Source organism: Thermoflavimicrobium daqui (genome assembly GCF_003313465.1).
GTDB lineage: Bacteria > Bacillota > Bacilli > Thermoactinomycetales > Thermoactinomycetaceae > Thermoflavimicrobium > Thermoflavimicrobium daqui.
The window spans coordinates 1-230,686 of the sequence record NZ_KZ845667.1 but is presented as its reverse complement, the minus strand read 5'-3'; the positions used below and the strand labels follow the sequence as shown (position 1 = coordinate 230,686).

General features: G+C 36.4%; 210 protein-coding genes and 9 pseudogenes. 92 read left to right on the top strand and 127 right to left on the bottom strand.

What is annotated here, in order from left to right:
- Positions 1-34: 34 nt before the first annotated feature.
- Positions 35-170 (bottom strand): annotated as a pseudogene (locus tag DL897_RS10975) (helix-turn-helix domain-containing protein); the annotation flags it as partial.
- Between the two features lie 119 nt (positions 171-289).
- Here DL897_RS10975 and DL897_RS10970 point away from each other — a divergent pair.
- Positions 290-1,339 carry an amidohydrolase gene (locus DL897_RS10970; RefSeq protein WP_240627383.1) on the top strand — a complete coding sequence of 350 codons (1,050 nt, stop codon included), beginning with the start codon at positions 290-292 and terminating at the stop codon, positions 1,337-1,339.
- Positions 1,340-1,769: 430 nt separating this feature from the next.
- Entirely contained in the window at positions 1,770-2,702 is a 933-nt protein-coding gene (locus DL897_RS10965) for an ADP-ribosylglycohydrolase family protein (RefSeq protein ID WP_113659187.1), read from the top strand.
- Between the two features lie 70 nt (positions 2,703-2,772).
- Here the strand turns inward: DL897_RS10965 and DL897_RS10960 are convergent, their stop codons facing one another.
- From DL897_RS10960 to trhO (DL897_RS10950), 3 genes are all read right to left on the bottom strand, one after another.
- Positions 2,773-3,132 (bottom strand): DoxX family protein, encoded by a 360-nt coding sequence (locus DL897_RS10960; protein ID WP_113659186.1) that lies wholly within the window; start codon positions 3,130-3,132, stop codon positions 2,773-2,775.
- A gap of 40 nt (positions 3,133-3,172) precedes the next feature.
- Positions 3,173-3,778: a TetR/AcrR family transcriptional regulator gene (locus tag DL897_RS10955; RefSeq protein WP_113659185.1), complete on the bottom strand. Its 606-nt coding sequence runs from the start codon at positions 3,776-3,778 to the stop codon at positions 3,173-3,175.
- 631 nt (positions 3,779-4,409) lie between these two features.
- Positions 4,410-5,303, bottom strand: coding sequence for an oxygen-dependent tRNA uridine(34) hydroxylase TrhO (gene trhO / locus DL897_RS10950; protein WP_113659184.1), 894 nt, complete (start codon positions 5,301-5,303; stop codon positions 4,410-4,412).
- Positions 5,304-5,524: 221 nt separating this feature from the next.
- On the opposite strand from trhO (DL897_RS10950), the gene DL897_RS10945 reads away from it, so the two are divergent.
- Positions 5,525-6,271 (top strand): hypothetical protein, encoded by a 747-nt coding sequence (locus tag DL897_RS10945; protein WP_113659183.1) that lies wholly within the window; start codon positions 5,525-5,527, stop codon positions 6,269-6,271.
- A 299-nt stretch (positions 6,272-6,570) separates the two neighbouring features.
- On the opposite strand, the gene DL897_RS10940 is transcribed toward DL897_RS10945, so the two are convergent.
- The 4 genes from DL897_RS10940 to DL897_RS10925 all read right to left on the bottom strand — a co-directional run bounded on the left by DL897_RS10940 (position 6,571) and on the right by DL897_RS10925 (position 10,903).
- Positions 6,571-7,032: a DinB family protein gene (locus DL897_RS10940; RefSeq protein ID WP_113659182.1), complete on the bottom strand. Its 462-nt coding sequence runs from the start codon at positions 7,030-7,032 to the stop codon at positions 6,571-6,573.
- 173 nt (positions 7,033-7,205) lie between these two features.
- Entirely contained in the window at positions 7,206-8,726 is a 1,521-nt protein-coding gene (locus DL897_RS10935) for a class I adenylate-forming enzyme family protein (RefSeq protein ID WP_113659181.1), read from the bottom strand.
- A 530-nt stretch (positions 8,727-9,256) separates the two neighbouring features.
- Complete coding sequence (locus tag DL897_RS10930) at positions 9,257-10,204, bottom strand: DMT family transporter (protein ID WP_113659180.1); 948 nt, start codon at positions 10,202-10,204, stop codon at positions 9,257-9,259.
- Positions 10,205-10,234: 30 nt separating this feature from the next.
- The gene (locus DL897_RS10925; protein ID WP_113659179.1) at positions 10,235-10,903 is read right to left on the bottom strand and encodes a GntR family transcriptional regulator; all 669 of its coding nucleotides are present in this window, start codon (positions 10,901-10,903) and stop codon (positions 10,235-10,237) included.
- Between the two features lie 319 nt (positions 10,904-11,222).
- Between DL897_RS10925 and DL897_RS10920 the strand changes: the two genes are divergently transcribed.
- The 3 genes from DL897_RS10920 to erm all read left to right on the top strand — a co-directional run bounded on the left by DL897_RS10920 (position 11,223) and on the right by erm (position 13,474).
- A complete protein-coding gene (locus DL897_RS10920; protein WP_113659178.1) occupies positions 11,223-12,095 on the top strand; it encodes an aminoglycoside 6-adenylyltransferase in 873 nt (290 codons plus the stop codon).
- A 192-nt stretch (positions 12,096-12,287) separates the two neighbouring features.
- Positions 12,288-12,332 carry an erythromycin resistance leader peptide gene (locus DL897_RS19065; protein ID WP_420824134.1) on the top strand — a complete coding sequence of 15 codons (45 nt, stop codon included), beginning with the start codon at positions 12,288-12,290 and terminating at the stop codon, positions 12,330-12,332.
- Positions 12,333-12,625: 293 nt separating this feature from the next.
- Positions 12,626-13,474, top strand: coding sequence for a 23S ribosomal RNA methyltransferase Erm (erm, locus tag DL897_RS10905; RefSeq protein ID WP_113659177.1), 849 nt, complete (start codon positions 12,626-12,628; stop codon positions 13,472-13,474).
- A gap of 195 nt (positions 13,475-13,669) precedes the next feature.
- On the opposite strand, the gene DL897_RS10900 is transcribed toward erm, so the two are convergent.
- On the bottom strand, positions 13,670-14,383 hold the full coding sequence (locus DL897_RS10900; RefSeq protein ID WP_113659176.1) for a MerR family transcriptional regulator: 714 nt from the start codon (positions 14,381-14,383) through the stop codon (positions 13,670-13,672).
- A 172-nt stretch (positions 14,384-14,555) separates the two neighbouring features.
- Between DL897_RS10900 and uvrA the strand changes: the two genes are divergently transcribed.
- The 8 genes from uvrA (at position 14,556) to DL897_RS10860 (ending at position 23,501) form a co-directional block, all read left to right on the top strand.
- Positions 14,556-17,060 (top strand): excinuclease ABC subunit UvrA, encoded by a 2,505-nt coding sequence (gene uvrA / locus DL897_RS10895; RefSeq protein WP_113659175.1) that lies wholly within the window; start codon positions 14,556-14,558, stop codon positions 17,058-17,060.
- A gap of 289 nt (positions 17,061-17,349) precedes the next feature.
- Positions 17,350-18,027, top strand: a complete 678-nt coding sequence (locus tag DL897_RS10890) for a response regulator transcription factor (RefSeq protein ID WP_113659174.1) — start codon at positions 17,350-17,352, stop codon at positions 18,025-18,027.
- Positions 18,024-19,406, top strand: coding sequence for a sensor histidine kinase (locus tag DL897_RS10885; protein ID WP_113659173.1), 1,383 nt, complete (start codon positions 18,024-18,026; stop codon positions 19,404-19,406). Before DL897_RS10890 ends, DL897_RS10885 begins: the two co-directional genes overlap by 4 nt.
- A gap of 74 nt (positions 19,407-19,480) precedes the next feature.
- Positions 19,481-20,584: an ABC transporter permease gene (locus DL897_RS10880; protein ID WP_113659172.1), complete on the top strand. Its 1,104-nt coding sequence runs from the start codon at positions 19,481-19,483 to the stop codon at positions 20,582-20,584.
- Entirely contained in the window at positions 20,584-21,315 is a 732-nt protein-coding gene (locus DL897_RS10875; RefSeq protein ID WP_113659171.1) for an ABC transporter ATP-binding protein, read from the top strand. Before DL897_RS10880 ends, DL897_RS10875 begins: the two co-directional genes overlap by 1 nt.
- 69 nt (positions 21,316-21,384) lie before the next feature.
- The gene (locus DL897_RS10870; protein ID WP_113659170.1) at positions 21,385-22,134 is read left to right on the top strand and encodes an alpha/beta hydrolase; all 750 of its coding nucleotides are present in this window, start codon (positions 21,385-21,387) and stop codon (positions 22,132-22,134) included.
- Between the two features lie 369 nt (positions 22,135-22,503).
- Positions 22,504-22,899, top strand: coding sequence for a VOC family protein (locus DL897_RS10865; protein ID WP_113659169.1), 396 nt, complete (start codon positions 22,504-22,506; stop codon positions 22,897-22,899).
- A 134-nt stretch (positions 22,900-23,033) separates the two neighbouring features.
- Positions 23,034-23,501 (top strand): SRPBCC family protein, encoded by a 468-nt coding sequence (locus DL897_RS10860; RefSeq protein ID WP_113659168.1) that lies wholly within the window; start codon positions 23,034-23,036, stop codon positions 23,499-23,501.
- 152 nt (positions 23,502-23,653) lie between these two features.
- Here DL897_RS10860 and DL897_RS10855 read toward each other — a convergent pair whose 3' ends face one another.
- Entirely contained in the window at positions 23,654-24,070 is a 417-nt protein-coding gene (locus tag DL897_RS10855; protein WP_113659167.1) for a GNAT family N-acetyltransferase, read from the bottom strand.
- A gap of 254 nt (positions 24,071-24,324) precedes the next feature.
- A complete protein-coding gene (locus DL897_RS10850) occupies positions 24,325-24,873 on the bottom strand; it encodes a GNAT family N-acetyltransferase (protein ID WP_113659166.1) in 549 nt (182 codons plus the stop codon).
- A 433-nt stretch (positions 24,874-25,306) separates the two neighbouring features.
- Here DL897_RS10850 and DL897_RS10845 point away from each other — a divergent pair, with 433 nt between their 5' ends.
- A complete protein-coding gene (locus tag DL897_RS10845) occupies positions 25,307-25,900 on the top strand; it encodes a TetR/AcrR family transcriptional regulator (RefSeq protein ID WP_113659165.1) in 594 nt (197 codons plus the stop codon).
- 72 nt (positions 25,901-25,972) lie between these two features.
- Entirely contained in the window at positions 25,973-26,473 is a 501-nt protein-coding gene (locus DL897_RS10840) for a MarR family winged helix-turn-helix transcriptional regulator (RefSeq protein WP_113659164.1), read from the top strand.
- Between the two features lie 87 nt (positions 26,474-26,560).
- Here the strand turns inward: DL897_RS10840 and DL897_RS18885 are convergent, their stop codons facing one another.
- From DL897_RS18885 to DL897_RS10830, 4 genes and pseudogenes are all read right to left on the bottom strand, one after another.
- The gene (locus DL897_RS18885) at positions 26,561-26,818 is read right to left on the bottom strand and encodes a response regulator transcription factor (protein ID WP_276308584.1); all 258 of its coding nucleotides are present in this window, start codon (positions 26,816-26,818) and stop codon (positions 26,561-26,563) included.
- A gap of 57 nt (positions 26,819-26,875) precedes the next feature.
- Positions 26,876-27,085: pseudogene (locus tag DL897_RS18670) on the bottom strand (response regulator); the annotation flags it as partial.
- A gap of 18 nt (positions 27,086-27,103) precedes the next feature.
- A complete protein-coding gene (locus DL897_RS18665; RefSeq protein WP_240627381.1) occupies positions 27,104-27,346 on the bottom strand; it encodes a response regulator in 243 nt (80 codons plus the stop codon).
- A 133-nt stretch (positions 27,347-27,479) separates the two neighbouring features.
- Positions 27,480-27,809 (bottom strand): winged helix-turn-helix transcriptional regulator, encoded by a 330-nt coding sequence (locus DL897_RS10830; RefSeq protein WP_113659163.1) that lies wholly within the window; start codon positions 27,807-27,809, stop codon positions 27,480-27,482.
- 146 nt (positions 27,810-27,955) lie between these two features.
- Here DL897_RS10830 and DL897_RS10825 point away from each other — a divergent pair, with 146 nt between their 5' ends.
- Positions 27,956-28,879: an NADP-dependent oxidoreductase gene (locus tag DL897_RS10825; protein WP_113659162.1), complete on the top strand. Its 924-nt coding sequence runs from the start codon at positions 27,956-27,958 to the stop codon at positions 28,877-28,879.
- A 107-nt stretch (positions 28,880-28,986) separates the two neighbouring features.
- Here DL897_RS10825 and DL897_RS10820 read toward each other — a convergent pair whose 3' ends face one another.
- Entirely contained in the window at positions 28,987-29,748 is a 762-nt protein-coding gene (locus DL897_RS10820) for a MerR family transcriptional regulator (protein ID WP_113659161.1), read from the bottom strand.
- A 196-nt stretch (positions 29,749-29,944) separates the two neighbouring features.
- Here DL897_RS10820 and DL897_RS10815 point away from each other — a divergent pair, with 196 nt between their 5' ends.
- Positions 29,945-30,466 (top strand): DinB family protein, encoded by a 522-nt coding sequence (locus DL897_RS10815; RefSeq protein ID WP_113659160.1) that lies wholly within the window; start codon positions 29,945-29,947, stop codon positions 30,464-30,466.
- A gap of 57 nt (positions 30,467-30,523) precedes the next feature.
- On the opposite strand, the gene DL897_RS10810 is transcribed toward DL897_RS10815, so the two are convergent.
- A complete protein-coding gene (locus tag DL897_RS10810; RefSeq protein WP_113659159.1) occupies positions 30,524-32,575 on the bottom strand; it encodes a molybdopterin-containing oxidoreductase family protein in 2,052 nt (683 codons plus the stop codon).
- Positions 32,576-32,688: 113 nt separating this feature from the next.
- Between DL897_RS10810 and DL897_RS10805 the strand changes: the two genes are divergently transcribed.
- The gene (locus DL897_RS10805; protein ID WP_113659158.1) at positions 32,689-33,117 is read left to right on the top strand and encodes a DinB family protein; all 429 of its coding nucleotides are present in this window, start codon (positions 32,689-32,691) and stop codon (positions 33,115-33,117) included.
- Between the two features lie 268 nt (positions 33,118-33,385).
- Here the strand turns inward: DL897_RS10805 and DL897_RS10800 are convergent, their stop codons facing one another.
- The 3 genes from DL897_RS10800 to DL897_RS10790 all read right to left on the bottom strand — a co-directional run bounded on the left by DL897_RS10800 (position 33,386) and on the right by DL897_RS10790 (position 37,575).
- Complete coding sequence (locus tag DL897_RS10800) at positions 33,386-35,818, bottom strand: hypothetical protein (protein WP_113659157.1); 2,433 nt, start codon at positions 35,816-35,818, stop codon at positions 33,386-33,388.
- Positions 35,819-35,890: 72 nt separating this feature from the next.
- Complete coding sequence (locus DL897_RS10795; protein ID WP_113659156.1) at positions 35,891-36,781, bottom strand: NACHT domain-containing protein; 891 nt, start codon at positions 36,779-36,781, stop codon at positions 35,891-35,893.
- A 347-nt stretch (positions 36,782-37,128) separates the two neighbouring features.
- Positions 37,129-37,575, bottom strand: coding sequence for a hypothetical protein (locus DL897_RS10790; protein ID WP_113659155.1), 447 nt, complete (start codon positions 37,573-37,575; stop codon positions 37,129-37,131).
- Positions 37,576-38,051: 476 nt separating this feature from the next.
- On the opposite strand from DL897_RS10790, the gene DL897_RS10775 reads away from it, so the two are divergent.
- From DL897_RS10775 to DL897_RS10760, 4 genes are all read left to right on the top strand, one after another.
- On the top strand, positions 38,052-38,639 hold the full coding sequence (locus DL897_RS10775; protein WP_113659153.1) for a TetR/AcrR family transcriptional regulator: 588 nt from the start codon (positions 38,052-38,054) through the stop codon (positions 38,637-38,639).
- Between the two features lie 185 nt (positions 38,640-38,824).
- A complete protein-coding gene (locus DL897_RS10770) occupies positions 38,825-40,192 on the top strand; it encodes an MFS transporter (RefSeq protein WP_113659152.1) in 1,368 nt (455 codons plus the stop codon).
- Between the two features lie 412 nt (positions 40,193-40,604).
- Entirely contained in the window at positions 40,605-41,036 is a 432-nt protein-coding gene (locus DL897_RS10765; protein ID WP_113659151.1) for a MarR family winged helix-turn-helix transcriptional regulator, read from the top strand.
- Positions 41,037-41,473: 437 nt separating this feature from the next.
- Positions 41,474-42,505, top strand: a complete 1,032-nt coding sequence (locus DL897_RS10760) for an NADH:flavin oxidoreductase/NADH oxidase (protein ID WP_113659150.1) — start codon at positions 41,474-41,476, stop codon at positions 42,503-42,505.
- A gap of 145 nt (positions 42,506-42,650) precedes the next feature.
- Here the strand turns inward: DL897_RS10760 and DL897_RS10755 are convergent, their stop codons facing one another.
- A complete protein-coding gene (locus DL897_RS10755; RefSeq protein WP_113659149.1) occupies positions 42,651-42,965 on the bottom strand; it encodes a winged helix-turn-helix transcriptional regulator in 315 nt (104 codons plus the stop codon).
- Positions 42,966-43,215: 250 nt separating this feature from the next.
- Here DL897_RS10755 and DL897_RS10750 point away from each other — a divergent pair, with 250 nt between their 5' ends.
- From DL897_RS10750 to DL897_RS10730, 5 genes are all read left to right on the top strand, one after another.
- Entirely contained in the window at positions 43,216-43,920 is a 705-nt protein-coding gene (locus tag DL897_RS10750; RefSeq protein WP_113659148.1) for a pirin family protein, read from the top strand.
- A 375-nt stretch (positions 43,921-44,295) separates the two neighbouring features.
- Positions 44,296-45,984, top strand: a complete 1,689-nt coding sequence (locus DL897_RS10745; protein ID WP_113659147.1) for an aromatic amino acid hydroxylase — start codon at positions 44,296-44,298, stop codon at positions 45,982-45,984.
- A gap of 235 nt (positions 45,985-46,219) precedes the next feature.
- Positions 46,220-46,879 carry a response regulator transcription factor gene (locus tag DL897_RS10740; protein ID WP_113659146.1) on the top strand — a complete coding sequence of 220 codons (660 nt, stop codon included), beginning with the start codon at positions 46,220-46,222 and terminating at the stop codon, positions 46,877-46,879.
- The gene (locus DL897_RS10735) at positions 46,869-48,287 is read left to right on the top strand and encodes a sensor histidine kinase (protein WP_113659145.1); all 1,419 of its coding nucleotides are present in this window, start codon (positions 46,869-46,871) and stop codon (positions 48,285-48,287) included. The genes DL897_RS10740 and DL897_RS10735 overlap by 11 nt, the downstream gene beginning before the upstream one ends.
- A 167-nt stretch (positions 48,288-48,454) precedes the next feature.
- Positions 48,455-49,678: a S1C family serine protease gene (locus tag DL897_RS10730; protein ID WP_240627379.1), complete on the top strand. Its 1,224-nt coding sequence runs from the start codon at positions 48,455-48,457 to the stop codon at positions 49,676-49,678.
- Positions 49,679-49,927: 249 nt separating this feature from the next.
- Here the strand turns inward: DL897_RS10730 and DL897_RS10725 are convergent, their stop codons facing one another.
- The 5 genes from DL897_RS10725 to DL897_RS10705 form a co-directional block, all read right to left on the bottom strand.
- On the bottom strand, positions 49,928-50,959 hold the full coding sequence (locus DL897_RS10725; protein WP_113659144.1) for an LLM class flavin-dependent oxidoreductase: 1,032 nt from the start codon (positions 50,957-50,959) through the stop codon (positions 49,928-49,930).
- A gap of 97 nt (positions 50,960-51,056) precedes the next feature.
- Positions 51,057-51,368: an ArsR/SmtB family transcription factor gene (locus DL897_RS10720; protein ID WP_113659143.1), complete on the bottom strand. Its 312-nt coding sequence runs from the start codon at positions 51,366-51,368 to the stop codon at positions 51,057-51,059.
- 153 nt (positions 51,369-51,521) lie between these two features.
- Positions 51,522-52,751, bottom strand: a complete 1,230-nt coding sequence (locus DL897_RS10715) for a multidrug effflux MFS transporter (RefSeq protein WP_113659142.1) — start codon at positions 52,749-52,751, stop codon at positions 51,522-51,524.
- A gap of 82 nt (positions 52,752-52,833) precedes the next feature.
- Entirely contained in the window at positions 52,834-53,280 is a 447-nt protein-coding gene (locus tag DL897_RS10710; RefSeq protein ID WP_113659141.1) for a MarR family winged helix-turn-helix transcriptional regulator, read from the bottom strand.
- Between the two features lie 226 nt (positions 53,281-53,506).
- A complete protein-coding gene (locus DL897_RS10705; protein WP_113659140.1) occupies positions 53,507-54,205 on the bottom strand; it encodes a GH25 family lysozyme in 699 nt (232 codons plus the stop codon).
- Positions 54,206-54,592: 387 nt separating this feature from the next.
- Between DL897_RS10705 and DL897_RS10700 the strand changes: the two genes are divergently transcribed.
- Positions 54,593-55,147, top strand: coding sequence for a GNAT family N-acetyltransferase (locus DL897_RS10700; RefSeq protein WP_113659139.1), 555 nt, complete (start codon positions 54,593-54,595; stop codon positions 55,145-55,147).
- Positions 55,148-55,302: 155 nt separating this feature from the next.
- The gene (locus DL897_RS18275) at positions 55,303-55,458 is read left to right on the top strand and encodes a hypothetical protein (RefSeq protein ID WP_168188761.1); all 156 of its coding nucleotides are present in this window, start codon (positions 55,303-55,305) and stop codon (positions 55,456-55,458) included.
- A gap of 514 nt (positions 55,459-55,972) precedes the next feature.
- Here DL897_RS18275 and DL897_RS10690 read toward each other — a convergent pair.
- On the bottom strand, positions 55,973-56,527 hold the full coding sequence (locus DL897_RS10690) for a TetR/AcrR family transcriptional regulator (RefSeq protein WP_113659138.1): 555 nt from the start codon (positions 56,525-56,527) through the stop codon (positions 55,973-55,975).
- Positions 56,528-56,827: 300 nt separating this feature from the next.
- Here DL897_RS10690 and DL897_RS10685 point away from each other — a divergent pair, with 300 nt between their 5' ends.
- Together DL897_RS10685 and DL897_RS10680 are read left to right on the top strand one after the other, a co-directional pair.
- On the top strand, positions 56,828-57,658 hold the full coding sequence (locus DL897_RS10685) for a hypothetical protein (RefSeq protein ID WP_113659137.1): 831 nt from the start codon (positions 56,828-56,830) through the stop codon (positions 57,656-57,658).
- A gap of 168 nt (positions 57,659-57,826) precedes the next feature.
- Positions 57,827-58,621, top strand: a complete 795-nt coding sequence (locus DL897_RS10680; protein ID WP_338067088.1) for an ABC transporter ATP-binding protein — start codon at positions 57,827-57,829, stop codon at positions 58,619-58,621.
- A gap of 25 nt (positions 58,622-58,646) precedes the next feature.
- Here the strand turns inward: DL897_RS10680 and DL897_RS19060 are convergent.
- Positions 58,647-58,987, bottom strand: a pseudogene (locus DL897_RS19060) (aminotransferase-like domain-containing protein); the annotation flags it as partial.
- A 394-nt stretch (positions 58,988-59,381) separates the two neighbouring features.
- On the opposite strand from DL897_RS19060, the gene DL897_RS10670 reads away from it, so the two are divergent.
- The 3 genes from DL897_RS10670 to DL897_RS10660 all read left to right on the top strand — a co-directional run bounded on the left by DL897_RS10670 (position 59,382) and on the right by DL897_RS10660 (position 64,040).
- The gene (locus DL897_RS10670) at positions 59,382-60,944 is read left to right on the top strand and encodes a M4 family metallopeptidase (RefSeq protein WP_113659136.1); all 1,563 of its coding nucleotides are present in this window, start codon (positions 59,382-59,384) and stop codon (positions 60,942-60,944) included.
- Between the two features lie 438 nt (positions 60,945-61,382).
- On the top strand, positions 61,383-62,897 hold the full coding sequence (locus DL897_RS10665; RefSeq protein ID WP_113659135.1) for a class I adenylate-forming enzyme family protein: 1,515 nt from the start codon (positions 61,383-61,385) through the stop codon (positions 62,895-62,897).
- Positions 62,898-63,122: 225 nt separating this feature from the next.
- The gene (locus DL897_RS10660) at positions 63,123-64,040 is read left to right on the top strand and encodes a DMT family transporter (RefSeq protein WP_113659134.1); all 918 of its coding nucleotides are present in this window, start codon (positions 63,123-63,125) and stop codon (positions 64,038-64,040) included.
- Between the two features lie 199 nt (positions 64,041-64,239).
- Here DL897_RS10660 and DL897_RS10655 read toward each other — a convergent pair whose 3' ends face one another.
- The 11 genes from DL897_RS10655 to DL897_RS10605 form a co-directional block, all read right to left on the bottom strand.
- A complete protein-coding gene (locus DL897_RS10655; RefSeq protein ID WP_276308583.1) occupies positions 64,240-64,896 on the bottom strand; it encodes a LysR substrate-binding domain-containing protein in 657 nt (218 codons plus the stop codon).
- Between the two features lie 708 nt (positions 64,897-65,604).
- Positions 65,605-65,796: a hypothetical protein gene (locus DL897_RS10650; protein ID WP_206186514.1), complete on the bottom strand. Its 192-nt coding sequence runs from the start codon at positions 65,794-65,796 to the stop codon at positions 65,605-65,607.
- A gap of 249 nt (positions 65,797-66,045) precedes the next feature.
- Positions 66,046-67,056: a sugar kinase gene (locus DL897_RS10645; RefSeq protein WP_113659132.1), complete on the bottom strand. Its 1,011-nt coding sequence runs from the start codon at positions 67,054-67,056 to the stop codon at positions 66,046-66,048.
- Positions 67,049-67,798 carry a 2-dehydro-3-deoxy-phosphogluconate aldolase gene (gene dagF / locus DL897_RS10640; RefSeq protein WP_113659131.1) on the bottom strand — a complete coding sequence of 250 codons (750 nt, stop codon included), beginning with the start codon at positions 67,796-67,798 and terminating at the stop codon, positions 67,049-67,051. Before dagF ends, DL897_RS10645 begins: the two co-directional genes overlap by 8 nt.
- 1 nt (position 67,799) lies before the next feature.
- Positions 67,800-68,897, bottom strand: coding sequence for a DgaE family pyridoxal phosphate-dependent ammonia lyase (locus DL897_RS10635; protein ID WP_113659130.1), 1,098 nt, complete (start codon positions 68,895-68,897; stop codon positions 67,800-67,802).
- Positions 68,869-69,978, bottom strand: a complete 1,110-nt coding sequence (locus tag DL897_RS10630; RefSeq protein WP_240627375.1) for an amidohydrolase/deacetylase family metallohydrolase — start codon at positions 69,976-69,978, stop codon at positions 68,869-68,871. The genes DL897_RS10635 and DL897_RS10630 overlap by 29 nt, the downstream gene beginning before the upstream one ends.
- Positions 69,972-71,078 (bottom strand): DUF871 domain-containing protein, encoded by a 1,107-nt coding sequence (locus DL897_RS10625; protein ID WP_113659128.1) that lies wholly within the window; start codon positions 71,076-71,078, stop codon positions 69,972-69,974. Before DL897_RS10625 ends, DL897_RS10630 begins: the two co-directional genes overlap by 7 nt.
- Positions 71,079-71,081: 3 nt before the next feature.
- The gene (locus DL897_RS10620) at positions 71,082-71,360 is read right to left on the bottom strand and encodes a hypothetical protein (RefSeq protein WP_113659127.1); all 279 of its coding nucleotides are present in this window, start codon (positions 71,358-71,360) and stop codon (positions 71,082-71,084) included.
- 12 nt (positions 71,361-71,372) lie between these two features.
- A complete protein-coding gene (locus DL897_RS10615) occupies positions 71,373-72,668 on the bottom strand; it encodes a PTS sugar transporter subunit IIC (protein ID WP_113659126.1) in 1,296 nt (431 codons plus the stop codon).
- A 204-nt stretch (positions 72,669-72,872) separates the two neighbouring features.
- Positions 72,873-73,583, bottom strand: a complete 711-nt coding sequence (locus DL897_RS10610) for a GntR family transcriptional regulator (protein WP_113659125.1) — start codon at positions 73,581-73,583, stop codon at positions 72,873-72,875.
- A 454-nt stretch (positions 73,584-74,037) separates the two neighbouring features.
- The gene (locus DL897_RS10605; RefSeq protein WP_113659124.1) at positions 74,038-75,129 is read right to left on the bottom strand and encodes a M24 family metallopeptidase; all 1,092 of its coding nucleotides are present in this window, start codon (positions 75,127-75,129) and stop codon (positions 74,038-74,040) included.
- 287 nt (positions 75,130-75,416) lie between these two features.
- On the opposite strand from DL897_RS10605, the gene DL897_RS10600 reads away from it, so the two are divergent.
- Both DL897_RS10600 and DL897_RS10595 read left to right on the top strand, forming a co-directional pair.
- A complete protein-coding gene (locus DL897_RS10600) occupies positions 75,417-76,088 on the top strand; it encodes a futalosine hydrolase (protein WP_113659123.1) in 672 nt (223 codons plus the stop codon).
- The gene (locus tag DL897_RS10595) at positions 76,085-76,915 is read left to right on the top strand and encodes a 1,4-dihydroxy-6-naphtoate synthase (RefSeq protein ID WP_113659122.1); all 831 of its coding nucleotides are present in this window, start codon (positions 76,085-76,087) and stop codon (positions 76,913-76,915) included. Before DL897_RS10600 ends, DL897_RS10595 begins: the two co-directional genes overlap by 4 nt.
- Positions 76,916-77,357: 442 nt before the next feature.
- Here DL897_RS10595 and DL897_RS10590 read toward each other — a convergent pair whose 3' ends face one another.
- A complete protein-coding gene (locus tag DL897_RS10590; protein WP_113659121.1) occupies positions 77,358-78,158 on the bottom strand; it encodes an alpha/beta fold hydrolase in 801 nt (266 codons plus the stop codon).
- A gap of 696 nt (positions 78,159-78,854) precedes the next feature.
- Here DL897_RS10590 and DL897_RS10580 point away from each other — a divergent pair.
- Positions 78,855-80,033 carry a MalY/PatB family protein gene (locus DL897_RS10580; protein ID WP_113659120.1) on the top strand — a complete coding sequence of 393 codons (1,179 nt, stop codon included), beginning with the start codon at positions 78,855-78,857 and terminating at the stop codon, positions 80,031-80,033.
- 55 nt (positions 80,034-80,088) lie between these two features.
- Complete coding sequence (locus tag DL897_RS18270; RefSeq protein ID WP_168188760.1) at positions 80,089-80,259, top strand: hypothetical protein; 171 nt, start codon at positions 80,089-80,091, stop codon at positions 80,257-80,259.
- 124 nt (positions 80,260-80,383) lie between these two features.
- Here the strand turns inward: DL897_RS18270 and DL897_RS10575 are convergent, their stop codons facing one another.
- Both DL897_RS10575 and DL897_RS10570 read right to left on the bottom strand, forming a co-directional pair.
- Positions 80,384-81,895: a class I adenylate-forming enzyme family protein gene (locus DL897_RS10575; protein ID WP_113659119.1), complete on the bottom strand. Its 1,512-nt coding sequence runs from the start codon at positions 81,893-81,895 to the stop codon at positions 80,384-80,386.
- 189 nt (positions 81,896-82,084) lie between these two features.
- Entirely contained in the window at positions 82,085-83,029 is a 945-nt protein-coding gene (locus DL897_RS10570; RefSeq protein ID WP_113659118.1) for an aminoglycoside phosphotransferase family protein, read from the bottom strand.
- Between the two features lie 444 nt (positions 83,030-83,473).
- On the opposite strand from DL897_RS10570, the gene DL897_RS10565 reads away from it, so the two are divergent.
- Positions 83,474-85,264, top strand: coding sequence for a M3 family oligoendopeptidase (locus DL897_RS10565; RefSeq protein ID WP_113659117.1), 1,791 nt, complete (start codon positions 83,474-83,476; stop codon positions 85,262-85,264).
- 281 nt (positions 85,265-85,545) lie between these two features.
- Here the strand turns inward: DL897_RS10565 and DL897_RS10560 are convergent, their stop codons facing one another.
- Together DL897_RS10560 and gltB are read right to left on the bottom strand one after the other, a co-directional pair.
- A complete protein-coding gene (locus DL897_RS10560; protein ID WP_113659116.1) occupies positions 85,546-87,018 on the bottom strand; it encodes a glutamate synthase subunit beta in 1,473 nt (490 codons plus the stop codon).
- A 16-nt stretch (positions 87,019-87,034) separates the two neighbouring features.
- The gene (gene gltB / locus DL897_RS10555) at positions 87,035-91,603 is read right to left on the bottom strand and encodes a glutamate synthase large subunit (protein WP_113659285.1); all 4,569 of its coding nucleotides are present in this window, start codon (positions 91,601-91,603) and stop codon (positions 87,035-87,037) included.
- A gap of 201 nt (positions 91,604-91,804) precedes the next feature.
- Here gltB and gltC point away from each other — a divergent pair, with 201 nt between their 5' ends.
- Positions 91,805-92,710: a glutamate biosynthesis transcriptional regulator GltC gene (gltC, locus tag DL897_RS10550; RefSeq protein WP_113659115.1), complete on the top strand. Its 906-nt coding sequence runs from the start codon at positions 91,805-91,807 to the stop codon at positions 92,708-92,710.
- Between the two features lie 75 nt (positions 92,711-92,785).
- Here the strand turns inward: gltC and DL897_RS10545 are convergent, their stop codons facing one another.
- Positions 92,786-93,712 (bottom strand): Gfo/Idh/MocA family protein, encoded by a 927-nt coding sequence (locus tag DL897_RS10545; RefSeq protein ID WP_113659114.1) that lies wholly within the window; start codon positions 93,710-93,712, stop codon positions 92,786-92,788.
- Between the two features lie 42 nt (positions 93,713-93,754).
- Entirely contained in the window at positions 93,755-95,182 is a 1,428-nt protein-coding gene (locus DL897_RS10540; protein ID WP_113659113.1) for an amidase, read from the bottom strand.
- 429 nt (positions 95,183-95,611) lie between these two features.
- Between DL897_RS10540 and DL897_RS10530 the strand changes: the two genes are divergently transcribed.
- Both DL897_RS10530 and DL897_RS10525 read left to right on the top strand, forming a co-directional pair.
- Positions 95,612-96,025: an NUDIX domain-containing protein gene (locus DL897_RS10530; RefSeq protein ID WP_168188759.1), complete on the top strand. Its 414-nt coding sequence runs from the start codon at positions 95,612-95,614 to the stop codon at positions 96,023-96,025.
- Positions 96,026-96,048: 23 nt separating this feature from the next.
- Entirely contained in the window at positions 96,049-97,056 is a 1,008-nt protein-coding gene (locus DL897_RS10525; protein WP_113659110.1) for a phosphotransferase enzyme family protein, read from the top strand.
- A gap of 252 nt (positions 97,057-97,308) precedes the next feature.
- Here DL897_RS10525 and DL897_RS10520 read toward each other — a convergent pair whose 3' ends face one another.
- The 7 genes from DL897_RS10520 to DL897_RS10490 form a co-directional block, all read right to left on the bottom strand.
- On the bottom strand, positions 97,309-100,017 hold the full coding sequence (locus tag DL897_RS10520) for a phosphoenolpyruvate synthase (protein WP_113659109.1): 2,709 nt from the start codon (positions 100,015-100,017) through the stop codon (positions 97,309-97,311).
- A 453-nt stretch (positions 100,018-100,470) separates the two neighbouring features.
- Entirely contained in the window at positions 100,471-101,400 is a 930-nt protein-coding gene (locus tag DL897_RS10515) for a S66 peptidase family protein (RefSeq protein WP_240627374.1), read from the bottom strand.
- Positions 101,401-101,562: 162 nt separating this feature from the next.
- Positions 101,563-102,486 carry a phosphotransferase family protein gene (locus tag DL897_RS10510; RefSeq protein WP_113659108.1) on the bottom strand — a complete coding sequence of 308 codons (924 nt, stop codon included), beginning with the start codon at positions 102,484-102,486 and terminating at the stop codon, positions 101,563-101,565.
- An 88-nt stretch (positions 102,487-102,574) separates the two neighbouring features.
- Positions 102,575-103,195, bottom strand: coding sequence for an NAD(P)-dependent oxidoreductase (locus DL897_RS10505; RefSeq protein ID WP_113659107.1), 621 nt, complete (start codon positions 103,193-103,195; stop codon positions 102,575-102,577).
- 28 nt (positions 103,196-103,223) lie between these two features.
- Positions 103,224-103,448, bottom strand: coding sequence for a hypothetical protein (locus DL897_RS10500; protein WP_145962219.1), 225 nt, complete (start codon positions 103,446-103,448; stop codon positions 103,224-103,226).
- A complete protein-coding gene (locus DL897_RS10495; RefSeq protein ID WP_113659105.1) occupies positions 103,417-103,962 on the bottom strand; it encodes a GrpB family protein in 546 nt (181 codons plus the stop codon). Before DL897_RS10495 ends, DL897_RS10500 begins: the two co-directional genes overlap by 32 nt.
- A gap of 79 nt (positions 103,963-104,041) precedes the next feature.
- Positions 104,042-105,238, bottom strand: coding sequence for a M20 metallopeptidase family protein (locus DL897_RS10490; RefSeq protein ID WP_240627372.1), 1,197 nt, complete (start codon positions 105,236-105,238; stop codon positions 104,042-104,044).
- 156 nt (positions 105,239-105,394) lie between these two features.
- On the opposite strand from DL897_RS10490, the pseudogene DL897_RS19055 reads away from it, so the two are divergent.
- Positions 105,395-105,550, top strand: a pseudogene (locus tag DL897_RS19055) (hypothetical protein); the annotation flags it as partial.
- Here the strand turns inward: DL897_RS19055 and DL897_RS10485 are convergent.
- The 3 genes from DL897_RS10485 to DL897_RS10470 form a co-directional block, all read right to left on the bottom strand.
- The gene (locus tag DL897_RS10485; RefSeq protein WP_113659103.1) at positions 105,530-105,988 is read right to left on the bottom strand and encodes a GNAT family N-acetyltransferase; all 459 of its coding nucleotides are present in this window, start codon (positions 105,986-105,988) and stop codon (positions 105,530-105,532) included. The pseudogene DL897_RS19055 and the gene DL897_RS10485 overlap by 21 nt on opposite strands.
- Before the next feature lie 115 nt (positions 105,989-106,103).
- The gene (gene hflX, locus DL897_RS10480) at positions 106,104-107,366 is read right to left on the bottom strand and encodes a GTPase HflX (protein ID WP_113659102.1); all 1,263 of its coding nucleotides are present in this window, start codon (positions 107,364-107,366) and stop codon (positions 106,104-106,106) included.
- Positions 107,367-108,041: 675 nt separating this feature from the next.
- A complete protein-coding gene (locus tag DL897_RS10470) occupies positions 108,042-110,048 on the bottom strand; it encodes a family 10 glycosylhydrolase (protein ID WP_113659101.1) in 2,007 nt (668 codons plus the stop codon).
- A 549-nt stretch (positions 110,049-110,597) separates the two neighbouring features.
- Between DL897_RS10470 and paiA (DL897_RS10465) the strand changes: the two genes are divergently transcribed.
- Entirely contained in the window at positions 110,598-111,116 is a 519-nt protein-coding gene (gene paiA, locus DL897_RS10465) for a spermidine/spermine N(1)-acetyltransferase (RefSeq protein ID WP_113659100.1), read from the top strand.
- 114 nt (positions 111,117-111,230) lie between these two features.
- On the opposite strand, the gene DL897_RS10460 is transcribed toward paiA (DL897_RS10465), so the two are convergent.
- The 3 genes and pseudogenes from DL897_RS10460 to DL897_RS10450 form a co-directional block, all read right to left on the bottom strand.
- The gene (locus tag DL897_RS10460) at positions 111,231-112,667 is read right to left on the bottom strand and encodes a DUF6179 domain-containing protein (protein ID WP_113659099.1); all 1,437 of its coding nucleotides are present in this window, start codon (positions 112,665-112,667) and stop codon (positions 111,231-111,233) included.
- Positions 112,667-113,137 (bottom strand): DUF6323 family protein, encoded by a 471-nt coding sequence (locus tag DL897_RS10455; RefSeq protein WP_113659098.1) that lies wholly within the window; start codon positions 113,135-113,137, stop codon positions 112,667-112,669. The genes DL897_RS10460 and DL897_RS10455 overlap by 1 nt, the downstream gene beginning before the upstream one ends.
- Positions 113,138-113,725: 588 nt before the next feature.
- Positions 113,726-113,896: pseudogene (locus DL897_RS10450) on the bottom strand (oxidoreductase); the annotation flags it as partial.
- Positions 113,897-114,339: 443 nt separating this feature from the next.
- Here DL897_RS10450 and DL897_RS10445 point away from each other — a divergent pair.
- Positions 114,340-116,406, top strand: coding sequence for a HelD family protein (locus DL897_RS10445; RefSeq protein ID WP_113659096.1), 2,067 nt, complete (start codon positions 114,340-114,342; stop codon positions 116,404-116,406).
- A 707-nt stretch (positions 116,407-117,113) separates the two neighbouring features.
- On the opposite strand, the pseudogene DL897_RS18265 reads toward DL897_RS10445, so the two are convergent.
- From DL897_RS18265 to DL897_RS10425, 3 genes and pseudogenes are all read right to left on the bottom strand, one after another.
- A pseudogene (locus tag DL897_RS18265) lies at positions 117,114-117,473 on the bottom strand (SRPBCC domain-containing protein); the annotation flags it as partial.
- Between the two features lie 470 nt (positions 117,474-117,943).
- Entirely contained in the window at positions 117,944-118,327 is a 384-nt protein-coding gene (locus DL897_RS10430) for an ArsR/SmtB family transcription factor (RefSeq protein ID WP_113659094.1), read from the bottom strand.
- A gap of 6 nt (positions 118,328-118,333) precedes the next feature.
- On the bottom strand, positions 118,334-118,765 hold the full coding sequence (locus DL897_RS10425; protein ID WP_113659093.1) for an SRPBCC family protein: 432 nt from the start codon (positions 118,763-118,765) through the stop codon (positions 118,334-118,336).
- Between the two features lie 386 nt (positions 118,766-119,151).
- On the opposite strand from DL897_RS10425, the gene DL897_RS10420 reads away from it, so the two are divergent.
- From DL897_RS10420 to DL897_RS10410, 3 genes are all read left to right on the top strand, one after another.
- Entirely contained in the window at positions 119,152-120,447 is a 1,296-nt protein-coding gene (locus DL897_RS10420) for an amidohydrolase (protein ID WP_113659092.1), read from the top strand.
- A 232-nt stretch (positions 120,448-120,679) separates the two neighbouring features.
- Positions 120,680-121,609, top strand: coding sequence for an NADP-dependent oxidoreductase (locus DL897_RS10415; protein WP_113659091.1), 930 nt, complete (start codon positions 120,680-120,682; stop codon positions 121,607-121,609).
- Positions 121,610-121,826: 217 nt separating this feature from the next.
- Positions 121,827-122,381, top strand: a complete 555-nt coding sequence (locus DL897_RS10410; protein ID WP_113659090.1) for a DJ-1/PfpI family protein — start codon at positions 121,827-121,829, stop codon at positions 122,379-122,381.
- 69 nt (positions 122,382-122,450) lie between these two features.
- On the opposite strand, the gene DL897_RS10405 is transcribed toward DL897_RS10410, so the two are convergent.
- Positions 122,451-123,983, bottom strand: coding sequence for a chitinase (locus tag DL897_RS10405; protein ID WP_113659089.1), 1,533 nt, complete (start codon positions 123,981-123,983; stop codon positions 122,451-122,453).
- A gap of 707 nt (positions 123,984-124,690) precedes the next feature.
- Between DL897_RS10405 and DL897_RS10395 the strand changes: the two genes are divergently transcribed.
- The 4 genes from DL897_RS10395 (at position 124,691) to DL897_RS10380 (ending at position 128,308) form a co-directional block, all read left to right on the top strand.
- On the top strand, positions 124,691-125,008 hold the full coding sequence (locus DL897_RS10395; RefSeq protein WP_113659088.1) for a nucleoside triphosphate pyrophosphohydrolase: 318 nt from the start codon (positions 124,691-124,693) through the stop codon (positions 125,006-125,008).
- A gap of 382 nt (positions 125,009-125,390) precedes the next feature.
- Positions 125,391-126,464, top strand: coding sequence for a serine/threonine protein kinase (locus DL897_RS10390; protein WP_168188758.1), 1,074 nt, complete (start codon positions 125,391-125,393; stop codon positions 126,462-126,464).
- A 405-nt stretch (positions 126,465-126,869) separates the two neighbouring features.
- The gene (locus DL897_RS10385; RefSeq protein ID WP_113659086.1) at positions 126,870-127,499 is read left to right on the top strand and encodes a YitT family protein; all 630 of its coding nucleotides are present in this window, start codon (positions 126,870-126,872) and stop codon (positions 127,497-127,499) included.
- 308 nt (positions 127,500-127,807) lie between these two features.
- A complete protein-coding gene (locus tag DL897_RS10380) occupies positions 127,808-128,308 on the top strand; it encodes a hypothetical protein (RefSeq protein WP_113659085.1) in 501 nt (166 codons plus the stop codon).
- A gap of 113 nt (positions 128,309-128,421) precedes the next feature.
- Here the strand turns inward: DL897_RS10380 and DL897_RS10375 are convergent, their stop codons facing one another.
- Positions 128,422-129,831, bottom strand: coding sequence for a multicopper oxidase family protein (locus tag DL897_RS10375; protein ID WP_113659084.1), 1,410 nt, complete (start codon positions 129,829-129,831; stop codon positions 128,422-128,424).
- 213 nt (positions 129,832-130,044) lie between these two features.
- On the opposite strand from DL897_RS10375, the gene DL897_RS10370 reads away from it, so the two are divergent.
- Together DL897_RS10370 and DL897_RS10365 are read left to right on the top strand one after the other, a co-directional pair.
- Positions 130,045-130,731 carry a response regulator gene (locus DL897_RS10370; RefSeq protein ID WP_113659083.1) on the top strand — a complete coding sequence of 229 codons (687 nt, stop codon included), beginning with the start codon at positions 130,045-130,047 and terminating at the stop codon, positions 130,729-130,731.
- Positions 130,728-132,077, top strand: a complete 1,350-nt coding sequence (locus DL897_RS10365) for a sensor histidine kinase (RefSeq protein ID WP_113659082.1) — start codon at positions 130,728-130,730, stop codon at positions 132,075-132,077. Before DL897_RS10370 ends, DL897_RS10365 begins: the two co-directional genes overlap by 4 nt.
- Before the next feature lie 656 nt (positions 132,078-132,733).
- On the opposite strand, the gene DL897_RS10360 is transcribed toward DL897_RS10365, so the two are convergent.
- The 4 genes from DL897_RS10360 to DL897_RS10345 all read right to left on the bottom strand — a co-directional run bounded on the left by DL897_RS10360 (position 132,734) and on the right by DL897_RS10345 (position 135,550).
- Positions 132,734-133,267: an NADPH-dependent FMN reductase gene (locus DL897_RS10360; protein WP_113659081.1), complete on the bottom strand. Its 534-nt coding sequence runs from the start codon at positions 133,265-133,267 to the stop codon at positions 132,734-132,736.
- A 156-nt stretch (positions 133,268-133,423) separates the two neighbouring features.
- Complete coding sequence (locus DL897_RS10355) at positions 133,424-133,750, bottom strand: (2Fe-2S) ferredoxin domain-containing protein (protein WP_113659080.1); 327 nt, start codon at positions 133,748-133,750, stop codon at positions 133,424-133,426.
- Between the two features lie 287 nt (positions 133,751-134,037).
- Complete coding sequence (locus tag DL897_RS10350; RefSeq protein ID WP_113659079.1) at positions 134,038-134,364, bottom strand: antibiotic biosynthesis monooxygenase family protein; 327 nt, start codon at positions 134,362-134,364, stop codon at positions 134,038-134,040.
- Between the two features lie 190 nt (positions 134,365-134,554).
- Positions 134,555-135,550: a glycerophosphodiester phosphodiesterase family protein gene (locus DL897_RS10345; protein WP_113659078.1), complete on the bottom strand. Its 996-nt coding sequence runs from the start codon at positions 135,548-135,550 to the stop codon at positions 134,555-134,557.
- 337 nt (positions 135,551-135,887) lie between these two features.
- Here DL897_RS10345 and DL897_RS10340 point away from each other — a divergent pair, with 337 nt between their 5' ends.
- On the top strand, positions 135,888-136,637 hold the full coding sequence (locus tag DL897_RS10340; RefSeq protein ID WP_113659077.1) for an SDR family NAD(P)-dependent oxidoreductase: 750 nt from the start codon (positions 135,888-135,890) through the stop codon (positions 136,635-136,637).
- 154 nt (positions 136,638-136,791) lie between these two features.
- Here DL897_RS10340 and DL897_RS10335 read toward each other — a convergent pair whose 3' ends face one another.
- Both DL897_RS10335 and DL897_RS10330 read right to left on the bottom strand, forming a co-directional pair.
- Complete coding sequence (locus tag DL897_RS10335) at positions 136,792-137,352, bottom strand: GNAT family N-acetyltransferase (RefSeq protein WP_113659076.1); 561 nt, start codon at positions 137,350-137,352, stop codon at positions 136,792-136,794.
- A gap of 222 nt (positions 137,353-137,574) precedes the next feature.
- On the bottom strand, positions 137,575-138,573 hold the full coding sequence (locus DL897_RS10330; RefSeq protein WP_113659075.1) for a zinc-dependent alcohol dehydrogenase family protein: 999 nt from the start codon (positions 138,571-138,573) through the stop codon (positions 137,575-137,577).
- A 290-nt stretch (positions 138,574-138,863) separates the two neighbouring features.
- Between DL897_RS10330 and DL897_RS10325 the strand changes: the two genes are divergently transcribed.
- Entirely contained in the window at positions 138,864-139,253 is a 390-nt protein-coding gene (locus tag DL897_RS10325) for a RidA family protein (RefSeq protein ID WP_113659074.1), read from the top strand.
- A gap of 109 nt (positions 139,254-139,362) precedes the next feature.
- Here DL897_RS10325 and DL897_RS10320 read toward each other — a convergent pair whose 3' ends face one another.
- Both DL897_RS10320 and DL897_RS10315 read right to left on the bottom strand, forming a co-directional pair.
- Positions 139,363-140,277: an alpha/beta fold hydrolase gene (locus tag DL897_RS10320; RefSeq protein WP_420824132.1), complete on the bottom strand. Its 915-nt coding sequence runs from the start codon at positions 140,275-140,277 to the stop codon at positions 139,363-139,365.
- A 75-nt stretch (positions 140,278-140,352) separates the two neighbouring features.
- A complete protein-coding gene (locus DL897_RS10315) occupies positions 140,353-140,994 on the bottom strand; it encodes a TetR/AcrR family transcriptional regulator (protein WP_113659073.1) in 642 nt (213 codons plus the stop codon).
- Positions 140,995-141,237: 243 nt separating this feature from the next.
- On the opposite strand from DL897_RS10315, the gene DL897_RS18880 reads away from it, so the two are divergent.
- Positions 141,238-141,744, top strand: a complete 507-nt coding sequence (locus DL897_RS18880) for a cytochrome P450 (RefSeq protein WP_276308580.1) — start codon at positions 141,238-141,240, stop codon at positions 141,742-141,744.
- Complete coding sequence (locus DL897_RS18875; protein WP_276308579.1) at positions 141,741-142,094, top strand: cytochrome P450; 354 nt, start codon at positions 141,741-141,743, stop codon at positions 142,092-142,094. Before DL897_RS18880 ends, DL897_RS18875 begins: the two co-directional genes overlap by 4 nt.
- 330 nt (positions 142,095-142,424) lie before the next feature.
- Here the strand turns inward: DL897_RS18875 and fabF are convergent, their stop codons facing one another.
- Positions 142,425-143,672 (bottom strand): beta-ketoacyl-ACP synthase II, encoded by a 1,248-nt coding sequence (fabF, locus tag DL897_RS10305; protein WP_113659072.1) that lies wholly within the window; start codon positions 143,670-143,672, stop codon positions 142,425-142,427.
- 245 nt (positions 143,673-143,917) lie between these two features.
- On the opposite strand from fabF, the gene DL897_RS10300 reads away from it, so the two are divergent.
- The gene (locus DL897_RS10300; RefSeq protein ID WP_113659071.1) at positions 143,918-144,787 is read left to right on the top strand and encodes a helix-turn-helix transcriptional regulator; all 870 of its coding nucleotides are present in this window, start codon (positions 143,918-143,920) and stop codon (positions 144,785-144,787) included.
- A gap of 33 nt (positions 144,788-144,820) precedes the next feature.
- On the opposite strand, the gene DL897_RS10295 is transcribed toward DL897_RS10300, so the two are convergent.
- On the bottom strand, positions 144,821-145,375 hold the full coding sequence (locus tag DL897_RS10295) for a delta-aminolevulinic acid dehydratase (RefSeq protein WP_113659070.1): 555 nt from the start codon (positions 145,373-145,375) through the stop codon (positions 144,821-144,823).
- 581 nt (positions 145,376-145,956) lie between these two features.
- On the opposite strand from DL897_RS10295, the gene trhA reads away from it, so the two are divergent.
- Complete coding sequence (gene trhA, locus DL897_RS10290; RefSeq protein ID WP_240627371.1) at positions 145,957-146,613, top strand: PAQR family membrane homeostasis protein TrhA; 657 nt, start codon at positions 145,957-145,959, stop codon at positions 146,611-146,613.
- A 175-nt stretch (positions 146,614-146,788) separates the two neighbouring features.
- Here the strand turns inward: trhA and DL897_RS10285 are convergent, their stop codons facing one another.
- Together DL897_RS10285 and DL897_RS10280 are read right to left on the bottom strand one after the other, a co-directional pair.
- On the bottom strand, positions 146,789-147,127 hold the full coding sequence (locus DL897_RS10285; protein ID WP_113659068.1) for a hypothetical protein: 339 nt from the start codon (positions 147,125-147,127) through the stop codon (positions 146,789-146,791).
- Between the two features lie 326 nt (positions 147,128-147,453).
- A complete protein-coding gene (locus DL897_RS10280; protein ID WP_113659067.1) occupies positions 147,454-147,786 on the bottom strand; it encodes an ASCH domain-containing protein in 333 nt (110 codons plus the stop codon).
- 439 nt (positions 147,787-148,225) lie between these two features.
- On the opposite strand from DL897_RS10280, the gene DL897_RS10275 reads away from it, so the two are divergent.
- Positions 148,226-149,038 carry a sporulation protein gene (locus tag DL897_RS10275; protein WP_113659066.1) on the top strand — a complete coding sequence of 271 codons (813 nt, stop codon included), beginning with the start codon at positions 148,226-148,228 and terminating at the stop codon, positions 149,036-149,038.
- Between the two features lie 296 nt (positions 149,039-149,334).
- On the opposite strand, the gene DL897_RS18260 is transcribed toward DL897_RS10275, so the two are convergent.
- Genes DL897_RS18260 through fdhF form a run of 4 tightly spaced genes read right to left on the bottom strand, consistent with a single transcriptional unit; the run spans position 149,335 to position 153,199 of the window.
- Positions 149,335-149,478, bottom strand: a complete 144-nt coding sequence (locus DL897_RS18260; RefSeq protein ID WP_168188757.1) for a hypothetical protein — start codon at positions 149,476-149,478, stop codon at positions 149,335-149,337.
- Between the two features lie 8 nt (positions 149,479-149,486).
- A complete protein-coding gene (locus DL897_RS10270; protein ID WP_113659065.1) occupies positions 149,487-149,723 on the bottom strand; it encodes a heavy-metal-associated domain-containing protein in 237 nt (78 codons plus the stop codon).
- A gap of 13 nt (positions 149,724-149,736) precedes the next feature.
- A complete protein-coding gene (locus DL897_RS10265) occupies positions 149,737-150,240 on the bottom strand; it encodes a helical membrane plugin domain-containing protein (protein WP_113659064.1) in 504 nt (167 codons plus the stop codon).
- Complete coding sequence (gene fdhF, locus DL897_RS10260; RefSeq protein WP_113659063.1) at positions 150,215-153,199, bottom strand: formate dehydrogenase subunit alpha; 2,985 nt, start codon at positions 153,197-153,199, stop codon at positions 150,215-150,217. The genes DL897_RS10265 and fdhF overlap by 26 nt, the downstream gene beginning before the upstream one ends.
- Before the next feature lie 245 nt (positions 153,200-153,444).
- On the opposite strand from fdhF, the gene DL897_RS10255 reads away from it, so the two are divergent.
- The 5 genes and pseudogenes from DL897_RS10255 (at position 153,445) to DL897_RS10240 (ending at position 155,723) form a co-directional block, all read left to right on the top strand.
- Positions 153,445-153,771 (top strand): hypothetical protein, encoded by a 327-nt coding sequence (locus tag DL897_RS10255; RefSeq protein WP_240627370.1) that lies wholly within the window; start codon positions 153,445-153,447, stop codon positions 153,769-153,771.
- Positions 153,772-153,789: 18 nt separating this feature from the next.
- A complete protein-coding gene (locus tag DL897_RS10250; protein WP_206186513.1) occupies positions 153,790-154,113 on the top strand; it encodes a hypothetical protein in 324 nt (107 codons plus the stop codon).
- Positions 154,113-154,913 (top strand): annotated as a pseudogene (locus DL897_RS10245) (multicopper oxidase domain-containing protein); the annotation flags it as partial. The gene DL897_RS10250 and the pseudogene DL897_RS10245, both read left to right, overlap by 1 nt.
- Positions 154,909-155,073 carry a hypothetical protein gene (locus DL897_RS18255; RefSeq protein WP_168188756.1) on the top strand — a complete coding sequence of 55 codons (165 nt, stop codon included), beginning with the start codon at positions 154,909-154,911 and terminating at the stop codon, positions 155,071-155,073. The pseudogene DL897_RS10245 and the gene DL897_RS18255, both read left to right, overlap by 5 nt.
- On the top strand, positions 155,070-155,723 hold the full coding sequence (locus DL897_RS10240; protein WP_113659060.1) for a hypothetical protein: 654 nt from the start codon (positions 155,070-155,072) through the stop codon (positions 155,721-155,723). Before DL897_RS18255 ends, DL897_RS10240 begins: the two co-directional genes overlap by 4 nt.
- A gap of 7 nt (positions 155,724-155,730) precedes the next feature.
- On the opposite strand, the pseudogene DL897_RS10235 reads toward DL897_RS10240, so the two are convergent.
- A pseudogene (locus DL897_RS10235) lies at positions 155,731-155,826 on the bottom strand (transposase); the annotation flags it as partial.
- Positions 155,827-155,935: 109 nt separating this feature from the next.
- On the opposite strand from DL897_RS10235, the gene DL897_RS10230 reads away from it, so the two are divergent.
- Positions 155,936-156,574 carry a YdbC family protein gene (locus tag DL897_RS10230; protein WP_113659059.1) on the top strand — a complete coding sequence of 213 codons (639 nt, stop codon included), beginning with the start codon at positions 155,936-155,938 and terminating at the stop codon, positions 156,572-156,574.
- A 91-nt stretch (positions 156,575-156,665) separates the two neighbouring features.
- On the opposite strand, the gene brnQ is transcribed toward DL897_RS10230, so the two are convergent.
- Together brnQ and DL897_RS10220 are read right to left on the bottom strand one after the other, a co-directional pair.
- Positions 156,666-158,006 (bottom strand): branched-chain amino acid transport system II carrier protein, encoded by a 1,341-nt coding sequence (brnQ, locus tag DL897_RS10225; RefSeq protein WP_113659058.1) that lies wholly within the window; start codon positions 158,004-158,006, stop codon positions 156,666-156,668.
- A 386-nt stretch (positions 158,007-158,392) separates the two neighbouring features.
- Positions 158,393-158,920, bottom strand: a complete 528-nt coding sequence (locus DL897_RS10220) for a D-glycero-alpha-D-manno-heptose-1,7-bisphosphate 7-phosphatase (protein ID WP_338067091.1) — start codon at positions 158,918-158,920, stop codon at positions 158,393-158,395.
- 347 nt (positions 158,921-159,267) lie between these two features.
- On the opposite strand from DL897_RS10220, the gene DL897_RS10215 reads away from it, so the two are divergent.
- Positions 159,268-160,491, top strand: coding sequence for a CynX/NimT family MFS transporter (locus tag DL897_RS10215; protein ID WP_240627369.1), 1,224 nt, complete (start codon positions 159,268-159,270; stop codon positions 160,489-160,491).
- 251 nt (positions 160,492-160,742) lie between these two features.
- On the opposite strand, the gene thrS is transcribed toward DL897_RS10215, so the two are convergent.
- The gene (gene thrS, locus DL897_RS10210; protein ID WP_113659056.1) at positions 160,743-162,674 is read right to left on the bottom strand and encodes a threonine--tRNA ligase; all 1,932 of its coding nucleotides are present in this window, start codon (positions 162,672-162,674) and stop codon (positions 160,743-160,745) included.
- A gap of 538 nt (positions 162,675-163,212) precedes the next feature.
- Between thrS and DL897_RS10205 the strand changes: the two genes are divergently transcribed.
- Positions 163,213-163,740 carry a YfiT family bacillithiol transferase gene (locus DL897_RS10205; RefSeq protein ID WP_113659055.1) on the top strand — a complete coding sequence of 176 codons (528 nt, stop codon included), beginning with the start codon at positions 163,213-163,215 and terminating at the stop codon, positions 163,738-163,740.
- 349 nt (positions 163,741-164,089) lie between these two features.
- On the opposite strand, the gene DL897_RS10200 is transcribed toward DL897_RS10205, so the two are convergent.
- Both DL897_RS10200 and DL897_RS10195 read right to left on the bottom strand, forming a co-directional pair.
- A complete protein-coding gene (locus DL897_RS10200; RefSeq protein ID WP_113659054.1) occupies positions 164,090-165,355 on the bottom strand; it encodes an MFS transporter in 1,266 nt (421 codons plus the stop codon).
- Between the two features lie 234 nt (positions 165,356-165,589).
- Complete coding sequence (locus tag DL897_RS10195; RefSeq protein WP_113659053.1) at positions 165,590-166,240, bottom strand: SDR family oxidoreductase; 651 nt, start codon at positions 166,238-166,240, stop codon at positions 165,590-165,592.
- 189 nt (positions 166,241-166,429) lie between these two features.
- Here DL897_RS10195 and DL897_RS10190 point away from each other — a divergent pair, with 189 nt between their 5' ends.
- The gene (locus DL897_RS10190) at positions 166,430-167,533 is read left to right on the top strand and encodes a lactonase family protein (RefSeq protein ID WP_113659052.1); all 1,104 of its coding nucleotides are present in this window, start codon (positions 166,430-166,432) and stop codon (positions 167,531-167,533) included.
- Positions 167,534-167,930: 397 nt separating this feature from the next.
- On the opposite strand, the gene DL897_RS10185 is transcribed toward DL897_RS10190, so the two are convergent.
- The 8 genes and pseudogenes from DL897_RS10185 to DL897_RS10155 form a co-directional block, all read right to left on the bottom strand.
- Positions 167,931-168,884 (bottom strand): siderophore ABC transporter substrate-binding protein, encoded by a 954-nt coding sequence (locus tag DL897_RS10185; RefSeq protein ID WP_113659051.1) that lies wholly within the window; start codon positions 168,882-168,884, stop codon positions 167,931-167,933.
- 70 nt (positions 168,885-168,954) lie between these two features.
- On the bottom strand, positions 168,955-169,713 hold the full coding sequence (locus DL897_RS10180) for an iron ABC transporter ATP-binding protein (RefSeq protein WP_113659050.1): 759 nt from the start codon (positions 169,711-169,713) through the stop codon (positions 168,955-168,957).
- Complete coding sequence (locus tag DL897_RS10175) at positions 169,707-170,657, bottom strand: iron chelate uptake ABC transporter family permease subunit (RefSeq protein ID WP_113659049.1); 951 nt, start codon at positions 170,655-170,657, stop codon at positions 169,707-169,709. The genes DL897_RS10180 and DL897_RS10175 overlap by 7 nt, the downstream gene beginning before the upstream one ends.
- Positions 170,647-171,600 carry an ABC transporter permease gene (locus DL897_RS10170; protein WP_113659048.1) on the bottom strand — a complete coding sequence of 318 codons (954 nt, stop codon included), beginning with the start codon at positions 171,598-171,600 and terminating at the stop codon, positions 170,647-170,649. The genes DL897_RS10175 and DL897_RS10170 overlap by 11 nt, the downstream gene beginning before the upstream one ends.
- Before the next feature lie 619 nt (positions 171,601-172,219).
- On the bottom strand, positions 172,220-172,843 hold the full coding sequence (locus tag DL897_RS10165) for an FMN-binding negative transcriptional regulator (protein WP_113659047.1): 624 nt from the start codon (positions 172,841-172,843) through the stop codon (positions 172,220-172,222).
- A 23-nt stretch (positions 172,844-172,866) separates the two neighbouring features.
- Positions 172,867-173,385 (bottom strand): spermidine/spermine N(1)-acetyltransferase, encoded by a 519-nt coding sequence (gene paiA, locus DL897_RS10160; protein ID WP_113659046.1) that lies wholly within the window; start codon positions 173,383-173,385, stop codon positions 172,867-172,869.
- A gap of 25 nt (positions 173,386-173,410) precedes the next feature.
- A pseudogene (locus DL897_RS19050) lies at positions 173,411-173,494 on the bottom strand (MarR family transcriptional regulator); the annotation flags it as partial.
- A 593-nt stretch (positions 173,495-174,087) separates the two neighbouring features.
- Positions 174,088-174,870, bottom strand: coding sequence for a class I SAM-dependent methyltransferase (locus tag DL897_RS10155; protein WP_206186512.1), 783 nt, complete (start codon positions 174,868-174,870; stop codon positions 174,088-174,090).
- A 139-nt stretch (positions 174,871-175,009) separates the two neighbouring features.
- Here DL897_RS10155 and DL897_RS10150 point away from each other — a divergent pair, with 139 nt between their 5' ends.
- A complete protein-coding gene (locus tag DL897_RS10150) occupies positions 175,010-176,479 on the top strand; it encodes a flavin monoamine oxidase family protein (protein WP_113659044.1) in 1,470 nt (489 codons plus the stop codon).
- 313 nt (positions 176,480-176,792) lie between these two features.
- Here DL897_RS10150 and DL897_RS10140 read toward each other — a convergent pair whose 3' ends face one another.
- The 3 genes from DL897_RS10140 to rbsK all read right to left on the bottom strand — a co-directional run bounded on the left by DL897_RS10140 (position 176,793) and on the right by rbsK (position 179,007).
- Positions 176,793-177,164, bottom strand: a complete 372-nt coding sequence (locus DL897_RS10140) for a YybH family protein (protein WP_240627367.1) — start codon at positions 177,162-177,164, stop codon at positions 176,793-176,795.
- Between the two features lie 235 nt (positions 177,165-177,399).
- Positions 177,400-177,984 (bottom strand): GNAT family N-acetyltransferase, encoded by a 585-nt coding sequence (locus DL897_RS10135; RefSeq protein WP_240627391.1) that lies wholly within the window; start codon positions 177,982-177,984, stop codon positions 177,400-177,402.
- Positions 177,985-178,092: 108 nt separating this feature from the next.
- Positions 178,093-179,007: a ribokinase gene (rbsK, locus tag DL897_RS10130; RefSeq protein WP_240627365.1), complete on the bottom strand. Its 915-nt coding sequence runs from the start codon at positions 179,005-179,007 to the stop codon at positions 178,093-178,095.
- A gap of 214 nt (positions 179,008-179,221) precedes the next feature.
- On the opposite strand from rbsK, the gene DL897_RS10125 reads away from it, so the two are divergent.
- The 3 genes from DL897_RS10125 to DL897_RS10115 all read left to right on the top strand — a co-directional run bounded on the left by DL897_RS10125 (position 179,222) and on the right by DL897_RS10115 (position 181,835).
- Positions 179,222-180,253, top strand: coding sequence for a methyltransferase (locus DL897_RS10125; RefSeq protein WP_113659042.1), 1,032 nt, complete (start codon positions 179,222-179,224; stop codon positions 180,251-180,253).
- 184 nt (positions 180,254-180,437) lie between these two features.
- Entirely contained in the window at positions 180,438-181,220 is a 783-nt protein-coding gene (locus tag DL897_RS10120; RefSeq protein WP_168188754.1) for an APH(3') family aminoglycoside O-phosphotransferase, read from the top strand.
- Between the two features lie 30 nt (positions 181,221-181,250).
- Positions 181,251-181,835 (top strand): GNAT family N-acetyltransferase, encoded by a 585-nt coding sequence (locus tag DL897_RS10115; protein ID WP_113659040.1) that lies wholly within the window; start codon positions 181,251-181,253, stop codon positions 181,833-181,835.
- A gap of 169 nt (positions 181,836-182,004) precedes the next feature.
- Here DL897_RS10115 and DL897_RS10110 read toward each other — a convergent pair whose 3' ends face one another.
- From DL897_RS10110 to DL897_RS10100, 3 genes are all read right to left on the bottom strand, one after another.
- Positions 182,005-183,777, bottom strand: a complete 1,773-nt coding sequence (locus DL897_RS10110; RefSeq protein ID WP_113659039.1) for a B12-binding domain-containing radical SAM protein — start codon at positions 183,775-183,777, stop codon at positions 182,005-182,007.
- 327 nt (positions 183,778-184,104) lie between these two features.
- Positions 184,105-184,722: an HAD family hydrolase gene (locus tag DL897_RS10105; protein ID WP_113659038.1), complete on the bottom strand. Its 618-nt coding sequence runs from the start codon at positions 184,720-184,722 to the stop codon at positions 184,105-184,107.
- Between the two features lie 43 nt (positions 184,723-184,765).
- Positions 184,766-185,539, bottom strand: coding sequence for a DeoR/GlpR family DNA-binding transcription regulator (locus DL897_RS10100; RefSeq protein WP_113659037.1), 774 nt, complete (start codon positions 185,537-185,539; stop codon positions 184,766-184,768).
- Between the two features lie 320 nt (positions 185,540-185,859).
- On the opposite strand from DL897_RS10100, the gene DL897_RS10095 reads away from it, so the two are divergent.
- From DL897_RS10095 to DL897_RS10085, 3 genes are all read left to right on the top strand, one after another.
- Entirely contained in the window at positions 185,860-187,218 is a 1,359-nt protein-coding gene (locus DL897_RS10095) for a nitroreductase family protein (RefSeq protein ID WP_113659036.1), read from the top strand.
- Between the two features lie 34 nt (positions 187,219-187,252).
- The gene (locus DL897_RS10090) at positions 187,253-187,792 is read left to right on the top strand and encodes a helix-turn-helix domain-containing protein (protein WP_113659035.1); all 540 of its coding nucleotides are present in this window, start codon (positions 187,253-187,255) and stop codon (positions 187,790-187,792) included.
- 269 nt (positions 187,793-188,061) lie between these two features.
- On the top strand, positions 188,062-188,241 hold the full coding sequence (locus DL897_RS10085; RefSeq protein WP_113659034.1) for a hypothetical protein: 180 nt from the start codon (positions 188,062-188,064) through the stop codon (positions 188,239-188,241).
- A 98-nt stretch (positions 188,242-188,339) separates the two neighbouring features.
- Here DL897_RS10085 and DL897_RS10080 read toward each other — a convergent pair whose 3' ends face one another.
- Positions 188,340-189,110 carry an SDR family NAD(P)-dependent oxidoreductase gene (locus DL897_RS10080; protein WP_168188753.1) on the bottom strand — a complete coding sequence of 257 codons (771 nt, stop codon included), beginning with the start codon at positions 189,108-189,110 and terminating at the stop codon, positions 188,340-188,342.
- A gap of 282 nt (positions 189,111-189,392) precedes the next feature.
- On the bottom strand, positions 189,393-190,169 hold the full coding sequence (locus DL897_RS10075) for an SDR family NAD(P)-dependent oxidoreductase (protein WP_113659032.1): 777 nt from the start codon (positions 190,167-190,169) through the stop codon (positions 189,393-189,395).
- Between the two features lie 176 nt (positions 190,170-190,345).
- On the opposite strand from DL897_RS10075, the gene DL897_RS18950 reads away from it, so the two are divergent.
- Positions 190,346-190,534: a GNAT family N-acetyltransferase gene (locus DL897_RS18950; RefSeq protein ID WP_338067090.1), complete on the top strand. Its 189-nt coding sequence runs from the start codon at positions 190,346-190,348 to the stop codon at positions 190,532-190,534.
- A 99-nt stretch (positions 190,535-190,633) separates the two neighbouring features.
- Here DL897_RS18950 and DL897_RS10065 read toward each other — a convergent pair whose 3' ends face one another.
- The 7 genes from DL897_RS10065 to DL897_RS10035 all read right to left on the bottom strand — a co-directional run bounded on the left by DL897_RS10065 (position 190,634) and on the right by DL897_RS10035 (position 197,948).
- Entirely contained in the window at positions 190,634-191,194 is a 561-nt protein-coding gene (locus DL897_RS10065; protein ID WP_168188752.1) for an SPOR domain-containing protein, read from the bottom strand.
- A gap of 157 nt (positions 191,195-191,351) precedes the next feature.
- Entirely contained in the window at positions 191,352-192,695 is a 1,344-nt protein-coding gene (locus DL897_RS10060; protein WP_113659279.1) for an MATE family efflux transporter, read from the bottom strand.
- Positions 192,696-193,065: 370 nt separating this feature from the next.
- Entirely contained in the window at positions 193,066-193,599 is a 534-nt protein-coding gene (locus tag DL897_RS10055) for a GNAT family N-acetyltransferase (protein ID WP_113659030.1), read from the bottom strand.
- A 185-nt stretch (positions 193,600-193,784) separates the two neighbouring features.
- Positions 193,785-194,855 (bottom strand): WD40/YVTN/BNR-like repeat-containing protein, encoded by a 1,071-nt coding sequence (locus DL897_RS10050; RefSeq protein ID WP_113659029.1) that lies wholly within the window; start codon positions 194,853-194,855, stop codon positions 193,785-193,787.
- Between the two features lie 156 nt (positions 194,856-195,011).
- Positions 195,012-195,782 carry a YhfC family intramembrane metalloprotease gene (locus DL897_RS10045; RefSeq protein ID WP_168188751.1) on the bottom strand — a complete coding sequence of 257 codons (771 nt, stop codon included), beginning with the start codon at positions 195,780-195,782 and terminating at the stop codon, positions 195,012-195,014.
- Between the two features lie 233 nt (positions 195,783-196,015).
- Positions 196,016-196,678, bottom strand: coding sequence for a L,D-transpeptidase family protein (locus DL897_RS10040; RefSeq protein ID WP_113659027.1), 663 nt, complete (start codon positions 196,676-196,678; stop codon positions 196,016-196,018).
- 145 nt (positions 196,679-196,823) lie between these two features.
- Positions 196,824-197,948: a HEAT repeat domain-containing protein gene (locus tag DL897_RS10035; protein WP_113659026.1), complete on the bottom strand. Its 1,125-nt coding sequence runs from the start codon at positions 197,946-197,948 to the stop codon at positions 196,824-196,826.
- 207 nt (positions 197,949-198,155) lie between these two features.
- Between DL897_RS10035 and DL897_RS10030 the strand changes: the two genes are divergently transcribed.
- Positions 198,156-198,713, top strand: coding sequence for a thioredoxin family protein (locus tag DL897_RS10030; protein ID WP_113659025.1), 558 nt, complete (start codon positions 198,156-198,158; stop codon positions 198,711-198,713).
- A gap of 717 nt (positions 198,714-199,430) precedes the next feature.
- Here DL897_RS10030 and DL897_RS10025 read toward each other — a convergent pair.
- The 5 genes from DL897_RS10025 to DL897_RS10005 all read right to left on the bottom strand — a co-directional run bounded on the left by DL897_RS10025 (position 199,431) and on the right by DL897_RS10005 (position 202,956).
- Positions 199,431-199,958 carry a superoxide dismutase family protein gene (locus DL897_RS10025; protein ID WP_240627363.1) on the bottom strand — a complete coding sequence of 176 codons (528 nt, stop codon included), beginning with the start codon at positions 199,956-199,958 and terminating at the stop codon, positions 199,431-199,433.
- Positions 199,959-200,248: 290 nt separating this feature from the next.
- Positions 200,249-200,962, bottom strand: a complete 714-nt coding sequence (locus DL897_RS10020) for an alanyl-tRNA editing protein (protein WP_113659024.1) — start codon at positions 200,960-200,962, stop codon at positions 200,249-200,251.
- 81 nt (positions 200,963-201,043) lie between these two features.
- A complete protein-coding gene (locus DL897_RS10015) occupies positions 201,044-201,355 on the bottom strand; it encodes an AzlD domain-containing protein (RefSeq protein ID WP_113659023.1) in 312 nt (103 codons plus the stop codon).
- Entirely contained in the window at positions 201,346-202,071 is a 726-nt protein-coding gene (locus DL897_RS10010) for an AzlC family ABC transporter permease (RefSeq protein ID WP_113659022.1), read from the bottom strand. Before DL897_RS10010 ends, DL897_RS10015 begins: the two co-directional genes overlap by 10 nt.
- Positions 202,072-202,143: 72 nt before the next feature.
- Complete coding sequence (locus tag DL897_RS10005) at positions 202,144-202,956, bottom strand: TrmB family transcriptional regulator (RefSeq protein ID WP_113659021.1); 813 nt, start codon at positions 202,954-202,956, stop codon at positions 202,144-202,146.
- 217 nt (positions 202,957-203,173) lie between these two features.
- Here DL897_RS10005 and DL897_RS10000 point away from each other — a divergent pair, with 217 nt between their 5' ends.
- Positions 203,174-203,827, top strand: coding sequence for a GDSL-type esterase/lipase family protein (locus tag DL897_RS10000; RefSeq protein ID WP_113659020.1), 654 nt, complete (start codon positions 203,174-203,176; stop codon positions 203,825-203,827).
- Positions 203,828-204,113: 286 nt separating this feature from the next.
- Here the strand turns inward: DL897_RS10000 and DL897_RS09995 are convergent, their stop codons facing one another.
- A complete protein-coding gene (locus tag DL897_RS09995) occupies positions 204,114-205,493 on the bottom strand; it encodes a sigma-54 interaction domain-containing protein (protein ID WP_113659019.1) in 1,380 nt (459 codons plus the stop codon).
- A gap of 179 nt (positions 205,494-205,672) precedes the next feature.
- Between DL897_RS09995 and DL897_RS09990 the strand changes: the two genes are divergently transcribed.
- The 6 genes from DL897_RS09990 (at position 205,673) to DL897_RS09965 (ending at position 211,792) form a co-directional block, all read left to right on the top strand.
- A complete protein-coding gene (locus DL897_RS09990) occupies positions 205,673-206,593 on the top strand; it encodes a proline dehydrogenase family protein (RefSeq protein ID WP_113659018.1) in 921 nt (306 codons plus the stop codon).
- A 305-nt stretch (positions 206,594-206,898) separates the two neighbouring features.
- Positions 206,899-207,291, top strand: coding sequence for an ArsR/SmtB family transcription factor (locus tag DL897_RS09985; RefSeq protein ID WP_113659017.1), 393 nt, complete (start codon positions 206,899-206,901; stop codon positions 207,289-207,291).
- A 366-nt stretch (positions 207,292-207,657) separates the two neighbouring features.
- Entirely contained in the window at positions 207,658-208,191 is a 534-nt protein-coding gene (locus DL897_RS09980) for a PCYCGC motif-containing (lipo)protein (protein WP_113659016.1), read from the top strand.
- Positions 208,192-208,365: 174 nt separating this feature from the next.
- Entirely contained in the window at positions 208,366-209,412 is a 1,047-nt protein-coding gene (locus DL897_RS09975) for a flavin-containing monooxygenase (protein ID WP_420824133.1), read from the top strand.
- A 225-nt stretch (positions 209,413-209,637) separates the two neighbouring features.
- Positions 209,638-210,540 (top strand): oxygen-dependent tRNA uridine(34) hydroxylase TrhO, encoded by a 903-nt coding sequence (trhO, locus tag DL897_RS09970; protein ID WP_113659014.1) that lies wholly within the window; start codon positions 209,638-209,640, stop codon positions 210,538-210,540.
- Between the two features lie 433 nt (positions 210,541-210,973).
- Entirely contained in the window at positions 210,974-211,792 is an 819-nt protein-coding gene (locus tag DL897_RS09965) for an SPL family radical SAM protein (RefSeq protein WP_113659013.1), read from the top strand.
- 467 nt (positions 211,793-212,259) lie between these two features.
- On the opposite strand, the gene DL897_RS18490 is transcribed toward DL897_RS09965, so the two are convergent.
- Positions 212,260-213,054, bottom strand: coding sequence for a peptidoglycan recognition protein family protein (locus DL897_RS18490; RefSeq protein ID WP_206186510.1), 795 nt, complete (start codon positions 213,052-213,054; stop codon positions 212,260-212,262).
- Positions 213,055-213,148: 94 nt separating this feature from the next.
- On the opposite strand from DL897_RS18490, the gene DL897_RS09955 reads away from it, so the two are divergent.
- Positions 213,149-213,364, top strand: a complete 216-nt coding sequence (locus tag DL897_RS09955) for a hypothetical protein (RefSeq protein WP_113659012.1) — start codon at positions 213,149-213,151, stop codon at positions 213,362-213,364.
- A gap of 50 nt (positions 213,365-213,414) precedes the next feature.
- Here DL897_RS09955 and DL897_RS09950 read toward each other — a convergent pair whose 3' ends face one another.
- From DL897_RS09950 to DL897_RS09940, 3 genes are all read right to left on the bottom strand, one after another.
- Positions 213,415-214,206 carry an N-acetylmuramoyl-L-alanine amidase family protein gene (locus DL897_RS09950; protein ID WP_168188750.1) on the bottom strand — a complete coding sequence of 264 codons (792 nt, stop codon included), beginning with the start codon at positions 214,204-214,206 and terminating at the stop codon, positions 213,415-213,417.
- Positions 214,207-214,650: 444 nt separating this feature from the next.
- Complete coding sequence (locus DL897_RS09945) at positions 214,651-215,763, bottom strand: AbrB family transcriptional regulator (RefSeq protein WP_113659010.1); 1,113 nt, start codon at positions 215,761-215,763, stop codon at positions 214,651-214,653.
- Between the two features lie 24 nt (positions 215,764-215,787).
- Positions 215,788-217,095 (bottom strand): CitMHS family transporter, encoded by a 1,308-nt coding sequence (locus tag DL897_RS09940; RefSeq protein ID WP_113659009.1) that lies wholly within the window; start codon positions 217,093-217,095, stop codon positions 215,788-215,790.
- A gap of 289 nt (positions 217,096-217,384) precedes the next feature.
- On the opposite strand from DL897_RS09940, the gene DL897_RS18655 reads away from it, so the two are divergent.
- Positions 217,385-218,158, top strand: a complete 774-nt coding sequence (locus tag DL897_RS18655) for a CAP domain-containing protein (protein ID WP_240627361.1) — start codon at positions 217,385-217,387, stop codon at positions 218,156-218,158.
- A gap of 108 nt (positions 218,159-218,266) precedes the next feature.
- On the opposite strand, the gene DL897_RS18250 is transcribed toward DL897_RS18655, so the two are convergent.
- The 7 genes from DL897_RS18250 to DL897_RS09905 all read right to left on the bottom strand — a co-directional run bounded on the left by DL897_RS18250 (position 218,267) and on the right by DL897_RS09905 (position 226,279).
- Positions 218,267-218,437, bottom strand: coding sequence for a hypothetical protein (locus DL897_RS18250; RefSeq protein WP_168188749.1), 171 nt, complete (start codon positions 218,435-218,437; stop codon positions 218,267-218,269).
- A 15-nt stretch (positions 218,438-218,452) separates the two neighbouring features.
- Positions 218,453-219,436 (bottom strand): N-acetylglucosamine kinase, encoded by a 984-nt coding sequence (locus DL897_RS09930; RefSeq protein WP_113659008.1) that lies wholly within the window; start codon positions 219,434-219,436, stop codon positions 218,453-218,455.
- Entirely contained in the window at positions 219,433-220,944 is a 1,512-nt protein-coding gene (gene argH / locus DL897_RS09925; protein WP_113659007.1) for an argininosuccinate lyase, read from the bottom strand. The genes DL897_RS09930 and argH overlap by 4 nt, the downstream gene beginning before the upstream one ends.
- Positions 220,945-221,125: 181 nt before the next feature.
- Positions 221,126-222,853: an ABC transporter permease gene (locus DL897_RS09920; protein ID WP_113659006.1), complete on the bottom strand. Its 1,728-nt coding sequence runs from the start codon at positions 222,851-222,853 to the stop codon at positions 221,126-221,128.
- 11 nt (positions 222,854-222,864) lie between these two features.
- Positions 222,865-223,944: an ABC transporter ATP-binding protein gene (locus DL897_RS09915; RefSeq protein WP_113659005.1), complete on the bottom strand. Its 1,080-nt coding sequence runs from the start codon at positions 223,942-223,944 to the stop codon at positions 222,865-222,867.
- Positions 223,945-224,085: 141 nt separating this feature from the next.
- The gene (locus DL897_RS09910; protein WP_113659004.1) at positions 224,086-225,126 is read right to left on the bottom strand and encodes an extracellular solute-binding protein; all 1,041 of its coding nucleotides are present in this window, start codon (positions 225,124-225,126) and stop codon (positions 224,086-224,088) included.
- 13 nt (positions 225,127-225,139) lie between these two features.
- Positions 225,140-226,279 carry an ROK family transcriptional regulator gene (locus DL897_RS09905; RefSeq protein ID WP_113659276.1) on the bottom strand — a complete coding sequence of 380 codons (1,140 nt, stop codon included), beginning with the start codon at positions 226,277-226,279 and terminating at the stop codon, positions 225,140-225,142.
- 486 nt (positions 226,280-226,765) lie between these two features.
- Between DL897_RS09905 and DL897_RS09900 the strand changes: the two genes are divergently transcribed.
- The 3 genes from DL897_RS09900 (at position 226,766) to DL897_RS09890 (ending at position 230,364) form a co-directional block, all read left to right on the top strand.
- A complete protein-coding gene (locus DL897_RS09900) occupies positions 226,766-228,040 on the top strand; it encodes a sensor histidine kinase (RefSeq protein WP_113659003.1) in 1,275 nt (424 codons plus the stop codon).
- Positions 228,041-228,046: 6 nt separating this feature from the next.
- Entirely contained in the window at positions 228,047-228,949 is a 903-nt protein-coding gene (locus DL897_RS09895; protein WP_113659002.1) for a response regulator, read from the top strand.
- A 158-nt stretch (positions 228,950-229,107) separates the two neighbouring features.
- Positions 229,108-230,364 (top strand): cation:dicarboxylate symporter family transporter, encoded by a 1,257-nt coding sequence (locus tag DL897_RS09890; RefSeq protein WP_113659001.1) that lies wholly within the window; start codon positions 229,108-229,110, stop codon positions 230,362-230,364.
- A gap of 33 nt (positions 230,365-230,397) precedes the next feature.
- Here DL897_RS09890 and DL897_RS09885 read toward each other — a convergent pair.
- On the bottom strand, positions 230,398-230,686 hold a 289-nt coding region (locus DL897_RS09885; RefSeq protein WP_240627360.1), incomplete at its 5' end, for a transposase.

The window sequence follows — 230,686 nt, the reverse complement described above, 5'->3', positions numbered from 1 at the left end:
TTTTGATCTCTCTCAGCAGAATACTTTTCTTCTTGGTTTCGCCCTAGTTCCCGTGCTATGGTCGAATGATGGCGCCCTAATTGCTTACCGATCTTCCGTGTAGACCAGCCTAGTTTGTTTAGTAACTCTAGCTGTATGCGTTCTTCTGTGGTAAGATGCGTATAGCTCATAAATGATTCTCCTTGTGTAAAGGTGTTGTGGTGACTCCATTTTACACGAATCATTTCATGAGCTTTTCTATTATTTTTTTTGTCGCACTTCATCTTACAATCCATCATATGAAAAAGCAATGGATGCTGTTGTACTCCATGCATTCAATTTTCCAAATACACAAAAGCATGGGATTTTCGCCAATTTCTTGAGATATGCAGCAAGTCTAGGAGTAACTGCTGTCCATGACTTGCATGCTTTAAAATCAATAGAAGCATTGGATATTTTCAAGGAATTCGAAGATAAAGGGGAATTAACTACACGGATTCATCTATGGCCTGCTTTAAATGGTAATCTTGAATCTGCCAAACAATTGCGGGATAAGTATCAATCGGATAAACCCCGTGTTTCGGGACTGAAACAATTTATCGATGGCGTTATTACTGCTCGAACCGCTTATTTACTCGAACCTTATGCGGATCAACCCGAAACCCGTGGAGAGACTACTTTCCCGTCTGAGATGATTAAGAAATGGGTAGTTGATGCGGATAGAGAGGGGTTTAGTATTCGTTTCCATGCGATAGGAGATGGGGCGATTCGCCTTGCTTTAGATGCTTATGAGGAAGCACAGAAGACCAACGGTAAGCGAGATTCACGTCATTCCATAGAACATGTAGAAGTGATCCACCCTGATGATATCCATCGTTTCAAAGAGCTTGGTGTTACCGCTTCGATACAGCCAGATCACCTGGCGATGTCCGAGCGAGGTGTTTACACCGAACGAATAGGGAATGAACGGGAAAAATATGTATTTGCCATTCATACATTGAAGAAATCAGGGGCAAAATTAGCATTCGGAACCGACTTCCCTATAGATATTTTTAATCCACTTCTACAAATCTATCGTGCAGTAACAAGAATTGACAGCAGCGGAAAAACTGTATGGCATCCCCATGAACGGATCACACTTGCTGAAGTGTTGAAAGCATACACTTTGGGTTCAGCTTACGGTACGTTCAGAGAACATGAGCTAGGTACACTTGAAGTAGGAAAACTTGCCGATATTGTTGTTTTGGAACGCAATCTCTTTGAAATACCTGTAGAAGAAATATCAGATACAAAGGTACAGTTAACCATTGTTGATGGTAAAGTCGTTTATGATCAAACGAAGTCGATTAACGAAAAGTAACATAGTTAGAAGCATAGGATTCCACAACTGTAAAATCCTATGCTGAATTTTAATGATAAGTCTTATTGATAAATGGTGATCGTTTAATTAAGCTAGTCCGAAAGATTAATATAAAGCTCTTCACAGAAGAACGGAAAAAAATGAATAGTGAGAGCGGGTATACCAACCAAAATAAAAAAATTAAGTGATTGAAATTTCTCCGCTTCTTTCCTACACTGGAGAAGGATTAAATGCTAATACTTTGCAAAACAAAGATGACTCTTTGATTATACAAACTGGCAAGTAAGAAGTTATTGTGAATGCTAAAAAAAGTTTAATTATCTAAGTTGAATGGCTTGTTTTTACATTATCAAGAAATAGACAGAAGAATAATTATTCATGATACAATGTAGCATGAATATTCATCCATCATAGAAAAGAGGATATATCCATGCTTACAAAAGCTGAACGAATTCGTGGGGGGCTGTTTGGGCTTTTGGTAGGCGATGCCCTTGGGGTTCCATATGAGTTTCATTTAGCTACACAAATCCCGCCACTATCTGAGATAGAAATGAATCCACCGCTTGGATTTAATCGTACCTATCCACATATACCTGTTGGAACGTGGTCGGATGATGGGGCGCAAGCATTGTGTTTATTAGATTCTCTACTTACGTGCGGGAGACTTGATTCAGGGCATTTCGCTAACCAGATACAACAATGGCTGAGAAAGGGAAAATGGGCTATTGATGCTGTTGTTTTCGATTGTGGAATTCAAACAGAAGAAGCCATACTCGCATACGAAAAAGGAATGCCTCCACTCAAAGCAGGGCTTGTTCGCCCAAATGGGAAAGGAAATGGTTCACTCATGCGAGTATTACCATTAGCATTGTGGCATCAGGGATCAGATGAGGATTTAGTTCATGATGCACATATTCAATCAATGGTTACGCATGGACATGAGACAAACCAAGTTTGTTGCGCACTCTATATTCTATGGGCAAGACGCATGTTAGAAGGATTACATCCACACGAGGCTTATCAAGAAGCCTTAAGTACATTACGTCAAATCTATCCGGACAATTCGACTTATCAAGCCGAATTAGAATTTACTCTTCGTCCTGATCTTAAACCAACTACCGATGGAAGTGGCTATGTTGTCGATACTTTTAATTGCGCTAGAATTGTGATCCAAGAGGAGAGCTATGAAAAAGTCGTGAAAACAGCCATCTCTTTTGGGAACGACACAGACACCAATGCTGCTGTTGCAGGTGGATTAGCAGGTATACGGGATGGACTAGCTGGAATTCCAGAAAAATGGATTAATCAGTTACGTGGTAAGGAAATGGTAGAATCTCTACTTACGCAGTTATTATCCAGCTAGATTAGGGTTCAAGAATTTATAGAAAAAGGCTATTTAAACCGGCATCCATTGGGCTGCCGGTTATTTTTTATTATATTTCTACTCTCCATTTTTGAATAATTACGATGATACATAGGATTAAACAAACCATTGCCGGTATGATCGTTACGAATGCTTGATTTGCTCGAAAAATATGAGTATAAATAGCTCCTATTAGTATAAATACAAGTATGATACATGTGCTAATGGCTATATATCGATTCCAAATTCCAGCTACTAATCCAAGGGCTCCTATTATTTCGATAAAACCGATGACAGACATAAACCATAAAGGATATTGATAAGCTTGCCAATGTTCAACTTGAAATGGTACACGAAAAAGTTTTACGAAACCACCTGATAAAAAATTAATTGCCAATAAAATTTGAATGACAAGGGTAAAGGTTTTCATCTAACCCACTCTTTCATAAGAATAGTATAAAGCTTAGTAATTACGAATGGGACTTAGCACTAGTGTTTGAAACCATACCATACATAATAAAGTTTACGAGTTGCTTAGCTAAGCTTTTGGCATTATCAATACCAGGTAGCAGTCTTGAAATGGTGAGGCGCTCGATAATAGCAACCATACACTCTGCTACAAAATCCATCGATAGATCATCACGAAAGTACCCACTCTGTTGTTCTGCTAGTAAGTTCTGGGTAACTAATGAGACTAGTTCTGCTCGTAATTGATCAGCTTCTGGAGATAAAACAAAACCAATTCGTGTTAAGTTGGGATTTTGAGCTAAAAACTGAAAAACAGTTTCTGAGGCCTTTAACACTTGATTTGGAACCTCATTTTTTTCCTCGATAGAGGATAAGCGGATCTTTGTCACTAGTTCATGAAGTTGGGAACGAAAGCTAGCCATTAACTCATCAAATATCGCCTCTTTACTTGCAAAGTAGAGATAGAAAGATGGCTGAGTCAATCCAGCCCGAGTAACAATGGTACTTACTTTGGTCTCATGAAATCCCCGCTTGGCAAATTCCTCAGCAGCCACTTCTAGCAAACGAGCTCTAGTTTTTTCACCTTTTGATTCCTTCTTTTGTATCATAATTATCAATCTCCTAAAAAATACTTTAAAGTAACATTACTTAAAAGTAACATTACTTAAAAGTAACATTACTCATGAATAACATTATAGGATTAAATATTAGGTGTCAAGGTAATTTAGAGGGAATATTTATTTATATACTGCTAATTATTTTGTAGATAACTGTGAACAGACAGCGTTAATATTCTCGCACCCTATTAGGGTTGAATCAGATCTAGATGTATTAGAACGGAAGTGTTATAGGTTTACTTTTTAACATCGTGAAGATTTGCCTGTATCTTCCCATAATGCAATTGATTGATATATTTAAGCAATTAGGATTAGAAGAAAAATGTATATCTCGCAAACTTAATGGTTACCATCAGCAATTTCAATTTACCCCTACCACTTTTTAAAAGGACAAGTAGAAGAAGTTCAATTCGTAGAGAGCTTAGTGGAGATGGTATTTTATTGGAGATAACAGTAAGAGGCTCACTGGTTCTTAGTAGATGTAGAATAAATAGCAAAAGGATTGAGATTCCTATCGTAAAATGAAGAAATCTCAATCCTTTTGCTATTTTAGCTATGAGGATTTTTAAAATCCGTTACTTGTTATTTATTTCGCTGGAATGATCCATCAATGGTTTTGTCTTTACACTTGTTCTTTTGTTTTATCTTTCTCTTTACATTCTATAGAACAATATCCGGTGTATTTTTCCTCACATTCCGGACAGACGAGATGACGACGATCACATGGATCATAGTTGCAGTTTAGATATTTTTCTGCTGGAGCTTTACAGTGATAGCACTTTCCTACAATCACATGTTCCTTTTGATTGATCGGAACAGAGATTCGATCGTCAAAAACGTAGCATTGTCCATCAAAGAGCGCCCCTTGTACTTCTGGATCTTTTCCATATGTGACAATCCCACCGTCTAACTGATAGACATCCGATAAACCTTCTTTGAGTAAGACCCCACTTAACTTTTCACACCGAATTCCACCCGTACAATAGGTAAGTATTTTTTTACCTTTCCATTCCTCTTTATGCTTTTGAATCCACTCTGGAAACTCACGGGTTGTTTGAACATCTGGGCGAATTGCACCACGAAAATGCCCAAGGTCATACTCGAAATCATTTCGGCCATCAATAATAATAACATCCTCTTCTTGCATGGTTTGGTACCACTCTTTTGGAGAAAGGTGTATGCCAGTAATCTCATTGGGATCGACCTTTTCTTCCATATGCCATGCAACAATTTCTGGGCGCAGTTTCACAGACAGTTTTCGAAAAGCGTGTCCATCATGCAAATCTACTTTAAAGGGCATATCATGAAAGAGAGGATCTTTTTTCATTGCTTCCATATAGCTGTTTGTTTCTTCGATCGTACCTGAAACTGTACCATTTAGTCCTTCTTCTGCGACAAGAATTCTCCCTTTGAGATTTAATCTCTGACAAAGCTCTTTTTGTTTTTCTACAATTTTTTGAGGTTCTTCGATCGGTACATATTTATAATATAAGAGTACTTGATAATCTAAAGACATTGCTTAATCCCTTCCTATTATTTGCTTCTAATATTATATACTGGTTTTTTAGTAAACCCAAGTGTTTGTAAGAACATTAGATAGTGAGGTGAATGAAACTGGGTGAATACTTTGAAGTAGCCTAAATCCGTGTTCAAAATATAGATTGGGAGTATAAAGATGAATATAAACCTTCACACGCTAAGTTAGTATCTGAATTTCTAAGAAGAGGTAAATTATTCTTGGATTATCATCTTAGAAACTCGAAAAAAAGACCTGTTATTTTTAGTGCTGCAAATGTTATTCATGCTAAACTACCCAAAGATATTGAAAAAACTTGCTCGGAACTAAACCAAATAACAAAAGGGTGGATAGCAAGATATCTGTGTACATTTTATTTAGAATGGGCTTATTTAGTGGATCAAGAAATAAAAGAGGCGATTCAATTTAAAAATTTGTATCATCCTATCATTCAATTGTACGAAAGGGGTGGAAGAATCAGCTTGCATCATCATGAATTGATATGTGGAAGATATGGATTTCCTCGTACATTAAGGTTTGTTTCTACAGATCGCTCTGAAGTAGATCTTTCAGATGAAGCATTAGATGAATATGATCATGCTTGGTATTATCAAAAGATAATCGATGAATTAAATAATATCGAAAATAAGGAAGAAATGGCTAATCAGATCATGGATCGATTACAAGAATGTAGCAAGTTTAGTAGAGATATCGTCTTTAAGATAGAATTGGCTAGGTTAATGTTGGATAGGGGAATCAATACAAGTGAGCTTCAAATCATAAAAAATGAACTAAACCAATTTGAGAGGGACGATTTTGGAAAACAGCTACTCTATAACGAAAAGAATCATATATCTATGCAGATTAGAGAGATGTTAAATAGGTTAAATAATATGGAAATCATAGTCTATGAAGATGAAGGGAAAAAGTTTATATTTAAAGGTAATAAGCTGATTATTAAATCTTAAATAAGGATTTGATGATAGATGCACTGTCTATTTAATAAAAATATAGTAAATTTAAATGTATAGAATGGTTAATTTGCAATAATAAACGGAATCACCAGACATTTAGAAAAAATAGGTGTAGCTGGGTAAATAGAGTTGATACGAACCTATTTAAAAGATGTTCTTCAAGTGAAAGAAAATGAGTAGAAATTACAAAAATTATATAATAAACCCATATCACTTTCGGTGTGATACGGGTTTACTTTTTGGTGGCTAGGTTGAATTCTGTTTTATACTTTTGGATTAGCCCAAATGGAATATTAAACTAGTTTTTTCAGATTATTGATCGTTCCAACATGAAGTCCCTCATGGAAAAGAGAAAAGCTGATGCATTCACGAGCAGTGGTAAACGTTGCTAATTCTCCTAATTTAAACGGATTTTCTGCTTGATCATCTAAGTGTCCTTCCAATACCTCAGCGACCCGACTAGTCTGTTCTTGTAAAAGACCTTTAAGTTCTTCTAAGGTAGGGGCTTCTTTTGTCCATTCAGCTGGTTTAGAACCAGGTACAAATAGGTCTGCCCAATCTATTTTTTGTGCTTTACCCACTGATCCAAGTACGATATGTTCGAAAGAAACATAAATATGGCCCACATTCCATAAAATGTTGTTGTTAAAGTTTGTAGGTATTACCTTTGCTTGCTCTTCTGTCACATTTTCTAATGCTTTAAAAAGCAAACCACGAACAAGTTGAATGTGGCCTAATGCATAATCTTTTGTCATAGTTTTATACTCTCCATTTCATTTTAGTTATGTACATCAATCTAACCACTATTATTATAACAAACTAATCAATTTTGCTGTAGTTAAGTGTAAACTGTCAAGTTTTTATTTTTATTATCTTAAAAGAGAAGATGATAAATAAAAAAGGACGCATAGTCCCTCTATATCAAAGGTTACTTTTGAACATCTTTCTCTGCTTCATCTTTTAAGACCCTTTTCAATACTTTTCCTAGATAATTTTTAGGAAGGGTATCAACCAAGCAAATCTCAGGAACTTTATAGCTAGCAAGTCTCTCTCTACAGTACTTTTTAATTTCTTCTTCCGTCACTGTGGAAGTTTTATCTTTAACAACATACGCTCTCGGTTTTTCGCCAAAGATCGGATCTGGAACACCAATCACGGCTGCCTCTAATATTCCTTCGATTTGCTCTATAACTTCTTCCACTTGATCTGGATAAATGTTGTCTCCGCCATAAACGATCACGTCTTTATAACGACCTAGTACATAAAGGAAGCCTTCTTCATCTATCTTTCCAGAATCACCCATATGTAACCAACCGTTTTTTAATATTTTTTCTGTTGCTGTTGGATTATTCCAATATCCTTCGAACATATAAGGGCTTTTTACAAGTATTTCTCCAATTTCGCCAGTCCCGACTTCCTTACCTGAATCCGGGCTGACAATTTTTACTTGTACATCGTCAAACGGTTTCCCTACAGATTCAACCTTATCATATCCCATGCCTGGGTGCCATCTGGTTACTACCCAGGACTCTGTACTTCCATATCCTTGTAACATAGGGATACCCATCTTTTTATATTCTAAAATTAAATTTGCAGGAACTTTCGTTCCTCCTGAAAATGCTATTTGAAGGAGAGAGGTGTTCTTGCCTTGTTTTTCTCGAGCTTTCCATTCTTCTAACATGTAGATGTATGTAGAAGGAAACGCTAGCATCATGGTCACTTGATGTTCTTCAATCGCATCCCAAATCTTAGCTGGTGTCGGGTTTGTTAGAGGAATTAAGGTAATTCCATTGTATATCGTTATTAAAATCGTTGTAATAGAGCTCATATGATAAAACGGATGGCTAGCCAAAAAACGCTTCCCATTTGACTGAGTTGTTTGAGTTTTTGTTTTTGATATGTAGGAGAAGAGGGGACCGTGTTTAAAAATACACCCCTTTACATTTCCGGTTGTACCCGAGGTAAAAAGAATCATCGCGATATCTTGTTCGTTTACATTCACATTGGGTTCAGAAGACGGATACTGAACAAAGATACGGTCATATTCTTCAGTTGTATTGTCTTCTACTCCCACTTCCACAGTAAAATACGAAGATGGGTGATAAGAGGTTAACGAATCCGAAAATTCACGATCATAGAAAATGATTTTAGGCTGAAAGTTCTCTAGTATGTCCTTTAATTCATAAGAGGTAAGTTGCCAACTGAGTGGAACGGCAATAGCCCCAATCTTTAAGGTTGCCATTAGGATGGTAGGAAAAGGATGGTTATTTTTACAGAGAATCGCAATTCGATCTCCTTTTTGAACGTGATGGTCTAATAAAAAATGAGCAAGTTGATTAACTCTTTCATTATAGGTTTTAAAAGTATAACAAAAAAGATTGGATCGAAAGGCTTCTAAGGTAGGAGATTCGTTCGCTCGGTTTTGTAATAGATTTCCAAGTGTATTCATTATGAAGTCTCCTTTTTAATTATTTTCTATGTAAAGTAGTAGGAGTAAATTAACATACCACTTTAAAATTTATTTTTCATGACAAGGTGTAATAGGGTTATGAAGTTGACTTACTTGATCAATATACGAAGACACAATCCAGTGGGAAGAAAAATGCTTTATCGAATAAATTATTGCTCTTGTAACAGTTTTTTATAATTTATTTTGTGTTATTTATTTATAAATGATTACCTATCTCCAAAATCATGACTATGAAAGCATACTGTAAAGTTAGTATAGAATAGGGAAAAGCCACTACTTATGATGGAAGTGGCTTTAAAAAAATTCCTCTTAATTACAATATAAATAACAACATATTTCATAATTCGGGACAAAATCTAGATCATTTCTAGAACTAGAGCGAATTGTTTTAGTATAGGATCGTTTTTGCGCCAAACCATTAGCGGGAGTGAATGGGGAAGCGATGAGCGGCTAATTAGGAGGGCAACTCATAATATAGTTTTCTATATTGAATGCATAACTCTCCGTATTTAAGGGAATTGTTGAGATAATGGACGCTTTGATTTTATATTTTTGGATCTTTTACTAAAGGTCGATATACAGACACCAATAACAACTAACATCATGCCAACAACTTGTTGCCATGTAATAGTCGAATCATAAAATAAAACAGCAATCCAGGCAGCATTAATGGGTACAAAATTCATATAAATACTTGACTTACTAGCGCCAATCTCATGAATCCCCTTATTCCATAGAAAAAATGCGATGACGGTTGCAAATACAATCATATAGATCATCTCAATCCATGATTGCTTGGATAAAGATAAAATACTTGACCAGTCATCTTCAAAAAAAGACCAAATAGCAAGAAATATAGAGCCAACTAAAGTAGTGATTGTTGTTGTAAATAAGGGAGAAACCCCTTGCATGACAACCTTTCCAATTAGTCCATGAATGACCCAACTAACTAATGCAGCTATAAACAACAAATCTCCCTTGTTAAAAGAAAGAGAAAGGAATATCTGGAATGATCCCTTAGTAATTACAAGAAATACACCGGTTAATGATAGTAGGAGTCCATATATGATACGTTTGCTCCAAGACTCATGCAAAAAAAGAATAGCTCCCAAGATAATGAATACAGGGGAGGTTGCCATAATTAAAGATCCATTAATAGCCGAAGTATATTTTAAAGCGATAAAGAAAAAAGCATTATAACTAAATATCCCTGTAATAGACATAAGGAGGAGTCCGAACCACTGTCTTTTTAACATGTCTGAATTCCAGTTTGAGCGAATTAGAACAATAGTGAGTAAAATCAATCCAGCAAATCCAAACCGAAGAGTTGCAGCTTTTATCGGTGATATTTCGGTAATTACATGTTTAGCTGCCCCAAAAGCACCTCCCCAAAACAGTGGAACGAACAATAACCAAAAATAGATTGATATATTTTTTTGTGCAGACTGGGTTTCCATTCTTACACTTCCTTTTTTAATTTAAGTCTACTAGTCGAGTACTTTATAAAGCTCTTCCATCGGTCTTAACCAGTTTTGCTTCATAATGATTGATGCAGTTTTTCCATCACGTTCAGTGAAAGACTTAATGATTAATCCATGCTCCTTTAACGAATCATTTTTTGATGTCAACTGTTGTTTTAAAAAGATGTATTTGAGACGACGGATGTGTAGTTGTAATGTAGATGAAAAATCAGAAATATACGGATTATCGGCAATATCGAGTATAAGATTATGAAATTCTTCATCGATTTCCATACTCCTAAAGAATTGCTGGTTATTTATACTTAGCTCATACTTTTGATTTATTTCCTTTAATTGCTCAATTTGCTCTATTGAAATTACCTTTGTAGCTTCTTCAGCAGCTAGAGCTTGTAGAGAAGCAAGAGGAGGATATATTTTCAGTACATCTTTTTTGGAAATAGTTGTCACTCTCGTTTCTCTACCAGGAAATGTTTCGATAAATCCCTGTATTTGTAATAGCTGAAATGCTTCTCTGACCGGAGTACGACTAATAGATAAGGCCTCAGCAATTTCTGCATCGTATAATTTTTCACCTGGCATCAGAGTTCCATCGATGATCCATCGTTGTAATTGATTAAAAGCTTTTTCCTTAGCAGATATTCGTGCGGGTGGTAAAAAATCTATTGGTATAGGCATAAGTATAAGATTCCCCTTTTCAGTTTTATCAGAAATATATCACATACATATACAAAGATCAATTTTCATTTAATTTACGGGATATCATTGACAATATTGTGATTTTATAGAACCATTAAATTCTATGGAGTTATTATAGGAATAAAAATTGAATCTTTATCTGTTAAATCGTATAGCAATTATTGCTTCCAATAGAAAACTTGGTATCTGGATTTTGATCTGTCTTCCATAGAAGGATATTTTATCAAAAAGATAACGTAAGGTAAGTTGTCACTTTATTACACTCAAGGACTATGAAGGATAGAGGTTGTGTACAAATATGAGAAATGAAAAAGAAATGTTTGATTTAATTCTCGGGTTTGCCAAAAATGATGAAAGAGTTCGCGCCGTAACGCTAGAAGGTTCAAGAACCAATCCAAATGTCCCTAAGGATATGTTTCAAGATTATGATGTCAGCTTTCATGTTACAGACATGGAATCCTTTATCCAGCATCCGGAGTGGATTGATATTTTTGGAGAGCGGATTATCATGCAGACTCCTGAAGCTATGTCCATGTTTCCTCCAGAACTAGGCAGACGTTTTTCTTATCTTATGCTATTTACTGATGGGAATCGTGTAGATTTGACTTTAATCCCGCTAGAGGAGAAAGAAGAGTATTGCAAAGAAGATAAGTTAATGATGGTTTTATTAGATAAAGATGGTGATTTTCCCAGAGTTCCGGCTCCTACTGACCAAGATTATTGGGTGAAATGTCCTTCGGCCGAGTATTTTGCAGACTGCTGCAATGAATTTTGGTGGGTCTCTACGTATGTGGCAAAAGGACTATGGAGGAAAGAGATACTCTTTGCCCAAGATCATCTAAACCAATACGTTAGGCCCATGCTAATAAAAATGCTGGAATGGCAAGTAGGGATTCAAACAGATTTTTCTGTCAGTATTGGCAAAAACGGAAAATACTTGGAGAGGTATCTATCGAAACAAAACTGGAATGACCTTCTCTCTACTTATGCCAATGGAAGTTATGAAGGAACATGGAAAGCGCTATTTGCTATGGGAAGTCTTTTTCGTAGAACTGCAAAATATGTTGCAGATCATTTCCATTATGAGTATCCTCATGAAGAAGATCAGCATGTAACAAATTATTTAAAGCATGTTCAAAGTTTGCCACCAGATGCTACCAAAATTTATTGATCAATGAAGCTCGCACTTAAAAAAAGTATCAACAAATCAGCATTGGAGTCGTTCTTTATAAAGATTATGGAAATGCACAAAGATTGTATGTGAAAAAAAGTATGTTCCTAAAGAGGCAGGGGAATTGACTTTTCTTAAAATACACTCTAAACTAGGCATAGTATTTTTAATTTTAAGGAGGATTATTAAAAAGTGACACACTATATGAGACTTCGTTTCCCAACTTTGAACCGGTAATTAAATACGTTCAAAAGGCTCTGTCTGTGTATGCAGAGTAAATGGGATCAGTCTGTCCTTTTTTAATAATCTTCATTTTCGTGAAAATAATGTACTATGTAGAAAGGCGGATCGTTCTGCCTTTCTTTTTTTATTTGTAAACCTTCTTTTACAAGGCAAAAGGAAGGTTTATTTGGTGATGGTTACCTTGGGCATAACCCACCCTAATCGAATAAGGATAGGTCTTCTTCCCTTTACTCTGAATCACAGGCAGATCGTCTGTGATTTTTTTTACTTTCGAAAGGTGGAGAAAAATGACCAAACAAATTCATAAGTACAGTGGGAAAAAGTTAAGCCGTGGTGAACCTCCCAATTTTTCAGGGCAGCATTTAATGCATAATAAAAAGTTGCTTAATGAAATTGTGGATCAAGCAAATGTAAGCATAGAAGATACGGTTTTAGAGTTAGGAGCCGGAAAAGGCGCTTTGACAACTGTACTCAATCAAAGAGCTGGAAAGGTATTAGCGGTAGAATATGATGCCAAATTTGTTAAGATACTCAAATGGAAAACAAGACAGTATGTAAATACCACTATTATTCATCAAGACATTATGAACATTCATTTGCCAAAAGAAAAGTTTGTTGTCGTCTCCAATAATCCGTATGCTATAACAACACCCATTATGAAGATGCTTCTGAACAATCCATCGAGTAGCTTTCAAAGAGGTATTATCATCATGGAAAAAGGAGCAGCCAAACGATTTACTTCAAAACGAATTAAAAGTTCTTATGTATTAGTTTGGAAAATGTGGTTTGATATAAGCATTGTTAAAGAAATTTCTAGGGAACATTTCTCCCCTCCTCCAAGGGTGGACTCAGCAATGGTGATGATAACTCGAAAAAAAGAAACGGTAATACCCCATAAAGATTACATGGCTTTTCGAGGGCTTGCTGAATATGCACTAAAGAAACCACAAGCCCCGATTGATTTTGCTTTACAAGGGATCTTTACTCCTCCTCAAATGAAGCATTTGAGAAGAAATCTAAAAATTAATCATGAACAGCCTATTGGAACACTCAATGAAAGCCAATGGGGAATTGTTTTTAAAACAATGGTTCAGTACGTACCACGCTATCAATGGCCGAGAGTAAACAAAAGGTAATTAGATCGCTTTTAAGTCTATAAAAAATTACATCTTTAGTAATTAAATAAAGCAGTTGCTCATTAAAATCCAAAAGGTAATTTCGACTAGAAATCACCTTTTGGATTTATATTCTTATAAGATGACATTTTTCAAACCCGGCAACATACATCTATTGGTGTCATCGAAAGTTCAATAATACTTATTTGAGTAGTCTTATTTTCCATTTTGAAATAAACCTACCACTTGGCATAACTGGTATAAATAGTGAACACCTCGTATTTGACTACGGTTGAGATGATTCAGATAGGCCAGAGATTCGCGGGCGATACGTCTAGCGTTTTCAATATGGTTATGATCTAACTCTTTCATAACATGTCTTATTACTTCAAGTGGATGTCCAGCTGATCGAAGAGTACGGATCATCAGAATTTGTCTAACTTGAGCACGATTAAATTTCCGATAACCGTTTTCCTGGTCTCGAGGAAGTGTGATTAGCCCCTCTTTTTCCCAGTGTCGAATAGCAGATCTTGGTACACCCGTTTCAAAAGAAACTTCCCCAATGGTCATCCACTTTCTTTTCCTTCTCGAATCCCACTTGTCCAGCTCTTCCGTTTCTAGCACCCGAATGGTTTTTTCTGCCATCCTCTTATCTTGATGAAGGCGAGCTTGCTGCTCATTTACCAACCAGAGTGCGTCGTCCATCGCTTTCTCTTTTATTTTCAGCATAACTTTCTTAGTGATGTCCATGCCAAATCCGGGGATCATAGCCCGTATACATTCAAAATAAGCCATATGCTCTTTAGTATATATGCGATAACCGTTTGGTTCACGCGGTGCTGGAGGAACAATTCCCCAACTTTCATAATGCCTTAGCGCACTAGTACTGACTCTTAGCTTTCTGGCAATATCAATGGGTCTTATTTTCATGGATCCACCCCATTTAACATTATAAATAAAGCTTAAAGTTCCATGACGGATTTTTGCAAGTAAATTTAATAAATAACAAGGGAAAATAGCTTAAACTTTAGCACTTGCACGAATGTAGTAAGATGGATTTGTCATGTTAACAAAAATAAATATTTTACGAGGGGGAATCAGTTTGCAAGATAAGATAAAAATCCAAGGGGCACGAGAGAATAATTTGAAAAATATTTCACTGGAAATACCTAAATACAAGTTTATTGTCATCACTGGGCCTTCTGGCTCCGGAAAATCTACCTTGGCAATGGATACGTTGCAACGGGAATGCCAGCGCCAGTACATGGAATCAATGGGCATGATTACAGATTCAATTAGCAAACCAAAGGTTGACTCCATTGAAGGTCTTTCTCCATCCATAAGTGTAGGGCAACATATTACCAACCGTAACCCGAGATCTACCATCGGTACTGTCACAGATATATATACATTACTGCGAATTCTATTTGCCAAACTTGGAGAACGATCATGCCCATCTTGCGGGATATTGGTCATACCTTCCATAGAAGATGAAGTTCTTCATAACGGGTTGTCGGAGGATGAGATCCATGAGCCACATAAGATGATCCATTGTCTAAATTGCGGTCATTCCCTTGAGAAACTAACGATGTCTCATTTTTCATTTAATAAGCCAGAAGGAGCTTGTGAAACCTGTAGTGGGCTAGGTCACGTTGCAACTCTAGACATGAGCTTAGTATTTGATCAGGAAAAAGGTTTACTTGGTGGAGGTGTGTTGATTTGGTATAATTCTTTAATCAAATACAATGTAAGTATTCTAAAAGCAGCCGCCAAGCATTATGGATTTCATTTTGATGTAGATTTACCTATCAAGGATTACAATGCTATTCAACGAGATTTACTTTTTTATGGAGTAGAGAGTGAAGAGTTTACTAGGCATTTTCCAAATATAAAACAACCTAAAACAGTAGGACAGGGAAAATTCGAAGGTGTGATCACAGGGATATGGAGAAGATACAGGGAGAAGGGAGGTGAATCTAACTGGTCAGAGTTATTTCATGAGCAGTTGTGTTCTGACTGTCAAGGAGCGAAGTTAAAGAAGGAGAGCCGTCTAGTTTCAATTAGCGGAGCTTCTATTGCTGAAGTGTCCTCATGGTCATTCAATGATTTATTGGCTTGGTTGAATAAGCTTCAGGACAAATTATCATCAAAGAGCAGGATAATGTTAGAGTCTGTCCTGCATGATATGCAAGTACGAATAAAACGCATCATGGATGTAGGATTGGGATATATGTCACTTCACAGGCAAGTAGTCACACTGTCTGGAGGAGAGGCGCAGAGGTTAAGGTTAGCGTCGATACTAGGCTCAGGATTAACAGGTGTACTTTATATTTTAGATGAGCCGACGGCAGGACTACATCCAAGGGATATAAGGGGGTTAATTCAGGTATTAAAACAATTACGTGATTTAGGAAATACCGTTCTGGTTATTGAGCATAATGAAGAGGTGATGAGGCAGGCTGATCATATTATTGACATGGGACCTGGTGCAGGCAGTTTTGGAGGACAAGTGGTTGGTCAGGGGCAATTAGAGGATTTGATGAGTATTCCTGATTCTGTTACTGGCTCATATTTGAAAGAGAAAAACTCTCATAAACAGGTACACAAAAGGAGAATGGGAAACGGCAATTTTCTGACAGTCAATGATGCACATTTGCGAAATTTGAAAAATATCACGGTTTCCATTCCTCTAGGTTGTCTTATATCCGTTACTGGTGTTTCGGGTTCAGGAAAATCTACACTTTTGTTTGACGTATTGGCCGCGAGTAACGAGAAAAAAGGGCAATCCATGGGGTGCAAGAACATTACTGGTTGGGAAGAGATTGAAAAGATGATTACTGTTGACCAGTCACCCCTGTCGCGTATGCAGCGTTCCAACATTGCTACATATACCGAAGTCTATACACATTTAAGAAAGGTGTTTGCTAGTTTACCAGAAGCAAAACATCATCAACTTACAGCAAAGCATTTCTCTTTTAATACACCAGGTGGTAGATGTGAAACTTGTCAAGGACTTGGTGTTGTACCCGTTCACATGCATTTTCTCCCAGAGATAGAAGTATGTTGCCCAGCTTGCCGTGGTAAGCGTTTTAAAAAGGAGATTTTATGTGTTACTTATAAAGGTTATACCATTTCAGACCTTCTCGATATGACTGTTCAAGAAAGCTTGTCCATTCTCGATGATCAACCAAAAATAACTGAAATGACAAAGTTACTATGTGAAGTGGGACTTGGCTACTTAAAATGGGGGCAATCTCTTCGAACACTCTCGGGTGGGGAAGGACAACGGATCAAACTAGCTAAGGAGTTAATCAAAAAAACGAAAAATCATATATTATATTTGCTAGATGAACCATCAACTGGACTTCATCCAGATGATATCAAGCAGTTGCTTATTCTGTTGAATAAACTAGTTGATGCTGGAAATACCATTACTCTTGTAGAACATAATTTAGATCTGATTTGGCATTCCGACTGGGTTATCGATATCGGACCTGAAGGAGGAGAAATAGGAGGGGCTATCGTAGCCGAAGGAACACCTGAGGAAGTAGCTCAGGTTAAAGAGTCTTTTACAGGTCAATTCCTAAAAGAGAAATATTTAAGATAAAAGACTATATAATAAGAGATCATTCCTAATAATTCGACCAAAAGCGATGAGTGACTGTTTTATGCAACAACCTTTAAGATTAAGCTTTCGATATTAAATCTGTTAAAAATGATAAGAAGGCTTGCTAATATCATATAGCAAAGCCTCCTAATTTATTTGACTCTACCAGCATATCAACTCACCCTCATACCTAAACTTACAGTAACATTTTCCTCCAGTATATAAATGATATAATAAATATTAAAAATTTAACCTAGTATTCCAGAAGTGTTTATTTGGAGGTTTAAATATGCTACATATTTTAATTGCAGACGACGATTCAAATATTAGAGAGCTAGTCCGCTTTCATTTACAAAAAGAAGGATATGTCGTTTTTGAAGCAGTGGATGGAGAAGATGCTCTACATGTTCTCGAAAAGGAACAGATACATTTAGCGATTGTGGATATTATGATGCCTTTTAAAGATGGATATGAACTATGTAAGGAGATTCGGAGTTATTATGATATTCCAATTATCCTACTTACAGCAAAAGATCAGCTAGTAGACAAAGAAAAGGGCTTCCAGCATGGAACAGATGATTATATCGTTAAGCCATTTGAACCGAGAGAATTAATATTTCGTGTGAAAGCTTTACTGCGCCGTTATCAGATGATTAATGCAAACTACATTCAGTTTAATCAAACTATCATTGATCGAAAAAGCTACGAAGTCCGTTGTAATGGTCATATCATTATCTTACCACTCAAAGAATTTGAGTTATTATCCCAACTTGCTAGCTATCCGAACCGTGTCTTCACACGCGAGGAATTGATACAGTTAATTTGGGGTCCCGATTTTGAAGGGGATATAAGAACGGTTGATGTTCATATCAAACGTTTACGTGAACGCTTTGCTAAGCGAACCGATGATTTTAGTATTAAAACGGTTCGTGGGATTGGATACAAATTGGAGGTTCAAGCTAAGTGAAAACACTCTATTTTCGATTTGCTCTTACTACGATTTTTATTATGTTTCTCAGTGGGCTTATCGCTTTTTTATTAAGTAATGTGTATTACCAAATAAAATTAAAACCATATAACGATCGTAAAATTACTCAAATGGCTAGTAATATTGCTTCATTTTATGAAACACATCCTACGGTTAATCTTGATCACTATTTGAAGGGCATTTCTCATTTAGGATTTCAAATGCTTTTAATTAAAGAAGATAAACAGAAAGTGTACTATGGAAAACCTTTTAGCCAGCACAATTTAACCCAAAGCACCATTAATCAAGTTTTACGTGGAGAAACTTATCATGGGATTGTTCAATTTCCAAAACAAGCTTTTGTTACTGGTTTTTTTGATGACGAATTGAGAAATACCATTGGTGTCCCAATAGATGCGAATGGTAAAAACTATGCTCTTTTTATCCGCCCTGATATCGAGTATCAGTTTGGGGAAATGCGGATCTTTTTTGCTGTTCTAGTCGCACTGATGATCGGACTTAGTGTTTTATTGGTTTTTATCGGTGCCTACTACATTGTTAAGCCAATAAGAGTGTTGAGCAGAGCCACCCAAAAAATCGCTCATGGAGATTACAATATCCAATTACATGTGAATCGAAGAGATGAGATTGGTCAATTGGCACAGCACTTTACCCAAATGGCTCGAAGCTTAGAACGTCTGGAAGAGATGAGACAAGAGTTTGTCTCTAATGTGTCACATGAAATTCAGTCCCCTCTTGCTTCGATCCAAGGCTTCTCCAAAACGCTGCAAGCGAATGATTTACCTCCTGAACAACATCAACACTATTTATCGATTATTGAAGAAGAAAGTAGTCGACTATCTTTATTAAGTAAACAGCTATTAACGCTGGCGTCTTTAGATAGGGATAAGGGCGAACTTGATATAACGTCGTTTGATTTAGCTGACCAAATGAAACAAGCGGTACTTATGACAGAATGGGGATGGCGTGAAAAAGAATTAGCGATTGATATGGATCTACCAAGCACCATTATTCAAGGAGATTCAAAATTGTTATATCAAGTATGGATTAATTTGATTACAAATAGTATCAAATTTACAGAAAAGGGGGGGATGATTTCTCTTCAAATTGTTAACACAAGCAAAAAGGAGGTTGTTGTACGAATTGAGGACTCGGGTATTGGAATCCCTAAACAGGATCTACCATATATTTTTGATCGATTTTACAAAGTAGACAAAGCTCGAAAACGGAATCATCCTGGTAGTGGGCTCGGATTATCGATCGCCAAAAAAATCATTGAATTGCATTTTGGATCTATTGAAGTGATAAGCGCAGAAGGAAAAGGAACTACATTTATCATTCATCTACCTTATATGTAAATTTCTATTCATCTATTGTTCATATTCCATTCCTATAATGGGGTCAGAAAACAGCATTGAAGGAGTGAATGAAGATGTTTCTGGCCCTCAGAGAATTAAAGTTTTCTAAATTACGCTATTTCCTAATTGGTTTTATCATGATTCTCATTGCTTGGCTGGTATTTATAATTTCTGGACTGGCCAATGGCCTTTCATCAGATAATGCTTCAGCTTTGCAAAATATGAAAGCAGACCATTTTGTAATCCAACCCGATGCAGAAAATAAATTAAATCGTTCCCAGATTACAGATGAACAGTGGAAAGAAATTCAAAAACAAACATCGATTCATGCATCCGCTCCATTAGGGCTAAAGATACTTTCTGTTACGAAAATGGGAACAAAAGATAAGATGGACATTACCATTTTTGCTACAGATGCAAGTGGCATTCTCGCTCCAATTGTTGTAGAGGGAAATCAATTTAATAACACCACAAAACAAGAAATTGTTGTAGATCAATCTCTAAAGCAAGAGGGGATTCAATTGGGAGATTGGATTCAAGACCCTGAGACAGAACAAAAATGGAAAGTAGTCGGATTTACAGAAGGACAAACATTTAGTCATTCTCCAGTTATCTTTATGAATTTAAAAGATTGGGAGTCCCTGATTCATACCAACCCTCAGCAGAAGAAAATTTACTATAGTGCGATTGCTTTGCAAATTGAAAACAATCAAGTCGCTAATCTAAAAAATGAAGTAAAAGATATGGATGTCATTACAAAAGATGAAGCACTACAAAATATTCCTGGATATAAAGAAGAGCAAGGTTCTCTTAATATGATGATCGCGTTCCTTTTTGTGATTGCTTCCTTTGTACAAGCTGTCTTTTTCTATGTAATAACTCTACAAAAAACCAATCAATTTGGTGTTTTGAAAGCAATTGGTGCTAAAACTTCTTATCTGGCTCGCAGTCTGATTGGTCAAGTGATACTACTCACCATTGTGGCTATTCTTTTGAGTATCGGATTCACGTATGGAACCCAACAGATCTTACCAGCAAGTGTTCCTTTTAAAATAGAAACCGAAACCTTTATACTGTTCTCTGGTTTATTGTTGGTCGTTTCAGTCTTGGGCTCATTGTTATCATTATATCGCATCGCAAAAGTAGATGCTGTGGAAGCGATTGGGAGGGCGGAGTAATGAGAGAAAAATTGATATTTGAAGAAGTTAGTAAAATTTACGGGGAAGGAGACACAGAAGTAAAGGCATTAGATCGCGTTTCTTTTCACATTAATGAGGGGGAATTTGTGGCGATTGTTGGACCATCTGGTTCAGGGAAAAGTACATTATTATCGATCGCTGGGGTTTTATTGTCTCCTTCCAAAGGACGACTTCTTCTTGACAATAAGGATATCACCACTCTTTCATCGAAAGAAATGACCAATCTCCGGCTAGAAAAAATCGGATTCGTATTTCAATCATCTAATCTAGTTCCTTTTTTAACCGTACGTGACCAGTTATTGCTAGTGGCTGAATTGGCTCAGAAACGAAGTAAAGTAGCCGATTATAAAGCGGATACACTATTGGAGCGCCTTGGATTGTCCCATCGTCGTAATCATTATCCTGAGAATTTATCCGGAGGAGAAAGACAAAGAGTAGCCATTGCTCGTGCGTGGATGAATGATCCAGAAATCATTCTCGCTGACGAACCAACAGCTAGTCTTGATTCCAAACGGGGTAGAGATGTGGTAGAAATGTTAGCGGAAGGGGTAAAGTCAAGAGGAAAAGCTGCTATTATGGTGACCCATGATGAACGAGTACTCGACCTATGTGATCGGGTTTTGACAATTAAAGATGGTAGGTTACTTGAGATGAATAGTACCCAAAAGACTAATTTAAAGGCTTCCTATTCAAATAATTTCATATCCTAAGTGATATTGGGAATATATAGAATTATAAAATAAGGACTTCAACTGGGTAATAACAGAGGAGTAGAGTAAATGAAAAGAGTCGCCTTTAAAAATTCCCAGAATCTAACATTAGTAGGCAATCTATATATCTCATCTCCCCAATCGATCATCATGATGTGTCACGGTTTTCGATCAGATAAGTCTTCTAGAGGAAGGTTCGACCGATTCGCAACTGCTTATCAACAGCTTGGATATAGTGTGTTAGCCTTTGATTTTAGTGGTTGTGGAGAAAGTGATAATGATCGAATCACCATTGCGAAAGAGATCGATGACCTACAGTCTGCTATTTCTTTTGTCAAATCTTTGGATTATGTGAATATCGCCCTCCATGGTCATAGCCTAGGTACCCGGGTTTGTCTAGAATGCTATACTCCTCAAGTCTCTGCAATGGTCTTAACAGGAGCGTGTACAGGTCCAATGAAATACAATTGGGAAGACCATTTTACAAAAGAGCAACTGCAAGAGTTGGAAGAAAAGGGATATATTACAGAGTATAGTGAAAAGAGAAAGATCCTCATCGACCAACAAATGTTATTAGATTTTGAGTTAGTAGATCAAAAAAAATTACTTTCCAGCATAAAATGTCCAGTCTTAATTATTCATGGGGATGCAGATGAAGAGGAAAGAGAATTATGTCAACTAACTAAGCAAGGAATGAAATGGTTATCTAAAGAGTCAAGGTTAGAAGTAATTCAAGGGGCGACTCATAGCTTTACAAATCATCTACCTCTTGTGGAGAAATTGGCGACGGATTGGTTTTTAAAATATTTTTCACTGTAAAACGGTTCAATTTTATTTATATGAACGGTTTCACTCCAATCAATGACTTGAGGCTATACAAGCAACTCAAGTCATTTCGTATATAGTTTACTAAGAGGATTGACATTATGATGGAGAGATAAGATAGATCCTCAACTTTAAAACAAAATGAGGAAAAACAAGAGAGACTCAGCGAGAGTGACTGTACCCCTCTTGTTTTTGTTAGGAGAAAAATTGTATCGCCGTATTATAAAAAGAAACTTCTTATATCTCTATAATAAGTTTTTCATTGGAAACAATATCCCTTATGGGGGTTCATGTGTGTGGATATTACACATTTGTAAAAAATCATGTAATCAACTTAATTGATTGTTATAGGAGATGTTCGTAATGGAAAAGGTTACGCCCTTCTTAATGTTTCAAGGAAATGCAGAAGAAGCTATGAATTATTACACTACACTGATTGAGGAGTCAAAAATAATCAGTATGACTCGTTATGGAGCAAATGAAGCAGGTGAAGAGGGAAGTGTGAAGCAAGCTACCTTTTCATTAAAGGGACAAGAAATGATGTGCATTGATAGTAATGTTGAGCATTCATTTACGTTTACACCTTCATTTTCCTTGTTTGTTACATGTGATACAGAAGAGGAAATTAATAGACTTTATAAAGCTTTGACTGAGGGTGGGAGTACTCTTATGCCGTTAGGCGATTATTCCTTTAGTAGAAAGTTTGGTTGGATTGTCGATAAGTTTGGTGTTTCATGGCAGCTTAATCTTCCAAACTAAATATTTAATGAGAAGCTACACTATCTGAATCCACGATGGAGAGAAACAATAAAATAACGAACTCTCAAATACGATGATCTATTTTTGATTTGAAAACTAACGAGTATTTTTTACATGAAGGGAATAAAGGTTAAATGTCAAATCCTATTACTTTGCCTGATCTTTCATCAAGACCATATCGTCTGACCGTGGAACGTCTGATGGTTGCATCTCCTGAAGTGCTGTACCGAGCATGGACTGAGCAGATTGATCGCTGGTTTGCGGCATCCGGAACGGTGTTGATGAAAGCGGAAGTTAACTCTGTATTCTTTTTTGAGACAATCCATCAATTTGAGACGCATAGCGAGGTACAACGTCATCCGCATTATGGCCGTTTTCTAAGACTTGAACGTGATACTCTTGTTGAATTGACATGGGTTACTGGACTTGAGGGAACCAAGGGAGCTGAAACAGTGGTCACTGTTGAATTTACTCCTAATGGCACTGGAACACACTTGCGACTCACACATGCAGGGTTTCCAGACGAGAAGTCAAGAGACCAACATGAAGACGCGTGGCCGATCGTGCTTGTTCGCCTCGATGAGCAGATGATGGAATATTAGTCAATTATTATGTTCGAAGTCGATAAATAACAAATCAACCGGCTACTTTTGGCTAACGTATAGGTAGTCGGTTGATTTGTATTTAAACGTGTATCTTTCCTCTTTTGTTAATCACGATCCATATGTATGAGTCGTTATTAAGCATAAGTCTCTTATTCAATGCGAGCTTTTCTCCTCATCATCTCTTTTCGTTGAAAACCGTACTGTTCATAAAGACCATGTGCATCACGGGTTCCCAATAACATATGAGTATGCCGTATCGCTTCGTACTCTACTAGAATTTGCATTAACCATTTACCCAAGCCTTGCCCTCTATGGTCTTGATGAATAATCACATCACAAATCCATGAAAATGTAGCGTAGTCGGTAACTACTCGCATAAACCCGACTTGTCCTGATTCATGATAAACACCAAAGCATAACGAATTTTCAATGCTCTCTCTAATCTTTTCTTTTGTACGATCATTAGCCCAATAAGTTGTTTGTAGTAGAGTATAAACTGTATCTAGGTCCAATAGTTCTTTGCAATCACTCATTTTATATGGCAAATGTTCATGTTCCCATTCCATCTGTACCCCTCCGAAAGTTTATAATTTCGATTTTTTTAAGTATAATGGATACAAATCATTGATAAAAGATTTATATTTTTGCTCTGTACAGGTACAGGCCTACATATCATGGTATGATTTGATCCACTCAATTACTTGGAGTGAATGTCATCGGTATAACTCGTACGATTGACAATGGTATTGATGGATATAAAGTGAATAAGAATACCGACCCACTTCATTTATAGATGAAGTGGGTCGGATAAATTTTGCTTCTAATTTTCCTCTTGATCATTAATAATGGCGAGCACTTGATGGTCTTCCCATCGTCCGTTGATTTTTACATTTTTCTTTGCGATTCCTTCTTTATGGAATCCTGCTTTTTCTAAGACTCTCATTGATCCTATATTGTGTGGCATAACCCCTGCTTCAATTCGATGGAGCTTGAGGTTATCAAATGCATAAGATACCACCAAACGAACAGCCTCTGTCATGTAACCTTTGCCATTGTGATTTTGATCTAAATAATAACCGATAAAACAATACTGCAAAGCATCTCGTACTACTTCTGAAAGTGTTATCGTTCCGATTAGTTCGTTGGTTTCAATCAAATATATACCAAAAAAGTATTTCAGGTCTTGATCTTTCATTTCATTGGCTTTTCTAATCTTCTCCAGTTGTCCTTCAACTGTGTAAAAGCTTTCATCTCGTAAAGGGGTATATTGTTGGATAAAGTCTCGATTATTTGATTCTAAACGTGCCAAAGCTTCTGCATCCGAGTTTTCTAATATTTTGACGAAAATATTATTCCCTGTCATTTTCATTTCGCTTTTCCTCCTTTTTAGTAACAATAAAAAACACCACAGAGCATACCTGTGGTGTTTTTACGATATATATCCAACCACAGGGAAGCGACCTGTGGTGTTTTATTCCACATATTCCTTCTAACCAACAAGGATATCAAGTCGCTTCAATGCTCATTTTAGACAGACTAATCCCGTGGTTAGAATAATTAAAAAAAACAGCAGTTGAGTATCCGATTCCCTTTGCTAGAAACTGAAGTGACTTCTTTTTCATATGGATACTCTCCTTTCACTGTTTTATATCCAAAATTATACCAATTTGGATGTTGAAAAACAACTGCTAAATAATAAAATGAAGAGTTAGAAAATAATTCTTGACAACAATTAGTGGTCAAAATATAATGAATGTAGGGTGTTGTTAGTATTTACTAACATCAAGGAAGGAATAAAATACATGGAAATAAACGATATTCATTTAAGTACCAGTGATAAAATTATGTTGGCAGCCATTGATTTAATGGCGGAAAAAGGATATAAGGGAGTATCAACAAAGGAAATTGCTGCTGTGGCTGGTGTCAGTGAGATGACGCTATTTCGCCATTTTGGTAGCAAGAAAAACCTTTTAGAAACAGCAGTTGATCGTTTTCATTATTCTGTAGAGATGAAAAAACTGTTTAGTCAAAATCTAGTATGGGATCTAGAGGAAGATTTGCTTCTTATTAGTAAATCATATCATGCAATTATGAATCGGAATCGGAAGATGTTTCTGATCGCCTTAAAGGAAGGGAATCATTTATCCAATTCCTATGAAAAAATGAATAAGCATCCCCGGCAGCTCAAAGAGTTATTGGTAAAATATTTCACCACTATGCAAGAGAGAGGCAAGATGATCTCAACCAATACAGAAGCTCAAGCGATGTCCTTTATGTGGATGAACTATGGTGCATTTATAAGTAATTTGGTTAGCGATGTACCACTTACAAGTATATCAATGGAAGAATTTATAAGAACAAGTGTACAGCTATTTGCTAGGGCATTAACCCCCTAGTTTTTTACTCTTATGATGATAGTTAGCACCAACTATCATCATAAGAGTAGTAATAAATAGGGAGGATTCCCAATGGATATAAATCAAGAATCTTATAAAAAAGTAAAGAGGAGAAAACATTTCTCGCATTATTCGGAAAAGCCATTTGGTTGGTATTTAAAACGTTTGGATAAATTGATTACGTCTCATGTCAATGAGCTATTCAAAGATAAAGAGTTAACCCGTTTCCACTGGCAAGCATTAAACAACACTTATCATGAAGGCACGAAGACAAAAGAAAGCTTACATGAATTAGTACAAGATTATGTTGATAAGAAGAAATTGGATGAGGTTATTCATTCTTTGGTAGAAAGAGGATGGATGATACGTAATGAATCTTCTGGCCAACAGATAACCAAGCTTGAACTTACCTCAAAAGGTAAAAAGGAGTTTCCCAGTCTTGATGCAATTCTATATGAATTTGATCAAAGAGTATTTTATGGTGTTACGAAAGAAGAGTATCAAATAGTAATTAAAGTATTAACAAGGATGATCAATAATTTAGATAAAGGAAGCAAGCTTTCAACTCCTTAATAGGAGGGAGAGCTCTACTGACAAGAGAAGGGAGATCAATTCAATCCCTTCTCTTGTCATATCAAAGTTATTTAGTAGAGGTAAAGATTATGTTAATCCTTCTTTTTGGGCTTTTAATCTAGCTTGAAACCGATCTTTCACATCCAATTTCGAATAGATATTCGATACATAGTTTTTTACAGGTCCTTCTGTTAAGAAAAGCTTTTCTGCAATTTCTCGATTACTTAAGCCATGCGCAATCGCTTGTAGTACTTCAACTTCTCTTTTGCTTAAACCATATTTGTTTTGATTTTGAGTGTTTTTAGTGGAGTTAGATAAATTTTTGCTAGCAGAAGAGCTTTTTATTTCGGAGATAAGTAGATTCGCTATATCTGCTGGAATAAGATTGCCTCCTTGGTAAACCTACTTAATTCCCGCAATCAGCTCTTTGGGATGAATTGCTTTTAACAAATATCCTTCTGCACCAGCCTCTAAAGCATCTACAACATAATGTACTTCTTGAAAGGTGGTTAGCATAATGACAGAAATTTGAGGCCATTTCTCTTTAATCTTGGCTGTTGCTTCAACTCCGTTCATTTTCGGCATATGGATATCCATTAAAATAATATCTGGTGTTTCTTTTTCACAACACTAGATAGCAATTTCTCCGTTTTCTGCTAAATGAAGAATATACAGTTCTTTATCCATACCTAAGACAATGGATAAACTTTCACGAATTAACTCCTGATCATCGACTAGCATAATTGAAATAGTATCCAATTCTCTCCCACTAGGTAAAATCATGAGAGTGAGTGAAAAGGAACTAGAACGCTGGTGATAGGCGTTCCGCCTATGTGGGTACATTTCTAACTGCATGGGACGGGGTGATGACACACCCCTGAACTTGGGAGTTGTTCAAAACGGAAACGGACTGCGAACGCTAACTACCCAAGAATCCCATCGGCTTCAGCCGTGGGAGTGTCAATGGATAGGTAAACTTTGCACTTTAAATAAATGATGTTTCGACTCACTCTTCTTCACTCAACCATCTTTCTCCCCAATTATTCATTTCCCTTAATACATATTGGAAATCAATACCCTTATCCGTTAATGAATACACCACAGTTACGGGAACCGTTGGATAAACCTGACGCTGTACCATTCCAGCAGACTCCAATTGACGCAATGAGTTTGTGAGTGCCTTTGAACTAATGTTATTTAGAGCTCTTTGTAGCTGATTGAATCGTTTAGATCCAGTATAAAGTTGACTTAAAACGAGAAATGACCATTTTCCACTAATAATATTGGTGGCTGTTCCAATAAACGATAAGCATCTTGTAGTTGGAGTTTCAACCATTTAATCACCCTTACAAAATGATAGTAAGTTTATTTTATGAAACAAAGTATAAAAATATCTGTACTTCACAGTTTAAAGTAAACTCTTTAGTATAACAAGTGAACCCTCTGATAAAAAAGATTAAGAACAACCAAGGAGGACATACGATGAAGGCAGTCATTATTAACCAATATGGCGGACGTGATCAAATGAAATATACAGACATTCCTATGCCGACTATTGGTGATAGAGATGTCTTGATTGAGGTACATGCAGCTGGAGTGAATCCTGCAGATTGGAAATTCCGAGAAGGTTATATGAAGATTCATGAGTTTCCTTTAATTCTCGGTTGGGACGTTTCGGGTGTAATTGCAGAGGTTGGGAAAGATGTAACAGGTTTTAAAATCGGTGATGAGGTTTTTAGCAATACCGAAAACCATCGGAATGGTTCATATGCCGAGTATGTTGCCGTTAATGAAAGTGAAGTCGCTCTAAAGCCAAAAAACATTACGTTTGAAGAAGCTTCGATTATTCCGATGGCAGCACTTACTGCTTGGGATGCATTAGTTAATGTAGCAGGTATAAAACAAGGAGATAGAGTTTTGATTCATGGTGGTGCTGGTGGAATTGGAGGATATGCTATTCAGATTGCTAAAATATTTAATTGCTTTACGGTTACCACTGTTACAGGTAAACAGATCGAATACGTAAAATCCCTTGGGGCAAACGAAGTAGTAGACTTTCTGAAAGAGGATTTTTCTAAAATTGTAGCTGATGTTGATATTGTACTTGACGTCATTGGCGGTGACATTCAATTGAAAAGTTTTGAAGTTTTAAAAGAGAATGGCGTTTTAGTATCTACTATTTCTATGCCAGACCCAGTAATCTCTAAACAGAAAAGAGTACAAGGTAAATTAGTTTGGCAGGATTTGAGTGGTAAAGATCTAGAAAGGATTGCTGCATTGATTGAAGAAGGGAAAATCAAACCCGCACATATCACTAAAACATTACCTTTAAAACAAGCTGTTATAGCCCATGAATTAATTGAATCTGGTCAAGCTACAGGTAAAATTGTTTTAAAAGTAAAATGAGTCACATAATTAGGACCGATGTGATTTCTTGAGTAGATCATCGCAAAATATGCATTACCAATAATCGAGTAGGAGGGAGTTATTCACCTACTCCTACTCGATTATTCCTATTGGTTTGCTGCAAATGATTCCGCAGCAGTAAAAAGATAGTAAGCAAGACCAATCTGTTGTGATTCTAACATATTGCGGTGAAAGTCATCATCCAAAAAGAAACGTGCTTGTTCCATAAAATCCTTAGGGCTTATTGTATGTCCATGATTATTTAAGAAATCAATATGCTTACTAATTAGTTTTCGTACGATCTGGTGATCAAATTTTAGTCCAGCTTTAAGAGCACTAGCCATCCCATCTGTAAAATGCTTTGCTTCGATAGCTGTTTCATTCATCTTTTCAACATCAATCGTGTTTTTATCCAACAAATTATAGTCATAAGTCTCTTGCAAATATTGATTTTGCTCTACTAGTGCTTCCTGCCATTCTGCTTCACACTTAAATCCTTTGAACATTTCTGTTTTATCCATAATTTCTCCTTTCATTGTACAATCTATTGATTTTTCCAGAGTGTGAATTACGTGCTCCAATCTTTTTTTCCGGGCAAGAAGTAACTCTTTTTGGTTCATCAAAATCGATAATCTCTCAGGTTCATTTTTAAGAAGTTGCTTGATTTTCTCTAAAGGAAAATCAAGTTCCCGATAAAAAAGAATTTGTTGCAAACGTTCAAGTTCTTTTATTCCATACAAACGGTAGCCAGCTTCACTAATCTTACATGGTAGTAAAAGACCGATTTTATGATAGTGATGCAAAGTCTTTATGGTTACATTCGCTAATAATGAAATCTCTTTGACCGTGTAGAGTACTTGTTTCACCACCTTTCTTTTTTAGCTTAAAGGCTCCTCAAAGGTTAGAGTCAAGGCATTTTGTTTTTTATATCTCTTTTGACATTTCGGGAAATCTAAAATAGAAAGATGCAGGCTGGTTATATGATTTTAAGGTATCTACCTAAGAATGTTAAAAGCTAGGAAATTTGTATAAAGGGAATATAAATGATAGAAAGGGGATAAGCAAATGAACACCCAAGAAGTACTAGAGACATTTTCAAGTCTCACGGGATATTATGCAAATGAGCTAGAAAAATATTCTACAGAACAGCTAACTTGGAAGCCAACACCAATAGAATGGTCGATTGCTCAAGTCTACCAGCATTTAATCGATAGTACGCGATATTTTTTTCTGCAAATTGAACATTGTGCTCGTGGGGAAAAGGCTGATTGGGGAGAAAAAACCGATGTAGGCAAAGAAGTTTTTGCAAAAGGTGAGTTTCCGAATATTCGCGTTAAATTGCCTAATGATTCGCGATTTGTCCCTGATAATCCTACGGATAAGAATGCAATAAAACAGCAACTATTTCTTGTAATAGAGAAAATGAAAGAGCTAGAACCGACTATCTCGAGTATTCCTAAAGATCGTACCCGAAAACATCTAGTGTTTGGGCATTTAACTGCAGAGGAATGGTTTCAATTGATACCTATGCATGTTAAGCATCATTTACGGCAAAAAGAAAGGTTGGATCAACAGATTTTCTATTAGAAATAAAGTCACTGTTTTTCTATGGGCCGATTAGAAAAACAGTGACTTATTCATTCTCTAACGATTTGCCCGTGTATCTACACGAACTTCGACATTTGTAGAAAAAAAGGTAGCTCCACCACCCATATCGGCTAGTTTTTGGGAAGTAAGATGGTTGACCGACTCAAGATGTTTCTCTTGGTCATCCCACCAAAGCCCCTGACTAACAACTGTTTTAGGTAAAACATCCGTAGTAACATTGGCATACAATTTACAATACCCCCGTTTATTATATACCTCGATCTTATCCCCCGTTTGAATCAAACGCTCTTGTGCATCCTCTGGGTGAATATGTAAAATCGGTTTACCCTCTAAATGTTGCAGTGAGGGGATATTCGCAAATGTAGAGTTAAGGTATTGATGATTTGGACCTGAAACAAAGATGAGTGGATAGTTGGGATCATCTTGGATCGGTATATAAGTAGGCACAGGTGGAAGAGCAACTTGTCTCATTTGTTCTGAATAAAATTCGATTTTTCCAGATGGAGTTGGGATGGTTGCTGGAAAAGTAAGCTCTTTAGGAACAGCTAGTTTGATAAATCCTTGTTCCTTTAATTTATCATAGGTAATTTCCTTGAGATAAGGACTATCTGAACCCTCTAAGATCTCTTGAATCATTTCAGCTTCTGTAACTTGAAAAGCTTCTTCAGTAAATCCCATTCGATGTGCTAGTTCCTTAAAGAGAGTAAAGTTCGATTTACATTCGCCAATCGGTTGGATGACAGGCTCATGAAGTTGAAGATATAAATGCCAATAGGAACGATAGAGATCAAGGTTTTCAAAATGGCTAGTAGCTGGTAAAACCAAGTCGGCATAGCGGCAAGTATCCGTTAAAAATAAATCATGTACGATTGTAAATAAATCTTCACGCATGAGTCCTTTACGAACAGCAGTCTGATCTGGTGCGACTTGAGCAGGATTGCTATTGTAGACAAAAAGAGCATAGACTGGAGGTTGAGAAAATAAAAGGGCATCTCCAAGCTGATTCATATTGATCGAACGAGCTTTAGGATTGGGATGAAGATCAGGGCGTTGGATCAAGTCACGGTTAAAATCAAAAAATCCGCTATTTTCTTTTAGGGCACCACCGCCTTTTTGTCCCCATTGTCCTGTTAAAGCAGGTAAACAGAAAATCGTACGGATCATCATTCCGCCATTATCGTGATGTTGTAGACCATTTCCGACACGAATGAGGGAAGGGGAGATTTTACCGTACATTCTAGCTAATTGAATAATATCTTCTTTAGAAACTCCTGTAATCGCCGAGACATATTCAGGTGTATATGGTTGTGCTGCTTTTTCTAGTTCGGGATAGCCATGTGTATACTTATTGATAAAATCTTGATTAATATAATTTTCATGGATAAGTATATGTATTAATCCTAAAGCTAAGGCTGTATCCGTTCCTGGGCGTAATTGGATAAATTGATCAGCTAATCTAGCTGTTCTATTTCGGTGAACATCAATGACGATCACTTTTGCTCCTCTTTTTTTAGCTTCATTGATATAAACAGCTTGATGCATGTTTGTGCTAATCAGATTACTACCCCAGATAATAAACAGCTTTGCATGGATCGAATCTTCAGGATCAATACCAGCAGACATCCCCATGGTATACTGAACCCCTTGTTTACCCGCACTATTACAAATGGCTCGTTCTAAATGACTAGCTCCCAAACGATGAAAAAATCTCCGGTCCATTCCTTCGCTATTCAAAATGCCCATATTTCCATAAAAGCTATAGGGAAGAATAGCTTCTGCTCCATGAATTTGAATAATCTCTTGGAACTTAGTGATTATTTCTTCATAAGCTTCTTCCCAAGAAATACGCTGAAAAGCAAAGTCACCCTTTTTTCCAGTTCGTTTCAGTGGATACAGAATTCGCTCGGGATGATGGACACGAGTGGGAAACTTGCGTACTTTATGACATATTACACCTTTAGTAATCGGATGTTCTGAGTTTCCAGTAACAGAAATAACTCGATGATCTTGTACTTCAACAGATAAGCTACATGTATCTGGACAATCAAGAGGACAAACAGAACGAAATCTATTTGATGAAGATTTCATATAATCACTCCTAATAGAAACATTATACAAATCTAGTTATTTTAAGTGTATCTGAACAGAACAGGAGTGAGCAATAATTTGATGTAAATATAAAAGAGAGAGGGTTTTGCAAAATGTCTAATAATTCGAGATTTCGTATAGATGATGTGCTGGACATTCTTTCAAGAACACCAAAGGTATTGCGTTTGATGCTAGAAGGCTTACCAAATGATTGGCTCCACTCTAATGAAGGAGAGAATACTTGGTCACCTTTTGACGTGTTAGGGCATTTGATTCATGGAGAAAAAACAGATTGGGTTAATCGCATTCAAATTATTATGAATCATGGGGACACAAAGATATTTGACCCTGTTGATCGATTCGCCCATCTTCATAAGAAAAAACATAATGCTATTGAAATACTGCTCGATGAATTTGAAACCATCCGCAATCACATCGGGCAAATCGTCAGAGTGATGGCAAAGAATTATCATGAAGAGGTAGGTCCTTGGAGAGCATATCTAGGGCATTCTTCAGTCCAAATAATTCTTGCGAAGGAATAGTCTCCAGTGAAATTTGAAGGATTATAAATATAAAAAGGAATGGAGGCAGAAGTGAAAAAACATCGATTTTTCGTTATGAGTAGCGAAAAACCGATGTTTCGTATATAAAGTAGGTTTATTGTAATACTCGGTCTAAAGCTGCTAGAGCCCGTATTAGAGAAGAATCCAATAACAGGAGGGGGAGTTTTCATAGTTTGCAGGCGAAATAAAGTATTATAAATAGAGCTCTGCGAAACAAATTCAAGTAGTTCTTTGATCAAATATGGGATTAAATCGGCTTCGGTTCCCATATAGCTCGTAGATAGTCTGTTTCACACCAGTCCCAGTAGTGCTTTATCTCAGGGTTATCGGGATAGATAGTTAACAATCGTTTTAAGGTTTCATAAGCTGGAACGGCTTTTCGATAACGCAGTTCGTTAAGAATTACGGTCGTCCACTGCTGGACTATACTATAAACATAGCTTTCTTGATCTAACCGATCTTGGTTTTCGCATAGCCATAAATAAAAAGCCTCCAGTGTTTTTTCATGCAAAGTACGAAATTGCCAAGCTAATTCGTAAGTAATAAACCCTCTTCGAAATCCGACGATGCCATCTACCAGTGTGGAAACGATTTCCAACCCCAATGCAGGATCTTTGGAAAACAATGTTAAAACGATTTTCCATCCTTCATCGTTAGGATGTGTAATGAGATAACAATAAGTTGCAATAACAATTTTTTCTCTCTCTATAACAGACTCGAAAGATGGATTTATTAAGATAGACTGAACCCATTTTACTGTTTGTTTACAGTTTTTTGTAAGCAACTCTCCAAGGACTACTCCAAGCTTATGTAAAGGAAAATCTTTGCTTTGTAGTTTTTGAAAGAAGTGATTTTCCATTGAAGAGCTCCAATGAATTTGAAAAAAGTTCTTAATTAAATAATGGGGATGATCCATCTTTTCTACTAGCTGGAAAAATACCGTTTCCACTGTTTCCGGAATTTTTGTTAAAGCGATTGATAAAATTTGTTGGTCGAGTTTATACTTTTCTCTACTAAAGTTAGCGGTTAACGAATCCTGTTTTGGATCAGGGAAAATAAGGAAAGGACTCCATTTTCGCCATACTTCATTTGGAAGCTTTTGTAATAAATCTAAGTTGATTTTACAAAGAATCCGAAAGGCCATACGCGCAGCCTCCGCTATCTTTGAAGATTCATTCATATATTCTGCTTCTTCCAATTGACACTGGTAGATAAATTTAATGGATGCTGTAATTAGCTTTTCCTGTATTTTTGGATCTTGGTATAATTTTTCAGTTGCTTCTCTAACAATAGGTGGTTCACCGATTAATGGATCAAAGTCGCTGATAGAAGACCAAGAGGATACTATTTTCTCATCCGAAATTTCTAACTCTTCCACTTCTTCTTTTGCTTGATCGACTGACTTCTGAAACTCAGGTATGCCAAAAAAAGCTCTGAGTTCTTCCTTTTCTGCTTGCAAATGTTTCAATATCCAATCCCAAAGTGGTTTTTTTGTGTCATTACTAGCCTCTCTATGCTTACTTGCCCAAGTTGCATCCGCTGAGTTTAATAAATTTTGTTTCTCACGGAATAGGATTTGATGGAAGTCCTGTACTTGTAAGGGTTTAGAATTATCTAAGTCGAATTTTTGTTCCGGATTGATCAATAGAAGGATAAACTGTTGACGTAGTGTTTCATTCTGATAGCTATTGGCAATCTTAGCGACAACATGATCACATGAAGAGAAACGTAAAAAAGTGGCAATTTCTCGGTTCTGTTGATACCGAAAGGAGACCACTTGATACCATACTTCTGCTACTTGTGGTACATGAATAAAGGGAACAGCATAAACCAATAACTGATCCATCATTATTTCCATTATTTCAGATGGATTTGGATCGGCAAGATACCACTGAAAGATCTGTATAAGTACTTTATCGTCCAATGTGGAGATGACCTCTTCAGTACCTTCCTTTTTTTGATGCATAATTTCACTTACAAAAGTAAATTCCTGCATTGACAATAACTGATTTTTTAGAAGGTGTTTAAACAAAAACTTACGCATAGATATATTTAATCGGTTTTCAGCAAAGAGTAGCGGCTTTAGCTGAATCCATTCCTGTTTATTAGATAAATGCATCCAAACATAGATTGCTTTCCATTGAATTTTTTCCGAAGGTTGTTCGTGAAACACCAAATGAAGCAAATCTTCTTTTAAAACAGTGAGTTGGTTTTGTAAAGCAATTTCTAAAGCGATCAGACGTTTAAATTCATTGTAATCAGGAGACATGAAAAATTCACGCAGTATATCAGGGAGGTCTTTACAATTAAACTGTTTATAATTCAAATAATTAGCATTCCAATTAACTCGATCCTTCGATTGTACCGTTTCCAAGAACTTCCGAGTTAGCTTGGCTTTTTGTTGTTCACTTAAATCAGAAGAATGAATCAAAAATAATGTGTTATGGTCAGTTAGAAATATTCGGTCAAAAACCTTCGTATTCATAGTGGCTACCCAAGCAGCCGTATGTTGCAATTGCGGAACAACCTTCCCGTTGTCTTGAGGATGCATCAAAAGCTTCATGATTTTGTCAGTGCTATCGATTTGAGAAATATAACGAGCAGCTAAATATTCAACATAAGTTTGATGGAAACCGACTGTTCCATCTTGCTTTTGTACCGTAAATAAACCCGTCTCCAAGATTTTCTGTATGGTCTGTTCGTCAAATGATTCACTTAATGTTTGAAGTATTTTGTCAAGATTAGCGGTATCTCAGCCGGAGAAAATTATCATTGCCGCCATCTCTGAAGCTTTTTCTAGGAGTGATACAGCGGTTTTATTATCCACTTTTTTACAGTACACTCGACAAGTTTGCTCATAAAGATCTACTTTGGAATGAGGGAGTGATTTTGTTCCATTTAAAAATAGCTGTAGAAACATATTGCATGCTTCTGGTTGAAACACAAAGGAAGCTATCTTTTTGTTTTGTAGATGTTGTAGGCAAGATTCAATTGCAGCTTGATCCACTCCATAGGATGTCAGGGTTTGAATCACATTTTGCTGATTTAAAGGTAACAACTGATAAACACCAAAACATTCTTCTTCCTCCCACCAGAAACCTTCGATGAAATTCGTTAAGCCAGATGCCCAAACTCCCGTTCTGCAAGCCATGCGAATTGTAAGACGATGACGGTCCTTTTTTTCATCCAGGCCGTACACTTCCTCCATAAATGAGGAATCATACCAATATTCATATGCATCCCTTTTAAATTCTTGATCTTCTCCGATGATGTCATCAACATGATCAATGAAGAGATATAAATGATGATCCTGTTTGATCCACCTTTGAATAAAGTCTTGCTGAAAGAGGGTCTTCTTAAAATGTTCCCATGTGTTTACATGACGCAAATCAATAAAGTGAACCTCATCTTTACTACCTTTATATTTTTGTTTACATTTTTCATATTCACTTCGTAAGACGGTTGTTTTACCGATTCCTGGTTCCCCAAGGATCACTAGCCATGATTTCTGAGAAATTTCATCGGTTGTATATAGTTTCGGTTTTGATCCAACCGTATTATCTGAAATTCCTTTTTCATGATAGATTTTATATTCAACACGTTTCATCCAGCATCTTTCCCAGTTGTTAAACGGCTTAATCATTTTCATCCTCCAGTTTATTAAGAAATACATCAAACTTATTCAGTTTAAATCCTCACCTTCTTTAATATGATTCATTCATAAACTAAATCGGCTTCTTCTGGTTTCATTATACCAGAAGAAGCCGATGAAGGGAATATACGTTCGGGATCTAATATGTATATATTTTAAAAACACCATTAATGAATGGACTTGTTCTTCCCAACTTTCTATTTGAATCTGTGCTTTAAGATGGCTATAGCAATGTAATAATTCAAAACCGAATTTGTTCGTCCACTGACTGATACCAGTCTTAAGCATCTGACACTTGAATTCTCTGACTATGTCAATTGGGTTAACATGAAATTCAATTATGAAAGAAATATAACGATATACAACCATACTACAGGGAAAGAAAAGTGAATAATGCGAATAGATAGTTTTGTATTATTACTAAACGAGGTTTTTGACCATTTTTTTATCATTTTCACCTGATAGCCTAAAAGGTCCTCTAATTCAGCACCAATGCTCTCCAGCTGTTGATAATATAGATTAATACGTTCCTCAATCGTCCAAAAGACATATGTAATTAAACAGGCAGCAAGAGCAAATAAATAAATGGGGATTTGAATCGCTTGGTCCGCTTTAATATTAATTGCAGAATTTAGAATCGCTCCTTGTATGGCAAGAAAAACTGGTAAAAGCGCAAATCGAAGGCTGCTATAATGTTGGCGGGACGCCGTAATATCTTTATACTGTTCTACAAGTAAGTATTCCTCTTCTCCAATGTTTTTTGATTGTTCTAGATTGTTTGCCATTGGTGTTCCTCCATTTTTTTCTTTTACTATTTAAGTATAATATAATTGGAGTTTCATTAATAGTTGTTTATTTCAACAGTAGTGTTCATTCGTAATAATATGAAAATACCAAACAAAAGGAAAGGGGCTATTTACTTTTTTGAATCGTCTTGGAAGAAGAAATATACTGATCGAGGTATTCGAAAAATCCTCCATAAATATTCTAATCAGGCGGGCATGGTCCATAAGGTACAAAGAAATTAGTTTCATATAATAACAGGTTAGGAATCAAAATTGTGGCAGATTTTTACTGCTGAAAGATTTTGATAAGTAAAAGAAACACACTGCCGTTATTATAGGTGTACCCTATGGTGGTGTTAAAGAGCAGGGTTCAGGTATTCACACAACTAAAATTTTCCTTGACAAATTTAAAACAAAAAAATATGATGTAATCAAATGACAGTCAGTGCTGACAATCAGCTGGGAAGGATGAAAGTATGAGCAACGGTAATAATTTAAGCAACGATGATAAGCTACTGTTAGCGACCATTGATCTAATGGCAGCGAAAGGATATAATGGTGTATCCACACAGGAGATCGCTACCGCAGCAGGCTTAAGTGAAAAAACGCTGTTTCGCCGATTCGGAAGCAAACGAAACCTTCTCGAAAAGGCATTTGACCGTTTTCATTATGCCGAAGAGATAACAAAACTTTTTAACGAGAAGCTCGTATGGGATTTGCAGACCGATTTGCTCCTAATCAGTCGGACATATCATGAAATTATGAATCGTAATCGAAAAATGATTATGATCAGCATTAAGGAGGAAGGTAACTTACCCGGCCTTAGAGAAAGAACACAAAAACACCCTCAACAATTACTGGATATTTTGACTAATTATTTTGTAACTATGTACGAAAAGGGAAAACTGATTCGAACAGACTTTAAGGTTCAGGCGTTATCGTTTATGATGCTGAATTTCGGTGCCTTTATGAACAACTTAGATTCCGATGATATTATAAACGTATCTCTAGACACATTTATAATAGAGACAGTGCAAACATTCACTAGGGCATTAACTCCCTAGTATTTTATAAGGGGATGAGTCAGTCAGTACTAACACCCCTTGATGAATTACATTAAGCTAGATTTGAGCTAGGTCTTTAAACTCCCCTAGCTTTTTAAATGAAGTATTTGTCAGTCAGAGGTGACACCCATATCAACCTTCTAAAAAATGCGCTGTACCAACATGGTACAAAGGAGTGAAATTTAATGGAAAATTATAATCGGAAACACGTAGGCAAGAAATTGATACGCGTTTTAATGTTCACACTTGTCATTTCGGCGATGAGTGTATTGATGTTTAACTTTGTACTGCCAGAGATCAGTAAAGAGTTTAAGCTTACCACTGCTCAAGTAAGCTGGGTCACTTCATCTTATGCTTTGATTTATGGGATAGGGACGGTTATTTATGGGAAACTTGCAGATCGTTTTAGGCTCAAAAATTTGTTAACTATTGGATTGTTATTTTTTGCTTTTGGTTCACTAATCGGTTTAGCATCTCAGGCATTCTGGGTGGTACTTGTTGCAAGATGCTTACAGTCTGCAGGAGCTGCTGCTATTCCAGCAACAGCTATGCTTATCCCATTACGTTATTTTCCCCCTGACCAGAGAGGTTCAGCTATGAGTACGGTGTTTGTCGGTTTGGCTATTGGCAGTGCCCTTGGTCCGATTATTTCTGCATTAATTGTAAGTGTTGCGCATTGGCGTTGGTTATTCTGTATTCCTCTCTTTAGCTTACTTACGGTACCTTTTTACCGTCAATATTTAAAGAATGAAGATGAAGAGCAGTCTGGAAAATTTGACTGGGTTGGCGGTTGTTTACTAGCTATGGTAATAGCCTTTTTGCTTCTAGGTGTTACGAATGGATCATGGTTGTTTCCTATTTTCGGATTACTTGCTTTAGTGCTGTTTATCGTACGAATTCGTTCTGTTTCCGAACCATTTGTTCAACCTAGAATCTTTATAAATAAGAACTACACTTTGAGAATATTGATTGCTTTTCTCATAAGTGGAATTGGTTTTTCTCTTCAGTTTTTAAGTCCATTGCTTTTGGCTCATGTACAACAGTTGCAGCCTAGTTTAATCGGTTTTGCAATGGTTCCTGCTGCAGTAGCTTCAGCAGTTCTAGGAAGAGTAGGTGGGAAACTGGCAGACTTGAGAGGAAATACGTATCTATTTTATGTTGCATCTGTCCTGCTATTGACATGTTTTATTTTACTATCAACCTTTACTGGAATATCTCCAATATTCATTGCCATCTTTATAATCTTAGGTAATGTGGGTCAAACCTTTATAATGATTGCTTTGTCAAATTCAGTCTCTATAACATTGCACAAGGATCAACAAGGAGTGGGAATGGGGCTATTATCCATGGTGAATTTCATAGCAGGGGGGATGGCTTCAGGAGTTTATGGTAAGGTGGTTGATCTTGGCTCTAATTTTCATTGGAATCCAGTGAATGTTTTTCCTAAAGGTACTATTTATAGCAATATATATTTGGTTCTTGCTGCTTTGCATATAGGTATTCTGTTGTTTTACTATTTCAAGTTTGGTAGATCAAAGAGAAAAGACATCTAGTGATAGATTAGTTTTCACTATTACTTATAATTGGAGGAGATTAAAATGACAATAACTTTATTTGTTTTTGAATAGTAAAACAATATTATTGGAAGAGCATATCAATTTCCGATTGCCAAAGCTAGTAACGAAAAGCAGCTTATAAATCTGTCGACGCATTTAACGTTAAGCAAATTTTAACTTAACCTGAGCTTGATTGCTCAAAACGGAAACGGACTGCAAATGTTAACTATTCAAGAATCCCACGGGCTGTAGTGTGGAGTGGTCAATAGAACTAAAAAAGGTACAGTTTGACTATTGAAACACTGCCTTGTTACTATTAATTTCAAACAGTTAATGAAATGACACCTAAGTATAAAAGATAATATCTGAATTAAAAAAGCTATATAATCCTAGAATAGGTGAAGAGCATATGAAAACAAATCAAAAAAATCCTATAAAGAGTTGGCTAACTCTAACTCATTTCCACACAATCATTACCAATGAATTGGAAGCCACTCTACAAAGAGAACATCAATTAACTTTAAAAGAATTCTACGTGTTATTATTCTTATCCGAAGCCCCTCTTAAAAAATTAAAATTACAACAATTACAGAACATGGTTGGTTTGAGTCAAAGTGCGATGTCAAGGCTTGTAAGTAGATTTGAAGCCAAAGGTTGTGGTGCATTACAAAGAACGATTTGCGAGGATGATCGTAGAAATATCTATACTTCTTTGACCCAAATCGGTGAAGAAAAAGTTGAAAAAGCTTTAATTACTTTTAATGAAACACTTTTACAAGCATTTTCGAAAGTAGATCTCCAAGATGAGTTGCAAAACTTAATGGTTCAGCTAAATAGATAATGCTCCTATTAAAAGCTATATTTTCACATTTATTCCTTCTTTTGAAGGGATCTTTTTATAATAAAGCCGAAAAGGTCAGTCGATTCCGTCAAAACCTGTTATGAATAAGTTAGAAAATTAGTATTTGACGGCACGATTTATTTTATGTAAAATTAAATGCATGTGCATGCATTTAATTTTAGACTTTCAGTATGTTACATAGCTCGAGTCAAGACCTAGATTATTCCTAGATGAAGCCGCGAATCGTTTTTGTGTAAGGCTACAGGTGTGAGTGGGGAAACGATGAGCGACTGATTAGGAGGGAAACCTCGACTTTAATTAAGATTGATTTTATAACTTATCTTATCAAGAAAGTATCGAATTGTTATGTGGAAAAATGGGAAATCTATTTTCGCCGTCATGAAGTTGATACAAATACTAAGAAGAAGGAGATTATAATGGATCATCTATTTAGCTCATACCAATTAAAAGGATTGAAATTAAAAAACCGTGTTGTTATGCCCCCTATGTGCCAATACTCTGTTACCAACAAAGATGGAATAGCAACAGATTGGCATTATTTGCACTATGTAAGTAGAGCAATTGGAGGGGCGGGTTTCATTATTATTGAAATGACGGACGTGGAGCCTGATGGTCGCATTACCGATTATGATTTAGGATTATGGTCTGATGACCAAATTCCTGCATTAACACGTATTGTAGACGCTTGTCATCAATATGGAGCTAAAGTTGGTATTCAAATAGCTCACGCAGGGCGTAAAGCTGAAGATGCTGCTGTTCCTGTAGCGCCATCAGCTATCCCTTTTGACAATAAATCAAAAACACCAAGAGCATTATCTACAGAAGAAGTGCAAGAAATGGTGGAAAAATTCCGCTTTGCTGTACGGCGCGCTGTAAAAGCCGGAATGGATGCTATTGAAATTCATGGGGCACATGGATACTTAATTCATCAATTCCACTCACCACTAACGAATAAAAGAACGGATGAGTATGGGAAAGAGTTAACTAAGTTTGGTAAAGAAGTCATTCAGGCTGCAAAAAGTGAAATGCCTTCAGATATGCCGTTAATTATGCGTATATCGGCTAAAGAATATGTAGAAGGTGGATATGGAATTGAAGAAAGTATAGAGTTTTCTAGGGAATATCAAAAAGCGGGTGTAAATGCTTTTCATGTTAGTGCTGGTGGGGAGGGCCCTATCGCTGCTGCAGGAAAACCGGGTACACATGTTGCCTATCAAGTGCCATTAGCTAGAGAAATTAAGAAAGCCCTTAATATTCCGGTTATTGCGGTTGGAAGGTTAGATGAACCAGCACTGGCAAACGCTATAATAGGGAACGAAGATGCAGATCTTGTGGCTGTAGGAAGAGGAATGCTTAGAAATCCATATTGGACATTGGAAGCCGCAGCTAAACTCAATAAAGAAATAACAATACCTAAGCAATATGAGACAGGGTTTCCTAAAAAATAGAAATAGTCATTAAACAGATTTTATTTTAAGAACCAGCGTTTTTGATACAACGCTGGTTCACTCAACCAAAAACCCGATAATCAATCTAATATGGTTGAAAATCGGGTTTTTGGTTATTCTAGAACCTTATTTTTCGAAACCTTTTCTATGAATCCATCCATTTTTCGGCCCAATTTTGAATTTCGTTCATCGATGCCTCTAAGGCTCGTCCTTTTTCAGTTAGCTCATATTCAATTCGAACGGGAATTTCAGGATAAACATGACGAGTAAGGATTCCGACATTTTCTAATTCTTTCAGACGTTCTGTCAACATCCGATCACTCATTTCAGGAATTAGATCTTTGATTTCTTTAAATCTTTTAGTTCCATCCATTAAGACGCGAATAATTAACCCAGTCCAACGTTTACCAAGTAAAGAAAAGGCAGCTTCAAATTTAGGGCACAAATGTAGATCACTCATTTACATCATAAACTGCTATTAGATACATAAACAAAAGCGTGATATTGAGCGTTCTTGTACTCTGAAATGCTTAATCTATAGCAGTTTTCCTCCTTTTATCTTCATTTCATCTACTATTCTTAACTCCTATAAATTATTTTATCATAGCTGCTTGACAAAAGTAAGCTGCTTAGTTATTATACTTTAATAAAATAAGTAGATAAATATATAAAAGTAAAAAGAGGAGTTTATTATAATTAGGAGAGATAACATGATTAAAATATATCCAGCGGAATCCCGCTATACAACAGACCATGGATGGTTAAAAAGTAATTTTAGTTTTTCATTTGCCGAATACTATGATCCCAACAATTTAAGTTTCGGACCTATGCGTGTGCTTAATGACGATTTTATTAAACCTCAAACAGGGTTTGGCATGCATCCACATCAAGAAATGGAGATCGTATCAATCGTTCTAAAAGGGCAGTTGAAACACGAGGATAGTGCTGGAAACTCCGAAATTATCTATCCTGGAGAAGTTCAACGAATGACAGCTGGAACGGGAATATTGCATTCCGAAATAAATCCTTCTTCTACAGAGGAAGTAAATCTTTTGCAACTTTGGTTTATGCCAAGCGTAAGAGGATTAACTCCTTCCTATGAACAAAAAGCATATAATCCAAAAGCACTAAGAAATCATTTATTGCCAGTGGTTTCAAATGTTCATCAATCAGAGGAAATAGCCTTTATCCATCAGGATATGACGATCTATCTCTCTAAACTTGAAGAGAATCAAAAGATCTCGTTTATACAAGAAGTGAATCGAAGAATCTTTCTTTTTGTAATCGAAGGGGATCTCACTCTTAACCAAGCTCATAAGTTAAAACAACGAGATTCAGCTAGAATCACAGAATTATCCAATTTAGAAATACAAACAGATAGTGGGGCATTTTTTATGTTAATTGATTTACCGTAATGAAACTTGAAAAATTTTTATATTAATTTAGGAATATTTTTTGGTTGACAGCTAGAGAAGCTTTCATTACAATTGCTTTATCACTTAAAAGCATATAAGCAAAAATGCGATAAAGTTTTTTCGTAAAAAAAGCATATGACTTCATCCGCTAGAAGAAGTAGTTGGCGAACTGTACAGCAAACAAAGACCAGATGGTTGGTGCAAATCTGGGTACATCGTACAATGAATTACAACTGGCTTAAAAGGATGAGATCAATAAAGTGGACAAATTTTGTAAGATATGCAATTTGTCAAGTAGGGTGGTACCGCGGAGCTTTCGTCCCTATATAAGGGAAGGAGGCTCTTTTATTTTTGTAAAGGAGTGTAACAAGAACCATGCTTAATCAAGTCCAAATTCCGGCACATTTAAAACGCTATATTTCTAAACAGAGGTATGAACAATATACCCCAATAAATCAGGCAGTATGGCGTTATGTAATGAGACAAAACTTTCATTTCTTTAAAGAGAGAGCTCATATTGCTTATCGGGATGGACTTACCCAATCAGGTATTTCTATTGAACGTATTCCTCGAATTGAGGAAATGGACCAGTGTCTTCAACCATTTGGCTGGGGAGCTGTCCCGATTGATGGTTTAATCCCAGGTGTTGCCTTTTTTGATTTTCAGGCTCGTGGATTACTTCCAATCGCTACAGATATTCGTACTTTAGAGCATATCGCATATACTCCAGCTCCTGATATTATTCATGAAGCTGCAGGGCATGCTCCTATTCTCTGTGATCACCAATATGCAGAATATGTAAAAATATTTGGTAAAATTGGTGCCAAAGCATTAGCTAGTAAACAAGAAAATGAAGTTTTTCAGGCTACTCGCCGACTTACACTAGTAATGGAGGATCCTCATTCTACTTTAGATGAGATTAAGCAAGCAGAAAAAGAGCTAGAAGAAAAAGTTGCTAAGGCTACTGAAGTTTCTGAAGCCACTCAAATCTCTAGGCTTTATTGGTGGACTGTAGAGTATGGATTGATTGGAGACTTAGATCACCCCAAAATCTATGGTGCAGGTCTTCTTTCTTCTATTGGTGAGGGACAGCATTGTTTAAGCGATGAGGTTAAAAAACTTCCTTTTGATTTAGAAGCTTGCATTACGACTGATTATGATGTGACCAAACCACAACCTCAATTGTTTGTCTGTCATGACTTTTCTGAACTAATTACAGCAGTTGAACAGTTTTCAGAGAGAATGGCCTTCCGTATTGGTGGTAACGAAGGTTTAGAAAAAGCGGTCCAATCGGGGGATGTCGCAACGGCCGAGTATGATACTGGTGTACAAATAAGTGGGGTTTTTACTCAGTTGGTTAAGGATCAGAACGGAAAAGCCATTTATATGAGAACAGCAGGACCGACAGCATTGGCTTACTCATATAAAGAATTGCAGGGACATGGAATTTTAAGACATACCCACGGTTTTGGTGCTCCAATCGGGAGTATTAGGGGAATAGATGGGTTATCTAGTATACAAAAAGGGGCACTTATCGATTTGGAATATGATAGTGGGATTCGTCTAAAAGGGATCCTAAAAGAGTGGGTCAATGTTAACTTTCAACCGGTCTTGTTAACATTGATCAATTGTACTGTAACCTATCAAGATCAAGTTCTTTTCCATCCCGACTGGGGAGAATATGATTTAATTATCGGTGAAAAAGTCGTCTCTGTTTTTGCTGGAGCTGCGGATCCAGAGAAATTTTTCGCGGATGAGAATGTAGAATTGGAAAGTGAATATGTAAACACAGTTACCTTTTCCTCCTTAGATCATCTTTATCAAAAAGTAAGGGATATTCGAGAAAAACGACAATCATCTAAAGATCTCCCATCTATCATTCGTTCTTTAGATGATTTATATCCTAATGATTGGCTACTTCGATTAGAAATCTTAGAATTGTGTATTGAACAGGAAGAGTTTGTTAGTTTAGCAGAGAAACTGAAAGCGGATTTAACCAAGCTAAAACAGAAGAATTCATCTTTATCTTTTTTAATCGAAAATGGAGTAAAATTAATCAATTAATCCTAGAAAAAGCCTAAACTATTTAAGAAATAAGTAGTTTAGGCTTTTTCTTTGATGATTTTCCTTTTCATTATTATTATATTATTTTTTATAAGTATAATTTTTGATTGAATTATACAAAAAGACTCTCTTTAAATATAGCTGGAAAAGACTTCTTTTGATGGATAAGGTATCTCTTCACACAAATAACATATCGCATTGATATAATAATTAAGATGAAGAGGTGAATATATGTATGTGTTATAAGATTCTGGTGATAGAAGATGATTTGGATATTCAAGAACTAATTCAAGAATTCTTAACTACACAGAATATGAGTGTCGATGTGGCCAGTGATGGAATAGAGGGAATACAACTTTTCCAACGCTCTTCTTACGATCTAGTTATTTTAGACGTAATGCTACCGAATATGGATGGATATCATGTTTGTCAGATAATCAGAAATAAATCTTCTGTTCCTATCATCATGTTAACAGCGCTTGGAGAAGAAAAGGATCAAATTAAAGGTTTTGATCTTGGCGTGGATGATTATATTACAAAACCATTCTCTTTTCATATCCTTATCAAAAGGGTTGAAGCAGTATTGAGGAGAACTTGTTCTTCCCCAGCTCATATACTTAAATTCAAGGAAATTCATATTGATATTGAAGCATATACCGTTCATGTTAACGAAGAAAAGATCGACTTAACAGCAAAGGAATTTGAGATATTAAGTACTTTAATTGAAAACCAAGGTAAAGTAGTAACGCGAGAAATACTATTGGATAAAGTATGGGGCTTTGACTTTTATGGGGATTCACGCGTGGTTGATACACATATTAAGAACCTTAGAAAAAAGTTAAAAGTCCCATATATTAAAACTGTGAAGGGGATGGGGTATAAACTTGATACGTAATTTTAAAAAGAGTATCACCTATAAAATTTTCCTCATTACGACTGCGTTGTTGTGTATTTCTGCCCTATTAATTTATCTCATTTTTTACTTCCTTCTCCCTTCTTACTATTACAAATATAAAACTGATACGTTAAATGAGGAGATTAATGAGCTGGTTCAAACTGTTGATTCCTTACCATTTTATCAAGCAAAAGAGATATTGGATGAATTTAACTATAATAACAACGCAAGTATTGTTATCCACGATTCGCATGGGAATATTATTTATATCCCCCCTGTCCCAGCACGAATTGTACAGAAAATTACAATGACTGATGATCAATTGAGTATAAAACAGAATACGTCGGTTTATACTCTCGAAAAAAACATTAACTTTCTTGATGGATCTTATATTGCAACCGTTTATGCTACTTTACAACCAATCGATGAAGCATCTGATGTTATATTTAAGTTAATGCCCTATATCGCTTTGATTGTTTTGCTAATTTCATTGGTTGGAGCCTTTCTATATGCCAAACTAATTACCAATCCATTGTTAAAGATAAATCATGTTGCGAAACGAATGGCAGAACTAGATTTCACACACCGATGTAAAACAGATTCAAAAGATGAAATTGGTGAGCTCTCCAATAGCCTAAACGAATTATCTTCTAATCTAGAGAAGACGATGTTTGATCTTCAGAAAGCAAACGAACAACTAAAAGATGATATCCAAAAAGAGCGCGAACTGGAAGTAAAGCGTAGGGAATTTCTCGCTACCATTTCACATGAATTGAAATCACCAATTACAGCTGTTATGGGACAATTAGAAGCGATGATTTATCGTATCGGCGTATATAAGGATCGCGATAAATACTTAAAACGTTCCTTTTCAATCATGCAAAATATGCAAAGATTGGTAAATGAAATACTAGAGATATCCAAATTAGAAACCTATGATTTCTTACCGCAGCTACAACGAATTAATCTTTCTCAACTGTTACAGAGCATCCTTAACAATCATGAATATTTTAGTAGGGAAAAACAGTTAGAGATGAAAAAAGAGATTGAACCAGATCTATACATTCGTGCAGATAAAGATTTGTTACAAAAAGCCTTATCCAATATTGTTAATAATGCAATTAAATATTCAAAAGATAAAGAGCAAGTGATTACCAAGCTATCACATGATAATCACATAATCATTCTAAAAGTTCTAAATACAGGTGCCCATATCGGTGAAGCAGAGTTGACAAAGATTTTTCAACCATTTTATCGAATCGAAAAATCGCGTAGTCGAAGTACAGGTGGAAGTGGTTTAGGATTGTTTATTGTGAAACGGGTGATGGAGATTCACGGTGTAGATTATGCCTTAACTAATACGGAAGATGGGGTACAATTTACCATGAAGTTTAATAAAGAAGCCTAAACAATAAAGTTTTATTATCCATATAAATCTCAACTTTTCTTCACATAAACTACACATTGACAAACTACGATTGAAGAAAGGAAAGGCAAGGACATCTGATTCTGACTATCCAATCATGGTCTTAAAACAGTGTCCTTGATCTCCCGGAGAAAGGGGGATGCGCTATAATGGATGTGCAAAATAATATGTCGTCTGAAAATCAAATGAATAACATTCAGGAGATTCAACCTGAGCCACCAACGCATAAGAAAAGTTATAAGAAGTTTGTAATCCCAATTATATCTGGAATTACAGGAGGTTTATTGGTTTTGATGGCGGCTCCACTCATGATTCAAAGTGGAGTGATTAAGGTCCCGCCCCAGTCGTCGAATATCTCACAACAGGTAAGTACCAGCGTTCAAGTTAATTCTGAAATCACAAAAACAGTAGAAAAGATCCGTTCAGCTGTAGTTGGAATTGAAAGTATACAAAAAACAAATAATCCATTCTCTGAGAAGTCCGAAGCAACTGGATCTGGTTCCGGAATTGTGATTCAAAAAAGCAATGGTAAAGCCATTATCGTGACAAACAATCATGTTATTGATAACAGTGATGAAGTCAAAGTTGTATTTACAGCTATTGACCAGCCAAAAACCATCTCTGCAAAAGTTTTAGGTAAAGATCCCATATCTGATCTTGCAGTGTTAGAGATTGATGATAAATATGTAACTCATGTTGCTGAGTTAGGTAATTCTAACAATCTAAAAGCAGGAGAACCGGCTATTGCTATAGGAAATCCACTTGGACAGACCTTTTCACAATCGGTTACGGTTGGTGTAGTAAGTTCACCGAAACGGACTTTCCAAGTAAATGATTATATCTCTATGGATGTTATTCAAACTGATGCTGCGATTAATCCCGGAAATAGTGGGGGAGCACTTGTTAATACTGCAGGACAAGTAATTGGGATCAATACCCTTAAGATTGCAGAAAAAGGTGTCGAAGGGCTTGGATTTGCCATACCGATCAACCATGCCCGTCCGATTATTGAAAATTTAATTTCTAAAGGACAAGTACCTCGTCCTTATATAGGCGTATCGTTTCTAGATGATTTAAATCAGTTTTCCAATGTAGAACGAGCACTACTTAAATTACCTAAGAATGTAACAGATGGAGTTGTTATTGATACAGTAGAAACGAACTCTCCAGCCGCAAAAGCTAATTTAAAAAGACTCGATGTAATTGTAGAGATTAATGGGAAGCCCGTAAAAACGATGGTCGATTTACGAAGTTATTTATATAATCAAACCAAGATTGGTTCAAAAATAAATCTGACTTTTTATCGTGAAGGGAAGAAGCAACAAGCTAGCTTAACTTTAATAGAGACTCCCTCAAATCTATTAAGACGATAATGCTTCTAGCATTATCTGATAAACTGTACGCTAGACTTTTAAAAGTCTAGCGTTTTTTTGCTGTTCGCCCGGATTGAGTCGTAAAGTGATTGGAACAGGACGAGAAGAATTTCACCTGATCCATAATTACAACAATTTGGTATTAGTCTGGGATAATACTTATGATCATTAAATTGGGTCTTATTTATAAAAAGGGGATGAAACTCAAGGAAGCAAAAATTTTTTGGCTCATCCCCTTTTTACTATTGGTCAGCTTTTATTTCCTTTAACCAAGTTTGACAATATCTCATATGAACGGACTCGAGCTGTATGATCATAAATATGGGAACATACCATGATTTCATCTACTGGGGTGTCATTCAGAAATGCTTGTAATTCTTTTTGGATTGTAGAGGAATCGCCAATAAAAGTATAATAAAGCTGTTGAAGTACAGTTTGTCTTTCAAAAGCATTCCAGTAACTATTCATATTTTCAACAGGTGGTTTTAATAAATCTTTTTGTCTACGAATGATGTTCAGGAAAAATAAATATAAAGATGAGGCTAAGAGTTGAGCTTCCTCATTTGTATCTGCTGCAATCACATTGACACAAGCCATGGAATAAGGTTCTTGTAATGTTTTTGAAGGCTGGAATGATTCTTTATAGAGTTTCAATGCTTTTTGAAGATAGTTTGGAGCAAAGTGACTAGCAAATGCATATGGCAAGCCTAGTTTGCCTGCAAGCCTTGCACTATAAAGACTAGAGCCAAGAATCCATATAGGAACATTTGTACCTTCTCCGGGGATTGCTCGAACGGATGCATCTTCATTTGGTGAACCCAAATAATTTTGTAGTTCCATAATATTTTCTTCAAAATCCTCTTCAGTTCCTAACACATTTCGTCTTAATGCTCTAGCCGTTATTGGATCAGTACCTGGTGCTCGCCCCAATCCCAAATCAATTCTACCAGGATACAATGATTCTAATGTCCCAAATTGCTCAGCGACAACCAATGGGACATGATTAGGTAACATGATCCCACCAGAACCAACTCGAATTGTTGAAGTGCCTTCTGCAATATAACCAATTAATATAGAAGTAGCCGAACTGGCTACACTAGGACTATTATGATGTTCGGCCAACCAATATCGCTTGTAGCCGAAGTTCTCTACATGCCTTGCTAAATCGAGGCTGTTATGAAAGGAGTTAGCAGGCGATTTTCCTTGGGAAACAGTCACTAAATCTAATACTGACAAGGGAGTATCTTGGAGATTTTGCTTCGTATATTTATTGTTTGTCATGTGTTATTTATCCTTTCGCTTCGCATTTATTTCTTTATATCTATATATATGGATATATATAGAACAAAAAATAGGTAGATGTCTTTCATCGATCTACCTATAGCTCCTTTTTGATAAAATTAGCAAATTCCTGAATAACTTTTTCATTTCGACGGTAGTAAGTCCATTTGCCAATTCGTTTCGATTCTAAAAGACCAGCCTTTTGCATCATATCCAGATAACCAGAAATGACGGATTGTGCTAGACCAGCTTTTTTCTGTATATTTCCTACGCAAACTCCTCCATCAAAATGCTCATGTTGAGTTAGATGCTGGGGCTGAATGAAATTTTCTTTAGGATTTTTTAGCCATTGTAATATTAATAGTCTTTTTTCATTCGATAAAGCTTTAAAAATAAGTAAGGTATCCATAGGGATTATTATATCGATATTTATAGATATGTCAAAGGTAATTATTACTTCTAATTAGACATTTTGTTCGAAAGACGAACTTACCTGTTACCTAAACTCTATAGGTAACAGGTAAGATTATTTCTCTAATATATGATATTACTAAAAAATACATTAGGCTTTGGCTTTTCTATGAATAAAAATAAAATAACAAAGCAAGGCAGCTATGTCAGCCGCTGCAATAACCATTCCCATCGGTACAGCTTTGTCACTGCCACCAAGACCAACTAAAGGAGCCACAAGGCCACCAAAGATAAAAGACAAGACGCCAAGTAACGCTGAGGCACTCCCAGCCGATTGACCTTGGTTTTGCATAGCTAATGAGGCTGTCGTTGTACTTACAATTCCCACGCTTGAAACAACAATGAATAAAGGAAGTAAAATGGCATATAAGCCTGCTCCAACTAGAATCATAGCTAGTAATGTTATACTTCCAATCGCTGCTAGGGTAAGGCCAATAATTAGAAGCCTGCTTTCTTTAATACGCCCAGCCAATTTACCTGTTACTTGACTAGCAATCACAATTCCGATGCCATTAATTGCAAAAAATAAGCTAAACATTTGTGGCGAAGCTTTGAAGACATTTTGAATAACGAATGGGGATCCTGAAATATATGCAAACATGCCTGCCATGACTAGTCCTTGAGATAATGCATATCCAATGAATAGGCGATCATTAATTAATTTACGAAATGTTAATAACGTATTTTTGATACCACCCTTTGAACGGTTTTGTATAGGCAATGTTTCAGGTAAGCCAAAAAAGACAGCCAGAAATAAGAATACACCTATCGCACTTAAGATTATAAATACACCAACCCAAGAGGTCATTTTTAATAATTGGGCCCCAACAATTGGAGAGAGTATAGGAGCAGCCCCATTAATCAACATTAGCAAAGCAAAAAACTTCGTCAGTTCAGTACCTGAGTATAAATCTCTAGCAATAGCCCGAGAAATAACAATACCTGCTGCCCCTGATAATCCTTGGATAAACCGCAAAATAATCAATACCCAGATGGAAGGGCTTAGTGCACATAATAATGAAGAAATTCCATAAATCATAACGCCAACAAGAAGTGGAGTGCGTCTACCTCGGATGTCACTAAGAGGGCCAACTAGTAACTGTCCTAAGGAAAGTCCTAAAAGGAAAAAAGTTAAACTAAGTTGAGTTAATGACGTACTAGTATGAAGGTCTTTGGTAATCATCGGTAAAGCAGGAAGATACATATCGATAGATAGTGGGCCAAAAGCGGCTAAAGACCCTAAGATGAAAGCTGTCCATAAACGGCGTGATCGAGCTAATGATTGAGAATTTACATTAGCATCCTGTACTATGTTTTTCATGGAAAATGTCAAACCTCTCTGGATATAAATAAACTGAATATGAACCCCAACCGGATAAAGCAGGGGATTAGTAATTAGCCGACTAACTATTTGTCATTCGTAAAACTTCAAGGTCGTCATGCATCTGCTGTAATAATCGACGAAACAAGATCTTCTCCTCTGAACTAAAATGTTCAAAACATTTTTGCTCAATGGTGTATAGGGCATTTTTCACTGCCTCTGTGGCCAAACGACCTTTCTCTGTAAGATAAACCCTAGACACTCTTTGATCAATTTGATCAGGCTTTCTTTCTACGAGACCTGCCTTTTGCATTCGATTAATCATAACGGTGAGTGTAGCAGGTTTTACATGGATTTGTCGAGCCAGTTCCTTTTGAATTTGTCCATCTTTTTCTGCAAGTCTCATAAGAAGAGGAGGTTGTCCTGGAGAAACATCATACTCCCCGATCAGCATATCCACATTGTGTCGATACAATTTTAGTACATGACTCATAAGATGAGTTAAAGCATTAGAATAATCAAACTCCATCACCGAACCTCCTTGATTAGTCGGCTAACTAAAAGGGTATTGTAGTGTATTTAATTTATAATGTCAACGATCTCCCCTTTTACACGTAAAATAGAATCATCACTATCATGGTTGGTGCTCTATAACACATTAACTGGATTTCATAGCAAAGGCTAATGCGCTAAAGGGATCCCAAGTTTATTTAGGGGAGCCTTTCTTAGCAACTTATACTTATTAACATAATCTCTTACTTTAAACTAAATTTTTTCTTAAACTCATTATAATCTCCATTAAAAACATTGATATCTACATAGGTATCAATACCATCAACCCTACCACGGTTACTGTATTGCCAAAATAACCACTTGCGGTTATCAAGGGTAGGAAATTTTAGAATATCTCTTATCCATATATCAAACTCATGAAAGTCACCTTTGATATACTGATTGTAAGTATCATATGTTACATATAGAATCGGCTTTTTTTCATATTGTTGTTGGAGTTTACCTGCAAGATTCCTTAGCTCTTTTCTTACTTTATTTTTATCATGTTGTAGATGAATCTCAACATCAATCACAGGCGGTAAACTATTTTTCTCTTTTGGGACTATACTAATAAACTTTTTGGCTTGGTCTTCACCAGAGCTCCGCATAGAAAAGAAATGATAAGCTCCAGTTAAGAATCCATACTTTTGAGCTTGTTGCCAATTATAAGAGAATTTTTTATCGATAAAATCATGACCTTCTGTTGCTTTTATGAATACAAATCGATAATTATTATTTTCTTGGATTTGGTTCCAATTAATTTTGCCCTGATGATGAGATACATCTAATCCTTTGACTTCATACCTGAAAGCAAACAAACCATTATGCCATATAACCCCTGTATATTCTAAAGTTCCTAGTAGTAATAAAATAGAAACAATCAATAAAATAATTCGCTTCATCCTAATCACCTATATGTGTTTTTATTCATACGAACATGATATACTATATATGTTTCATAAAAAATATACAAGGTTAACAATCTATTACTTTTTATAATTTTGAACGATTCAATAAGGATATATTCTTTGGAATTAAAGTATTATTTTTTTATTAAATTTTTAACTCCCATTCTAAATTCATTTTATAGAAATATTTTCTCTTTAAAATGAATAACCATTATCAATCATTTTAATCATTAAATAAAGATCACAGATATAGACTTAGAAGAAGTTTACAGTATATAATATAAACTGAAAGTTTTATATATATTATCATTTTTTGTTATAAATTATACTGGTTTTTGTGAATTTCAATAGAATATGATTACAATGAAAGGAGGCTGATCTATGAAAATACAAGCTCCAGTTAGTTTTTTAGAAGGAAAAAAAATCTATTTACATCAGGTTAGTATAGAAGACACTGACCTATATTTTCAGTTTTTATTTGATCCCGAAGTAAGGAAACTTACTGGAATTCCTAATACATTTACCAGAGAACAAGTTCGTCAATATATCCGATCTAAAACGAAGGATACGACTAGCCTACTTTTATTAATAGCCCAAAAAGGATCGAATACGGTTATTGGAGATATTGCCTTACATAATATTGACACTGTAAATCGCAGTGCAAACATTCGTGTTTTTATTAGTGATGAACAAAATCAAGAAAAAGGCTATGAATATGAAGTATTAAATCTTGTTCTGGAATACGGATTTGGCATTTTAAAATTACATCGTATGGAATTAAATGTGTTTTCTTATAATGAAAAGGTGTTACATGTATTCAAGAAAATTGGTTTTCAAAAAGAAGAAGTACACAATAGCCAGCGCTATCGTAATTCAGTTATAATGAGTATTTTAGGCGAAAAGTATCGTGAATTAAAAAGTTCGAATGACAATTAAGTAATCCAAATTATTGATGAGTTTTTTTATGGAATTATTTTAACATCATCTATCTTGTTTAACTACTTCCTTCTCATATCTAAATGAATAATGGTTGATAAAAGATTCTTTGGGAAAAATAAAGCCATAAAGATCATTGGGGAGGAAAATAAAATATGACTCAAAAGCACCAAAAAAAGAATCATCCTAAACAAAGTAAGGAAAAGGTTCATGGTGGAGAACATCGGAATGGTAGATTAAGCCAATTTAAAAATCATTCATTTGAAGGAGAACCATATCCTAGCGAGTTCTTAAGTAAATCGGAAGAATAACTAAGAGAGATATAATCCGCGCTTCTGATGATGTATCTAAAGAAGTGCGGATTTTTTTATCTTGCAAAGACATTAATAGATTATTTTAAGGTAAGTGTTAGTATTTTAATCCGAATCTTCTTTCAATCTCGTGAGTTCATTCATATAATAATTTTATATATTTTATAAAATATCATAATGAAATAAGGGAATATAACAAGATGAATAAGAAAATTGCATTATTACTTATAGATGTCCAAAACATCATGTTTTCTTATGAAGGTGGATCTTTATAGAACGAGCAAGAAATACTCCACAACATTTCTTCTCTGTTCACAAAAGCACGTCAATCAAATATACCTGTTATCTATATACAGTATACTGACCCTAATTCTGATAGTGTGCTAAGTATAATTAGAAATAAATCAGTAACAGCCTATAAAAAGGCTGTTTTTAGTTTTTTAGCTTGAGGTTTAAAATGCTAATTGTATATACTTTCTAGTAAATTACAGAAAAAAATAAACAACTGTTCTTATTACATTGTCTCTTTCTTGGTCATTTGCAGCAGTCGTTCTAAAATATGAGAACGTAATTGATTATTTGGAGGTGCAAGATCAAAAAACTCTGCATACCATAATCCATCAGCAGCTAATCGAATAATCGTTGCTAAAATAGGATCAATCCCGTCCTTTTCGATTTGCTGTTGCCATTGATAATAGTGCTGACGAATAGGTTCAAGTAACGCCGGATTATTAGCTACAGCTGCCAGTAGACTTGTGTTCATTTCTTTAGAGAGGTTGCTATCAGTAAAAGTAGATTTAAGATATGAACGGAGAAACTGGCCCGATTTATTATCCTGATCATCTATATTTACTTTCACGTTATCATTAAATTTACTAATTAGATTTTCTATCATTCCCAATATTAATGCCTTTTTACTGGGAAAATGATAAAGTAGGCCTCCTTTACTAACTCCTGCTAAACGCGCTACATTATCAAGAGTTAATTTTGAAACCCCTTCCTCTAAAACAAGGCGATTTGCTGATTTAAGGATCAGTGAACGTGTCGAATGAGACTCTTTAGAATTCATTTGACTCTCCTTTCATCTTTTCAATCAACTATACCGTCTAGTAAGTATAGCTGTCAATTAATGTCTCGTCTGTCCCGACTGTTTAGTACCATTGATTATTAGGTTTTTTTCATATACCATTTCCACATAGAAACAGCATATTTAGGATTTATAAATAGGTTGGAATTGAGGGAATGGTCTATCTATGGATCTGGCTTTATTATTATTTATTTGATTTAATTATTTAATACTTGTTTATCTTTTTTATTAATAGCTAATCAAGTAAATATGTAAAAGCATTTAAATAGTGGGGGTATCCTTATGACGTGGACCGAAATAGTAAAAGCACTGGAAAGAATAAAAGATAAAGGAATAATACGCAGTAAAGAAGTAATTCAACGGATAAAAAATGATGAACGAATTAATTCTAAATCTTTGGTTGAAGAAAAACAAATACAATTGGATATAGCAATGGAACTTACGAAAGCCATTAAGACAATACGTGAAGCATATGAAGTGTTAAAGAAAAATCATGAAGCGTTAAAAATGGAATATGAATCTGTATTAACTGAAAATCAACAACTACACGAAAAAAATCAGCTACTTCTCGTAGAAAAACAACGTCTTATAACTAAAATAGAACAATTAAACTCAGAAGAAGTAGAGATTGTTAGAATAGAACAGCCAAGTAAGACGGATATTGAATCGACTCCTTCCTCAGAAGTGAATATTGAAGGTGCAGTTTCAACCATTGAGACTGTATCGGAAGTAGAAGAATTGATCAATAATAAAAACGAAGAACATATAGGTGAACTAAAAGAAAAAATCATTCAGGAACATCTAGATCAAGATAGACTAACAAGAACACAAGTTTCTGCTCTTTGGCAGCAAATCCTCAAGGAAATTGAAGAAGATGACGATATATTAGAAATCTCTAAAGCTCTTTTATTCTCTACATTATTTAAGGATAATGAATCATTTGCTACCATTGAGAAAACAGAAGATGGAAGGTTTATATGTCCCTTTCGACTAGGAGAAGGAAGGTTTTTTGATAGTACTGAAAGCCTGATTGAAACAGCCATTCCTTATCTGATTAAACATGCAAAAATTAAGAAAATAAGAGATGAACAGCGAAAAAAATATGGGTACTAAGTACCAAAAATCCCACGGCATAAGCCGTGGGGAATTATAAAAAAGTTCTAGGGAACATATATGCTTTTGTTTTTTAGCAATAAGTCGTAATTATGAGATCTAGTAAAATATTCCCTTTCTTGATAAACTCATATCAATCACTTTCAAAAGTAGCTAAGGGGGCTGAACATGATGGTCATCTCTGTTTCAAATGCGTCCTATATACGAAGTGGATTGAAGATTCTATCTAATATTCATTGGTCAGTCCGGTCTGGGGAACATTGGTGTCTTCTAGGATTAAATGGCTCAGGAAAAACAACCCTTCTAAATTTGATTTGCGGCTATTTATGGCCAAGTAAAGGGACTATCTCTGTGTTAGGACATCGCTATGGTACCGTTGATTTACGAGAATTACGAAAGCAAATTGGTTGGGTTAGTTCGTCTTTTCAAGAAAGAATACCTAAATCTGAAGTAGCAGAGAAGGTAGTATTAAGTGGAAAGTTTGCATCAATCGGGATATATGAACCTTTTACGTTTGAAGATATGGAAGAGGCGAAAGACTTGATGTCATTTTTAGGATGTAGACATTTAGTTAATCGAGCTTTTCAAACATTATCTCAAGGTGAAAAACAACGTGTTGTGATTGCGCGCGCTTTAATGGCCAAACCAAAACTGCTTATATTAGACGAGCCTTGCACAGGGCTTGATATCATTGCACGCGAACAAGTATTATATACCATTGAACAAATTGCTTCTCAGAAAGATATGCCAACTCTTATTTATGTTACTCACCATATTGAAGAGCTGCTACCTTGTTTTTCACACACATTTTTACTAAAAGAAGGTAAAACTTTTCTACAAGAAAAGACTGAACATGTAATGGACTCAAAAACATTAAGTGCTTTTTTTGATTTACCTATAGAAGTGGAAAAGAAACATCATCGCTACTGGATCACTTTTGAATCGAAAATTTTATCACCGTAGATCACATACCCTTGTACTTCTTGAATTAGCCAAGATACTGTTTTAGTATTTCTAACCCTATTTTCAACTCATCTAATGAGTGTGTAGAAGATAGCGCAATACGCAAATACTGATTAGGTGTAGTCTGCCCGCTAAGAAAACGATCAGAATGAAAAGCTCGAATCCCGTGCATTTTCAAATCCGTTTCCAACTGTAAGGCATCATGATTCTCTTGATAGAAAGCCAACGATAATAACTCAGAGGATGGCCAACAGGCTCTTTAAGAGGAAAATACTCTGAATAAATATCATTTGCTAACTGTGCAAGTTGTTTCTTTTGGGAAACAATTTCATGAACCTTGCCTGATAAGATAAGCTCTGTTTTAACTAATGGAGATCAATGAAGCCTTAAAGAAAAGACGAGATTCTTAATTCTATTGATTCTCGTCTTTTCTTTATTCTATTTATATTTTTCTGATTTAACGCATAAACGCTTAAAATCAAATTTACTTCATAATTTTCATAATATATTTATTTTTATGCCCGCCCTTTATGCGAATTATTAAAAATTAGGAGATTAATTTATAAAGTGATTCGAAATTATCTCATATATTTTATTATTCTATTTAATTATTGAATTATTCAATTAATTAAAATACATTCTTATTAATAAGATTAACATATAATCCTATTAATCCTATAAATATACATTGACATTAATTTATTATTAAATGAAAATATAATTAAATTTAATAATAAATTAATTATTAGGAGGAGTTAAGTTGAAAAAGCGTTTAATAGTTCATGCAACTCTATCATTTGTGTTACTTGGAGCTACCGCTTTCACTACTTCGGTATCAGCTGCCCCAAAGGATGAGAAGATCCAATATAATGCAAAATATAAGACACCAAAGTACATTGGTGAAGTATGGAGAGCCCCAAAGAATGTAAAAAATGAAGAAGTGGTATGGTCTTACTTTAATACGAAGAAAGATCTTTTCAAGTTAAAAGGTGATGCTAAAAACCAATTTAAAATTAAAACAAAGAAAAAAGATGAGAAAGGTATTACGCACTATCGTGTTCAGCAAACATACCAAGGTATCCCTGTTTATGGTGCTGATCAAACCGTTCATGTAGATAAAGATAATCAAGTTACTTCTTATTTTGGACAAGTTATTAGTGATCTCTCCACGCAAAATATCCCGACCAAAGCTTCTATTAAAAAAGATAAGGCAATTGAAGTAGTTAAAAAGGACTTAAAAGTGGATAAATTTGATGGAACTCCAGAAGCCAATCTTTATATATACTTTTCCGATAATAAATACCATTTAGTCTATATTGTTAAAGCATCTACCTTATATCCAGAGCCAGGATTCTGGCATTACTTTGTAGATGCAACTACAGGTCAAGTTGTGGATAAATTTAACTCCGCTCATCATGTAACTGGTACGGGGAGAGGGGTCCATGGTGATACCAAAACTTTTGAGGTCTCCTCATATCAAGGACAATATGTGTTATGGGATCAAACACGTGGAGGAGGTATCCAAACCTATACGGCAAATAATGGTTCTTCGATCCCCGGTTATTTAGTTGCAAGTCGTACGACGACTTTTAATGATCCGGCAGCAGTAGATGCTCACTACTATGCAGCGAAAGTATATGATTACTATAAAAATGTACACAATCGAAATAGTTATGATGGTCGTGGCACTTCACTCGTCTCTACTGTCCATTATGGACGAAACTATATGAATGCTTTTTGGAATGGTAGACAGATGGTATATGGAGATGGAGGATCACAAAATGGATATACACCATTTTCTGCTGGCTTGGATGTAATCGCTCATGAAATGACACATGGTGTAACATCAAGTTCTGATGCCTCACAACTAATCTACCGGAATCAGTCAGGTGCACTCAACGAGGCTATATCTGATATTATTGCATCTGATGTAGATTCAAATGATTGGTTAATGGGGGAAGATATCAACTATGTAATCCGTGATTTAGCTAATCCAACACGCTATAACCAACCAGATCATATGAGCAAGTATGTTAATACTACACAAGACAATGGCGGTGTCCATATCAATAGTGGGATTATCAATAAAGCAGCATATTTAATGGCTGATGGCGGTAGTCATTATAATGTAACTGTACAAGGTATAGGGCGGGCAAAAATGGCGAAAATTTTCCATAAAGCAAATCTAGATTATTTATACTCGAATTCCGATTTTTCAGCAGCCCGTAGTGCATGTATTCAAGCAGCTACAGCATTATATGGAGCAGGATCACAAGAAGTACAAACAGTAACCAATGCATTTGCAGCTGTTGGTATCCATTGAATATTTAGAACAATACCATATTTCAATTAGAGCTGATCCCTATTCGATCGAATGGGGATCGACTATTAAGAAAAAGGAATCCATATAAAAACCTTATAAACTCTAAAAATTAAAGTTACAAAATATCCCCTGGCGGTAGGAGTATTTAGAATTATTTAATCATTATACTACATTATTTTCTAATAAAATAATAATATTTCCAATATATTCATAATAGTTAATTTATAAATAATATTATGGGTTTATATTTGGTAATAGTCAATGTACATTAATAACCAATTTATTCAGATCAAATGCTTGAGGAAAATCAGCTTAATTCCTAAGTTCATTTAGATTAACGAATTTTTATATTTAATGGTTTTTTATTTATATGCCCTATAAACAGATTTTATATATGGATAATTATTATTTGATAATATAAAATAGGGGGTTTTTTGTATGTTGTTAGGAAACTTATTAGTAGACCGTGTAAGGGTAACTCCTAATTTAGAAGCAATTGTAGATCCACAGAATCGTAGTACTTATGAAGAGCTGAATACTCGTGTTAATCAGTTAGCCAATGGACTAATTAACCTAGGAGTTCAATCTGGAGATCGTGTAGCCATCTTAAGTAAAAATTGCCAGGATATGCTGATAGTTTATTATGCATTATGGAAAATAGGAGCTATTTTAGTGCCTTTAAACACTCGCTTAAATGTAGAAGAGCTATGTTATATGCTTGAAAACTGTCAAGCAAAGGTAGTGATTTATGATGAAGATTATAAAGAGTGTTGTGATAGACTAAGAGAAATTTCTTCTATTCATTTTATGATCAATATGGGAAACGAAAATAATTTAGACGATTTTCATTTACATACAATTATAGATCAAGGAAGTTCCGAAGAGCCCTTCTGTGATATACAACCGATTGACCCAGCTGTTATTATTTATACATCTGGAACAACAGGTAGACCAAAAGGAGTCGTGCATAGTCATGTTAGTTTATTTGAAAATGCATTAGGGTCATTATTAAGTGGATCATATCGTGAGGGTGATCGATATTTAGTTCCGCTCCCATTGTTTCATATAAGTGGTTTAATAATTACATTAATGAGCGTGCTTCATGGAATGACTATGCTTACAATGTCGGAATTTAATCCAGTCTATACTTGGGAGATTATTGAAAAAGAGCGAATAACAATGATGACAGCTGTTCCGATTATGTTAAAAGTCATGTATCAAGTGCCTGGGTGGATAGAACGGGATATTAGTTCGCTTCGTTTTATTAGTAGTGGAGGAACGTTTGTTCCTGAGGAGCTGATTCGTGCATATCATGAGTTTGGAATTTCAATTCTTCAAGTTTATGGTTGCACAGAACATGGAATTGCTACAGCCTATCGATCAGACCGAATGGGAATGGATAAATGTCATACCATGGGCAGAGAAATCCACTTCACAAAAGCTAAAATTGTAAGTCCAATCACTGGGGAAGTCTTACCACCTGGAAAAGTAGGGGAAATCGCGCTAAAGGGATCACATAGTATTATAGGTTATTGGGATAATCCAGAGGAAACAGCTAAGGCTCTAAAAGATGGATGGTTATACACAGGTGACCTTGGGAAAATAGACAAAGATGGTTATTTGACTGTTGTTGATCGACTGAAAGATATGTTTGTATGTGGTGGGGAAAACGTTTATCCTGCAGAAGTAGAAGCTATTTTACTAGCACTAAAAGGAGTTAAAGAGGTTGCTGTTGTTGGTGTTCCAGATGATAAGCTAGGTGAAGCACCACGTGTTTTTATTGTAAAAGAGCCAAACTCTGATCTACGGAAAGAAGATATTCTCAAATATTGCTATGGCCGATTAGCACTCTTTAAGTGTGGAGAAGAAGTTCAATTCATCGATCAAATGCCTAGAAACACAATTGGAAAAGTAGATAAAAAAATACTTAGAGAAAAATATTTATCCTCTTAGCTCAAAAATGGAGTAAACTCTGGTAGGTTTGCTCCATTTTTTCGACTTTAAATATAATTTGTTGCTTCTGAAATATTTATTTAAAAATTGCAAGGAGCACTCTCTATATGAGTTAGAATATAGAATTAATTGACACTTCATTGTATTAGGTGGCAAAATGAATACAGTAAAAATCTAATAAACATCATAGTCTAATTTCAAAAATAGGTAATGGCGGAATAAAACATGAACACAGAAAAACAATGTCCAGTACCACCTAGTTTGATATTATGGATAGGGATTCTTGCAGTTTCATTTTCTGCTATTTTTATTAAATGGTCTAAGGCTCCTGCAGCAGTGATGGGGATGTATCGCTTATTTTTCTCTACATTGGTTATGCTTCCATTTTTGCGTAAAAAACATTGGATACAGCTTCGCTTGATTACGAGGCGTGAGGGTTGGGCGATCCTTTGGGCTGGGATTTTTCTTGGCTTACATTTTTTGTTTTGGATTAGTTCACTTAAATATACATCCGTGGCTAGTTCTACTATTTTATTAGTATTACAACCTATTTTTGTGATGATTGGTGCGTATTTTATTTATAAAGAGCGTACCGGTTTCAAAGGGTTAGTTAGTATGGGAGTCGCAATTCTCGGTACTTTCTGTATTGGGTTAGGAGATATTGAGCTTTCCTCAACAGCTTTATATGGAGATGTTTTATCAATACTTGGAACTCTCGCCGTCTCTGTTTATGTTTTGGCTGGACAAGACCTAAATAAAAAGATATCACCACTTATATACAATGTGATTGTCTTTTCTATTGCAGGTATAGTATTAATGAGCTACAACTTATGTACTGGAACCGATATGACTGACTATCCAGAAAGAGAATGGGGAATTTTTCTCTTACTTGCACTAGTTCCTACAATTTTCGGGCATGGTTTATTTAATTGGTTAATGCAGTATGTAAATGCAACCACAATTTCTGTGAGTATATTAGGAGAACCAGTTGGATCTACAATTTTGGCGTACTTCCTACTCAATGAAGCAATTACACCCTTTCATCTAATAGGTGGCATTTTATCAATTCTCGGAGTTTGGTTATTTATGTATCATCCTAAATCTTCTGCAAAGGTGAAAAAAGGGGTTAAACAGAGCAATTAAGAAATATTATGTGAAATTAGGTAAAGCTGTTAAAGCTCTGGGCTCCGTGATATGTAGGACTTATATTTAAGACGCTGAATGGCGTCTTATTTTTTATCTAATTTTTGATTAGATACCAGATGGGTTTAAATACGAAATATTCATAGATATGCTAAAAAAGTGGAGTGAACTCCTAACGTTTTCACTCCACTTTTTATATTTAAAGGCTGTTGGTCATATCTAAGTCTTTAAAGCACTCTTTTGTAGCTTTCAAAAACTTATTCAGAGCATTCGATACTGGAATATCATCCCGTCTAATAAAGATAGTTGTAACATGTTTATACTTTTCAGGTACAGAGTAACAGGTTATAAATTCGCTTTTCTCTAGTTGTGTTGCAATACTTTTTGAAACAAGAGCCACTCCTAATCCTGCTTTAACACATCCTAACATCCCTTCAATGGTACCAAATTCCACTTTCTTCAATGGAAAGATTCCTTCTTCACGTAGCCATTGTTCTAACTTAGTGCGATATGTACATCCTGATCGAAATATAAGAATGGTACGCCTCTTCAAATCCTTTAATGTTTGAATTGGAGGATGCGAAGCTCCAATAATTAAAACTAATTCCTCCTCTATTAAGGGCTCTTGAATAATTTTAGGATGGTCAATAGGATCAGTGATAAATGCACCATCTAAATTATATTTTAATACATCGTTTACAAGCTCTTCGGTTGATCCAGTCATTAAGGATAGGTTAACTTTAGGATATAAGCTATGAAAATAAGAAAGTACAGAGGGCAACCGGACTGCAGTTGTGATATCTGTTGCCCCGATTGATAATGGTCCCGAAGGTACTTCTTGATAGGGATTATGGATTGCATTTATAAATGCAACTTATGATTATGATCCTATTAATAATTGGCTATTTTATGATTACTTCGGCAACAGGGTATTTGTTTGAATAATTCTCTTCAATATTCAAGAATAAAGAGTATATCATTTTATTCAGTCAATCAAAAAATAACGTTACAAAAAAATAATTTATTCAATATTTGTAATTTATTAAGATGAAGAGTAAACAACACTTTTTTGTCCAACCGAATTTTCGAATGTATCTTAGTAGTTTTTTGCATTTAATTTTCGTAATCATCATTCAATATCTTACGAACATACTTTCTAAAATTGATTGAACGGTTGTTTTTTTATGCCATAAATGTCTGTTTATCATATTAGGTTACAAAATATTTGTTTTGTAACCCTTTTCGAGGGGTTTGAAGCGGTTTTTAGGTGTGTTTTTACCTAAAAATGTCATTTTATCCTTTTGTTTTTGTGTCTCTATAAGAGAAGTTAACTATAGTTTTGAGAAATCAATCAAAAGCAATCAGTGGATACATACTAGTCGACCAAGTCAGATAATTGTATTTTCCTAAGTTTAGTTGGATGGCTTAGTTTATAGTCTTTTTCTATTGGTTTAAACACATTGACTCTCCAGCCCATAGCTCCTTTTTGTAAATGTAACGCCTGAAAGCCTTTTGTATAAACTAAAGATGATCCGTGACCATCTCCCCATTCTTATCGCGGATATCAAGTAGTCTGAATACCACACCCCAAAGGACCAAGGATGCTTAGATCTACATCTTTGTCCACTTTTACCACGTTACGTTCACCAGTCAGTGCATATGTTCCAAAGGAAGATTGCCCAAAAAAAGTGGTAAGGTATTTCCCATTCTTCCGGATTCGTTGAGGTGGATTGGGACTATCTCCAATGAAATTCAATTCAAAAAAATTCTCACATGCATATGGATGACCTGTGAGGCAACTCTTGCAATGACTGCAAGATGAATAAATAAAAATGCTTTATTGACTTTTTTTCTAAGGACTGAGGTAATCCAGTATTTTTTTGTAACCTTAAAAGGAAATGACAAGCAACCAAATGGTCTCAATTTATATTAAATTTTCGTCAGTTTTAATGAGAAAACAAGAAGGGGGTTTGCCTTCTAAGACAACCCCCTTCTTGATCTAAAACTACCGATCTAACTCTACCGATTCATTATTCATTAACATATAAATATCATCGATGGTAGCAATCGGAGAATCACCACACGTAGTATGTGCGTAGACTCCTGCTGCTGTTGCGAATTCAATCATTTTATGAGGAGGATATTGACTAAGAATTCCATGTAGGAGACCACTGGCAAAACCATCTCCTCCACCAATCCGTTCCAATACTTTGAAATAATAAGGCTTTGAATAAGTGATCGAGTTATTTTGCCACAAAAACCCTTGAAGCTGATGCTCTTCAATGGACATGACTGTACGTATGGTACCAGCAATAGTTTGGATTTGATATTGTTGTATCACACGTGGGATTAAGTCTTCAATTTGTTCTTGGCGTGTTGTACCTGTTGTCTGCATTTCTAAAATTCCGATGGCATCTTTTTCTGTCATAAAACAAATATCTGCCAGTGATAACATCCGTTCATACCAAGGTTTTGCTAACTCACCATTTTTCCATAACTTCGGTCGATAATTACAATCAAATACAATCTGTACTCCTCTACGCTTTGCTTCCTCGGCAAATGAAAAGACTAGATTTCGTACAGATGATGAGATTGCTAAACTAATGCCACAAATGTGGATTGCTTTAGCATGGGTGAAAATGTCATCCAAATCATAGTCTGTGATAACGGACTGACAAAAAGAACTCTCCAGTCGATTCGTATAAGTGACTGTTGAAGGGCGAAGTCCATATCCTTTCTCTAAAAAATACATACCTATGTAATTCCCTTGTTGGATGACATAGGAGGTTGAAATCCCGAGAGATTGTATATACGAAATAGCTGCATCACCTAAGGGATTATTTGGTAGTGATGAGACAAGTGCGACCTCATGACCCAAATGGCTTAATCCACTTAATACATTGACGCCTGTTCCAGAAAAAGAATATGCTAAGGTTCGACTTTGCTTTAGCTTTTGAAAATGGGGGACTTCTAATCTCATCATTACTTCGCCAAGTGCTAAGATTTGATTACGCATATTGATCGACCAATCTTTTGATGGTTTTATATAGCTTTTGTACATCTTCGATTTTTGTTTTACCTGTAGCTTTATTGATAATCGATGAATAGACATGTGGAATCACTTTTTTGACTCCAGCTCGCAGGGGAATTTCAAGAATTTCTGCAAAGTTGGCTAGGTCTAGTCCACCAGTGGGTTCCAAATAAAAATCCTCCGCTGCACAGACTTTTGCAACTGCTTGATACTCCTCTTTTGTTTCTAACCCTCTCATTGGAAAATACTTAATGGAGTTTCCACCCATATCTTTGAGCATGGCAATTGCTGTTTCAATTGGAACTGTTGCAGACTCTTGTTGCGAACTAATTGGACCTGTAGCAATGTTCACACAGCCGATTTGACCTGTTGGTGAGACGAGGCCATTGATAAAGGTTTCATCATTACTGACAAGGGCTCTGGTATATCCGACTCCAGTGAATACCTGATTGACGTGTTGAGGTTTAAATTTTTTACAAATTTCAGCAACCATTTTCCATTGATTTGGATCTCCTGACCCCAAGCCAATAGAAACGGCATTATCAATCTCTACTGCATAAGCGTTCATTCCTTCAATTGCTTCTTCGACAGTTGCATAATTTTTGGATAATACTCCAATAACAACATGTCCCTCTGTTACCTCTACGATCTCTTTAGCATTTTCAATATCCTTAGCCAAAACATTAAGGCAAACACGCCCTCGATAAAAATTAGGATGTAATGACATTCTATTTCCCTCCTAAAATTTGTTGTAGTTTTTCCACAATCATTTCCATATCTCCACTTAACAAAGGGCGGGGATCAATGTCAAAATGCCCTGTATTGGCATGATAGTCACGAGTATAGATTGCTGGCTCTCCCTCTCGTAACTTTTTAACCACTTGCAAAGCAGATAGACGAGATTTTTTCGGATCAATATGAATGCGAGCACGGTAGATTTCTCTGCCAGCTTCATCGGATTGAATACTTACCTGAATCCCATCAAATTGTGATAGTACTTCGAGTTGTTTGAGTTGGGCAAGTTGGGAATCTATATTATTCCTATTTGTTTGATAATTTGCGATTGCTTGAATCAAGCCGAAAATCGACTCTTTCCCTACTTTCATCGCTCGTCCAATGCCTTTTAAGTGATATTTGATGTACTGGATGTATTCATTCTTGCCTGCAATAATACCAGAAGTAGGACCTTCTAATGCTTTGGAGCCACTAAAAATCACAAGATCTGCAAGATGTGAAAAGCTGGTAAAATCTTCTTCTGCTGCTGCATCAACAATTAGTGGGATCGATTTCTTCTGACAAATCTCGCTAACTTCTACTAATGAAGGCATATTTTTCTGTACACAATGATGAGATTGAACAAATAAAAAGGCAACGGTTTGTTTATGGATAGCGGCTTCTAGCTGCTGTATCGAACAACCATTAGCATATCCCACCTCTTTAAGCTGTCCACCTCCCAAATTCACCATAGTTTCAATAGGAGCTCCGTAGTCAACATGGTGACCTTTTAAGATCAAAACTTCATTACTAAGTAAAGGGGCAACTTGATGTAATTTGGGTATCAAATAGTGGTTATTTTTCGTGATCAATCCAGCAACGCTTAAAGCAATCCCTGCTGAGGCTGAATTAACAACAAGCGCACTTTCAGATTGGATATAGCTAGATACGATTTGACCTGATTTCTCAATCAGGTCATCCATTTCTACATAACTCTGTCCCCCTACTCTAATTGCATCCACAACTGAATCATGTAGGGTAGATACTCCTAAAATACTCATTCGTCCGCTTGCGTTGATTACTTTACGAAGGCCGATTATTTGTGAGTTCAATATGTTTACCCCCTAGTACAACAGCTGTTGGTACAACCCTTTGTGTTGCTTCCATCGTGACTCCGTGCGAATCAACCAATTTAATTGGTTTTTCCTGTAATTGAAAAATGGTCAAATCAGCGTAGTTTCCAGGCCTAATTCTTCCCAGTAGGGGTTGTTTAAGTATCTGTGCTGGTTTCTCTGTGACTGCATGAATCACTTTATCAAGTCTATAACCTAGTGCTAAGAATTTAGTTAAAGTGGTTGCCATATCATAGACTGGACCATTTTCTTTATTACGCATATAAATATCTGTACTTATCGTATCAAATAAAACACCTGCCGTAATGGCTTTTTTAGCTATATGAAATGAAAAACTAGCTGTACCATGACCAATATCTAGAATGATTCCTCGTTCTATAGCTCTTATCAATTCAGAAAGAGGAAAATCCTGATCGCGAAAAATATTATTGTCTTTCCCATTAAAACAGTGAGTTAAGATATCCCCAGACTCTAACTCTGCTAAGATTTCTTCAATTTTGGGAGGTTCACTCCCAATATGAACCATGAGAGGAAGCTTGAGTTGCTTTGTAAACGACTTCGCTATTTTTAAGGGAGTGATACCATTCTCACCGATTACACTTGCACTCATCCGAGCTTTTAATCCAACAATAAAGTCGGGATGCTTTTCATATAATTTACGAATGGGCTCCAATTCCAGATTTGTTAAATCCGCTAACTCATCAATACGTTTGAGACCAATCTTTGAAACATTACAGAAAGCAAAGACACGTGTTTTGCAATTCCGGGATAGTTCATAAAATTCAGCAATGTCATTAGCGCCAGTACTTCCAGCATCAACAACGGTAGTCACACCCGTTGAATATCCAATTAGGTCAGGATGGGAACAGTATGGGGCATATTTTGGAAAAGCATGTGTGTGAAGATCGATCCACCCACTTGAAATATAAGATTTACCTTCTAAATCGATAATTTCTCCATCACCTTGGTACTGTTCGACTACCGCATGGATACGATTATCTTCAATCAAGATATCTTTGATCGATTCGTCAACAAAACGTGCATTTTTTATAACTAACACTGTGTTACCTTCCCTTCCACAGCGACCAAAAAGAATGTCCCCCATGGTTGAATATAATCTAATAAAAAGTGTTCTTCTTCTACTACACGGGCGATTAGATTTTTCCGCTCATCAGGTGGCATCTCCTGTAGAATAACTTGTAACTCTCCTTTATATTTTCCAAAGGTATCATTTCCAATAAATATATCTCCCCTTGCCTGTGAAGTACTTTTCCTTCTAGGGAAAGAGTGTTGCGCATACTTTTTTCGCACTTCAACCGAACGAATCATATATTCACTGATATCGCCACGCCGTAGATGAGCTTCCTGCAAAGCAACTGTTTTTTCTAGTAAAGTGGTATTTGGTAAAAACTCAACTTTTAATTCAAGAGCATTTCTCCGAAGGGAGCCTAATCGAGCTAACTCCTCAGCACTTGCGTATGCATTTCCGATAATCACATCATCAATGACATGGGTTGCCCATAGATGCTTTGCTTGTACATCAATGGGTAGATAACGATGTTGTTCTAATGTGCATAAACCATCATTAATATCCCATGGTCCTATCTTTCCATGCTGGGAGGTGACAAAAGCAGCTGTACGAATTCCTTGCTCCTTGAAACGTTTACTACAAGAAATAAAGAAATGATAAGGTAATCCCGTAAATTTTTGAGGGTAAAAATTGTGGCAACCTAATAATAAATCCTTGTTTGCTTGATGAGTTAAAATATTGGGAAGATAGTCAACATCATTACTCATATTTAACTCAATTTTTAATCCGTAAGGGTTATAAGTCATCTTTGATTCTTTTAAACCATCAAATCCAAGATCTAAGCGAACTCCATCTGCTCCTAATTCGGCAAAGAAACTAAGGTCATCATAACTAATGTTCAGTTGTTGAAAGATAGCTGGAGCCACATCTAAAATAAATTCCATCTGGAGAGACTTGGCATGACCGATGATCTCTTTAAATTCTTGCATCAATTCTTCTTTTGGTCTCTGTACTGATAACAAACATGTAAAAACACGTTCAAATCCGTAACGGTGAGCAAGATCTAAGTATTCTTTATCTCGATTAATTGTAGAATGCTCTGGATAGATAGATACACCCAATTTACGCATAAATTATCCTTCTTTCTGGTATTTTGCTTGAAATTTTTCTTGTACTGCAACTAGATACTCGTGGTAGCGTGTAAACACAAGTACAGAACAAAAGACAGTCGGAATGATAATGATTAAGTAGTGAGTTGATCCTACCCATTGAAATAAAAAGATAGAAGCACTAATAACTAAGATGGATACCAATAATGACTTCCATGTGGTTAACTTCCTACAAAAGTGGGTGCGATTGAAAAGAACATTGGCAATGATAAAAGAGAGACATGTACAAATCAACTCAAACATATTTATCCCCCTCTATGAATTAGATTCCACACTCTCATCACGTAAATGTTGTCTTTCAAACATCTTGAAAAATGGGAAGTAGATGCAAAGAGATATGATAAAGTTTAAGATAACTAGTACCCCTGCCATGATCGTCCAATCGGTGCTTATCACTGCTGCAAGTGGTGCTGGTACTGTGAAAGGTAGTTTAGCCATAATCATCGGAATGAATCCTAGTTTGAAAAAGGTATATGCCACAATGACATTACAAAGTGGAGCCAAGATAAACGGAATCATAAGAATAGGATTCATGACAATAGGTGCACCGAAGATAATGGGTTCATTAATGTTAAAGATACCTGGCACAATCGAAAGCTTTCCTAACTCTTTTAAGTATTTTGCCTTTGAGAATAAGAATAGTACAACAAGCGCAAGGGTAGAGCCTGCACCTCCGATCCATACAAACCATTGAATAAACTGTTCGGTAAATAGATTTGGTAATTGAGCTGCCTTTCCAGTTTCAGCAAATACCTCCATATTTTCAAGAATAGCTGAATCCCACATAGGTCGAATAATAGGGCCTAGAATAGCAGGGCCATGAATACCGAGTGTCCAAAAAAATACAATTAAGAAGACCGTTAGCATCCCGCCGATTAAACTATTACCGACCAATAAATCTTTTAGTGGTGAAACTAAATTAGTAATTACCGAGTTAATGTCAAATCCTAATCCATGACGAATTCCCCAGAATAATAGAATGACAACAAGGGTTGGTACTAAAGCAGTAAAAGAGTTAGCCACCATAGGTGGAACACTTTCTGGCAATTTAATACGAATATCCCTTTTGATAAAAAAGCGGAAGATTTCTACTGAAATTAAAGCGGTCACAATAGCACCAAATAGTGACTGTGCACTTAAACTACTAATAGATAACCAACGTCCCGCATCTATAACCCCTTTGACAGGCTCTGCTACTTGTACGGGGATAACGCAAGTAATGAAGAAAGAGAGTACAGATAAGAAACCAGCACTAAGTTGATCTAGCTTATAATGTCCTGCCAGTGCATAACCAACTCCAAATGAAGCATATAAGGCCATTGCACCTACAGTAAATCGGAAAGGGATGTCTAAAGCTTGACGATATGGGGCAATCCACTGATCATATCCTTCAACAGGGAAATTAAGCAAAATGACGAAAAAGGAACCAATAATTGTAAGTGGAAGCGTTGCCAAAATTCCATGACGAATTGCGAGTAAGTGTCGTTGAGAACCAATTTTGTTTGCAACAGGAAGAATTTTACTCTCTAAAGTGTTCATAAAATTATTCATATTTTTTCTCCTCCTTTTAATAATCTGTTGTATTTAGATTCATCATAGCATGGACATTTATCTAAATCAATATAACATTATAATGTTATAATATAAAAAGAAAATACATAATAGAGTGAATAATGATACCAGAGATACTATTTACTCTTAATCCTATAAAATAAGAGGCATTCTGATGTACCAAAATACCTCTTATCCTTTCAATTATACTTCGAAGTTTACAACATACTTATGAATGTTTGTATTGTAATAGCCAACGGAATACTCAATTAATTGATCATCATTATCATAAGCAAATCGTGTACGCTGTAACAGTGGCTGTTGCTCAATTTGTAATTGTTCCCAAACATCTTGACTAGGAATAACGACTGAAAATTCATCCTTAAAGCGTTGAAATGTAACTCCTTTTTGATAGAGCAAATCATAGAGTGATGATTGATATACTTCTGCCTCTAGTGGCAATGACAATGTAAGTGGTATATAGTGTAGATAATAAATATAAGGTTGGTTATCTAAGTAATAGAGTCGTGAGATTCGAAAACATTTTTCACCATAATGAGATGCTAAAACGGGGTGCGAAGTCACATCTTCTATGGTAATCATTGCTTGTTTCTTAGTAATCTGATGTCCTTGTGATACGAGGAACTCGGAGAAGTTTTGTCCTTTAGATAATTTGGATACTGGGCTATTGTCTAGTACAGTGGTTCCTACACCACTTCGTTTCTCCACATATCCTTCATTCACTAATTGTTCAACTGCATTACGAATCGTAATTTTACTTACACCAAACTCTACTTCTAACTCTTGTTCTGGTGGGATATTTGTATGTTTTGGATAGATACCATTTAAAATCCGTTCTTTTAAAATCTCTTTGATTTGTAAATATAAGGGACCTTTCTTTCTTCCAAGTTTCATGAAAACCTACCTTTCTGCTCAATCTAGCCCGATCTTTTTTCTCCATATATTTGGAGTCATACTAACAATCTATCTTTTAAATAATTACCCATTCAGAAATATTATTAAATAAAAGTATAATATAAGTGTCGTGATATTTCCCTCATTACACTATACAGAAAATAGAGAAATAAAATCAAACATTTAATAAAATGGAGTAAAAAAAAGCGGCAAATGGGAGAAATGAATATACTTGATAAGAGAAATAAATAAAGAGGAAGAAAACTTATATTCTGTTTATGAATCAGAGGATAAATAATACAAAAATATGACAAAAATACCTAATAAAAATATAATCTAATATTATTATTGTACCCAATATTCCGCAATTTATTCACGACGTTCATCTCAGAAAAATAGATTAGCCTAATGTTTCCGAAATGAACGGATAAACTACTAGTTAAACTGTATTTTTTTATACTCCAATGGTCATTAATTCTTTAGGGAAAGATGTTAAGACCTCAGCACCATCTTTTGTGACCAAAACATTATCCTCGATACGAACTCCACCGACGCTTGAGTTGTAGATCCCGGGTTCAATGGTAAAAGTCATTCCTTCTTGAAGCTCTCCTATTGCTTGGCCATGAAGAGACGGGAATTCATGAATTTCTAAACCGATACCATGGCCTACACGAGTCATAAAAAACTCACCATATCCTTTGTTTTCAATCACTGTACGGGCTGCTTGATCTACACTTCGAATGGCAGCACCAGGACGTACTGCTTCAATACCACTTAGATTGGCTTTCAATACAGTATCATATATATCGAGTAAGGTATCATTCAATTCGCCTATCGCAAAAGTTCTGGTCAGATCAGAAACATAGCCATCGACGAAAACCCCAGCATCGATTAATAATACTTCACCGATTTGAACCTTTCTTTTTCCTGGCACACCATGAGGTAAAGCAGCATTTTGACCTGCTAAAACCATCGTGGAAAACGAAGGCCCTTCGGCACCAAGCTTTTTCATTTGAAATTCCAGTTCAGCAACAATATCTAACTCAGTGATCCCTGGGATTATTTTTGTCAAAGTTAGACGGAGAGAGTCTTCCATAATAGCAATAGCACGTTTGATCGTTGTTATTTCCTCAGAGCTTTTAATTAGGCGCATTTTCTGTAAAGGCTCCTCAATATCAACAACTTCTTCTGTTTTAATGGTCGTAAGTATTGCTTCATATATTTTTACTGTAAGATGACTCTTTTCTAAACCAAGACGTGAAATTGTTGATGGAAGATGTCCTTTTAATACTTCATAAGCATTTTCAGTATCAGTATGGGTGTAAATTTTCTGAACAGTCGAGACCTGTTGTGCTTTTTCTGCATCTAGCATGGGAACCAAAAGGAATGGCTCTTCTCCTCTAGTCAAAATTAAGCCCATAAACCGTTCATGTGGCTCTGTTAGGAAGCCAGTAAGGTAATAAATATGTTTTGGAAGCGTAATTAATAGGGCATCAAGTGCATTCTCTTCCATATATGTATATAGCTTTTCAATCCTTGAATTCATGCTATCATCCAATCTATTGAGAATATATTTTGTCAATCTAAATTTGCTGTATAAAAATAAATTATCATATAACAAAATTTAGATCTAGTACTCTGTTAAGCCTTTCGCGTATTTACTGTGATGGTACACCTATAAAGGGGTAGCTTAAGAAATTTTTAAATTAATCCCCCCTTCCTTCTTTAACAATCCACTATCCTAAATAGACAGGAAGAATGTATTTCGATACACTAATATTATGCCAGTTTATATAAAAATATTAGTTTAAAAACATAAAGGGAGATTATATTATGGGTTCTGACCTAGATACATATAAGGGAATGCGTATACTCGTGATGACATCCGTTCAAGCTGAGAAGGAAGCTGTATTACGTGGGCTTTGTAATGAGGATCAATTTGATGTCATGGTGGCGGGTGTTGGCTCAGTTGCAGCAGCAATTAGTACGGTATCTGTCTTACATACAAGTCAGTATGATTTAGTAATTAACGCAGGTATTGCTGGAGGTTTTATGGATCAGGCGGAAGTGGGATCCGTTGTAGTAGCAGATAAGGTCGTTGCTGCTGATTTAGGGGCACAGACCCCTGAAGGATTTCTTAGTTTAGACGAGTTAGGTTTTGGTTCTAGCACTATTCACCTTGACCAAAACAAGGTACGTCAAGTAGCGGAAGCATTGCAGGCTGCTGGTCTCCCTGTTGCAACGGGTTCAATTCTTACCTTATCGACTGTGACAGGTACAGCTGCTACCGCTACAGCCTTAGCTTCACGAGTACAAGGAGCAGTAGCAGAAGCTATGGAAGGATTTGGTATCGCATCAGCCGCTCAACACTATCAAATTCCTTTCTTAGAAATTCGTACAATCTCTAACCCTGTTGGTCCACGAAATCGGGCAGCATGGCGTATCGATAAAGCACTTGAAGCATTAGAAGCAGCCAGCTCTGTACTAAGGGAGGTATTTAAATGAGAATTGCTTTTTCTCCTTGTCCTAATGATACTTTTGTGTTTCATGCTTGGGTACATGGTTTAATATCAGATGCACCTAAGCTAGATGTTACTTACGCTGATATTGATATTACAAACTATTTAGCAACTCAATCCAATGGTCCGGAAATACTTAAAGTTTCATTTGCGGCTTTACCTTGGGTGCTATCTGAGTATGCATTACTACCTTGTGGAGGTGCACTAGGTAGGGGGTGTGGTCCTTTAGTACTAACAAAAAATTCATCTAACGACCCTTCCGTTCTATCTGGTAAGCGAGTCGCAGTACCTAGTGAGAGATCAACAGCTTACCTATTGTTCCGGTTATGGATGGCACAAAATGTACCCGGAGGGGTTGGCAAGATCCTCATCTTGCCTTTCCATGAAATCATGCCAGCAGTACGTGATGGACACATTGATGCTGGATTAGTGATCCATGAAGCCCGGTTTACCTATCCTACCTATGGATTAACTCTATTAGCTGATTTAGGAGAATGGTGGGAGAATGAAACTGCTTTACCCATTCCACTAGGAGCTATCATTGCCCGTCGTTCCCTCGATATAGATCGCATTGCCAGTTGGACTCGAGCCTCGGTTGAATACGCTTGGGCACATCCCGAAGCATCACGAAAGTATGTCTTACAACACGCCCAAGAGATGGACCCCCAAGTAGCACAAGCTCATATTGATCTATATGTAAACCAGTTTACGGCGAGTTTAGGTGTAGAAGGTTATGCAGCGATCGATGCTTTGCTAAGTAGAGCCGCAGAAGAAGGATTAGTACCCAAAGTGGATTTAGCAACACTACGATAAAAACAGTAAATAGCTATTAATTGACCACTCCACACAAAAACCGTGGGATAAAAGACAGTAATTACGATAAAAAAGAATCCCAAAGAAATACTTGTTATGGGATTCTTTTTCTTATTTATTAAACCTCTATTTTACATGAAAGAAAGTATGGAATTTGGGTTCTCCAACACAGCCCAAGTCATTTTTATTAAAAAATCGATTTCCTGTACATTAGAAATCCATTTTTTAAGAGTCTTATCTACTTAATTGACACTCCCACGGCTGAAGCCGATGGTATTCTTGGGTAGTTAGCGTTCGCAGTCCATTTCCGTTGTAATATTCAAAAAAGATAGGTTATGTAAAACTCATTGTATTATTTTTTAAACTTATCGAGCTCCAGAAGTAGGCTGTTTTTCTCCATTAACCTTTTTTGTTGTCGTTGCTACATAGTTTCTATACAGCCTTATCCCTTGAAGAACTCGACTAATACAGGGGTGATAGATTCGGGAGAGACGTCGTGGTGCTGGCCGTCTAGGACACAATATTCTGCATTGAGAAGGTTACCCGTGATCGCTTTTGCAGCGTTGTGGAAAAAAGGCTCGCTGTTCTCACCGCTTATTACGAGCGTTGTGGAGGTTATCGATGTCCACTTATTAGACGGTAACGGCTTGCCTGCCATCACTTCTTTTGAGATAGTGCCGTCATAAGCTAGTGTGTGTGCCACCTCTTCTAAATCTTTCCACATTGGCTCGGCCTGCATTGGAGCAAGGTACTCTACAGGAAGGAGAAGTGCTTGCGTCATGAAGATCTCGACTGCTTTTCTGCGGTCACCTGAAGCGATCGCGTCATTGATTTGTTCTACATAATTTTTAGGCAGAGGAGGACGGCTGCTATCCAGAATAAGCGGTGGCTCATACAACGCTAGTTTTTTGATTTTATTTGAAAGCTTGTCGGCAGCCTCAAGAGCAAGGATAGCACCAGAGGATATACCGTATACATATGCAGTTCCGCCCACTCTATCGATTAGAGCTTCGATATCTTCAATCTCGCGCTGCACCGTATAGGGCTGGGTATCTCCACTATCACCCCGTCCTCTGCGGTCATAGCTAATGACGGTAAAGTGTTTAGCTAAGAGCGCTGCCAGCTTGACCCATTGTGGATGGGATCGGGTACCTAGTGCACCAGCTACCATAATGACTACTTGCCCTTCTCCTGATTGGTCGAACGCAATGGTAGTTCCGTCTTTCGAAATTACTTTATTCATAAAAATCTCTCCTCTGTGTTTTTTTATTTCTTTGGTATCTTGTCTTTGACAAGGTTACTTCTTATGGTTCGGTCCGTAGCTTGTAGATTCTCCGATTGGTGATCGCACGCACCTCGACGAGTCCCTTATCACTAAGCACTCGGAGGTGTTTGGGAAGCTTGTGGTTGGCGTATACCAAGTGATTTGTGATTTCCGACACTGTGCGGTCCATCTCGTAAGAGTTCAACCATGCGTAAGCCAGTTGTGCTCATCAAGTGCACTCTTTACACCCATATATCTTTCTCCTTTCCATACAAATATACCATACAAGGAATATTATGATTCTTTATTTATGTCTCTTATGTTTAATATTTCTAAATGACTATTACCATTTCAAGAAATAATCTTTATTCAATCGTTTTTGGAACTTAAAATAATGATCTTCAAGACTACCTTAAAATCTATTTATTTCACAATGTAAATACGAAAGATCTTAAATAAGCATTGATCACCATTATAGAGAACTGTCTAAAATTATCTATTTAAAAACAAATTGTACCATTTTACATCGTTTTGATTTTCGTTGAAGATACCTTTACCCTTAGTGAGAAAATTCTTGATTTTCTCTAGTTCGAATAATACTATAAATCAAAAGAATTCTATAGAACAAAAAATCTCTATGTAATTACTGAGTGGTACGCTTAAAAGGAGGATATCATGCAATACAACTTTGATGAAAAAATCGAAAGATATCATAGTGCTTCAGAAAAATGGGACGCGGTGGAAAATCTTTTTGGCAATCCAGAGATTCTTCCCATGTGGGTGGCAGATATGGATTTTAGATCTCCGCTACCTGTAATAAATGCCTTTAAAGAGAGAGCTGAACATGGAGTATTTGGGTATACCATCAGATCCGATTCCTATTATGATGCTATTATTAATTGGATGTCTAGAAGACATCATTGGCATATAAAAAAGGAGTGGATCTGCTATAGTCCTGGGGTTATGCCTGCAATTAGTTTTATAATTCGTTCTTTCTCAAATTTAGATGATAAAATATTAATTCAGCCACCTGTTTATTATCCATTTGCACAGGCTATCACGAAAAGTGGAAGAAAAGTAATAAATAACCCACTCCGATATGAGAATGGGAAGTATTCGATTGATTTTGATGATCTACGAGAAAAATTAGATAGTGGAGTAAAAATTTTTATTCTTTGTAATCCACATAATCCAGTTGGTCGTGTTTGGACAAAAGAAGAGCTTACAAAATTAGGTGAAATGTGTTTAGAACGAAATGTATTAGTCATTGCAGATGAGATTCATCATGATCTTATTTATAAAGACTTTAATCATACTCCTTATGCATCTCTATCTCATGAAATTGCACAGCATACGATTGTATGCACAAGCCCTAGCAAAAGTTTTAATTTAGCCGGACTACAAACTGCTAATATGATTATTCCAAATCCTGAGTTACGGGAACAGTTTAAGAAAATACTGGAAGATCATTTTTTAGATTTTACCAATACGTTTGGTGTAATAGCAACAGAAAAAGCCTATCAGTTTGGTGAAGCATGGCTAGACCAATGTATGAAATATATAGAGGAAAACTGCTACTTTCTAACATCCTATTTGAATCAGCATATCCCGAAAATCAAAGTAGTGAAGCCAGAAGCTACTTACCTTGTTTGGTTGGATTTCCGTGAGTTAGGAATAGATGCAAAAAGCTTTGAAAAATTGATGCTAGAGAAAGCTAAAGTTGCATTTCATGAGGGATATATATTTGGTCAAGAAGGAGAAGGATTTACGAGAATGAACATTGCTTGTCCACGAGCTTTATTAGAAGAAGGACTAAATAGAATGAAGAATGCACTACAAGACAATCATGCATAAGTCTACTCCCTGTACTTTACTTATTATGTAGCTTTTAGTCATGTAGGAGGTATCTATGCTGAGTATATTTATATCAGAACAGCCTCTCATGGTAGCTTTGGCTTTCTTATTAGGTCATAGTGCTTGGTATGTCTTTGTTTTATGGATTATTGGATTAAAGTTGATACGCCGCCTTGCGCAAAGATTTCAGTACTATTTAGATATTATTTTAGGAAGAGATTCATAAATAGTTTTCTTAGCAAACCTTTTCTTTTTCACTCAGAAAAACTTAAATAATAAAAAGCTGACATCTCTTACACTAAAGAGGTGTCAGCTTTTTAAATTTTATCATCCGTAAATTAGTATGTTTTTTAATTTAATCCTAATTGCTGTTTAAGCTTATGTTTCATTACCTTACCTATTTCGTTATATGGCAAGGTATTAACAAAGCGAACGTGATTTCCACATTTATGATCAGCAAGTTTGGAACGAGCATAGTTGAGGATTTGCTCCTCAGTTAGTTTTGAATTTTCTTTTTTTACTACTATAATCCAAGGAATTTCACCTTCTATTAAATCTGTGCATCCGACGACAGCAACATCTTGTACCTCATCTAACTCTTGGACTACACTTTCCACTTCGGCTGGATAGATATTAACCCCATCACGAATGATCATATCCTTAAGTCTACCCATGATAGTCACGAAGCCTTCAGAGTCCAGCTTGCCAAAGTCACCGGTTCGATACCAACCTTGGAGGAAACTACTTTCTGTAAGGCTTGGGCTATTCCAGTAACCTGCAAATACGGTGGGGCTTTTGATTATGATTTCACCTATTTCCCCAGTAGAAAGTGTTTGTTTTGTTACTGGATCAATGATTTTTACGCGGACATGTGAAAATATAAGTCCATCAGTCTGCCTTTTATCGAGGCCCATTTTAGGATGCCAAATACTAAGCTGACCAGTCTCTGTCGAGGCATATCCATGTGTTAATAAAATCCCTTTTTCTTGGCACAAAGTAAATAAGTCAGATGGAATAGGTGCTCCTCCTGTTGTAATGGTACGGAGTGAGGTAAGATTTCGACTTGGTAGTGTGGGATCTTGTAGTAGTATACGTAGCTCAGAAGGGACAGCAATAAAAAAGTGAATGGATTCCTTATCTACTAGTTCCCATACTTCGGATGGCGATAGTTTGGAGCGGATAATGTTCATAGAGCCTGTGTAAAGACTAGATAAACATAAAAGAACACCTGTCATATGCGAAAGAGGTTTTAATGTTAGTAAACGGATTTGTTGTTGTGGAGAGTCAGAAAAGGTTGAAAATAGATTTTGATAAGTAAGTGCTGCCCATAGATTTTGATGGGTAATAATGGCTCCTTTTGGCTTGCCAGTGGTTCCTGATGTATAACTGATCATTAAAGGATCCGTGATTTTTGTAGTTAAGTCAGATGGCTCAAAGGCATGTAGGTCGGATACTGAAGATTGAAAATGTGCATCAAGAGGTACCAATACATTGGAATCATAATGGAAATAAAGTGGTTTAACTTGATTAGTAAAATGGGGATCATATAACAAAATTTTTGCACCACTGTCACTTAGCATATAGTCTATTTCATCGCTTTTTAAAAAGGTACGTAAGGGGATAGCGATGGCTCCAAGACGAATAATCGCGATGAATAATACCAATGCTTGTACATGATTCTCACATAAAAATGCAACTCGATCACCGTATTGAACCTCTCTGCTTTGTAGCCAAGTAACCGTCTGATTGACACGATAGTTAAAAGAGTAATAAGTAAATTGCTCTTTCTGATCACACACTGCAATATGTTCCGGAATTTGAAGTGCCTGTTTAGTTATAAAATCGGTTAAATTGAAATACATAAGAATCCACCCCCAGAGGGTTTCAAGTAATTCCGTGATTCGTCCTATCGACCTAAAATGTACATAGCGACCCTAGATCATAAGGAATATTCCGAATTAGTCATCATTAATACAATTATATTTTATTATATTTATATTGTAAAATATTCCGCTCTAAATGATAGATAATAAAATGTTCAGACTAAAAAATCATTTCCTTATATCTTTGAGTGACCCTGTTAGATAGTTTATGGTTTTAACTCTTTCTTGCACATCTTGATCATCAAATAAAAGCTGTTCAATCAGTTCCCAGATATCCTCTAATTTACGTCTGCCTTGATAAAACTGTAGAGCATCGGTATTGATTGTAAAGTTTTTGTGGAATTTCTGATAGATTCTCATAAATTCATCATAGTACGGCTTGTCGATTAAAAACATAATATCAGCCTCAACAGGTGCTAGTTTCAATCCTTCCCAATCGATCAACATGAGTTGTTGTTCGCATTGCATTAGATTCCAATGATGAATATCTGTATGGCACAGGGACATTCTTAAATTGCTATATTTTAAGCTTTTAGACAGCTTTTCAGTAGTATCAATCAGATTATTCAATTGCTCTATGTGAGGATTTATCACTTCTCGTACATCACTTGAAAAATGAGTAATCTCTTCATCCAAAAAGTTTCTCAGTTGTTGCAAAAAAGGCACAGTAAAATCTTCCTTTATAGCATCGGTTTCAATCGGTATTTCTTCTCCATATAAATGAAGCTCGGTTATTATTTCTGAAAGTTGGCAAGCTTGCTCCTTCGTTAAATCTTTATCACCAATGGTCTCTCCATCAATATATTCATAAAGCAGATAAATTCTATCATCATCTTCACATTTGTAATCACCATTCTTGGTTAATAAAGGTAAAGGAATTTTACCTTTCAAATCGCTATGATGCAGAAGCCAAATCATGATAGGTACATATTTATCTATAAGAGCCGTCCATTTTGGAGTGGACGCTCTACTTTTTTCATAAGCCTTCAAGAAGTAAGTATGTTGGTTGTTAAATACTTTATATGCGAGTGCAGACCAGCCGCCTTGTTGTGATAAAGCGTTTATAATATCTATATCATAATGATCTTTCAAAATGGTTTTTATGTTGTTCATAAGGTCAAAGTCCTCCTATCTATTCAGTAACTATCCCATCTGGATGCCTAACGATCATGTTCCTGCCAAGTTGGAACTTTGCCAGGAGCCGAAATGATTTTCTAAATGCATCTTACACTTATAAATACAATCCACAAGAAAAGTAACTTGAATCGCATGTACCTTTTAAGAACTTCTTCATTAGCAGCCTAATCGAGTTTCTGGTGCTCCCTCCTTTTCTGAACTCAGTTTCTGTAAGTTCATAAGTGATCCAAGAAGCTTGTATTAGACTAAGAAAAAGATGCATAGATAATGGTGGAGATTTGTTATTCATATAATCATCTTTAGTTAATAGGTTGACTATTTAACCAAATTATACTCCACTATTTCTTTTTCTAGTCAATATAGAGGAATAAAAGGTAAAATAGAGAAAGGAGCGACTTCATTAGAAAAGGAGTAAAATTTATGACGACAAAATATGCTCAGACATGGGATCTCGATCCAATTTTTAGAGGTGAAAGTGAATCAACCACTTTAAAAGAGACTTTAGTAAATCTAGAGAAACAACTTCCGCTTCTTAAAAAACAGATCTTAGCATTGGATACGACCACAGATGTTCCTCCACTAAAGGATTGGAATCGGGTTTTAGAACAATTGCAACAATTAGACATTCAATTGTTTGAAGCTAATTCATTTATCTATTGTTTAGAAGCACAAAATATGAATGATGAAAAGGCTAAAGCGTTAAGAAACCATGCCAATCAATTATCAGCATCTTTTCAATCTGTAATTACTGCACTAGAAAGCCAAGTAACCAAAGTGTCTAATAAGTATTGGGAACAGTTGCTAGCGGATCCTCAAATTAAACCGATTTCCTTTTATCTCATCGAAAAAAGACAACAAGCTTTTGAAAAGCTATCGCCTAGTCAGGAAGAGCTGGTCAGCGATTTAAGTGTTGATGGGTATCATGCTTGGGAGCAAATGTACTACGCTATTGTAAGTGGAATGAAAATTCCTTACGACGAAAACGGAAAGACTACATATTTGTCAGTCGGACAAGCTGCCAATAAACTAGTAAATCCTAATCGATCTGTACGTCAGAAAGTCTTTGCCAAATGGGAAGAAGCTTGGGAAAGTCAAGCTCATCTTTTTGTAGAAACAATCAATCATTTAGCAGGCTATCGACTTCAACTATATAAGCATCGAAAATGGGATCATATATTAAAAGAACCACTTGCCTATAATCGGATGCAGGAAAAGACATTAGATGCGATGTGGAACGCAGTCGAAAGTGGAAAAGGTCATCTATCCCAATATCTTAAGCGAAAAGCAAAGTTGTTAGGTCTTAATCAATTAAGTTGGTACGATGTTTCTGCTCCTTTATCTGAGAATGCTAAACAAATTACATATGATGAAGCAGCGGATTTTATCGTGAAACAATTTGGGCTATTTAGTACAGATTTGGCGGAATTTGCTCAACATGCATTTGAGCAACGTTGGATCGAAGCTGAAAATCGTTCAGGAAAAAACCCAGGTGGATTTTGTACAAGCTTTCCAATTAGTAAAGAGTCTCGTATCTTTATGACCTACTCAGGAACGACCCAAAACTTATTTACACTCGCACATGAATTAGGACATGCTTATCACTCTTACGTCATGAAAGACCTACCACCATTGGTCCAAAATTATGCGATGAATGTCGCTGAAACAGCGTCTACCTTTGCTGAATTAATCGTAATTGATGCATCAATTAAGCAAGCTAAAACAAAAGAAGAAAAAATCGCCCTTCTGGATGATAAACTCCAAGCAACGACCGCTTATTTTATGGATATACACTCTCGCTTTTTATTTGAAAAGCGCTTTTATGAACAAAGAAAACAAGGATCTCTTGGAATCTCACAGTTATGTGAGTTGATGGAAGGAGCACAAAAAGAAGGTTTTGCCCATTCACTTTCACAATATCATCCTTACTTTTGGGCTTCAAAGCTGCATTTTTACGGTACAGATGTACCTTTCTACAACTTCCCGTATACTTTTGGCTATTTATTTAGTATGGGAATCTATGCAAGAGCATTAGAAGAAGGAGCTTCATTTGCGTCCAAATATGTCGAATTGCTTTGTGATACGGGACGTATGACAGTAGAAGATCTGGCAGCTCGACACTTAGGAGTCGATTTAACACAGCCAGATTTCTGGCAAAGTGCCGTTCGCTTATCATTAGCAGATGTAGATGAATTTTTACGGTTAACAGAATAACTTATAGACTAAAGGCTGGGATTATTTTCCTGAACTTTAGTCTATAAAGTTTATAATAACAAAGAGAGGGCACAAGTAATATAAATATACTTGCTATTTGAGAGAATTAAAGTCTTTAACTATTTTGGTCTCTAATGTTTTTGTTAATCCTTCTTATGATTAGTACTATATTTTCTTTCATTATCACTTATCTCTTCCGAAAAAAATAAAAAAGCAGGCACTATCTATCTAAAACATATAAACGCCGGCATCCAATATATGAAGCTGGCGTTTATATTTACTTAAGGTAAATTAGTATATCCCATTAAATATCGATCACATTCACGCGCTGCTTCTCTTCCTTCATGGATAGCCCAGACTATTAAACTTTGGCCTCTTCGCATATCTCCTGCTACAAAGACACCTTCTAGGTTCGTTTGATACTTCCCATATTCCGCCTTTACTTTTAGATTGGTGTGTTCTAATCCGGAATGTTTAAGTAATGTTTCATCTGTCCCCTCAAATCCAATCGCGATTAATACCAGTTGAGCTGGCCATACTTTTTCCGTACCAAGTATTTCTTTAAATGTATAATGACCATTTACATCGCTGATTTTTTCCATTTGTATCGTATGCAACTCTTTAACCTGACCATTTTTATCTCCTACCATTTTTTTGGTAGCAATACAGAATTGGCGAGGGTCTTTACCAAACTTTGCAGCAGCTTCTTCATAAGCATAATCGAGGGTAAATACATATGGGTATTCCGGCCAAGGATTATCCTTTGTTCGTGTATCTGGTAATCGTGGATGTTTACCAAATTGAACCACACTTTTACATTTTTGCCGTAATGCAGTAGCTACACAGTCCGCACCTGTATCTCCACCACCAATCACAATGACATTTTTGCCTTCGGCAGAAATCTTGGGTTGTCGGGAATCGAGTAAGGCTTTCGTCGAATCGGTCAAGTAGTCCATCGCCAGCTCTATTCCCGAAAGTTCTCTTCCATGAATTTGAAGCTCACGCTGTTTTTGAGCACCTGCACATAAGATTACTGCATGATGTTCTTTTTTTAGTTGCTCTAAAGAAATATCTCGACCTATTTCTGTATTCGTAATAAATATAATTCCTTCTTGCTGTAGTAATTGAATACGCCTCTCTACTAATTTTTTATCTAGCTTCATATTGGGAATTCCGTACATTAATAATCCACCGATGCGATCTGCGCGTTCATATACGGTAACAAGGTGGCCAGCTTTATTAAGTTGATCTGCACAAGCCAGACCGGCTGGTCCTGAACCGACAATAGCTACTTTTTTTCCTGTCCGTTTATAGGGGGGTTCTGGAACAATCCAACCTTCTAGAAATCCTTTTTCAATAATAGCTTGTTCAATACTTTTAATTGCCACAGCTTCATCATGAATCGCTACCGTACATGCCCCTTCACAAGGTGCAGGACATACTCTTCCAGTAAACTCTGGAAAGTTGTTTGTTTTTAATAGTCGTTTCAATGCTTCTTTCCACTGCCCCCGGTATACCCAATCATTCCATTCAGGGATCAGGTTGTATAGCGGACATCCGGAATCCGTCCCGTTTAATTTGATTCCCGTATGGCAGAAAGGAGTTCCGCAATCCATACAGCGTGCCCCTTGTTGTTTTAATTTAGTCTCTGTTAAAGGCAGCTGATATTCCTTCCAGTCCTGAAGGCGGAAAAGCGGTTTTCGCTCTTTCGCTTTCTCTCGTTGATATTCCAAAAAACCAGTTGGTTTGCCCAATTTCCTCTCTCCCTCCTTAGGCAAAAATAGCTTCTTTTACTTTCTCATTTGCTTTTTGTTGTCTCTTTTGATATTGTTCAAAAGCGATAGTAGCAGCTTCTTCACTGGAATAGCCCGCTTCCCGTAAGTCATTAAGTAATTCCCACATTATTTTAAAGTCTTTTGGAATTACTTTGACAAATTGTTTTACTTTCTCAGACCATTGCTCCAATACAGTTTGTCCCGTCCGACTTGATGTGTATTTCACATGTTTTTCAATTAACTGTCTTACTTGCTCAATCTCATCTTTCTCTACTAGTCTTTCCAATGAAACCATTTCTTGGTTACACCGCTTGATAAACTGAATTTCGTCTTCTACTAATACATAAGCGATTCCTCCAGACATTCCTGCAGCAAAGTTTTTGCCAACAGATCCTAGGATGACAACACGTCCTCCTGTCATATATTCACAACCATGATCTCCAACACCCTCAACGACTGCCTGCACTCCGCTATTACGAACAGCAAATCGTTCTCCCGCTAGTCCGTGGATAAATGCTTCTCCTGCAGTCGCTCCATAGAAGGCAACATTGCCGATAACCACATTTTTCTCGGGGACAATTGGAGAGGAGTGAGAAGGTGAGACAATAATCTTTCCACCAGATAAACCTTTTCCAATGTAATCATTGGCGTCCCCTTCGAGATCTAATGTCATCCCTTTGGGTATAAAAGCACCAAAGCTTTGACCAGCAGATCCTTTGAATTTTATATGAATCGTATCTTCTGGTAGTCCCTGTGTACCATATTGTTTAGTGACCTGACTACCCAAGATTGTACCGACAACACGATCCGTATTGCGAATAGTTAAAGTAGCTTCTACCTTATCCCCTTTATCCAAAGCAGGTTGAGAAAGTGGTAAGAGTTTTTGGTAATCGAATGATTTTTCCAACTGATGGTCTTGCTTTTTTTGATGATATTTTCCTATCTCTTTAGGTAGATCAGGCTGATAAAGGAGAGAAGATAGATCCAAATATCTCGTCTTCCAATGCGTCTTAGTACGTTCACTAACCTTTAATATATCTGTCCTTCCGATCATTTCATCTATACTTTTAAATCCTAGATGAGCCATTATTTCACGTACTTCTTGAGCGATAAACCGCATATAGTTGATGACATGCTCAGGTTTACCCATAAATTTTTTCCGAAGTACCGGATTTTGTGTCGCAACTCCTACTGGACAAGTATCTAAATGACACGCACGCATCATAATACAACCTAGAACAATCAATGGTGCTGTTGCAAATCCATATTCCTCTGCACCAAAGAGAGTAGCAAATACAACATCTCGCCCCGTCATCATCTTTCCGTCTGCTTCTAAGACAACTCGATCACGTAAGTTATTGAGAAGTAAGGTCTGATGTGTTTCGGCTAATCCTAATTCCCAAGGCATTCCTGCATGTTTAATACTAGTCCTTGGTGAGGCACCTGTTCCTCCATCATGACCACTAATCACAATGACATCAGCCAAGCCTTTTGCAACTCCTGCTGCAATGGTTCCTACTCCTAATTTAGAAACAAGCTTTACACTAATCCGTGCACTCGGATTGGCATTCTTTAAATCATGAATAAGTTGTGCTAAATCTTCAATTGAATAGATATCATGATGAGGAGGTGGAGAAATCAAGCCAACCCCTGCTGTTGAACCACGTACTTCAGCAATCCATGGATACACCTTATTTCCAGGTAATTGTCCTCCTTCACCAGGTTTTGCTCCTTGGGCCATTTTAATTTGAATCTCATCTGCATGAAGTAAGTAATGACTATTAACACCAAATCTCCCCGAAGCCACTTGTTTAATGGCACTACGGCGGAGATCGCCATTTTCATCTGGCGCAAAGCGGATAGGGTCTTCACCGCCTTCACCGCTGTTACTTTTACCTCCCAATCGATTCATTGCAATTGCGAGGGTTTCGTGTGCTTCCTTACTTAATGAACCATAAGACATAGCTCCGCTTTTAAAACGGCGAACAATCGATTCAACTGGTTCAACCTCTTCAAGAGGGATAGGCTGTCGATCGGACTTAAAGTCAAATAAGTTACGAATAAAAATAGTTTGTTCATTGTTTACCATCCCAGAAAACTTTTTAAATAAAGAATAATTATTTCGACGACAAGCTTGTTGTAATGTATGGATTGTATGTGGATTAAAAGCATGATGTTCACCATTTCTCCGCCATTGAAGTTCGCTACCCGATTCTAATCCTTTTGCTACATGACTACGCACATCAAAAGCTAGTTGATGACGTAATTGTACTTCTTTGGCGATCATTTCTAATGGAATTCCACCGATTGGTGATGATGTCCTTGTAAAATATTTTTCTATCACATTTTCATCGATTCCAATAGCTTCGAAGATCTGCGCACCACGATAACTTTGGATAGTCGAAATCCCCATTTTCGACATGACTTTTACAATTCCTTCTGTGGCTGTCTGGATATATCGTTCGATGGCTTCGGTATATGAGAAGGAGTTCAAGATATTTGTCTCGATCAATTCCTGTATGGTAGCAAAAGCTAAATATGGGTTAATGGCATCCGCCCCATATCCTATTAGTAGTGAAAGATGATGGACATCTCGTGGCTCACCCGATTCAACTAGAATGCTTACCTTTGTACGAGTACCTTGACGAACTAAATAGTGATGAAGACCACTCACCGCCAAAAGAGCCGGAATAGCAGCTTGATCTCTACTTATCCCACGATCCGATAAGATCAGTAAATTATATTCTTCGGAAATAGCCTGATCTACATCAGAGAACAGTTTCTCCAAAGCAGTTTCAAGCTCTGTTTCTTGTGAAGCAGAAAATAAAATAGGAAATGTTTTAGCCTTAAAGGATGGCTGATTTATTTTTCTTAGCGTTACCAAATCTAAATCCGAAATGATAGGTGTTGATAATCGGATTCTTCGGCAATGTGTAGCTGCTGGCTTTAATAAGTTGCCTTCAGATCCCAACAACGTCATGGTTGAAGTTACACATTTCTCTCGTAATGCATCAATAGGTGGATTTGTTACTTGAGCAAATGATTGTTTAAAGTAATTGTATAATAGCTGTGGTCGATCGGATAAAACAGCTAGTGGAGTATCACTTCCCATTGATCCGATGGGATCTTTTCCTTCAGTTACCATAGGAAGCAGTTGCTTATGAATTTCCTCGTAGGTGTAGCCAAACGCTTTTTGCAACTGCACAAGGTTATTTAAGTCAGACTTTGGTGCTGGCTGAGGGAGAGATATTGATTCCAAATCAATTAAATTTTGATCAATCCAAGAGCGGTAAGGAGATTCTTGAGCGATTTGCTCTTTTAGTTCATCATCTGCAATGATTCTTCCTTTTTCTAAATCGACCAGTAGCATCTGTCCAGGTTGAAGCCTTTCTTTTTTAATTACCATTTCTTCTGGGACATCGATCACACCTACTTCTGAAGAAAAGATAATAAGATCATTGGAAGTTATATAATAACGAGCAGGACGAAGACCATTTCTATCAAGAATAGCCCCTATTTGTTTGCCATCCGAAAAGGCAATTGCAGTTGGACCATCCCATGGTTCCATCAAACAACTATGATATTCATAGAAAGCTTTTTTACCCGCTGACATTTGCTGATCATGCTCCCATGGTTCCGGAATCATCATCATAGCTACATGAGGAAGGGATCGTCCAGATAAGGCTAAAAATTCAAAACAATTGTCCAAAATAGCGGAGTCACTTCCATCTACATCCAATATAGGAAATACTTTTTCTAATTCATCTTGAAATACATCGGATTGAAACATTTTCTCGCGAGCTAACATCCAATTAACATTACCTCGTAAGGTGTTTATTTCACCATTATGGAGTATATATCGATTGGGATGAGCTCGTTTCCAACTGGGAAACGTATTTGTACTAAAGCGGTTGTGAACCATCGCGAAAGCAGAAGCAAATGTAGGATCTTGGAAATCTATATAGAAATCTCTTAGCTGGCTTGGGGTTAATAATCCCTTATAAACAAGTGTACGACTTGATAAGGAGACAACATATAAGTCATCATCAATCTCTTTTTCTAACTGTTTACGAATGATATATAATTTCCGCTCAAAAGCTTGTTGATTTTCTATATTAGGATTAGCTCCAATAAACACCTGCCGAATTACTGGTTGAGATTCTCTTGAAATATTACTAATATTCCCACTATTAATAGGAGCTGTTCGCCAACCTAATAATTTTTGTCCCTCTATCTGAATAAAATGCTCTAATTTCCTTTCATATTCGTTACGCTTGATGGGATCTTGGGGTAAAAAAAGCATACCAACTCCGTATTTTCCTGGTGAAGGTAGATTCATCCCTTCTGTTTGACAAATTTTATGGAAGAAGCGATGTGGTATTTGAATCATAATTCCTGAACCATCACCAGTTCCATCATTCTCTCCACCACGATGCACTAATTGGCATAATATATGAAGTCCCATCTCTACTATCTCATGTTTTGCTTTACCTTTTTTATTTGCTACAAAGCCAACGCCACAAGCATCGTGTTCATATGTTGGATTATATAACCCTTGTTTCATTGGCTGTTTTATCGCTGTCAATATACTTCACCCCTTTGTGAAGATCAATCATTTAGTATGAATCTTCCTTATCTAATTATTTTTCGATTTGTCTTGACCTTACATTTATTGTTATTTTATAGTTAATCATTAATACAAACAATATATATAATTGATTAAAATAATCTCATTTTAATATAGATAGATTAGAGGAGAAATAAAATGGAACTTAGACAAATTCAATATTTTATTGAGGTAGCTAAACGTGAGCATGTAACAGAAGCTGCCCATTCACTCCATGTTGCCCAATCAGCTGTCAGTCGACAAATTGCTAATCTAGAAGCGGAACTGGGTGTTCAGTTATTTGCACGTGAAGGACGTAATGTTCGTTTGACATCCATGGGGAAAGTTTTTTTAGATCATTCAGAACTAGCACTACGAGAAATTGAAAAAGCTAAACAAAAAATCGAAGAATTTTTAGATCCTCAAAGAGGTATTATCCGACTTGGATTTCCTAGTAGCTTAGCCTCTCATGTGTTACCTTCTGTCATTTCCGAATTTCGAACAAAATATCCGGCTGTTCGCTTTCAACTCCGACAAGGTTCTTATCTTTTTCTGATTGATGCAGTAATTAATGGTGAAATTGACTTGGCTTTTATTGCACCTGTTCCTTTAAAAAATGAAGAAGTTCAAGGACATATTTTTTTCTTAGACAAGATTGTTTCCTTATTACCAGCCAATCATGATCTGGTAAAACAACCACAAATCACTTTAAATCAACTAAAAGATGAACCCTTTGTTGTCTTCCCAAAAGGATTCGTACTCGAAGAATTAGTTACCAATGCTTGTAAACAGATGGGTTTTAAACCCAAAATTGCTTTCGAAGGGGAAGATATCGATGCCATTAAAGGATTAGTTGCTTCAGGGCTCGCTGTCACTCTCCTACCCGAAGTCACACTAACCGATAGCATCCCGCGCGGAGCTGTAAAAATGCCCATTGCTGAACCAGAAATAACACGTACCGTCGGTATCATTATCCCAAAAAAACGAAAACTTCCACCATCAGAGCAACTGTTTTATAGTTTTATTACAGACTTCTTCTATCGGCTTAATCAGTATCGTTTGTAACTGAAGAGTCATATTTGTTTACAGGCGAAAAATAAGGATTTGATTTTTATACTCTAAAAATCAAATCCTTATTTTTTACTTATCTAGTTGTTTTTTTATTAACTGTTCAACTAATCGTTGAGATTTTAAACCTTCTAGTCCATCAACAAGTGGTTTTTGGTCATTTTGAATACAGCCTATAAAATGTTGTATCGCGTCTTCAAAGCCTCGTTGTTTTAGTGTTGTATCCCAGGAAGGAGAAACAGAGGTAACGGTCGTATTATTCGATTCGATTTCTAACGTATTCATATTCTTAACCCTTAAAATAGCTCCCTCTGTTAGCAATTCAAGCTTTTCAAGGTTCGTACCTGCTTTTCGATGCATTTCAGTAAAGAAAAGAGTTCCTTGATTGGACTGATAAATATGCCCAGCATATACAAGGTATTCTTCTAAACTTTTATGGATTGTTCCATGTAATACATTTAAATCACCATCTGCCAACCATCTGATTGTATCAACTAGATGCAAATAATCATCTAACATTCTAAATTCATAGGAATATGGTCCTAAACTATCAGTTCTATGTTTTTCAAAACGAACAGATGCAATGTTATGAGCCTGTTCTTTTACACGTACATACAACGGTGCAAAACGCCGATTAAATCCAACCATCAGTTTTCTTCCAGCTTTTTCACTTAACTCAACTAATTTCTCAGCTTCGTGTATAGTTGCTGCAAGTGGTTTATCTACATAAACATCTAATCCTTTGGTTAGAAGCGAAGAAACAACTTCATAGTGTGAACTTGTAGAACTATGTACAAAAATAGCATCACATGCTTGAGATAGGTTTTCTAAACTATGAAAGTCTTGGATGCGATATTGATTGCATATTATTTTTCGCTTTTCTTTACTTGGTGAAAAAGCTCCTACCAATGTCCAATCTGTTTCTTTGGTTAGGATTGGTAAATATGCTTTTTGCGCTATGTTTCCTAAGCCTATCATGCCAATACGAGGCTTTCTCATGTTAGATCATCCTTTTGCAGGGGTATGGTTTGTAGCTACAAATTATTCATGGTCATAATACGTACATCGTTGATATCCCCGGAAACTCTTTTCAAGCTGTTCTCCTGCTATAAATAAAGCGTGCTCTTGACCAGCGGATGTAATAAGTTGAACACCAATCGGCATCCCATTGGGATCTTCGCTAACGGGTATAGACAGCGAAGGAAGACCAAAAGTGTTAGCATAAGAAATATATGGCATATATCTACGAAATGTTTTACGGATAGAGAAAATTTCCTGATATACTTTTCCGTGGTGCCCAGCTGGGCTATGGTATACAGGTAATATTAAAATACGCTTCCTAAGAAATACATCTACTTCTGCACTCGCTTGGGCTAATTCTTTCTCTAGTTCCTTCCACTGCTTAGGACTTGGCTGGAACATTCGTGCTCCTAAAATAGCCCAAGTGAGAAATGGATGGAGTGTATGGTTCATTCCCAATTGAGCTCGTAAAAATTCCTTAATAATCACGCTTATTTTGCTATTAGCAGCAATGTCGATTAAGCCTTGTGCGCCATCTACGGACATAATTAGCTGCCACCAGAGCGCAGACTCTAGTAAGAATGGAGGTTGTTCTCTAATAACAGTTCCCTGTTTGGAAAAAAATTGAAAAATATTTTCAATCGTTTCAGCTGTTTTATGTTGAATGGGTAAAGCTGAATGAGGCTTTGGAATAATATAGGTAAATCGAGATAAGTCTTGTGCATTCATCGGTAGTTCACTGATAATTTCATGGATGAGCTGAGCATCCGCTACACTTTTGGCGAATGCACCAATACCAAGCATTCTTATTTGAAACGGATGAGTAAAGGGAGGATAGCACCCGTGATCTGAAACTTGTTTATCTCCAGACTTAAAACCAATGACCCCATTAAAATGCGCCGGAAAACGAATGGAACCGCCAATATCCTGACCTATCCCCACAGCTGCTCCACCAACAGCGATTAATGCTGCCTCCCCACCGCTAGAACCTCCTACCGTTCTCGTTATATCCCAAGGATTGTTACTTCGACCATAAACTGTATTATCTGTCTCTTGGCAAAAACAGAAAGTAGGTGTATTTGTCTTGCCTAAAATTATGGCTCCCTCTTCTTTTAAATACTTAATCACCTGAGCATCTTCTGAATCAATACAGTTTTTCCGAGAAGGTAATCCGCTTGTCGTCTTCATTCCTTTAACAAAAAATGATTCTTTTACACTAACGGGAACACCAAATAACTTCCCCTTTGCTCGACCGTTTTGGATCATCTGATCTTTCTCTTTTGCTTCTTCTCTTGCACTATGAAAACGTTCTTCTACCATTAAGTTTAATTTAGGATTAAAGCGCTGAATATGTGCAATATAGGTTTCCGTTGCCTGTAACGAGGTAACTTCTTGCGAGGCGATTTTTTGAGCTAAAATTGTTGCACTCATCGAAAGAATGCTTTCCATACGTTTCTCCTTTTGTTTGTTGTTATATAAGTTTTATATTTATTACAACATGTTGCATAACCCGAGCCAAAACTTAGATCATTTTTAGAACGAGAGCAAATCGTTTTTGAAGCGAACGGCTTTTGCGCCAAACTACAACGAGAGTGAGTTCAAAAACAATGAGGGGCTGATTAAGAAGGCAACCTCTATCAATAATTATATCAAAGAGTTCTTACTATTTTTTATTAAAGAAATAGACCCTTTGATATCATTTTATAATATCGTCCTTGATTTTGATGTTTTATTACATGATCTCCGTTTTGTATGGAATAGCAATTTAAAAAGCTGGTATGATAAAATGGATTAATCTTAATGGATATATGATACATTCACATTTAGGAGGAATAGAATATAGATAACCATTTTTCAAAAAAGGTTTTAGGTTATATAGTGAGAAAAAACATTCGAAAATGGGAATTATTAGTATTCGAACACCAGGATATTCCTGATGCAGGTATCCAAATACCTGGTGGAACAGTCGAGGATTATGATTATGATTTATCTGCTGCTTTATTACGTGAAATCAAGGAAGAAACAGGTTTAGAAGATGTAACCGTATTAACAGAAATCTTATCCGAAATATATTATCATGATATAAAAAAAGAATTTCAAGAGAGACATTTTTTTATTGTTACAACTAGCACAAAAGAAGATGAATGGTTATATACCGTTAAATCATCTGGAAAAGACAGTGATCTTAAATTCAATTATTATTGGGAAGAGCTTCATACTGTATCCCAATTAGCAGGTGATCAACATATTGCAATTAAACACGTCTTAAATTTTTTAGAAAAAAATGAATAGTTATTTCCTACTTGGAGGATATCATGATATTAGAAATACAAAAGCAGTTTAATGAGAACATTTTACAAATGGCTGCTCAATGTTATGGAGTTCAACCTAAGGATTTGATAAGCTTAGGTGGCTTCGAAAGTCATGTCTATGAATTTGTCTACCAACAAAAACCTTGCATAATGAAGATTACTCATAGCTTACGTAGAACGAAAGACTATATTATGGGCGAATTAGATTTTCTGAACTTCTTAATTGATCGAGGTGCTAACGTAGCGAGGGCACTTCCTTCCAGTTACGGTAATTGGGTCGAGATCATCCCAACTGGTCAAACTGACTCCTATTTTCTTGTAATCGTTTATGAGAAAGCCAAAGGAAAACTTCCGACAGAAGCTGAATGGAATCATCACTTATTCGAAACTTGGGGACAAACATTAGGTAAAATCCACGCTATATCCAAAGAGTATAAATTACCTAACTCCGCATTCAAGCGCCAGGAATGGAATGAAGAAGACCAGCTTGATATTGCAAAATATGTCCCAAACTCCCAGACCAAGGTGTTTGAACAGGTAGAAAAGTTGATGGATCGTATTGCTTCATTACCAAAAGATCGTAATTCATATGGATTAATTCATGGTGATTTTCATCATAAAAACTTTTTTGTAGAAAATGGGATTATCACTGTGTTTGACTTTGACGATGTGACTTATAATTGGTATATCAATGATATTGCTACGATTCTCTACTTTGTCAATATGCACCCGCTTAAGCCTTGGGTAAAAGAGTTCCCACGCTGTTTCTTGGACCCATTCCTTATAGGTTACTGTAGAGAGAACCAACTTGATCCGATATGGTTTAAATATCTACCAGACTTTCTCCGCTTAAATCATGTGATTCAATATGTGATTTGTTATCAATCCTTAGATATGGAAAAATTAACAAAAGCTCAAAAACATCGTATAGAGAAACTGCGCTATGAAATTGAGAATGAAGTAGAAATTTTAAATATCCCTGATACCTATGCTAACACTAAGAAATACTAGTCTGTGATTTTTAAGTATATCCTCTAAGCTAATTGTCCGGTTTTCACAGATGAGTTTAGAGGATCTTTTTATATCAAATAATAGTTCGCATTTTTTTCATAAATCCCAAAACAAATCTTGTTTCGCTTATATTTTTGTAACGTTAAAATAGATGAGAAGGGATATAAGTTTCTATCCCCTTCATCTATTTTTTAGTAAGTATTCTATCAAAACTTACAAATTCACCTATATCCTTTTAGAAAATAAAACTAATCATTCCTGCTCTAAATCCAAGATCTGTACATAGCCTTTGCTTCCATCAACACGGATATATTGTCCATCTTTTAATAATTTCGTCGCATTCTCAACACCAACAACGGCAGGAATTCCATATTCCCTTGCTACGACAGAACCATGCGTCATCATTCCACCAATTTCTGTTACAAGCGCTTTAGCTGAATGAAATAAAGGGGTCCAACCAGGATCAGTATATGGCGCAACTAAAATATCACCTTTAGTTAATAGTCCATCTTCTAAACGACGTACTACTTTGACATATCCTTCTACAACACCAGCTGATACAGGAATACCGATTAAAGAACCTGGAGGAGCTTGTTCATTCTTTCTGTCAGCTGAGAATATTTCTCCATCACTTGTAATTACACGTGGGGGGTTAAGTTTTTGATACTGCGTTTCTAACTTCTTCCGGGAATTAATCAAACTTCTAACTTTTTTTAAGCGATTTTCCAATAAGGCAACGAGCTCATCTAATGTTAAATAAAAAACATCTTCTGGATGATCAATCACTCCTTTTCCATAAAGAATCTTGGCTTCTTCTAAAATTCCTTCTCTGAAAATACCAAAATATTGAATGATAATATATTTAGGGAATTCACGAATTCCTATTGTATTCCGGTAGATAGTAAAAAGTCGGGATAATTTTTTGGCTTTCTTTGAGCCATAATGTGTTGCTTTAACTCGCTCTAATAAGGATTGAATCTCTTTATTTGCTTCTTGTTGTCCTTGTTCAAATTTTTCCCGATGCTCTTTCGGAGCATTGCTTCTCATATGACTAAGAATGGATGGAATAAGCATAGTCGGCGCTTCCTTCCACCTCGTCCTCGTTATATCAATCTCTCCCTGAGCTCGCATTCCGTATTTTTCCATAAATCGATCTAATTCCGCTTTAAATACATTTCCACCTTCAATACCCTTTAATCCTTCATAAAATGTATTATCCTTAGCATGTTGCAAATATTCTACTACACGAGGGTAATCTCTTAAAATATCGGCTAGGTCACCAATCATAAGTCCCATTTCACTGGTTACATTACCTGGTGGGGACTTGTGTATCGATCCGCTTAATTCTTCACCTAACCATTTTTTTACGTTGTTCTCAATCATAGATAATGCGATAAATCCAGCCATAGAATAAGATAAGGAATCAAATAATGAGAAAAACAATTTACCTCCTGCAAACTCTTGTATTGATTTGATTCTTTCTACTCCAGAGCTCTGAATAACAGCTTGTTTACATTCGCATATATTTTTCTCATAAGAAGCATTGGTTCGCTGTATAGCTTGAAATGGATCCTCCCAGAAGATAATCTTTAATATTTTTAGACATATTTTACTCACGAACCCAAATAGTGGTTTAATTAAACGAATAATTTTTCTATTAATTCCACGCTTAGGAGCACGTTGTTTGAATTCATCTCGTAATACGGCTTTTTTAAGAGCCAGTAGATCATCTTCAGTCTCAGATAATTTACTAATCTTACGAGATTGATCCTCCATTTCAAATATCTCTTTTAATTTACGCTGTACAAATGGGGGATACATCAAATCCGAACAATCTACGAACAGTCTGCCTCCTGCTTCCACAAAGCTTCGACTTTCATCTCGTATCGAATCCTTATCATATGGAAAAAGAGTTCTTAGTATTGATATCCCAAGAGGCTTAATATAATCTGTCATCATTTGTTTATGACCAAAAGAAAGATATATCCGATAATTATTATCGATTGCCTTTGGAACTGGATATAATGAAGTGATAGGGCGACTTTGTACAATATAAATCTGATCTTCTGCTATACACCATTCAATATCCTGCTCCGAACCATAATGTTTTTCGATTTTGCGACCGAGTGCAGCAAGCTCTATGATCTTCTGATCAGATAATGTTTGTTTACTTTGGATTTCTGGTGGTAGCTCTTTGACTTCTGTTCCTCCTTGAGGAAGTGCAAATACTCCTTTTTCTTTCTTGGCAATTTGCTTTAGAATGATCTGATTATCGCGTACTTGATATAAATCTGCTGTCACCATTCCAGATACAAGTGCCTCGCCTAATCCAAATCCAGCATCAATCGAAACAATACGTCTATTTCCGTTTATGGGGTCTGCTGTGAACATAATTCCAGATACATCAGGAAATACCATCTTTTGAACTACTACGGATAAGAATACCGAACGATGATCAAATCCATTTTTGATTCGATAAACAATCGCTCGATCTGTAAATAAAGAAGCCCAGCATTTTTTAACTGCTGCAATCAGCTGATCGGCTCCTTTTACATTTAGATATGTTTCTTGTTGACCAGCAAATGAAGCTGTTGGTAAATCCTCAGCTGTTGCACTTGAACGAACAGCATAGGCATGTGATTGTCCTAACTGAGTCCATTCATTGATAATAGCTGATTGAATTTGTTCGGAAAGCCTAAGTGTAAGCAGATGATCCCGTATTCTTTGTCCTAACTTACGGATTTCATCAAGTTGCTCCGATTTTAACTGATGAAGTAAGTCTAGCCATTTATCCATCTCATTACTTGATTCGATGAAATGACGGTAAGCTGAAGTTGTAACACAAAAACCACTAGGAACAGGAAATCCTGCGCGAGTCATCTCTCCTAGGTTAGCTCCCTTTCCACCTACTATGGGTAAACTTTGCCTATCGATCTCACTAAAATGAACAACATATTTCATAACCTTTCACTTCCCTTTTTTATCAAGTATGAGGTTGGATGCATAAACGTATGTTCTGTAATGGCAAATAATGAATTTAGATTTTTCCTGTTCTTTTGTCATATTATAAACCTCATTGACCTAGTGGTCAATATAGTTTGATAAAGGATACTATCTATTTTCATAAGATGAAGACGGTTTAAGTAAGTCAAGGAGCTTATTTTAGAATGGGAATTAAACGGTTCCTACCTTTTTGATCACTTTAATTGGGCTTTATATCTGGTTATCCATCTTCTGAGTAACTCAAACACTGTAATCCCATGAAATCTTCTCCTTTTAAAATCCTTTTATGTATAAACAACCTAAGCATAGCAGGAAATTAATCCTAAGCTATACCTAGACTGTGAGATCTGATATTCAGGTTATTTAATTGTGAGGTATGGTTGAGAGGGAAGCTACTGGACAGGAGGAAATTTATATAATCCCCCTCTCTAAAAATGCTAGTATCCTTTTGGTCGCATCCAGTTGAACTTGAACTCCTATGGGTACGGTAAGATTAGGCTGACAATGTCCTATCTGGAGACCATAAAAGCAAGGAATGCCGAGGGGGTGTAAAATATCTGTTAAAACTTGCTTGATAGTAAAGTTAGGCTTATTGGTATTTTTAATCATTTCACTCATATTAGTTACTACAATCCCGTTGGCTGATTCTAATTTTCCCGCCAGTCTTAATTGAGTGAGCATCCGATCTACCGAATAAGTCTCTTCTCCCACATCTTCGATAAATAAGATCTTATCCTCTGTATCGATTTCATAAGGCGTACCTAATGTAGAAACCAAAAGTGAAAGATTTCCTCCTACTATTTCTCCTTCAGCTATACCTGGAACGATCGTATAAGCATCTTTTGTATCAGAAAAATAAGGTTCTACTGTAATGGGATTGGTAAGATGTCGAAAAAGTGTTGACCATGATGGTGGATCTTTCTTATTTGCTAGCTCTGCAATCATCGGTCCGTGAAATGTGACAAGACCCGTACATTGATGAATAGCTGTAAGTAATCCCGTAATATCACTATACCCAACAAAAATTTTGGGATTTTCCCGGATTAAGTCATAATCGATTAAATCGAGAATTCGTGGAGTTCCATATCCACCTCTCAAACAAAAAATGGCTGTAATTTCAGGATCAGAAAACATATCGTGAATATCTTGTACACGACACCAATCACTTCCTGATAAGTAACCAAATTCTTGCCCTACAGTTTTGCCAAGCCTGACTTCATAACCAAATCGCTGAAAAATGGCAATAGACTGGTTGATTGCTTCATGTGGTGTTGGACTTGCGGGTGCTATTATTCCTACCGTATCTCCTAGTTTCAATCCTCTCGGCTTTATGATCTTCAATATATACACCCCGTATCTATATTAATAAATGGTTCTCATCTAAGTATATTCATGAGAACTCTCCATGTAGATTTCCTTAGATGTTAAGTTTTGTTTTACGTTTTTATCATAAGTAAAAAGCCACTTCCATGAAGGCAAGTAGCTTTGAAATATCATAATAGCCTAACTAGATAACTTTTCAAATGCCTGATTTACGAAAAATTTATGTTTTTCTCGCATGGTTCTTTCCGTTTTTTCGTCCAATCCCCATTCAGAAATTTTAGAAGCCGGACGTAAAGCAGCACATAGGTCCCAGTAAGGGAGATTGGTAAAGTCTATTGTTTTCATTATCGATTTATACTTATATGTAAAGTCATTCATAGCATCAACACCAAATGCCCATAAGATTTCCAGTCTACTATTAGCAACATCGGCTAATGGATCTCCGAATGCTGCGTCCTCCCAGTCGATGATCCCGACAATTTGACCATCTTTCCATAAGATATTGCCAGGCCAAAAATCTCCGTGAAGCAGTACAGATTGATTTAGTTGAGGTGGTGGCCAAACCGATTCCAATGCATCTCGGATGAGCCCTTCATTTAACGATTCATCAAGAATACTAGGACGTTCGCTTAGTTTTTTGGCGTATATTTTTTCTTGTTTTGGTAGAAAGGATAAATCAAGACTTGAGCTATCTAAATGATGAATTTGAGCTAAATTTGACGCTAGCTGGGAGATAAAATAAGTCAAATTAGAAGGTGTAAGCTCTGTCCGACCTTCAATAAATTCAATCACGATGTATGGTGTAGAGAAAATGTCTTTCGATTGGTCAAGATAATAAGGAGTTGGTATAGGAAGACCCTCATGCTGCAGTATTTGCAAGAGTTTGAACTCATCTGCTGCCACGTACGGATTTTGTTTAAGATCTACAGTACCATGCTGACGTACAATCAACTTCTTCATTTGACCATTCGGATATTCAACCTCTAGTGCTGTTACTTGCGCTGAGACCCCTCCATTTAACTTCCATGCACGGCGTAACTTGTATTGTGGGTTAATCCGTTGAACCAATTGTTCAAATGGTTTATTTTCTCTTAGCTGGGTCATATAGACAGTTACCCTCTCTATCCTTTTTATTTAAAGAGTATACACATACCTGTACTAGCTCTTTACCCATAGTAAAAACTTCTAACCATCAGTATGCAATCCCTACTCTTACGCCAACATATTGATCGCTGGTTATTTGTTGATACATAAATGAGGCCGTATCTGAGACGGATATACTTGCTCCTCCTTCAGGTAGAAAGTTTCGCTCAACTCGATAATGACCCATCTCTTCTCCATCGGGTAGATAGGTAGGACATATGATCGTCCAGTCTAGATTCGACTGAGCTAACTTAATAAAAACTTGATGATGTTCCCCAGCTGCCCGTGTTAATTTTCGCTTCGATTCACTTGATTGATAACGGAGTAGATTGGGTTCGCTCCGACTTTGCAAAATGCCAGCTGTCCCTATTGTAATAATCCGTTTTACTTTTTCTTCCTCCATCGCTTCGATAATGAAAGGGATACTATCAGATAATGTTGTCGTTCCATCTGTACTAAGTGCACTTAACACGACATCTTTTCCCTTCATTACGGCTTTTAGGTCGTTTTTGTTTCTGACATTCCCTTGATATACCGTAAGATTTGAATCATTGATATTTAAACGATCTGGGTTGCGAACCAAAACAGTTACTTGATGTCCATCTTGTAAAGCTTTTCGTAATACTAGGTTACCAACTCGCCCTGTTGCCCCTAATAATAACAAATGCATGGGTATCTTCCTTTCAACTATTAAATCCTTAGTTAATACAAGTCATTATACTACTAGCACCAACTAATTCAATCTGAGGAGTACCACTTCCATTCGTTTTTAATTTCTTCTCACATTGGTTTGGCATTATCAATGGGATTGTCTCTTCTACTTTATGCTTGCTTTTCTCTAGTCGTAATAAATAGAATATAACCCATATCCGTAGAATACGGGTTAATAGACTAAGCATCCGTATCCTTTGGTTTCCATCCAATTTCACGGCTCCATAAGTCAGCTTTTTGCAATATAGTCCAAATAAATGGTGCCTTGGATTCTGTATATTTTGGACGATCATACATATAAAGTTTGGCTAGCTGATATTTTAATTCTGCGTATGCTTTGCAATCTTTAGGATGGTTGCGCAAATAGTCTCGGAACAATAATGTTAGCTGTTGAGACCAACTGCCTTCTTGCCTAACATGAATATGAGTTCTTCTGTTTCCTAATGGCTCTCTAAAAAAACATTTGGAACGATCTGGATTATGCTGGCGGAATCTAAAGCCCTCTTTTTCAAGAGGATCTATCAATTCATGAGGATGATCTAAAGAAGGCACGGAGATTTGAATGTCAATGATTGGCTTAGCATCTAAACCGGGTATCGATGTCGAGCCAATATGATCAATCCTTACTGCTCTATCTCCTAAAATCGTTCGAAGCTGATGTGCAGTTTCATGAAATAATTTAATCCACTGAGGGTCATACGGAACAACAATGACGGGGTCAGACAAACTACCTCACTCCAATCAACTTAATATCCCAAAAAAGCACGAATCGTTTCCGTACACAAAATAAATGAAATATCTATAACTATTGAATCGACACACCTAAAAATCGAAGAGCATTAGCTACCTGCATCGCTGTGCCAATTTTAAGACATTTTTCATCCAGATTAAATCGTGGATGATGTAAGTCATAGACACATCCCATCTCTTCATTTCTGCAACCTATGCGATAAAAAGCACCAGGGACATCTTTTAGAAAGAAAGCAAAATCTTCGACTCCTAAACTAGGCAACTCTTCCACTTGCACTTGATGCTCTCCAAGTAGAAATTGACCTGTTTGTTTTACCAAGTCAACCATATCCTTATCATTATGTAAAGAGCAGTATCCTTCCACGACTCGGAGATTAGATTCCCCTCCCATGCTACGTGCTACCAAAGATACCATTTCTTCAATACGTTGAAGCACTGTTTTTCGAATCTGTTGATTCAGAGTACGTACAGTTCCTGTTAATTCTACTTTATTCGCAATAATATTTGCTTGTGTCCCTCCTTGGATAACACCGATCGACAGAACAGCAGATTGCCTGGGGTCCACATTACGACTAACGATGGTTTGTAAAGATTGAATCACCTGTGCTGCAATCACAATCGCATCTTTTCCTGTATGTGGATAGGCACCATGGCCATTTTCTCCAACGATTTGGATATGGATCGTATCTGAAGAAGCATACATTTGTCCGTATTTCACAGCAATTTGCCCTACAGGAATATGAGGGGCTACATGGACTCCAAAGATGGCATCTACTTTTGGATTTTCTAAAACACCTTCTTCTATCATCGGTTTTGCCCCCCCAACTGTTTCTTCTGCCGGTTGAAAAAAGAGCTTGACATTACCGGAGAAAAAATGTCTATATTCTTGTAAGAGCTTAGCTGCTCCTAACAAGATGGTCATATGGGCATCATGTCCACAAGCGTGCATTTTACCAGGAAATTTGGACTGATAGGAAAGATCATTCTCTTCATGGATGGGTAAAGCATCCATATCAGCACGAAGAGCCACTGTTTTCCCCTCTTTGGCACCACGAATGATCCCTACCACACCTGTGTTTGCCACGCATTCGTAAGGAATATCCATCTCTTCCAACTTAGAAATAATTTTTTGTCTCGTTAAGAACTCTTCCATGCCAAACTCTGGCTCAGCATGAAAATTTCTTCGCATCTCAACCAGCCAAAGATAAATTTCCTCTACCTGTTTCCAAAGATGTTCTTTTGATAATTTCAATATGATCTCCATCCTTTCGAATCGTATCTCTATTATAATATGTTAAATAGTGAATTTTGGGAATTTGCATATGGCATCGGAGGAACTTAAATGTTAGTCACTTTCTCTACAAATAGTTGTTATATATGAAGAAAAACCTCTACCACCGTTTGGGTAGAGGTAAATAAAGTGGTTGGTGTAATGGGAGTTAAAGAGATCACTACAAATGTATTTGAAATGAAACATATTGCTACACATAGAAAAAGTCGTCAGGTAGGTATAGGAAGTAAAATGATTGATCACTTTTTGCCCTTAGTCAGAAAGATTCTGTGACAGCCGGATCATATCTTGACACCTAATTCCATTTTCGTAAATCGCATGCGGGTAATGAATAATGAAAAAATCCCTATCAACACCAACGATACGAAAACCACATTTTTGATATAGAGCTAGTTGAGCGATACTCGAATTACCAGTTCCAATCTCTATCGTTTTGTATCCCATGAATCGTGCTGTTTCAATCGCATGAAGAACTAGCTTTTTTCCAATCCCTTTTCCTTGTTCTTGCTCTAATACAGCAACGTTAACAAGTTCTACAGTTTGAGGTCGGGTATCAATTAACACATATACTCCGATGATTTGTCCGTCGCTTTCCATAACGTAACAATATCCTCGATTCATATAGCTATGAATCACTTCTAAAGAAGGATCAGCAAGTAAGAGTAAATCTAACGGTGGTTTCTCATCACTACGCAAAGCACGAATCTCCATTTGTTTTTATCACCTCTTCTGCCAGCGGTGCCACAGCTTTTACGATAAGGCCATGTCGCTTGGCTTTCTCTATTATTTGTTCATTGGATAAAGTCATTGATGCACGTCCTTTTCATTATGATTGAATGACATATTGTTGATATTTTTCAAAGTCAGCAATTTTACATTCCAATGTTAACTTTGTGCCTCGATCTTCATAATCCGTGGATAAAATATGGGCATTTTCATTGAAATAGGTAACCAACTGTCCTTGATCAAATGGGATTAACATTTCACATTGGGTAAAATCTTGGAAAATATGATTGCGAATTAGGTGGATCAGCTCATCCATTCCCATTTTTTGTTTGGCAGAAAGGTATACACTATCGCTTTGTATCTTGGGAAATTCTCCATCTACCAAATCAGCTTTATTGTAAGCATATATAGTAGGAATATGATCAGCACCTAATTCTTTTAAGGTTTCATTTGTAACCGAAATGTGTTGGTGATATTCAGGAATTGAGTAGTCAACTACATGAATGAGTAAATCCGCTTCTGCAACTTCTTCCAAGGTTGAACGAAATGCTTTAATCAGATGGTGAGGTAATTTGTTTATAAAGCCTACTGTATCTGTTAGCAAGAACGATTTATTGTCAGGCAATTTAATGTTTCTGACTGATGTTTCAAGGGTTGCAAACAACATATCTTTTTCAAAAACCCGTTTATTTATCGACTGATTAAACTTCTCCACCATTGCATTCATTAGTGTTGATTTACCTGCATTGGTATAACCCACTAAGCAGACAACGGGAACTTCATTTTTTTTGCGCTGTTTCCGTTGGATTTGACGTCGGGATACAAGAATTTCTAGTTCTTTATTTAAGGCAGTTATTCTTTCTTCAATCTTCCTACGATCCAATTCTAGCTTTTTTTCACCTGAACCTCTGTTTCTTATACCAACTCCCCCACTTTGTCTACCTAAAGATTTACGAAGACCGATTAATCTCGGAAGCATGTACTGTAATTGAGCCACATCCACTTGAAGTTGCGCTTCTTTGGTTTTAGCACGTTCAGCAAAAATGTCCAAAATTAAGATGGTTCGATCAATCACCTTACACTCTAAAGCTGCCTCAAGGTTTCGAATTTGTGAAGGCGATAACTCATCATTAAAAATAACGAGATTCGCCTCATGCTGTTCAATCAGTGCTGACAATTCTTGAATCTTACCCGTACCAATATAATGTGATGTATTTACACGATGTAGCTTTTGTGTCATGACACCAACAGTATCCACATTACATGCAGCAGCTAAATTAGCTAATTCCTCCATGGAATATTGAAAATCATGTTGATTATTAAGATTAACGCCCACTAATATTGCTTTTTGACTTCGTTCCATTTGTTTTCCTCCTTAGCAATCGTAAATAAAAAAACACAGGCTGGCTGCCTGTGGTTAGTAATCGGAGAAAGATATCATAAAAAACCGAAAGAAGTTATTTGTTTTCACGGTAAAGCAAAAACAAGAGCTTCTTTATATATACGGATTTATGGTCTTCCATATAATAAATATGAACGAACTCCGCTTCTCAATAAATGATTGATCCTTTGGCTATCGCATCAATAGAAACAGACCCAAGAATCAGCTAACAAGTCCATTTTTCGTTTGAGAAGTAGTGGTCCATATGTCATATATGCAATTCATTATTTAAGACATACAAAAAAGAGGGTAGATTTGTCATTCCCTCTTTTAGTATATGACTAAATAGGGTTTCCCTAAAATAGGTAGACCAATCCCGATTACCCTGCACACAGGCAGAGCCTTTGAGCACTATTCAATTAGCGGCACAAAGCATTCCATCGAGATTTGATGTATACCATTAGTGAAACCCTCCGTTCTTTTCATGTTGAAATTCATTATAGCACCTTGATCTAACTTTTACAACCAAAATTTAACTCGTTCAAGTATCCAAACTTAAATGGAATATGAATTCTTCGCCATATTCACCTTCAAATCTGAGTCCTTGGTCAACAAATCCAGCTTTTTTATACAGATTTCTTGCTGGGATGTCTTTATCTACTTCAAACTAATGGAACTAACTTTTCCAGCACCGATCGTAACTTGAGCGGATTTATTGTTTACTTTAATGACATAATTTCCTGGAGACAAATCAACTACTTGGAAATCTCCACTTCCATCTGTATATGTTTGACGAACTTCTGGTCCCGTAATCATGACAAGTTGATGATCGCGACCATCGGTGGTACCTGAAAGATGTCCCTTCGATGGCGATGTTTTCCATGGCAAATCAGGTGTAGGTACCTTTGTAGGGAATACGGGCTCTGGATAATTTGTATTTGGTGTACTTAATGCCTGATAGAATTCACTATTGGCCACTCCATCTTTATTGGTCTGTGCATAGCTATAAAGACTAACGCCCCCCAGTCGCTTTCCTGTTGCTAATGGGGTCTGAGCCTTTTTGATTTGAGATAGACTATCTGGAATGGAATTTAAATAGACACCAACACCAGAAAGTGTCATTCTTTTCCCTTGATTATTTTTCTGCCATGCAAGCCAGTTTTCAAAATAGCTTTTTTGCTTTGGGTCATATTCTCTAAAATAATTCATGGGAACGGCTAAATCGATTGAACCCTCTTCTAACCAACTCTGCCAATCTTGTAAGGCACTATTCATAGCGGAAGATCGATTCCAATCATCTCTTGTTTTTGGACCATCTCCCCAAGTAATAGTTGCAGTGGAAACCGTAATCGATGGTTTTACTTTTTGTATAGATGTATAAATTTTCCGAACCATATTACTTACTTGATCCCTTCTCCATTGTTTCCAAGTGGGGTCCGAAGGCTGTGGTAACCCGGTTTTGCCAAAGGCTTGGTTATAACGTTGTACACTTCTATCGTTATATCCCCAATCTTCCCCCATATAACGAATAAGATCCATTTGAATACCATCTACATCGTAATTGCGAACAACATGCAAGAGAACATCTCTAGTATAATTTACTGCATCTGGATGACCAGGGTCTACGACATAGTCTGATCCACTGAGATAACTTCCTGAATAGTTTTTACTTAACCAATTGTTAGCACTTGGTTGATTAAAACCATGTGCATTAAAAATGTGATTCGGATCTTTAGGGGCACTCGATTTATTCCAAATAGGTATCATTGAAAACATAGCATGAACTTGAATTTTGGGATTTGCTGCATGTGCTTTACTTATGATATCAGCAAGTGGATCATATCCACTTTGTAAATTAGGGTCCTCCGTTCTGGGTTCTATGGAATTAGAATAATAGGAATCACCACGACGACGAACCTGTATAAAAATAGTATTAATATTACTCATTTGTGCATCTTTAATCAATTTATCTACTTGAGAGGGAGTCTTTGCACCATCATGAAACATATCCACCCATAGCGCTCGATACTCTTTTTTCGTTTCATCTGGAACAGAGTATGTAATGGTTAATTTGGGTTTTAACTCTTCATATTTCAGATGATCCTTAGAATAAAATATCTTTGTTGCTTGCGTTTCATCTCGAAACTGGACAGCAACCCCATGATTTGATGAACCGTTATACCAACTTTTTACAAGCTCCGTAATGTAAAAACTATACCAGCCTGGTTTTTGAACTGCTTGATTTGAAATGCTATTCCCCACTGTTGGTTTATTATTCCATGATAGAGTTGAAGCGCTCCATGTGCTGTTTACAGGTCTAATGTCAATGGTTACTAGGTTTGTAGTGTCGTAATATTGATATAGATCGAGTTTGGCAGAGGTAATGACAGCATTTTTAGGAAGTGATGGTAGTTGAAATTTGAGGAAACTTCGAGTAGTACCAAAATTACTATGATTCCCTGTTACTAAATACTGACTTTGTGCATAACTGGTTGATGGATTTTGACTACTTATAAACGTATCTTCAAGTATACTAGAAGTACTAACATTTGTATTAGACAAAGACTCTCTTGCATAGCTTGTCTGATTCATGGCTCCCCAATCTAAAAAGCTAGATATGATAATCAAAAATATAATCACTATCGAAATGCCTCTAGTTTTCATATAATCCCACCTTTTATCCTACTTTTAATATTGTATAATCATCAATTTCCATTATATATTATATTTATATTATTGTGAATAATTATAAACAACTACTTTGCAATTAGACTTTGTATAATCTCTAATTAACTTTCGATGTTTGCTAAGATAATTACAGGAATAGTATATCTATTTTAATTTACAAATCTAAAGATCCATATCAAACTGGAGTGATATTTAATTCCTTATTTAGATGTTGTACAATACAGATAAATTGATCCATAAAGCATGTTGCATCATTTAATCCAAACCTAGATCATTTCTAGACGAAGTGAGACAAGAGTTACAAGAACAAATCTACTAGAAACGCTATGGACTGATTAAGGTTACTGAGTGGGGAAGCGATGAGTGGCTTTTTAAAAGCAACCTCAAATAGATTTTATTAACTTAGAGATCATAAAGTGATTTCGTATAAATGGAGATCATCTATATGAATATTTGACCCAATAGTGTATATATCGAGGTCTTCAATTCAGCCAGATGATCTATAAATAGAATGGGAGCTTATCTATGAATATTCATATTAGAAAATGTAACATTGAAGATTTATCTGCTCTACAAGAGTTAGCCTATCAGACATTCGAAGCTACTTTTAGGGATTTGACTTCACCTTCCAATATGAATGCTTATTTAAAAAAAGCTTTTAATAAGGAACAAGTAAAAAAGGAATTATTAAATCCTTCTTCTACTTTCTTTTTTTTGTATGTGAATAACCAATTAGCTGGATACATAAAAATGAATGTGAATGATGCACAAACGGATGTAGTTGATTCTAATTCGCTTGAAATTGAAAGAATATATATAAGAAAAGAATATCAAGGTATGGGTCTAGGCAAAATTCTTATAAATAAAGCCATCAAGATTGCGAAAAATACAGGTAAGACATTGGTTTGGTTAGGTGTTTGGGAGAAAAATTTAGAAGCAATAGCATTTTATAAAAAAATGGGCTTTAAAGAAAGGGGTACCCATCCATTTTATATGGGAGATGAGGAGCTTTCAGACTATATTATGATAAAAACACTTAATTAAGAAACGAGTGATTTTACTGACTTTTAGTAGTTAACATAAAAAGAACAATAAAGCCAAATCCATTCTTAAGTATGGGAAATGAATTTGGCTTAAGTTTTATTTAATAGCTTCCGTTTAATAAAATTTAATTTCTTCATAGTCTATATCATAAATATATTCTTCAATAGAAGCAATTCGATCTTTACTTAATCCTTTTATCAATTCGACATAATGGAGCTGCCATTCAATATCAGGCTCTTTCTCTGTTACAATCAAAGAAAAATCCATAGGACCATTCCGTAATTCTTCATAAAACACCATTTTTGCCAAAATAGCCAGTTCTATTTCACCAAGTGTCTCAAAAAGTACACGATATTCCTCACTAAACAAACAATTGGAATTCAACATATCTACAAAATCTTGTACTGAATGAATATTTGACTTAATGAGTTGGATTTTATCTTCTGTTTGATGACACTCCGTAATCGCTTCAACCAAAATCCGAAAGTGGTAATCACTCATACCATCTGCTTCTTTGAATAAAACCATCATTGACTTTGGCTTATCTTCTTTCTTTGTGATAATCACTGAATTCAGACTGTTATATTTTGCAGCATGGATAACCCTTTGTACAAGCTCATCTGTGCATTGGGTCATGTAATTGATCATGTTGGGATTGCTTATATTTAAATCGACTTGTAATCGATCCTTTGCTGTATAAATAGCAAAACGAATCTGAGATTCATCTAAAAGAGTAAATAGGCTTGCTAATTGGTTATATTGATTGACTGATATCTTAAGATCACTAGCATCTCCCCCAGATAAGACTGAAAAGATCGCGTTATTCAACACTAATTCGAATATATTAAATAATTCAATACGATAATCAAATCCGCATATTCTGCCAAAGTTAATTAATGTCTCTTGAAGGTCTTGTATCTTAAATAAGCGGCAAAACTCCATCTCCATTTTTAACCGTTCTAAATATTGTTTGATATAAAATACCCCTTGAATCCGCATGTCATCAATCGCCAAAGGATAATCTATACTTGCCATGGTATTATGAGCGTCAAATAAAATGTTATATTTTTTTAGAAATATAGGCAACGATTCCTCAATCGTCATATTATAGGCCTCCACTGCAACATCTAATGGATGAACTCTAATTTCTCGATATAGTTCCTTGGTTTCTTCAAAGCATTGTCTAACTACTTCAATGCCTTTGTCGTATATTTCTTGTATATGATAGGATTTTAAGTAGAAGATCGCTTTCTCAGGATCGTCTAATTGAAGCAGATAAGCGTCCAGCGCATACATCATAGAAGCTAGGATACCTTCCGCAGTTTCAAAGGAAACCGAAGAACTTTCTCCTTGGGTATACCGTCTAATCAAGTTTTTTAGAATCAGTATCAATTGACTTTGTATATCATAAACTTCTTGGATGTCTAATATCCTTGTACGTAGTCCCTCATTGATAAGGGATATAGTATATTGATATTTTGATAGATAGGACTTTTTTATTTTTCCTTGTACAACCAGTGTCTGAATGCTGCTTGGGTTCGCCAGCTCCATTAAAATTCATCCCTTTCAAATAATGACTCTTTTAATCCGACGCCTTTTCTAAAATCTTCAATAAACCCTTCAATTTTACTTTTTAGAAGTTCTAAAGAACCTCCGCAATCATAATCAAAATAATCCTTCATCATATGGATTAATTTATAATCACCAATCTGATCTTCAGTTTCATTTTTTAAGTAGTAAAATATTTCATGTAGTTCATTCAATATTGTTGCAAAATTATCATTATTGATATAAGAAGATGTACAAAAAACAGCAACTAATTCTTTAGTCATTGCAATATCTAGTTCTACTCGTCCATAACTACAAAGTGCTTGACTTCTGACAATCATCATATTTTTTACTTCTTCAGGTGTTAAAACTAAACCATGTTCTTTTGTTATTTGATTCATTTCAAGCAGTTCGTTTAGATACTTTTCTGATATGGAAGTATCTATAGACTCCAATATACGAGGTAAAAACATGAAGTACCCCTCCTATTAAGCAAAATAATAACTGTTGACATTTGTTTGTTTTTATGTTATGTTAAAGATGGGTATATATAAATAATTTTATGTATTTAAGTTTATTCTTCTTACTTGTCATTGTCAAATAGTTTTCGGGTTGTTCTATTTTATATAATTTTTTGAATAGTTAGATTATTGACTAAAATACAACCCATCCATTTTTTATTTCAACGAACCATTGGTATAAGATTACACCATTAAGGTTTTAAAAGATTGTATTTCGAGAATACTGGAACCTTCGGATCTTATAACTTATAATGTTGTTTTAAAATCGCCGATATTTAAACTGCTTACTTTTTCGCCAAGATCAACAATAGAACCAGCACCTTCCGAGCCTAATATATAGAAACTCGGTTTATTCCAAGGATATCCACCTTCTCGTTCAAAAATATCTTACACTCCAATTTTTGTGTATTTAATTTGTTAAATATATGGTAGGATGTTTGTTTTGCAAACTAGTTTTGAATAATATAGACTTAATGGTAATTTTAGAGAGTATTCCGAATTAAATATACATTAAGGTTCCCCTTCATTCTCAAGGGTTCATCCCCAGCGATCATTTCTTCGGTTGGCATGAGGGGAAAAAACAGCTAAATGAATCCCATCATTCGCTCCATGAATTTCAATCCCATCAAATCCAGCTTCGATGGCACGTCGTGTAGCTTCGCCAAATACCTGAATGATCCCGATAATTTCTGAGTCTGTCAACTCACTAGGAGTTGCTTTTTTAACTAAAGGTGCCACTCCGAAAGATTCTTCATTGATATTATTACCTGTTGTAAATCCGCATTTTCCTAGCGCTTCCCAAAAGGCTCATTTTGGGTATTCAAACAAATACACGAGTTTATGTAATTTGTCCGAAGACGCCAAAAAAACCTACCGTCTCCAGTAGGCAACAGGTTTTTGTTTAAAACGCACAACAACTGTCAATCAAAAAAAGATTTGTCGCGAACCCGTCTTGTCCGAATCCCACAAACCTTCCAAAACGTCCTATTCGATTGGAAAATCTTGTAAATACCTGGATTATAGATTATCTTTAGGTTAACACAAAGAAAAGAAAAAGTCTATTCCTTTTTTTGCAATTGTTTTATAGTAAGTATTGCCGCTCCTTCAGGACGGCAAGCGAATCTAATCTAATAAACGTCGTGGAGGTTTTAGAAATGTTCAACAAAAACGAAGCCGCAGAAAAAGCACATCTTGCATTTGTGCTGGCTGAACTGCGTCGTGCCTGGGAAGAAACTGACGAAAGAGTCAAAAAGGCATATCAGTCGGTCATGACCGCGAAACAATACGTTGTGGAGCAGTCGTCCGAAATGGACGGCATGGAATTTGCAGCGAACCAGTACGACATCTCGTTCGCGATTGATCTCGGCGAACGTGTGGTGATCAAACGCAACAGGCTAGCCAAGATGATCGCGTCACCTTATTTCGGGAGAGTTGATTTTCGGGATGCGGGCGCGACTGAAGCGGACGTCTGGTACATCGGACTGTACGGATTTGAAGGCCCCGACGGAAACGAACTCATCTGCGACTGGCGGTCGCCCGTAGCCGGCCTGTTCTACGATTATGACATCGGCAAGGCTGTTTACAGCGCTCCGGCGGGTGATGTGGAAGGCGAAGTGGTAAGGAAAAGGCAATTCAAAATCCACAACGGCGCCATGGAATACATGATCGAAAGTGGGGTTGCCATTCGCGACGAAGTGCTGCAAAAAGAGCTGAGCGTCAAATCAAACGACAAAATGAAATCGATCGTGTCCACCATCCAGAAGGAACAAAACGCCATCATCCGAAACGAGTCTGCCCCCGTACTCATCATTCAGGGGGTCGCTGGATCTGGAAAAACATCAGTCGCCCTGCACAGGGTCGCCTACCTGCTTTATAAATATCGGGGCACCCTTGAGTCCAAGCATATCCGGATTCTTTCCCCCAACCGCGTGTTCGCCGACTACATCGCAAACGTCTTGCCAGAGCTCGGCGAAGAGCACATCCCCGAAACGAGTATGGAGGAACTCGCTGCCGCAGAGCTTGGCGACAAGTTCCAGTTTCAGACGTTCCACGAACAGGTTGCGGAACTAACTGCATACGAGGATCCAAGCCTGATCGAACGCATTCGCTATAAATCTACTGCGACATTTGTGGAAGAACTCGATTCGTTTTTGCGCCAAGGGGACGACGAATGGTTTTTTCCCCGCACAATCACGATCGGTCGCGATGCCGTTCCCGAAGCGGCAGTGGCGGAAGGGTACGAAAAGGTGTCCCGTCTCCTGCCAGTCAAACGAAGATTGGAAAAACTGGCCTCGTTTCTGATCAGCAATACTCGGGACGTAAACGGAAACAAATGGAATTCGTCCGCTGCGGCTAAAATCAAAACCGCCGTCCGAAGCATGTACAAGTACAAGGATGCACTCTCGATGTACAAGGCTTTCTACCAGCAAAAGGGACGGCAAAATCTATTCGAGCTAAAACCCAACCGTACACTAGAATACTCGGACGTTTTTCCATTGATTTACATTAAGATGCATCTGGAAGGTGTCAAGACACAAGAAGACGTTAAACATGTGTTGGTTGACGAGATGCAGGACTACACGCCAGTGCAGTTCGCCGTATTATCCCGATGGTTCCCGTGCAAAAAAACGATTCTCGGAGACGGCTTCCAAACCGTCAATCCTTATGCTTCTTGCACACTGGAGGACTTCCGCCGTATATTTCCTAAAGCGCACATCGTGGAATTGACGAAAAGCTACCGTTCCACCTTTGAAATTTTGCAATTCGCCCAAACGATCGTCCCAAATGCGCGTATCGAGCCGCTCGAGCGACATGGGGATACTCCAAGCGTTGTCGAATGTCGGGATGAACGGGACCAGCTGGAAATGATTCGGCGCGTCGTGGCTGAATGGCTCGGGTCGGGTGACCAAACTCTCGGCATCGTCTGCAAAACGGCAGACATGGCGGAACGTGTATACCGGAATCTTGAAGACTTGTCAGAACATGTTTGCCTGCTCGACTTCCAAAGCGAAACGTTCCCGGCGGGAATTGCGGTCACAACGGCACATCTGGCCAAGGGTCTCGAGTTCGACGGCGTCATCGTGCCGTTTGCGAACGCGTACCAATCGGAACTGGACCGACACCTGCTGTATGTCGCGTGCACCCGGGCGATGCACCGTCTGGTCGTGACGTATGTCGGTTCGCCGTCACCGTTTTTGCTCGGCTCCAGCGAACCAGTGTAACCGTACCGCTCCCCTTGGTGGCTATAGGTCGTATTTCTTTATATGAATCCAGAATTTATTGGAAATCTTATAACACACATTCTCAATTCAATAAATTATTTGTTTTTATTTATTATCTAAAAACAGAGATTAGATAAGGATTTTAGGAAAGAACGACGAGCGGTTTTGGGGCTAACAACTAGAGTAAATAAAAAGAGTCTTGCGTTATCCAATTTCAAAAACACAAGGCTCTTTTTTTTGTATCCATGATACCAAAATCGCCAACCCCTAATATGAATTAAGTATACATTAGAATGCCAACTCTTCGATCTTTTTGAACATCTGTTTCGATTAACTATATAAATAAAAAAATACAGGTTAGTTTAGAAAGGAGATACTAAATTGCAAAAAGTAATTAAACCCCCGTTCACTTATGAAACGGCTTTAGCCAAGGTAAAAGCTGTTGAGGATGCCTAGAATGCTCGTGATCCTAAATAGTGGCAAAAGCTTATACACCCGAGTAGGATTGTCAATAACAACAATTCTTTATGTAATCAAGCATGTGAACGGTGCTTATCCTACTTATAGTAGGTGTGATGTTCCTGTGTACGTCATGGGATGGAGGACTCATCCCTGAACTTGGGAATTGTTCAAAACGGACTGCGAACCCTAACTAACCAAGAATCCTAGGGCTTCAGCCGTGTGGATTGGTCAGCATTCTATCCCTTTTATCCAGTAATCGGAGCTAAAGTTTTTCCGGTTTCAAGCAAACTTTTCAAGTTACTTAAAATGGCTGGCCAGCCGTTATTATATCCGTAAAATCCTTCGTTTTCATCTGCAAAGTCTGTAGGTAATAAGTCCTCATGTCTAAGCTTTAATTTTACAGTCGACTTCAGTGAATGAAGTTCAAATATTACCCTCGGCAAGCGTTTGCGTTTCGTTTTATCTTTCAGCCAGATAAAAGTATATGAGAGAAGTCGATAAGGCTCATATGCTAATACATTGCCTTGATCAACTACATTCCCATTCTTGTCTAAATAATTAATAATTGAACCTTCTTCCCAATTAGATTGTACTTCATGCCCAAACCAATATTTTTTGTAAGATCACTATTAGTTAAGCTTTTCTGGTGTCGTCGCGATGTATAAGTCATAGTATTTTTCACCTCTAATTCTGGATATGTTAGATTTATATACTATTTTTTTTATTTTGTTTGTACAACAAACTAGTTTAAAAAATAAAAATACAAACGATAATCCATCTGTACAGTATGCGACTAAACTTTTGAATTCCCTACAATCACATTTCAAATTACAACACAAGTACTTAATCAAACATGGATAAGAAAGCTTCCCTTACATCCCAACATTAAAAGGAAGGTACATCGAAAAATTTAAAAATAGAATTCAGACAGAAAAACTCAGACTCACGATAAAAAGAAGAAAGAGTTTGATTTCCTATTATACTTGGGTAATGGGAATCAAACTCTTGTTTTAAAACCACAGAGATTCGTAATCTTGACCCGGATAATTACGATTTGAAATAATTAAGAGCCCAATTAGGATAGCCATTCTTTATCTTTGTCGTTATGTTTCGAAATAGAGATGTTCATCTCATTTATTTCTTCATCTTCTACATAACGTTTGAGCATAGTAATCTTGTTTTCCCAAAATTGTTCGTAAAAAGAAAGCCATTGTTTTAGTTCGAGTAATGGCTCTGGTTCAAACCAATATCTCGTCTCACGACCTACTTTCTTCTCTTTGACAAGTCCCACATCTATTAAAATACGTAAATGTTTCGACACAGCTGGACGACTAATCGGAAAATGTTTACATATACGGGTAAGGTTCATCTCCTCATGATTAGAAAGTAATCTTAATATTTTACGGCGTGTAGGATCAGCAATTGCTTGAAAAATGTCATAATTGGGTGCAGAGGTCATTGGACATCACTCAACCAAATTACGGAGATAATTGTTAACAAGCATCTCCCAACCTTTGTCCATTCTATCACGTATGATGGACTGTTTTTCTGATGCTTTCGGAACAATCTTATCTGGTTCTTCCCAACCAGAATGAATAAGAGTGAATTTCGTCTTTCCTTCTACCTCCTCAAGTTTAAAAGTAACACGCCAACCGGCTTTATCCCATGCAAAGGTAAGTTGGTAAGGAGGATCAAGCTCCAGCACTTTGCAAGGTGAAGGTCCGTAAGGTGACTCCAAAGTGAATTCATGTCCTATTTTGGGCTGAAAGTCATTTTTCATCCACCATGCAGCAATTCCTTCTGAAGTTGCAACAGCATCCCATACCTTCTGTATAGGTGCATTAAACAAAACGGTGTGCCGAATATCTGGTAACATGTTCTGTATATGTTTCTCCATGTTGTTCCCTCCATCCTAGTTAATATGAAACAGAAAGGTTTCTCTTTGTGATTATAGGAAACCTTTCTGTTTCATTTCAATAGAAAGTATTTCCTCCACCTGCTTTTTCTATACAGAAAGAAGACATTTATTATAAAGAATATATACTCTACGATAAATTCGAAAAATGCTTGTCAGAGTGATAAAACTTTTATCTTACATAAGTATCGCCACTTTTTGCAGAACGCTCTGGTAAATTAAAAAGATGCCAATAATGATCTACATGAATAAATATTTCTTTTTAATAAACCAAGCATCATAGTAAACGAATCAATTTTGCCCTTTACCTTTCCCCTACGTTAAGCTTTACAATAAGCTAAATATATAAATAAGGGGTTAGATAAATCATGAAAACATTAATCAAAAATGCACTGATTCTTACGATGAACGAAACCGATGATCAACCTGTTACTGGAGATATCTTGATTAAAGACCATACCATACAATACATAGGGACTGTTTCTGAAGAAATTGCCGATGAGGTTATCCAAGCTGATGGAATGGTCGCTATGCCTGGCTTAATTAATACACACAATCATAGCCCTATGTCCTTACTTAGAGCCTTTAGTGATGATCTTCGTTTAATGGAGTGGCTAGAGAAAAAAATGCTTCCAGCTGAGGCTAGAATGACTAAGGAAGATATTTATTGGGGTTCTATGTTAGCTATTATTGAAATGATCAAGTCAGGTACAACTTCATATGCCGATATGTATATTCACATGGACTATATAGCTGAGGCTGTTAAGGACTCGGGAATACGGGCTTCTTTAACACGTGGACTCATCCAACTTAAAGATGATGGAGGTAAAAGATTAGAAGAAGGACTAGAATTGATGCAAAAGTGGTCGGGTAAAGCTGATGGAAGAATTACAACAATGTTAGGTCCTCATGCTCCCTATACTTGTCCGCCCAGTTTTATCGAAAAAATAGCTACTCTTGCAAAGGAAATGCAGGTTCCTATCCATATCCATCTGGCCGAAACGCACGAAGAAGTTAGTAAAATGAAACAAAAGTACGGGAAAACACCGACGCAATATTTATATGATTTAGGACTATTTTCTGGGGACTATCATGTCTTACTTGCTCACGGAGTTCATGTAGATGATCAGGATATTTCCTTTTTAAAAGCGAATAAAGGTGGGATTGCTCATAACCCATTTAGTAACTTAAAACTAGGTTGCGGGATTGCTCCAATTAAGAAGTACTTAGATGCAGGAATAACTGTTGGCATCGGTACAGATGGTGCAGGTAGCGCCTCATCTTTAGACTTATTTAAGGAGATGAAGTTTACTGGAGGTCTACAAAAAGTTAACTACTTCGATCCCACTGTTATTGATGCTAAAACATTATTAAAGATGGCTACAATCGAAGGTGCAAAACTACTACATATCGATCGATATGTAGGCACTTTAGAAGTCGGCAAACTTGCAGACATTATTCTTATTGATATCATGCAACCTCATCTGGTTCCTCATAACGATATTTATGCGTTACTAGCCTATTCAGCAACAGGATCTGACGTCCATACATCGATTATTCATGGCAATATTGTAATGAGAGATAGAAAATTGCAAACTGTGGACGAAGCTTTTGTTCTAAGAGAAGCTCTACAGCGTGTTCAAAGACTGATCAAAGAAATATAACATCAATTGGATATAAAGAACTTCTTGATTAAAGAGAATCTAAGATAATCATGTAATATTAACTCCCTTCATATAAAAGTATTTTCTAGAACCTCTTCATCATTCTTCAATTATAAAATACTGCAAGCTACAGTAAAAAGTTCTTTGGATCTCTGGCAAGAAGAAATCACACATATTTTTTTGTTATTTAGAAATGATAACCCTATATCTCGGATATAAAGGAGGATACCATTTGAAAGCGGTTATTATCGAAAATTACGGTGGAGTCGAACAATTAAAATATACGGATATGGATAAACCCATATTAAAAGAAAATGACGTTTTGATCGAAGTAGTTGCAACTTCTGTTAATCCTGTAGATTGGAAAATACGTGAAGGCTATCTAAAAGGAATGTTACAGTATCATTTCCCTCTTATACTTGGTTGGGATGCAGCAGGGACGATTATCGAAATAGGAAAAAATGTTACAAAGTTTAAGATTGGGGATGAAGTTTTTACCCGTCCAGATATAAGCCGCAATGGAACTTATGCAGAGTTTGTTGCTGTTGATGAGCAGCTTGTTGCTAAAAAGCCGAAAAATATATCATTTGAAGAAGCTGCATCCATTCCACTTGTAGGACTTACAGCGTGGCAATGTCTCATTGACTTTGCTGATATCAAAAATGGAGAAAGAGTACTCATTCATGCTGGAGCAGGCGGTGTGGGAAGCTTTGCCATTCAATTGGCAAAAGCACAGGGTTGTTGGGTCGCAACCACTTGCAGTACGAAAAACGTAGAATTTGTTCAATCACTTGGTGCCGATAAGGTCATTGATTACAAAAAAGAAGATTTTACAGTTTCTCTCAAAGATATAGATGTGGTATTTGATACACTCGGCGGCGATATCCAAAAACAAAGTTATCAAGTGTTAAAAGAAGGAGGGCGTCTAGTTTCAATAACCACTCGACCCAATGAAGAATTGGCTAAGGAGAAAAATATCAAAACAGGTTATGTCTTTCTTGAACCGAATGGGGAACAACTTGCAAAAATCGCTAACCTGATTGAAAAAGGTCAGATCCATCCAGTTATTGGTACTATATTAAGACTTGAGGAAATTAAGGAAGCACATCGTTTGAGCGAAACTGGACATACAAAAGGGAAAATTGTTTTACGTGTGAAGTAAAAGGAGGTCAAACCATACGCATCCCCTACTCCGACGTAGCTCAAGACATTGTCGGAGTAGGGGATGCTCAAAATACATATCGTTAAACGTTTGAAGTGCTTTCATGATACTCCTATTGAAAAGACCATAAAGTCTCGGACAAAACCCTCCGTTTTACATCCTCTCCATCTGGGTAAAATACAACATAGAATCACATATACATATCGAGGTGAACCCAATGGCTAAAGTGTTGATTCTAACTGGTGATGCGGTTGAAGCCTTAGAAATCTTCTACCCTTATTACCGGCTATTAGAAGAAGGTCATGAGGCAGTTATCGCTGCACCTAAAAAGAAAAAACTACAAACAGTTGTTCATGATTTTGAACCAGCAATGGATACTTTTACTGAAAAATGGGCATATGGTTTAGATGCACATATTGCTTTTGCAGATGTTCGTCCTGAAGAGTATGATGGTTTAATCATTCCTGGGGGTCGCGCGCCAGAGTATATTCGGATGGAAAAAGAGATTCCTAGTATTGTCAAACACTTTTTCGACAATAACAAGCCAGTTGGAGCGATTTGTCATGCCTCTTTGGTATTTACTGTTATCCCTGAAGTAGTCAAAGGAAGACAACTTACAGCATTTACAACGTGTCGTCCAGAAGTTGAACAATCTGGCGCAACTTATATAAGCGAACCATTACATGTCGAAGGAAATCTCGTTTCTGGACACGCTTGGCCAGACTTACCCGGATTTATGAAAGAGTTCTTAAAGCAGCTTAATCAGAAATAAATAGGGTACAAAAAACGACTGTAGAAAGCATCACTACAGTCGTTTTATTGTATTCTTTGAAATGGTCAATTACTTTAATTGATCCAATGTTTGACGAACTGGACTAGAAAATCCGAAGTTAGATGTGGCATCCCAGTTAATCGACCAAGTCATAATCCCTTTAAAACCTGTATAACCTTCTGGTTTTCGTAGTTGATACGAACCTCCAAACGATTTGCCTTTAACCAAGTAGTTCAACGCTTTATCAATATCTTGCGGTGTCGTATATCCCCCAGAAGGTGCTGCGGATTTCGTCGCAGGTAAACCAATGGCTACTTGATCTTCACGTAGAGCAGGAAATTGATTATTTTGATTTCCTGCGATTGGGAAACCTTGTAAAAGTACTTCTGCCATTGCTACTTGGAAGTCCGCTGTACCTTGGTTATAGGTTTTCCCATCGATCGCCTGCATCGAACCTGTATTATAATGCTGAACATGAATAAAGGTCAGTTTATCACGAAGAGCATGAATCACAGGCAGGTATGCACCCCAAGGACCACCATATGCTATTTGTCCTCCTTGTACATAAGCTGTCTCAGGAGCCATTGTGAGTTGGAAGTTGGATCCAAACTTATCACAAATTGTCCGGATCGCTGCAATCATATTTTTGATTGCTGGGGTTGTCGGATTTTTAAAATCGGTATCTCCAGCATTTAATGATAAAGAGCTCCCTTCCAAATCAATATCAATTCCGTCAAAATTATATGTTTCGATTATTTTGATCAGAGAGTTTATAAAGTTTTGTTTGGATGTTTCATCATTAAGCTGAATATGTCCATTGGCTCCCCCTAAAGAAAGTTGTACTTTTTTACCTTGTGCTTGTAGATAAGCAATATCTGCCTTAAACTCTTCAGGAGTTGCATTGTATGGAGTAAATCCTATTTCGCCAGGAGCTTTTCCAGATGGTTCTCCAAAAGCTACTTGAATTACATCGAAGCTTTTGGAAACATCACGCAATCGAATATTTGTAGAGCCATTATCAAAGTTATGCCAATACCCTATCAGTAACTTTTTCCCTGTGCCGGGATTTGTACCTCCGCCATCAGTGGGATTCGTGGTTACAGTTAATTCCTGACTTGCTGGGGATAGATTACCAGCAGCATCCTGCGCTTTTACAGTAAAGGTATAAGAAGTATTTGCTTTGAGACCGCTTACAGTATAGGTAGTACTTTGGGTAAACCCAACTTGAGATGAGCCATTAAAGACCTGATATTTGTCGACTCCTACATTATCCATCGCAGCTTTCCAAGAAAGGGTAACAGTTGTATCTGTCTTTCCAACAACGGTTAAATCACTAGGAGCAGTTGGTACTTCTGTATCATCAGGATTAGATGATACCCATTGCCATAAAGCAGTAGTATTTGGTGGTTCCCAGCCTGTTAATGAAGTATGATTTTGTAAGCACTTATAAGTGCTACCTTTATAGGTGACAAGATCCCCCACTTTATATGCCACATTGGGTTGCCATTCAGTTGCAGCAAACGCTTGCAATGGAAGTATCATAACCAATAGTAGGAAAATTATTGAAATGGCGAGATTTCTTTTTGATACATTATTAAACATTTATAAACCATCTCCTCTCCAACTAGATAATTCATAAATAAAAGTTAATTTTACCTTCACATCCCCTTCCATTTGATAGATAATTTAATATAATATATATACTAAATATATATTATAATATTATTATATTCAATAGATTTAGTCGGATTAATAGTAAGAATTCTCTGTCCACCTTCCAAATAATCCTATCTAGCTGAATCATCTTTATTTTTTGTAACGTTATTTTAAATGCAATCTAGACTAATTCTACATTATAAAAGTGATGGGATATAACCCAAATATGAATTTATGCATCATAGAGAATGATACTAAGATTAGTTCATCCCATTTTTAGTATTTTTTTAAAGTAAATAATTTCTGGAGCTCCTTCGTCTAAGTAATCCATAAATCCACTTTTTACATATCCAAGTCTATTGGAAATTTTCTGCACTTAATTTATTGAATTCATTGGTTAAGCAATATCATATCTCTCTTCTGTAAAAGCCAGTCTTAGGTGATTGCTTCGATTTTGGTTACTGATAGTTTCACAATCGATTCTTATCATATCAGATCATTGAGTGTTACCTGAATAACTCGAATCATGTTCTATCTTCCTCTCTCTATAATGCCTTCTCCTTATGAGATTAAACTATTAACATTTTTTATATACTCCTAAATATGGAAGTTAGCTATAATTGAAATAATATATAAGGATAGGAGTGTTGGTCATGAAAGTAAAAGTTTATAACAAATTAGTCCGGGATAAAATTCCGCAAATCGTCAAGCAGGCTAATAAGAAGCCCTGTACTTATATTGCGACGGAAGAAGAAATTAAACCAATGCTACTAAAAAAACTAATTGAAGAACTCGAGGAATTTAAAGTGACACCTAATGAAGAAGAACTTGCCGACATCTTAGAAGTAATTGATGGAATTGCACATGCATTTAACCTTGATATGGATAAAGTTCTAGAGGTAAAGGCTGATAAGTTAAAGGACCGTGGTGGGTTTAAGCATCGCATTATTTTAGAAAAAATAATAGAATAGCTGTTTTTTATTTAAGGAATAAAATATATATTTAGAAGCGCCCAAGCTGTACTGTTTGTTACAGAAGTTCATTGGGATGTCCTAGTAGCGAGATGCGAGCACAAATTGAGATCCAGAATCATTAAGTTAAACATATAAAAGGTAATACCCAATTTCTATAATCATTAATCAATAGAGACTATAAGGAACCTCCATCAATGAATGAAATTATTTCAATAAAAATCCATTTTATCTAATTTATAACTTCAATTATATGCTATAATACGTTTCGAAACCAACGGAATAGGAATCATTTAAAGAATATGACTATTTATTTTATTACTTCTTATTCATAATGTAATATTAGTATTATCTTATCGTTTCTATGAAAGGAGAGATAGCAATGATAGGTAAAATCATAGGTGGAAGGTATCAAATTATTGAATTAATTGGTGTGGGAGGAATTGCTGAAGTTTATTTAGCTAACAATATCATATTAAAGCAACCCGTTGCTATCAAAATATTTCATCCATTTATTAGCCAAGAAATGGCCTTTAAAGAGAGATTCGTGGTTGAATCCTCGATTGCTGCCAAACTCGCTCACCCTCATATTGTGAAAGTACATCAGGTAGGGATCGAAAACGGCTCTTATTATTTAGTCATGGAATATATTGAAGGAGTTCCTTTAAGACAAGTAAGCCAACAGAGGAATTTAACACCTTACGAATGTGCTTCTATTGGTATACAGATTTGTGATGCATTAAATTATGCTCACCAATGTAATATTGTACACCAAGATATCAAGACTCACAATATTTTGTATACTGCTGATGAGAAATGTAAACTAGGTGATTTTGGTATTCCACGAAGAATCACTGAACCTACTGCATCTGGGCAAAACGTCATCATCAATTTACCATACTATATTTCACCTGAACAAACTCAAGAATTGCCAGTAAGTCCCGCTTCTGATATTTATTCTTTAGGAATTGTTTTATACGAACTAGCTACAGGTACCCTCCCATTTGATGGGGATAGTATTGCTGAAATTGCCCAAAAGCATATTCAACAACCTGTACCTGATCCAAGAAAAATTAATCCCTATCTTCCATCTGATCTTATAGATATTATCTATACCGCCCTACAAAAACAACCCAATCGTCGCTTTTCATCTGCACTCTATATGAAGCAAGCTTTGCAGAAAGCGCTTACTCGTTTTCCTAAAGGAGTACAATATTCGATGAATACTAGGCGGGATGATACTGATAGAATCCCCATACAGACTGAAACTTCACCCAATGACTATCAAAGTAATTTATCTGCATTACAGAAAGATCAAGAGCAAAAAATTAAGCGCTTACAAAGTGAAGAAATGGAAGAAGAAGAAGGTGAAGGAAAAAGCTCCGGGCTTTTTTTCTGGTTCATTCTACTCGTCATTTTAGGAGGCTTAGGTTATTACATACTTCAACTCCTTTAATGGAAGCTTTATTTCTTTTCTCTACTCTTTTTCTTGTTGATACTAAAACTAATTTAAAAGTATTATATATGATATAATATAAAAAACAGATCATTCCAGAAGGGATCAGGATAATTTATGTTTCCAGATATTATATGGAAACGCTGTAATTCAACCTATACCTAGCTTCAAAATAGTCTAGTACGTACTCGAATTTATTTTGAAGGAAAGGTAAGGATAATATGTTTCCAGACCTCATATGGAAACGGTACGATCTTTCTTATACTTAGCTTCGTAGTTAGTTGTAAAGAGAATGGATGACAATCAACTAACTACGAAAGAGGATATCTATGAATTCGAAGCTGAATAGGATCTGCTTCGTAGTTAGTTGGAACACAACTAAGCTACGAAAAGAGGATTCCTATTGTGGATACAGACAGGATCAAAAGGTTCTTGATTGTTTTATTCGGATTGTTTTTAGAAGCATTTAGTTACTATCACTTTAACTATCAGAATTCACTTGCTGAAGGCGGATTTATGGGGATTGCTTTACTAGGGAAATATATCTTTGATATTTCTCCAGCACTAACTACCCTACTACTAGACTTTCCCCTCTTTATTTTGGGATTAAAAGTGAAAGGGCATAAATTCTTTATTTATTCTCTTTTTGCTGCAACTGCTTTTTCTATCTTTTATGATCTATGTGAGAGGTTCTCTCCGTTCGTATTTGACTTTAGTGATTCAATGATTTTAGGTTCCATCCTCTCAGGATTATCTACAGGCTTTTCCATAGGACTTGTTCTCCGTTATGGGACTGCATCAGGCGGAGAAGAAGTTATGGCACTTCTTTTGCATAAACGATTTGGACTAGAAATAGGTACTTTTTTTATCATCTCTGATCTAGTGGTTTTAATATGTTCCCTTTGGTATCTTCCTTTGTTGAAAGTATTTTATACAATGATTGCTGTCATTGTCTCTGGAGTAACAATTACTTGGACCCATAGAATTGGAAAAAAAACATTGGAATCCAAAAAATGGGCGCATTTATCAAATTAACCAAACTCCTTGGAATCACTTCCTGATTCCAAGGAGTTTTTTCGTATTCATTCAATAAGGTCAGATAATTACCAGCATTATAGTGGATATTCCTTATAAAAATTCCATTATTAATATTCACATAATATGCTAACCGAATATTACATGTATTTGCTTCTAGAAATTCATCGAACCCGTAAAAGTTTGTCATAGGTTCGCAACATCATCTTGTTAGTATGAAGTTAATGGTTGCATGCTAATTCCAAGTATAGAGAGATTGGATAGCAGCAATTATACACACGAAAATAGCGAATGGAGGAATTTATAAAATGGCATATCGTCTTAATCTGATGAAAAAGAATGGGTTAGTAACGATTCATGTTCTTTCTATTATTGCATGGTTCGGTGGAGCCATGTGTATGTTAATACTCGGTCTCTATATGAAGAACGCGAAAAATGGTGAGCAACTTTTTTACATTTTATCGGATATGCATTTAATCGACATCACATTAATTAGATATCCAGCGCTTGTGGTATTGATTTCTGGTGTTTTGTTATCGATCTGGACTCATTGGGGACTGGTCAAATACTACTGGGTTATTATAAAGTTAATTTTAACCATCTTGATTATTATCATTGGCATCATTTATTTGAGCGATTGGTTGTCATTTCTCATAGAAACAGCAGACCGATATCGGTTCAATGCGTTACAAAAGTCTGATTTTCAAAGAACCAGTTCGTTACTTATTTTAACCTCTCTATTTAATATACTAGCTATGGCTATCATGACAGGTGTTACCTATTTTAAACCTTTTGGGAAGATCAAATGAAAAGCTTGATAACCTATCTATATCCTATTTAAAGGAGAGCCTCTTGAGCTCCCCTTTTTATTTATTCAAAATATTGCGTTATATTATTCCGGCTCTTTTTATTAGGGCAGACCTTAGTCTGGAAGATTACCCGATTTTGTCCCAACACGATATGGTGTCGTAATCCCTTCATAATTTACCATCATCGACATTCCTAACTGTGCATGTATTAGATTATGACAATGTTTCATCCAAAGACCAGGATTGTCAGCTATAAAGGCGATTTCATAAATTTCATTTTCGCTTACTGGAAGGGTATCCAAATAGATCGAACTTTTTAATGGCTTTCCATTCCTAGTTAGTACTTTAAACATATGACCATGTAAATGCATAGGATGTGTACCCCCTCCTTTATTGATTAAACGCAACTTTATTAAATGGCCTTTTTTCACCATAATCGGTGGGATATGATGCATCACTTCACCATTAATGGTGAACTTATTGGGCCAACTCCAATCCAATGTTAAAGAATGTACTTTATCAAATTTGGATTGCAGCGAAATCTTATCTTTTATTGGGGTTCCATATTGAGTAAAATCAAACTTAGGCTGTTTATTTAGATCTTTTATTTTCTCCCCTTCACTCCCATCTCCTATTGTGATTGTGTTATTAGTTTCTACATTCACAATCTTCACTTGCCTATTTTCTGGGATTTGAAACAAAATATCATATCGTTGTCCTGCACCAATCGGGATTAGTTGATTTCGAATGAGTGTTGATCCATGAATATTGTTGCCATCGATAGATATGACTTGATACGAGGTCCCTACCACCGCCAGTTTTTGTGTCGTATTTTTAGCGTTAACAATCCGTAAACGTACTAATTCTTTGGACTTTGCTGATAGATAAAGCTGTTTTGTTTGATTAATTAATTCATAATCTCCCAAACTATGAAGAGTAATCGCATAATCTTTGTTGTAATCCAATTCTTTTTTCTTTGGTTCGACAATAAAGCGACCTATCAATCCTTTTCTAGCCTGTATTGAACTTTGTTGATGAGAGTGATACCAAAAGCTTCCTGCATGTTTAGCAATAAATTCATACGTAAATGTTTCACCAGGTTTTACTGCATTTTGTGTCACTCCTGCAACACCATCCTGTGAGCAAGGAACAATGACTCCATGCCAATGAATGGTAACACCATCTCGAATATCTTTATTTTCTAAGGTAACTATTATACGATTCCCCTCTTGTACTCGAATCTCCGGACCTGGAGAACTCCCATTAAAAGTCCAAGCATTCTTGATCGTTTCCCCACTTTCAAGTTTCAAGTCCCCTGCTTTTGCTGTGAGATGAAATTTTTTCACTGGTGCATTCGTCTTTCCTTCTTTGATATCAGCACAAGAAGTAGTACCACTTGAATGAGAAGTTTTATGACCCAGAACATGACCTGACATATCCATCTCTTCTGGCATTTCCATCCCACAAGCCGTCAAAAGAGTTAGTAAAATTAGATAAATACATACCCATATTTTTTTTTTCATTTTTCTCCTCCTCTTAAAGACTACTTCATAAAATGAACATTAGATTTCTATATGATTTGGTTTGTCCTATATGGTAATGATTGATACTACCATACTAACAACAACATATTGTGAACTTATGACAATCTATTACGGTTTCAATGAAAGTTTACAGAAACAAAAAAAGACAGGGTTATAATAAAAGAAGGGCTGTGTGAAAGGAAGTGAACTAGAATGTCACATACATTGCTATTAGTAGATGACGAAGAAAAAGTGCTAGAATTTATGGAACCATTTTTACGTCAGGAAGGATTCCAGATCATAACAGCAAAAACAGGAAAAGAGGCTCTGCGAAAAGCTAAAGAGAAGAAACCTTCCCTTGTGGTGCTTGACTGGATGCTACCAGAGATGAGCGGCATTGATGTATGCCGGGAAATTCGTAAAATAAGCCGGATAGGCATTATTATGGTAACAGCACGAACCGAAGAAACTGACAAAATCATTGGGCTCGAAGTGGGAGCAGATGACTACATCACTAAACCATTTTCTTTACGGGAACTGGCTGCTCGCATTCGATCTGTACTTCGTCGCATAGATGGACAAGACCAAGTTGAACATGAATTACAGCGTGGTGGACTTTTAATTTCCGAGTCACAATGTCGTGTTTGGAAACAAGACAAAGAAATTTCGCTTACCCCAACGGAATTCAAAATCCTACTTACACTAGCTACTAGACCAGGTATTGTATATAGCCGACTGCAGCTTTTACAAGCAGCTTTAGAGGATGATCTTCTAAATGATGAACGGACGGTAGACGCTCATATTAGCCGTATCCGTAAAAAAATAGAAGACGATCCTTCTAATCCTATCTATATACAGACTGTCTATGGATTTGGCTACCGATTTGGTGACCGAATATGAGTGTCAGCCGTAAACTGTTTCTTACCATCGCATCATTTATTGTGGCAATGAGTTTAGTATTTACCTTTGTAACAGAGATTGTTCTGCGAGATGCACTCACGCTCATGGTGCAATCTTCTAGAAAAAAAGAGGTTTCAGAGTTGTCCAAACGGTTTATTGACTACTACAAAAAAAACAAAGATTCATGGAATGGCGTACGGCAAATCAATATTAGTAAAGAGTATAGGAAAGGTAAACAGGATACGAGTATCCTACTATTTTCCAAGAAACTTAAGTTACTCTATGCTACAGAAGATGCAAATAGTGAAAAAGCTACCAAATATGGCATTAGAGAAGTAGTTCGGATAGACGGGCAGACAATCGCTTTCTTATATTATTACGATCCAGAAATTGCTTATATTTCTAAGCTACGAATTGGTATACAAGATTCAGTGAAAATCCTACCTTTCGCAGGTGCAACTGTTTTTGTTTTAATCTCACTTGTTGTCGCCTACTGGTTATCCAAGCGATTAACGACACCACTTAGACTGCTAATACCTATTATCGATCGCTTAGGTGAAGGACAATTGGGAGTTCAGTCCCCAATTGTAACTAATGATGAATATGGAAAAGTAGCACAAGCATTTAATAAGATGTCTAAACAACTACAACATGCCGAGGATGCAAGGAAAAATCTGGTTGCTGATGTTGCCCATGAGCTTAGAACACCATTAACGATTATTCAGGGAAAACTAGATCTAATTCAGCAAGAAGGTCGTTCAATCGAACCGGAAAACTTACTGCCAATGCAAGATGAACTAATCCGCTTAACCCGCCTTGTTGAAGACCTACACCAATTGTCATTAGCTGAGACGAAAAAGCTGCCACTTGATCGCAAAACCACTCAATTTCCTTCTTTATTACAACGGATCATTGATCGAGTTACACCTGATGCTGATAGTAAAGAAATTAAAATCACACTTCACTACTTTACAAATACGACCGTGATCAATGTGGACCCTAATCGAATGACACAGGTTTTTCTCAATTTGCTTATCAATGCAGTACGCTATACTCCTTCAGGCGGTTCTATAACCCTAACTGTAGAGGAAGAAATAGTACAGACTCAAAATAAAGACTTTCTACGAATAACCATTACTGACACAGGAGCTGGCATCGAACCCGAACATCTTCCTTTCCTCTTTAATAGATTTTATCGAACCGATGAAGCGCGTACACGCAATAGTGGAGGAATGGGATTAGGACTCGCAATTGCAAAAGAATTCGTGTTGGCTCATAAAGGAACCATTGACGTTAAAAGCTCTTTAGGTAAGGGCACAACCTTCATTGTTAAACTTCCTATCTAATACCTATTGTCTACAAGCAAAGATCTGGTTAAAAAATAAACAGCAACTCATTTGATAAGAGTTGCTGCTATAGCTTGTTGACAAAGTCTTTTTCTGTTTTACAGGTATTGCGGGCTGAAAGCCCACGGTTTCAATCGTGGGATGAAAGACTGCGTTACTCGGTAATCCCTTTTTGGGATTGCTTAGAGCAACAATTTTCTGTATAATCGAATACATGAGCGGTGCTTATCCTACTTATAGTAGGTTTTGTTCCTATGTACGTCATGGTATGGGGTTCTAGTGGCGAACAAGTCTTTCCCACTAGGTAAAATCATGAGAGTGAGTGAAAAGGAACTAGAACGCTGGTGATAGGCGTTCCGCCTATATGGGTACATTTCTAACTGCATGGGACTGGGTGATGACACACCCCTGAACTTGGGAGTTGTTCAAAACGGAAACGGACTGCGAACGCTAACTACCCAAGAATCCCATAGGCTTCAGCCGTGGGAGTGTCAAAAAACGAGCAAGAGTCGTTCAACTAAAAATGGTACATGAATTAAGAATAGCTTCTTTAAAACCCTTATACATTTATGTCGTATTAATCTAATTAAACTAAAAAATCCCAGCCCCTTTTTGGGAGCTGGGATTTTTCATACATGTTACTCCTTATGATACGATTATTTTTTGGCTACTGCCCCAACATAATAGATTAACTCATCTAAAACACTGACTAGGCGGGAATGGGCCTCTTTGTTTAATTGAGCTTTTTCATCAAATTCCTTGTAATCAACAACAATTTGTTGTGGTAAGACAAGTCCATTAACCCCGCGAATAATCAGACGTAGATTATTTAAAGCATTAATTCCTCCTTTACCTCCACCAGCTATAGCACCAATACTTACTGGCTTTCCTGTAAAATAATCTCTATTTAAAAAGTCAAGTGCATTTTTAAGAGCGCCACTCACAGCGTTATGATACTCAGGTGTACAAATAAAGAATCCATTAGCATCTTCTGCGTACGTTTTTAAAAGCTTGACATTGGGATGAGCAAAAGATTCTGGTTTTCCATCCAAAATTGGAAGTGATTCATGTTCTAAATCAAATAGCTGGACTTCTTTGATCTGTTCTTGTAAATAATCAACTGCACGTTGAGCTAATTTTCGTGTATTCGAATCTTTTCTAGCGCTTCCATTAATGACGAGGATTTTCATCAATACAATCTCCTTTGCCCTCAATTATTTTAAATTTAAAACAATACTAATTTATGCTTATTTATGAGTCAATATCCAAAGTTATAGAATGATAGATAATAAAAATATCAATAAATCAATTTTAAACAAGCGTACTTTAAGCTAAAATTCGTAGAACTATCCATTACTTCTAATAAACTCTTTCCCATTATGATGATAAGAAGTTTGTGATGAAAGAATTTCTCCTTTAGCCAAGCTTTTTACCAATTCGACCCCAGATTCTGGAGTCATTTCCTTATACCATACACCTTCTGGATAAAGGATCACTGTACAGCCGTCTTCACAACGTCCATTACAGCGAGTTATCGTTGTATGAATAGTGCGGTTCATTTCTTGCTTTTTAATTTCTGCCCTAATACTTTTAGCAACCTCTTCACCACCTTTTTTTAAACATGTACCTCCATTACAAATTAGTAAATGCTGACGTACACCAGATAGTTCCATTTTCTCTCCTCTACTTTCTCGTTTCTTTTCTATCTTCAAAAGCAAAAGATAAGAATATTTCTTTACTAAAAAAGTATATCATTTTTTACAGTAAACCAAATTATAAACTTATATTATTTTTAATTCTTCATTTGAAAATGATTAGTGGCAAATCTCTCTTATAATAAAGATAAATAATTATATGACTGTTAGGATCAATAATAAAGACTATTCCAAAAATTATGAATAGTATCATATCATCTTCCATCTATTCATAAAAATACTATATCTAAACGTTTACTCTACTTCTATGAGTGACTCATGGCACTTTTGGTAGCTTTAACTTCATACACACTTTGACTAGAGCTAATAATATGATCCGGCTTCGGCTTTCCTCGATTTTTCCGATGGCCTTCCAAATGCGCATCGCTCTTTTCCCATTTTTTCCATGCCTCTTCCGATTCCCAACGAATCAATACAATTACTTCTTCATCCCCTCTTCGGACTTTTTTTACTAAGACACTTAAATCGATAAATCCTTCAGACTTCTCAATAGCTCCTGCTTGACTAAACCGACTTACCACTTTATCTGAAGTTCCTTCTTTTACGATAATTGTTTTTGTTTCTATAAACAAAGAAATTGCACTCCTTTTATTTTAAAAACTGGATTATTTTATAATTATATTGATAAAGATTATCATTGATCAATCATGGTTTTTAAACTATATAAAATCCACTTTTTTAATATATAAACCTAATTTGCATAAATTCACTCAATTAAAAGTCGAAAAAGCAGAAATCGGATGACATCTGCTTTTTATTATATTATTTTTTTAGATTTTTATGGTATATAGGGGCGATTCTATCAATACGATTAGTCCAAATCACACCTGTATAATGAATGGGTAAACGTTTTGTATCCTCTACTGTATCAAATCCTTCCGAGAAGCTTCCATCACCTGCTACCAATATTACACGTGTATCTTTTTCATCCATTCGGTTTAGAAAACGATCAGGCCATCCCCATAGCCAAGGGGCGATTCCTTCAGGGATATGTAGTTCAGTATGAGTACAAGCATCTGGTATATATCCTGTCCATCCTACTGCTATATACGGAATCAGGCAACTTTTCATTGTAGATTTTGACATGACTCGTATATTAGGGAGCTGTTGATGCAACGTTTCGATAGGCTTATCGCCACCATATACCGCCAATTTACTTTGGCGAAATGCTGATAGTGTTGAGAGATATTTGGCAAGCTGTACTCCCTCTTCTGGATCATTACTTTTCACATGAATTAAAAGTGACTCTTTAGGAAAACTTTTTAATACTTCATCAAGTGAGGGCATTAAACCAATTCCTTTACCACGAAAAGGAAAGGTTTTTCCACCATCAGCAGTATAGCCGTATCCAATATCCAACTTTTTAAGTTGTTCCATTGTATAATCTCGGGTTACACCTTTCCCATTCGTTCGACAATCAAGTGTCCAGTCATGAAAGACTGCAAACTTTCCATCTTTGGTTGGATGAATATCTAGCTCTACTATATCAGCACCCATTTGAAAAGCTGTTTTCATAGAAGGGATCGTATTTTCTAGATAAGGATGTTCAGGTGGATATATACGTTCGGCTGTACAAGTATCATCTTTCAATCCTTCTGTATGAAAGGTTTGAGAAAGTCCCCGATGAGCAAGTAATAATGGCTCTCCTGCACGTTGTTTCGTTAACATAGAACTATTATTTAAATATATAAATATTATAATAGCAAGAGGTATCCAGAACCTTTTACGTTTTAACAGTTTATTTTTAAGTGAAATCATTAATTTTCTCCTTTTTATTTCATTTAGCTTCTATCTACTCATTTAAATACCAGATTAAGTATAAACTAAAGATTATAAAAAGTTGATTATTTAGTAATTCTCTCTCTAACATTTTTACCGAATAGTCTTAATATAATTCATATATTTTCATTGCTTTAGTTTTTCTTGATTAAATATAACTAAATTTGTATTAGATAATTGTATATGATAACCTTTTAAAAGTAAATAATATCATTAAATATTCAGGGAAAGTCCCTTTCTCTAATCTATTAGCAGCATGAGAACTAACTTGTTATTATTCACCTTAATTAGTGGCTACTATAAGGAGGAACATCAAATGTCCGATCAAAGAGTTGCCGTCATTACTGGTGGCGCAAGTGGCATTGGAAGACAAACTGCCTTGAAATTTGCTAGAAAAGGTGACCAAGTCGTTGTAGCAGATTTTAACGAAGAGCTTGGCAAAGAAACTGTTGAATTAATTAAATCGGATGGTAAGGAAGCTATTTTTGTAAAAACAGACGTGTCAAAATATGAAGATGTAGAAGCATTAGTGGAAAAAACAGTAGAAGTATATGGCAGAATTGATGTCATGTTTAATAATGCTGGATTAGGACGCCTTACTCCTGTTTTAGACCAAAATCTTGATGACTATCATCGTGTAATCAATGTGAACCAACATGGTGTAGCACACGGAATTATTGCTGCAGGTCGTAAGATGAGAGAGTTAGGTATTAAAGGTGTCATTATTAATACAGCTTCGGTCTTTGGTTTCTTAGCATCACCTGGCACTTTTGCTTATCATGCTTCAAAAGGTGCAGTAATTATGATGACTAAATCGGCTGCTCTTGAACTTGCTGACTTTGGAATTCGTGTTGTAGCTGTAGCACCAGGAGTCGTGGATACACCTATTATTCAAGGTTATAAGGATATGGGTATGATAGAATCAATGAAAGCAAAAGTAATGGGGAATAAACTAACAAAACCTGAACAAATTGCAGACACTGTCTATTTAATATCATTAGAAGAAGCCAGTGCAATCAATGGTAGCGTTGTGATGGCAGATGAAGGTTATGCATCTTTTAAATAGTCCTAGATATACATGTATTATAAGATAATACCATCATGCTTTAACCTAAACCCGAAATCATGCCCCTTCCTAAATAGCTCTAAAGTTTATGTAAGAATGAAACAACTCCCTATCAAATAGGGAGTTGTTTCATTCTAGTCAGGTATTTTATTATCTAAGCTGTAGTTCCTTCCCATTCATCACGTAGAATACCCATGAAGATACGATCATAGCTATTTCCATCTCTAAGAACAGCTGAACGAATTCTTCCTTCTATGATAAACCCAACTTTTTCGTAGGCTCTTATAGCACTTTCATTATACTGGATCACATCAAGCCCTACTCGATTAAGATTTAACTCATGGAAAGCATATCGTAAAATTAAGCGAAGAGCGTCTGTTCCATATCCTTTATGACGATATTGAGGATCACCGATTCCGATTGCCAACATTCCTGTCTGGTTATTCCATTCGATTCCGTGTAACGCAACAAATCCGATTAGCTCATTACTTTCTAAGGTCCGAATACCAAATTGAATACCATGAGGGCTTCGACATTGTAGTTGATCCTTTTCTTGCAGTTCCTGTAGAGTTCGTGGAAATGCTAAATCAGTGTCCAATTTTCTCAAAAAATCAGCATCTTCATACCAATGAACCATTTCATGAGCATCATCTATTTGAAAAGATGTCAGACGTACCAAATCGCCACGAAAAAGTTGAGTATATTTTAAAGTCATTCTTCATTCCCCTTTTTTTAAAAACTATTCACCTCTTTTACTTCTAACGATATCCCAAACCAAATCATAGGGCACAGCTCCTTTATATATATTATCATTTCATTTTACTGAATTATTTTGATTGGATCAATAAATATTAATCATGGGATTAAACTCAAATGTCTATAGCTAGGAATCATTCTTCGACTAATCCTATCAAAATGTCGTATCTCTATCCCTTCCTTAAATATATGAATCTATACTTGTCAAAAGAACTTTCCCTCTTCGCTTAGGAGCTTCTGTAGCTCGAATTGCACTTTTAAAATCATAGAGCTCAAATCGCTCAGCTACAGATTGCATCTTAAGCTTTCCTTGTACAACCAGCTCAATAATATGCTCAAATGTTTTTTGCCACTGTAGGTATGATATGTTTTGAATCCAGTGTCGTAACAAAAATAATTTTCCTGTTACGCCCGTTTCTTTGGCCTTGGCCCAATCGATCTGAATACCTGATAAGAGCCCAATACTTAGGAATACCCCCCCTTTTTGAACACATTTTATTAGCTCTGTACCATAAACTCCACCAACAGAATCGATAACTGTTTTAGCTCCTCTTCCATTCGTTAATTCCATAACAGCCTCATATAATGGTAATTTTGATGAATCAATTACTTTCCACGCACCTAGTTTAAGTAAGTCATCCGTATGAATATTATTTCGCGTTACAGCAATTAATCGAAAACCAAAAATCATCGAAAGCTGAGCAAAAATACGTCCAATCGATGATCCACAAGCATTCATCACAATGATGTCACCTTGTTTAAGCTGTAATACATCGGAACAGATGATCCATGCAGTTACTGGATTAATATACAATTGACTTGCACTTTCATCATCAAGGGTATTCGGAATCGGTATAGCCCATATTGCTGAAGATTTCACGATCTCTTGCCAAGTTCCTTCACCGCGTAATGGTAACACACGCTTTCCAAGAAGCGATGGAGATACTGAAGGGCCGATCTTCTCAACAATCCCGACTCCCTCATAACCAGGAACCAGTGGTAGGTGTGTACGATGTGCATACATACCACGAATCGGTATCAAATCGGATGGATTGATAGGTCGAGCCTTCATACGAACTAGAATCTCACCAGGCTCTGGAGCCGATAGGCTTCTACTTTCGATTTTTAATACTTCCTTTGGTTCGCCATATTGATAACAGCGAATAACACGAGATTTCATAATACCCCCTGCCCTCTTTTATGCGTTATCTAAAAAATGAAACACCTCTGTATTTTAAAGTCACCTTTTCAATTTACCCTAAACATCACTTCTATGCCATTTTATACGGCAGGTTAACAGATCAATGCAACATGCCCTACTCCATCATTAACATCGATTTGACTATGGATCTGCGTTATTTTATGCTATAATTATATATTAAATTGAATTATTTCCATAAAATTAGGTAATTACATAATAGATAGGAAAATATATCGATCTCTTTAATAATTAGAAGGAGTAGATCAAGATTGTCAGTAACAAGGAAGAACCCAGATAACGTAGCACCACCCATTGGTGCTTATTCACATCTCTCTGTTGTACCAAAAGATGCTGATCTCCTCGTTCTCTCAGGTCAAGTTGGTACTGACTCCGATGGAAATTTACCCTTAGAAGTGGAAGAACAGTTACGAAATGCACTTCATAATATACGTCAAATTTTGAAGAGCGAAGGGGTAACTTCAGATGGTATTATAAAGGTCAATATTTGGTTAACTGAGCCAGTTTCTCGTGATCAATTCACAGAAATTTGGAGTCAATTTCATGGTGGCACTCCACCTTCTACCACGATGGCCTTTGTATCAGCATTAGTTCAACCTAATTTAAAAGTTGAAGTAGAAGCTTGGGCTGCACGTTGGTAATGTGAGTTCAAACGGATCACAAAATGACTTGAGAACAAACTCAAGTCATTTCATTTTATGACAATGTTACATGTTACACGGTGGCTTTCCTTTTCTATTTACATGGATATCAGAAAGTAGCTGTCTTTGTTAGTTCTTGTTCTGAAATAAATGTATGAACCACATCCATAACTAATTGAGGATGATTTTGCGGAATCATATGAGCAACATTTGGTAAAGTGATTAACTTAGCATGAGGCATATCTCTTTTTAGTCGTTTTGCCTGTGCTTGCACTCCAAATGGATCATTCTCTCCTACTACAACGGCAGTGGGAGCAAAAAATAAAACATCTTCTCGATTTGCTTTAAAGTGGTTGGGACGAAGCCAGAGCGCCACAGCAGTTTCATAGTAATCAGCAGGTACGGGTTCGGGAGTAAAAGTTTCTTTTAATATATTTCGTGCTAATCCTTTGATTATGGGTGTTGTTATTAACATATGAAGTAAGGCATCTCCAAGAATGGGAGTTGTTACAATCTTCGAGATAGGATCACCATGTTCTGCCGGATATCCTTCCTTGTACATCGCACCGCCTAAGATGATCATACCTGATAAATTGTCGGGATAAGAAAGCGCATATGAGAGAACCAAAATCCCACTCCATGAGTGCCCTACTAACATGGGTCTTTCTACACCTAACTTTTTGAGCGCATGATGTAACAATCTAGCCTGAACCATTGGCGTAGCATCTTCACTTTTAGGTCTCTCACTATATCCATATCCGGGACGGTCAAAAGCTATCGTATGATATCCTTGTTTAACTGCTAATTTTATAACTTTTCGAAAATCATCTCCTGTTAAAACTCCTCCATGTAAAAAAACAATCGGCTTTCCTGATCCTTCACTTATATAATGTAATTTTATCCCTTCTATTGTTACAAACTTGCCAGTTGGCGGAAACTTAGCTTCTGCCTGTTTTATTTGATTGTGGTTATACCATAATAATGTGATGATTAGAAAAATGATAATGACTATAGCAACTGTCAATTCATCCATCCCCTTTTTAATCATTGCTATATTACATTCTTTTCAGTATGTTAATCTTACTTTAAAACCCGTATTTTACGGGTTCTTTTGAGTTGCTGATTGATTAGGTTGTATTCCAGACCATAGGACTTTTGATACCTCTGCTGAAATAGATTGAAAAGAAACTTGATCTGGAGCTACTAGCCACATTAGTACAATTCCATTGACCAGTGCATGAAGAGTGACTGATAAATTATCCACATCCACATTTGAAGTTAGTAAATTTTTTCGTTGCATTTCTCGTAAAATCTCAGAGGTTTCTGCAAATAATTTCGAGAAAGATTCGCATAGTTTTTTTCTTACTGAAGGATCTCGACTACTTGATATAAATTCAAAGAAAAGCATAGGTTGTTCGTCATTTCCCTGTTCACAAGATAGAAATTGTGCTTCTAATAACTTTCTTACTGCTTCAACGGGATTCTCTGAAGTAAATATATATTGAATCTGCTTAGGTAATCCTTCTCGTAACTGTGTTAAACTCCGATCACATAAAGTTAGGAAAAGGTCACTCTTACTTGCAAAGTGCCAATATACTGCTCCCTTGGTTAATCCTGCATCATTCGCTACTTGATCTAAAGTAGCTCCTTCATATCCATATCTGGCAAAAACTCTCCGTGCAGCATCAAGTATTTTTGTTTTTGTATCCCCGAGGCACTGCTGATGATTAAATTCAACCAACCTTAGGCCAGATCAAATTTAATAACCTATTACTAATGGAAGGAAATAAGCATAAACTACATCGTCGTCTTATGCAACCTGCATTTCACAAACAACGAGTTATAAAATATAGTAATGACATGATTACACTTACCCAACAAATGCTTAAGCGGTGGCACAATCGATCAGAAATTGATTTAAATATTGAAATGAAAAGTTTAACCCAACGAATTGCCGTTAAAACTCTTTTCGGACTATACAATGATGGAAATACTTATACAACGTATAACTCGTATGATGCCCTTAGTAACTATAGTGCCCATTAAATTCCCAGGTTCTCCTTATTATCAAGCTTTACGTACCGCAGAGAAGTTAGATAGCTATATTCGTTCAATGATTACACAAAAGAGAGCACAGACAGAAACAACGGATGTACTAGCGTCTTTAATTCATGCAAATGACGAGGATGGAAAAAGCTTAAGTGATGAAGAACTAATCGGCCACACATTTACTTTATTTGTCGCTGGTCATGAGACTACCGCAAATGCTTTAACATGGACCATCTTTCTACTTGCCCAACATCCCCATATCTTGGCTAATCTACTCGATGAACTAGATTATATCTTACACGGTAACGCTCCAACCATTGAACAGCTTCGTCAATTGCCCCTTCTTGATGGTGTGATTAAAGAAAGCTTACGTTTGTTACCTCCAGCCAGTATTGGTACAAGGATTACTGCTACGTCATGTGAACTGAAAGAACGAACATGATCTATAGCCAATTTATCACACATCGACTCCCTGAATTATATGATGAACCCAATCGCTTCAAACCCGATCGTTGGTTTACCCTTAACCGATCTCCCTATGAATACCTTCCGTTTAGTGCTGGACAACACATGTGTATTGGTGCAGGTTTTGCTACACATGAAATGAAAATCGTTTTATCCATTCTTCTACAACACTATCGTTTCTCGGTTGTATCTCATGCTAAGATTGAGCCAAACATATCTATGCGCCCTATACATGGTATGCCTATAAGAATTTTCCCTCAGGATCGTCAGTTTCCGCATAATATCCCTGTACGTGGCATTATTCACCAGCTGGTTGATTTTATATAAATAAAGACAAAGTCTCGACTTTTCACTCTTAGAGAAAAGTCGAGACTTTACCTGAAGGGGTTGAGTATTTCATTTAGATATTTGAGACTCTCATCAACCCATCCTATATAGTTCTAATACTTCTGTTGCATGTACCCGCATGGGCAAAATCGTTCTAGTTCCATTTTTATATTAGTATCATCATCCTATTTCTGCAAAATATGAAAGGCTACCTGATCGAAATGGTGACACCCTCTTTTTTGAACCTATTCAAATTGAGGAATATAGTAATAATCTGATTTCGGACTTAGCCAATAATAATAAAAATACTTCTCCCTTTCATTGATATATTTATATATCAGAAGGATTATATTTTTTAAATATAAGTACAGCGTTATGCCCACCAAATCCGAAGGAGTTTGAAAGACCCACCTTAACTTGAGTAGCTCTTGCTTCATTTGGAACATAATCGAGATCACATTCTGAATCAGGATTTTCTAAGTTAATGGTTGGTGGAATCATATTCTCCTGAAGTGTTTTTACTAGAGCAACCGCTTCGACTGCTCCAGCAGCTCCTAACATATGACCAAATATCGATTTATTAGCTGTAATAGGTATACGATAAGCATCATTACCAAAGATTTTTTTTATGGCGAGTGTTTCTGATCGATCACCAGAGGGGGTACTAGTAGCATGGGCATTAATGTGGTCAATATCTCTAATTGCCATTCCTGCATCTTCAATCGCTTCTCTCATCGCTCTATACGCTCCTAAACCTTCCGGATCAGAGGCAACCATGTGATACGCATCAGAAGTAGCCCCGTACCCAATAACCTCTGCATAAATATGTGCTCCTCGTTTATGTGCATGTTCCAATGACTCCAAAATTAATATACCTGCACCTTCTGATGCTACAAATCCATCTCGTTCAGCATCAAATGGACGGCTGGCTCGTTTAGGTTCATCGTTTCGGGTGGATAGTGCTTTTGCATTCCCAAATGCTGCAAGGGTCATATCAGTGATTGCTGCTTCCGAACCACCTGCAATAATAATGTCTGCTCCACCTCTTTGGATTAGTTTATAAGCTTCACCAATCGCATTATTACTACTGGCACAGGCAGTAACTGGAGCTAAACTTGGCCCCTTTAACCCAAAATGCATACTTACATTTGCTGCTGCCATGTTTGCAATCATCATGGGGACGGCGGTAGGACTAACACGGCTTGGTCCCCGATTAATCAGGGTTTGATAACTATCCAATAAAGTTTGAATACCGCCGATACCAGATCCAATATATACCCCAATGCGTTCTACATTTTCCTCTTCTAAGTTTAGTGATGCATCATCTAGAGCCTGCTTAGCTGTACAGATGGCAAATTGACTAAATCGATCCAGCCTCCGAACATTTCGATGTTCAATGACAGCTTTAGGATCAAATTCTCGAACCACTCCAGCAATTTTTGTTTTAAATTTAGAAACATCAAATGTATCAATAGTCGAAATCCCTGATTGACCGGCAATGAGATTTTTCCAGAATGTTGGTACATCATTACCGATAGGTGTTATTACCCCCATTCCTGTGATAACGACACGTTGCATTGATTTATCGCTCCCTTATTTAAAATTAGAGGTTAATGCCAAATCTAAATTCGTTTTCCTATAAAAATATTTTTAAGCTGAAGTGATAATGTAAATGGAAAGCATTATATGGCAAACGCTTTGTCAACAAGCTGAATAATTATTTACTCTTATCTTTGCATAACCTATATCCTATTACAAGTTGTTATTTATCCTAGTATAATTAATAATAACTTCGAACAAAACAGCTTGATGAGGTGAGTAATATGCATGACGACGTTCGTTTACAATCTTTATCCGAATTTTTAAAAACACATCGTGCCAAATTACAGCCTAATGAAGTTGGATTACCCTCCGTCGGCCGTAGACGTACCCCTGGGTTGAGGAGGGAAGAGGTTGCACAACTTGCTGGGATCAGTACAACGTGGTACACATGGCTTGAACAAGGTAGGAATATTTCAGTTACCACACAGGTATTAGAACGCATTGCTCTCGCTCTTAAACTTAACGAAGAGGAACGAAAATATTTGTTTATGTTAGCTCTTAATTCACCTGCACCTTTAACCGAAGTGAATCATTCTCCTGTAATAACTCCTGCTATAAAGCTTATTCTCAATGAACTCCGTAATTTTCCCATGCTTATCTCTGATCGACGGTGTAATATAGTAGGTTGGAATCAAGCAGCAGCGGCTATATTTATAGATTTTGCACAGATACCAGCAAATGAACGCAATATGATTTGGCTTTTATTCACCAGAAGAGAGTTCAAAGCATTAGCGGTCAATTGGAGGGATTTTGTTCGAGGGTTTCTAGCTTTGTTTCGATCCTATTATGGAAAATATATGGGGGATACTTGGTATAAAAATTTTATCGAGAAGTTAAATAACGAGAATCCAGAATTCCAATCCTTTTGGAGTCACAATGATGTTAGTTCAGCTCCAGAGGTTTTTATCGAATTTCGACACGCCAAGGCTGGTAAAATGTTATTTGACTTAACTTCGTTAGAAGTTAAAAGAGATGCGGATTTACGCTTCAGCGTGTTTACACCATCAGACTCAAATACAGAAATGAAAGTAAGACGTCTTGTTCATAAACTTAATCAAGAAAATCCCAATCCATACATACCTGAAATGTAATTGATAAAGAAAGTGACTTGCGAAGCATTCAAGTCACTTTCTTTCATATATTTGATACATTCGAAGCTCTTGATCCATAGATTGAGCTATCTCGAATGACTCTTTCACACATTTTTTATTCTGTATAATCTCATAAAAAAAACGTAATACAAACATAAGAGCTACATTGCCAAATGGATAATCATCAGGTCCAATATATATTTTACACCCTTGATCAAGAAAAGCTTGAGCAAGCCTTGTATCACCTAATGTACAACCATTTCCAATCACTATTTTTTCTTTTAAATCTGTATAACGTCTAATTTCCAGATCTCCAAAATCCTCCTTGGGCTCATTTTCTTCATATATAGATTCTTCTAACTCCGGCATAATAAATTTTCCTTCATCTCCATGAAAGTTAAGAATAATATAATCTGTCATAGGATATAAATCTTTACCTGATAACACATCGATGAAATCATTCGGCCTTCCAATCCAATATGTAAATACTCTAGCTCCAAAATATTCAAGAGTAGACCGGATTGCATATGCTTCCATGTCACAATTGGGTCCTGTTACTAAAGCAACATTTAGCTCAGGTTTACTCATTTTTCCACTCCCTCATTTGATATGTTTTAGCTTTCCTTTCTTTTTTTTATAACTTCCATCGTTTATTAAAGGATTGTTGTTCAAAGTGTATTAGGTATTTCTTTTTTGTTTGAAATACAAACTAGTTTAAAATTTTATTAAATAACTTTTCCTCTTCTATAAATTAAGATAAAGCCAATAATTATACTTAAAACAAGCCCTCAGAGTAAGTTAGTTTTGTAAAACAAAATAATCTAACAGAGTTGTTACAGGAGTTACACCATAAAGCAAACTAGTCACATTGTGTAAATTCCCTTTTTGGAGCATAATATACCTCATTATGGATGACCAACTGATCCAATAATAACGATCCAAAATAAACCAATAAGAAATTCCATTCAACTTGCCCGCTCCAAAAAAGACAACCAGAAAAAGAGAATAATTTGATCCTCCATAGTGCTTCGTTAAAGAGACTCTCGTTATAACTATACAAAAGTAATTGATTAATCTTATGTAAATAACTATAGTCCATTAAATTTATTTGATAAAATTAGTTTAAACTAACAGTTAAGATCTTATCTTCTCACATTGGAGGTCCTATAATGAAATGGCTTAAAATGAAAGAGCCTGTCAATACCTGGACACATTTTATCACTTTTTTAGCAGCGATTGTGGGGCTTGTTTTCCTCATTCTACTTAGCTATAAAAATGTTTCAACGTTGATTACCATGACGATCTATGGTGTAAGTATCATTTTACTATATGGCGCAAGCTCTCTTTATCACTGGGTACGAACCAGTCCAAGAAAAGAGCTTATTTTAAGGAAGATAGACCATTGTGCCATCTATCTATTTATCGCTGGTTCATATACTCCCGTCTTTTATCATGGCCTTGATGGAATTTGGAAATGGATTATGTTACCTGCTGTATGGGTCTTAGCTTTAATCGGTATCTTTCTTAAAATTTGGTATATCCATGCACCACGTGCAGTTACTGCTTCATTTTATGTATCGCTTGGCTGGATCGCTGTCATCCCCTTTGCCAAGCTATTTCAGAACCTACCCGTTGGAGCTATTATTTTAATGTTTGTAGGTGGGATCTTTTATACCATCGGAGCCATTATTTATGCTACGAAGTGTTTTAATTTCTTCCCTAATCGTTTTGGTTTTCATGAGATATTCCATCTATTTGTCATGGCTGGAAGTACGGTTCACTTTTTTATGATGGTTTTATATATTATTCCACTGGGAGTTAAGTAAATTTGTAAATATTCATATCTCCTTCAATCAAGAACGCTTGGGAATCCAAGCGTTTTTGGTTGTAAGCTTTATTTCGCTCCATAAAAATACTGATTCATCAAAAATGAAAGACCAAATCACATATGGATTTGGTCTTAAAATGGATATTTAGTTTAGCATCTCTGGCTAATTTTTATTACTGATTGCTTATTTCACCAGTAGCCGTACAATTTTTAGACTTACAGTAAAAATGTAACTGATAATTTCCTGAAGGAACTCCCAAAAACAGATTCGCATCCGCTTTGTTACCCGCTAATACGAAGCCACTATCTCCACGAATTTCCCACCTAAAGTTTGAGCCATTTTGATAGTCGACCAACAATCGGAGTGTTTTTCCGTTTTTGATATGCACTTTGCCACTCACTAGCTGATCTTGCCCCTTTTTCATCTGTATACTAGAGCTTTCAGCATAAGCTAACAATGAAAAAACAAAGGTACATAACATGGAAGTTAGTAACATGACAAATTTTTTCATTTTATCACCACCTGATCGATATAAATGAAGGACACTTTTAGCATATACATACGCTAGACAGCGATCTATTATTTCCTTATTTTTATAATTATGTTTGAATTCCTCCAACAAAACATACTTAAACTGTTGCTTTTTCTTAACAGGAAGAGCCATTTTAGATCCGAGACAGCTGGTGGAGCTATTTTATCGGTGATACTTAATCGAATACTCCCAGCAGAACGCTCTACCCAAGAAACAAAAAAGAGCAACCTGTTGGTTAGTAGAACATTAAAAGGGATAGCTAGTTATAGCTATCCCTTTTAATGTTGAAAAGCTATTGCCTGCTCCTATGTAATGGGACGAAATTCGTGTACCCAAACCTTCATCTGAGGGAGCCATGGCATCTTTGGATGTAAAGTCAAAATATACTCTTTATAGGAGTCAACCGTTGAAAATCCTTCCGCTTGAGCATCTTGATCTGTTAACTCACCTAAAGATTGCTGATATACTTTAACCACTTCAAACTTTTTCCCGTCAAGCTCCATAATTTCACCTGGATCTGCATAACGTCCATTTCTACGTGAAGCTATTTTCTTACCTTGAATCACAAGCTGAACATCTTCTAAACGGGTAATTAACCTATCAATCGAACATGTCTTTGGTGGTAACTCTTTTAACATAAGCCTTTATTCCCCTTTTCATTAGTCAAAAGAAAATGTATATGGCTGAATTAGACATTACAAGGGTGTTGCAATGATCGAAAAATACAACATGGTTATTTACATATTAATTTTACCATATGTCTGCTATTATTTTACTTTGCATTTCAAAAAACACGTTTTGGTCAATTCAGGGATGCACTGAAGAAAGCAAAGGTAAACATTCCAATCACCGAAAGCATGATGATACCAACGAATACTGCCATTATAATAATGATGATTTTCTTAAGCAAGAACTTCTCCCCTTTTTCAAAAGTATAAGTAAAATAACCCGAACTCCATCTAGACAAATGAATTCTATCACATCATACTAATTTAGTAGACTATAAATTTGTATAATAAATACTTATTTGTATTTGAAAAATAAAAAGGAAATAGGTGACTTAAGGAGGTGTAAGCATTGATTTTCCAAGCATTGATGGCTAAGTTTAACCCAGATGAAGCGAAAGTGGATCTTGTTTTTAATCAGAAAAACTACACTTTGGGTGATACAGTCAACGGAAAACTAATCATCCAAGGAGGATCAATCAAGCAACAAATTAATCAAGTGATTGTCGATTTCATGGTGGATTTAGAAGTTAATTATAAGTTATATTCAAAAAAATTATATACTCTTTCTATTAATGAAACTTTCTATATACAACCTACAGAGAAAAAAGAGCTGCCATTCGCTTTTGATATACCTCGACACTTTTTTATTACAGGTTATAATATAGCATTTTATTTTGTTACTCATTTTGATATAGCTGGTACAACATATCAAGTTGATGAAAACCCATTTGTAATCCATCCTCCGAAACCACTTCAACTTATTTTAAACTCTTTTTATCAATTAGGCTTTCAAGAGAAGCATGATTCTCGTTCTATTCAGGGAGAAATACAAACATTTACTTTTTTTCCTGCTGAAAACTATATGCATCAAATAAAAATATTAACATTTACTTTTCTATATAAACCATTAGGTATACAACTTTGGATAGAATTAGAACCATCCTCATCAGGTCATAGGCTGCTTAAAGAAGTTTGGTTAGAAAATAAAATCCTCCAAGATCAAACACAGCTCATGCTTACCTTGCAAAAAATATTAATGGAAATGATGCTTAATCCAAGTCTCTATCTTGATACCATAAGCTTGGAACAATATTTTCTATCTGATGGTGGTAAAAGTGATTCAGATTTTAGAGAGTTAGAAGAACGCTTAACAGGATCATAAGCTGTAATTAGGCAAAAAAAAACCCGCCTAACTCTGGCGGGTACCTTACAATGAAGGCTCTTTCCCTGTATTATCTTGAAATACTTTTTGTAACTTCAACGATAGCGATCTTAAAGCCCAATACTCACTTCTTATAAAAGTCTCTATTCCCTTCATAAAGTAAAATGGGATCTTAAACTACTTCTCCAGATCATATCTTGAGGAAGTCGCGAATCGTTTTGTATAGGATCAACTTTTGCGCCAATTCTTTAGTGAGAGTGAGTGGCGAAGCGATGAGCTGATTAAGAGGGCAATCTCTACTTTTTTTCAGTTTTCATATCTAATGATAAAGATTCACGACGATCTTTAATACAATCCTTGCAAACATGTAAATGTGAAGCAACCATCACAACATCTTCAAGCTCTTCTTCTTTTCCACAAATCTCACATACGAGTGACATGATCTCCACTACTTTCTATCCAGATTATTTATTTCGCTGGTCATAACTGTAAAGCCGCTATCTACAATAGCTTGTTGAAAATCGGCTAAGGAAGCTGCAGATTCATCATAAACAAATATCGCTTCCTCTTGATCTAGATTAACTTCGACTTGGCGTACCCCCCAAACCTTTAGTAAAGCCTGACTTACTTTTTCTACATCCTTTTGATCTGACATCCCTTTGATGAAAACTTTACTGGTAATCAACTATCTTCCCCCTTTATTTACCTTCATCGTGAACAGGATGATCTCTATTTAATTCCTCTCCCATTCCTCGTAAAAAATTAAAAATCATATGGATGGATAAAGATACTTCTGGACTACGTAACATCTTTGTTAGATCCCAGAAGCTTAGGGGCTTTTCATTTTCGAGTTGTGATGAGCGTTCAATTCCATGTGTAATGACATGGATTATTTTTTCTACCTTTTCCGGCTCTAGATTTCCTAAAAATTGAAGAATGGACATCCCGTTTTTTAAGAGATGATGCACTGTTGGCTGATTCAGTTGCGACATCGCAATTGCTCCAACTTGTTGTCGGTTCTTTAACATCCCTTGTAATATTTCAAGTATCCCAGCTTGATGTAACTCGTTTAAAATATCTAGTAAAATGATCAAAGCTTGGCTGCTATTTCCCACCGCTTGGAGTACTTGCGTGAGTGCTTGAGACTGTTCTTCTACTGGATTCGTCTTTTCCTTTTCAATCTGTGTAATCGCTCTGGCCATTTCTACTATTCTCCTTATTGATCATCTCTGGAATAGGAATCCAATCAGGGCGTTTCCATTTTTCTTCTACTTGAACACCGAGTTGAGGCTGACGATTTCCAAAACGATAGTTAGCACGTGGAAGAGGCGACTCTCCTTCAGGTTCTAGCACTTCCATCTTAACTCCTATTTCTTTGTAGTTTGGTGTATGAGTGATACGATCATGGTAGCTACTGGTTAAACGATTCACTGCCTCCATATCTTTAAAGGAGTTCATAGTCAAATATAATTCTTTCCCTTTCACATTGTCCGTTACAAGTACTCTTACTTTCACCTTACCATAGGGGGACGTTAGGCGAACTAATGCACCGTCTTTAATGCCTCTCTCTTGAGCCAGTTGCGGGGACACTTCCAGCCACGGATTAGGAACTTTGTGGGTAATTCCCGCAGATCGATAAGTCATATTTCCCTCATGAAAATGTTCAAGAAGCCTCCCATTATTTAAATGAAGATCAAATTCTTCTCCAGACTCAAATGGCGCTGTCCACTCTACAGGAACCAATCTCGCTTTCCCATCTGGAAATGCAAATCTTTCGGTGTACAAAATAGGGGTTTCTTGCCCATCCTTGGATACAGGCCAAATCTGACTATTCCAACCTTCAAGCCGTTCATAACTAATCCCGGCAAATATCGGCGCTAAGCTTGCCGCTTCAGCCATAATCTCACTGGGGTGAGAGTAGCTCCAATCTGCTCCCATGCGATTGGCTAGCTCTTGAATGATCACCCAGTCAGGCTTAGACTCCCCAAATGGCTCAAATACTTGATAAAATCGTTGAATCCGTTTTTCTGTATTGGTAAATGTTCCTTCTTTTTCAAGACTCGGTGCAGCAGGTAACACAACATCGGCAAATTGAGCTGTTTTAGTAAAAAAGATATCCTGCACTACAAAGAAATCCAACTTTTCAAAAGCTGCTTGGACATAATTCGAGTTCGAATCGACAATGGCCATATCTTCTCCAAACAAATACATCGCTTTTAGCTTTCCATTAAAGATCGCTTCGACCATTTGATGATTATTTAATCCTGGTTTTTCTGGTAAAGTGACTCCCCAGGCTTGCTCATAGCGTGCTCGTACCTTAGCATCTTGGACAGGCTCATATCCTGGAAACCATGCAGGCATCGTTCCGAAATCACTTGCTCCTTGTACATTGTTGTGTCCTCGTAGCGGATAAGCACCTGTACCGGGTCGCCCATAATTTCCTGTAACCAATAGTAGATTTGAAATAGCCGTACTTGTATCGGTTCCTCCAAGATGTTGTGTTACTCCCATTGCCCATAGGATACATACTCGTTGGGCTTCATGAATCATCGTAGCTAATTTTACAAGCTCTTCCTGAGTGATTCCGGTTTTTTCTGCCGCATATTCTAAGGTGTACTTTTCTAATGATTGTTTGTATTCTTCTACACCATTCACGCGGTCTTTTAGAAACTTTTTATCTTCTAAGCCTTGGTCGAATAGGTATTTGCTAATCGCATTCAACCAAATTAGATCTGTACCTGGTTTAGGGTGAAGATATAAATCGGCTCGTTCTGCTAGTTCATTAAGACGAAGATCAACTACAACTAGTTTTTGCCCATGAAGCTTATGAGCTCTCTTAATCCGAGTGGCTAATACCGGATGAGACTCGGCCGGATTAGCTCCAACAACCAGCACCAAGTCAGCACGAGCTATATCGCGAATCGTTCCCGAATCCGCTCCAATTCCGACTGTTCGCATCAAACCAGTCGAAGCAGGTGTTTGGCAGTAACGAGAGCAATTGTCAACATTGTTGGTGTTCATTACCGCCCGGGCAAATTTCTGAAATAAATAGTTTTCTTCGTTACTACACTTAGAAGAAGCTACATACCCAATGGAATCAGGACCAAATGTTTGGCTAATCTCTTTTAATTTTCGGGAAATCACCTCTAGTGCTTCCTCCCAAGTCGCTTCAACGAATTTCTCTCCTTTACGTATGAGCGGCTTGCTTAATCGGTCTGAGCTATTAACAAAATCCCAACCCCACTTCCCTTTTACACAGGTAGAAATTCCATTTACAGGTGCTTCTACTTGTGGTTCTACTTTTAGAATCTCTCTATCTTTACTCCAAATTTCAAAGCTACATCCTACACCACAATAAGTACAAACTGTCTTCGTTCGTTTGATCCGACTTTGTCGCATTGCTGCTTCCATTTCAGAAATAGCAAATATTTCTTTGTATCCAGGTTCTACCTCTTTGGTAATATCAATCATTGGCTCTAAAATATTCGATGGAATTCCTGTTAAATAACCCGCTTTACCAAGCATAGATTTTTCCATTAGAGCATTACACGGGCAAACGGATACACAATGCCCACAAGAGACACAAGATGACTGATCAATGGGTACATCATCATCCCAAATAACACGAGGATGCTCTCGGTTCCAATCAATCGTTAGTGTTTCATTCACTTGAAGATCTTGACAAGCTTCAACACAACGACCGCATAAAATACATTGATCTGGCTCATAGCGGTAAAACGGATGGGAATTGTCGGGAGGATACGGTTTTGGCGTAAATTCGTATTTTTGATGTTCGATTTGCAAATATTCCGCTGTATTATGCACCTCGCAATTCCCATTATTATTGTCACAAACTGTGCAATACAATTCATGGTTCTTCAAAATCCGCGACATCGCTTCCTGTTGTGCAATTTTTACTGGCTCCGATTTAGTTTGGATCATCATTTCAGGTTGGCATTTAGTAGTACAAGCCCGCTTCAATTGACCGTTTACTTCGACGAGACAAGTATCACAAGTCTCCAGCGGACGTAAGTTGGGATGGTAACAAATACGTGGGATATATATATCTTGTAACTTCGCTACTTCTAAAATGGTTTGCCCAGCTTTAACTGATACTAAATGATGATTGATTTGTATCGAAAACGTTTGCTCTTTATCCATTTGACCCTCCGTAGGAAAAATAATACTAGGGTATTCTATTGATTAGTATGCTCTATGGCATTTTGTTTATATCATTTTTTCATCTAGATACGAATAAGAGTATTTATACAAATATTACAGACTATTCATTGTTTTAAAACTATAATATTATATATAATAGTAATATATTGAAATAATAAAAAATGATGTTAGTTTATGAATTTCTTTCTATTTAGCCCTATCTCTTTCCAATGAGTTATAGGAGGTTGATTTATGAACAATATAGAGCGAAGTCTATGCGAAATTGTCGAAACACAATTCTACCAAGAAATCAAATGCTTATAGAACTATTAGGAAAAGATGTTCTATTAACAATGGAATCAAATCAACTAAATATTCTTGGGCAAACCTTTCGTCCTATTTTTACAGGTAAGTTGATTAAAGTAACTGATGGCTTTATTACACTTTATCCAGTTATTATTAAAATGAATAATGCTCCATTTCATCGATTTCCTACTCCACTTCACTTCCCAATCGAAAAAATTTCGATGTTTGTCCCATTTAATCCAGAGACCCGCTTTCCTATTCCCTAAAATGGAGGGTGAATCAATTTGTCAGAAACAAAGGCTAACTTAGGAGAATACGAAATCAATGATTTGCGATATGCTGCGCTATGTCATGAGTTTGCAAAAAATATAGGAAGGCGAACAATTCTAATCATCCCGCAGTTTCCCTTTATGGTCATTGGTGAAATCAAAATGGTGATAGGTGATTATCTTAAGATTCATGTTGAAACCACACACATATCTGAACTTGAACAGAAAACATTACGATTACACATCAACCAAATTGAAGTATTCTTTATTGAGGATGGTAAGTTTCATATCCCATCCATTCAAGAAACCACTGAAAAGAAAAAACGGAGGAAGGACTGATGCGAAGACGTTTTCATATTGTAGCAATTCCTATTCGTATTGTGATTAATCATTTTGGTGATCATGATCCCAATGGAATGATGTATGTACTCAAAGAAAATGAAGCAAAAGTGAGGAAACAAGTTGCAGCCCATCCATATACTCCTGTAGATCTTGTCCAACCATTAACCTTAAGGGCCAATATAGGAGATGAAATCGAAATACTATTCGAAAATCAACTTCCCTTTCATACATCCATACACATTCAACGTGCCGAATATAATGTACAAACCTCAGATGGAACCTTTGTCGGCTTTAATGCAAATTCTACAGCCCCCCCTTGTCCACCAAGTAAAAAACAGATTTATACTTGGCAGGCAGTCCGTGAGGGAGCTCATGTTTTTTCCGATTTAGGCAATCCCTTATCTAGTGAACAGGGAAGTAATGGTCATGGCTTGTTTGGTGCAGTCATTGTCGAACCCAAAGGATCATGGTGGACAGATCCAATTACAGGACTTCCCATCAATAGTGGTGTTTTTGCCGACGTCCATCACCCGCTTCTCCCTTCATTCCGTGAATTTGCTTGGTTTTTTCATGATGAAATGGAAATTAATGATTTAAGTGGACAAAAGCCGATCAATCCTGATACATTACATCCAGAGGAAACTCATTCGGTCAACTACCGATCTGAACCCATGCGAAACCGAATAAGGCTTATTCGTGAGGGAGTCGTCTGCCCTAATTGTGAAGGTGAAGAAGTGCACCATGACTCTTGGGTCTTTGGTGACCCAGCAACACCTATACTACGGGCATATGTTGGATTTATTACAAGTTCCAGGTGACTATTTATATCGATCAGGTAATATACGCTGGGATGTTGAATTAGGTTTGTGGGGGATTATTCGAGTCCTTGGAGAAAAACATGATCATCTTGCTCCACTTCTAAAACAATCCAATATAGAAGAAGGTGATGATGATTGAGTTTACACGCTAATGACAATGGATACTATAATTCAAAAAGCGATGAATATTCCTGCCATGACTATCCCTGTTATTCAGGCTTCCATTGTCCAGAAGAGCTACCGGCATCCATACCTGACGATCACTTTTGCTCTCCATTTCCTTGTCCAGATAAAATTCCAACTCAACGCTATTCTTCACCAACTAGTCTTTTCTCTCCCTTAAAACTTGCAAAATTAAAAAGCAGTATTCAAACAGTAAACCAGCTACTAACAACACTTCATCATCATATCCATCCCAAAGACTTCCCTGTTTTTCGGCTTCAATTGAGATCATTACTCGGTGTAACGATGCAAATCATCCTTTCATGTAAAAGACAGAAAAAACAAGAATCCGTAATGGGATGTTTGACAGATGTCGGTCAAGACTTTCTCATATTAAAAACAAAAAAACAGAGTATTTGGGTTCCTTTTACACGAGTTCATCTTGTTTTAAGCAAAAAATGGGAGATCAAAAATATCATTAAACACCACCGAGAGCTCGATCCGATTGATCCATGTTTACGACGAGAGTTAGTATTAAACTTTGGCCCCACTGTAGCAAATCATCCTATACTTTTTCACATCTTCTTTGGAATCCACTTTCAATTCATTTACTTATCATTCGAATAAAACAAAGAATCCGTGATTTTAAATGTGAAAACTCCCGCCTTAACATTCGTGAGGTATATCCCTTGAGATACTTGACTACCTTATGTATACCAAATTGGGGATCTCATTGTATGCGTATATTCGCTGGTATTAAGACAGCACTTTTAGATTAAGAAAATGGTTACGACTTTAAAGTAGAAATTATAGCAAATCAATGTGTAGGTGATACCTTCATGATTATTAAATGGATAGTTTGCCAAGTTCCAGAAGAAAAAAAAACAGCTTTTACTGAAGCACAAATGATTTGGAGTTCACTTTCTGATGCAGAGGGTTTTTATGGGCAATGGGGTGGCTGGAATATCTATCAACCAACTAAAGCTTGTATTTTTTCGATTTGGCAAAGCCTCTCAGCCTATGAATCTTTCATGTCAAGCATCCATGATACTCTTTTTCTTACGAGCGACCAATCTCAAACCTATCAAAGCATTTCAGTAGACTTATCCAAACTGGTCCTATCCATCCCAGGTGAAAAGGAATTCTTCTATCAAGCACTATCTCATTCATATTTACGTATGGCTGATTGCATGGTTAAACCTAAACGAATCAATTCCTTTTTACAAGCACAAAAAACAATTTGGAATCCCGCTATGGGTCAAACAAAAGGGATGATTGCTGGAGTAATCGGAGAAACCATCAAAATCCCAAACCGGTATTTGGTATTAAGCCTGTGGAAAGATAAACAATCACACGAAGCATATACGAAAAGAGTCATAGACCTCCGTCAGCAAGCTAAGACAGACCAAGATATAGAGTCTGTTTCGGGGTGTTTGGTGCAACTAGAAGAGAAATGGTTAGTTTTACCCAAAAGATAAAGAAAAGCTACTACTGGTTTCAATTCACTAAAAAATGATGAGTCCACAACAAAAGGGATTGGTAGCATTCCAATCCCCTTTGCCCCAAGCTTTATGCACTTTCTTTCAATGAAATATGACTCTGTTGTTGATTTTTCTTAAATTTGCTGATGACCAAACCAATCAAAAAAGCAGCGATTGAAGGTAGAACCCATCCAATCCCTTCGGTATAAAGAGGTAGCTTAATAAAAATAGATTCCCACTGTTTGGATAGCAAAGTTTGATTGATCATTTCTAAGATACTGTATAAAGCTACCATCGTAATAGTCGTCAAATAAACGACTTGTGATCCTTTAAACCAGCGATCTAATAGTCCAAGGAAAATTAAAACGATCGCTACTGGATATATTAATCCCAGAATAGGCCCAGATATTTTAATAATTTGGGTTAGTCCTAAATTCGCAATCGCCATGCTAAGAATACTAAGAATGACTACCCATGCTCGATATGAAATTTTCTTGAAAATAGTAAAAAAATACTGGCTACAAGAAGTGATAAGACCAATCGATACACATAAACAAGCAATGGTAAAAACGACTCCTAGAATCATAATTCCATAGGAACCAAATAAGTGATTCATGATATAGGCAAGGACTTGTGCTCCATTTTCCGCTTTATCTATCGAAGAACTAGCTGCCCCCAAATAGGCTAAAATCATATAAATGGATGAAAGTAAAACACCCGTACCTACACCTGCATTAATAATCGATCGGGATAATACCTGTCGATCATTAATTCCTTTAGCACGGATAGCATTCGCCACAACAATTCCATAAACTAAGGCTGCTAAACAATCCATGGTTAGATACCCTTCTAAAAATCCTTTAAACACAGGTTGCGTTTGATATAGTCCTTCTGGTTTAGCAAATGTATCCATCGGAGTCACAAAACTACTTATAAAAATCATACCTATAATTATCAAAAGAGTTGGGGTCAATAATTTCCCCATTCGATCCACTAGCTTTGAAGGCGACATACATAACCATGTCACTATACTAAAAAATACAAGAGTATAAACAAATAAGACCATAGGGTTCATTGCTATTTCTTTAGGTAAGAAAGGCTGCATCCCTGATTCAAAAGCCAGACTACTAGCTCGAGGAATCGCCAGTGCTGGTCCGATAGAAATATAAATAATTAATGGAAAAATCAGCGCAAAACTTCGATGAACTCGACTAGCAAGCGCCGTAAAGCTTCCTAATTGGGCAATCGCTACAACCCCTAAGATCGGAAGACACACTGCTGAAATTAAGAGTCCAATGATTGAAATCCAAACATTCTCCCCTGCTTGAAGTCCTAAAAATGGAGGGAAAATAAGATTTCCAGCACCAAAAAACATGGAAAATAACATCATACTTACCAAGATGAGTTCTTTTTTTGTCAATCCTTTCACGTCTATCCTCTCTTTCTGCTTATTAAGGTTTCTATCACCGAACCCTACTCTATTCTTATAAGATTTTTTCATATAGAGAATAAATTATATTATATATTCATTTACCTATAAAAATCTATAAATCACCATTAATTGGGAAATCAAATCAAAAAAATACACGGTTCAAAATTTAGCTTACTTCTAGAACGAGAGCGAATCGTTTTGGTGTAATGCTCGACTATTCCTGAGAAGGACAAGAGCATCTCCATAGTAAGTTCTCTAAGAAACCTCTCTATAGACTGATTAAACCCTTTTAACCCTATGATATAACCCAAAATTCCAAACAACCCTTAGTCTTAAAAGATTAAAGGTTGTTTGGAATTTTGGGTTATATCTATCCCTTATTCTTATAATAACCTAGCAAATGTTCGTAAGTCAGGGCATATATAATCTGCTTGTGTATTGTTCGTTTCACCGATGAAAACTGTTTTACATCCTACTTTCTTTCCTGCCATGACATCTGTTTCCATATCACCAATCATGTATGATTCAGATAAGTTAATGGCAAATTTCTCGGCCAAATTTAGAATCATACCCGAATTCGGCTTACGACAGTTGCAACCTTCATTGGGTCTATGAATACAAACAGCAATATCATTGATCACAGCACTAGCATTTAACTTTAGTAATTCCCTTTTCAATCTTTTATGAATTTTATCGAGCATTTTCTCAGATATATACCCAAGACCAACACCTCCTTGGTTGGTGACAATAAATGTCATATATCCGAGTTCACGAATTTTAGCAATGGCTTCTGGGACACCATTTATGATATATAAATCAGACGGATGATTGACGAATTTGACTCGTTTCGTCTGAACTTCATTGATAACTCCATCTCTATCAAGAAACACAGCTTTATTCACGATAACCATCCTTTTTCTATAATTGATTATTCGTCCGTTTTTCAATAGAGGTTGTTGCATCAATCAGCCACTCATCGCTTCCTCACCACTTCTGCTAAAGGTTGGGCTCAAAAGTCGATTCACAACTTCCTCTAGGTATGATCTAGATTTTCAATTGAATTCTGCAACATACTGTAATAATAAAATTCGACTTTAATTATCTTCTCTCTAATGGATACTAATCATATTAAATGGTTCAAAATACACATGATGATATACTAAAAATTAATTATCATTTTTGATTATCATAAATACACTTTAGCGGATTTACTTCACTTACACGAAAACCTCCAGATCAAAGGTGGTATCACTAATCCATGATTAAGACCAAAGACAAAATGAACTCATTTCTAAGCACTTCATCTATCCTTCTTATACTAGGAATTCTATTGATTGCAGCCAATTTAAGACCTTCTCTAACTTCTGTCGGTCCTTTATTGGGATTCATTCAAGAAGAAATGAACTTATCTCATGGAATAGCTGGTTTAATTACCACTCTTCCCCTTCTTTCATTTGCGATTTTTTCACCACTAGCCCCAAAAATTAGTAATCGATATGGTAGTGAATGGTTATTATTTATAGGCTTAATTATACTAACTACAGGTATTTTAGTACGTTCAGTCCCTTCAGTAACTACATTATTTCTAGGTACAGCGATCGTAGGAATGGCGATTGCTATATGTAATGTCTTACTACCTGGAATCATTAAGCAAAGATTTCCAAACCAAGTGGGATTAATGACAGCCACTTACTCCACATCGATGGGGATTTTTGCATCTATTGGCTCAGGTTTGAGTATTCCACTTGCACAAGTATTGCCTTTTGGATGGAAAGGTGCACTCGCTTTCTGGGCTATATTAGCTATCATTGCTATATTGGCATGGCTACCTCAAATTTCTAAACGTATAAAAAGAAGCACAGCTAAAAGAAAAACAAATTCGACGGGAGTATGGCGTTCTTTGCTTGCTTGGCAAGTCTCTTTTTTTATGGGTTTCCAATCATTCGCTTTCTATGTTACCATCACTTGGCTCCCAGAAATTCTTCATGATTATGGACTAGATATATCTACTGCAGGGTGGTTAGTCTCTTTAATGGGATTAATGGGTGTTCCATCGAACTTTCTCATTCCCATTCTTGCAGAAAGACGGTCTAATCAACAATTATGGGTCATAATCATTAGTACTCTTTATGTTTTAGGCTTAGCTGGACTACTATTTAATCATTCACTTTCATGGTTCATTTTATGTGTGATCATAATCGGACTAAGTCAAGGAGCTTGTATTAGTCTCTCCTACACCCTGATTGGACTTCGCGCAAAAAATGCGCAACAAGCCGAACAGTTATCAGGTATGGCACAATCGATCGGCTATCTCCTAGCTGCTATGGGGCCATTCTTGTGTGGATATATACACGATTTTACACACTCTTGGGTTATACCATTAACTATAACCATATGTGTTTGTGTATTGATGATTTTTTTCGGCCTTGGTGCAGGGCGCGCTATGTATATTCATTCAAGCAGAGACAAAAGAGTCTTTTAACCGTTTCTACATACCACCATGCTCTTTTCAATAAACGATCTTCGGGTGAAGGTTTTGATTTTCTATCATTTGAAATTTCTGAGTACTAAAAAAGCTAATTTCCCTTTTTTATTTAGGGAGAATTAGCTTTTCTTTTTCTTTTAAATGATTGAATCATACTCGATGTGGCAATCATTTAATTATTTTGTCCTTTAATAGCATAAAAAGAGAGCCTTTCGCAGATCGACGGGGCTCTCTTTCATTTATTATCCTTAGATCAACAATTCTTTGTGGTATACCTCTTCTTGTACTCGAGCTAGGAAAATATCTAGCGACATGACTCCTAGATCCCCTCTTCCATAGTGACGAGGTCGTACAACCTGCATCCCAAGTTCCCGCTCACCAATCACCAGCGTATATGGAATTCTATCGATTTGTGCACGGCGAATTTTATAATTTAAGGTTTCTGCATTCGCATCCAGTTCGACTCGAATCCCTGAATGCTGGAGTTTCTTTGCTACTTCTTGTGCATAGTCTTCATAATCTTGCCCCACGGTAACCACCCTTACTTGAATGGGTGCTAGCCAAATCGGAAAAGCCCCTTGATATTGTTCAATAAGGAAAGCGATAAAACGTTCCAACGTTCCCAAGATACTATGATGAATGACCATAGGGCACTCCTTTTGGCTAGTCTCATTAATATAGTTGAGTTCAAAGTGCTCAGGAAGTTGGAAGTCGAGCTGAATCGTTGATAAAGTTTCTGTTTTTCCTGAAGCTGTCTTCACTTGTACATCTAATTTAGGTCCACCATAAGGGGCTGCATCATTTATTTCTTCTACATAATCAAGACCTAGTTCATCAAGGGTTTCTTTTAGTTGTTGCTGGGAAAGTTCCCATTTTGTATCGTCCTGACCATGGAGGTTAGGATAGGATAGTCGATAGAAATAGTTGATAATCCCAAAATCGTCATATACCTGTTTGATCAATCGTACCACCTGTTTAAACTCTTCTTTGATTTGATCCTGACGGCAGAAAATATGAGCATCATTCATTGTCATGACTCGAACTCGCTCTAGTCCTGTAAGTGTTTCTGGTATTTCATTACGATGCATCATTCCCAATTCGGCAATCCTTACAGGTAAATCACGATAACTCCGAACCTTTGATTTAAATACCATCATATGATGTGGACAATTGATCGGACGTAAAATAAGCTCCTCTTGCTTATCCAACTTCAGAGATGGATACAACTCATCCGAATATTGCTGTAAGTAATCAGCGATTTTATATAAATTGATGTTTGCTAGATGGGGGGAGTATACATGCTCATATCCCATTTTTTCTTCTAAATCGATCATATAACTCTCGATAAGTCGGCGTATCTTCGCACCCTTTGGAAGCCAAATCGGAAGACCTTGCCCTACTTCTTTGCATAACATAAAAATCTCTTGTTCTTTTCCCACTTTCCGATGATCTCTTTGTTTCGCTTCTTCTATTTCACGCAAATGATTATTTAGCTCTTGATGCGTACGAAATGCGACTCCATAAATCCGAGTTAGCATCTCACGATTTGCGTCTCCACGCCAATATGATCCAGCTATGGACATTAACTTAAAGGCTTTTACTAGTCCTGTGGAAGGAAGATGTGGTCCACGACAGAGATCTGTATACTCACCTTGTTGATATAAGGTAATTTCTTCACCGATCGGGGTGTCTTGGATCATTTCTACTTTGAAACGCTCATCTTTCTCTTGAAAATAAGCTAATGCCTCCTCTCGAGATACTACTCGACGTTCGATCGGTAGATTTTCTTGGATAATACGCTTCATTTCTGCTTCAATCTTCGATAAGTCTTCCAAATTAAATGTTCGATCTGCAAAATCATAATAAAACCCACCCGGAATAACAGGACCAATCGCTAGTTTCACTTCTGGGTAGAGTCTTTTAATCGCTTGCGCCATTACATGTGCTGTTGTTAATCGCATCACTTCGATTCCCATCGAGTCTTCAAGAGTTAAGATTTCAACCTCTGCATCACTTTCCAGAACATACGAGAGATCAAAAGATTGCCCATTCACTTTTACTGCGACTGCTTTTTTTCCTAAGCTTTTTGAAATCGTAAAAGCGAGATCCTTACATGTTACTCCAGCAGAAAATAACCGTATTGATCCATCTTTGAACTTTACTTGAATAGTGTTTGCCATATTCCATTTTCCCCTTATCTTTCAGAAAAAAGCATAAGCAAAGGACACTTTTCCTATTTTTAAGAAAAAATGTGTTTACATGATGGTAACCGCACCCTGACCGAATATAGAAGAGACAGAAAACCATTTTCATCTTTTAGATTAGCCGGAGTCGAGTCGTGGATAACTTATCAGTAGCTTCCAGCTATACAAAAGCTGTTTGCTCACGATTCGAAGCTGTCACTAAATATTGAAAATCGTTTATCTACATTCTTCAATCAGCTATTTCAAAAGGCCTCAAACCATCAGCCTATTAAGATCAACTACTATTGATCTCATTCTATCTTTCGCCCTCAGTTTGTCGACTTTTTAAAATAGTGTTCAGTGTGGGAAGGTATAATTTATGCTCTTATCTGATGAATTAGAACTTTATTATATATTATTGCTTTTATTTAGTCAAATTTTTATTTTTTTGTAACTTTATTTATTCTCCTTTTTAGGATACGATGATCAGAAATATACATATCTTCATTACTACATAAGAAATGAGGTTAACTTAATGAATCATTTAAAATATCCGATAGGACAGTTCTCCCTCAAAGAAAAGGTTTCTCCTGAAAAGTTAGAAAGCTGGATTGAAGATATTAAGAATTTACCATTACAATTAAAACAAGCTATTCAGGGATTAGATGAAGCACAATTAGATACCGTGTATCGTCCAGACGGTTGGACAGTCCGTCAAGTGGTTCACCATGTTGCTGATAGCCATATCAATGCCTATACCCGTTTCCGACTTGCCTTAACTGAAGAAACGCCTACAATAAAACCTTATGAAGAACAAAGATGGGCTGAACTTCTTGATGCCAAATACAGTCCTGTAGAGTTATCACTTGGCTTACTTGACCACTTACACCAAAGATGGGTAACGTTATTACAATCCTTATCCTCTAACGATTTTCAAAAAACTTTTTACCACCCTGATTCTAACGAAATTTGCTTAGATCAGTGTGTAGGTTTATATGCATGGCATGGAAAGCATCATCTTGCTCATATCACAACGCTTAGAGAACGAATGAGTTGGAACTAATCCAATCCTATATACCCATCGAGTTTGGATAAGACCTTCCAAACTCGACGGGAAGGTCTTATCTTCTATATTATCAGATTTCTATAAATTTCTTTAAAGTTTAAATATCACCTTAATCCTTGATTACACTGCCTGAAGATATTTCTATATTATTTTTTTGCGGCGATCTACCACTAATAAGCTCTCTATTTTTTTTTACTAGTTTTTTTGTTAGGCAGCTTTATAGATATATAGTTTAGTAGAAATAAAGTTAGATTTTCTTCCATCCATATACTATACCTCGACAAGTTCCACTTATTCTACCAATCTACACTATTCCAATAATTTTTACTGATGACATATTCCCCTTCTATTCTTCTACCTTAGGCACTATTTCTTCAGGTTGTCTTAATGTACGAACAGTAGAGAGAAGAATAAAGACCGATGAACACATAATACCTATTGCACCCACAATTAAGGTAGAAGTAGTACCAATCATGCCGCCCAACCACCCGCCGAGCAAGGAGCCTACTGGAACCACTCCCATCACAAATAGGCGAATAGATGCATTCATCCTTCCTTGTAAATAATCGGGTGTTATGGAAGTTCGCAGACTCCGTTGAATAATATTGAACACAATAACCATCGCAGCATCGATCATATACATGGTCATAATCAGGATCACGGCAGGTAACAATGGTAAAAACGTAGCAAATGGGATTAAAAAAGAGACAACCCCTGCTATCAGTAAAGATGCGACAAGAGCTCTTCCGATTCCCAGTTTTTTGGCAAAAGAGCTAGCAATCATCGCTCCTAAAAGCGCCCCAACTCCTGACATCGAGAAAATAAATCCGATATAGATCGGCTCTAGTTTCAACGTTCGTGTAATATACAATATGAAAATAGGCTCAATCACATAGGTAAATAAATTAAAAATCATTGTTGCCATTAACAGGGTCCGAATCACTTGATTACCAAAAACAAATGAGGTTCCTTCACGAATTTCAGCCCACACATTTTGTTCTTCTGGACGTTTTTCAATGGGTAGCTCTTTTGTTTTGATTAAACTTAAAAAGATAGCTGAGAGCAAATAAGTTCCTACATTAAAAAAGATTGCAAAAGGGGCTGAGAATATCTGAATCAAAGCTCCTCCAATACTTTGTCCTACTGTCGTAGCACTGGAGCTACTAAATTCTAACTTACTATTTCCTTCTACCAAGTCCTCACGCCGAACCATAAACGGAAGATATGAAGTATGGCTAATGTCGAAGAAAACGGTATTAATTCCGACTAATCCAGCTATTAGGAAAAGCAGCGGCATCGACAGCAAATCCAAATATATACCCAATGGGATACCTAATAATAGAAGCGCCCTAAGGATATCAGTAATAATTAAAATAGGACGTTTGGGCTTTCTGTCCACCCATACTCCAGCAAACAAACTAATGATAATATAAGGTAAAAATTCAACCGCTTGTAAGATTCCCATTTGAAGCGGAGTCGCACCAAGATTAATGGCAGCAACTAACGGCAAAGCCACCAATGTTATTTGTACACCAAACATAGAAATAGTGTGACCAAGCCAAAAATTGCGAAAATCTGCTTGTTTTAATAATCCTAGAGAGAATTTTCTCACTCTGTATTCCTCCTGTTCATGCTATAACAAATCTTAAATAAACTAAAAAGCCACCTGCCCCAGATTCATGACATATTTAGCCTAAAATTACCTTTATGCCCATGTAACAAAGGGTATATATGTAAAGTGCATAATTTTCAATTCTATCTTAATCCTAGTCTGGTTTTAATAACCTTATTTACTAACTACGACGGGACAAGTTAAGGACTTTCCATTATCGTTTGAATCTATACTTCATATATAAGGGACTGCTACACGCGACCAAGCGTCTGGAGAGGGTGATGTATTCACATATTTTGGAGCGCATGCATGAAGCATTGGTGTATCAATACTTCCACCTGGATCTAATGCAACGACTACAATCCCTTGTGGTAACTCCATAGCCATTGACTGTGTTAACCCTTCGATCGCAAACTTAGAAGCACAATAAGGAGCAAGATCTGCCTCGCCGGATCGTCCCCAACTTGAGCTGATATTGATAATAACCCCTTGTTTCTTCTTAATCATTGCTGGAACAAAAGTTTGGATTACATTCTGTACACCATTCACATTTATATTCATTACACGGGTAAACTCTTCGGCAGAAATCTCCCAAAGTGGGGCGTTTTTATTGACAATTGAGGCATTATTAATAAGCAAATCGGGTGCCCCATAATCCTTAAGAATCTCCTTTCCCCACTTAGCAACCGCTTCAAAGTCAGAAATATCAACAGATTGAAAGTCATGTTCCTGCTTAAATTGTGAGCGTATTTCTTCAATTTGACTGACCGATCGCCCGCAGCCGGCAATTACCCAACCATATTCTGCAAATCGATCGATCATTGCTCGCCCAAGTCCCTTCGTTACGCCTGTAATCACAACCAGTTTCTTCTTTGTTTCAGACATAATTTTCCTCCAATTATAAATTGAGGGCGTTTAAATTCTTTTCTTAGTTATAAAATCAAAATCATTTTACAAAATTTATTTTATTATATTTCTATATGAAATGGTTTGATATCTGATAGAATATTATTTATATTATCTTCTAAATTCGAGATCTGGATTTAACATTATAGAGAGAAGAGGGACGATAACATGAATCAGCAAGTAAAAGAATCCATCTTTATGTACATCGGATCATATACGAATAAAAATACCACTGGAATCTATCAATGTTCATTTAATCCTAGTACAGGAACGATGAAACTCATCGATCGTATCAATGATATAGAGCATCCTTCTTTCTTAACGATTGATCAGGATCAAAAAATTCTTTATGCAGTTAGTGAAACGAAGGAAGTAGATGGTAGACAGAGTGGCAAAGTAGTTTCTTATCGAATTCATCCAAAAACAGGGGAACTTACTTATCTAAATGAACAGCTTACTCTCGGCGCACATCCATGTTATGTAAGTTTGAATAGTCAAAAGAGGCAGTTGTTTGCAGTTAATTATTCTGGGGGGAATATTTGTAGTTTTCCCATCCGAGCAAATGGAGAGATTGGTGAGATCACCGATCTGGTACAACATGAAGGAAGTAGTATTCGCGTGGACAGACAATCAAACGCACACCCTCATTCGATTATTATCGATCCCTCTATGCAATTTGCTTATGTTCCGGATCTGGGTTTAGATAGAATTAAAATCTACCAATTAACTAAAGACAATAAACTAAACAATATAAAAGACATCCAACTTCAACCAGGTGCAGGTCCTCGGCACCTTGTATTTCATCCGCTCAATCCTTACGCCTATCTTATCAATGAACTAGATTGTACAATTACCGTATATTCCTATACAAATGATGGCTCACTTACACAGTTACAAAATATCCCTACCTTACCTCAACCAATTAATCCTAAGAACACTGGTGCAGATATACACATTCTGCCTTCAGGAAGATTTTTGTATGGATCCATTCGGGGGGATAACAGTATTTTCATATATCAAATTAATCAAGAAAATGGTCATTTAACTTTTGTGGATAAGGTATCAACCAGAGGGAATAACCCTCGCAATTTTTCCTTGTCACCAGATGGACGCTTTTTAGTGGTGGCTAATCAAAGTTCCGATTCGATTATCTCCTTTGAAATCGATCAAGAAACAGGCAAATTATCCGAACCTCGGGACTCTTTACACGTTTCTGAGCCTGTTTGTATTCAATTTTTAAGACATGATAAACCACCAAAATCCCCTGTATGAAACCTTTTGTTTAATAGAAAGAGAATTTTGACTTAACCGGATAAACCTGATACTACACTCTCTCCAATGAACCCTATTAATTGGGCGAAAAAAAAGAGTTGAAAGATTTTTTCCCATCCAAAACCTACTGCTGCTATCTTACCCCCCCATGCGTAAACGCAGGGGATTCTTGGGTAATCTCTTCGTGTACCAAGCTTAGATCATGAGTCCCATGGCAATTACTCTCATACCTTCTTACAAAATGTTTTTAGCAGCGTTGATGTCTCGATCATGGTTCGCCTTGCTAGAGGTTTCCCGCTCGCAAAGATATAAAGCGTTATTTATCGAACTAGCAGAAAAAAAGATACCGCCGTTGGAAATTCAACGATGGTATCCTTTTAATCACAATCAAGTATTTCTACTGAATACTTTTTTCGATTTCTTTTGCCATCTCGGCGACGGAAACTAGTCCTCCACCGGAAAGGTACCAATAGTTTGCATCGAGATATACGATATGTTTCTCTTTATATGCTTTGGTGTTCTTAACTAATTCATTTTCTACAACTTGTTTTGCTGAAGATTGCAGTTTGTTTCCTTTTACAACAGTACCTCGGTCAATGACATAGAGATAGTCTGGATTTTTCTCTGCAATATATTCGAAAGAAATGCTTTGTCCATGTGTAGATACTTTAATATTCTTATCAACAGGTGTTAAACCAAATACATCATGAATAATTCCAAATCTAGAATTAGCTCCATAAGCACTAACTTTATTGTCATTTGCTAAAATAATTAAGGCGTTCTTTTTACTTGCAGTCGCTTTTAGTTTTAGATTCTTAATGCTTTCTTCAATTTTTGCAAGCTCTTGGTCTACAACAGCTTCTTTATCAAAAATCTTTCCTAATGTTTTCATATTTTCTTTAAAAGAATCCATATAATTTGCTGTATCTACTGCGAGATGAATGGTTGGAGCAATTTTAGAAAACTCTTTATACTGCTCAGCTTGTCTACCAGAGATAATAATTAAATCAGCACCAATTTCATTAATTTTTTCAAAGTCAGGTTCTTTTAACCCACCTACATTGGTATACTTTGAGCTTTTATACTTTGAAAGATAAGAAGGAATTCCTTGTTGTGGTACTCCTGTAACATTGACACCCAGTTTATCGAGAGAATCCAATGCACCAAAATCAAATACGACTACCTTTTGAGGATTTTTCTTTACTTTTGTTTCTCCTAGCTTGTGCTTAATGGTAATTTCTTCACCTTTCTTTGTTTCTGCTGATGAACTTTGACTGGAACCCGTTGATCCACATGCAACAGCAAAAACTGATAAAACAGCAACGATAAATAGCATAAGTGCCTTCTTCATCTTTTTCCACCTCTAATCAATTTTTATATTATGAATAAAAAGTAGTACGAAAAACATCTAGGTAATTAATTTAAGAGAAATAGTCACAAATTGGGCAATCATCGATATTTTTTATTGCAATCTCCATATCAAAGATTTCTTTTAAAGCTTGCTGCTCGATAATTTCATCTGTCATACCTTTTCTGACTACCTTACCATCCTTAAGGGCAACGATATAATCAGAATAGCGAGAGGCAAAATTAATATCATGGATGACGATAATAATCGTTTTACCTAGCTCGTCTACTAACCTTCTCAATATTTTCATAATCTGAACCGAATGTTTCATATCTAGATTATTCAACGGCTCATCTAAGAGAATATATTCCGTATCTTGGGCAATCACCATAGCGATATAAGCTCTTTGTCTTTGACCACCACTTAATTGATCAAGATATTTATATTGAATATCCTCTAATGCCATATATCGAATCGCCTCATCAACATGTTTCCAATCCTCTTCGGAAAGTCTTCCCTGAGAATAAGGAAAACGTCCAAAAGAAACTAATTCTCTAATCGTTAAGCGAAGGTTGATATGATTGGTTTGTTTTAGAATCGATATTTTCTTTGCTAGATCATTACTTTTATACTGAGAGATTTCCTTGCCATCTATCAGAATATCCCCTGTATCTTTGGCAATTAGGCGGCTAATCATAGATAACAAAGTACTCTTACCAGCCCCATTCGCGCCAATAAAAGAGGTGATCTTACCCTTGACTATCTGGATCGAAACATCTTCAACTACATTGCGCTGTCCATATTTCTTAGATACATTTCTCACATCTACCATGATTTATTCTCCCTTAATAGTAGATAGATAAAGTAAATTCCACCGATGAAATTGATAATTACACTCAGTGTCGTAGAGAAGGTAAACACTCTTTCAACAATCAACTGTCCTCCGACTAATGCCACGATGCTAATCAAAATAGAGCCGAAAATCAAATACTTATGCTGATATGTCTTAAAAAACTCATAGGCAACATTCGCAACAAGTAGACCTAAGAAAGTGATTGGACCAACTAAAGCAGTCGATATAGAAATAAGGATTGAGACAATGATTAATAACCTTTTTACCACATAATCATAATCGACTCCTAAATTGATCGCTTGATCTCTTCCTAGTGATAATACATCCAAGTATTTAGCAAACCTTGCAAAATAAATCAAAACAAAGATGATAGAAATACTTGCTATAACAAGCAGGTCGGTTTTTATATTATTAAAACTAGCAAACATCTTATCTTGTACGATCTGAAATTCGTTTGGATCAATCAATACTTGCATGAAAGAAGATAAACTTTGGAATAAAGTTCCAAAAATCAGTCCGATTAAAAGTAGAAAATAAATATTTTGTTCTTCTCTTTTAAAAAGTACACGATATAACACACCAGAAAACAGGATCATTAAACCGACTGAAATCCCAAAATTTATATTGCTATTTGTGATCGATATAGTCGCTGAGCCAAAAATAAAAATAACAAAAGTTTGTATAAACATATACAACGAATCTAAACCCAATATACTTGGAGTTAATATTCGGTTATTCGTAATCGTTTGGAACACAATGGTCGATAATGCGATAGAAGTTCCTGTTAGGAGGATGGCAAGTAGCTTCATACTCCTTTTTGGAAGAGCATAATCCCAATTATGACCGAGATGAATAAATAGAAAGATCGCACTGACAATTATTGCAATCATTGCAAGAACACTTGTCTTGGCTTTATAACCCATAAGACTTTCTCCTCATAAGTAAATAAACAAAGATACCACTTCCGATAACTCCAACTGTAAGACTGATGGAAAGCTCATACGGATAAATGATCAGGCGCCCTAGGATATCACAAGCTAATACAAATACTGCTCCTAATAATGCGGTATGAGGAAGGTTCTTTTTAAGATGATCTCCTTGATAAATACTGACAATATTAGGGATAATCAGACCTAAGAAAGGGATCATTCCTACTGTAAGTACGACTGATGATGTTACTAGAGCAACAATGACCAGCCCAATATTAACCACTTGTTTGTAATTAAGCCCTAAGCTCTTTGAAAATTCCTCTCCCATGCCAGCAATCGTAAATTTACTGGCAAATAGATAAGCGATGATCACTGCTGGAATGCTTATGTACATCAGCTCATATCGGCCTTTCATAATCATGGAAAAGTCACCTTGTAACCAAGAGGACATATTTTGAATCAAATCATACTTATATGCAAAAAAAGTGGCTATCGAACTGATTATGTTCCCGAACATCAATCCTACCAGTGGTATAAAGATTGTATCTTTAAATTTGATTTTCTCGAGAATATTCATAAAGATAAATGTTCCAAGCAATGCGCAAATAAATGCAATCATCATCTTTTGCAAAGGAGTTGCTGATGAAAAAATCATGATGGAGAATAAAACTCCTAACCTAGCAGAATCCATTGTTCCAGCTGTAGTTGGTGATACAAACTTGTTTCTACTTAACTGCTGCATAATTAGGCCACATATACTGATACTAAAACCTGCAATAATAATACTAATGAGCCGAGGAATCCTACTAGTTAATAAAATTTGCGTTTGATCATTATTTAATGCTAATAGATCTAAAGGTGTAATATCCTTAACACCAATAAAAATAGAAGCAAATGATAAGATAATAAGTGCAGTAAATAGATATCTTTTTTTCATAACCCTTCCTTCCGCTTCTATTATATAGAGGATCATTATTTAAGCAGCATCTAAAAAACAATAATGATATTCATTATCAATTAACTGTTCTAACTGGAATTATAGCACTTTATTACCAGCTGTCAATATATTTTCATCCAAATAAAAATAGAGTACGTTTAATAAAAACATTATAATTATTCGTTATTTATTCTTCGATCATCATTCCTTCCTTGATTATAATTTCATCTTTCTTGAGGATTTTAAGCTTTGAGCTAAATTATTCAACCTATTTTAGATTAAATAAGCACTATTTTGTATCTATTGGATATACCATTCATTTTTGATCGATTATGTCAGAAGGTTTTACAGTCATTGTTCGCTGAAAGCGCACGGTAGGGTAGTGGGATGAAAGACAATCGTTGTACAGATTGCGATCCTGCGCCTTCAGCTGTGTGGAGTGGTCAAATAGGGAATGGATGGGATATAAAAAGCTTGTCTCATAATTAGTTTGTATAACAAACTTGTTTTTTAAATTAAACCATATAAACTCATGCTATCACCAGCGAAATCATTCCCGTAAAGGATTCGATTTTTTTTCATTCTTTAATTTGTATCTGAGGGTTGAATAACAGAGAGCTTATTTGTGATTTTTTAATCTCTTTTCCATCGTTTCTGCCATTTGTTTCGAATTTATATTTCCTTCATTTTGTAATTTATCAATGATATTAATATAATCCGTTTCATTTCGATTCTGACTTAATTTATATGCAGCCTGAATTTCTCTCACCTTAATTTTAAATCCAACTATACCTTTCAGTTCACTTTCTAAGAGATGAGGAGAAAGTTTATCCCATAAAACAGGATTTTCACGATTTTCTTCATACTTTTCCAGCATTATTGTTAATTCTTCTATTAATTCATCTTTCTCTAAAATGCTTGCTTTACCATATACATGGACGGCTTGATAATTCCATGTTGGAACTTCTTCATGCCCATACCAAGAAGAAGAAATGTAAGCGTTCGGTCCCTGAAACATAACAAGCACATCTTCACAGGTTTCAAATGTTCTCCACTGAGGATTTCCATAAGCTATATGCCCAGTAATATAGTAATCATCACCTTTTTTATTTAACCCCAAAGGCAAATGAGTGGCAATTGGTTTTCCTTGTTCTGTTGTGACAATCGTGCCAAAAGAGTTTTTTTGAACAAAATCCCAAATTTCATCAACATCTGTGACCTTAAAATACTTTGGAATATACATAATAATCCACCTTTCAAAAAAAATTATCTGAGCGTTTTGGTCATTATATAGTCCATTTGTTCTTCATCACCCATATAAAAAGAGTGGGCTCCAGTTTGAACAAACCCCATTTTTTTATAAAAAGCAATCGCATTTTCATTTTTTTCCCATACGCCTAGCCAGATTTTCTTTTTATTACGTTCCATCGCAATTTCCATAGCTTTATTTAGCAGATACTTGCCAAGCCCATGTTTTTGAAATTTTTTCTTTATATAGATTCTCTCGATTTCAAGTGATTCATCACCCATTTCTTCAGACTGAGCATCATTAATATTGACCTTTAAATATCCAGCGACTTCATTATTCAAATAAACAAAAAAGAATTGCGAAGAAACATTGGATAATTCTTTTTCTAATTGTTTTAGGTTAAATGCCCTTTCCAAATAGGCATTCATATTTTCAGGTGAATTCTGATGCTTAAATGTCTCATTAAATGTTTCATAACTAATTTCTTGAAGTTTTCGTAAATCTTTAAGGGTACACTTTTTTATATTTATAGTCATTTAAATATGTCACTCCTTTATATAGCACAAGGTATAAATACTTCCCTTTTGTGATAATAGAATTTAAAGCCCTTGCTATCATTCCAGTTCCACGAAGAATTTCCTTCAAAATTAACTCCTTATTGCAAATTTTTATTGTAAATGCACTAAAGTTAAGTTAAATTTAATGTATACCATTTTTGTTGCAAATGCAACAAGAAAATAATGATAAAGAACTTGAGTAAAGTGAAATATATTTTTTTGAAAACATTCAATTACCTCGTATTTTTGATAATGACAATGATTTTAAATGGCCCCATTAACCGTTTGTTTAGGGGGGCTAATACTTAAATTACTTTATGCCCATTTACTAAAAAAGTATTAGACCACATATTAACACACTCTAGTAAAATCCCAAATTATGATAAAGATAAAAAGCATTCAATATTGAATGCTTTTTATCTTTATTGTTCAACTAACTTGCCCTGTTACATTTCTTCACAATCGCTCCTCTATAATTAACATATATATCCAATGTAGTATCCATTAATAGTACCGAAAACGAGTGTTTTTAGAACGATTTAAAATATCTCACTTCAAAACGAATTTATCTGCATGAAACAGTCTCTAAAAGTGTCCCAATATCAAAGCTTCCTTATTCCATTTAATCATGACTTTTGGTACGGTAATTTTGTATTTTTAATAAGATGAGACTAGGTTAAGCTAGGATCTTGGGAGATCCCCCTTATACCCTACCCAAATTGTCCAGCGATCCTTTTCGATAATAGGATCATGAAGTAATACTTTTCCTTTCAAATAATGGACAAAGTCTTCTAAATCTTGATCAGTCAACGCATGCAAAATCGAATGTCCTGATCGACTGAAAATATCTATTGATAACTCTTGGAAGTTTGAATATCTCTTTCTCACCTCCCATAGTGGAAAAATTCGAACTAAATGAAACCCTTGTTCCTGCAAACTTTTAACTACTTGATCCCGATTAGGTCTCCGTTTGATTTCTAATTCCCTCAAACGAGGGAATATTTCGAATAAATAACCAAATAAATGTTCTGCACTTGCATCAAGGAGACAGTCTTCAGGAGTCCGATCTTGAATAATAATCGTTCCTCGAGTCTCTAATATTCGAGAAGATTCTCTAAGAAAAGGAGTCATATCTTCTAAATGGTGAATTACGGCTCTCGAGAAGACAACATCATAGCATGAATCGTTTAATCCCGTAGCTGAAGCATCTCTTAAAAAATATGTAATTTTGGAATCTCCATTTTGAGTTTTAGCTGCAGCTATCATCTCCTTCGAAAAGTCCACACCTACTACTTTTTCGGCTCCCAGTTCGATAAAAGCTTTACTATAAATTCCTTCTCCACAACCGATATCTACAATCTTTTTTCCAGTAAAGGTCATTAAGTTTTGCATAAACTGAATCCAATTCATATCCACATTTCTAGAAGAGTAAGAAAAGCGATTCTTTGTATGAAAATCGATCATCATTTTGACCACCCCTAATGTTTCATTAGATGAAAATACTATAAAAACACCTACTAAAACAAGGCTATTGATCACATACCGATAGATTTTGAAATGAATAACATATTACCAATATTCTATTTTATAAAGGAGAATCACCATGTCTATTCAAAGTCGATCCCGTTTAACTCCAAGTCAGATGATTTCGATCATTCGAAGTGGGCTCAAAAAAACGAAGACACCTAAAAAAATTATGATTATAGGAGCTGGTATGTCAGGATTGGTAGCAGCTTCCTTATTAAAAAAAACCGGACATCATGTAAGGATATTAGAGGCATCTGAGAGAGTTGGAGGGCGTATCTTTACCTTGCGATCTCCATTTACTCAAGGAGAATATCTAGAAGCAGGTGCTATGCGTATTCCCAATATTCATTTTTTAACATTAGAATATATAAAAAAATTTAATTTACCTCTCAATCGATTTATTAATACAACACCAAATGACTTGATTTATGTCAATGGAATCAATACACGTCAGAAGGTTTACGAAAAAAATCCAGATATTTTAAGATATCCCGTTACTCGAAGAGAAAAAGGGAAAACAGCGGAAGAACTCGTTCGTTTAGCTTTACAACCCATTTTTAAGCAAATCCGTCAACATCCTCGAAATGACTTAAACCAGATCATACGAGCATTTGATAAATACTCGATGGATATATTTTTACGGTTTAACCCTATTGGTCCATCCTTATCCTCAGGTGCCATCGAAATGATCAAAGTGCTAACAGATATAGAAGGCTATCCTGAGTTAGCTTTTACAGAAATTTTAAGGGGATTCCTAATCTCCATAAATCCGTTTATACGATTTTATGAAATTACGGGTGGATTAGACCGACTACCGAAATCCTTTCTTCCACAGTTAAAAAATGAGATCTTATTTAATCAGAAAGTAGTAAGAGTCGTACAACATCCAAATAGTATAACAGTCCATGCCACTCATACTAAAACATCTAAGCCGCTACAGATAAAGGGAGATTTAGCAATCATGACCCTTCCTTTTTCTGTCCTTCGGTTTATTAAATTAGAGCCCTTTCATTCCATTTCTCATCAGAAGAGAAAAGCGATTCGTGAGCTTCACTATTTAGCTGGTACGAAGATAGGCATTCAATTTAAAAATCGATTTTGGGAAAAAGAAGGCATGTTTGGAGGAAAATCAGTCACGGATTTACCTATGCGATTTGCTTATTATCCAAGTCATGGCTTTGGAAAAGCAAATGGTGTGGTATTAGGAAGCTATACGTTAGAAGATGATGCCTTAATCTGGGAGAGATTTTCTAAAAAAGAGGCAGTGCTTAAGAATCTAGCTCAATTGGCCAAGATTCATGGTAAGCAGATTTTTAAGGAATTTGTTACTGGAACGATGCATAGTTGGCTGAAATATCCATATACTGCTGGTGCTATCGCTATGTTCAAGCCCACACAAGAAACCGTTCTATATCCGCACATTCTCAAACCCGAAGGACGTCTTCACTTTGCAGGTGAACATACATCTTTGACACATGGCTGGATACAAGGAGCTATTGAATCGGGCATACGCGCTGCTTATGAAATCAATCAGCGTACCATCTAACTATTCCGAACCATTTGTCGGCTTGATGAATCCACTCATCAAGCCCCTTTTTATAATGAATATATCAAATAGTCCCATACCCCAACTCATTTGAATCACTTATTCTTTCATCTCCACAACTAAATGCTCAAAGCACAAATTTACTGTTCTTACATTAGAGTAGGTACGATGGATCGCTCCTGTCGGAATCGTAAAAATATCATTCGATTTTAAAGAGATAGTTTTTCCATCTTCAAAATCGATCCATAATCCCCTTTAAGTTCCATAAACATTTCATCCGAGTCATGATGATAATACCATTGATGGTTTTTACTTATTTCACACTACTTAAATGTTCATGTATGATGAACCACTGTCCATTTATTTTTTCTAAAACATTGGTTCCTCGACCCATTCCTGTTCTTTTTTCTCCTTGAAAATACCCTGACCAATAAAAATGATAAACGCAGGTTGCCGATCTTTCCGTAAATGATATCCACTCAATATCTTTAATTTGGTAAACTTCATCTTGAATGGTATTCCAATTCCTCTCAAAAGCCTTTTTAATTTCTGCTAGACCACGAAAAGTACCATCTGAGAAAAAGTAAATGGCATCCGTTTTAATTAGTTTAGCTACTTCACTAAAATCATGAGTATTCGTTGCGTCTTCGTATTGTTGAATAAAAGACTGTAACTCTTCCATCATTGGACGATCTCCTTATCCCTTTCAAAATGATCGATTGTTTAACATTTTTCTATTATAGACTATCTAAAATACATTTACTATATAGTTTATTACATTAAAATAAGTAATTAACATATTTCCAAAACAGACTAATCAATTAAATTCAATATAAAAAGCTGATACATCTAATCTAATCTAATCTAATCGATAATAATTAGGATGTTCAGCTTTAATCTGGAGGAATATGATTTCTTTTTCATAGAACTTTTTTTTCAAAACACACAAACTTTTCTTCCCTGCCGGGCATACTAATTTCCTCTCTTTCCTCAAATCCAAAGCTTCGATATAAATTTAAGGCCACAGGGTTTCTATTGTATGCATCAAGCCGGAGATTTGCATAACCATTTTCGTTCGCAAATTCCTGAGCGAAATTCAATAACTTCTTCGAAAGTCCCCTTCCTTGAAAATCGGGATGAACTGCTACACGATGAATGTAGAGATTTTTACCTTCCGTAAACTGCCAATTGACTTGATCATATTGTGGTTTCTTTTCTTCCGTTAAGACTAAAACAGCAATAAATCGTCCTGCCTCTTTAATCCCATATAACTTACCATTTTTAATATCATTTTTTATTAGATCATCATTTAGATAATCTTTATCCCACTGGTCATTCCCTTCTTTTTGTAGCACATGAACTATTGTATGATATAGATCAATAATTGTATCTATATCATCCATTTTAGCTTGTGTAAGCCCCAAGCCAATCACCTCATTACACCATTTTGAACTTCCTATTGTTAAATCTATTTTTTGCAGGCTTACATCATAAAACACTGTCATTTTCAAAAGAAAAATTTCTTTATTTTCCCATTCAAAAAGGAGCATATCCATAAAAATTAGAGACGAAGTACATTCATGAAAAGAATGTACTTCGTCTCTAATTTTAGACTACTGTATTTCTTCAATGGTCGGAAGGGAAGATTGTGCTCCTTTTCGTGTAACTACAATAGCAGATACTTTACTTGCAAACTTTGCAGCTTCCTGATCACTTAATCCTTTGGAAAGCCCAACAGCAAACGCCGCAATATAAGCATCTCCTGCTGCGGTTGTATCAATAGCTTCTACAGATACTGCAGGAATATGATATTCTCCATCTTGATTAAGTAAATAGGAGCCTTGTGCACCTACAGTAACAATGATCCGCTTTACACCAAACGATTTCAATTTCTGAGCCGCATTTAAGATTTCTGCTTGGGTGTTGGTTGATGTTTCCCCTAAGATCTCTAATTCCGTTTCATTTAAAATTAACGTATCCACTTTGGATAACATTTGCTTAGATAGCCTTTGTGCCGGGGCTGGATTTAAAATAACCTCTTTATTTAATTGGTAAGCCAAATACAAAACATACTCTACCACATCGATTGGAATCTCGAATTGCATGATGATTAAATCACTTGTTTGAATCAAATGCTTCATTTGATCAATATCTGATTTACGCATATGACTATTAGCACCTGGGACTAATACAATATGGTTCTCTCCTTGACTACTTACTTGAATAAAGGCCATCCCTGTGGTTCGTGCTTTTTGAATCCCTTCTGTATTTACTCCTGCCTGCCGTAAACTATGGAGTAAAGCTTGACCGTATTCATCATGACCCACTTTGCCAATCATTGTTACATCTGCACCCAATTTGGCAGCAGCAACAGCTTGATTTGCACCTTTTCCCCCGGGATTGATATGAAATGAACTGCTTGTGATGGTTTCACCCGCTTTCGGAAGATAAGGAACATGTGTCACTAAATCCATATTTAAACTTCCAATGACAACAATACTCTTCAAGTCATTCACCTCGTCGTTCAATGGTTAACTCTCCCAATCTCTTCATCTGTAAAAATTCCTTCAAAGCAAGCATTTAAAAAAGTTGTCCGATCCCCATACCATTACCTTCTTTCTCTGCTGTTCTTTGTAAATCACTTGATTCCCGCTTATATTTCTAGATAAACGATTTCAATATATACTTATCCATTTAGGGTATATAAATATAGAACCCTATAAAAAGGAAGGAGCTACTCTGGTGAATAATCAAGAAAAACAGCCTGAACAAGCTCTACACCAACACCATTTAACGCAAATTATTCTTTCATTCCAAGAGTCTCAAGCGATTATTACTGCAGCCAAATTAGGAATTGCCGATTTATTAAAGGATGGTCCCAAAAGCGTTGATGAATTAGCTCAGCTGTGCCATGCTCATCCTGAGACACTGTATCGTCTATTACGAGCACTTGCCTCCATTGGTATTTTTAAAGAAGAAGATCACACTGTTTTCTCTTTGACTCCTTTATCCCACTATCTACGTTCCGATGTAGAAGGTTCCGTGCATAGCTTAGCTCTGATGGTCGGTGATACCAAAGCTTGGTCAGCTTGGGGTGACCTCATTGAAGGAATTAAACAGGGTGAAGTGGTCTTTGATCACAAGTTTAAAATGTCTTTTTATGATTATCATACAGAAAACCCGGAATTCGCCAAATATTTTAACCAAACGATGTTTAATCATACTAGTCTCCTTACCCAACATGTCTTAGAAGTCTATGATTTTTCTCCATTTCAAACCATCGTGGATGTAGGAGGAAATCATGGATATTTACTTTCCTCTATTTTACAAAAATATCCGGCATCCCGTGGTGTTCTTTTTGATCAACCATTTGTCATTGAAGCTGTCGAAAAGGAGCATCTAAAGAATAATCCCTTTCATGATCGGATCAATGCAGTGGCTGGCAATTTCTTTGAATCCTTACCGAAGAATGGTGATGTTTATATTTTCAAACATATCATTCACGGTTTTCACGATGAAAAAGCTAGACAAATTTTGCAAAATTGTCGAGATGTCATTGGCGATGGAACATTACTTATTATTGAAAATGTTCTCTCTAACAAAAATAATCATTCATTCTCTGCTTTTATGGATCTTCAAATGATCGTGATGTCTGGTGGAAAAGAAAGAACTGAAGCCGAGTATCAACAGTTACTTGAACAAGCTGGATTCCAAATGACACGGGTTATTCATACATCATCTCCAGTATCCATCATTGAAGCAGTCGCAAAATAAGTCGTTCACCTAAAAAAGAAAACTCAAGTATAGGAAATGCTCAAATCTCTTATGATCTACTGTATCGTAAGAGATTTGAGCATTAGATGATAAAATCCTGTAGTTTACCTAAGGGGAAAACCAGATGCGAATAACATCGTAGAAATTGGATTTAGTATATGGTACGATCGAAGGGATGAAAAGTATGGAATTGAATCTTCCAAATGATCTAAAAAAAATAATTGGAAAAATGACATGGCTACCAAATAAGATTGGTAGATCAAACGCCTGTGTATACCAAATCATTTCAGATCAACAAAGATGGTATTTAAAAATTCAACCGTACGCTCCTTTTGAATCCTCTTTAAAAAAAGAAAAAGAAATACTTGATTGGTTACAAAATAAATTGCCTGTTCCTCGTGCGATTTACTATAAGCAGTTTGCTACAAATGAGTTTCTTCTTCTTTCTGAAGTTCCTGGTTGGATGGCTTGTGATGAAAAGTGGAGAAATCAAGCTGAACATGTTGTCATCTGGTTAGCAAAAGGATTAAAAATGATCCACTCCATCCCAATTGCTAATTGCCCTTTTCAAAGTGATCCGGACAAGCTTATTCAAGAAGCATATCTACGGATGATTCAAGGTTATGTAGATGAAAACGATTTTGACACAGCTCGATTAGGAAAAACTGCGACCGAACTATTTGATTTACTAATCCAAACAAAACCCACCACCTATGACCCTGTTTGGGGACATGGGGATTATTGCTTACCAAACATTCTTATATCAGAAGAAGGGATTCGTGGATTTATCGATTGGAGTCGTGGTGGAGTGACTGACCGATATTTCGATCTAGCTTTAGCGGTCAGAAGTATTACTTATAATCTAGGCAAAAAAGAATATGTCCCCTTATTCTTTCAAGCATATGAACTAGAAAACATCAATCAAAGTAAAATAGAATTTTATCAACTATTGGATGAATTTTTTTAAACGATTACGAGATTAAACGGAGGAATAAAAATGCCCTTCTTCGGTGAAACTACTTTTCCCATTTTAGATACAGAAAGACTAAAGCTTAGACAGCTTTCTTCTAAAGATACCAAAAAACTTTTTGAAATCTGGTCTGATAAACAAGTAACTCAATATATGAATATCTCTCCACTTTCTACAAAAAGTCAAGCTCTAGAAATGATCGATTTATTAAATTCGTTAGCCGAAAGAAATGAAGCCATTCGTTGGGGAATCGAATTGAAGAAAACAGGTGAGCTGATCGGAACTTGCGGATTTAACAGTATAAATCACGCCAATGCTAGAGCGTCGATCGGCTATGAATTGGAAGTTGCCTATTGGAGAAAAGGATATATGTCTGAAGTCATTCACGCATTACTTGGCTATGGATTTCAGCAATGTCATTTCAATCGCATCGAAGCAACTGTTGAGCCAGAAAACACCCCTTCCATGCTTCTATTAGAAAAGCTAGGCTTTCATAGGGAAGGCTTACTCAGAGGTTACGAATATGCTAAAGAACGATATATCGATCTATATATGTTTTCCATTTTACAAAACGAATACCTCCTTCAAAATTCACAAGATACATGCCCATGAAATAACTGAGATTGTTGACTCATCGTTTTTGAATAAGTTAAAGCAACTGCGACCTTCATCGTTTGGGACTTTCAATCTATAAATGTGTCCATGCCAAGCGCATTAAAAAATGGCTCCTGAATACCCATCGGAGCCATTTTTTATCTTTCTCACCTACAACAATCTGTTCTTAACCTATAGATTCCGCTGTTACTGTTGCATCTGCCTTCATAGTATAACATTGGACAGCAATCGACTCTTTCGGACGATATAATGCAATCAAAGCAGTAGGCTGCTTGATGATTTTTCCGCTGTCCAAATAAGCTTTTATATCAAAGGGAAGCACATCAATCACAGCATGTTTAAAAAGATCACGCTCTGTCAGATGTAGCTTGGCAAAATCATCGGATACTTCCTGAGGATGCCCAAGCGCTCGTTGAATCAAGTTCGATTGATCTTGCTTACTAAGTGTATACTCCCACCAACCTTTGCGTGGTTTCTGTTTGTGATTTAAAAGATACTCGTATTTCATAAGTCCTAAAATAATCTCCATATTTTTGGTCTTGCGTTGTTCTAAAAAAGAGCGTAAACGAGTAAACAAGTCTTCCAGTTGGTGACCAATCTTCTGCCATCCCTGTTCTTCCCAGTAGTCCCCAAACTCTTGGAAAAAGTCAAAAGGAGAAGGAAACTCTTGATGAATTAAATATTTCAGCGTATGATCCATACGATGTGCATTCCAGTATTTTTCAAGTACATCCTCTACTCTTTTAATCCGTACAATATCGGCGAACGAAAGCAAGTCATTTCCTAACATTTCATATGGTGCTCTTTCCATAAAGACATACTGATATCGCTTGGCATCCAGACGCAATCCTGTTCCTCGTAGCATTTTCAGAAAGCCCAGCTGTAATTCTTCGGGCTCTAAAGCAAAGACATCATTAAATGTTTGTCGAAATCGGTTGTAATCCTCATGAGGAAGCCCCGCAATCAAGTCGAGATGTTGAGCGATCTTTCCGCTTTCTCTGATTTTAGTTACCGTACGAGAAAGCTTCGTAAAGTTTTGGCGGCGTTTTACAGCTTCATTGGTTGGATCATGGGTAGATTGAACCCCGATTTCAAAGCGAAAAATGCCAGGTGGTGCGTTTTCTGCTAGAAAATCCAGTACTTCAGGTCGCATAATATCGGCTGTGATTTCAAATTGAAATACACAACCTTGGTGATGATCAATCAAAAATTGAAAAATCTCCATCGCATAATCGCGCTTAATATTAAACGTCCGGTCTACAAATTTAATCAGTTTCGCCCCATGCTCAATCAAATAAAGAATATCTTGTTTGGTCCGCTCTATATCAAAATAACGTACCCCTATCTCAATACTAGATAGACAAAATTGGCAACTAAATGGACAACCTCGACTCGTTTCAAAATAAACCACACGATTGGACAAATGGGCGAGGTCTTCGGGAAAACGATGTGGAGAGGGAATATCGTTTAAATTAAGCTTTGGACGAGGGGGATTCAATACAATCTCTTCACCATTTCGATAGGCAAGTCCAAACACAAAATGAAATTTCTGTTCCCCTCTAAGTTCAGTTAGTAAATGGTGAAATGTCTCTTCTCCTTCCCCCATAACGATAAAGTCTACTTGCGGTAAGCGTTCCATCCAATATTTCGTATCATAAGAGACTTCAGGTCCTCCCAGAACAATTTTTAATGCTGGATTTACTTTTTTTAGCATATCAATAACGGTAATCGTCTCTTCAATATTCCAGATATAACAAGAAAAGCCCACAATATCTGGTTGACGTTGGTATATGTCCGCGACGATATTCATCGCAGGATCTTTAATGGTATATTCCGCAATCTCCATCTCAAACTCTTTCTCACTAAAAGCTTTTAAATAGCGCAATGCGAGTGATGTGTGGATATATTTTGCATTTAGGGTAGCCAAAACGGTTTTCATCACATTCAACCTCATTTATATCTTCATTTTTATCATGCCTTGGATTGTAACTCTTTATCTATATTTACCACGATCATTCTTACGGATCCCATCCATATCCATTCTACTATAGCTTTCTTCATATCTTCGTAGCAAGTCATCTATCATGTATACTTATATAATCTACTTTTATTGAATCGTCAACCGAATCAATTGGTAAATCTCTACATAAATCGTACATCTTTCTTTTTAGATATTGATTTATAGAAAATAGGCTCTTAACTCAAATTGAAATACTACCTTATCAATATGTGTATGATTAACTTTCCCCCAAAGGCGCAAGCATTTCTAGAGCAAATATAATATTTCTCGTGGATTTTTTAATTTATATTTTGCTTGGATCTTATCAGGCGACTTCGCTCCCCATAAAGCTAGAGCAAAATCGACCCCTGCACTGTTAGCACATTGCATGTCATAAAGGGTATCTCCAACATATAAGGTTTTAGCTGGATCAACACCAGAAATTTCTAGAAACTTTAAAATCGGATCTGGAAATGGTTTATGCTTTGGTGTATCATCCGCAACGATCGAATATTGTAGATACTCCATTAAACCAAAGGGAACAAAATCATCCTCCAATTCCTGCTTCGTTTTTGAAGTCACAATCCCTGTTGTAACCAAAGAAACTCGTAATAACATAAGTACATCTTTTATTTCTGGATAGATGCACATTTCATCGCGGAATTCTGCCATATATTGAACCCATTTTTGTAGAATACCATCTATATTTTGAATTCCTAGTTTTCTAAGCGTGACCTCTCCTGGTATACCTAATGCAAAGTACAATTCTTCATCCCCATAGTCACGCCCTAATTCATCTCTAAGCGCCTTTTGTAATGAGCGAATAATCGCTCTTTCACTATCGATTAAGGTGCCGTCTACATCAAAAATCACACAATGATACATAAATGGTCTCCTCCATTAAGATATGATATCTCATGATCATCCTTTAGTTTTTCTCTGTATCGTTTGCCAATAAAATCTCTACATTGTACTTTTGTAACTGTTCGATGATTTCTGGGCTGGGTTCTTTATCTGTAATAATTAAGTCAATATCTTCAAATCCTGCCATCTGATGAAACTCTCTTTTTCCAAACTTTGAATGATCTGCTAACACTATTACCTGATCTGCTCTTTGAATAGCTTCCCGTATGAGATAGCTTTCCTCCTCGAACAAACTCGATAATCCATCTTTGGTTATTCCACATGTACCAATGAATAGTTTATCCACATAATATTGCGATAACATTTCGATTGCCTTCGTCCCATATACAAAGCCATGCTCATTAAAAAGCTTTCCCCCCAGCATGTGGATAGTGATCCCTTCCTTTTCTACTAATAAACTAGCTAAATCGATCGAATTCGTAATAACTACATTCTGTTTACTATTCATAAATTCGACTGTGTAGCGTGTTGTTGTTGAAGAGCTAATGTACAAATAATCACCATCATGAATAAGCGTAGATGCCAACTTACCAATCGCTTTTTTTACTTCTGTATCCATTTGTAAACGTTCTTTAAAATTGGGCATTTCTTTCGATAGGGTTGGCAAAATGGCTCCACCTCGAACACGAATAATTTTTCCCTGCTCTTCTAATTTAACGATATCTCTTCGAGCTGTATCACGAGAGACATCAAATCGCTGGCAAATTTCATCCACCGTGATCCGTTTGTTCTCCTTTAGATATTGCATTATAGAGATAACTCGTTCGTCTTGAAACATCTTAAATCAGCTCACTTTTGTTCTTAAGTTTTTTTAAGCGAAATTAAGCAAAATTAAGTGTTACCCTTATTATATATGAAACAAACTTATCATTAAACACTATATTTACTTCTAAAAAATAAAAAGAAGTCTATGATTTCATTGACTCTTTAAAGTGAACAGCTTTTCTTTTCTATCATTATTTATTCTTCATTGGGTTACAACTAAATAATTGTTTTTGTTACTTTCATAAAGCATCCCAATGTACAATATTATTATTATTCTGTATAATACAATTAAACAATCACTTCCATTTCCATATTAAAGAGGGTGCATATAAAATGGGGCATCATAAAGGATTTATTCCTTTACACTTCCAACGTATTCCCCCAGAAGAACAATGGATGCGACTCAATCAGTATGTCCGTATGATGGAAAAAAGAAGAAGTGTACGCTCTTTTTCCAAAAGACCTCTTTCTGAAAAGGTACTTGAAAAAGTGGTGCATATAGCAGGTACTGCGCCATCTGGAGCCAATCAGCAACCTTGGACCTACATTCTGATTAAAGATCCTCTAATTAAAAGACAGATTCGTCTAGCAGCAGAGCAAGAAGAAAGCCAACGGTTACAAAATTATAAAACAAACGGGGAACAAAAGCTGTCTACTCTCGGTAGTCACCAGTATCTTGAAGATGCTCCTTATTTGGTAGCACTATTCCAGATCAATTATGGATTAACAGAAACAAATGGCCGAATGCAAAAAATTCGCCATTACTACGTACGAGAGTCTGCTCCTATTTCTGCTGGTTTTTTTCTTGCTGCTCTTCAACATGCAGGTATCGATTGTCTCATTCGTCCTCCTGTTTCATCCCTACAAAAAATCCTAAATCGTCCTAAAAATGAATCTCCTCTCCTACTCTTTGCTGTAGGATACGCTAAGGACAACTATGAAGCACCCCTATTATCCCGAAAATCCTTTTCCGAACTCGTCATTGGAGAGACATCCTTCATTCCTGACTCTCAGACCAAAGCACCTCCCTATACTCGATCAGAAATACGAACCATTCAAGAACAACTTGCAAAAACGGAATCCTATTATCAATTCATCCGTAAACGAAGAAATGTGAGGCATTACTCTCAAGAAAAGGTAGATGAAAAGCTGATTTATCAAGCTCTTCGTGCCGCAATTACTACTCCATCCAGTGGAAACCTACAGCCTTACCGCTTTGTTGTCGTTAATGATCAGGCAAAGAAAGAAAAAATCAGGGCATTAGCGGAAGTTGAAGAAACAAAACTTTATGAGGAGCGTATTTCTGACGAGTGGCGAAAAGCACTTGCTCCTTTAGGAACGAATGCATCCAAACCTCACTTGACTGATGCATCTCATTTAATCGTGGCTTTTAAAGTAGATATTAATTCTACTCAAGCAGAAGTTGTAGACACTAGTCTTCTCCAAACGAACCAAGACCTTTCATTGATATCGACCGCAATGGCTGTGGGAGTTTTATTAGGTGCCTTACACCATGCTGGTTTATGTACCCTTACGTATACCCCAAGCCCCATGACATTTTTACGCAATTACTTCAATCGCCCTAAAAATGAAATGCCTATTCTTGTATTACCTGTTGGATATCCCGCCCCAAATTGTCATGTTCCGAATATAACCAAAAAAGATTTATCAGAAATACTGATAAAATTATAAATTTAAATCAACTATACAAAGAGAGGCAAACCCGATGGACATTGGTACAAAAATCAAATACTTTCGTGAACAAAAAGGCTATTCGATTCGAGAATTTGCTAAGTTATGCCACTTATCACCCAGCTTGATTAGTCAGGTGGAACGAAATATAGCTAGCCCTTCGATTGCTTCTCTGGTTAAAATGGCGGAAGTATTAAACTGTCCTGTAGGCTCCTTTTTTGAAGACTCTCCCAATCACCAAATTGTCGTGAAGAAAAACGAACGGAGAAAATTAATCCTGCCTTATCATAAGGTTGACTATGAATTAGCTACTCCCTCTCAATTCGACGGAGAAGTGAGAGTGTTGGCTATCACTCTACCACCAAAAGAATATTCATCAGAGACAAAAGTCAGTCATCAAAACAAGGAAATCTGCTTCGTTATTGCTGGGAGTATTCAAGTCCTCTTTGAACAAACTTCCTATTATTTAGAAGTTGGTGACTCCATCTCTTTCGACTCTTCTAATTCCCATCAGTTTTTTAATCCGGGTAGTAACGAAGCTCAGTTTTTATTAATTGTTTACAATAAATGTTAAGCTATAATAAAAGGAACTTACTCAATGGTGCTCTATTAAATTCATAAAGCATCTTGAAAATCCAACCTATCTGTTTTTAGATTTAGAATGAGTCACTTTTACAATGAAACACATTTGGAAACTGAGCAGCCACGAGCTATTATATACGAACCTAAAAGCCTATCGCTAAGAAAAACGATCATTAAAGCTTTATCTACTCATTCCCCTCTTCTTTATTGGTAAAGATAAATGATATACTCTAACATAGATAAGATAGCGGAGGGAATAAAATGGATAAAACTTATCAATTATCACTTGCAATCCGAGACCTTAGACAAGTAGAGCATCAGCTTAACCATATCTCAAGTCGTTTAGAATCCATACAACATAAAAAATCCTACACTTTAAACAATCTAATTAGAGATTTTACCGAACTAATCGATAGTCTTGAAGCAGGGGAAGAAGACTAAATTTCCCATCATATCTGGATTCAAAAAATAAAAGGCTTCCTTTTCTAGAGGGAAGCCTTCTCTCTTTATTTTGCTTTTAATTATTTCTCACTCCTTGATCATCTGACTGATAACCCTCCATCTAGTAGAAAATAGGTACCTGTTATGTATTTTGCACGATTGGATGAAAGAAATAACATTAGTTCTGCTAAATCTTCGGTACTACCATAATGTTTAAAAGGAATCATTTGTGTAAATAATTCGCGGACAACTTGAGGATTTTCAGGGACAATTCCTTCTTCAATGGATTGCATCATACGCGAATCAATCGGACCAGGACAAACACTGTTTACACGAATATTATAATCTGCACACTCTAATGATGTAGCTCTTGTCATTCCAATAATCGCATGTTTTGACATGACATATGAGGTAAGACATGGGGCTCCTTGAACTCCCATAATTGAAGAAGTATTAATAATTACACCATAATTTTGTTCCTGCATCACAGGAATGACATACTTAAGTCCGAGAAAAGCTCCTCGAACATTCACTCGATATACCTCATCAAAATCTTCAACAGTAAGGTTGGAAATCTTCGCTACTTTCCCTTCGATCCCAGCATGATTAATAAATATATCTATTTTACCAAAATGATCTAAGGTTTCTTGTACATATTTAACTACCTGCTTCTCATTTCTAACATCTGCATGAATCCAGATCGAGCTTGTTTTATCTAAATTCAACTCATTTACTAATTCTTCTAGCCCTTCCCGATTAATATCTACAAGTGCAAGTAGGGCTCCTTCTTTTAAAAACTTTTCTGTAATTACCCTTCCTGTAACTCCAGCAGCTCCGGTGATTAAAACTACCCGGTTTCTAAATTCCATTTTTAAACCCCTTTCATTTTTTAAGTTTATATTTTTAATTTCTATTTCAACTTGTAGCATAATTCGATCCAAAACTTAGATTATTCCTAGACGAAGCTGCGAGTCGTTTATATGTTGGATCAACTTTTCCCCAAAGAGACAAGAGTTATCTCAAGAGTATAGCTTTAAGGAACTCGATGGACCGATTAAGGCCACGGGAGCAAGTGGGGAAGCGATGAGCGGCTAATTTAGAAGGCAACTCTTCGATTTATTATACTGAACGTATCTTAGAGGTAAGATCGATTACAAAGAGGTAGCAGACATTCCCCCATCAATGGCATAATGATTCCCTGTTATATAGCTTGCTTCATCTGATGCTAAGAAATAGACCAAATTAGCTACTTCATCTACTTCTCCATATCGTTTCATTGGGATTGATTGTATCAATTTTTCTTTAACAAATTCTCCCTTCCCTGGTGCTACTCCATCTTCAATCGATCTCATCATACGTGTATGAATCGGAGATGGACAGATCGCATTTACACGAATGCCAAAATCTGCACTCTCCAAAGCTGCAGTTTTTGTTAACCCGATTACTGCATGTTTAGAGGCAGTATATGCTGCAAGTCCAGTACTACCAAACTTTCCAGCTATTGATGCTGTATTAATTACTACACCTGATCCTTGCTCTTTCATCACTCTCAACACATGTTTTAGACCTAAAAATACACCACGAATATTGACTTGATAAACTTGGTCCAATACTTCAATATCCAAATCTGTAATCGGTCCCACTTTTCCTTCAATGCCAGCATTGTTAAAAAACACATCTATCTGCCCAAAGTAACGAACTACCTCTTGTGTATAGTTAACCACATCTTCCTCTTTAGAACAGTCAGCAGCAATAGTGAGTACTTGATCTTCCTCTAATTTAAGCTCCCTCACCACTTCTTCTAATGCCGATTTATTTACATCAACCAAAGCTAATTTAGCTTTACTATTCATAAATTTCCGAGCAGTTGCTCTACCAATTTCTCCAGCGGCACCAGTGATTAAAACAACCTTTTCTTCAAAGCTCATCCTAAATACCTCCAATATATCAATTTAACAAAATAATAACATGTATTATTATATTATATATTATTTCATAAAAAAATAATTTAATAATTTATTTAGTCTCCAATTATAATCAATTGATCAATTAGCTAAAGAACCATTACATGGGCAAGCTTTAGCCGGAAAATTAAAACAAATTCCTGCTAAAAGAAATCCAAATTTTTCGGATTGATGAATCCTATCGTAAAAAAGGATTAGGTTCCAAGCTACTCCATCACATGGAGCAAACTGCAAAAAAATGGGAACACATTTGGTCCACTCAGACACATTTGATTTTCAAGCAAAAGATTTTTATATCAAAAATGGATATCAGGTCTTTGGAGTACTAGAGGATTGCCCAGTCGGTCATCAACGTTATTATTTAAAGAAGATACTTTAACACAAACATAAAATATGGGGTCATTCTTTGAATAACCCCAATCTATTATTTATTTGGCAACAATAAAAGATCCATTGATTTTCGCTCTCTTTAGTTTATTTACAAAGCTTACTGCTGCTTTGGGATCTGTATAATCCTTGAGGTGAACTCGATACCACTTCTTCCCTTTGACAAATGCAATTTCAATTGAGGATAAATAGCCTTTCGCTGCTAGTTTCTTCTGTTGGCGAATCGCATAAGATTTATATATATAAGAGCCAGCATAAACACTATAGATCTTCCCAATCTTTTGATGCATGATAAAACCATCATGGAATCCAGCTTTTTTCATCCTACTAACCATCGCTTTGGCATTTGCATGGTATTGAAATGCCCCCACTTGTACTCGATACCAGGTAACCCCTTTAATCTTGACTGTTTTGATAAATGAGTTCACATTTTTTTTAGCTAATGCTTCTTGTCTATTTAATGCATTTTCTTTACTTTTAAAAGAACCTACATAAACATAGTAAAGAGATTTTGATTCTTTTGCATTAGCTACTGGCTGAAATCCTGATATAAATAGCAATACAAAAAAGGACAAAAATGCTACCATTCGGTTTAGTTTCACTTCCATCACCCCTATTTATCATATTATTATGAAATATTCATATATTTCATAATAATATGATAGCATATTTCAGATCAATATTGAATCATTCATTTTAAAAAAGCAAGGAGAAACATATCATATTTCCCCTTGCTTTTTTCAACATTGAACTCTATTTTTATGATGGTTGTTTCTCTGGCTTCTCAAAAAAGCGAGTATGTTTCTTATTTTTCCAGAAGAAATGATAGTACACATATAATGCAATGAGTGAAGTAATAAAAGACAGCGGATATGCAAGCCAAACTCCATGCAAGCCAATGGTATGTGAAAGAATGTATGCAGAAGGCATCTCAACTAGAATTACAGATAAAGTTGTTAAAGCGGTTGGCCATAGTACGGTCCCACTCGACCGCATGAGTCCTGATAAAATAATGCTATGTCCCAGAATAATAAAAGACCACAATGTAATATATAAAGATGTTTGGGCTGTTGCTAACGTAGTTGGATCAGTCAAAAATAAAGATAAAATAGGCTTACTAAACAAATAGGCCAGTCCCGTCAATGTAAGTCCAATGATGTAGTTAAGAGCTATTGCGTTCTTTAGTAGTTCGTTAAGACGTTGCTGCTTGTTAGCTCCAATTAGTTGCGCGCCAAAAATACCCACAGCAATACTTAAGCTCATGGCCGGAATATGTATATAATTAATTACTTGGTTAATGGCACCATATGCTGCCGTTGCCTGCTCACCAAAACGATTAATAAATGTAACAATAGCTATTTCGGAAAATGAAATAAAAATCATCTGAACACTAGTCGGGAGTCCAATTTTTACCATCAGACGAAGAATAGCAGGATCTAAACGTAGCTTTTTGATCGTCTCATTATCGAGCGCCAATGGATGTCGGATTTTTCGCAAGTAGACAATAAGAATGATCAGTGAAATAAGGTTAGCTATAATGGTTGCTAAAGCAGAGCCCTCTACTCCCATCGCCGGGATACCAAACCAACCAAATAAAACAGCTGGGGTAAGAATAATCGTTAAAATAGTACTAATTAACAGGAAGTAAAAAGGAGTTTTAGAATCACCTGTACCTCTTAAAAAAGTCGTATAGATCACATATAGAAACATAATCGGTAGACCTGTAAACAAAATGTGCATAAACCGCGCAGACTCCGCAGCAATCACCCTTGGAATGCCAATTAAGGTAAGAAGTTGATCAGCAAACAAATTTCCTAGAATCGCCGATAAAATCCCTAATATCAATGCAAAAGTGAGTGAAGTTCCAACTGTAGATTTCATTCGCTCAATATTTTTACTACCAAATGCTTGACCGATGAGAACAGAACTTGCACTTCCTAAGCCAATGATAAAAGAAATTAAGAAAAAAGTAATGGGAAAGACCGCGCTGGCTGCTGCAAGTGCATTTTCCCCTAAGTTTTTTCCAATGATTACAGAACTAACTGTTCCACCAAGGGATTGTAATAAATTGCTAAATACCAAAGGAATAAAGAAAATAATCATTGATTGCCACAGTGGTTTAGAAAAGTCAATGTTTTTTTTCTTATCTGTCTTAACTACACTACTTCCTTGTTCCTTATTAATCAACTCATCTTGGTTTAGTGTAGACAATATAACCCCTACCTTTCCTTCTCATATTATATTTATCATCCCTCTTTTCATCCGTTTTTATCTGAGATCTAATCACCTCCTACCTAGCGATATAAAAACTTTTCATACTTGTTTATTGTAAAAGTTTATTAACGAAATTTCTATTACTTATTTACAATTAGATTTTATTTATTTACATGAATTCTTCCATCAATAAAAAAGATAACCTATGGCGGTTATCCAGCTTTCACCAGTAGACTACTAACCTCTTCTCACTCATGGTCTAATTTGACATCTCAGGTGTTATGGCGTAGATTAGATGATCCTCCCACTTACCATTGATTTTTAAATAATATTTAGAATAACCTTCTTTTCGAAATCCTACTTTTTCAATGACACGAAGAGATGCTACATTATGTGGCATTATCGCAGCTTGAACACGATGTAGATTTACTTCATAAAAAGCAAAATGAATGGCTTGTTGGACTGCTTTGGTCATATACCCTTTACCATTCATCTGTTGATCCAAAAAATATCCAATCGTACAATTTTGCCATGCTCCTCGTACTACATTACTTAAATTCACGCGTCCAATTAATTGATGAGTGGGTTGTAAAAACACACCGAAACCATATCCTAAATCCTGATCCCAATTTCTAGCCACAGAATGGATCACTTTCTGCTGCTCTTCCAAAGTATAATGTGAATCGGGAGTTATTGGTTCATAGGCTTTTAAAAACTGACGATTTCTTAACCGTAGCTCTAAAAGAGGCAATGCATCTTCTATTTGTAATTTGCGTATGTATATGTCTCCCATATATCCTCCTAATGACTTCTCTCATCTTTGTAATTCAAAAGAGAGCCATGGTATAGGCTCTCAGCTTGTTAACAAAATGGGCATATTCGTTTTTTCTTTTTCATTTTACCCTCGATTCACAACAAAGCAAACCAAAGTCGTTCAACTGAAAAAGCCTGAATCATTTAGGTCACTTTATTAAACGATCAATATTCTAGTACAAGTAGAGCGCGGGCCCTTTGCTCTAAATATAATTCATCCCAAGGAAAATCAAATCGTTCCCAAGTAACACCTTTGTCATCTGACACAAAAAGCCCATGATTATTTAAAGCATAAAATTGATGTGCTTTTTGTGGATGAGCAGCCAGCATGGAAATGGTAGTCCCTTCACTTGCTGGCAGACCAGTCCGAACTTCTTGCCACGGCTGGTCGCCTTCTTTACGATAGATCGTCGAGATTCCCAACTTAGCATGATGCGCATAATAAGGGCTTTTGGCTGCTGACACGATCATGATATTGGGATCTCTTACATCAACAGCTAAGCTATATAAATAGTGGTGCTCAAGCCCATCACTATTAGGTTGCCATGTTTCCCCAAAATCCTTACTCTCAAGAAATCCTCTTCCAGGTTGAAAATATCCATCTCCACAGGCTGCATAAAGACGGTCCGGTATAGTTGGATGCATTAATAGAGTGTGAACATCTAATGGTCCTCCGAACTTCTTATCCTCCCAATTCTCGCCACCATCAAAACTCCGAATCACCGCACCAAATTCAATAGAGACCGACAACCGATTTTCGTGATGAAAATCAGGTGTAATCCAACGAACATGGCTGGTATGAGGCCGAGGTGGAAAGCTCCAAGTTGAAGCTGAAGGTAGAGCTCTAACCGACTTAAACTCCTTCCAAGTTTCTCCTCCATCTTCAGAGTAAAAGACAGCACTTGGCTCCGTTCCTACATAAACAACACCATAGTTTCCAATCCGTTTCGTTGGACTCACAGCAATCGCTGTTATACTTGCATGGAGAATTCCTGACTCGTCCAACGAATCGGTATAGAGGCAGGGATCACCGATCGCCTCCCAAGTTTGCCCAGCATCATCGCTTTTCCACAATCCCCTGTTAAATGTTCCACAATACAATCGTTGTGAACAAAATGGATCAACAGCAATACAAGTAACTTGCATCCCTTGTAGCTCTTTTTGTACCTTGAGTTGGGACCCAACCTGATCAACGACCAACAACTCTTTTTCCATTCCAATGAAAAATCGAGTCACCCAGACCGTCCTTTCATTTTTGGATTAAATAGATATACTAACTACTTACCCTTCTATCAAAAAAATAAGTATTGGATTTTTGATTGTTTTGTGAACCATTTTTAGAGAAAAAACTATCTCCTTATAATGGAATAGAGGCTTGCCGATTCAAAAAGATCATTTGATAAACCATGTTTTCGATTTACGAATAACAGTGATTGATATAACAGCCCACACTAAAATAAATCCTTCAGCTATCCATAGTGGAATAAGTCCTGTTTGATAGAAACCAACAGGTAAATCGATTAAGGCATGGAACAATATAGCACCAACTAAGTAAATCCATTTCTGTTGTTTTACTCCATATAAAACAATTAGGGATAAAGCGATTTGAATGAAAACAGCCCCAATCCGTTCTACTGCTGCTACAAAATAAATATAAAAAGGTGTTTCCAATAAAGTCTTTTTTAATACTCCCATATCTGGTTGATTTCCTACCATCTGGTCAAAAGTGCCTGCGTTAATACTTAATGCAAGACTAATTGCTGTGATAATTGATATTCCCCCAAGAACAACGGCCTCAATTCCCCCATGCCCGATTCCGTAGGAAATACCATCTTTACGCTCACGGTATTTCGATAAAAGAATCGTAAAGCTAATATATCTTCCGATTTCTTCAAAAATCCCTGCTGCCAAAGCACCATATAAAGCTAAAATAATTGGATGGCTTTTAAAGAAGTTTGCCGTTGAGGTGTTCCCTTGTAATAAATAGGAATGCATCATTTTTTCTAAAAAGAGCACAAACACAACAAAAGTAAGAGCACCTATCATTATGGACTTCCAAGAAATTCCCTGTTTTCTATGAAAATAAAGCAATAAAAAAATCGGAAAACCGACTGATAAAATAAACTGAATGACCATTCCGGCAATGGATAATGAGCTAATCATCTGAACGTTTCCTCTCATTTTAAAATGTAATAAAATAATATTTATATAGTATCTATATGATATCATATGTATATAATTAGGACAATATTTAAATAATTGATATTCCTATTTATCAACATAAAACAATGGTCATCTTTTTTTATGCTAAAAAAGCCATCTCCTTATTCAAAAGGCAATGGCTTATAACCATACACACGTTTTTTAAATTTACATATCTTCTAATCGTCATCTTTTCACTCCACAATTCCTAAATGGATGTACTCATCTTGTTGAAGCTGCCCAGTTACCAAAAGCTGCTCAGCCTTTTGATATTTCTTAATGGCATCTTCTAAGTTCAATCCAAAAATACCATCAATATTTCCAGAATAAAGTCCAGCTGCTTGAAGTCTATTCTGTACTAACATTACTAAGGTTCCACGATCTCCACGAACTAGTTTTTTCAACTGCCATTCATCATGTCCTAAGATAGGTCCTTCAATATAAACAATCGTTCCTACTGGAACTTTACTATAAAGTTGCTTGATATCTGTATTCAACATCCTTACACAACCATGGCTTACATCTCTCCCAACCGACATGGGGCGATTGGTTCCATGAATTCCATATTTTCCCCAAGGTACATTTAAACCTAACCAGTGTGTACCAAATCCTCCTCCCCACCCTTTCGATTTCTCAATAATTTTCCATTTGCCAATAGGTGTTGGTGTTTGTTCCTTTCCGACCCCTACCAAATAGCTGTCCAATATAGAATTATTTTGCATGACATTAAGACGCCGCTTCCATAAATCTACTTTAATCCATATAGGAGATGAATTCGCTTTCGCTTCATCAACTGGAAAGCAGCAATTTACAATGATTATTAGGAAGGAAATGAACCAAAATTTCCTCTTACTCATGACCATTCACACCTTCATTTCTTCTCTCTATATAATCTTTCTTATTTGATAAATTAAATTCGTCCTTTGCTCACATAAGCGACATAAAAAATCAGACCTCTTTTTTATCGAGATCTGATTGATCATTACAATAATTGTAGAATCGCTATTTTCCTTTGATAAATCGACAAAAATTTTGATAATCACTAGGTAGTCGAAAGTCTCTCAATACTTCTGCCATATTGACACTAAACTTCCAAGCTACCTCATTTTCGGCAATACATCGCAACGTCTCTTGTTGCTCTTCTGTTAACATATGAAAATGAGTTCCGGTAGGAATACACTGCTTATGAAAAGTTATCATTAATATGGTTCGAGATAGTTCGATTGCTGCTAAGGCATTTTGAGTTTTACGGAATGCTTCTAAAAGAAGGGGGAGTGATTGAGTGGCCAGCTCTTTGGTTAAGCAACACAATAACCAACTAATATCATGGATAATATCAATTGAAGCAAACAGTAGATTATCATACGCACAAACACGATCCGGGTCTTTAATCGCATCAATTAATACACGAATAGTTTGATTAGAAACATTTCCGGACTGAATATGGACTAATGCAATTGCTGCTGCTAATTGAATTAATGGTTCATGATTTTGATTAACACAATGATTTAAGAACTCAACCGTTTGTTTATGTTTATCCCGCTGTATACCAAGTGCTATAATTAGATTAGTACGAATGAGAGAACAAGTCTCATGTAACATTCTATTGCGCAATTTGGTTCGTATCTCCGCATCCAGCCATTTTACAGATGCAAGTGTATAAATAGCTGCTTCTCTAACTGAGAAATCTGAATCATCAAGCAGCTGATAATATATGGGGACTCCTTGATAAACAGCCTCTTTTGCTTTTTTCGACCACTCTATCTCTTGTTCTAGTTCTTGATGAGCTTCTTCAGTTAGAACTATTTTATTCTTAATAGGAGGATACTGATAAACAGCTTTATAAGAAGTTCCATTCGAAATACCTGCAAGTAGCTCTAAAATATTTTCTCGATTTAATGTATTGTTGTCTTTTAATAGTTCAATTAAGAAAGGAACAGTATAAGACGTCGCTTCAAAAATGTATTTGTCTCTATATAAAATATAATTTGATAGTTTACCAAAAAAGGCCCACCAAATCTTTTCATCTTTTGATGTTAATTTATATATTTGTTGTGGAATATCCTTCGCAGAGCCATAAGCATGTGTCAAATTTCCCCAATTAACATCACTTATATTTTCTAGCATTTATCAACCCTCCAAAAATTATGGTTGTTTTTTTATTATAACTGAATTTATTTGAAGTTTGTGAGTTTAGTATACAGTTTCAACCAATTAATATGTTATAATATAAAAGGGATTTTTATCGTTTGAATAATTCTTTTCAAAATTTTCAGCTTAGTATTACTTAATTTAAAGATAAACATCTTATAACCACGAAAGGGGTTAGTTATAATGGCATTGACTGAATCCAATATGTTTCCACTCGGAACAACAGCTCCTTCTTTTAACTTACCTGATGTAGTCTCTGGTAGAACGGTTTCACTTCAAGAACTTCGATCAAATATTGCAACTGTTCTGATGTTTATATGTAATCACTGTCCATATGTCAAGCATGTACAGAACCAACTGGTACTACTAGCCAACGACTATTTACCTAAAGGAGTTTCATTCATAGCTATTAATGCCAATGATGCAGAAAAGTATCCAGACGATTCACCAGAAAAAATGAAAGAGATAGCACAACAGCTTGGTTATCCATTCCCTTATCTATTTGATGAAACTCAAGAAGTGGCGAAAGCATATCAAGCAGCATGTACTCCTGACTTTTATATTTTTGATAAAGAAATGAAATGCGTTTATCGTGGTCAACTTGACGACTCTCGACCTGGTAATGATTTGCCAGTAACAGGTGAGACCATTCGCTTAGCTCTCGATAGTTTGCTACAAAATGCCCCAGTAACTGTGAAACAAAAGCCCAGCATCGGATGTAACATTAAATGGAGAGATTAAAAGACCGTGTGGTTTATTCCACGGTCTTTTTTTATATGATGTGTTTAGTCTAAAAGTCTTTATCACTTTGTGCATTTTTTCATGAAGTAAGTCATATATTTGACTAAGGACTAGGTAAATAATCTCTTTAACACCATATAGATACTGCATCACTTCACATTAATGAAGAATCTCTGACTATCCTGTCCTAATTTACTTAAAAAGTTTTATTCTCTCTAGCCTATGGTTACTAACTATTGGACTTATTATTATACATCTTTTCACACTAGATTCACAAAGTACATGAAGGTGTTAATAGTGATTAAAGTAATTGATTTATATAGTTGAAAAAAATACTTTTATCAGTTGGTAAAGCCTACTTAAGTAGCGATTTCTTTTTCCTTTTTACTCCTATTTACTTCATCTATTTTTAATAACAATCTTGGCTATCACCCTATTCAATTATAAATGTCCCTTTTGTTTGTTGAATCATTTCCCGAAATCCTATCAACTCTAAACCTACCGACCTTAAATTTCTACAAGCTCCTATTTATTTAACATGATTTACTATGATCTTCAAAAATATAGCTATAGTTTCTTTCTTCATTCAAGCAAATAAACCTTCCTATTTATAAAAAAAGGAAGGTTTATTTATGAAATAGATGTCTTAAAACTACATTGTTGACATGACATTCTTGTATAGCCGTTTTTTAACAATCCACTAATTGTATTGATATCCTATTTTGCTTTAATCACGCCACATGCAATTCGACTACCAGAATCACCAGCAGGGTCTGTTTTATAATCATCTGCTTTTTCATGAATAACTAGAGCTGTCCCTTGATCTTTTAATAAAGATTGAGCTTTCCCTTTTTCCAATGTGACACCAGTTATTACTTGTGACTTTGTCACTTTACCTTGTGAATCGACCACAAGATTTTCTAAATCCCCAGCATGTGCACCTTGCGAACTATGTTTACCATGCTTTTTATCCGTAGGATTAAAGTGTCCACCAGCTGATTTAAAATGAGGTACTTCACATTTACCAATCTCATGTATATGAAATCCATGTGATCCTGGTGGAAGCTGTTCGGCAGCTATTCTCAATTCAACCCCTTCACTTACCTGCTTTAACTCGATTGTACCAACCTTCTTTCCTTGCGTATTGACTAATTCGGCCAAAGCTGTTGTTGCGGAAGTACTACTACAAGCTGACATTCCCCAACATAGTGCTATTGCTAGACTCATTGTTAAAAACTTTTTCACTTTGATCCCTCCTATCATACAATTTTCATATTATACAAAATGTTTCATATGTCAATCATTTCGTATAAGCCAATCTAGTATATATCTAACTAATAGCCAAAAGATTAAATCTACATAAAAAGTGATTCGAATGTTTACCCGAATCACTTTCCTACGCTTCTTTTTACTATTAAATCACCAACTTATCGCTTCCTTATCCCAGCCAATTATTAATCAAAAGTTGATCCTACGCCAAAGCGCTTCTCCCCAATCTAAAAACTATGTTCTTAATTAAATGATGTAACTTACTCTTATAAAACAGCCCGCACTTCAAAACGCTTATTATTTTTACCTTTACTTTTAATCCGATCAATACATAATGTTCCAATTTCAGAAGTTCTTTGAACATGAGTTCCTCCACAAGCTTGTTCATCGATCGAATCAATACAGACAATACGAACCCTTTGCACAGAAGGAGGTAAAAGATTAATCGCTGTTTTTATCATTCCTGAAGATTGCTCAGCTTCTTGGCGACTCATCGACTTGATAAAAATCGACTTATCCTCGGAAATGATTTGGTTTACTTCTTGGATGACTTCCTTTACTTGTTCTTCGTCTAGATTATTTATTTCATTAAAATCGATTCGAGCTTTATCTGGATAAATTTGATTTCCAGTACAAAGAGCACCAAACTTCTTATACATCACAGCTCCCAACACATGAAGTAATGAGTGATGTCTCATTAGCCCATATCGACGATCCCAATCAATTTGAACCTTAATTTTTCCTAACTTTAAATTATCAGCGTTTTTAACATAGTGTACGATTTTCCCTTTCTCTCTTTTAACTTTTATCACTTCATAATTTTGGTCATCTTGTATGAATTTTCCTTGATCATGCTCTTGTCCTCCGCCTGTTGGATAAAGCAAAGTTTGGTCTAAATATACCTTTTCACCATCAATTTGTATCACTTCTGCTTCACACTCTCTTAAGTAAGTTTCCTCTAAAAATCGTTCTTTGGTCATCGTTGATCACTCCTTATTTTTCTTTAAACTGTGAATAATACACACAGGCAGTGTCTTCTAATTCCATGGAACTATTTATATTTAGTAAAAATAACGTAAACACATAATCACAAACATCCCCACTACTACTGTCCCTAGCAAACTACGGGTAAAACCAGCTACCCCAAGAGCAATCAACGCAGCAATCCACACTTTAAGATCGAGCGAATTTGCCATAAAAAGCGACTGAGTTATTAAAGCTGCCATGATAGAAATGGGGATAAATTGGAGCCAACGCTGCCCCCATTCAGGTAAAGTTATCCGACTTAATACGAGAAGAGGTAATACTCTAGGCAATAGGGTAACAATCATTCCGCCAATAATAATAATAAAAATATCTGCTCTTATCTCCATTTTTCAATCCACATCCCTATTGTTGCTGCAATAATCGTAGCAATCATGACGCTTGTACTATCCGAGAAAAAATAACTAGCTCCTATCGCTACCACAACAGAGCTTATCGTAACCAAAGTATCAAGAGAAAACTTACGACGGCTTAATATTTGTAAAACGAACAAGCCGATAAACATTGCGGGTAACGCAAAATCTAAACCGAACTTTTCTGGTTGTGGAATCCAATCTCCTAGTATGCCACCAACTACATTAGCTAAACACCAGTTGATATAAGCAGTAAAATTCAGACCAAACATCCAATACTCATTTACTTTCGACTTATTCGATAATTCATTTGAAGCAACAGCAAAACTTTCATCAGTCAATTGTGACCCGATCAATACATTTTTCCAGAAAGGAAGATGTCGGAAATATGAAGATAGGGCTGCACTCATTAAAAGATGTCTTAAATTTACCAAAAAGATTGTAAAAATAATCGCCGATATAGATGCTCCTGCTGTATACATTCCAGCTACTATAAATTGGGCTGATCCAGCATAAAGCAGTAGAGAAATAAGTGTAATTTCTAAGATTGTAAAGCCTGCTGTTTTTTGAACCACTCCTGCTGCAATTCCTATACTAAAATAGCCTAAAACAGTGGGAATACAATCCTTTACCCCTTGTAAAAAGGAGATTTTGGCTCCGATTGCATTCGTTTGCAGATAAACTTTAGACATTTTATTACTCCCCCTCTCTCTTCTATAGGAGTTATCATACTAACTACGCTAAATACTTTCTAAAAAAACGGCTCATGGACTGAACCGCCTTCCTGTCACGATATGAACTAAGTCTGGATCATTTCGCCAAAGCGAATCCAGCTTGTCTGAGCCAAACTCTCTGGTGATAGCTCCGATCATAATATCATGTCGAATATATTCAGTAGCCACTAATACTAATGCAGGATCATGCGTCTTAACCGCCCACGAAGTAGCATTCTCCAAGAAGTTAGCAATCAGCACTTCTTGACCATCGCAGGTTACAATGGTAAGATTGCCACCTATTCTTTCCTTAACTACATCAGGAGGCATATAGTTATGATGGAAAGTAAAACCAAGCTGTATTTCAGGAGCTCCAAAGAGAATGGAAAAAACAGGAATTCCTTCATGGATACGTTTTTCTACAGCCTCTTTAATCATTGGAATTTGTGGTTCCCAAATGGATAACCATAATTCATTCTTCGCTTTTTCCACCATCTCAATCATTTCTTTGATAATCATCTCATCATTACGAATATGCCAGATTACATCAACTCCTCTTTCACTTTCAAGAGCGTTTAACTTCCTTTCTAAGAATGAAAAAGATTGCTCAATCTGCTTTCGCAAGCGTTGAATTAACTCATTGGCAGGGATAGGTACGTATTTAACAGGATCTGAAGGAACAAGATAAATAGCTCCTTTATCCAAAAGCTTCCCAAGCACTTCATAGATCATAGATCTTGGGACACCTGTCCGTTTACTGATTTCATACCCTGTTACTGGGTGATGTTGGAGCAACCCAACATAGGCTTTACATTCGTATTTTGAAAAACCAAGCTTTTGTAATTCCGCATAAACTTCTTCCAACCTTCCACCTCCTTATAGTTGTTATATTTATAACTACTATAAAGAAAGCAAAATGTATTGTCAATAAAGTGTTCAATCGTTTTAACTTTTTAATCCTGCTTTTTATATTCATGGATCATATTGGTAACAAAAAAAACCTATATAGAGGAGATAGATTACTCATTTAGGGCAAACTAAAACCACTGATTATTTAGCGGAACAGGAGTGGAAAGGAAGCATGACAAAGGAGCACACCGCATCTGTTTCTTATTTAGCATTTGGGGACTCCTTAACTCAGGGAGTCGGAGCTGCGAGTCCAAATCAACACTGGGTATCTCAATATTTTAATCACCTACGCATTTCAGATCATTGTACTTATCGGAACTTTGGTATATCGGGAATGACATCGACTGAGCTTTTTACCTTACTTAATATTCCTAGCCTATCTCGTTTAATCCCCCAATCTACCCATATTTCTATAACAACAGGTGGTTGTGATTTTATTCATTTATATGAAAGCGGATCATTATCACTAAAAAATTTATTTCAAACCATTCGTAAAGTACAAACACAAGTCGAACAAATTCTTAATATTATTCGTACACAAGCTCCGAATGCTGTCGTTCATTTACTTGGCTTTTATGTTCCTATCCCCGCTTATAAATTGGGTGAAAAACAAGCTTCTTGGTTTGTACAAACGATGAATAAATGCTACGAACGCATATGTAATAAATACCAGATTTATATGATTAATCCGTTTGATACTTTTTATCATCGATTTGACTATTTTTGTGACGAAGTTCATCCCAATCAATCCGGTTATGATGAAATCGCCAAATTATTTGTCAACTCGATCCAAAAAAATAAGACTCCTTTTGTTATGAAATCATAAGCTGCTAGATATAGCTTCTATAAACAAACATCCCAATCCATTTTCATTGGATTGGGATGTTTATGTTTCATTAGAATGATAAAACTATCAACATTAATGACTATTGTTCCTGCTCTGAATTTCTAGCTGACTTATTAATTTCTCCCCAAGATTTATTGAATGGTTTAATCTTTTCTTGTAATTGTGTACCATCTAATATTTTTTCAACAGTATCAATATATTTAATCTCTGATCCGGTTGTTTTAGTAAAATCACTAATACGAGTAAAACCCTAACATAATCATGGTTATCTAAATTTCAATCCATACTTGCGCATTTTATTATATAAAGTCGCACGAGAAATCCCCAACAGTTTAGCTGCAGCGGTTTTATTCCCATAAGTTGTTTGTATGGCATGTTGAATACGCTGTAATTCATCTGCTTTGCTTTGGACACTCCCAGTCGGTGCTAAGCCATGAGTCATTTGATCTACTTCAATACGTGGAGCTTGAATGGTTGAAGGAAGATGCTCCCGTTTGATCACTTCTCCCTCCATTAGGATCACCAGTCGTTCAATGACATTACGTAGCTCACGAATATTTCCTGGCCATGAATAATTCATAAAGGTAACCAATACCTCTGGATCAAAAATAGGAACAGGCTTTTCATAGTTCACAGCAATATCTTGTGCGAACAACTGAATGAGTTCAGGAATGTCTTCTAAACGACTTCGCAATGGTGGTATCTCGATCGAAACAACATTTAATCGATAAAAAAGATCCTCACGAAATGCACCTTGGCGAATTCGTTCTTCTAACTTTCGATTGGTAGCAGCAATAATGCGAACATCAACTTGAACAGGTTTAGTTCCACCCACTCGATAGAATAATCGCTCCTGTAAAACACGTAATAACTTTACTTGCATATCAAGTGGTAATTCACCCACTTCATCTAGAAAAAGGGTCCCTTTATGAGCAAGTTCGAGTTTCCCAGGTCTTCCCTTTTGATCCGCTCCTGTAAAAGCTCCTCCTTGATAACCAAATAACTCACTCTCAAACAATGCAGCCGGAATCGCACCACAATTGACTGCGATAAAAGGCTCTTTGGAACGTTTACTCGCTCGATGGATCGCATGAGCAAATAATTCCTTTCCCACTCCAGACTCCCCTGAAATGAGTACCGTTGCATTCGTTGGAGCTACACGACGTGCAATTCCGATCACTTGGGAAATAGCAGGACCATGACCTTTTATAGACTGAAAAGGATCATCATTCGGTGCTAACTGGGTTATTTTTTCTTCTAAGTTATGTAATTGTGAGGTTCGAGTGATTAATTCGTTCCCTAGACGAACCAGCTTCGTTACATCTTGTTCTGAAGCGATAGCACCAATTACACTTTCTCCCATTTTTATGGGTACTGCTGTAACTAAAACATGCTTTCCTGGCTTTGGTTCATGGTAAGCTTGGTAAATTGGGCGCCGCTCGTTTAAAATCTGTGCAATCTTTAATGAGTTCCAATCAAACTGAGTAATATTTTGCCCAACGATATCTGCAGCTGGGATATCATAAAGCTTTTCAGCTGTTTGATTCCAATAAATCACTGTACCTTCCATATCTACAATCGTAATGGCTTCATTAACAATATCTAATAATACCTGTAAGATCGTCTCAGCTTGATAATGATTCATAACCCTAGCTCCTCTTTTAAACAGATCTGTTCATTTATACATTTTTGTTCATTTTTTTATACAAAATTGTATAAAAGTAATTCTAAAATGTAAACGATTGCAGCTAAAAAAATTGGCATGGATCTTGCATATTTACTTGAGTAAATAAAATTTCTTTATAAATGGAAGGGTGAATGGTCATGGAACAATTAATGCGTAATACACTATTGTTTTTGTCAAAAAATCGCTTAGCCAACCAAGCTGCCAAAAAATGGGGGTTGCGTTTTGGAGCTAGTCGTTTTGTTGCTGGTGAAACCATCGATGAAGCCATTAAGGTTGTTCACAATCTAAATAAGAATGGTATTGTAGCTACTCTTGACCATCTAGGGGAATTTGTATTTAATGAAGCAGAAGCCAAAGAGTCCGCTGATTATTGTATTCGCACCTTAGATGCGATTCATCAATCAGGAGTAAACTCCAATCTCTCATTGAAACTAACCCAACTTGGACTGGACATTTCTAAGGATCTATGTATGGAGAACATGCGGCAAATTCTTAATCGTGCTAAGGAATATGGTAACTTTGTACGAATTGACATGGAAGATTACGCTCATAATGAAGTAACCATGGATATTTTTAAAGAATTACGCCGTGAATATGGGGAAACCATCGGTTTAGTTGTTCAAGCTTATCTTTATAAAGTAGAAGAAGATATTGAGGACCTAAATCAATTTAAACCCAATCTACGCCTAGTAAAAGGAGCTTACAAAGAATCTCCTGAAGTCGCTTTTCCTAATAAAGAAGATGTGGATCATAATTTTATTAAGATTATTGAAAAACATCTCCTATATGGAAATTATTCAGCCATTGCTACCCATGATGAAAAGGTTATCGAACATGTGAAAAAGTTTGTCCAAGAACATCAAATTCCACGTACTCAGTTCGAATTTCAAATGTTGTATGGAATTCGTGTACAAATGCAACATGAGCTGGCAAAAGAAGGATATACGATGCGTGTATATATTCCCTATGGTAATGACTGGTACGGATACTTTATGCGTCGCCTAGCAGAGCGTCCTGCAAATGTTGGTTTCGTATTAAAATCGATGTTTAAAAAGTAACTATAGAGTGTAAAAAAACAGGATTTTTTGATTCTCTTACTAAGTATCAACTGCACTTATCCTTAATCTGTTTTCTTCTACTAAATATTTGTTGTATCATACAAACAAAAGTTAGAACATCAGCTAATTTAAAATTTATATAATCATACTCTATTTCTTTTCATTATTATTTTTCGCAAAGCCAATTCTTTCGAATCGAGAGTTGGCTTTTCTACTATCAATAGTAAAATATTCATTTGAATATTGAATCATTGTGATAAGTATGTTATCTTTTAATCAAATCTTTATTTGAGCGGAGAGTGAAAATGTCTACAAATTCAACTTTTAATCAACAAACGGATGTATGTGAAATTTTTTGTTATGACGAGGAAAAAGTACAGCAGCTACGTCAACAGGTTCCAGAAATAACGGGTCTTAGCGTCATGTTTAAGGCACTTGGTGATGAAACACGCCTTAAAATTGTATATGCACTTACCTTAGAAAAAGAGCTATGTGTTTGTGACATCGCTCATATCCTCGGCTCTACTATCGCAACTGCCTCTCACCATCTTCGTTTATTAAAAAATCTGGGTTTAGCAAAAAGTCGTAAAGAAGGTAAACTCGTATTTTATTCCTTAGATGATGATCATGTAAAACAAATAGTCCGAATCGCCACGATTCACTTCCATGAAAAAGAAAATGAGATCATTAAAAAATGACAATGATCAAGAAAACAAAAGTTTCATGTTCTCAATCACAAAGAGCTATCCAATGCGCTCAAACAGTCATCTAAAACACAACCTACTATGCTGGAAATCGAAAATTATTCGAAGATTTACATGTTTCGCTTGACCTATTTAGTCATCATATACAACAATATCAAGTGGTTAGTTATAAACTCGTTTTTGTAGGTACAAGTCAAGAAATGATTGAGCTCATCACGATTACTGATGTCTCGTTCTACTAGTAAGAAGACGATTCTAGGTTTGAAACAAGTTAGTTATTATTGATCAAGAACTACCACTACTTGTCATCTTAAACAGCATGAGACTCATGAATACTCAATATAGAAGGGAGCCCTATCAATGAATCAATGGTGGAAACATAAAAGTGGGCTGTTAATAGCTATGGCTATCCTCATCTTTTCTGGGCTAATCGGCTGTAGTTCGCAAAACGAAACAGCGAAACATACTGACATACAGAAAGAACAAAAACATACTGGACCTGAGACGAACCCGATGTCAGGAGATCTGCGAGAAACCACAGCGAATATTGATGAAATGCCTAACTTTCTAAAGAATTTCGATCCAAGGGTTACAGATGTCTACAAAGTTGCAGCGAAACATGCTGACATCCTTGATGAAATGCCTTGCTACTGTGGATGTGGAAAAAGTGCAAACCATAAGAGTAATCTGGACTGCTTTATCCATGAATTCAAACATGGAAAAGTCGTCTGGGATTCGCATGGAACCATGTGTGGTACTTGTATGGATATTGCTTTAGAATCCGCTATGATGAAAAGTGAAGGAAAATCAAAGCTAGAAATACGTAAAATCATCGACCAAAAATATAATAAGGGGTATGCTCCACCAACTCCAACCCCGATGCCTACTTCATAACACCTGTTTTCAGGTGTTTTTTATCTCCATTTTTGCAAATCCATATATGATTCTAAAAATGGAAAGAAGCATCATTTCATTATAATATTCATTTGACTATAATAATAAAAAAGTTTACAATATATTCAAATAATCATTTTAATATTTTAATGTTATAGGGAGACAACCAACATGATATCACATGAGATACATACATTAGTAATTGGTGCGGGACAAGCTGGGTTAGCAATGGGCTATTATTTAAAGCAACGACCCGACTCTTTTCTTTTGATCGACGCTGGAAAAGAAATTGGCGATTCATGGCGATACCGTTATAACTCCTTGACCCTCTTTACTCCACGTGCCTATAGCTCTTTACCTGGTTTACCATTAAGAGGGGACCAACATGGTTATCCATGCAAAGATGAAATTGCAGATTATCTAGAAGGCTATGCAGATCACTATCAATTACCTATTCAATTAAATACACAGGCTATCTCCTTGGAAAAAATAAAAGACGATTTTTTTATTCAAACAAGTAAAGGAAACTATATAGCCCAAAATGTGATTATAGCTACAGGACCTTTTCAAAAACCCTATATACCTTCTTTGTCAGGGAATCTATCCGATGAAGTCTTACAAATTCACTCAGCACAATATACCCATCCTAATCAATTAAAAGAAGGACCCGTTTTAGTAGTCGGTGCGGGAAACTCTGGGTTACAAATTGCTACTGAGTTATCTCAGACACACCCCGTGTCTTTATCCATTGGAAAATCGCTTCGGATGGTTCCACAGAAAATACTTGGAAAAAGCTGTTTTTGGTGGATGGATCTACTTGGACTCTCTGAAGTCACCATTGATTCCAAATTAGGAAAATATTTAAAACAAAATGATCCTATCATTGGTACAGAAGCAAAACCATTGATAAAGCAAGGAAAGATAAAATGTTACCCTCGTGCCATACGACTTGAGAATCGTTTGGTTCATTTTCAAGATAAGCAATCTTGCGAGGTGAATAATCTCATTTGGGCAACAGGATTTCATTCTGATTACGATTGGATCCAAATTCCTGAACTTTTTGATTCAAAGGGTCATCCTATTCATCATCGTGGAAAAACACCCGTAGAAGGATTTTATTTTCTAGGTCTCTCTTGGCAATACAGACGATCTTCAGCTTTAATTTATGGTGTAGGAAAAGATGCTGAATATCTACTACAATTCTTGAAATCCCAGAGGTAAGCCGATTCTTACCTTTTTTCTATCCTTAATCTTCTTGGAGTTATATATCGATTTGATGTATACTAGAATTTGTGTATAAATTAGGTGCTAATCATTTTTGGACACTCTCCCATAAGTCAATCTAAAAATTACTCTATATTTTTAAGAAGAGTACCGTTTTTGAATTAGACATTGCAACATGCTTAGGTATAAAATAGAATTTTGTTATATAGGATGTGAGGATGAATGAAAACTACCAATAATGAGTATCGTATTCTCTTATACTATAAATTTGTTCATATAGCAGATCCTGAAGCTTTTGCCGATGAACATCGTGCTTTTTGTGAGAAACTTGGCGTAAAAGGGCGAATTTTAGTCGCTGAAGAAGGTATCAATGGAACTCTTTCAGGGACGATTGAACAAACCAATAGGTATATGGAATATATGCAGCAACATCCCTTATTTTATGACATGGTCTTTAAAGTGGACGAATATCATAAACATGCCTTTAAAAAGTTATTTGTCCGTCCCAAAAAAGAAATTGTTACCTTCCGGGTTGACGAATATCAGCTCGCTCCACATGAAGAAACAGGAAAATATATATCTCCAAAAGAGTTCTATGAACTTTTACAACGTGAGGATGTAATCGTAGTTGACGGGCGAAATGACTATGAATATGATATCGGTCATTTCCGCAATGCCATTCGCCCTGATGTTAAGTCTTTCCGCGAATTTCCTGAGTGGATTCGTAAAAATTTAAGCCAGTTTAAAGATCGTAAAATCATCACCTACTGCACTGGTGGAATTCGTTGTGAAAAATTAACCGCTTTTATGCTTAAGGAAGGATTTCAAGATGTAGGGCAGCTTGAAGGTGGGATCGCAACCTATGGAAAAGATCCTGAAGTGCGAGGCGAACTTTTTGATGGAAAAATGTATGTTTTTGATGAAAGAATTTCGGTTCCAATTAATCAAGTAGAAGAAGTAGTTGTAGGTAAATGTTACCATTGTGGTAAACCAGATGATCGCTATATCAACTGTGCTTATGATTTGTGTCATCGACAACACATTTGTTGTAAAGAGTGCGAGGAAAAATACCATGGCTTCTGCTCAAAAGAGTGTGAAGAAGCTAAAGTGGGCACAGTTTCATGAAAATCTGCGGTCATTCCCTATAGGGGATGCTTAGAACAACAACTTTTCCTGTCGTGCCTCCTTTCAAAGTGATATCATATTTTTTGAGAAAACGGTTGGGTACTTTTTGTATTAAAGGCACTCCTAACTCTAAATACAGGGACTACATCAGCATGACTGATATAGTACGGGTAGCTGTCAGCCTGCCCACGATGTATCGTCAATTCAAGGCAGGAGTCTCCATGATGTTTGTACTGCTGGACAGATACAAGCTTACCATTTCTATGGTGAGTAGTTGACCATAAAACAAATCACACTCCTCACTCGAGAGGAGTGTGATTTCATATTTAAGTATTAATGTTGACTTTTCATTGAGTTGATCCTAAAAAATGATTCCCTTAAAGTCTATGTTTTGAATAAAATTATACAGCACGCTTTTTTATAGGAGGACAATATGGGAATTGAAATCAAATATACTAATCCCAAAAAGTTACTAAACCCAGCAACTGGCTTTTTACAAGGATACAGCTATACACTCAATCCTTATGTAGGCTGTACATTTGCCTGTTCTTATTGTTATGTTCGTAGAATGCCTGTCGCCCTTTTTAGAAAAAGTGATTGGGGAAAATGGGTAGATGTCAAACAAAAACTAGCACTCGATTTTAGAAAAGAGATGCTACGTGCCAAACGCAAGGGAAATACAACCATTTTTATGTCTTCAAGTACAGATCCCTATCAACCTATCGAATATTCCGAAAAAATTACACGCACCCTGCTACAAGTAATGGTAGAAGAAAAACCTGATTTCCTGTTTATCCAAACAAGAAGTCCACTAGTAACTAGAGATATTGACCTTTTTTTACAAATGAAGGATCGTATACGAATTAGCATCACGATCGAAACTGATTTAGAACCCATTCGAAAAGTCTTTTCACCGATTGCTCCACCTATTCCAGCACGTCTCAAAGCTCTAGAAAAACTAGCAAAATCAAATCTACCCATCCAAGCTACTGTTTCCCCTGTTTTACCCTTTTCCAAAGAGTTTCCCTATCGCCTAAAACAGATGGTTAATCGTGTTTGCATTGATGACTTTTTTATGGGAGATGGAGCAGGTGGAAAGCGAACCAAGCAGCTCGGGATTAAAAGAATATTTGAGAAACACAATCTGACTCAGTGGTATGATTCCTCCACTTATTTAAAGGTTGTGGATGAATTTACCAAAGCTTTTGCAAAAGAAAGTATTTTCATTAGTAAAGATGGCTTTATGCCTTAATTCCTCTTTATTATATTTTGATATAAAAACACCCTCATAGTGTAGGGGTTTTTTCAACTGCATCCTATCGATTATTCGATATTACATCTTCTTTTTCTACTAATTTCGGTTGCATAAAAGACCCTTCTTTTTTGTATAATTAAGAGTAATATTTTATTACGAGAATATACGTTCCCATATTATCCAATAGTTAAGAGATAAATGAATATGAAAAATCAATTTTTTGCTAATGTATTGTAAGTCGCTAGATTTTTCCTTATTATAAAAAAACCAAGAAAGCATGATTTGATTACCATTTATCATCATTGATGTTTATAGAGGATGTTGTATTAACCAGCGCTCAACGTGTTGCAATATGATCTACCTATTTATCGCTTCCTTACTCACTTTCGTCCAATGACTTTGAGTATTGGAATATCAAGGCTTTAATCTAGTTATGCAAAGCAACAGATAACATACTATTTATACTATAAATTACCACATATAGCATGCCATACTTTTTGTGTAACGATTTCCTTGGGTTCGGTACCATTCCATTGATGGGATTTTTTCCAACAGAGCAAAGCTCGTGCAGTCTGAATTCCAAAAATCCCATCGACAGGTATTAACAACCGGCTTTGCAACACTTTTACATCTTCACCATAGAACATCGGCTGTTTTAGATATAAAAAACGATGAAATGAAGAATCTTTGTCATAAATCTCTTCTACAGTATAGAGCAAATATGACTCAGGTGACCATCCCTGATAAACCAGATCAACAAACCATGCTTTGTCTACACCTGAACCTGGACACGTTTTTTTGTCTGTCATTTCATTATGAAATTTAATCACAGCTCCTTGTTTAATATGGAAAAAGCGACAAATTCTTAGCGCCGTATCTAGCTGTACACCATCTAATTTATCATGCCCAATGTCAAAATTCCCAACCATTTCAAACATAAAAGGGTGTACATGATCATCATCTGGATCGTTATAACCTACCGCACTTGCAGGAGGATTGTTGATATCGCGTCCTGTTACAATCTTCCCATCGGGAAAAATAGTGATATGTTGGGCAATATCATCCCATCCTCTATCGATGGTATGAAATTTTTTCATTGCATCTTGTAGTTCCAAATGATTCGTTCCAGTAAAGTCTGCAAAGTCTGGCTGCCATGTACCATGCACATGTACTTCAGGATGTTTTGCCAGTTGTTTATCACGAATATAGCCGATAAACTCTTCAGCTGTATCAAATATAATTCCATACTGCCATCCCATAAATCCACCTCTTCTATGCTTACTATTCACTTTCATTTTACACATATTCTGGGGATGCAAGCAGTATTCACTAAAAAGAAATGGAAGTGATCCAATGAAAATATGGGCCACCGTTATTTTATGTATTAGTATCGCATGTTTAGTCATGGGAAAAGTGGAATTAGGCAATAGGGATGGCAACCATGAGGACAAAATCATTGAAGACAAACGCTCTCAGCTAGAAAAAGAGAAAAAAGCTAAGTTAGGCATGATGTTATTTGGTACAGGTATTGTTTTATTTATTTTTGCTCTTTTTATATATTCTAGCTAAAATAATCAAAAAGAAGCTACTAACTAGCTTGGTTAGTAGCTTCTTTTTGATTATTTAACTTTTTTGATAAGGATCTCTCCTTCTCCAGCGTCTAATAGTTTTTCAATGGTTTGCATTTGAATAGAACGATATGCTGTCCATACAACTTCCTTATAGTTGGAGCCCTCTTTTTTTAAAATTTGATAGGTATATACCTTGGGTGGTTCATTATTTGGTGGGATATATTTTACTCCAAAATAATCACAAACCCCCATCGCTGTTTGTTCAGCTGACTCTCTTTGAAAGGCTTCATTTTTCATTAACTTAGCTTCGCGATAATTCCACTTCTCATCATCCATAAATCCAAACTCAATTAGGCAAGCAGGCATACGTGTATTTCTGAGTACATAAAGCTCTCCCCATTCTTTAACCCCACGATCAACTTGGTCAGTTCCTGTTCTAACATACTTATGAACACTTTCAGCTAATCTTTTACTTCTCGTTTCAGGATAATAGTAGGTTTCCACACCTTGTGCACCAGGATTTCCTGGATGCGATTGACCAGAATGGTTATAATGGCAAGAGATAAAAATATCAGCATTGGCATCATTCGCCCGTTTGCAGCGAGAAGCTAATGAATGATCATAATCCCCTGGAGCTGTCAGAATGGTTTTAAATCCACATCGTTTTAACGCTTCATCTAAATATTGAACCACTTTCCGATTAAATTCATTCTCATAGATCACCCCTACTCCTGGGATATTTGGTGTTCTCTTCCCAGGAGTAGGACTAAAATTTCCTTGTGCATCGGTTAGCCCATGACCATCATCCAATGCCACAAGGTAGTTACTAGCTTGGGCCATTCCCATCACCTCATATGATTAAGTTAGGGTATCGTTTAAAGCACAAAGTAGTTTTTAATCTTATGAATCTATTTTTTCATGCATAATCTCTTATGTCATTTAATAATATTTACGTTTTATAATAAAGCTAGCCATTTAAACTTTTTATCGAACTATATATGATTTATATAAAATATTATTTATTGCAAAATTTCCGATAATAATTCTCTGATTCATTTATTAAATTAAACGATACATATACCTATTTCCCTTTTTTAAGCAAGAAAATTCATCTTTTTTTTAAGAAATTAATGCCAATATGAACCTTATTTCAGAAAGTACAAGAATTAAAATGATGTTCAAGTAAAAATATGCAAATACTAGCTCCGTTACCTTTTCCTGACTTTCATTTTAATAAGTAAACCACTTTTTATCGTTTTTTGAACCGATAAAAAGTGGTCCAATTCATTTATATTTTTCTCGCAATACTCTCTTCCCTACCAACTTAAAAATAGGAGGTAGCATAAGTAATACCACTAGAATCCTCAGTACCTGTACTGTGACTACAAAACCTACATCTGCATGAATCAACACAGAAATGGTCGCCATCTCAGCAATCCCTCCCGGTGCAAATGCCAACACCGTTGTAACAAGAGGTATATCTGCTGTGATAGATACAATCCAAGCAAGAAGGAACATCAATAAAATCAAACAAAGCGAACTAACCAAACCTACAACGGCTATTTTTCCAATTCCGGTGAACATCTGTTTATTCAGTCGTGAGCCAATGCTGGCCCCAATAAAGACTTGAGATAAATTAATCAACCAGTGTGGCCAAAATATAATCAACTCGTGTCCTAAATAAACAGATGTAAGGCTTTGAATCAGACAAACTCCTAACATTGCTCCAACTAACCAAGGTGCTGGTATCTTGATCAACTTCCCTACCAGATAACCTAGCCAAGCTCCTATCACAATGACAACAGTCCATAAAAGAGAGGAAACATCTGTAGGAACAGTCCGAGCGTAATTCCATACTGATGGTGTTGTTATAAAATGATCCAATTGTAAAACATGGATCATAAAAGGAATTATCAGCAATACCAATAAAATACGGGATGTTTGAACAATACTTACAACTAATGTATTTGCTCCTATTTCATCTGCAATGCTCGGCATAGAAGATAAACCACCTGGAGCTGTTCCAAACAAACTCGTCATTAAGTCTGTTTGACTAAATCGCCATAGGATAAGCCCTGATAAAAAAGAAAATAAAATAGATAAGATCAACGTAATCAAGACAATAACCCAATGATCTAGAAAAATATCTACCACAGATGCAGTAATTTTACGTCCTAATTCAATCCCTAATATAAACTGTCCCATCCATCGCCAGTAACTAGGCAATCCTGTATGATCTTCTTTTATGATTCCACACCATTTTGGATGCCATAAAGAGAGAATACAAGCGAAAACTAACGAACCAATCAACCATCCCAAAGACATTCCAGTTAAGGCGAGAATATAACCTCCAATTGAGCTTAAGATAATCAACCAACTATTTCTTAAAAATACCAAAAGTACCTCCTCACATTCTACACTCTAAAAAGTAATAGCGCCTGTTAACAAGGCTACAATAATCATTGCAAAGCAAGATCCTAACGCCCATTTAAAGATAAAGCGCTGATGATCACCAAATTCAACTCCCCCCATTCCAACGAGTAAGTAGGCAGAAGCCATCAGCGGGCTCATCGCATGTACGGGTTGTCCTAAGACGGAAGCTCTGGCCATCTCAATCGGATCTACTCCATAAGCTGCTGCTGTTTTTGCGAGAATCGGTAGAATCCCAAAGTAATAAGGATCATTTGCCATAAAATAAGTAAACGGAATACTTGTAATAGCAGTTATCACAGAAAAATATGGTCCCATGCTATTCGGAATAATGGAAACTAAACTATTTGCCATGGCATCAACCATTTTTGTGCCAGAGAGAATTCCAGTAAAAATACCTGACGCAAACACAAGTGATACTACAGCTAATACATTCCCTGCATGATACCGAATCCTCTCTTTCTGAAGATCTAATTTTGGATAGTTCACCATGATAGCGATTACAAAAGCTATCATAAATAAGACAGGTAGAGGTAATAATCCTATGACTAAACTAACGAGAAGAGTAACTGTTAATATAAAGTTAAACCATAATAACTTAGGCCGTTTCAAATCGATGATCTCCACTGTGCTCGCCATTTTTTCTGTTGATTTCAATTCTTCTTTATAAAGTTCGATTTCTATAACCCCTAATCGAGTACATTCTTTTTTACCTAAGATATAAGCAGTAAATAACGTCCATATGATCCCACCCGCCATAACAGGAATTAATGGGGTAAACACTTCAGTTGAATCAAGCTGCAACGCACTGATCGCTCTTGCAGTAGGTCCTCCCCATGGCATCATGTTCATTACACCAAAAGATAGCATGGCAACACAAGTTAAAATAAGTGGATTCATACCCAGTCGTTTATATAATGGCAACATCGCTGATATGGTAATCATATATGTCGTTGTTCCATCACCATCCAATGCCACGAGTAATGCAAGAACAGTACTTCCAATCACAATCTTTAAAGGATCTCCCTTAACGATCTTTAAAATCTTCCCAACAAGAGGATCAAATAATCCGGCATCAATCATCACGCCAAAATATAAAATCGCAAACATCAACATCACACCAGTAGGTGCAACACTCTTAATTCCGTCTAACATCATCGGTCCTAGCTCGAGACCAAACCCACCGATAATGGCAAATACGATCGGTATGACAATCAGAGCAGTTAGAGCAGATAGACGATTAGTAATAATTAGAAACATAAAGACTGCTACCATCATAAAACCTAGAATCGCTAACATCAATTTCCCTCCTGAGCATGTACACAGATAAATAACTTAAAAAAAGAAGATTCACTTGGTGAAAGCGCTATCATTTTAGAAATGAATACTATTTTATTTAGTACTATAAATATTTGATATAAATATGTAACTATAACAAACATAAATCTCTTAAAAAACCTTTTATGGTATTTTGTTCATTTTGTTCACAGTTTTTTACTACATGTTTTGTAAAATTAGTGAAAAATAGTTAATAAAACCTAGATAATAAGTTATAATTCTTTGCAAGATCATACAAGGAGGGATGTATTTGAAAAAAAGAAACATATTCTATTTATTCTCTTTATTAGTCATTGTTTTTGGAATAACCGCTTGCTCGTCTGAGGAGGATCAGAAAGCAAGTGAAACTAAACCAACACAATCACCTATTCCTAAAGCAACAGGCTCATCAGAACAGTCAGAACCCATTGAGTTTTCCCAAGAAGAACCTCTTGATAAGAAACAAGCCAAACCTACAACTACTGATGAAAAACCAGTGAGTTCTAACAAGAAGGAATCGAAACCCATTAAGGAGAGTGAATCTCCAAATATTCCATCTACTCCTTCTAAAGTCATGCCAAAGAAACATGACAACAAGGAACCAGCTGCTAAGCCAAAAGTCGTGAAACCTCCTAACTCAAAACATACACCGCCTTCTATTAAAGAATTCGAACAAGAGGTAGTTAAACTTGTCAATATTGAACGAGAAAAACATGGACTCAAGCCACTACAAGCTAGCAGTAAACTATCAGAAATCGCTCGCACCAAATCCGTAGATATGAAAGAAAATGGATACTTTAGCCATCAATCTCCTACTTATGGCTCTCCGTTTGAAATGTTAAAAGAGTTTGATGTTTCCTATCAGACCGCAGGTGAAAACATTGCAGCAGGTCAAACTACTGCTAAAGCAGTAATGGATAGTTGGATGAATAGTGATGGGCATCGTAAAAATATTTTAAGCCCATCTTATACACACATGGGTGTAGGCTACACGAAAGGCGGAGCCATGGGTACTTACTGGACTCAGATTTTTGTATCCTATTGATCTTAGCCTAGATATAAAAAACAGAAAGTCTGTAAACCAATGTGGATTACAGACTTTCTGTTTTTTATATCGAAGGTATTTTCTTTGTATATGACCATTTAACATCAACTACTCACCATTGAAATGGTAAGCTTGTGTCCGTCCAGCAGTACGAATGTCTAAAAGACTCCTGCCTTGAATTGACGATACATTGAGGGCAGGTTGATAACTACCTGTTCTACACCAGTCATGCTGATATAGTCCCTGCAGATAGGTACTCGATTCCCTAGTTTGTATCATATTTTCCTGCTCCGTTTATTCGCATTCTCTTTGTAAAAAGGAAAGCCCTTTGGTTATAATCCCAAAAATCGGATCTTGTTTACCCATATCAATCTTTGCCTCAGGAACATATTGGTAGAGCTGATCCATTAAGGTCTGACGTACAAAGTCTTGATGCTTTAAAACACCACCTTGTAAAATGATTTGAAATGCTTTCTCTTTAAGTTCGAGCTGCTCAATAACAGCACGAGCTGCTATAAATAATTCTTCGCTTGCTTTTAATAAGATCGTTTTGGCAACTTCGTCACCATCTAAATAAGATTTATATACAAACTGAGATAGTTCGGCCATTTTCTTTACGGAATAAGATGGACTATAGACCCAATTAACTAAGTCCTCCCCATTTTCCGCACCTATCTGACTATAAATCGACTCGCTTAAGCTTGTATTTGGCCCTCTTCCATCTTCTGCTCTTAAAATAGCTATTACAGCTTGTTTACCAATCCAATATCCACTGCCTTCATCACCCACCCGGTGTCCCCAACCACCTGTTCTAGCATACATTCCTGCTTCATTTACACCGTATACGATGGATCCAGTCCCCGCAATGACTAAAATACCTGGCTTCCCTTCCGTTTCACCTAACAAAGTTGCAAAACCATCATTTTCAATCAGAAGATTCTTCGGATAGATTTTTACAGATTTTAAAGCTTCATCAATCATCTCTAATATCACTTGCCGATCTTGCTCTGTATCTAAACCTGCCATGCCAAAAACTGCACACTCAACCTCTAGCTGGATTTCCGAATGGCTCAGTTTCTTTTTTTTTGCAAGGTCTTTCATCGCTTTGTCTAAACAAGCAGTTAGTGACTGAGTTGCTGCTTCTTTACCGATCCCCTGGTAGTTGCATCCTCCCGCTTGCCCTTCTCCTAAAGCTTGTTGTTGTTGATCCAAAAGGACAGCTAAGCTTTTGGTCCCCCCTCCATCTACTGCAAGGAGGGGGAGATGAAGACGATTCATCTAGCTTCACTCCATTCCTGTAATAACTGATCCATGTGAAGGGTTGCTTGTTCAATTTGATTTTTCTGATCATCCAGCCACTTTGAAAAGGAAAGATATTGTTTTCTTCGAATCGCAATCATTCGCTGTATTTCACTAGGACTTGGACCCCCAGGTAAAGTACGAATCTCAACAAAATATACAGGGTCCAGTGCCTGTTCTAATTTTTTTTCATCAATACTCAGTGAACGCCCTAGCACCTCAAGTGCCGCTTCATTTAACAAAGATAAACGAATCTCATTGGCGGAAATCCCTAAAGCAATTGCTTTTTTTACTACTTTACTAACAATATGATGAGCCTGACGGAATGATAAAGAATCAGTACGTACTAAGGTATCTGCTAATTCTGTAACCGTTGCAAAACTGGTTCTAGCCCGCTGTCTTAATACTTCTTGGTTTACTTCCATCGTTCCAACTACACAAGCAAATAAGCGGTAGATTTTCTCGAGAATTTCTGCACTTCTCCATGCATAAGGCTGCATATCATCTTCTGTATCCACGATATCTCCATAAGGAGTATTATGCAGCATCGACAGTACTGTCTGGGTATTACCAACACAACTTGACAAAATCGAACGCATATGTTCAAACGAAACAGGATTTCTCTTTTGTGGCATAATTGAACTGATTTGTACATATGGATCAGCTACTTTGAGAATCGAAAATTCTTGTGTACACCAAGCTAAAAAGTCTTGAATCACCCGACCTAGATTGATCGCAGCCAGCTGGATCGCTGTTGCTGCTTCGCCTAAATAATCGGCTCCAGCAATAGCATCATATGAGTTTTCTGCTAACTCATCAAAAGCAAGGAGTTCTTTAACACGATCTCGATTAATAGGAAATCCAGAAGTTGTAATAGCAGCTGCTCCCATACTACTTCGATTACAATTTTGATAAGCTTGTTGTAAACGGCGAATATCCCGTGTTAATGAGTCTCCAACAGCCATCATATAATGGGCTAAGGTCGTTGGTTGGGCTTGCTGAGTATGCGTATGAGCAATCATCAGTGTATGTAAGTGCTCCTCAGCAAATGCCATAATTTGCTTTTTCAAAGCGAGTGCCGATGAAATAGCTTGTAATAACTTTTGACGCATAGCCATGCGGAACATCGTTACACACATATCATTTCGACTTCGTGCCAAATGTAAATTCCCTGCAATATCTCCGGCTTGTTTCATTAAAAGTTGTTCTATATGGAAAAATAAATCTTCATATTCACCTGTATAGTTTGATGTATAAAGCTCCATTAAGTTTATACTACACAAAGCCTTAGCTATTTTTTTCACTTCGTCGTTAGATATTAAGTTTTGCTCATATAGCATAATAAGATGGGCCTTATTAATAGCCATCATCGGTTCCAATAAGTGCTCTTTCGCTTCATCATAAGCTGGCTCAAGTACTACTTCTGTATATGTTTTTCCAGGAAATGATTTTCCTTCCTTTGTAAAGATGTCTTCACGACTGTGCATTATTTTACACCTCTTTTTATTTTAAGCAGGATAACAAGGAAACCATTTTCCTACTCAGTAGCTTTCAAGTAAAAAGTAGGAAAAATGGTCTCTCCCTTTTTGTATGATCATGTTAAAAAATACTATCTACATTCATTTTCATCTTTTGTGAGTCTCATTGCTTTTATATTTGCCATATACTTTAAATCGTTATATTGCTATTGCCTTGAATTTTTTGAGATATAAATAATACGATAAGAATAAGTAGCATTTGTAATGATCCATATGCACAAGCAGTTCCGAATTCAAATGCATACATCCGTTGGAATATCGCGACCGACATCGGTGTCGTATCAGCAGAGTAAATTAAGATAGATGCCACAAACTCACCGATTCCTTGTACAAATGCAAGTAAAGCTCCGACCAAAATTCCGCTAAAAGCCATGGGAAACACCACTCGCCTAAAACTATACCACCAAGTAGCACCTAAGCTACGAGCTGCTTCCTCTGTTGAGACATCCATTTGCATAAACGTTGCTGATGTCGAACGGAATACTAAGGGCAAATGCCGTACAAAGTATGCAAGTGGAATAATCCAGAACGAGCCAACTAACACCTGATTAAAGCTAAATACATTGGGTTGGCTAAATGCAGCAATTAAGTTGATACCTACAACCGTACCAGGTAATGCCCAAGGAACCATAATCAAAATATCCAATAAGGTTTTGCCTTTAAATTTCAAACGAACTGCTGCATAAGCTGCCGCTACACCAAAAATAATATTACCAATGGTAGCAAGTGAACTCATTTCTAAGCTATTCGCGATCGGTTTCCAAGTTTCACTATCGGTAAATAACTCTATATAATGAGCAAATGTATATTTGGTTGGTAAAATCTCAACAGTCCAAGATCCATCTTCGGAGAAAGAAAGAATAATTAATACTAAAATAGGTAAGAGGAGTATAACCACACCCAAGATCGAAAGAGCCATCGATATATATTTACCAACTTTACTTTTGACCTCTGTTCGATGGACACTGACACCTTTACTCATATTTTGATAATTGCGGGCATTTTGGTACCAACGCATAATGATTAAGAATAAGATGGATACCACTGAAAGAATGGTGGATTGTGTAGCAGCCATATCCAAATCACCATTGGTACGTGAAAGATATATCTGCATAGTCATGGTCCGTTCTACACCAAAAACAAGTGGTGCTGTATAGGAGGCCATCGCGATCATAAACACTAAAAGTGCAGATGCTACCATAGCAGGAGTTAGCATTGGTAAAATGATTCGCCTCCATATATAAAAACGATTTGCTCCAAGACTTGCAGCCGCTTCTTCAAGAGAAGGATCTAATCCTCTGATTGCTGTTGAAGCAGTCATGTAAAAATAGGTATACATAGTAAATGTATGAACAACTAAAACTCCACCAATTCCAGATAATGAAAAAGGAACTTGATCTAAGCCAAGTAAAGCTTGTAGAGCACGTGGAATAATTCCACTTTTTCCATAAAGAAAATCAAAAGATAAAACCCCAATCAAAGGGGGTAGAGCCATAGGAACCATCACTAGTACAGATAAGATTTTCCGCCCTGGAAACTCATATCTCTCCAGCAGGAAAGCCATACCTACACCAACAATCCCACAAGTAATCACACTAAATACAGAAATATAGATACTTGTCCATAAAGCCTCGAGATTAGCTGAATTACCTAGACTAAAAAAATCCTTATAGTTTTGCAATGAAAAACTACCATCAATTTGTGCACTTTCAATAAAAGTCTGAAACAATGGATATATAACATAAGCCAATAACACTAGAAATAGTGGTGAAACCAAAACATACACAAAGTACGGCGAGGATGTAAATGATGTTCGTCTTCTAAGTGTTGAAGGGGTAAAAGTACTTCCTGACTTCATCGTATTCCTCCTTAGCCTAAGAAATAGACACTCTCTTTCGGAATGGATAATGCTAGCTCTTCTCCACGTTGGTAAACCCGGTTACCCAGATTAATAAACATGGATTTTAACTGAAGCTCTCCAATCTGAGTAATATAGTTGACACTAACACCTGTAAATTCGGAGAGAGCTACCTTGCCTCGCACGATATTCTCACCATTTTCCTCTGTTTTGGCTTCCCTAATCGATTCAGGGCGAATCGAAATTTTAACTTTTTCACCTTTTGTAAGTGTTGTCTTTGGTGCTACATTTTCTTGAAGACCCGTAAGTACCCAGTCGGATGAAAAACGTACGCGTATCTGTTGATCATGGATTTCTTCAACAATACCTTCTAGCAAATTACTCTCGCCAATAAACGATGCCACAAACTCATTATTAGGCCGATTATAAATTTCCTGCGGTGTACCAACTTGTTGAATAACCCCATTTTTCATAACCATAATACGATCTGACATCGCCATCGCTTCTGCTTGGTCATGAGTTACATAAATCGTTGTAACTCCGAGTTCAAGTTGAAGCCTCTTAATTTCTACTCTCGTTTCTTCCCTTAACTTTGCATCCAAATTGGATAATGGTTCATCGAGTAAAAGTATTTGTGGCTCAATCACCAATGCACGGGCAAGGGCGACACGCTGTTGCTGACCACCTGACAATTGGTCAATTCTCCGATTCCCATATCCGTCTAAATGTACTAACTTTAAAGCTCGGTCTACTTTTTCTTTGATCTCTTGCTTTGACTGTTTCCGAACTTGTAGGCCAAAGGCCACATTTTCGAATACGGTTAAATGGGGGAACAATGCATAATTCTGGAAAACCATTCCGATATTCCGTTTATTCGGTGGTAGATAGGTCACATCTTGCTCACCAAACATAATTCGTCCTTCAGTTGGATAATAAAAGCCTGCAATCATTCGAAGTGTCGTTGTTTTTCCACAACCACTTGGACCTAAGAAGGTAAAAAATTCTCCAGAGCGAATATGGATATCAATATCTTCTACACCTTTCACCGTTCCAAACATCTTACTGACATGATCTAATTTTACACTGATCAAGATGACTGCCCCCTCATATCAATTCGGTGGTATTGATCATCCTTTACCGATTTATTTTTAATAAATCCATATCATAAAGAATGCATGATTCTCTGGAAGTCAACATATCACTTCCAGAGAACGGATAAAGCTCATGATCTTTTATTTTTTTCCTTTATTTTTAATATTTGTGTCCCAGTATTGCATCCACTCTTTTTCTTTTTTAGCCATGACAGACCAATCAATATTTAATGGTTTTAATTCAGTCCCCTTTAACCAGCTTGGTTGTTTCATATCTGATCGTGCAGGAATTTGATAGAATTTATCTGATAGATCTTGGACTGTATTCTCTTCAAAAAGGAAATCATAAAACTTTTTCGCTGCATCAGCATTTTTAGCCCCTTTTACGATTCCAACACCATCGACTAGAATCGGAGCACCGCTTTTTGGATAAATAAAGTCAAATGGCATTTTCTTCAGCTCTTTTTGGATCATGATATCTTGCAAATTCCATACAGAAAGTGATCCTTCTTGACGTGCCAATTTTAAATAGAGGTTGGTAGGGTCTTGAGTATATTCTTTCGTATTAGCATCTAACTTCTTTAGCCAGTCATAACCTTTTTCTGGATTATCTGCACCTTGACGGAAGATCATCGATGAGTAGATCATTCGCATGGTTCCTGAAGGTAGTACCCCGCGTATCAAAATTTTATCTTTATACTTTGCATCCAGAAGTTGATCCCAATCTTGTGGTGCTTCTTCTTTCTTTAGTACTTTGGAATTATACATAATGACTTCAGGAAGTAACATTTCTCCCATCCAACGATTTTGTGCGTCTTTATACTGCGTAGGAATTTTATCAGCAAAACTTGGTTTATAAGATTCAAGCAAGCCCTCATCAGCTGCTGTCATTAATGTAGTTTGTGGTGCACCCCACCAAAAATCTGCTTGTGGATTCGCCTTTTCACCTCGCACACGCTCCAAAATTTGCTGTGCACCCATCGTAAGTACTTCTACCTTGATATCGGGGTATTTTTCTTTAAATTTGGGTACAACTGTATCTACCACATTTTTATCTCTACCTGTATAAATAACGAGTTTTTTCTTTTCACTTGCTGTATCACTACCTCCACCACAAGCAGCTAAAGATATCATCATGGTACCTGATAATACAATACCTAACCATTTTTTCCAATTTTTCATATAACTTCCTCCTCTAACTTTTGATCTTTCCTATTAAATTAGGAAACGCTTCCAAAACGCTAAAAGCAGCTCCGATAACCCCGGCTTGTTCTCCTAATGTGGCAAACTGAATATCTGGAAGCATGGGCACCCACTCCGATAGAAAACGCCGGATACGCTGTATACCTCTCTCACCGATATTAGCCATTTCACCACTTAAAATTAATAAATCAGGATCTAATAAACTAATAATATTAACCATGCCATAAACCCAGTGCTGATAGACATCTTCTAATAAAGTCATCGCAGTGCTATTATCCTGATCAATCTGATCATTTAGTTGTTTAATAATACTCGATTCTTTCTCCAAATTAGGAATATCCTTAATCGCTCGTGAGTAGATAGCAGGTGCAGAATAGTTGCGTTCAAAGACACCGAACTCTCCACGACTTATTGTTTGAATCGGTCCTACCATCATATATCCCACTTCACCAGCTGCTTCTTTACTACCTCGGTAAAGTCGATCATGAAGGATAATTCCAGCACCAATTCCTGTTCCAACATACATATAAATTTGATTGGAGACACCGATACCCATTCCTTTATAATACTCGCCCAGCGTCATCATATTTACGTCGTTATCGAGTATAACTGGTAATCCCAGCTGCTCTTCAAATTCTTTTTGCAAAGGGAGATCCATCCAACCTGTACTCGGGGAATAACTAATGGTCCCATCTTTTTTCTTGGTAATTCCAGGTAATCCCAAACCAATTCCCAATATCTTTTCCTTAACAAAACCGCTTTTCTCTAGTAGAAACATATACCCCAGTTTGAGTTCTTGAATAAGTTCCTCTCCAGAAAGCGGTTTCCTTAGCTTTCGTTGCTCATGAGATAGCAAATCTCCTTTTAAATCGGTCAATGCCATATGCAATAACGTTCCATCAAAAACTGCACCCATCACGGCATAAGCTAAGTAGTTATACTCTAGTAAAATCGGTTTACGACCGCCACTCGAGTCACCTACTCCTACTTCATGAATCAGGTCTTCTTGGATCATTTCATCAACTAAAGAGGATATACATGGACGACTTAATTTCGTTTTCTTTGCTAAATCAGCGCGAGAAATGGGAGCATTTTGTTTTAAAGCATCCAGAATGGCTTGCTTATTTAGCATTTTAACCAGCTGCGTATTACGTATTTTTCCACGATTTAATCCAATCTTCCAATTCACCTCCCTTGTAGTAGTTAGTTAATATGACTAACAAACTACTACTAAAAATATCTAGCCTCATATATAGTAGGCATCATTAACGAAAGCGCTACCAACTTAGCTAGAGTTCATTTGATTTGATTTCATCTCTTCTAGTAAAAAAGTATTCCATTTAGGAAGAATTAATGAGTTAACAATATAATAAAATAGAGGACAAAAATTTGTCAAATCTTTTATTTTATTTCTATTTAGTAATCTCCAGTAACAGAGAATTTAAGATAATATAAGTTGCCGAAACAAGAAAATGTCTAGTAAACTGGAAAGGTTCCCATTTCCATCAAAAGACGATCCTATATAATATTGATTCATCTTACATCTAGAAATCATTCCTCGTTTTTGCTTGATGATGCAACATGCTCTTATAAAAATAAGTTGAAGGTGTGATGTTTATTGAGAGATAAAATATTTTTAATCGGCTGGATGATTATTACAGTAGCTCTTGCTGGTGAGCTTAAGTTTTATCCATTTCACGATGCTTATCGTATTAGCTTAGGCACAGCTGTCTTTTTCTTCTTTTTATTATGGGAAGACGAAATATCACCGATTCTCTCTGGAATTATAGTAGGGGGATTCATCGTCCTCTTTCGAATTATCTTAGACTGGTTTACCCATCAATCGATCCCATTTATTTCAGATTTTATGATCCATTCCCCAGCCTTTTTCTATTATTTTGTATTTGCGGTTCTGTTTACTCTAAGTCAGATTCGTCGCTTTCGTCATTTGCCCCTAGTGATTGGTATATTAGGAGTTGCCATCGACATTTTAACAAGCTTTACCGAGCTATTTATTCGCTATAGTCTCTCACATAAAGTCATTACCTTATCCATTATCTATCAAATCATCATCTTTGCTACCATCCGTAGCTTCTTTGTCATTGGATTCTTTCATATTATTCAGCTCAGACAAGCAAAGTTAAAAGAGGAAGAACAGCAAAAACAAAATGAACATATGCTCATGCTTATTTCTAGTTTATATGAAGAAACCATTCATCTAAAAAAATCCTTACAAAATGCTGAAGATATCACTCGAGATTGTTATGATTTATATCAACTTTTGAAAAAACAAACATCAACCGAAAGTCATCATGAATATGCCAAAAAAGCATTGATCATTGCCGGGCAAGTTCATGAAATTAAAAAAGATAATCAGCGGATTTTTGCTGGGCTCTCAAAAATGATATCCAATGAGAGTCCCAACAATTATATGAGTATAGAGAGCTTAGGGAAATTAATTATACAAACCAATGAGAAAGTTGCCCGCTTATTAGGAAAAGATATTCAATTTTTACTACAAATCAAAGGCTCCCATCCGTTTTATCACATTTACACCACTTTATCTTTAATTAATAATCTAGTAATTAATGCGGTTGAGTCAATTCAAAAGGAAGGAACGATCAGAGTTTTAATTTATAAGCAGCGTGAATCTGTCATTTTTCGTGTATCTGATAATGGTCCGGGTATTCCTGAAAAACAACAACAGCTGATCTTTAAACCGGGCTTTACTACTAAATATGACCACCTTGGGAAACCATCGACAGGGATTGGTCTTTCATATGTTAAAGAAGTAGTCGAATCTCTCCATGGAGAGGTTACCTGTCATAGTCATGATCAAGAAACCGTTTTTACCATTCGATTACCCATCCATAGTTTAGAAAAGAAAGAGTGAGGAGTTATGCGTTTTTTTGTTGTGGATGATGATGTGGTCATTCGCTCTATGCTAGCTCAAATTATCGAAGATGAGAATTTAGGAGAGATTGTTGGAGAAGCTGAAGATGGTTCTTTGATTCATAGTCAGATCCTTGAATCTAAAAACGTAGATATTCTCCTGATCGATCTGATGATGCCCGTTCAAGATGGCCTTGAAACGGTTAGAAAACTGACTTCATTTTCCGGAAAAATCATTATGATTTCTCAAGTCGAAGCCAAAAGTTTAGTAGCTGAAGCATATTCACTAGGGATAGAGTATTACATTACCAAACCCATTAATCGTATTGAAGTATGTAGTGTCATTCAAAAAGTAGGTGAGCGAATGACATTAGAAAAGTCTATTTATCACATCAAAAAATCCCTTGACTTCGTTTTCGGAAAGCCAAAAGAGGACAATCCTTTTACAGAACGGAGCATTATACCTTCAGGCAAATATTTATTGGCTGAATTAGGCATCATTGATAGTAGTGGAAGTAAAGATTTATTGGACATTTTGAAATATCTATATCAATACGAAAAAGAAAAACCATTTGATCATGAATTTCCATTACTAAAAAATATATATTATCAGCTAGCTAAAAATAAAACAGGTCCATATGCTTCAACAGAACAAATTAATAAGGAAATGAAAGCGATGGAGCAGCGTATTCGCAGGACCATTATGCAGTCGATGAATCAACTGGCTTCTCTTGGTTTAACCGATTACGCTAATCCCAAATTTGAAAAATATGCACCTACCTTTTTTGACTTTGCTGAAATACGTAAAAAGATGCTAGAGCTTGAGGGTGAAACAGTAAGTTCTATTCGTCTAAATCCAAAGAAATTTATACAAGTTCTCTATTTAGAAGCAAAGCAGTTGATCGGATAGACATCTCAACTGCTCCCCCTATTATAATCCTCTATATTTTTGTATCTTGATGTATGTTTATGTAGATTTTTGTAGGTCGACATTTATTATCTTTCTATCCACTATTTTTTAAACGCAGGGATAAAAGCGCTTACTTTTTATATAATAGGGGGAATATTATGAAACGATTCGGTTTAGCTTTTCAAATCTTAATCGGGCTCGTTTTAGGTGTTATTGTTGGTGCAATCTTTTATGGTAATCCTAATGTCGAAACCTATTTAAAGCCTATTGGTGATATTTTTCTTCGTTTAATTAAAATGATTGTTATTCCTATAGTTATCTCTACCTTAATCGTAGGTGTTGCTGGAACCGGCGACTTCAAAAAGTTAGGACGGCTTGGTGGAAAAACCATTCTCTATTTTGAAATCATCACAACCATTGCCATTATTGTCGGCTTACTTGTAGCCAATGTTGTCCAACCAGGTGCAGGCGTAAATATGAGCCAGCTCCAAAAAGGAGATATACAAAAATATGTCGATACGACTGAACAACAGAATAGTCATAGTATTGTAGATACGTTTGTCAATATTGTTCCTTCCAATGTTTTTGAATCAATCGCCAAAGGGGATATGTTAGCCATCATCTTCTTCTCTGTTATGATTGGCTTGGGGATTGCAGCAATCGGGGAGAAAGGCAAACCCGTACTGACCTTCTTCAAAGGAGTCTCTGAAGCCATGTTCTGGGTGACAAACCAAGTGATGAAATTCGCTCCATTTGGTGTCTTTGCATTGATCGGTGTAACCATTTCCAAATTTGGTATTAGCTCTTTAGTACCACTTGGAAAATTAGTCCTCTCTGTATATGGTGCAATGATCTTCTTCGTCATTGTCATCCTTGGAAGTGTGGCTAAAATAGCAGGAACTAGTATTTTTACCTTAATGAAAATACTAAAGGACGAACTAATTCTTGCTTTCTCTACAGCTAGTTCTGAAACGGTCTTACCTAAGATTATTGAAAAAATGGAGAAGTTCGGATGCTCCAAAACGGTAACATCGTTTGTTATACCAACTGGTTATTCATTTAACTTAGATGGTTCTACCTTATATCAAGCACTAGCAGCATTATTTATTGCACAAATGTATGGGATTGATATGCCGATCAGTTCACAAATTACACTCATGCTTGTGCTGATGGTTACTTCTAAAGGAATTGCGGGTGTTCCAGGTGTCTCCTTCGTTGTACTATTAGCAACACTCGGTTCTGTCGGCATTCCTATGGAAGGACTAGCCTTTATCGCTGGTATTGATCGGATTCTAGATATGGCAAGAACTGCAGTCAATGTGTGTGGAAATGCTTTAGCAGCAGTCGTCATGTCGAAATGGGAGGGCGAGTTTAAACAAGAAAAAATTCATAATACGGAACCTGCTGCTTCCTAAAAATCTCTTTCTAAAAAGCGCCCATTAGGCGCTTCAGACTGTAGATAAACCCCTTCTGAATTTGTTTTTCAGAAGGGGTTTACTAATTAATTGATAAAAAAATCGATGAAGGCGATGGTTTTTCCATCGCCAATTGGCGAGTTTCTTTAAATTCATGGCAGCGAAAAGTAGCATCGCCTGCATTTGAATTCGGCGCTTCCCACGAAGCGTCGTCCAACGCATACCATGCTTTTCTTTCATATCTGCAAAAACTCGTTCAATCGTTTCTTTTCGTTTACTATAAATTTGTTTATTTTGATCTGTATGTCGAAGATGTTCAACT

Bases quoted from the DNA above. Each gene is read 5' to 3' on its own strand.
- DL897_RS10970 (WP_240627383.1), top strand. From the start codon at position 290: ATGGATGCTGTTGTACTCCATGCATTCAATTTTCCAAATACACAAAAG.
- DL897_RS10965 (WP_113659187.1), top strand. From the start codon at position 1,770: ATGCTTACAAAAGCTGAACGAATTCGTGGGGGGCTGTTTGGGCTTTTG.
- DL897_RS10960 (WP_113659186.1), bottom strand. From the start codon at position 3,132: ATGAAAACCTTTACCCTTGTCATTCAAATTTTATTGGCAATTAATTTT.
- DL897_RS10955 (WP_113659185.1), bottom strand. From the start codon at position 3,778: ATGATACAAAAGAAGGAATCAAAAGGTGAAAAAACTAGAGCTCGTTTG.
- trhO (WP_113659184.1), bottom strand. From the start codon at position 5,303: ATGTCTTTAGATTATCAAGTACTCTTATATTATAAATATGTACCGATC.
- DL897_RS10940 (WP_113659182.1), bottom strand. From the start codon at position 7,032: ATGACAAAAGATTATGCATTAGGCCACATTCAACTTGTTCGTGGTTTG.
- DL897_RS10935 (WP_113659181.1), bottom strand. From the start codon at position 8,726: ATGAATACACTTGGAAATCTATTACAAAACCGAGCGAACGAATCTCCT.
- DL897_RS10930 (WP_113659180.1), bottom strand. From the start codon at position 10,204: ATGGAAACCCAGTCTGCACAAAAAAATATATCAATCTATTTTTGGTTA.
- DL897_RS10925 (WP_113659179.1), bottom strand. From the start codon at position 10,903: ATGCCTATACCAATAGATTTTTTACCACCCGCACGAATATCTGCTAAG.
- DL897_RS10920 (WP_113659178.1), top strand. From the start codon at position 11,223: ATGAGAAATGAAAAAGAAATGTTTGATTTAATTCTCGGGTTTGCCAAA.
- erm (WP_113659177.1), top strand. From the start codon at position 12,626: ATGACCAAACAAATTCATAAGTACAGTGGGAAAAAGTTAAGCCGTGGT.
- DL897_RS10900 (WP_113659176.1), bottom strand. From the start codon at position 14,383: ATGAAAATAAGACCCATTGATATTGCCAGAAAGCTAAGAGTCAGTACT.
- DL897_RS10890 (WP_113659174.1), top strand. From the start codon at position 17,350: ATGCTACATATTTTAATTGCAGACGACGATTCAAATATTAGAGAGCTA.
- DL897_RS10880 (WP_113659172.1), top strand. From the start codon at position 19,481: ATGTTTCTGGCCCTCAGAGAATTAAAGTTTTCTAAATTACGCTATTTC.
- DL897_RS10875 (WP_113659171.1), top strand. From the start codon at position 20,584: ATGAGAGAAAAATTGATATTTGAAGAAGTTAGTAAAATTTACGGGGAA.
- DL897_RS10870 (WP_113659170.1), top strand. From the start codon at position 21,385: ATGAAAAGAGTCGCCTTTAAAAATTCCCAGAATCTAACATTAGTAGGC.
- DL897_RS10865 (WP_113659169.1), top strand. From the start codon at position 22,504: ATGGAAAAGGTTACGCCCTTCTTAATGTTTCAAGGAAATGCAGAAGAA.
- DL897_RS10860 (WP_113659168.1), top strand. From the start codon at position 23,034: ATGTCAAATCCTATTACTTTGCCTGATCTTTCATCAAGACCATATCGT.
- DL897_RS10855 (WP_113659167.1), bottom strand. From the start codon at position 24,070: ATGGAATGGGAACATGAACATTTGCCATATAAAATGAGTGATTGCAAA.
- DL897_RS10850 (WP_113659166.1), bottom strand. From the start codon at position 24,873: ATGAAAATGACAGGGAATAATATTTTCGTCAAAATATTAGAAAACTCG.
- DL897_RS10845 (WP_113659165.1), top strand. From the start codon at position 25,307: ATGGAAATAAACGATATTCATTTAAGTACCAGTGATAAAATTATGTTG.
- DL897_RS10840 (WP_113659164.1), top strand. From the start codon at position 25,973: ATGGATATAAATCAAGAATCTTATAAAAAAGTAAAGAGGAGAAAACAT.
- DL897_RS10830 (WP_113659163.1), bottom strand. From the start codon at position 27,809: ATGGTTGAAACTCCAACTACAAGATGCTTATCGTTTATTGGAACAGCC.
- DL897_RS10825 (WP_113659162.1), top strand. From the start codon at position 27,956: ATGAAGGCAGTCATTATTAACCAATATGGCGGACGTGATCAAATGAAA.
- DL897_RS10815 (WP_113659160.1), top strand. From the start codon at position 29,945: ATGAACACCCAAGAAGTACTAGAGACATTTTCAAGTCTCACGGGATAT.
- DL897_RS10810 (WP_113659159.1), bottom strand. From the start codon at position 32,575: ATGAAATCTTCATCAAATAGATTTCGTTCTGTTTGTCCTCTTGATTGT.
- DL897_RS10805 (WP_113659158.1), top strand. From the start codon at position 32,689: ATGTCTAATAATTCGAGATTTCGTATAGATGATGTGCTGGACATTCTT.
- DL897_RS10795 (WP_113659156.1), bottom strand. From the start codon at position 36,781: ATGATTAAGCCGTTTAACAACTGGGAAAGATGCTGGATGAAACGTGTT.
- DL897_RS10790 (WP_113659155.1), bottom strand. From the start codon at position 37,575: ATGGCAAACAATCTAGAACAATCAAAAAACATTGGAGAAGAGGAATAC.
- DL897_RS10775 (WP_113659153.1), top strand. From the start codon at position 38,052: ATGAGCAACGGTAATAATTTAAGCAACGATGATAAGCTACTGTTAGCG.
- DL897_RS10770 (WP_113659152.1), top strand. From the start codon at position 38,825: ATGGAAAATTATAATCGGAAACACGTAGGCAAGAAATTGATACGCGTT.
- DL897_RS10765 (WP_113659151.1), top strand. From the start codon at position 40,605: ATGAAAACAAATCAAAAAAATCCTATAAAGAGTTGGCTAACTCTAACT.
- DL897_RS10760 (WP_113659150.1), top strand. From the start codon at position 41,474: ATGGATCATCTATTTAGCTCATACCAATTAAAAGGATTGAAATTAAAA.
- DL897_RS10755 (WP_113659149.1), bottom strand. From the start codon at position 42,965: ATGAGTGATCTACATTTGTGCCCTAAATTTGAAGCTGCCTTTTCTTTA.
- DL897_RS10750 (WP_113659148.1), top strand. From the start codon at position 43,216: ATGATTAAAATATATCCAGCGGAATCCCGCTATACAACAGACCATGGA.
- DL897_RS10745 (WP_113659147.1), top strand. From the start codon at position 44,296: ATGCTTAATCAAGTCCAAATTCCGGCACATTTAAAACGCTATATTTCT.
- DL897_RS10740 (WP_113659146.1), top strand. From the start codon at position 46,220: ATGTGTTATAAGATTCTGGTGATAGAAGATGATTTGGATATTCAAGAA.
- DL897_RS10730 (WP_240627379.1), top strand. From the start codon at position 48,455: ATGGATGTGCAAAATAATATGTCGTCTGAAAATCAAATGAATAACATT.
- DL897_RS10725 (WP_113659144.1), bottom strand. From the start codon at position 50,959: ATGACAAACAATAAATATACGAAGCAAAATCTCCAAGATACTCCCTTG.
- DL897_RS10720 (WP_113659143.1), bottom strand. From the start codon at position 51,368: ATGGATACCTTACTTATTTTTAAAGCTTTATCGAATGAAAAAAGACTA.
- DL897_RS10715 (WP_113659142.1), bottom strand. From the start codon at position 52,751: ATGAAAAACATAGTACAGGATGCTAATGTAAATTCTCAATCATTAGCT.
- DL897_RS10710 (WP_113659141.1), bottom strand. From the start codon at position 53,280: ATGGAGTTTGATTATTCTAATGCTTTAACTCATCTTATGAGTCATGTA.
- DL897_RS10705 (WP_113659140.1), bottom strand. From the start codon at position 54,205: ATGAAGCGAATTATTTTATTGATTGTTTCTATTTTATTACTACTAGGA.
- DL897_RS10700 (WP_113659139.1), top strand. From the start codon at position 54,593: ATGAAAATACAAGCTCCAGTTAGTTTTTTAGAAGGAAAAAAAATCTAT.
- DL897_RS18275 (WP_168188761.1), top strand. From the start codon at position 55,303: ATGACTCAAAAGCACCAAAAAAAGAATCATCCTAAACAAAGTAAGGAA.
- DL897_RS10690 (WP_113659138.1), bottom strand. From the start codon at position 56,527: ATGAATTCTAAAGAGTCTCATTCGACACGTTCACTGATCCTTAAATCA.
- DL897_RS10685 (WP_113659137.1), top strand. From the start codon at position 56,828: ATGACGTGGACCGAAATAGTAAAAGCACTGGAAAGAATAAAAGATAAA.
- DL897_RS10680 (WP_338067088.1), top strand. From the start codon at position 57,827: ATGATGGTCATCTCTGTTTCAAATGCGTCCTATATACGAAGTGGATTG.
- DL897_RS10665 (WP_113659135.1), top strand. From the start codon at position 61,383: ATGTTGTTAGGAAACTTATTAGTAGACCGTGTAAGGGTAACTCCTAAT.
- DL897_RS10660 (WP_113659134.1), top strand. From the start codon at position 63,123: ATGAACACAGAAAAACAATGTCCAGTACCACCTAGTTTGATATTATGG.
- DL897_RS10645 (WP_113659132.1), bottom strand. From the start codon at position 67,056: ATGCGTAATCAAATCTTAGCACTTGGCGAAGTAATGATGAGATTAGAA.
- dagF (WP_113659131.1), bottom strand. From the start codon at position 67,798: ATGTCATTACATCCTAATTTTTATCGAGGGCGTGTTTGCCTTAATGTT.
- DL897_RS10625 (WP_113659128.1), bottom strand. From the start codon at position 71,078: ATGCGTAAATTGGGTGTATCTATCTATCCAGAGCATTCTACAATTAAT.
- DL897_RS10620 (WP_113659127.1), bottom strand. From the start codon at position 71,360: ATGTTTGAGTTGATTTGTACATGTCTCTCTTTTATCATTGCCAATGTT.
- DL897_RS10615 (WP_113659126.1), bottom strand. From the start codon at position 72,668: ATGAATAATTTTATGAACACTTTAGAGAGTAAAATTCTTCCTGTTGCA.
- DL897_RS10610 (WP_113659125.1), bottom strand. From the start codon at position 73,583: ATGAAACTTGGAAGAAAGAAAGGTCCCTTATATTTACAAATCAAAGAG.
- DL897_RS10605 (WP_113659124.1), bottom strand. From the start codon at position 75,129: ATGAATTCAAGGATTGAAAAGCTATATACATATATGGAAGAGAATGCA.
- DL897_RS10600 (WP_113659123.1), top strand. From the start codon at position 75,417: ATGGGTTCTGACCTAGATACATATAAGGGAATGCGTATACTCGTGATG.
- DL897_RS10595 (WP_113659122.1), top strand. From the start codon at position 76,085: ATGAGAATTGCTTTTTCTCCTTGTCCTAATGATACTTTTGTGTTTCAT.
- DL897_RS10590 (WP_113659121.1), bottom strand. From the start codon at position 78,158: ATGAATAAAGTAATTTCGAAAGACGGAACTACCATTGCGTTCGACCAA.
- DL897_RS10580 (WP_113659120.1), top strand. From the start codon at position 78,855: ATGCAATACAACTTTGATGAAAAAATCGAAAGATATCATAGTGCTTCA.
- DL897_RS18270 (WP_168188760.1), top strand. From the start codon at position 80,089: ATGCTGAGTATATTTATATCAGAACAGCCTCTCATGGTAGCTTTGGCT.
- DL897_RS10575 (WP_113659119.1), bottom strand. From the start codon at position 81,895: ATGTATTTCAATTTAACCGATTTTATAACTAAACAGGCACTTCAAATT.
- DL897_RS10570 (WP_113659118.1), bottom strand. From the start codon at position 83,029: ATGAACAACATAAAAACCATTTTGAAAGATCATTATGATATAGATATT.
- DL897_RS10565 (WP_113659117.1), top strand. From the start codon at position 83,474: ATGACGACAAAATATGCTCAGACATGGGATCTCGATCCAATTTTTAGA.
- gltB (WP_113659285.1), bottom strand. From the start codon at position 91,603: ATGAAACAAGGGTTATATAATCCAACATATGAACACGATGCTTGTGGC.
- gltC (WP_113659115.1), top strand. From the start codon at position 91,805: ATGGAACTTAGACAAATTCAATATTTTATTGAGGTAGCTAAACGTGAG.
- DL897_RS10545 (WP_113659114.1), bottom strand. From the start codon at position 93,712: ATGAGAAAGCCTCGTATTGGCATGATAGGCTTAGGAAACATAGCGCAA.
- DL897_RS10540 (WP_113659113.1), bottom strand. From the start codon at position 95,182: ATGGAAAGCATTCTTTCGATGAGTGCAACAATTTTAGCTCAAAAAATC.
- DL897_RS10525 (WP_113659110.1), top strand. From the start codon at position 96,049: ATGATATTAGAAATACAAAAGCAGTTTAATGAGAACATTTTACAAATG.
- DL897_RS10520 (WP_113659109.1), bottom strand. From the start codon at position 100,017: ATGAAATATGTTGTTCATTTTAGTGAGATCGATAGGCAAAGTTTACCC.
- DL897_RS10510 (WP_113659108.1), bottom strand. From the start codon at position 102,486: ATGACCCAGCTAAGAGAAAATAAACCATTTGAACAATTGGTTCAACGG.
- DL897_RS10505 (WP_113659107.1), bottom strand. From the start codon at position 103,195: ATGCATTTGTTATTATTAGGGGCAACAGGGCGAGTTGGTAACCTAGTA.
- DL897_RS10485 (WP_113659103.1), bottom strand. From the start codon at position 105,988: ATGGAGATTCGTGCTTTGCGTAGTGATGAGAAACCACCGTTAGATTTA.
- hflX (WP_113659102.1), bottom strand. From the start codon at position 107,366: ATGGAACGAAGTCAAAAAGCAATATTAGTGGGCGTTAATCTTAATAAT.
- DL897_RS10470 (WP_113659101.1), bottom strand. From the start codon at position 110,048: ATGAAAACTAGAGGCATTTCGATAGTGATTATATTTTTGATTATCATA.
- paiA (WP_113659100.1), top strand. From the start codon at position 110,598: ATGAATATTCATATTAGAAAATGTAACATTGAAGATTTATCTGCTCTA.
- DL897_RS10460 (WP_113659099.1), bottom strand. From the start codon at position 112,667: ATGGAGCTGGCGAACCCAAGCAGCATTCAGACACTGGTTGTACAAGGA.
- DL897_RS10455 (WP_113659098.1), bottom strand. From the start codon at position 113,137: ATGTTTTTACCTCGTATATTGGAGTCTATAGATACTTCCATATCAGAA.
- DL897_RS10445 (WP_113659096.1), top strand. From the start codon at position 114,340: ATGTTCAACAAAAACGAAGCCGCAGAAAAAGCACATCTTGCATTTGTG.
- DL897_RS10430 (WP_113659094.1), bottom strand. From the start codon at position 118,327: ATGACCTCTGCACCCAATTATGACATTTTTCAAGCAATTGCTGATCCT.
- DL897_RS10425 (WP_113659093.1), bottom strand. From the start codon at position 118,765: ATGGAGAAACATATACAGAACATGTTACCAGATATTCGGCACACCGTT.
- DL897_RS10420 (WP_113659092.1), top strand. From the start codon at position 119,152: ATGAAAACATTAATCAAAAATGCACTGATTCTTACGATGAACGAAACC.
- DL897_RS10410 (WP_113659090.1), top strand. From the start codon at position 121,827: ATGGCTAAAGTGTTGATTCTAACTGGTGATGCGGTTGAAGCCTTAGAA.
- DL897_RS10405 (WP_113659089.1), bottom strand. From the start codon at position 123,983: ATGTTTAATAATGTATCAAAAAGAAATCTCGCCATTTCAATAATTTTC.
- DL897_RS10395 (WP_113659088.1), top strand. From the start codon at position 124,691: ATGAAAGTAAAAGTTTATAACAAATTAGTCCGGGATAAAATTCCGCAA.
- DL897_RS10390 (WP_168188758.1), top strand. From the start codon at position 125,391: ATGATAGGTAAAATCATAGGTGGAAGGTATCAAATTATTGAATTAATT.
- DL897_RS10380 (WP_113659085.1), top strand. From the start codon at position 127,808: ATGGCATATCGTCTTAATCTGATGAAAAAGAATGGGTTAGTAACGATT.
- DL897_RS10375 (WP_113659084.1), bottom strand. From the start codon at position 129,831: ATGAAAAAAAAAATATGGGTATGTATTTATCTAATTTTACTAACTCTT.
- DL897_RS10370 (WP_113659083.1), top strand. From the start codon at position 130,045: ATGTCACATACATTGCTATTAGTAGATGACGAAGAAAAAGTGCTAGAA.
- DL897_RS10365 (WP_113659082.1), top strand. From the start codon at position 130,728: ATGAGTGTCAGCCGTAAACTGTTTCTTACCATCGCATCATTTATTGTG.
- DL897_RS10360 (WP_113659081.1), bottom strand. From the start codon at position 133,267: ATGAAAATCCTCGTCATTAATGGAAGCGCTAGAAAAGATTCGAATACA.
- DL897_RS10355 (WP_113659080.1), bottom strand. From the start codon at position 133,750: ATGGAACTATCTGGTGTACGTCAGCATTTACTAATTTGTAATGGAGGT.
- DL897_RS10345 (WP_113659078.1), bottom strand. From the start codon at position 135,550: ATGATTTCACTTAAAAATAAACTGTTAAAACGTAAAAGGTTCTGGATA.
- DL897_RS10340 (WP_113659077.1), top strand. From the start codon at position 135,888: ATGTCCGATCAAAGAGTTGCCGTCATTACTGGTGGCGCAAGTGGCATT.
- DL897_RS10335 (WP_113659076.1), bottom strand. From the start codon at position 137,352: ATGACTTTAAAATATACTCAACTTTTTCGTGGCGATTTGGTACGTCTG.
- DL897_RS10330 (WP_113659075.1), bottom strand. From the start codon at position 138,573: ATGAAATCTCGTGTTATTCGCTGTTATCAATATGGCGAACCAAAGGAA.
- DL897_RS18880 (WP_276308580.1), top strand. From the start codon at position 141,238: ATGGAAATACTTATACAACGTATAACTCGTATGATGCCCTTAGTAACT.
- DL897_RS18875 (WP_276308579.1), top strand. From the start codon at position 141,741: ATGATCTATAGCCAATTTATCACACATCGACTCCCTGAATTATATGAT.
- fabF (WP_113659072.1), bottom strand. From the start codon at position 143,672: ATGCAACGTGTCGTTATCACAGGAATGGGGGTAATAACACCTATCGGT.
- DL897_RS10300 (WP_113659071.1), top strand. From the start codon at position 143,918: ATGCATGACGACGTTCGTTTACAATCTTTATCCGAATTTTTAAAAACA.
- DL897_RS10295 (WP_113659070.1), bottom strand. From the start codon at position 145,375: ATGAGTAAACCTGAGCTAAATGTTGCTTTAGTAACAGGACCCAATTGT.
- trhA (WP_240627371.1), top strand. From the start codon at position 145,957: ATGAAATGGCTTAAAATGAAAGAGCCTGTCAATACCTGGACACATTTT.
- DL897_RS10285 (WP_113659068.1), bottom strand. From the start codon at position 147,127: ATGAAAAAATTTGTCATGTTACTAACTTCCATGTTATGTACCTTTGTT.
- DL897_RS10280 (WP_113659067.1), bottom strand. From the start codon at position 147,786: ATGTTAAAAGAGTTACCACCAAAGACATGTTCGATTGATAGGTTAATT.
- DL897_RS18260 (WP_168188757.1), bottom strand. From the start codon at position 149,478: ATGTCACTCGTATGTGAGATTTGTGGAAAAGAAGAAGAGCTTGAAGAT.
- DL897_RS10265 (WP_113659064.1), bottom strand. From the start codon at position 150,240: ATGGCCAGAGCGATTACACAGATTGAAAAGGAAAAGACGAATCCAGTA.
- fdhF (WP_113659063.1), bottom strand. From the start codon at position 153,199: ATGGATAAAGAGCAAACGTTTTCGATACAAATCAATCATCATTTAGTA.
- DL897_RS10230 (WP_113659059.1), top strand. From the start codon at position 155,936: ATGATTATTAAATGGATAGTTTGCCAAGTTCCAGAAGAAAAAAAAACA.
- DL897_RS10220 (WP_338067091.1), bottom strand. From the start codon at position 158,920: ATGGTTATCGTGAATAAAGCTGTGTTTCTTGATAGAGATGGAGTTATC.
- DL897_RS10215 (WP_240627369.1), top strand. From the start codon at position 159,268: ATGATTAAGACCAAAGACAAAATGAACTCATTTCTAAGCACTTCATCT.
- thrS (WP_113659056.1), bottom strand. From the start codon at position 162,674: ATGGCAAACACTATTCAAGTAAAGTTCAAAGATGGATCAATACGGTTA.
- DL897_RS10205 (WP_113659055.1), top strand. From the start codon at position 163,213: ATGAATCATTTAAAATATCCGATAGGACAGTTCTCCCTCAAAGAAAAG.
- DL897_RS10195 (WP_113659053.1), bottom strand. From the start codon at position 166,240: ATGTCTGAAACAAAGAAGAAACTGGTTGTGATTACAGGCGTAACGAAG.
- DL897_RS10190 (WP_113659052.1), top strand. From the start codon at position 166,430: ATGAATCAGCAAGTAAAAGAATCCATCTTTATGTACATCGGATCATAT.
- DL897_RS10185 (WP_113659051.1), bottom strand. From the start codon at position 168,884: ATGAAGAAGGCACTTATGCTATTTATCGTTGCTGTTTTATCAGTTTTT.
- DL897_RS10180 (WP_113659050.1), bottom strand. From the start codon at position 169,713: ATGGTAGATGTGAGAAATGTATCTAAGAAATATGGACAGCGCAATGTA.
- DL897_RS10175 (WP_113659049.1), bottom strand. From the start codon at position 170,657: ATGGGTTATAAAGCCAAGACAAGTGTTCTTGCAATGATTGCAATAATT.
- DL897_RS10170 (WP_113659048.1), bottom strand. From the start codon at position 171,600: ATGAAAAAAAGATATCTATTTACTGCACTTATTATCTTATCATTTGCT.
- DL897_RS10165 (WP_113659047.1), bottom strand. From the start codon at position 172,843: ATGTATATTCCAAAGTATTTTAAGGTCACAGATGTTGATGAAATTTGG.
- paiA (WP_113659046.1), bottom strand. From the start codon at position 173,385: ATGACTATAAATATAAAAAAGTGTACCCTTAAAGATTTACGAAAACTT.
- DL897_RS10155 (WP_206186512.1), bottom strand. From the start codon at position 174,870: ATGATCGATTTTCATACAAAGAATCGCTTTTCTTACTCTTCTAGAAAT.
- DL897_RS10150 (WP_113659044.1), top strand. From the start codon at position 175,010: ATGTCTATTCAAAGTCGATCCCGTTTAACTCCAAGTCAGATGATTTCG.
- DL897_RS10140 (WP_240627367.1), bottom strand. From the start codon at position 177,164: ATGATGGAAGAGTTACAGTCTTTTATTCAACAATACGAAGACGCAACG.
- DL897_RS10135 (WP_240627391.1), bottom strand. From the start codon at position 177,984: ATGACAGTGTTTTATGATGTAAGCCTGCAAAAAATAGATTTAACAATA.
- DL897_RS10120 (WP_168188754.1), top strand. From the start codon at position 180,438: ATGGAATTGAATCTTCCAAATGATCTAAAAAAAATAATTGGAAAAATG.
- DL897_RS10115 (WP_113659040.1), top strand. From the start codon at position 181,251: ATGCCCTTCTTCGGTGAAACTACTTTTCCCATTTTAGATACAGAAAGA.
- DL897_RS10110 (WP_113659039.1), bottom strand. From the start codon at position 183,777: ATGAAAACCGTTTTGGCTACCCTAAATGCAAAATATATCCACACATCA.
- DL897_RS10105 (WP_113659038.1), bottom strand. From the start codon at position 184,722: ATGTATCATTGTGTGATTTTTGATGTAGACGGCACCTTAATCGATAGT.
- DL897_RS10100 (WP_113659037.1), bottom strand. From the start codon at position 185,539: ATGTTTCAAGACGAACGAGTTATCTCTATAATGCAATATCTAAAGGAG.
- DL897_RS10095 (WP_113659036.1), top strand. From the start codon at position 185,860: ATGGGGCATCATAAAGGATTTATTCCTTTACACTTCCAACGTATTCCC.
- DL897_RS10090 (WP_113659035.1), top strand. From the start codon at position 187,253: ATGGACATTGGTACAAAAATCAAATACTTTCGTGAACAAAAAGGCTAT.
- DL897_RS10085 (WP_113659034.1), top strand. From the start codon at position 188,062: ATGGATAAAACTTATCAATTATCACTTGCAATCCGAGACCTTAGACAA.
- DL897_RS10080 (WP_168188753.1), bottom strand. From the start codon at position 189,110: ATGGAATTTAGAAACCGGGTAGTTTTAATCACCGGAGCTGCTGGAGTT.
- DL897_RS10075 (WP_113659032.1), bottom strand. From the start codon at position 190,169: ATGAGCTTTGAAGAAAAGGTTGTTTTAATCACTGGTGCCGCTGGAGAA.
- DL897_RS10060 (WP_113659279.1), bottom strand. From the start codon at position 192,695: ATGATTATTTTCTTTATTCCTTTGGTATTTAGCAATTTATTACAATCC.
- DL897_RS10055 (WP_113659030.1), bottom strand. From the start codon at position 193,599: ATGGGAGACATATACATACGCAAATTACAAATAGAAGATGCATTGCCT.
- DL897_RS10045 (WP_168188751.1), bottom strand. From the start codon at position 195,782: ATGATTAGCTCATTATCCATTGCCGGAATGGTCATTCAGTTTATTTTA.
- DL897_RS10040 (WP_113659027.1), bottom strand. From the start codon at position 196,678: ATGAGTAAGAGGAAATTTTGGTTCATTTCCTTCCTAATAATCATTGTA.
- DL897_RS10035 (WP_113659026.1), bottom strand. From the start codon at position 197,948: ATGCTAGAAAATATAAGTGATGTTAATTGGGGAAATTTGACACATGCT.
- DL897_RS10030 (WP_113659025.1), top strand. From the start codon at position 198,156: ATGGCATTGACTGAATCCAATATGTTTCCACTCGGAACAACAGCTCCT.
- DL897_RS10020 (WP_113659024.1), bottom strand. From the start codon at position 200,962: ATGACCAAAGAACGATTTTTAGAGGAAACTTACTTAAGAGAGTGTGAA.
- DL897_RS10015 (WP_113659023.1), bottom strand. From the start codon at position 201,355: ATGGAGATAAGAGCAGATATTTTTATTATTATTATTGGCGGAATGATT.
- DL897_RS10010 (WP_113659022.1), bottom strand. From the start codon at position 202,071: ATGTCTAAAGTTTATCTGCAAACGAATGCAATCGGAGCCAAAATCTCC.
- DL897_RS10000 (WP_113659020.1), top strand. From the start codon at position 203,174: ATGACAAAGGAGCACACCGCATCTGTTTCTTATTTAGCATTTGGGGAC.
- DL897_RS09995 (WP_113659019.1), bottom strand. From the start codon at position 205,493: ATGAATCATTATCAAGCTGAGACGATCTTACAGGTATTATTAGATATT.
- DL897_RS09990 (WP_113659018.1), top strand. From the start codon at position 205,673: ATGGAACAATTAATGCGTAATACACTATTGTTTTTGTCAAAAAATCGC.
- DL897_RS09985 (WP_113659017.1), top strand. From the start codon at position 206,899: ATGTCTACAAATTCAACTTTTAATCAACAAACGGATGTATGTGAAATT.
- DL897_RS09980 (WP_113659016.1), top strand. From the start codon at position 207,658: ATGAATCAATGGTGGAAACATAAAAGTGGGCTGTTAATAGCTATGGCT.
- trhO (WP_113659014.1), top strand. From the start codon at position 209,638: ATGAAAACTACCAATAATGAGTATCGTATTCTCTTATACTATAAATTT.
- DL897_RS09965 (WP_113659013.1), top strand. From the start codon at position 210,974: ATGGGAATTGAAATCAAATATACTAATCCCAAAAAGTTACTAAACCCA.
- DL897_RS18490 (WP_206186510.1), bottom strand. From the start codon at position 213,054: ATGGGATGGCAGTATGGAATTATATTTGATACAGCTGAAGAGTTTATC.
- DL897_RS09955 (WP_113659012.1), top strand. From the start codon at position 213,149: ATGAAAATATGGGCCACCGTTATTTTATGTATTAGTATCGCATGTTTA.
- DL897_RS09950 (WP_168188750.1), bottom strand. From the start codon at position 214,206: ATGGCCCAAGCTAGTAACTACCTTGTGGCATTGGATGATGGTCATGGG.
- DL897_RS09940 (WP_113659009.1), bottom strand. From the start codon at position 217,095: ATGTTAGCGATTCTAGGTTTTATGATGGTAGCAGTCTTTATGTTTCTA.
- DL897_RS18250 (WP_168188749.1), bottom strand. From the start codon at position 218,437: ATGATACAAACTAGGGAATCGAGTACCTATCTGCAGGGACTATATCAG.
- DL897_RS09930 (WP_113659008.1), bottom strand. From the start codon at position 219,436: ATGAATCGTCTTCATCTCCCCCTCCTTGCAGTAGATGGAGGGGGGACC.
- argH (WP_113659007.1), bottom strand. From the start codon at position 220,944: ATGCACAGTCGTGAAGACATCTTTACAAAGGAAGGAAAATCATTTCCT.
- DL897_RS09920 (WP_113659006.1), bottom strand. From the start codon at position 222,853: ATGAAGTCAGGAAGTACTTTTACCCCTTCAACACTTAGAAGACGAACA.
- DL897_RS09910 (WP_113659004.1), bottom strand. From the start codon at position 225,126: ATGAAAAATTGGAAAAAATGGTTAGGTATTGTATTATCAGGTACCATG.
- DL897_RS09905 (WP_113659276.1), bottom strand. From the start codon at position 226,279: ATGCTAAATAAGCAAGCCATTCTGGATGCTTTAAAACAAAATGCTCCC.
- DL897_RS09895 (WP_113659002.1), top strand. From the start codon at position 228,047: ATGCGTTTTTTTGTTGTGGATGATGATGTGGTCATTCGCTCTATGCTA.
- DL897_RS09890 (WP_113659001.1), top strand. From the start codon at position 229,108: ATGAAACGATTCGGTTTAGCTTTTCAAATCTTAATCGGGCTCGTTTTA.